The sequence below is a fragment of the Paenibacillus algicola genome, assembly GCF_005577435.1.
GTDB classification, from domain to species: Bacteria; Bacillota; Bacilli; order Paenibacillales; family Paenibacillaceae; genus Paenibacillus_AQ; species Paenibacillus_AQ algicola.
In genome coordinates this window covers 655,983-886,668 of the sequence record NZ_CP040396.1, presented here as the reverse complement: position 1 = coordinate 886,668, position 230,686 = coordinate 655,983, and the positions used below count along the sequence as shown (strand labels likewise).

Here is a 230,686-nt window from a genome sequence, read left to right as displayed (position 1 = left end):
ATAAAAAAAACAGCTTAATTACTTTCGACATATTATCCCCCTAGTACTCTACTGCTTCGCGTCTAAATAATTTGTTAAGCACTATTGCAAGCAGTACGCCTAATAAAAACAAAAATATTGAAATCGTGCTGGCATAGCCGAAATCATAAAACCTAAACGCTTGTTTGAACATATATGAGGCAATGACCTCGCTGGATCCATTGGGACCGCCATTTGTCATGATATAAATCAAATCAAAATATTTTAATGAATTAACAATACAATAAATAATGGTGAAGTTAATAACATGCCAGATTAACGGAATCTTGATTTGGAACAGCAACCTGTATTCAGAAGCTCCATCCATTTTGGCCGCCTCCAGCACGTCATCTGGAACATTCTGAAGTGCAGCATAATATACGACCATATAAAACCCTATATATTGCCAACTAACAACCGCAATGATTGAATTTAACGCAGACTCAGTCTCGCCAAGCCATACACGTGTCCAATCATCTAAACCTACAGCGCTAAGCACTTGATTAAGCAGGCCGACATTAGGATCATAAATCAATCCCCATAGCACACCTACAACTGAAGTCGAGAGAACGACAGGCAAGAAAAAGACTGTTTTAAAAAAACGAATGCCTCTTTTAATCTGTCTGCTTAACAATACTGCTAATAGCAGCCCTACAGGCAGTTGAATAACTAGAGCCCAGAAAGTCAGTAAGCCTGAATTCATGAGCGTCTTATATATAACTGCATCTTTCGTTAAATTAAAATAATTATCAAAACCTATAAATTCCTTATCGGAAACGCCGTCCCATTGGAAGATACTATAATAGAAGCTGTAAATAATAGGTATGATCATGAAGATAAGATAAATCAGCATAGCCGGAGACATAAATACAATACGATTGATCCATCCTTTTACTCCTTTTTCCATGAAACCTTCTCCTTATGAGTAAATAGGGAGTCACCCTGCGGTGACCCCTACTTTCAATTAATGAATTATTTTACTTTCGACAATTCTGCTTTCACATCTAAGCTTGGATCCCCAGCAATAGCTGAAACAGCATTTAATAATAATTCTGCTTTCTTAGGTCCAAGTGCTTGATCATAAAACGGAAAATATCCCGTAGGCGTGGAACCTGCAAACTTCAAATACGAATAGGATACAGGATCAAGCTTATCCTCTGATGGATTGGTCTTAACGGGTGAAGGTTCACCCATGGTTTCTATGAATTTGGTTCTTTCTTCCGTTCCTAATAAGAAGGCCAAAAATTTGTATGCTGCATCTAAGTCTGCTGTATTAGAAACAGCGTAGCCGGTGCCAAAACCGCCATGCACATGATTGGGCTCCCCAGCTCCACCGTCTATAACAGGGAATATCGTATAACCGACTTCAAAATTCGAATTTTTCTTCAGGTTGCCTAAAGACCAGTCACCCATCAAGTACATGCCGGATTTTCCAGACGTAAATTCTGCTTCGGCTGCTTCGTTATCCACGCCTAAAAATCCATTTGTAAAGCTTCCATTCTGAACTAACTCTTGAAGCTTTGCTCCTGCCTGAATAAAGCTTTCTTGGGTAAAGTCCCCTTCACCAGCGATGGCCTTCTGGAAAGGCTCGTTGCCTCCAATACGATTGGACAGATAGGAGAACCAATGAAGTACAGGCCAACGTCTTTTACCTGCTAATGAAATTGGGGTCACATCATTTTCTTTCAACACCTTAACTACTGCTTCCAATTCTTCCATGGTAGTTGGCGGTTGCAGATTATACTGAGCAAAAATATCTTTGTTGTACCAGAGTATGACATTGTTGATGGCGTTAGGAAGACCATACACCTTACCATCGTAACTTGATCTATCCAGTGCCCCTGGCATCAAGCTGTTCTTAAATGACTCATCTTTGTTTATATGATCCGTTAAGTCAGCGACTACATTAGCGTCAACAAACAGCTTAAATGAATCCCCTGACCAATAATGAAAAATGTCAGGCATTTGGTTAGAAGCCATAGACACTTTCATTTTAGTTTTTAATGATTCACCATCCATATGCTCTGCTTTTACAACAATTTCATTCTGACTGGCATTAAACGTATCAACGCTGCTCTGAATTGCTTCTTTTTTGGCCCCTGCCTCTGGTGTCCAGAACAACAATTCAATCTTTTCTTTTTCCTCTCCTTGATTTTCAGTCTTGTTGTTTGAATTGCTGGATGACTCACTGTTGCTTGGGGTATTATTCCCACATGCAGCAACCAAAAACACTGAAAGCACAAGAATGACATGAAAAATTCTCTTCATTGTAGCACCTCCCTTTTATTTCTTACACATTTAGTTTAAGCAATTGAAACCGCTCTCACAATGACACAACACTCAGTAAAAATGCCACAATTCTCATATCTAATCAATTGTTACGAAATAACTTTCTAAATTCGTTTGGCGTTTTTTGCTCATGCTCTTGAAAAATTCTGTTAAAGTATCTGCTAGTCTGATAACCGACTGCTTCAGCCACCTCATAGATTTTCATATCTGTCTGAGCCAAAAGCTCCTTCGCTTTATAGAGTCTGATCTTCAGTATAAATTCACTAAAAAGCTCACCTGTTTCAGCCTTGAACAGACCGCTCAAATAGTTCGGGTTCATATGCACGAGCTCGGAAATTTCCTTTAGAGTTAGCTGCTTGTCCAAATTCTCCATGACATACTCCGTAATGTATTGAATGATTCTGTTTTTACTTGTGTGAATAGGGTGTAAAGTGCCTGCGTGCTGCTCGACGAGCTTTAGGTTCGTTTTCATTTTTTTTAATTCAGAGAATTTTGTGATCGCTTTCTGAACAGACTCATACAGAACCTTGGGGTTCACTGGTTTTAATATATAATCAAACACACCATAAGCAATAGATTTCTGGGCATATTCAAACTCCGCATGACCTGTCAACACAATCGTCATACACTCCTTGTTAGATTGATTCAATATTTCTAACAGAGATATCCCATCCATCTCGGGCATTTTAATATCGGTAATTAATAAATTGATTTCTTTCTCTTCAAATTTATCCAGAGCTTCTATTCCGTTTTCCGCTGTATCAACGATTATTTCGCTTCCAAAATAATTGAGCAGAGCCTTTACCACTCCATTCCTCGTTAAATCCTCATCTTCCACGACCAAAATTTTTATTTGCTCCCGCATGTAACCCTCACCTTATTCATTTAAATTTATTTAACGGTATTACAATGGAGACACAAGTTCCCTCATCCGCTTTACTATTGATTTCCAAGCCATATCGATGCCCATAAAGCGACTGCAATCGATGATGAACATTTGTTAAGCCAATTCCCGATTCACCATTAAACAAATTGATGTTGGTATCATATAAGCTTGATCGGATCTGTGCTAATTTATCCTCATTTATTCCCTTGCCGTTATCATGAATTTTTATAACAAGAAGTTCCTCTGGCTCTGCATCTTCCTTGAGTTCAGCATTTTGTTTTTCAATGATTATGGTCAGAATACATTGTTTACGCATGGGTTCAATACCATATTTTATTGCGTTTTCTATAATGGGCTGCAATATTAGCTTTGGAATGATGCATTCTGATACCTCTGGATCTTGAATAAGATTGAATTCCAGCCTTTTAATGCGTAACTGCATAATTCTCAAATAGCTTCGAACGTGATCTACCTCATCTTTTAAAGCAACCCATTCTGGCGCTTTTATTGAATATCTAAACAGCTGTGACAAATCTACAATAACGTCAGCCGAATCGTCTTGTCCTTTTTCTCTTAACATCCAATTTACAACTTCAAGTGTGTTGTACAAAAAATGTGGATGAATTTGAGCATGTAACGCTTTTAGCTCTGATTGACTTCTGTAAATTTCCTTTTCATATACGGTATGAATTAACTGATCAATATCTGCAGCCATCTTGTTGTATGACTGATTTAATTCATTGACTTCTTTGTTGAAATAGATCTTGTCGTTAATCATTGGCTTTCCGTTCCTTGCTTTGTGCATAATTTTCCTTATACTATAAAGCGATTGAATCATCTTAGATGAGAGAATCAGTGAAAGGATAATCAGCAGCACCCCTGTCACTAAACCTGACCATAACAATGATTTCTTAAGCGCATGTATCGCAGCAGTAATTTGATCCATAGGTGTAAGAATGACCAAGCTCCAGCCTGTCATATTCGATGATTTAATTACAGGCTTGTAGCTTCGATTTCGAATAAGTACAGTTTCCTTCCCCTTAAGCTCCTCCATTTCGATGGATGAGATGGGTTCCATCGACGTATACACTAATCTATCTTGCTGATCGAAGAGGAGCAATAGCTCTTCAGATGATTGCTCCGTACGAACCTGCGTTAGCACGGTATTGAATGTGCGAACAACCAGGTATCCAGCAAACTGGCCATTATGCTGTAATCTAATCCTTCTGACAGACAACAAATAATTGGAGTCTAGGGGATCTGCTCCAAGCCAGATGGCCTCTCCTGCGCTTTGCTTTAATTGATTGTAAGCGGTACTACCTATTCGAGCCTGGAGTGCAAGCGATTCAACGGGATATAACGATCCTTTCTCCGAGTAGATATCGATAGAATGAATATTTTGGGAAAATGCTGTGTATTTAATAATAATGGGTCTTACATTTAATTTGTCTGAGATGCCGATTTCGGCGTTTTGGCTAGCTTGTTCAAGAATGTCCTGCACTCTAGAATCCATAGTAAATTGCAATGATATCGTATTCGTTTCTCCAAATAATGCTTCCACATGCTTCTGAGTTTGCGCAGCGCTGTTCTCCACTATTCTAACGGTATTCCTCTCAATGATGGGCAGGGTAGTATGGTACGTCAACCATCCAGCTATCCAAAGAATTAATATCATAATAAAAACAAAGCACATAAATAATTGAACTCTTGTTCTCGTCAAACCAAGCTTGGTTAGAATATTATAAATTTTTAGTTGCTTTGTATTCATAGCGCCTGCCTCCATTTCACCATATAGATGAATGTCAAAAAATCCACTATAGAAGTGGATTTTTTGACATGTCTTGCTAAGACTCACTATGTACTTAAGTCAATAAAGTGGACACAAAAATTAGGCTCATCCAGCGAGTGCGAATCCCAGCCAGATTAGAATTAATGCCCGCCCAATACGTAAGCTTCTTATCCATTTGAATGGGATAGGTCGTTGCCTAATTCGTATTGTCTTGTGGGGCTGCGCTTTGTGTCGGGCTGTTTGAGCTCTGGCTTGCCTCCTCTGAATTACTGGAGCATGCTGCTGTTACACTGACTAGAATCATGAATTAGCTTGCTTTTGTCTTTTTCACCGCAACCATCAACCTCCCATTTTTTGTCGAGAGTTTCACAACTCCTTATCCCAATTATAAGAGCCCCTTTTCCACAACGTATATCGAACATTTACGAAATTCCATCTACAAAATCGTAAAAAAGCCCTTTTATGTTAAGTATGCTTTCTTTTATAGCTGCTTGGACTCAATCCATACCACTTTCGGAACTGATTAATGAAATGATTGTAATTGTGGAATCCCACCTCATAACATATTTCACTTGCGCTTCGATTTGTATGCGTAAGCAGTAAAGCAGCCTGACGAATTCGCATTTGGTTCAAGGTATCAATAATGGAAAGTCCAGTCTGCTCCTTGAACAAATGCGACAATCTTGAGGAAGAAAGCCCGATTGTTCGTGCGAGCTCCTCGATTTGCACACTATCCCGCATATGGATAGAAAGATAATGGATTGTTTCTACGATGCGCGGATCACGCTGTAGCTTTTGCTCCTGAGCTAACAGCATTAGCATTTCGCGAAGCGAGTTCAAACAAAGCTCCTGCCAATATTCGTCTCGTTCAGTCGAATCAAAAAGGAGTCTGCGAAACGCCTGATTTATTCTCCTTTGAACCGTATTTGCTTTAAAATTATGGATAAAAAGTGGTTCAGAAGGCAGTAAGTTGTCTTCAATAAGATAGTCATTAAAATGCGCCCAATAAAAATCCCATTCCTCGCCCTTCACAGTACCATATCTGTGAGGCGTGCCAGGTCTTAAAAATGTTATATCACCTTTGATACAATGCTGCATTCCGCTGGGGACATCCATATATCCTTTTCCACGTAATGTATAGGTTATTAGCCACTCTGTCATACCTTTCGGCCGATGAGTAGCATAAGCATCTGACATTAGATAGTATCCCGAAATGCTAATGCCAGTGTTCAGAAGAGAGGGGTCGTTGATAGGCTTCAATGCAATACCTCCAATCCGGATATTTAACCAACTATAGATAACTGCAGAAAGCAGAATGGTATGATTGAAAAGCAGAATTGCTAATTCCTTGGAACCTGCTTTGACTTTAGACTGTTATTAAGCAAAATATGAAGGGAGAGAGCATCATGCAAAGCCAAACCGTGTTAACTAAAGAACAAAAGAACCAATTCGAAATGGAAGGGTACGTTATTGTAAAAGGACTATTCAGTAAGCAGGAGCTGGATGAAATCGAGCAAACGTTTCACGAGATTAGCGAGAGAGCAATTCCAGGATACTTTGAGCCTGATTTATCCTCTGAGTCCCCAGATCCATTAAGGCGATATCCTCGGGTTATGCACCCGCATCGATTTAATGAAACGGCAAAAAAATATATGCTGCACCAGCCGGTGATGTCCGTGCTCGAGAGCCTATATAATGAAGCGGCGTTAGCAGCACAAAGCATGTTCTATTATAAGCCTCCTGGAGCGAGAGGACAGGCTCTTCATCAGGATAACTTCTATTTAAAGGTTGAACCGGGAAACTGCATTGCAGCCTGGACGGCTATCGACCCCGCAGATGAAGAAAACGGCGGTCTACTGGTTGTACCCAAGACGCAGCAATATGATATCGTCTGTCCGGAGCTGTCAGATTCGAAGGAATCGTTTACAACCCACTATGTAAAGCCCCCGAAGGAGCAAAAACCTATGCCAGTCATTATGGAGCCTGGCGATGTGCTGTTCTTCAACGGAAATCTTATTCATGGCTCCTATCGAAATAAGACAAAAGACAGATTTCGGAGAGCTTTCATCTGCCACTACGCGAACGAGTCGGCCACTCACATTGGCAAGCACTATCAGCCATTATTTCGAGCCGACGGCTCCATCGTTGAGTTAATCGATAACCCGGATGGTGGACCTTGCGGATTCGAATTCAAATCTCTTTACCCCCATTAATCGTCACCTCATGGAATAAATAAGAGGAAATGCCTAGCCCTTTCATAGACCATACTCGTTCTTATTAAAGAGCATAATCCCCTCACCTGTAGAGCTGGTGAGGGGATCGCAACTTTATTTACATCATTTTTTACTTCTTATTATATTCAGCCTCGAACTCTTCTAACATTTTAACTCCGCCCGAGCTTTTCCATTTTTCAATAACCTCGTCAAATTGTTGATCATTGACCTCACCCATAATGTACTTTACAGTTGCGTCTTGAATCATTTTATCCAGCTCTCCACCTAGTTCAATAGCCGTTTTCGATATAATGGAAGCCGCCGGATTGTTCACCAAGTTATTAGAGGTTTCATTTTCACTTAACACATCACACATGTCCTCAATATGCTTTGGAGTCCCAGGTGGAGCTATAGGCTCAAAGGCGTCAGGGGCAAACATTCGCAAAGAAACCAGCTCAGATTCCACATTTTTTACAATCGATATATTCCCGTTATCCTTTTTGTAATGCTCACCCTCGATGCCTAGCATAAAAAATTCCTTTTGCTCTGGCGCAGCCATCAAATCCAAAGCGGCAAGAAGTCGGTCGAGCTCTTCCTCTGTTTTTACTGTGCTTTTCGGGAAGGCAATAGTCACCCAATAGCCTTTACTTGTAAATAAGTGATTGCCGGTAGGTCCCTCTAGATAGGATAATGAGACGATGGAAGCATTAGGATTGCTGTCTAGTAACGGATTCCACAATAGTTTTTCATCGACGTTACTTATCTGTACTCCGGCTTTTCCATTTTGAATCAATTCTTCACCCTGGGTTCTTTGAAGATAGCTAAAATCTTGGTTCATAATACCTTCATCATATAATTTCTTAAAGAAACGCATCGTCTCTCTATAGGCCTCTGTCGTGAAAGCCGGAATAAATTTGTTGTCTTTCACCTCATAACCATTAGGGGCGCCAAACTTAGCAAGCAGAATCGGAAATCCGACAGGCACGCCAGCATGCAGTCTTTGCGCTAGACCTATCGTATCATTTTTTCCATTCCGATCAGGATCATCCTGGGTAAAAGCCCTTAATACATTATATAACTCATCAATTGTTGTAGGCTTCTGGAGACCTAGATTGTCCAGCCAGTCCTGGCGCATGTTCATACCTTGTCTTGAGATAGCCTCAGGAATATAAATTTGATAAGTTTTTCCGTCCACCTTGATATTCTCGTCTCTTATCTTATCTTTACCTGCCATTAGATTTGGATACTTTTCAAGTTTTCCATCCAATTCCCAGAATGCACCTGCCCGAATCGCAGTAACGATAGAAGGCTGCTTCCCATCGAAGATATATAGCATGTGAGGAAGGTTTCCCGATGCTAAGGCGACATTCACCTTATCCATAAAGTTCGGTCCGAATACAAACTCCGTTTCAAATTCTACATTCATAGATTGTTCAATGTACTTGAACAATGAGCCATCCATATCAGGCAGTGCTCCCCAATATGGTTGAAGCGCGGTTACCTTAATGGGCTCCAATGATTTTGTTGCTTCGGGAGCGTCGTCTTGTTTCCCATCTGTTGCCGACGCTCCATTCGAACCGACAGCATTGGAATCGGCGCCGTTGCCATTCTCATTCCCCGCACAGCCTGATAGGACAACAACACACAATAGCACGAACGATACGAGAATGACTGAAGCTTTTTTTGTTTTTTTAAGCATTCTAACCCTCCATTTAGTTTTATTTATTAAAAGATGATGCGAACCCATTCCACAAAATGGATTCTCATTGTCATCCCTTAACCGAGCCAATCATAACACCCTTCACAAAATGCTTCTGAATAAATGGATACACAAGCAATATAGGCAGAGTAGCTACAACAATCGTAGCCATTCGAAGGGATTGAGATGGTATTTCGATGCTAGCTCCAAAATCACCAAAATCTGCAGTTGCCATAATGATAATTTGACGCAGCCAAATCTGCACAGGCCACATGTCAGGTGAATTCAAGTAGAGAAATGGCATCATGAAATTATTCCAGTGATTCACAGCATAAAACAACATAAATGTAGCCATTGAAGCCATAGATAACGGAATAACGATCTGGATAAATGTTTTAAGATCATTACAGCCGTCAATCTTAGCTGATTCGAATAATTCCTCCGGCAAGCTCATGAAGAAGTTGCGCATTAAGATCAAATTAAATGCACTAATCGCATTCGGAATCATTACTGCCCAATACGTATTTATGAGACCTAATTCCTTCACGACGAGATATGCCGGTATCATCCCTCCATCAAACAGCAGGGTGAACACGATTAGAAACATAATAAAGCGCCGGCCTCTCAAGCCACGTCTAGCTAATGCAAAAGCAGTAATAGAAGTGAGAACAAGATTAATGATTGTCCCACAAACGGTAATAAATACAGAGATCATCATACTTTTGGGTATGGTTATATCCGAAAAAATAAATCGATATGCATCAAGCGAATACACCTCAGGAATCAACACAAACTTTTTTTCCATCAACTCTTGCTGAGTTGCAAAAGAGCCCGCTACGATCTGCAAAAAAGGCAAAATGCAAATCAATGAAATTACAATCAGCAGTAGCACGTTTATAGTGTCAAAGCTACGGTCCGCTAAACCACTTTTCCTCATTTGTAGATTTCCTCCTATCCCTAGAATATGCCTTCCTCACCAGACCTTCGTGCCAAATAATTAGAGCCAAGCACTAAGATTAGACCTATGACTGACTTAAACAGCCCAATAGCTGTACTATAGCTGAATTGTCCTTCCTTTATACCGATCGTATAGACATACGTATCAAACACATTGCCATAATCTTTATTGCCTGCATTGATCATGTTGTAGATTTGCTCAAAACCTAGATCCATAAAGTTTCCGATCTGCAATATAAGTAAGATGACAATCGTACTGCGTATGCAAGGCAAGGTCACATTCCACATCTGACGAAATCTGCCTGCTCCATCTATCTTGGCCGCCTCATAAAGCTGTGGATCTACTGCACTCATCGCCGCAAGATACAATATGGTCCCCCAACCCGCTTCTCGCCAAATGGTCTGTAAGGTAAGCAAGGTGCGAATCCAAGCATTTTGGCCCAAAAAATTAATCTTCTCCCCGCCGGCCCACGTGATAAACTCATTAACAATGCCGCCCTCAGTGGTCAGTAACACATACGTAATTCCTGCAACGACTACCCATGAGAAAAAATGCGGGATGTAAATAACCGTTTGTACAAAACGTTTGAACACCTTCAGACGCACTTCATTGAGCATAAGCGCAAGAATGATGGGCACGGGAAAGTAAAACAACAACTTATATAAGGAGATTAGAATGGTGTTGCGGAATAACATCACAAAATCGTTGTTTTGAAATAGTCTTTCGAAATGCTTCCACCCCACCCACTGGCTTTCTACAATTCCTAGAAATGGGGTGTAATCTTTAAACGCAATGACCACACCTCCCATAGGGATATATTTAAAAATCAAGAAATAAAACACCCCTGGGATCACAAAAATATAGAGCCATCTGTTACGCCAAATATCCTTAAGTAGGTTTTGTGCCGCAGCTCCTTTGATACGCTGTCTGTTCGAGAAAAAATTAGTCAAATGTATTCTCAGCTCCTTGTTGTTTATATTCGTATTGATAACGCATCCCATCTTCACGCTTGATGTGGGTTACAATTCGAAATTACAGCTATATTGTATGACTGTCTATAATCATCACACACTTCGATGTATGATGATTACGAATTGGGGAGAATGATTATTGCGTGTGAAATCCCTAATAAGCTATGGTTAAATGAGAAAAAGGGGTGATTTATTGTCTACATATTTCATGAGACTACTTATCTATGGCTTGTTTCTTTCCATTTTCCCCATGGTATTGCTTGGGTATTTTGCGTATCACAATTCAGCGGCCAGTATATTAAATAAAGTGACGAACAGCAACCAGCAACTGCTTGCTCAAACCGAGATATCCATCGAGCAGAACTTGAAAATCATTGAGCGTTCAGTCGTTCAATTCTCGAACCTCCCAATAATGGATAAGCTATCGAATACAGCACTTCATGAGAGGAATTTTCAAGTCATACGTGATGCTTCTCTCAACTTGGAGTACATGTTCACTAAAGAACTCGGCATCGAGTCAATTTACTATATAAACATGAAGCATAACTGGGCTATTTATCCGGAGAAAATCTTTCAATTAAACCAACATCAAACAGATGCTTACCAATTGCTATTACAGCAATTAAAGTTCAAATCTTCTACATTATTAGATAATCACTTGGGACAAGAACCTCTCATACACAATACTCAGTTGCCAAGAGGCATCTGGCATATACAGTCCGTACCTGCAAATGTATGGAGGTCACCTATGGGTTTGCTAGCTGTAAAAATCAGCGAGAGTAAGTGGAGTGAATGGATTGCCAAGTCCCAAAGCTTTAACACCTTGTTCATTATTAATAAAGAAAAACAGGTATTGGCTTCTAATGACAATAAAAACATCCCTGATCGATTAGATATTCCTTTCCTAGAGCAATATCCGGATACGCCTTCAGGTTTCACAAGGGGAGAGTTTCAAGGAGAGGATGTATATTTTTTTTACAAAAAATCGGAGTTTACTAACTGGACTTATTATATTTCCATTGTGCCGAAATCAGTCATTCATAAAGATAGTCGTTGGATCGGCTGGCTCACGCTAATGATATGTTGCGGATTAATAATTATCATGGTGGCATTGTCATTCACAGGAGCTATGAAAATTCATAACCCCATTAGAAAAATTTCAAGTCTAATTGAGAAGAAAAAACCAGGAAGTTGGACATATGATGAATTAGAATATATTGGATCTGCTCTGAAAAATATGAAACAGCAAATCATATCGCAAGGCATTCATCTCAATAAATATTATGTATTCCAGCTTTTGTCCAGTGGGATGCTGCGAAACGAAATTCAGGAAAAAATACTGGATCATCACCAACAGCTGCAATTTCAAGAGCAATACACTCTCATCGCTATTCAAATAGACACCCTGACAAACAGTCGGTTCAAGGAGAGCGATCGGGAGTTGCTTATTTTTATCCTGATGAATATCTTGGAAGAAGTCATCCCCTCTTCCATGCGATTATCTTCTGTTGTGATGAATCAATCCCTCATCTGCATCCTTGGATTAAAGAATCAAGATGCAAACTTGAATAAAGGTACGATCCTTATTCAGGCTCAGAATACTTTAGAAAAAATTCGCGATTACACTAAGCTATCGGTGAGTGCTGGAGTTAGTACTACATTTACAGATCTCATCGATGCTCCTTTAGCTCTTAAAGAAGCCATGAATGCCCTTAAGTATAGAGTTCGGTTCGGGAATCAGTCTCTACTATTTATTGAAGATGTAGAACCATCAAGCAACAGAAACCCAATTGACTATCCTGAATACTTATCTATTCAGCTAACTGATGCCATAAAATTGAATGAACCAGTAAAAGCCGACGATGCGCTTCATCGGTTTATTCAATTGCTGTTCCAAAACAATCCTCTATCTCTTACAGACTACCAGATGATTCTCATAAGACTGCTGAATGACATTGTTCGTCTATACCAGCCTGACAATGAGAATGCGAATTTAATACTAGACGGACAATCCTTACCTAGAGAACTTATGGAGCTGCAGACAGCTGATGAAATTGAAAGCTGGTTCAAGCATCGTGTAATCATACCATCTTTACGTTTAATAGAAGAAAAAAACGAACGGCAGCATCAACGAATATCCGAGCAAATGCTGTCGCTTATCCAAAATGAAACAGAGCCAACCCTTGAGTCGATCAGCACGAAATTGAACTATTCGCCGGGATATCTGGGGCTGATATTCCGAAAGGAACAAGGTGTTCCGTTCTCTGAATATGTGAAATACGACCGAATCAATAAAGCGAAGGAAATGCTGATTCAGTCCGATTTGGCGATTAATGAAATTTCTATACAACTGAACTACAAAAATACTCAAAATTTCATACGTTCGTTTAAGAAGGAAACCGGGCTAACACCCGGGCAATATAGAACTATGCGAAAATTGAAAGATCATGAAGATCCCAGTTAAAGGATATTTAAAAAAGTATCGCCGCTATCTTTCAATGACGAAAGAAGCGGCGATATTCCATTCTATTGACGTGAACAGTTCCAGCGTTTGGACATCAAAATGATTGTGTATACTCAGGATTCGGCACTGGAATTTTCGCTTCAACCTGCTCTCGCCACTGGCTTAGCTTCTTTTGGAGCTTCTCCGCCAAGTCCGGCCGCTCTTTGGCAATATCATGTTCCTCACCTAAATCCGCAAGCAAATTGTACAGCTCAACACGCCCGTCTTCAAAGAACTCAATGAGCTTATCATTTCCCATACGTATGGATGAACCAGGGGTGCCTCCTTGATTGCCATAATGGGGATAATGCCAATATATCGCTTCCCGTTCCAGGCTATCTTCTCCCTTCAGCAAAGGGACGAAGCTGATTCCGTCCGAATGCTGCTCTGGTAATAAGGGAAGTCCCGCTATTTCGAGCAGGGTCGGATAAAAATCGGGGCTGGTTACCGGAACCTCGCATACACTGCCGGGCTTTATTGTTCCCGGCCATTTGACGATCAACGGCTCGCGCACACCGCCTTCGTACATCCAGCCTTTTCCCTCCTGCAACGGCGCATTGCATGTAGGCGAGCTCTCGGCTGTAGCCAATCCACCGTTGTCCGAGGTGAAGATAATGACCGTATTCTCAGCTTGTCCCGTCTCCTCCAGAGCCTGCAGCAGCCTTCCGATATTCCAGTCCAGATTATCAATCATTGCCGCATAGACGGGATCCGATTGAATCACCCTTCGTTGGACGCGCAAATGTTTCTTGTGCTCGCAGGGGAAGAGTTCCCCCTCTTCGATAGCACTTAACTGATCCAATCCCAGCTTCTTGGCTTTTTCGGTATATTTGGCGATATCTTCCGCTTTGGCCTGGATCGGTGTATGCACCGTATAATGCGATAAGTAAAGGAAAAACGGCGCCTGATCCTTTTGTTGAATCAGTCTGATCGCTTCATCGGTCAATCTATCCGTCAAATATTCTCCCTCCGGACCATCCGGAAGCGTTTCAATTCCATAAGGGCTGAAGTATCCTTTGTGCGGCGATCCCCAGTCGCAGCCGCCGACGTTGACGTCAAAGCCGTGTTTTTCGGGATAAAAATCTTTTCCGCCCATATGCCACTTGCCTACGTTCCAGGTGCGATATCCATGCTCTTTAAGAGCACGGGCCATACTTTTCTCTTCCAAGGGCAAATAGCGAAGATAAGGTGCATCAAGCAGTTTCCCCTTTGCATCGCCGCCAATCCAGTTCGTGATTCCGAGAGAAGCTGGATACTTCCCTGTCAGAATGCTAGCGCGTGTAGGAGAGCACACTGGGCTAGCTGCATATGCATCCGTAAATCTCATTCCCTCGCTTGCAAGGCGGTCTAGATGTGGCGTCTCGTAGAAGGAGCTTCCATAACAACCCAGATCCTTCCATCCCATATCATCCAACAAAATAAATATGAAGTTCGGTCGGTTGACCAAGGTATGGTTGGCTTCCAACGTAAATCCCCCATTCCGTTAATGATTTGGCTTAGTTCTTATAAACTAAGCTGGACATCAATCTTGCAAAAATAGTATCCTTAAGCTTCTGAACTACTTCGCCATAAGCCGGTTCTCCCACCAAATTACGCTGCTCATTGGGATCCTCTGTCAAATGAAACAGCAGATAAGGAGTACCTTGTGCGTTAAGCACTAACTTCCACTCCCGGTTTTGCAGCATCACTTCGCCGTGAATCTCGGATATCGCCTCTTCCCTGTGCACTGTCCTGGGGTCTTCGAGAACAGGACTCAACGATTTCGCAAAATGACGATGCGCAAGCTGCGTTCCGGCTAATTCGCACATGCTCGGACCAATATCGAACAGCTCCACCATTCCGTCGTATACTGCTCCAGCATGCTCACTGCTCTTTAGCTCCGGGGTCCAAATGATAAGCGGCACCTTTACCGCTGCGTTTAAGAAGTTCTCTTTGTAAAGCAAGCCGTAATCCCCGTTCATTTCCCCATGGTCCGCGGTAAACACTATCACCGTCTTATCCAATTCGTTTTTCTCTTTCAAGACTTGAAGTATCTGACCGATCTGCTCATCAATCAGGGTCACATTACCGGCATAATTGGCCCTCATGGCGGCAATGTCCTGCTCCTCTAGAACAGGTGAATGCCGATTCTCGTTCATCAGCTCATCCAAATGCCCTATGGGACGAGTTGAGTCAACTGAAGGTCTAGGGATAGGCTTTGGCATTTGCTCCGGTTCGTACATGCTGGCGTAAGGCTCAGGAGCGTCCCACGGCTCATGCGGACCGCCGAAGCTGACCATACAAAACCAAGGCTTGTCGTCCTTATAGCTGCTGATGAATGCTTGGGCCTTGGTTCCGACATATACATCCGCATACAGAGACAAAGGAAGAACCGACGGTCTCGCTACATACGGTTTGGTGGTGAACCGGTCATTATATTCCTGAATATATGCATCCAGCACGCCAGCTTTGCTCCACTCGTCCGTCATATGGCTGCCAACCCACATGCTGGCTCTTGGTCCGCCAATTTCGTCCACATGATCAAATCCATAGGTATGCATAAGATGTTCACGTTCCCTCAGATCGCCTATGTGACGGTGCAAATGAGTTTTGCCAATCAGACCGGTACGGTAACCCGCATCCCGAATCGTTTGCATCCATGTGCTGCTGTCCGCCGGCAAATCATACTCTATATTTTTCCAAACCCCTGTATTATGAGGGTACAAGCCTGTAGCTAAAGAAACCCGGGCCGGAATGCAAACCGGAGAATTGGTGATACAATTGGTAAACAGCATTCCCTCTGCGGCAAGAGCATCGATATGAGGCGTTTTTACCCAGCCTCCTGTTTTGCCGAGCGCATCCAATCGAAGCTGATCTGTCATGATAAATAAGATATTATATCCGTTCATATTGTCCCCTGAGTCAATCTAGTCAATGTGATCCTGCAATGGTCATGTTCAAGAGACAGACTTTCCGCTGGCTGAGTGACAAGCGTGAGCTTATGATTCTTCTGCCGATCCAGAGGCGCAAGCTCTCCCGTTCCCCTATCGCACCACCATGTTCCATACAGCAGAGGAGTATCTAAGCCGATGGATTGCAGCACCGTTCCGTCAGGCTGGAAATGATACCGCAGGGTGCCATCCGTCCAATCACCGCATACTTGAAAAGCGAACGGCCCGTTGAACCTAGCAGGCTCTTCCTGATGATTGCCATGCGTCAGATCAATGACCTTCTCATGCACTCCCTTTTTGAATTCGGCAAGCAGCTCAAGGATCGTATCTCCATTCTCCACCACGACAGCTCGAATGGTACAGCTGTTATTGATTTCGAAGGCTCCCCTGTAAAGCGTGTTCGCCTCTGAACCGTCTATGGAATAATAGATGGCAAGCTCCCTGGAGCTTAACCCCCCTCTTAGGGCAATGCGCTCTAAAGCAATAGTCACTGTGGTTGAATCAGTAAATATAGTCGATCCTGCGATTACGGCAGCCGTAACTTCAATCGGCTTGTCCTCGAAGGTTGACTGCACAAGCCCCATGCCGAGACCGTAGAACGCCTTGCGAAGCGGAGACCGCGGCGGAGTCAGGTCCAATGGGTCCCCATTCTCCGTGCCAAGAAGCTCTGCAGGTCCGGCAACCTGAAGAGCGACAACACTATCCCCGCTCGGCACGAATCGCCCTTGTGCATCAATGATTGAGAAGCTGACTTGCGCGACATCGCGTCCATCCGGGCGCAGGCTGTCCGTATCCGTCTCCAGCCGTATGCCCGCAGGCTCACCGGCAGTACGCACTTTCTTTACAGCCTGCGGCTGTCCTGCTACATACCCGATAGCTTCCAGTGTGCCAGGCTCATAGCTCACGTCCCACGACAAGTACATCGCATCTCCCATTCTCTTTCTGCCCAGCGAGCGACCGTTCAGCAGCAGCTCTGCTTCATCACAATTCGTGTATATCCATACCGGTATACGGCTATCTTCCAAGCCTGGATGTGTCCAATGAGGAAGCAGATGAATCATGGGACTACTCGTAAATCGGCTCTGGTAGAAATAATAATGGTCCTTCGGGAAGTTGGCCAAATCGATGATTCCGAAATTCGCGCTTCGTGCAGGCCAGCCGAACGATTCTCCAAGATAATCGAAGCCAGTCCAGCGGAATTCTCCGATCAGGTATGAATATTTCTGAACAAAGCCCCACGAATGTCTGGCAGAGGTCCGGACCCCGCTATTGTCATACGAGGAATTGTACTGGAGCGCACCGTCAAAAAAGAGCTCCTTCTCCGTCAAATTGGGGATTTCGATGCGGTGACGGTTCTTGTCACGCCACCAGGTCTGCGTCCGGTAGAAGCCTCTGGTCTGGAAGGTGTGCGGCGCTTCCGTAGCAACCATTATTCGATTCGGATGTTTCTCGTGATCTAGCTCATAACCAAAGCAAGAACCACGGCCATCATTGTAACCGGCCACATCAAGAAGCGAGCGGTTCTCATCCGGACCCGGCCCAATTGAATCAATGCCGCAGGTAACCGGCCGGGTTGGATCAAGCTGATGCACAAATTCAACAAGCTTGCGAGTTGTTTCGGGCTTCATGTCTAGAACCTCGTTGCCGATACTCCAGAACAATACACAAGGATGGTTTCGGTCGCGTCGCAACATATCTCCGAGATCCTGCTGCCACCATTCTTCGAAGTACAACCCATAATCGCAATCTGCTTTCGTCTTCTCCCAGCCGTCGAACGCTTCGTCCACCACGATAAAACCAAGCCGATCGCAAAATGTATAAAACTCGGGTGACATGGGATGATGGGCTGTGCGGATTGCGTTGCACCCCATCTCCTTAAGCATTCGGAGCCGCTTCATCAGCAGCTTCTCGGGCACTGCTGCCCCAACAGGCCCGGCATCATGATGAAGGCATACCCCCTTCAGCTTCATCGGCTGACCATTCAAGGCGAAGCCACGCGTAGTATCAATAGAGAAGCTCCGTATGCCAAAGCTCGTCACATGATCGTCGATACAGCAGCCGTTCGCGAATATCTCTGTTTTCATTGTATACACTTCCGGAGTATCCACAGACCAGAGCTTCGGAGAGCTGATATTCATCTCCACTTCCTCAGTCGCGCCTTTATTAGCCTCCAGCTTCAAGAGCTTCGACGCTTTCCCGACAAGCGTGCCTGAAGGAGAAAAGATTTGAGCAACAAGCGTCACCTCGCGCTCACCAGCGGAATGGTTGGTCAGCTCGATCTGACCGTGAACAAGAGCATACTCATTGTGTATGGCCGGAGTCGTAATATACGTCCCCCAATGCGCGACACGCACTACTTCTGTCTCCACAAGCCAAACATGGCGATAGATGCCGCATCCAGTATACCAGCGGCCGCTAGGGCTTCCGGTATTGTCCACTCGTATGGCAATAGTATTGCTTCCTTCCCGAAGCAGGTCTGCGAAAGCAACCTCGAAGCCCATGTAGCCGTAAGGCCGTTCGTTTACTTTGCAGCCGTTAATCCAGATCGTGCTGTTCATATAAATGCCGTCAAATTCGAGAAACAGCCCCTTTTCCCCTATGGTCCCGCTCCACTCCAGCTGCTTGCGGTACCAGCCTATGCCGCTGGGCAGAAAGCCGCCACACTTACCAGTCGGGTTCTGCTCGGCATACTCACCCTCTATACTCCAATCATGGGGAAGCTGTACAGTCCGCCAGTGGCTGTCGTCATAATCGTCCCGGTAAGCGTCTATCTCATCCGATAAAATAAACTTCCAATTCCAATCGAAGCATTCTCGTTTGCGACAGTCTAATTGACTCATTTATACCCTCATCTCCTTTTCCCCGTATTATAAAGGAGCGTCCGAATTGAGTCTGTTATGTTTCAATATGCATTTTGGTATATTCCTGCGCTATCGATGAATCAACTACCTAACGGAATCTCGCATTTTTGCGAAATTGATTTGGAGTGATGCCTTCCATCCGCTTAAACATCTTGCCTAGATGGCTTTGATCGCAATATCCGGTCCTGCCTGCTATTTCAGCAAGCGACAAGTCGGTCTGGATCATCAGCTCCTTGACCCGCGAAATTCGGTATTTCGTTATATACTCTAGCACAGAGAAGCCTGTTATCCTCTTGAATAAGCGGGAGAAGTGAAATGGACTAAACTTGACATACTGAGAAACCATCTCAACCGTTAACGATTCCTGTATATGCTCTTCTATAAATCGAATCGCCCTCTGCACCTCGCTCCTGTATTCGTTACTGATGGTCAATTTAAGCTTGGATGTGTTGGCTATAGTAAGCTCGGTCATGATCCGAATCAAATGTGCGCCTGCTAGCAGATCGAACTCGCTTGATAGCCGGTCATACCGCTCAAGCAATTGAAGCATTAGCTCTCCAGCGATATCATGGTGCGGGAAGGTTATAACGGGCTGCGACTGGCCGAACAAATGGTAATAGAGAGTGGCTTGACTGCCTCCAAAATGTATCCACACCGCTTCCCATGGCTCTACCGGATCGGCGCAATATTTATGACCAATACTCAGGTTGATGAAGAAAAAATCGCCCTGCTGGAGTGAATAAACGGTATCGTTCCATAATAAATATCCCTTGCCCTTCAGAACGTACTGAATTTGAAAGTCGTAAAACTCCCCTGTTTTCCTCTCGTTAGCCATGTCAGCTCCATACACCCTCCACCCCATAGCGTTCACATAACACGGAAGCTGCTTAGCCAGCTCGCTTGGAGAATGATGTATCAGCTTCTTGATCACAGGAGTATTATCGCTCTGCATACAAGCACTTCCTTTATGGAGCTTTATTTGCGCAATTCAACTTGATGCTTTCTTCTATATTCTCTCGGATTAAATTTCTGATAGGTAGTAAATAGCTTACTGAAATGTTTTTTATCTGTGTATCCAACCCGTTCAGCAATTTCATAGACCTTATAATGAGAAGAAACTAACAATTCACATGCCTAATCCATTCTTTTTTGAATCACATACTTGAGCATTTTGCATAATTCTATTCTGACGTAAAGTCAGCAGGATTCACTCGGATCAAAGCGGATCCGGTGGCTTTATTCTAAAAATGTAAAGACCTGCATAATTTTTCCGTTTACATTTTTTAAGTTGCTGTTTTGTTCTTCTTACCTGCTACAGAAAGCGCAGAGACGAGCAGCACAATCGCGTTGAGATACTGGTAAGTCGTCACTTTTTGAATCCCCCAGACATGCAAACTGTCTGCGGTAAGGTGGGTTTTCATTCTGGAGTTGTATCGTTCCACGCGGGTACGTTTGTTGTAAAGTTCCTTTCAACGCTTGGTATCTCGGTGTGGACTGCTGTACCGTTTCAGGTCGTCTTTTACATCGATCTTCACGACCATACCGTAATTGGAAGAGGAATAAGCGGTCATCCCGAGCGGACAATCGACTTTACCGGTGGCGTGAGGGCAGCGAAGTTTTTTCGCCTTCTTTTGGTCGTAGCCCGCATCAAGCATAAAGAATTGCACGTCGTTTTCGGCCGTTACGGTCTTGATTAAATCTGGAGCCATTTCCCCGTCATGGACATGGACCGGCGCTTGTTTCGTCACTTGAAAACTTCTCCATTTTGGGTTGAAGTCCCTTTTTTGTCTGGAAATCCTAAGTGGAGAAAAGGCGTGCGGGACATACCATGCGCTTCGTCCAGACAGATATGTCAAGATCTCTCCACCAACCCTCTCCTAAGTAGTCAGCATGTGGACGGGATTCAATGATGAATCCCGCGCTTCCCCCTTCGTCCATGGTGGCAATCTCCTGACGAATTACAGAGTCTGTCTCCCGAGGGTCACCATGCAACCACAACAACGGATATATACTTCGTGGTGGAGACAAACGACGTGAACTGCTCCTTTAATTCTTTATAAAATTCCACCCTATCCCAATTCCTTTCGGCATGTCTCAAATCGCTCTAATCCTATCAAACCTCTCCTACCATAAAACACGGGTGCCTTCGCCCAAGCTATTGCCAGATGCATCAACAGCTCTGTTTTCAGCTGCTCTCGAATTCCAGTATATCCATCATTATAGTATAAATTATTCCACTCGTTTGGATCTTCTCCCAGATCATAAAGTTCTCCGAGTATGTCCTGATGATGCGCCCCATCATTGCCCACTGCTCCTTCCAGGTACAAAATCAGCTTCCATTCCTTTGTTCTCCACATATAGGCCGGAGCGGCATGGACCGGTACGCCTTTCCCGTGAAATTCGCAAAAAGCGCCTTTTCGTACCACATCACCTAACAGATCAAGTCCCGGCAGCATCGGATTCCGTTGCAAGCCCGCAATGTTGGACAACGTAGGCACGAGATCGATCAACTCAACCGGACGGTCATTAGTGGTCCCTCGTTTGTACTGGGGAATTGTAGAACCGGATAAAATGAGTGGCACGCGCACACTGCTGTCATATAGGCAATATTTCGAAAAACGATATCGCCGTTCACTGAACATCTCACCGTGATCCGAACAGAAGACGATCAGCGCATTATCCAGCACGCCCCGCTCCCGCAATCGGTCTAGCACTTGACCAAAATAATGATCCAGCCATGAGCAATTCGCCCAATACCGCAACGTAGAGCGACGGCGTTCCAATGGGCTCATCGCTTCCCAGACTATTCGCTTCTGGCGATAATCCTCAAGGCTTTCCCGATTAAGAGCATCCGTTGCCGCTAGATGCGTATCCTCTTCCATCTCCCAAGGAGGCTGTTGAATGTCGGGTATGTCTTCTATCCGATACAAATTTTCAAATTCTTTAGGAACATTATATCCAGCATGAGGCTTCAAGAATGATAAATATAGGAACAACGGCCGTTCCGATTCAATCCGGTCCTCATCAATAAACTGCAAACATTGCTCCGCTACCCAACCGTCCCGATGATGGTTCATTGGAATTTTGCTAGTAGAGCCGATATAACCATTCTCATTCTCTTCGCCTGCGCCAAAATTCTTGGTTTCATCCATGTAGGTCTCCAGCCGCTCAGGATGTGTATCCCCCATCATGATCGCACCTTGCTCGTAGTGGCCGTCCGCACGAGATAACCCAATAGCCCGATGTTCGAAACCTCTGGCCGAAGGCTCGGAGACTCCCTCAGCATTATGATTCCAATGGGTTTTGCCAAACCCTGCAGTTTGATAGCCGGCTTTCCTCATGAGCTCCGGTAGCGGGTCAGCAGGCAGCAGTTCTTCATTCGTAATGCCATCACAATTTGCGCGAACCCCAAGCTGAGAGGGATACATACCATACATCATGGAATAACGGCTTGGGACGCACATCGGCGCCTGGCATACGGCTTGACTATAAACAATCCCCGCGTCTGCCAACCGGTCAATATTTGGCGTCTGAATATGCTTATTATATCTTCCAATACAGTCCCATCTCTGTTGGTCAGTCATCAAAAAAATAATGTTCGGCCTCAAGTCAATCATCTCCCTTATATCTAAAGCTATAGTTTCCTGATCCTAAGTGTAATGCAACATGGTCCTCACAACAGTCCCAGCTCAACAAGCCCCCCATAATTGGCAGTATCGAGCCTCCTTCTTCTAATTGCTCAACTCTATTTATTCCCTTAAAGATTACCTGTGCAGTTGTATTGGGCGGTATAGCAATATTAATCTCCATACCGTTCTCCTGCTTGCTCCACTCCGAGCGAATGGTACCATACAGGCTTTCATAGCTAGCTTTCACCCAATTCAGCTCTGATCCAAAGGTTGGATTTATGATGATATGTTTGTAGCCCGGCTGACTTGTTGCTGTGTCGATTCCAGCCACTGTCCGATATAGCCAGTCTCCAACGGCTCCATAAGCATAGTGATTAAACGAATTCATATCATCACTCCAGAAGGAACCATCCTCTTTGATTCCGTCCCAATGCTCCCAAATCGTAGTAGCTCCTTTAGTAATGGCATACAGCCACGAAGGAAATTCCTTTTGGAACACTAATTGGTAAGCTAGATGATCATAGCCGAACCTTGACAATACATGACATAAATAAGGCGTCCCGACAAAGCCTGTAGTTAGATGAACATTATTTTCAATAATTAACTGAGCCAATGCGTCAGCAACTCTTTGACGATCCTTCACTTTAACAACATCAAACATGAGAGCCAACACATGTGCAGTTTGGGTGTTTGAAATTAACCTGCCATTGGGCGAAATGAACACGTTGTTAAATTCATCCATAATATGTTGGTGCAACTGTTCATACTTTGCCGCATCCTCAGAACGATTCAAGACCATAGCTGTTTCTTTCAGCAAATGCGTTGAATACGCGTAAAAAATTGTCGCTATGAGATCTTTGGGAGTCGCTCCCTCATAACTGTTTTCTTTTGCGTCTAAGCCAAGCCAATCCCCAAAGTGGAACCCTGTATTCCAAAGGTATTCATTTTCCCCTTGATAGCGTATATACTCCACCCATGCCTTCATACTATCGTATTGTTGCTCTAATATTCTTCTATCTCCATAGCATAGATAAAGTGTCCATGGACATATAACCGCCGCATCCCCCCAGGCTGAAGAGGAGTGATCCTCAGCACGCAGCACATGAGGAATTACATGAGGCACGCCACCGTTTGGCAACTGATCTGCCTTCAGATCTCGCAGCCACTTTGTGAAGAATAACGCTGTATTCATGTTGTAGGAAGCGGTTCTCATAAATACATGAGCGTCTCCTGTCCAGCCCAGCCTTTCATCTCTTTGCGGGCAATCGGTTGGAACGTCAAGAAAGTTACCCTTCTGACCCCAAACTATGTTTTGTTGCAATTTATTAATCATTTGATCCGAGCACTCGAACATCCCTGTAATCTCATTATCTGTGTGTATCACTTTGGCGGTGAATGTACTGAGATCGAGATCCCCAGGCCATCCCTCAACCTTCACATATCGAAAGCCTTGGAAAGAAAACCGGGGTTCAAACTCCTCTTCTTCACCCCCCTTTAACACATAATTAATCGTTTGTTTTGCGCTTCTTAAATTACCCATATAAAAATTTCCATTTTGATCAAGGACTTCCGCGTGCTGTAATGTAATTCTCCTGCCACGCTCGCCGCTCACTCTGAAATGCATCCAGCCTACCATGTTTTGACCTATGTCCAATACCGTCTCGCCTAAAGGCGTTTGTATTAATGAGACGGGCTTAATCTCTTGTATTATCCGTGTAGGCATGTTCTCTTGAGCAATCAGTGTCTCATAAGAATGATCGACCACCCTTATTCCCGACCAGTCTGCATCGTTAAAATCAGCTAGATTCCAGCCGTTTTTCTCTAATCGCGCATCGTAGGTTTCACCATGATATATTTCAGACATGATTATCGGTCCAGTTGCCGACCTCCAGTGTTCATCCGATAAAATCATCTCTTCAGTGTCATCTGCATAGGTAATATGCAACTGGCACATTAGCGCAGATTCGTTGCCATATATATTTCGCTGATCTCGATAGGCCAGATTCCCTTTGTACCAGCCCCCTCCTATAAGGGCACCTATGGCATTCATATCTGCATGCAGAAGTTCAGTTACATCATACGTCTGATATTGTAGTCGCTTGTTATATGAGGTCCACCCTGGTGTAAAGTGCCAATCCCCTACTCTCCTCCCGTTAAGGTAAAGCTCATACAAGCCTAGAGCAGTGGCATACAACCGCGCTCTTTTCACATTCCCCTTTAGCGAGAATTTACTTCGTAGCATAAGACATGCATCTTGATTGGCATCATTACGTGCAACATCACCCGTAATCCAACGGGCAGACCAGTTCTCTTCACTCAGCAATCCCGTTTCCCAACAATTCACTTCGCTCCATTCAGAAACCAACGAACGATCAATCCACACTCTTACACGATAATAATATCTAGTTCGAGAATGCAATTCAGGACCTGCATATTCAACATGAACGGATTGATCAGTTTCCATCTTCCCCGTATCCCACACGATGTCCGAGAAGTGTAAACTGTTGTCCGAAACTTGAACTTGGTAGGCCGCCTGCATGATATTCCGATCGTCGGACCAAACCTTCCAACTGAATCGAGGTTTTTTCACATCTAATCCCACAGGGTTTCTTTGGTACTCGCACCTGACATCTTCTACTCTATATCTCAAATCGGCTTCTCTCCAAACTCGTTATATACATGTACCAGACCATGTATACTCATTAATTTTTTATTCCTGCCATTGAAGGACTTTCCACAAAGAAGCGTTGAGCAAATGAATCGCAATTCAAACAGACTCGCCTGGTGGCCAATGGCCATAGCACAATGATGCGTCGGCTTCCAGTCGAAGGAGGACATAATTTAATTTTTTCAGAATTATTGTGTTTTGACAATGGGGGGCATTAGACTTTTATTCATCTGTATCGCTTGAAAATACAATTCACTTTCTTCCCATCTTTCTTTCAAGCCCACTCTACCGACTATTTCTTTCCACGGTAGCATATAATCATGAATGGTAACTTCCTGTTTAAGCTTAGCCTCCAATTCATCTCGAATCTCTATCAGTGCCGGTTCGTTCACAACGTTGTTTAACTGGTAAGGGTCCGCGATGTTATCGAACAGCAACCAGCCTGCAGGATCATAAACATGTTTTGCAAAGGTGTATCGATCAGTTCGTATCCCTCTCCATTCAAGCGTTCCGCGGTTTGTCGCTTGGTGACATGCCGTAAGCTCAAATATATAACAATAATCCCGTCCTTTTGCATTAGGGTCTATAAACAATCCATGTAAGTCTTGACCTACAACAGTACTGTCCTTAAATTCTAAACCCATCATTCCCAGTATACTAACAGGAAGATCAACTAATCCTATCAATTCTTCACGTTTCATTGGAATAGTTTTCCCTTGCCAGTAAACAAGCAGCGGTACTTTGATCGATTCTTCATATGGTAGTTGTTTATTTGTCATCCCTTGGCTGCCCAACATATCGCCGTGATCACTCGTATACACAATAATGGTATTGCTAAGTTGGCCAGTATGCTCCAGTTTACGAATCAGACGACCAAACTGCTCGTCAAGTGCGGAAATATGAGCATAATACCCCTTAATATTTTCCTTTATTTGTTTTTTACTCAAGTACAATTTATCTTTAATTTGGACGGATTGATCGGTTACATTCGGTCGCATTCTAATTTCAGTTTGTTCATATTTATCCAAAAATGATTTTGGAACTGCGTGATATGGATCATGTGGGGGTCCCCAAGACAGAACCAACCCCCACGACTTGTCATGATGTCGCTCAATAAAATCAAGAGCGAGGTTTGTCTGTTCGATCGCATCGTATCCTTGAATCGGATGGCGCTTATTTTCCTCGTCATCGTAATAAGCATTCAAATAATTATGCGTACAGTTTGCAACCTTCCATTCTTGAAATCCAAACCGTCGTGTGCCTGCTGGAATGAACTGATCTCGTGGAATGCCTGCTAAATGCCACTTCCCAATATATCCTGTCGTATATCCATGGTTCAACAAGACATTCCCCATCGTTTCCACATTGTCATACATCGGCAAGTCATTTCCAGCAGCACCGTGCTGAAGTGGATACATTCCTGTCAGCATTATACCTCTTGAAGGTACACAAACAGGACAATTAGCAATACAGTTTTCCACTTGTGTTGCCTTTTTTGAGAACGCATCTAAATTAGGTGTTATCACTTGATCGTTTCCGTAACAGCCTATATCACACCATCGGTGTTGATCAGAAAATACAAACAACAAATTGGGACGACTGTCATGTTTTGTCAATGTTCATTCCTCCATCGTTCATTTATTAAGGTAGGGTTGGTGTGGTCGGATGACCACTTGCTATGATAAACTGTCATGGACATTCTAGAACTTCCTCATCTGTTGAACATTAAAGAATGGGGTGCCCTTTAGTCACATTGGACTTCGAGACACCCCCCTGTATTAATATATCTCCACTATGATTCTCGCTATATATTCCATGGCTTTAATCCTAATGAATTACTTATTTCTTCTCAATAGATACCGAATGAGGAACTCTCACCTCTACCGAAGCAGTGGCTTGGTTACCAGCCTCATCGGTGGCAAGATAAGTAACCGTGTAGGTTCTGCCTGTTCCTGTGCCCGACCGTTCCGCACGGAGCATGAACTCAAGATCATACGTATTCCATTCTGCTTCTTGAATATCGTTCTGCCTATCCCCGTCGCCCAAACCATCGTCTGGCTCATTACTGGTAATGGATTGGAGGACGACGTTCACGTCTGAAAGCGAGTCCTGTGCACTAATGGTAGCTTTTACTGGAAGCATACGATGGTTCGGCGGCCACAGCACCTTTTTGGATAAAACAATCTCTAACGTCGGGGCTGTTTTATCGATTCGAATAAGCGTAGTTTTCACATCTTCCTGATTACCTGCGTGATCGACGCTCCAATATTGCAAGATATGAACTCCTTCGCTTTCAAATGATATCGTCGAGCCTGTTGACGGTTCGCTTCCATTAATAGAATAATACGTTGTTGCAATACCGGTCTCCTCATCTGTTGCGATCAGCTTTACCGTCACATCAGTGTTAGACCAGCCCGCTGGTACATTATCCGTCGTAACCGGCGCGGTAGTATCCGCACCATAAATTGCAATAACATAATCTGGTGTACTTATATTATCAAATACGACGCTGCCATCTTGGCTAATCTCGACACCAGAATGCACTTCAACTACTCCCTGGGCTCCAAAAGCATATAATTTAGCCACATCATTCGCATATTTCGCACCAACATTTACATGGAGTTTCGCTTGAAAACCGAATGGTGAAGTATGAACTCTACCAAGCTTCATATATGTTTTTGCACCTTTTGGGAGCTTTGTCATGTTTTCATTAGGAACAAGAGAAAACTTATTGGTTACATCAAAAAGTATGTCTGCTGTAATAGATTTTTCTATTGAAGTGCCATTTATAACCCATGAAACACCAGCTCCTGCAATCTCACTATCTGTCTTGATCAAAAATTCAATATCCTTTCCTTTAATGGTATTAAAAATGAAGTAAGGTATTTTTTCGCATTTATAAAGATTTATTGTAATTTTCTCACCAGCAAGTGCATTAACCAATTTTCCTTTCAAATCAATCCATTTACTTGAGAACTTGATTTCATTTGACTCAAGCTCATCAATAATAACATCGTGTTCATCTAATGCCTGAATCTTATAATAATATGTTTTTCCATATTCAAGATCCTTTTTGTCTACATATTGTTTTAAATTTGAAGAATTAATTTTTATCAATTCTGAATACATTTCATCTTCAGAATCTTTTCGGTAGAGTACATATTTTGTAACTCCTGTTTTCTGAACCATCCAGTTTATTCTTATGGTCGACTCCTCTGCTGTAGGTTGAAGAATAAACGTAGCGGAGAGGATCCCTTTATCATTTCCCTGAATGTTGTATTTTAAAATATCCTCAGCTGATACCATAATAGACTGATCTAGTATGCCATCAATAGGATAATGAAATATGTTACTTGTTTTAAGGAAAAGAGGTCTTATCATTGTGGCCATTTTAATTTCTGCTGAATCCTGAATTTGCTCCCATTTCCACTCTTTTTCACTCTTTGCATATGGAGCAAGATTTTCGAAAGCTTTGCCTAAAGACACTCCTTTGTCTGATGTATAATTCCAAAGATCTACCTCTGTAAAACGTTCTGCGATCTCAGCAACTTGTATCAATGGCCACAAGCAAGTGTTTTGGTAATTAACTGACTTGGTTCTCCTAAGTTCATATGGCAGGCTTCCGTCTGGCTCAATATAATCCTCAATTCTTTCGACCTTAGCCTCTTCGAATAGTTGAACCGCATCCTTATAGTTGTTTAAATACAATAAAATTCCCGCTAACTGATAATCATAAACAGAGCCATGATTATTATGCTGTTGCTTTTCTTGAATTCCCATATCGCTTCTTGTGAGCCAGGATGCATACGCTGTAAACCAGTCTATCACTGCATCAACATCATCCTTAGATATCATGTCCTGCTTTTCAAGCATCTGCATTGCAGTAACAATATCAACAATAGAGGTCCATTCAATTACACCCAGAGGTCTTCCATCTACACCTCCGGGGACACTCTGACCATACTTTATGTGTGGATTCATTTTTGTTTCTTCATTTATAAACCATACCTTAATGACCTCATAAGCTTTATCAAGGTACTTAGGATCCTCTGTAAAATAATAGCTAAGAGTTAAATTTCCAATGCCATGAAACATTTCGCTTGTACGAGTAAAGTCTGTATCATCTCCTCTTGAAGCAGGATTCACCTGACCATCTTTGGGTATCCATGGGAGTCCATCAGGCTTCGCTGGATCTGGCCAGAAGTATGGCGCGGTACTGATATAATCATGCTTATCCTTGCTTGGCGGTAATAGAGTTTTCTTAGTTACTGGGTTAAGGGGTGCATTCATAAATTTTTCAGCATCGGTTTGAATTTTGTCAAATGCGGCAACGTAAGACTTTACACCTCTGAGTAAATTTTCTCTTGATTTATCCATCAAAGCTTCGTTATAGTAAATGAGCTTACCTGTCCTGCTTATATTTTTTTCTTTTTGCTCAGAAATATTAATTATTGGATCTTTTACATTTACCTCAAGATTCAAAATGTCAGAGAAAAATGTAAGAGGTACATATACAACACCATCAACTGTTAGGGCTGGCTTCTGGAGAGAGATTTCCAGACTGTTTAAATATCCAAATGGCTCTCCGAGCTTCATCTCTATACTTTTCCGACCAGCAGTGATACTAACTTTTTTGGATTTTTCATCTAGACTTGAGGTATATCCAAAACCTTCGAGCACCTTATCAAGCGGTGCATATAATACTGTATTTTGCTCTAAGAGTTCACTTACAGTAAATTGTACTGTGCGGTTCGGCTTTTCTCCTGTATATACTGCAGCTTCCACTAAGCCCGAACACGCTACCAGTGACAAACTAGCGATAATCATAAATCCTACCATTAAATTTAACCCCTTTCTTCTTAGGCTCCTCATCGTATACATTAGATTCCCTCCTACAATAAAGTTATGTTTTCACCTGTTTTCTCGTTTACACTCAGGATTTCAACTTTGACAGCATTAGTACCCATGGAACAAAGAAACTTTAATAACATAGCTAAGCTTACACGCTTAAAAGACTCGTGTGCTTAGTGATGCTTATTTTTACCAGAACAGCTCAGTGTTCCCCTTAAGCTTTGATAATGCCTCCACAAAGAAGTAGTCTCCGTAAATAATCGGCGTATTGATACCAATTCCAGCAGGGTAATGGGATGTGCCCTTAACTAGCAACGCCTCCTCTTCCATATCCCAGGCTCCATAATTCTCATAGAGCGACTTCACAATTCGCTTCGCCCATTCGAGATAGAAAGTCTTCTCCTGCTCGGGCACAGATCTGCTAATTTCAATCAATCCGCTGGCCGCACAAGCTGCAGCTGTAGTATCTCTCGGCATATTCTCTTCAAGCGGCGCGCGTAAATCCCAGTAAGGAATATGGTCCTCAGGCAAACAGGCAATAAAATAATGCGCAGCTTTCTTCGCAGCCTGCAGATATCTTTGCTCACCTGTGTACCGGTAAGACAAAGCGAATCCGTGAATCGCCCATGACGCTCCTCTCGACCACGCTGAATCAGTTGAATAGCCCTGTCCCCCCATCGCTCCTACTCTCTCCCCGGTGACTGGATCAAAGCATACGATGTGGTGAACGGAGCCGTCCTCACGAATATGCTCCCTCAGCACGGTGTCTGCATGAGCGATCGCAATATGCTTGAACCTCGGATCACCTGTTTCTTCCGATGCCCAATAGAGGATTGGAAGATTCATCATACAATCAATAATGACCCATCCCCGGTTGTCAATACCACCACCTTGCTGGTCATTCCATGCTCGAATGAAGCCACCTTTCAGATTAAAACGCCCCGCGAGATGACTTGCAGCGGTAAGTGCTCTTCGCTTGGAGGGTTCATGATTCAACAGTTTATACTGCGCCACTGAAGTTAAACTCCATACAAAACCTACATCATGGTGCAGGACGTAGAATCCGTTTAATACTTCGTCAAGCTGATCTTCTATTGCAATTGCAATTGCTTTCAGTCGCTCATCCTTCGTCTCTTTATAAATCTGCCATAACATACCGGGCCAGAAGCCTTTGGTCCAGAAGCTCTTATTGTTATCATAAGTTCCGTCAATAGAGAGATGCGGATAGGATACCCCTATTCGCTTACTTGTCCTGTTCACCTTTTCCACTGTCTGGGCCCAAGCTTGATCGAACCAAACTGTTTGATTCATTTGAACATCCTCCTCTTGGCAGCGAGACTACCCTTTTATAGATCCAACCATAACTCCCTTAACAAAATAACGTTGCAAATATGGATAAACCATTAATATAGGCAGCGTGGAAACCATAATTGTTGCATACTTGATCGTTTCCCCAATTTGGTATAAATCATTGCCTGAGCCGCCAGATGACATCCCTTCAGTCGAGTTTGAAATCAAAATCTCTCTAATCACGAGTTGTAACGGGAATAGATCTCTATCACTGATAAAGATAGACGAATAAAACCATCCATTCCATTTGTCTACAGCGTAATAGAGCGTCATCACCGCCATAATCGGCATGGACAGGGGAAGAATAATACGGAACAAAATGACAAAGTGATTAGCTCCATCTATCTTAGCAGCTTCCTCCAAGCTTTCAGGTATAGATTGAAATGAGGTTCTTAAGATAATCAGATTAAATGTATTAATTGCGAATGGAACAATCGGAGCCCATAGCGTATCAAGCAGCCCTACCCCTTTTACAATTAAATAGAAAGGGATAAGTCCACCATTAAAAAACATAGTAATGATGATGAATATCATAATTGGTTTATTCAACATCACGTTTTTACGTGACAACACATATGCTCCCAGCGATGTCATGAACAAATTTAAGATCACGCCAAACACAATAATGAATAATGTGTTTTTGTATCCGCTCCAGATCGCCTTATTACCAAAGACGCTTTTGTAAGCTTCAAAATTTATACCGACTGGTCTCCATAAAACGCCTTTATGAGCAACAACATATGCTGCATCACTGATCGATGCAAATGCCACGAAGATAAGAGGGTACAAAGTGATTAAAACCAAAATCGACAAGACCGCATATAAGCAAATATCGAACGTCCGTTCCAGTCCAGATTTTTTTGTTTTCATGCTGCCCCTCCATTACCATAGGCTATTTTCACTAAACTTTTTACTAAGACGATTGGCTAGAACCAACAAGATCAGATTGACAACGGAATTAAACAATCCGACAGCTGCGCTGTAGCTCCAACCAAATTCCAGCAATCCTTTACGATATACAAATGTGGAGATTACATCGGCTGTATCATAAATGGCAGGATTATATAACAGAATAATTTTCTCAAATCCTACACTCAGCAAATTGCCAATACGAAGAATTAGCATAATGATAATCGTGGGCAATATCCCTGGAATAGATATGTTCCATATTTGCCTTAACCTGCCTGCTCCATCAATTCGCGCCGCTTCAAATTGCTCTTGGTCTACATTCATGAGCGCTGCTAAATAGATTATGGACGTCCATCCCATGCCTTGCCAAATGTCAGATATGATATAGATGCTTCGAAAGAGCTCTGGCTTTTGAAGCATTGCCTGCCCGTCTCCGCCCAGATAAGTAATGAAGGTATTGATCAACCCCCCACTATTTGTGAAATCTTTAATTATCCCACATATAACGATTAGGGAAATAAAATGGGGCATATAGGTAACGGATTGTACGATGGATTTGAATCTTTTATTTCTGACTTCATTGATCAATAAAGCGAGTATGATTGGAGCCGGAAATTCAAAACAGAGGGAATACAAGCTCAGTATTAGAGTGTTTTTCAGGATTCGCCAGAAATAGTAGCTTTCAAAAAAAGATTGAAAATGTGCCAGTCCGACCCATTCACTGTCCATAACCCCTTTCATGGGAGAGTAGTCCTTGAAAGCTATAATCGCTCCGTACATAGGACCATATTGAAAAATTACATAATACGCTATTACAGGGATCATCATGATATATAAGTATTTGTTAAGTGCTAAATCTTTCACGAGACGATTTAAGACGTATTTGTTGCTCTTAACAGGTTTCTGAGAACTCCGCGGGGTTGCTATTGGCCTCATACGATCGCCCCTCATCTGCAAAATAGTAGTGGCATAGACTACCAAGGAACTCTATGCCACTGTGTTATACATTAACGTTTATTAAAACGTTCCAAGGCCGCCTCTTGGATTTCAATAGCTCTGTCAAAGTTTAGCGTGCTCAGTCTCTCCATGTATGATTCATAGCTGGATAATGGCTCACTTCCCAATATAATTTTGAGTGTCATTTCGTTCACAAGAGTATCAACATCTGTCATGATTTTTGCTAGTTCTGTACTTTCCTCCGGCGTTGCCGTAATTGGAGGCAACTTTGTTGACTTTGCTTCCGTCTTCCACACCTGAATGGCATCTTTTTGTGACGGCAGCACATTGTATTGTTCACTATAACGTTTGTCTTGGACGAAAGGACCGAAATAATTACCGCGAATATACAGCGATAATGCTTGGGCAGGAGCTAGCTTATCCGGGTTTTTCATCATTAAATCTGTATAGGTAGGATACCCGTTTTCCATGGTATAGCTGACGCCTTCAATTCCAAAGTTAAAGAGCATATGCCCTTCTTCACTGTAAGCGTAATCAAGCATCTTTACAGCTAGCTCCGGATCTTTGGATGTTGAGGTAATTGCAGCAGTGCCATTAACAGCAAACGGATTATCATATTGACCAAATCTAGGTACATCTCCTTTGTTCAGCACAGGGTAAGGCGCCGGGGCCAGTACCGCTTTTGGGTTCTGCTCACTAAGGAGCGGTGTCCATTTCCCTAGATTTGATCCAGCATTACCGATGGATACACCCGTTGCGCCGGTGATGATATTGGCATCTAATGTCTTGGAATCTGTTGTTGCAATATTCTTGTCTAACAATCCTTCAGCATACCATTTGCTCATTGTAGCTAGAAACTCTTTGTATTGCGGCTCAGCGGGACCGTACTTAATTTGTCCATTATCCAAGTAAAAGCCTAGATTAATGCCGTATGCTCCAATGAAAGCACCATTTGATAAAGCTGCCAGCCGCCCATCACTTAAAAACGATAGTGGTGCAGAAGCCCCTTTCTTCTCTTTGAAGGCCTTCAAAACGGTATACCATTCATCAATGGTCGTTGGCATTTCAAGGCCAAGCTCATCCAGCCAGTCTTGACGAACGATGGGTCCTTGAAATACGAGCAGAGATTCATCTCCGCGAATAAACGGAAATCCAAAATAACTCCCCGTATCCGTCTTCACCATGCGATCGACTTCTGGATGATCCTGTAAGTATTTTTTATAATTCGGTGCATGTTGATCTATCAAGTCGTTCAGCTTCAGAATGTAACCGTCTTTGATTGCTTTCTCCGGTCCCCCGGGGAAATTAATCCAGGAGTGTTCGATAACATCAGGCAATTCGCCAGAAGCCAGCATCACATTGAGCGCCTCATTTTGTTGACCTGCCGTTGGTGAAATGAAGGTTAGTGGAACTCCCGTTCTTTTTTGCCATTCCTGAAAGAAGGGAACCTCATCTAATGATGATTTAATTCCCGCAAGATTTGAGTTAAGGCCTGCCCAATACGTAAGTTTCTTGTCCGTTTGGATCGGATATGTTGTCGCTTCATTTGATTTTTGAGAAGCCTCGCCTTGCTTTGCTGAGTTCTGCTCTGCCTCCTCGGTATTGCTGGAGCACGCTGTTGTTAAACTGACCAGAATCATGAATACTGTAAGCAATACAGCCAACAAGCTTTTTTTTGTCTTTCTCACCGTAACCATCAACCTCCCGTTTTTTATGTAGAAGTGTTTTACAACTCCTCGGCTTAATTATAAGTGTGCGATTTCGCAGTCGTATATCGACTATTTGAGCAAAATCATTTACAAAATCTAAAATGTAAGAGGACTTTTTCGCTATTTCATCAGCAAAATCCAGAATGATTGAGGAGACCATTATCTTTCTAACGAATCTCTGTACTTACCAGGTGTAACCCCCTCATACTTCTTAAAAATCCTTATAAAGGTAGTCGCGTCTGAATAACCCACCTTTTCCGCCACTTCTTTAATTCCTATCTGATGATCTTCGATCAACTCTTTGGCTTGCTTCACACGATAGTTGTTCAAATATTCGAGTATCCCTTCTCCCGTATGCTGCTTAAACAGCCTTGACACGTAGGAAGGACTCATTTGTACCTTCTCGCCAATCATAGATACATTTAAGTTGACATTGCTCACGTTGGCTTCAATATACATAATTACTTCATGAACGAGCTCCTGCACTGCCCGCTGTCGACCTTCAGTAATTTGGCTTTCACGTCTCTCGAAGGTATACTCGCACACCTTTCTGACCAATAGAATAAGCTGTTCCTTCATATCATGAACGGTCTCGCTTCTTATCAACGTGTCAATAATGCTTGTCATATCCAGCTGCGGCTCCTCCACATAATCATTCTCATTGATTGTCTTCACTAATGTGCAAACTAGATCGACCATTAGACATTTTACTAGAGGGAGAGATTGATTTCGATTGGAGAAGTTCTGTTCTATAACCTCATTAAGTGTACGTACTGCTATCTCTGAATTACCTGTCTTCACCGCATTCATGAGCTTCTGTTCAACAACAAGAGGATAATGATAGGTTCTATGCTGGTCCATCTGTGGTTCATAACAAATCTTGTCGTATCTGATGATCTCTCTCCTCCCCATCACCAGCTTATACTCCATTGCATCTAGCGCGTTGAGATATGCTTGATGAATTCCGCTTAGAGAGCTGTGAATCAAACTAATGGATATTGTCATGTTGATCTGGTACGAGCGGTGTAGGAAGCCTTGTGCTTCTTCTGCTAGCTGCATAAGTTCATCCATTGGCTCGATTGCAGATGAGGAGAGATTTATTAAGCATGCGAATAAATCGTCGACTTCCACTACGAATCCCATGTGCCTCTGTTTGGTCAATTCCTCCACAACATTCGATATAATAAATTGAAGCATCTGCTGTTTCTCATGTGGCTTCAACCATTCGACTCTCCGATAGAAGTCTTCTGCTTCTTCCACACGTAATAGCATCACTGCAAAGTCATCACTTTTAAAAGCAATATCATATGCCGTTATAGCCTCCTCAATTTGCAGCTTGGAATCCAACTTACCTTTAAGCAGCTTTGATATAAAGTAAGAGCGAAGCACGTAATGATGATGCTTTCTATCATTCAGCATCTCTTCCATTTTTAGATAAGTTTGATTTAACGTCTGTTCTATATAGGTGAACTCATTTCCTTTGCGTTGAAATATTGACGGTCCCTCTTGTTCCGTAACTTTTTGGAGTAAACGACGAATCGGTCCGTAATTTTTTTTCAAGAGCAGCAGAGATAGCATAACTCCAACTAAAATGCTTACCACTAAGCTCACATAAGTTATGTTTCGAACCTTTTCTGCCTTCTCCCATAAAACTTGGCTTGGCACTATGGAAATATATTTGGTTTGAGTAGCTGAAGATTGAAGGTAGATCATCTCAAACTTTTTTCCGTTGCTTTCGAAACTGGTATAGCCTGAATGAGAGGATAGCTGCTCTAATCTCATTGCATTAAGCAAATCCTCAGAAGAACCATCATCACTGGCCACCAAAATTTCATCATTATTATTAACAATGAATACTTTTCCTTGGTTAAATAACTGAACCTTGTGAATGACAGACAGAATTCTGGACTGGTCGATCATGACAACACTAATCCCAGTTGGCCCATTGTTATGGACACCCTTAAAACTTTGCAAGTAAGCAATCGCAGGTTTGCCTCCTGATCCCGGCAAGGTGATCAAGCCCGGTTTCGTATTATTTATCATTCTGTCCATCCAAGCTTGATAAGAATATTTCTCGTTCATATGAACAAATTGATAAGCCATATACGGTTCATTTACAACTCCTGGAAAAACAACTGCTTGAGCGGGGCTTGTGAGATAAATATAGAACTGATCAATATCTGAATAAGAGGACTTGTACTGCGTCAAGTTCTGGGCAAGCGTAAATAATTCATAGCTGAGGCCCTTTTGGGGCATATTGCTAGTCAAATCGCTTGATATGCTTTGAATGGCATTATCCCAGGTGAGCTGATGGCTCAAACGCTTCATACTTTTCAAATCATTGTCGACTGCTTCTTGCAGCTGCATAAGCAAGGACGAATATGCTACTCTCGTTTCATTTTTTAATGATATCGAATATTCTCGATACACGAAAAGACTAACGACCATTGGAAGCAGGAGCACAACGACATAGGAAAGAAACCAGGGTATAGTTACGCTCTGCATTCGTTGTCTGTTCACAAGGCATTCTCCTTAATATGATTTGAAGGAAAATTCATGAATACCCCATGCCGGATGATACCTTCAAAAAGATGTAAAATATTTTCTGTTCACAGAAATACTACGACCAGCATTAATGATAACGCTGATCTAAACGTTCTTAAATTAGCAAGTTGAAGAATTATCCGATGAACTCCAGCACTGTCTCAACACTCTCCAGATAACCAATGCGTATCGCTCTTGCACGAAGCTTTGCAGCGCCTTCGGTTATACGAATTTCTCCTGTATATAAGCTCCAGGGTGCATCAGTATTATCATCGAGCTTAAATGCAATAGAAGCTCCTTGCGTACTGCAATGCAGTTGAACAAATGCTGGTCTTGCTACCTTCCCTGCCTCAAGGAGCTCTGAAGAGCAAATCCCTCTATTAATGATCACAAATCTTGGTTTTGCCGTTTGCGGCTGTTTGCCTGACGGCCACATCTGCGCGATCATTTCCGTCTCAGGCACTTCGCCTAGGCGATCATATTTCATTCTCCATTGCTCCAGTGCCTCTCTCATTGTATCAAGTACCTTTGTATAGTCCGGGTTACAGGCCAGATTATACTGTTCATAAGGATCTGCTTCACACTCATACAGTTCTTCAACCGGTCTTCCACTCCCGAAGAATTGTGCGGCCAAACCTTGTAACTTCCCCTCTTCATACAATTGCCACAGTTCCCTCTGAATAGGATGTTGATTCAAATATGGAATCCAAAGCTGGTAGGATTGATTAGGGAAATAATTTCGAATATATTTGTATTGCTTATCCCGAACTGCTCTCACCATATCGTAGGATTCATCGTAACGATCTCGTGTAGCATAAATGAATTTTCTTTCCTCCTCACGAAGGAAGCTTCTGCCTTGGAGATGTGCAGGTATTTGAAGTTCAGCAAGTTCTAACACAGTTGGAGCCAGATCCACCAAGCTAACTAGTCGTTCATTTACAGTCCCCGGTTGAATTTGACCTGGCCAGCGAACAATCAGCGGTACTCGAATGCCCGCATCATATGTCCACCGCTTCGCTCTGGGGAGCCCTTCGCCATGATCGCTCCATAGCATGACAACTGTATTTTCAAATAAGCCGTCCTCTTCAAGCTGCTGCAAGAGAGCGCCAACATAGTCGTCTGCTAATGATAGATTGTCGTAATGACGGCACATAGCTTTACGTATAAGTGGAGTATCCGGCAAGTACGGAGGAAGCACTACTTCATCCGGATTTGTCTTCAGTTCTTCCCCTTCCCTAGGCCACATCTTGCTCTCATGCGTAACGGTGGTATTAAACACCGCAAAAAAAGGTTGATTAGCTCCGCGATTTCGCCAATGTCCATCGGGTCCACATTCATCCCATGCCGTTAAAGGCGGCTTAAACTGATAATCGGTTTTAAGATTATTAGTACAGTAATAGCCCTGTGCCCGTAAGTATTCCGAGAATACTTTGACATAAGATGGCGGAACAATTTCATAAGGCGTAGGCAATTCAGGAGTATTCTGATTCGTATGAGTGGTTCGCATATGCTGCCCGCCTATATAGTTGGAATACATCCCGGTAATAACCGAACAACGGCTAGGCGCACAAACGCCGGCAGTAGCAAACGTATTTGGGTAGCGGCAGCCTTCCCTTGAAAGCTGATCGATATGAGGCGTACGGGCAACCGCATCTCCGTAACAGCCGAACCTTGGACTCGTATCCTCTAACGAAATCCACAGGATGTTTAATGGTTTAGGATTCATCTCACTTCACTCCATCTTTAAGAAATATCTGTTAAAAGTCGACTCTTTTGCGATCCTCCAGGGAGTGATGCTCTAAAAATGAAAGCGCTCTTGGTCAAATAAAAAAAGAGACCCACTTTCATTGTGCCTAGATGTGGTCGCAACGGAAGTGGGTGCTGAATTTAATAGAAGATATGATGCAAATCCTATATGTTATTTTGTTGTTTTCCACCGATCATATGCCTTTTGATAGATTTCCACATACTCATCCGCACTCATTTTCTTCAGCAGGGAAACATAATTATCCCAATCATCAAAACTCGCCTTACCTAGCACAAACTTTGCTTCCATCTGCGCAATGTAGTTCATCAAATCGTTCTTTATAATATTCACTCTATTTTCTTCCTCTTCCGACAAAAAAAGTAACGGCATTGCTTCTTGCACGTATTCAGACAATTTATTTGCTTGATCATTTAGAATGTTATTAACAGGATCGTTTTGTTTGTAATTAATTTCCATGCTTTTCAGAAGCGGGATTGTCGAACCAATATCGGGTGTATTCTGGGCGCGGAACTCCTCCTTGTTCATTCCCTCTGGCGTAATCCTTTCCCATTCCTTTTTGCTATCATCCTTCCACTTCCAGGCCTCACCTTCAATTCCTTGGTTTCCAAGCATAAATCCTTCTGGTGTATACAAGTAGTCTACCCATCTCATTGTCGCTTCTGGATGTGGATTATTTTTTGTAATGGCAAAGGTACCGATTGTAATATTGGGACGCGGTGTAAACAGCTTCTCGCTATTTATAGCACTCGTCAATGGCATCACCAATGGATATTTCTCATTATCCTCCGGTTTTTCAACCTTGAATACGGAGAACGGTGCAGCATGCATCGTCATGCCAATCCGATTTTCTTGCCCCTTGGCCTTCAGTTGTTGATCAGTATGAGTAAAGATTTCCGGGTCGAGAAGCTTCTCATCATACAGGGTCTTCATATACTTTAGGAATTCCTTGTATCCTTCAGACAAGAACACAGCGTTCACTGTGTCGTCGGTTACCTGCAAACGGGATAAATTAGCTCTATCCTCCAGCACACCGAACGCTGGCATTATATAAGTTCTCGCGATGGCCAGTGAATCATTCTTTGCGTTAGTAAACGACAATGGGAGTTCGTCACTCTTTCCGTTCTTGTTCGGATCCTCATCACGGAAGCGCTTTAACAGCTCCAACAGTTCGTCAGTCGTCTGGGGAACTTGTGGGTTACCCAGCGCTTCCATCCACTCTGCATTCAAATAGGTTCGGAAAAACATCATGTCACGAATAATATCTGAGACTTGTGGTAAAGCATAGATATGACCATCTGGTGCAGTAATGGCTCGGCGAATTGCAGGATCTTTTTCCATCAACGCCTTAAAATTAGGAGCATACTCGTCAATAAGTCCTTCAAGAGGAATCAAAAGGCCTTGTTTGCCATAATTGATCTGATCGAAGAATGTTAGGGATCCCGCAAAAAATACATCAGGTAAGTTATCGCTCGCAAAGGTTAAGTTTTTCTTTTCTGGAAAAACCTTACCATCCGGCGTGTCAAATTCAAAATGAATATTAGTCAATCTCTCCATTTCCTTAAAAAACATCATTTGATCCCAAGGACCCTGACTTGCTCCTTTTGATCCCATTAACTTAAGGGTAACCTTCTCATTCACAATCGGGTATCCGGTCGCATTAAAGTTTTGAGGGAATGCAGAATTCTCGGAAATGTTCTCATCGGATTGCTTGGTTGAACAGGCAACACTCATGCTGATCATCATTGAAAAAGCTACCATTAGTATCATCATCTTTTTCTTCACGTTGTAACTCCCCTTTCGTTTTTTACATAAATTTCAGCTGATAACGCTTTCACTATAACCTTTTTTGAGGCCGCTTCGAAATATCTTGTTTTCGGCCCATACTCCAATCATGCACATCGCTTTTACAAACAGAATAGCGGTTCGAATACCGCATGAGTGAAACACAATACTCCTTTCATGCAGCGTATTCGTATTCATTCATAGCTTGGCTAATTTCTCTATAATCTTTCCATCATGTAGATGAACAACTGCTCTCCATTCCTCCTCTTCCGAACTCATTTCCACTGCGCCCATCTCCCAGTTTTTCTTATGATTTACAGCATGGACATTATCATAGCTTGTAAAATACAGCACCCCATTTCGATAAAAATCCACATAATTGATTTTCTCAGGATACAAGCTTGCTAACCTGATCCAACGCTTTCCTTCATAGGACATATCCGCTTCAAAGCCCTGTAGATGCAACTGCTCATCTTCTGGAATTGTAGGCCAGTCAATACCCAATCCTTCTGCCATTCGCTGAGCAAAAAATTGATCCTCACCGGGCGTAATCGCCCAGTCTACGGGCACTTCCTGCTTCGTGATATTATTGTAGTATCCCCAAGATGTTCGGGTTCGAAAAGCCACATCTATCTTGCTGATGTCTGGCGAATCCTCGTTGCAAACAACTGGCTTGCCGGGTGCCCATGCCTTCACTTTCTGAATGTGATTATAATAGTGCTGCCGAGATAGCCAGTTGCCATGAATAAGAATAACGTCACTTTCCTTGCAAATCTCTTCATTAATATATCTTCCTAAACCGCTGCAGCCTACAGGTATCCCGCCAGATTCCGTACGGGCGATCTCCATTAAGGCAACCATTCCCTCACTCGACGCGATTAATGGATGCTCACGCGCAATATTATGTTCATTGCAAACCTCAATGATGACATTTGTGTAAGCTCCTTCTTTTAGGAAGCGAGATGCTGCCCTGACCGCATTCAATATTACTTTGCCGTCCTTCATACGTCCCGTCTGCCCAGTGTAGAAATAACTCACGATAACGACCATGCCCAATTCATCCGCAGCTCTGATCAAGCGGTCCATTCGACCCGCGTAAGCCGGATCAATGCTTGTGCCGTCCTCCGAGAAAGGATTGTTATCGATCGTTGGATTTTGTATGGTAAAACATGGACCACCGCCCTGAAAACAAACTGTAAATGCTCGAAGTCCTGCCCGATACCATTCAGGCAATGCTGCAATAAGATCATTCGTATTCTGATCCGGATCGAACCTGCGTCCAAAACGATGGAAGCGATTGGGGTCTTGCTTGTCATCAAATATACCCTGAACAAATCTCGCATTCATTAATAAACCATGAACATCGGACGGACTTCCATCAATCTCCGAATACGTTTTTTTTCCATTAATAACAAATTGTTCGCCTTCGATTGTTAATACCGTTTTGCCCATTATTCTCTCCTCACTTCACGCTGCGCAGGTAATAACAGCGGTTAAAATTTGGTCCGAAATAAATCGTGTTGATTAACCTCGAATTTTCTTTCATATCCTGGAATACAAGAGTAGATATATTTGCATCGTTCCGTAACGGCCATATATACACCGAATTCATTCCGGTTATACTGACCCATCGTTAATTCTCTCAGATGCTTGCCCTCAGCAATATCCAGCAAGCTCCGGCCGCTATAATCCTCTTGCGGCTCAATACCTGCCGCTTGCAGAAAGGTTGGCAATATATCGACCAAGCCTACGGGAGCATGACATGGCTCATTGCCTTTCGTGCGATCGGGATCCACTTACGATCAGCGGTATGCGAGCTGCGGAATCCAAGAAGCTGCGCTTGCCTACACTATTGTAATCGCCAAGCAGCTCAGCGTGGTCAGAAGAGAATACAATCATGGTGTTCTTCAGCAGATCTTGTTCTTCCATGTAAGCGAGCAAGCGTCCGATTTGGTAATCAATGAAGGATATTGTGCAATACTACGCTGCCTTCATTGTCCTCATCAAATGGTCGTCCACACCTTGATCTCGATATTTGTATCGGTTCTGGAATCGATTCCAATACGTTAGAAGCTCTTCTCCGTTCATGGGCCGTTTAGGCAGAGACATTTCAAGCGCTCGGTATAGCTTGTTCCATGGAGTAGGTGTCTCAAAGGGCGGATGTGGTTTGATATGGCTGAGGAATGTAATACATCTCGCTCCGGACCTCTTGGGGATCATGAACATGCCCGTAACCATTCTCATTCAGATAACGTTTGAAATCGTCATCACCTCCGCCCTCCTCACTAATACCCCGTGACTCGAAGCCCCAGAGCGCCTCCGCTCCCTGCTCGGCAAAGGTGAAGTGCATTTTGCCAACGCCATGCGTCTGATAACCGTTCTGAGACAAAATCTCCATAAAGCTTTGGCGTCCTTCTGGCATTATCTCATTTGCCGTACAATCGGTACGGTGCGGCAGCTGCCCCGTCATCATGGCATACCGCGCAGGCACACAAACCGGACAGGATGAATACGCACGCGTGAAGGTAACGCCCGTCTCAACCAATCGATTTAAAGTCTCCTCCTTTTATTTGAAGACATATAGAAACTCATATTCTCCTGATCCTACCTCAAGCTGTACACCGGCTTCTGTCTGCCGTACCGAGTGTACGCCTGCGGCATAGGCGACAGGAACCGCTGATTCCACTACTTGACCCATTGCTGCGCCAGGCAGCATCACAGACGCCTCCGTATTCGGCGGAATGACCACCTTCACCTTCATTCTGCGGTCCTCCAGCCGCTCCCAGCCTGATGCTACCATCCCATACATAGAGCTATAGGATGCTCGGGCATAGCTGATCGCTTCCGAAATCTGAGGCGCTATGCGCACCTTCTTGTAGCCTGGATTCTGCACATCTGTATCGAGTCCCGCCGCAATTCTGTATAACCACTCTCCGACTGAGCCATAGGCATAATGATTATAAGAGTTCATAGGATCCTCGCATAACGAGCCGTCAGGCTTAATGCCGTCCCAATGCTCCCAAATCGTTGTTGCTCCTTTGGAAATCGGGTACAGCCATGACGGATACTCGCGCTGGAGAACCAGCTTATAGGCCAGATCCGTATATCCATGCTTGGACAAGGCCAGGCAGAGATAAGGGGTGCCTACAAAGCCTGTTGTCAAACGAACGTTCTGCTCCTCCACATAACTAGCCAGAACAGCGGCTGCCTGCGGCCTATGCTTCTCTTCCAACAAATCAAACATGAGAGCCAGTACATAGGCCGTTTGAGTTGGGGAGGCCAACCGGCCATTCGGGGTTACAAACTCCCTCCGGAATTGCTCGGTTACTCGTTCGCTTAGCTCTGTATAACGCACTTCGTCCTCGAGCTTGTTAAGCACTGCCGCCGTCTTCGCCAGCAGTGCGGAACAATACGCATAGAAGGCTGTCGCAATCAAATCCTTAGGTGTTGACCCTACACGGCTTCCATTGGGGGCATCCATTGCAAGCCAATCGCCGAAATGAAAGCCCGTATTCCATAAATGCTCTTGCTCGCCTTGCGACCGAATATACTCAACCCATTTCACCATGCTCTCATATTGCTGTTCCAGCACTCGCCGATCCCCGTATCGTTCATACAGCACCCAAGGACATATAACGGCTGCATCTCCCCAGGCTGCCGATGAATGCCTTCCGCGAAGCACATCGGGGATTACAAATGGTACGCCGCCATCTGGAAGCTGATCGGCTGCAAGGTCCTTTAGCCATTTGGTGAAGAAAGGCGCTACATTCATATTGAATGCAGCTGTCCGCATGAACACCTGCGCATCACCCGTCCAGCCCATCCTTTCATCACGCTGCGGACAGTCGGTTGGAATGTCAAGAAAATTCCCTTTTTGCCCCCATACAATATTTCGCTGCAGCTGATTCACCAGCTCGTCAGAGCATTCGAACGTCCCTGTTTGATCCATATCGCTATGAATGACTTTAGCAACAACACGGGTTGCAATAAGCTCCGGCCGAATACCTTCAACCTGAATATAGCGGAAGCCTTGGAATGAAAAATAAGGCTCATAACGCTCTACTTGATCACCTCTGCAGATGTATGTGATGGTTTGTTTCGCTGTTCGCAGGTTGCTCGTATAGAAATTACCGTCATTATCCAACACTTCTGCGTGACGGATCACAACGGTATGACCCTCTTCCGCCTCTACCGCAAACTGCACCCACCCAACCATGTTCTGGCCAAAATCAACGACTGTTTCCCCATTAGGAGTACGAAGCACTTGGACTGGCTGCAGTTCCTCCACGATTCGAACCGGCTCGCCTTCTTGCGCGATCAAAGTATCATATCCATAATCTAGCAGCGATACTTGGGTCCATTCACTGTCGTCGAACCCTTTGTTATGCCAACCCTTGCTTTCGAGCCGTGCATCGTAATATTCGCCGTGATACAGCTCGGACATAAGCAAAGCGCTCTTGCTGGCTCTCCAGGAATCATCCGAGACAATCACTTCTTCTCTGCCATCCTTATATTGGACGTGAAGCTGCAGTAATGCAGCGCGTTCATTGCCATACAGCTGACTTAATCCATTCCAGCCCAAATTGCCCATATACCAGCCATTGCCCAGCATGACGCCAATTGTATTCTCTCCACTTGCAAGCAGCTTAGCTACATCATAGGTTTGGTACTGCAGCCTCTTGTTGTAGCTAGTCCATCCGGGTGCAAATAAGGTGTCATCAGCGGACTCCCCATTAACATACACCCTGTATACGCCAAGACTTGTTGCATACAGTCGGGCCGAAACGATGTTATCGCCTAATGTGAATAGCTTGCGCAGCAGTTGACAGGGCTCTGATTGCTCGAATCTGGCAGTTATCCATGATGCTCGCCATTCATCTTGATCCAACAGCCCTGTCTCACCGTATGCCGCCTCACTCCAATCCGATTCTTGGCCATGCTGATTCCAAACCTTGACACGGATTTCATAGCGCGTTCTTGAGCCAAGAGCAGGTCCCGCATACGTGATATGCAGGGACTGATCAGAAATAATCTTACCTGTGTCCCATATTTCCTGCCCTCCAGTCGATACTTGCAGCCTGTAGGCGGATTGCCGCACATCCCGTCCTTCTGCATGAAGCTTCCAGCTGAACCTTGGGCTGCGCTCGCCCAGCCCAAGGTAATTTACTTTATATTCGCAGCGCAAGTCGTATGGATGGAAGCTGCCCTTATTATGCATCGTTCGTTTTCTCCTCTTCTATCACATTCAGAACGATAGATTCGTAATGCTTCGAGCTTGAACCCACCATAATTTTGAATGCGCCAGGCTCCACAGTGATTTCATAGTCCTCTCCTGTAAAGCTCAGCATAGAGGGATCAATGCGGAAAGCAACTGTTTGTGCTTCACCTGGCTGGAGTGTAATGCGCATGAAGCCTTTTAATTCTTGAACAGGTCTTGTGACAGAGCTCACCAGGTCTGCAATATACAATTGCACAATTTCATCCCCTGCGTACTCACCCGTATTGCTGACTTCGACAGATACGGTGACGCTACCGTTCATCGCCATCGTAATAGAGCTTAATTGCAAATGACGATATTGAAATGTTGTATAACTTAATCCCGTACCGAAAGAGAACAGCGGCTCATCATGCTCGGCAAATAAATATTTTTTGAATAAACCCGTTGGTTTTTGTGAGTAATACACAGGCAATTGTCCTACTGAACGAGGGAAAGTAATAGGCAGCTTGCCGCTTGGATTCACATCGCCGAACAATACATCTGCTACCGCATGACCTGTCTCTTCCCCAAGATACCAGCCCTCCAAGATTGCCGGCACATGCTGCGCGATGTAGTTGATCGTCAACGGACCTCCATTGATGAGCAGGACAACAGTAGGCGTCCCGGTCTCGACTATCCTTTTCACCAGTTCATTTTGAACTCCAGGAAGGTCAAGATCATATCTGTCGCCTCTATCATCGTTGAAGAATATAGCCTCTCTGCTGGTTAAAGTGTTACCGCCGACACAGAGGATGGCTACGTCACTTTCCTTGGCTACAGAGACAGCCTCTACAATCCAGGCTTCATTTTTATCCCCTGTACTTAATTGGGGATTATTCATACGTCGATCCAATTCCGTTTCCCCGCTATCATCCTTCCCTTTTATAATTTCACAACCTACTGCATAAGCCACTTCCAGTTCTCCATTTGTTTTTGCTATAATCCCATCCAGAATACTAATACCTTTGTTCGGTTTTGTACTGTACGAGCCGGTGCAGATCGGATGTGCATTCGGTCCAATTACAGCAAGCTTGCGAATTTCATTCCTGTTCAGAGGCAGCAGCCCGCCCTCATTTTTCAACAGGGTGATCGATTTGTCTGCCGCTTCCTTGGCAAGCTTCTTATGCTGCTCACAATTAATCACTTGCTTGGCATGCTCTGCATCCACATATGGATTCTCAAATAGCCCTAGCAAAAACTTGACTCGTAAAATGCGTGCCACGGTAACATTCAGCACATCTTCTAACTCTGGATCTTCGGCTATGGCATCCAATAGTTGGGTATAGCAACCTCCGCCAGGCAAATCCATGTCCAAACCTGCCTTTAAGGCTTTTACTGCAGCTTCCTTCGAATTATTGACAACATGGAACAAAATATCTAATCTGGAAGCGTCGAAGTAATCGGATACAACAATGCCGTTAAACCCCCATTCATCTCGCAGGATCTCGGTAAGCAATTGTCTGTTGCCATGACAAGGAATCCCATCGATCTCATTATGAGAAGGCATCATGCCGAGCGCTCCAGCTTCTTGTACCACCGCCTTGAACGGAGGAAGGATCTGGTCCCTCAGCACTCGAGTGGGAATGTTGCTTGGAGCAAAATTGCGCCCCCCATCAGATTGTGCATAACCAGCCAGATGTTTTGGTGCAGAGACGACATGCTCATGATTTACGATCTCGTCCGTTCCTTGTAAACCTCTTACTGCAGCAACACCCATTCGGGTAACAAGGTACGTATCTTCACCATAAGTCTCCTCTGTCCTTCCCCAACGGGGATCTCTTGCAAGATCAAGCACAGGCGTATGCGCTTCATGCCCGCCTCTGACCCTTGCTTCCTTCCCAATTGCGGAGTATACACGTTCAATTAGCTCCGTATCCCATGTACTCGCCATAGCAATAGGGATGGGAAAGCTTGTGGCATCCTTTGCGAGATGTCCGTGCAGACATTCTTCTTGAGCCATTACAGGTATTCCTAGCCTTGTTTTGTTTACATAATAGTCCTGAAGCGCGTTAAGTTTCTTGATTCTTGTTTCAATCGAGTCGGTCTTGAAGGGAAGCTGAATGGCGCCGGCGCCATGCTTATAGATTTCTTCAATACAGCTTTCCTCAAGACTCCCGTCTTCATTAAGCTCGACATCAAAGCTTTGACCGACTTTGCCTATAGATAAAGTCTGTACGACTTTTTCCACCAATGTCATTCTTTGCAGCAGATCTATAACTCGAGCATCTATCGGTGTTGAAGCGTTTCTATAAGACTCCATATATCATTCCTCCATTTGTCTATCATGTTTCTTGAATCTTTGCCGGTTTATCCTTTTATAGATCCAATTAAAATCCCTTTGATAAAGAAACGTTGAAGAAATGGATACAGAATAAGCAACGGCAACGCGGATATAATAATGACGGCGTATTTAATAATATCCGCTATCTTGGCCTGTTCGGCCATAGCAGCCATAGATTCCCCATCCATCATCATATTGGCGTTCATTTCATTGACAATCAAAATTTCTCTTAAAAATAATTGTAGCGGAAATAGCGATCGATCCTGCAGGTACATGAGTGCATTAAAATATTGATTCCAGTGACCAACACCATAGAACAACGCCATAACAGCAATAATAGGCCCTGAAATAGGAATAATGATGCGTAAGAATAGAGAAAAATGTGAACAGCCGTCAACCTCAGCAGCCTCCTCGAGTTCTCGAGGAATTGTATTTTGAAAGAAAGTACGTGCAACGATAAGGTTCCAGACGCTAGCGCCCCCCACTACGATTAGCACCCATGGAGTATCAAGAAGATTGAGATTTTTAATTATGAGATAAGTTGGAATCAGACCACCATTAAAAAACATCGTTAACAGAAAAATTCCGGAAATAACGTTGCGCCCATACAAATCTTTGCGAGCTAAAGCATATGCGCAAGGAATGGTTAACAAAAGATTGAGGCTCGTTCCAAGCAGGGTATAAATTATAGTATTTCGATATCCGATCCAGATGTCAGGATTATCCAGAACCCTGCGATAACCATCTAGTGTGATGTCAATCGGCCACAGCCACATCTGACCAGTATTAACATATTGGGGATCACTGATGGATGCGCTAACTACATAGACTAGTGGATACAAAACAACTAGCGTTACCAGAAACAAAATAAAGCGATTGCTCCATTCAAATACCTGGTCCCCAAAAGAGGATTTCATGTACCTTCACTCCTTATAGTCGTTAATTGATGTATTGAAAGTTACCATAAGCTTGTTTGACTTACTTTACGAGCAATCGAATTTATTGTAACTAACAATATTAAATTAATGACCGAATTGAATAGTCCCACCGCTGCTGAAAAACTATACTGAGCTTGTAGTAACCCGCTTCGATAAACATAAGTTTGAATGACTTCAGATGATTCCATATTCAGCTGATTTTGTAACAAATAGACTTTTTCGAAACCTATAGACATAAAGTTGCCAATACTTAAAATAAGCAGGATGATGACCGTCGGCATAATTCCAGGCAGGTTGATACTCCAAATTCGTTGCACCCGAGTTGCGCCATCTATAGTAGCTGCCTCGTGTAACTCTGGATTAATTGCACTTAATGCCGCTATATAAATAATAGAATTCCATCCTAATTGCTGCCATGTCCCAGACCACACGTAAATGGATTTGAACCAGGCCGGTTCTGTCATAAAGCTGATTGGTTCTCCACCAAGAAGGACAATACCTTTATTCACGATCCCTGTCGCTGGATGAACTAAAGAAACAATAATCCCCGCTACTACAACTACCGATATAAAATGCGGCGCATAAGTTATGATCTGTACACTCTTCTTGAATGTTCCGTTACGCAGCTCATTGATCGCTAATGCGAACAGGATCGGTAAGGGAAACAATATAAGCTCATACAAGCTGATCGATAAAGTGTTTTTTATAATCGTCCAGAAAGAAGGGGAGTTGAAAAAACGCTCAAAATGATCAAAACCTACCCATTCACTACCCAATATACCTTGAGAAGGATAAAAATTCTTAAATGCAATCTGCAGTCCATACATTGGCAAATAGTTGAACACAATGAAATAAATTAATGTTGGTAAGACAAACAAATAGAGGTGCCAATTTCGCTTCAGTTGTTTTTTCCATATCTTTATATAACTGTTCATTTATTCGAACCACCTTTCCTTATTGTCATTGTATGGCTTGCTCCAAATGTAGCATCTAAGGGATCAAGCAGTAAATATCTGCCTTCTTCTCCATACTCGGATAAAAATGTTGCCTTCAAATACGCTCTAAGTCCCTGAAATTCTAAATATCTGCTTTATTTAAAATATTCGATTTCAAAATCAGGTCATTTTCCCCTTTATTGTCACGTAGTATACATATACAATAATAGTTAATCTTGAAAGCCCGGAAAGGGAGTGTAATCATGAGGTGGAATCTATACACTAAATACCTGCTCGCTTTCATTGTAATGTTTAGCATACCTGTGGCTATTTTAGGGATTTTTATATATACAGGTGCGGTAAGCGCACTTCGAACAGAAATTGAAGAAACTAATTTGAACCGGCTTCATTTAGCCTTGGATTCTATGGATCAGCAATTTTTAGACTTAACGGAAACCACCGTATTAATGTCTTTGAATCCTGACCTGTCTAGTTTTCACTTACTTGATGATACCTACGCCTCTACGGAAATTATTAAAGAAATCCAAAAATACAAAGCAAGTTCTTCTTATTTCGAAGAAATTTTTTATCATAGATATGATAGCGGTTACTTTTATTCGTCTAATGCTATGTTCAGTTTGTCTTCACTTATCAAAGATTATTATATGAACAAAACAGATACAGCTGAGCATTGGATCAATAGCCTAAAAGGGAATAAACGGCCCTTTGTTCGTCCAACCGAGCCTGTTTTAACAAACCAAACTTCCAAAGAGATCATTACGATTGGGATCCCATTTCCTGTACGGTCGCTTAACCCATATGGCATCGTATTATATTTGTTCGACAGCCAGCGACTATATAAATTGATGGCTCCGGTTTTAGGAGATTTTAGAGGCGCGGTGTACGTATTTGACCAGGATCAGAACTTATTAACATCTAAAGCCAATGATTTGGCACTTACTGATGAGTTTATAAAAAAACTGCTGGTCCAAGCCTCTAATAGTGAACAATCTTCCATGATTATGGAATCTAATTCGATGTCTGTGACCTGGGTGAAGTCGGAGGCAACCGGGTGGACCTATATGACTCTGCTGCCGACCTCTCAGTTCTACCAACAAGTTCTTAAGCTCACTAATCTGATCGTGTATATTTTAATATCATTAATTTTTATCGGAATCACCGTTGCTATTGTGCTATCCAAGCGATTTTATAAACCTATACAGCAGTTAATTTCAAAAATTCAGTTGGAACTTGAAGCGGCGCACCCTCTCGTCGATACAGAAATTAATTATATAGCTCATTCTTTTGAAAACATGACTCAAAATCAGCAATCCTTATTGTACCAAATGGAGAATCAAAAGAAGTTGATTCAGGATCAGTTCCTCATTAAGCTTATCCATGGATATTTTTCAACAGAACTAGATGTATGCGCATTCATGAAAGAACATCAAGTTGTCCTTTGTGGTAATTCATACTTCGTATTCAGTTTCAGTACCGAGGAAGCGGATACTTCTTTGACGCAAGATATATCCAATAGTCTCTCTGAATTCTCCAGCAATAATATTTCTGTTTATCCTATTGAATTTTATCGTCGTGGGACATTTGCATGCATCGTAGGGTTATCCAACAATGCTCTGCAGCACTCAGGAACGGTCGAAAGTATTGTCAAAGAGATCCAAGAAATAATAACTAGTAAAATCGGAACAGCTCCAACCATTAGCATTGGCAGAGTCTACGGCATGTTTCTTGGAATTCACAGATCGTATATTGAGTCTCTGACTGCTAAGGAATACCAGCTTAAATTTTCAACCGGAAGTATTATTAACTATATTGATGTTGTTAATTGGAATGAAGAAGAGTCGACTAGCTGGTACTCAACTGATATCAGGCTCACTTTACTTCAGTCGATTAAACAAGGTGATGAGCAGCTGGCTCTTGAATCACTCAAACAAATTCTCCAGGAAATTAACACAAAAAAATCGCTTCTGATGACCAAGTGTATGACATCTGACCTTGTCAATTCGATTTTCAAGCTAGTTCATACACAAGATTTTCCTCACCACCTAGAAACTTTTAAACAACTCATCAATCAGCAGTCAATGAGCCAGTTTGAGAAGGATATCACTCAATGTGTTATCGACCTTTGCTCCCACATTAAAAAACGAAAAAATGATGAGCTATCTGAATTAAGTCATCGAATTTTGAGTTACATTCACGATAGATATTTGTTGTATGAATTTAATTTAGGTCAGATGGCGGAAGAATTATCCCTATCGCCATCATTTATCAGTCGCTCAATTAAAGACCTGACGGGTTCAACGTTTACCGATTACGTATTTGATTTACGCATCGAACATGTAAAAAACGAGCTTATGCATACGGATAAGTCTATAAAAGATATTATAACGGGAGCCGGCTATATAAATGTTTCATATTTCATTGACCGTTTTAAGAAAAAAGAGGGCGTAACTCCTGGGGAATTTCGTAAAATGGGAAAACAGATGAGCAATGATAATGGAAGATCTTCGTTCAAATTCTAAGTGTATTTTTATTTGAAGCATGGACCAGACGTTTAACAGCGTAAACGCCTGTGCATGAGGCATTCCGAGAATGGAGAAAGGACGATGGATGTGTTCCTTTTCACGATGGAACCATCCAAACTATGATGAGCGTGCGGGGCCTCAAACACGGCAGCTATAATCCACTCTATTGGCGGCCACACTTCTAAACGGAGTGATATTGGTTGCAGGGTTCTTCTGACTCTGGGTCGTTGTCCCTGACGGACTTACTCAGCTTGCTTAAGCGGGCATTTATGGAGTAGCTTTTATCTTAATTCTGGCAATAAATATAGGGATGATCGTCGCATAAAATCATTCTAAAAAGTTAAAACCGCTTTGTGTAATGATGTTTACTTTCGTCTCATGAATAATGAAACCTCATTTTATCGATATAAGTCTTCCAAATCATAGAAGTAAGCCTTCTATGACAATTGAAACCTTGCAGGCTTCTTCTGGCTCTGGGCCATTGCTCCTGACGGACTTGCTCAGCTTGCTCAAGCGGGTATTTAGGGAGTAGCTCTAAATACAGGGATGATGGTCATCGGCAAAAAATCACTCTAAAACGCTAAAACCGCGTATCCTGGCATTAGGTCCAGATACGCGGTTTAGTTATATAACGTGGAGGATGCTGTCGCATGGATGAGAGCGTCCGGAATGCAGCGTGACGAGGGTCCTTTAAAAAGTAATTGTACAGTTTGATACCCTCAAACTCGACTTTAAAGCCATCAATTATTTTATCTTGATCTGTTTTGTTTATTCCAAAAGAAAAATCAGATGAAGGTCCTATACCAATTTGTGTTGTTTGAATTATTTTGTTGTCAAGAGTTAGTACTCTAAGTTCTTCTCTTGGAGTGGAGAACACTCCGCTATCTTGTATAGTGCCTGGATAAATAAAACTGCCCTTCTTTTTAGGCAATTTTAGTTTCGTATGAAAACTAAAATAGATGTCGTTTTCTCTATATTTTACACTCACCATAAATATTTGATGCTGGTTAATTTCAAATACTTTATGTTTATCGTTTGTATGTTTGAATATCCATTCAGGTTCAAGCGAAAAACTTATCGGATTATGATCTTTAACTTGAGTTATGTTATAATCCTTGTTTGATACAATTGAATCCAGAGTGACATTATCGGTGCTTGTTTTTACATATATATACACTAAAAAAACTGTGATTCCTATCATAAGAGTTAGCAATATTCCATATCTTATTAATTTCATAAATCCACCAACCTTCCTTTTTACAATATTGCTTAAATGTAACAAAGGCTATTCCACCGATCTGCGATGACTTGCTTATCGCTTAACTCCAGATTCCGCAGCATCTCATACCGGATCACATTCTCGTGGGTGTTCCCAGGAGAAAGAACGATGCCCAGAGGGCCACCTAACACATCAACGACCGTATGGATTTTTGTTGCTATGCCTCCTCGGAATCGCCCGATTGCTTGCTTGCCTGGCCCCCTTTTGCACCAGCTGTCATCGTCAATTAACGTTTGTCTGATTTCTACACCGCCCCTCACCAATTACGCCACCGATTCCACATAGGATGAGTGCTGACGATAGATCAATCAATTTTACATTAATACTTATGAAACACTATATGATCAATAAGCCTTCCATCATCCTTTAATACAACAGGGGAATTTCCGGCTTGGTCACGGCTGGCCGCCAATTATTTATCGTGAGAGAATGCTGCCACAAGCAGCTTAGTAACGGATTTCCATATGAGTGTGTTTACAAACTGCACTTTTTTGACAACTCCAAATCATGATGTGGCAGTATTCGCTTAATCTTGCTAAATATTATTTCATTCTCTGTCGAGATACTCATAACACGAATCGCAAAAGTTATTTTGACCCTCTACATTAGAATTATAAAGTTGCTCACAACGTAGACATTCTTCAAGGCTATGTTCATATCCACAATTTACACACTTACCAACGTCACATAAGGATTCATCTATACTTACTAAAGGTTCATCACATTCTTCACAATGGAAATCAGCTACTGGTTCAGCGCCACCATTCTTCACCACTTCATATTTCCTTGATTCAACTTCCAATACTAAGTTTGGAAACGTCTCTTCAAATTTCTCTAAGATCTCTTTTTCAAAATCCCCCAAATAGTCAATGTGTAATTTATTGTTCACTAGAGGAAGATAGTATCCAAGATCATCATTCCACTTAGCGTCTCCATTATCGTAACTCAGTTCGCATGTTGATATTTCATTACCATCTACTATTAATGATAAGCTTACGATACTTGTTTGACCCGCAGAATCATCTATATCTATATTAGTAACTACTTTTAATGAACTATCGTTTATTTTGCTCTCTATTAAAATAATTCCCTGTGTTACCTCACTCCTATTTAGGTCCTCGGTCTTTACATTAATATCATTTCGAAAATAAATACTGTCTGCAATACTAGTAACGAAATTAGAGATATGTTCATTAAATTCTTCAAAAATTGCATCTTCATCCTTTATTTTAACTCCTGCTTCTTCCTCCATAAACTCTATTTCTCTTTGCCTTGCTAACTCACTTTCTTCTTCCTCATATTCAGCAAATTCAGCATGAATTTCTTCCAACTCTTCTTCAGACAAATGTTCTAATTCAAACTTATTTTTGGCAGAATAAATGGTACTCGCTACTATTGCGATACTTTTCTTGATTTTTTCGTGGGCACTCAAGTCCAGTAATTTGTTATGTGCAACGTGATTACGATTTTTACTAAATTCAATCCACGTTTCAACAAAGCCATCACCAAAGTATTTCTCGAAAATTTTATCCCATAAATTAATTTCTGCTACTAACTGTTTTCTAAGCTTGTCGATTATTTGATTCAGTTCTTTTTGGCCTAAATTTGTTTTTTCTAACGCTTTTTCAATTTCCTTATCATGTTGTGGTTCCCACTTTTTAAGAACGTGTGTCATTAAATCTATTAGATCATCAGTGTCAATTGATATTAAATGGTCACTAACATTTTTAAATGATTCTGCAATTCTCTTATATGCTACGTGACGGCTGTCGTACTTATCTTTTAATTTTTGTGGTATATAATTATCCCACCATGATGTTCCGAAAGTTCTCACCATGACCATATTAATAAATTGACGCAAAGAATTTTCAGTTCTATAAATCTCTCCATAAAGTTCCTCAGCAAATGCAGTAGATTGCTCATCCTCAAGCCAAACACAATCTTCCCATTCGCTTCTAACAACATCCTTAAGGTGAATTTTTAAATCATAGAGATTTTTATCAAACTCATTACTTACTTTTTGAGGCTCCAGTTTAACTGTAAATTGTTTAACCCCGGAGTATGTATACATAGAAAACTCTGTAAACAGTTTCGAATCATCTAATGTAGTTATAACTGCCTTCCAATGACGTTCATTATTTTCAAATATAGAACAGTCTTTTACGACATTAGGTTCAACTTTTAATCTTTCAAGTAACTCGTGAACATACTTATCAGTTATTTCACCCTTCAATATGCCTCCGCCAAAGTAAATCATATTCTTCTACCGTTGCAACCCGAAAAATCAAAACATCTCGCTTTTCTGTCATGAAGACAAATCCATTGTCTTCTTGCACCACTACTTCCCCTGAAAACCCACGCCCTCTATTTGTATCAAAAAACCTTACTTGCTCTCTTCCTTCTTCTTCACGAAACTCCACATCTAACGCAAGCAGAACATTATTTCTGGTGTTTATGTCAACAAAGTACAGCTTTCTATTTCCGCCGCTGGATGTTGGTTCAAACAATCGGTATAATCCTTGCCCGATTCGTTCGTAATCGCTATAAGTTACAGCATGATTTGGAGCCGCATTAACACAACATCTCGATGAGATATGGGTCCGAATAGTCGAAGCATTTAATTCAGGGTTTCGGATGAGCATGTAGTCTACAACTTCACCGATTTCAAACTGATTTCGACCCTTTGTTTTCACAATTTCTTGCACCGCGGCTAATATATGATCTCGATAAGTTACCTTTTGGCGATCCGACACCCTTCATCCTCCTCAATAATTCATGTTCTTCTATTAAAATCTTGCGATCTCCCGCTTCTCTATTTTCTTTTGTGATTGCTGATAGACAAGATAAGTCATTTCAGTCAGATTTACCAGACCCAAACCTCGCTCCTCCTCAATTACATATGTATTCGATCCCAAATCAGCATTAAGACGGATACCATCAAAAGAGATCCGTTCCACGGGAGTATGTCCATGAATGATTGGCTTGTGCATGGTAACGGTTTGGAGCGGTTCCTTCGGTATGTTGTAAAAGTCGAACTCCGACATCCAGAGTATTTCTCTGCTTTGCTTTTCCAGCGGCTCAAAAGGATTCAAGCCTGCATGCGTGTAAACGAACTCGTCATCTTCGTAAACCAGAGGCAGATTACACGCCCAATCAATATGCTCTTTTCTTACCTCCTCATTTGTAAAGGTCTTCTCAAAATCAATATTCGTCTCTCGCCCGCCATGGTTTTGCCACAGCTTATCCCCACTCCGATAATAATCTCTCATCATCTCCTCATGATTGCCGATTAGGGCTACGACATTATTGGGATATGCCTGAGTCAGCTCCTTGACTCTTCTGATCACTTTCCCGCTCTGCTTTCCTCGATTGATATAATCGCCGCCAAACACAAGTTGATCCTTAGGAAAATCAATCTCAGCATGCTTCAGCAGTAACTCCAGTCCGTTGTACTCACCGTGTATATCTGTGATGAAGTATTTCATAATCTCAACCTCTCAACTCAGTCTCTTTCATGTCTCTAGCATAGGAGGTAACCGAACCAAAAAAGTAAGATGAAAATCCCCAAGCAGTTTGAATGTCCGATAATGAGACAGACAGTTCCTCAGCTTTAGTTGGTCAAAGTAATGATCCAAGAATTTTTACATTGCCTTCGTCATGCCGTGGAAATTTAACCTAACTCCCACCTGGCTTCATCCTTGATCAATCGTTTGCTAAGCTCTCCCTCTTCCCCTCGACTTCAAACATACTTTAGTACCTCCTTGATAACGATCCTACCAGCCTTCTTCTCCCCATAAATCGCTTCATTATTTGTGCACCGAATTACAAATTCATCTTCGTCCAGATCATTTACTACATCTCTGACAGCCCTCTTCTGCTCATCTGATAATTCAACCAAATATACAATAATCATCCGACTCCCCACCTCGAACAGCCAGCTTCCAATCGCTTGAACCTTCTCCAGCCTTAAAACATCAGCGTTTTTAAGTGATAGCCGATCACAATACCCGAAGAGAGCATAAGTAAATCAGCAACCACCTCAGCCACAAGGTTCTGTACAAACCGCCGTGCCTTCAATTTGCCCACTACCATTTTCATCGATTCCACCTCCATCATAGTGTTGCTTACATAACTCCATTAACAGGCTTGTTGATTAACCAATATATGTAATTAACTCAGCCTGGAAAAACACGACATTAAACGTTGTATTCGAATCAGCCACTCTGCGGACAAGTCGTTCAAGAGCAGCAAGCGAGCGAACCGAACGAAACTAAGGTTAGCATGACGAGGAACTCCATGACGGGTCCCATCAAACAACCATTTGAGTAGCACAAAGACGATCAACGCGCAGAACAATTGGCCATAAACGGCATTTTCTGTCGTGCCAAATAACGTCGGAATATTAAGGTGTTGCTTGATCCAGCGAAAGAACACCTCAATCTGCCAGCGGGCTTTATAGATCAAAGCAATCTGTTCCGCACTTATACTCATCAAGTCAGTAACGACGCGAATCTCTCTTCCTTCAAAATCCCTAAAGATGACTACACGATGACGTTGTGTAGAGCGACACTGAGGCGTTCCGAGTTGACAGGTGAAATCACCAATCACTGAAGAATCGGCCTGGGACTGACGCCGCAAGGTGTAGGGTTTCTCGATATGAACATTGTCACGAAGACGGATGACGAAGGATTGCCCCTCTTGTTTATAACGATCCAACCGCTCCAACTTGCCGTAGGCTCGGTCCATAACCAAAATAAAATCAATGTTTTCCAGCGTTTCGCACACAGGACTATCGTGCTTTGAACCAACGGTTTCTGTGACGCTAAGCGGTTGCCCGTTGAGGGCACGTAATGCTACATGTAATTTAACCGCCGCTCGTTCTCCATGATAGGGAGCCCATGGCAAGCGAGTTTTCCCTACCGTGATGGTTGTCGAATCAATGAGTAGCAGTTCTTTTGGGAGGGCGAGCTTTCGCCGTGTTTCACGGTTACATTTACGGACAAGTAGATGAAACAGCTCTTTGAATATTTCAAATGGAACCTCTGCTGCTTTGCCCGAGAAACAGGAATAATGAACAGGGCTTAAGCCGCTACGGACGGCGCGATCTGCGCCAGAGCGATATCCTGACCACTCTTCACTCGCTGCGGCGCACCAATATTGAAGCAAATGATGAACCGTGAACTTTCGAGCTTTATCCACATAACCGGTCGCCTGGACGATATGATCGACTTCTTCAGTCGTAAGGAGTGTTTGTAGAATGGGAAGAATCGTGTTAGTATTTTTCATGGAGTCGTCACCTTCCCAATTGTTTGTAGGGGTACAAACATTTTATCGGGTTGACGGCTCTTTTTCTACCATTTAGTGGTTAATCAACAGGCCTGCGATATCTTTAAAGTTCTCATCGTTTATAGGGAGTATAGTGAATCGGCTACACTTAGTTGGACAGGAAAATTAGGGGCTAGTAGAATGAAATCATCACAATGAGGAGCGGATCTACTATGCCAAGAGAAAGACGTACATTTACAGCAGAATTTAAGAGACAAATGGTTCAGTTATATGAAAATGGGAAAACCAGAGCAGCCATTGCAAATGAGTATGAGCTCAGCCCATCTGCGCTAGATCGCTGGATCAAACAATCCCAAACCTCAGGCTCGTTTTCTGAAAAAGACAATAGAAGCGCAGAAGAGAATGAACTTATTGCGCTTCGAAAAGAACTTAAACAACTTCGAATGGAGAATGACATTTTAAAGCAAGCCGCGCTGATCATGGGACGAAAGTAAACATCATTAAACAAAATAGTGATAAATACTCGGTATCAGCAATGTGTAACGTCCTACAAATCCCTAAAAGCACCTTTTACTATGAAGTAAGCGAGAAAGAAAGCGAAGACGAGAGCATTCTTACGAAGGCGATCGTAGCGATCTTTCAAAGCAACCGCAAAGTCTATGGGACACGGAAGATTAAAACGAAACTCCAGGAGCAAGGATACACGGTTTCCAGACGCCGTATTGGGCGGATTATGAAAGAGCAAGGTCTTGTGTCCACGTACACGATTGCTCAGTATAAGCCGCATAGAACGGCTTGTAATGATGCAAACACAGCCAATGTATTGAAACGTGAGTTCAACCAAACAGAAGCAAAACGCTTTGTCGTCAGCGATCTGACGTATGTAAAAGTCGGGCACAAGTGGCATTACATTTGTGTACTGGTCGACTTATTCAACAGAGAAATTATTGGGCACAGTGCAGGTCCGCGTAAGGACGCTGCTCTAGTTTCCCGCGCCTTTGCCACAGTAGAAGGCGATTTGAGCGACATTCAGTGGTTCCACACGGATCGTGGAAGTGAGTTTAAAAACCAGGCCATGGATACGTTGTTAAAGACCTTTGACATCGGTCGTTCGCTCAGCATGAAGGGCTGTCCTTACGACAACGCCGTTGCTGAAGCGACTTACAAAGTAATGAAAACCGAATTCATTAACCAGATGTCGTTCCAGAGTCTCCACCATCTAAAGCTAGAATTATATGATTATGTGAACTGGTTTAACAAACACCGGGTTCATGGTTCACTAGGTTACATGACACCCGTTCAGTATAAAGCTGCGGCCCTTAAAAAAGTTGTCTGATTTACTGTTGACAGTCCATAGAATAATCCAATGACATAATGAGATCACTTTCAGTAAACACCACTCTGTTTTCTCTGTACTCCTCAATTATTTCTTTTTTCTCTCCGCTGATTCGCAGTAGTTCACCGAGAATTTTATCCAGTTCAATTTTAACCTTTATTAATGCTGGTAGTTGTTTAATAGTTAGCAAGTCTGCTTCGAGTTTTTCGTCTTTTTTGGATTGCTCAGAAATAGTTATTTTTGCAACTAAAAATGCAACACATCCACTTACAATCGTACCCACTAAATTACCCCAGAATGATAACCACCCCTCAATACTCCCGTGTGTGTTAAAGACGCTTAACAATGGTAGTTCTGTATCTAATCTCCAACTAAAAACGAGTAAATTAAGAAGGATCGGAATCAAAAAGACGCCTACTCCAATTAAAAAAGCTATTTTCCGTCTATTTCCAATCTTCTTTTTCAAACTGATCTTCCCTTCTGGTTGTTAACCCCAAATAGAAGACTAAATGCCATCACCAAAATTATTAAAATATTATTTATGGCATCACTAAGTCCACTTCCATTAAATTCATTGAACTAAGTATGGTTTTCGTCTCAGTGTCTAAGGGCGGACATGCAATACATAACAAATCCTTTGCCCTACTCAATGCAACATATAAAATTCGTGTATCATCTTTTTCTGAACTAATATCAGGACTAATAAGTCTTTTTACTTCCTCATTATCCGAAAAATATAACAATACTGATTCAAATTCCATCCCTTTTGCCTTATGTATTGTTCGTATCTCTGATGATTTTTCTTCTGGCAAAATGAGATTATCTAATAGCAACTTTATTGATGTAGAATCTGAAAACTCTTTAATTCTCCCCCTTGTGATCTTCTTAATACCATAATTTTTAACCTTCAACAATCCAGAGAGAGCTTCATAAAATTCATATAAAGATTTATCTTGAAATTTCACCATACCACACGCCATAAATTCAAGTAAATCCACAGCCAAGCTTCGTTTCATAACAGGGCTAACATACTGATATTCCTGAAAAGGCTCTTTTAAAATCCCATCCTTGTCAGTTTTAAAAATTTTTATAAGCTCCTTAACTCCAGCCTCTTGTCGGTTATCATTCACTAATTTAAATGCAGTAAACATCTTCTTAATAAACCTTTCTCTATTAGAATCAATTTCATTAAAACTTGTCCAGATATCCTCTGCCTCAGCATTTCGCAGTTGCTTAACTAAGTCATTATTCCGAGCTAATATACAGTAGTCGCCATTAAGCCTAAACCTACTTCTCAATTCATGAAACCTTGTTATGTTGTCGTCTCCAGCTTCATTACATTCATAAAAATATACATCAATTTCACTATCATCTCTCAATGGCTTTTGTTCCAGTTCATCGCCAATCCTAATGTAATTTAGAAAGTCTACAATCTTACTGCCACATCTTCTATTATTCTCAATTGAATACATAGTTTGATTTGGAAGAGAAAATGAAATAAAGTCCTGCCGTGAAGCTCCTTGAAATTCATAAATTGATTGAGCAGGATCTCCAATTACCCCAATAACAGAGCCAGCATTGCCCAATTTCTTAATTATTTCAGTCTGAATCGGATTCGTATCTTGAAATTCATCCAGAAAAACAAACGGATATTTGGACCTTATATGATCAATGAGTAGTGGGTATTCCTCCAGAATTATGTATGCGAAGTAAATTACATCTTCGTGGTGAATTACACCTTCTTTCCAGAACAGTCTCTTGTAAATAAGCAATTCTTCCGATTTAATGCTGTACCTACCTATTTTGCTTAAATAGGGTTTTCTTGGTTTCAAATTGATTCCATTCTCTTCAAGCTTCCAGTCCAAGTTTTCTAAGCATTTTTTAATTTTTTGCTTATCAGTCAAATATCCATTTCTCGCTTCTTGCTGCCAAACGTATATTTTACCTTTTGTGGCTATGTTCTCGTCATGGCCGTCTAATTCTTCAACATTGACTAACATATCCCCATTATCGTCTTTTAATAGATATATATAGGGCTTAACAATATTTGCATAGAGAAAACTGTGGATAGTAGATACTTCTACTTTATTCTGATTGATTCCTAATCGTTTTTGAATTTCTTCTCCTGCCACGGTTGTATATGTAATGCATGCAATCTTTGATGCGGCTGTAAGTTCCTTCACATTTTGAAGGACATTTTGGATATGAGTAACAAGCCAGTGTGTTTTTCCCGCACCTGGACCAGCAATGACTTTGAAATGACCCGATAACTCTGAAATACTCTCATCAGAAGAGATAACCTTAACTTTATCCATTGGGTTCCTCCAACTAATTTCTATAGCATGCCCACTCAAATGCTTCTTGTATATGCTTGGGTAAATTAACGACAGTCGACTTATTTTCTTGTATTCTACTTGCCAGTTCAAATGCCAACTCACCTTTTTGCTTATGAGCATGAAGAAGGAAGCTCGAAGCAAACTTAGCACATTTTTTCTCCTCTTCAGTCCAGTCACTGGCTTTTAATTCATCTACTTCCGTGATCGCAACTTCTGGCGAAAATAACAGTTCATTAATAAGATTATCCCATGCTAAGTCATATTCAAATGTTTTCCCTTTCTCTTGTTTATAAAATATTTCTACATTTGAACAGGTATCTACTTGCCTTATAAGATTCCGCAATGCACCTGAAAGCGGCATATAGTTAAAAGTATCGGGATTACAATACAACTCAAATGGCCAGCATCCCTTCCAGCTTCTACGCTTTCCTTTTTCTTTCTTCTTAATTATTTTTGCAGGATCGGAGTCAACAATACAACTAACTCTCTTTTCCATCGCATATTGTTTTCTATCAGTTTTGATACTTGCACCATACAGCTTAATAAAGTGTTTAAAAGTTAGTGCATCAACCCGTACAAGAGCGACATGATGTTTGTCCATATCACAGTGTACCTTTTGAGCTAAGATTGGGAGTAATATTAATTCAGCCATCCCTTCAACTAATACGACTGATTTCGCAAACAACATGGCTGATTTAGTTGCATCAAGAAACCTTTCCACATATTTTCTGGAATCCTGATCCTCCTTACTTTCTGAAAAAACTTTGTTGGGATACTTTGCATGAACACCTTTCCCATCTTCTTTCTCCAGACAAATAACTGGTTTCAATCCAACGGCAGATGTAATCTGCGTGGAATGTGTTGTTATAAAAATTTGTCTACTGAAACTTTGATTATCCAGCTCATCTTTCAAAAACTTCAAAAAGTTGTATTGAAGAGCTGGATGAAGATGTGCTTCTGGTTCCTCAATTAGTAAAATGGGGAATGACTTTGCATTTTCGCCGTATTCAGCAGAAGTTATCATTTTGAATTTCGATAATATCAATGATATATAAATAAGATTGTTATAACCCATTCCATTATTAATGATCGGAATTTCGATTCCAGTTTGATCTTTTATGATAAGTCGTAAAGCAGATAATACATCACCTTCCTGTAGATTCCCCTCTAAAGCAGGTATACCACCAACAGATGCACCCGTTTTTTCTGCAAACTCCAGAAATTCTCTGTGGTTTACTCGCCTAACTATATTATCAACCAACGATCGAGCAAGATCACTGAAATTATCACTATGAGTGGTTACGATGTGATCATCAGTTATTTTCGCATGATTTTCAACAAGTGGTGCTTTATCCTTGAAGTGGATAAGCAACTGTTTAAGTAAAGTATTTTTACCTGTAAACATTTTGTTCTCCACGTCCCGAAGTGCATCTAAAGTCTCGCAATGGATTTTATCCAAATATTCAGGTTCAGCACGATTTTTATTTATAAAATTCCCCCCATAAATTCTTGCGACATATCGTTTTAGACTCCTTTCTAATAAAGACCAGCGTTCTCTTGTGGTGGATAAGTTGGCACTTTCCTCAATATATTTTTTTTGATCTTGTTCTGGGAGGAAATATTTATAAGTCAATTCTGCTTCCCATGGTGTTTCTAATTTCGTAAGCCAACTTGCGACAATAGCCTTATCATCCATGGTATCCGTTTTGGAAGACGTTAGTTTTGCAGTAATCGTTATCTCAGGTGGGATAGATACATCAAGGCTTTTATAAAAGTCATCTACGGAGGGCGTTCTCGTGCTTCCTCTTTTAAATAGAAATTCCAACGCTTTGATTACTGTGGTTTTTCCTGCATTATTACCGCCAATTAATACGTTTAATCCTTCATTAAATTCAATAGTGAAATCCTGAAAACACCTAAAATTCTGGATTGTTAATTTAGAAATGTACAAGCAACGCTCACTCCTTGATTTTCGAGTTCATAGGGAAACATCTTAGCCCGACAATTCGAAACTTATATCGTCTTTAACTTTTATCATTTCGACAAAATGGTAAAAATACCCTGCCTGTAGGTATAATGTACTTGAAATTTTCCGAAAAGGCATGTTTCCTCCATAAATACAAACATCAAGTGACAAAAAAGCCGAGGAAAAACAGGAGTGAATACCTGTTTTTCGCTCGGCTCGTAACATGCTTTTTTAGGCTTTAACACGACCATTTAGGCTTAGTGTGAACTTTGATTGCTTTCTACAGCAGATTATTTAGATTTTGGGCTGATTTTGATTAATTTCTACGTTCTATGCTTTCAAGATACTAAAACATCTTTTAAATCATGTGCGTCCTTTTCGATAGTGGAACAAAGTTGAGATAGTCTTTGCTTATTATCTAAATCCAGCCCTATAACTCTGTGATCATTATTTTTTGAGAAGAAGTCAATCAACTCACTAAGATATTGCTGAGTTCCCTCTTTTAGTTCAGAGGTTCTATACATTAGATAAAACTTGGGCTGTTCTTTCACCGATTCAATCATAAACTTAGTTTTTGCAAACCACTCCGTCCCTTTGGACGGACCGTTTATAGTAGGAATGGTCTGCAGGTAATTCCAAACGCCGTTCTTAAATCCAAAGTCGATATTGATCTTAACTGACTGTATATCATGTAAGGGAGTTAACTCAATATCAGATGCGACTTTACTGTTAATTAAATTTCTTTCTTCAAATACCTGACGAACATACTTTTTGATATTCAAATCCTTCTGATCATCAATTTGGTATCGTCTACCTACATAAGAGTTGAAAATGCTCTTAAACAAACCATCAAGATTCTCTGTCATAGCGAATGTTGGCTCAGATAAAAATAAGTTCTGTTGATTATCAGAATAAAACTTATATAGGTCATTAAGAAAATCATCCGATAAAGCGGACGATATTTGCACTGTCCCAACAGTCCCTGACAAACTTTTGGTGCTCTCTTGTAGATAATACTCTAAAATATCTTTTGCTGTCTTATACGTCGCTTCCTCAACTCTTGAATTTGTGACTGCTTTAATTTTAGGAGAAGTTTCATCTAACACATGAAAACGGGTCAGAATCACATCTTGAGTGCTATGTAATACTACACCTACATTTACAACCTCACCTGCAATCACGTCTGTTTTGTAGCGAACTACACTGTACCAGCACGCAACCCTTTCCATTGTAACATCCCTCCCCTAAAATTAATGAATGCTTCACGCTCAGCCATCTGCTGAATTATTGCACGTAAGTTGTTTTTTTGGTGAAGTAGAAAATGTTTCATAAGACCGATTTGGTTTGCTTTATCCACATACCATTCGTCAGGTATTTCAGAAAACCATCCATCCAATGTAGCTTCACTTAGACATTCAATTTCATATATTACCGATAGAAACGAATGGTCCGAAGGGTTGGTAAGATCAATGTTTTCTTGTATTGCCCGAAAAACTCTTCCCATGCCATTCAACCAGCCCCCCTGTGTTGGTTGCTGAAGTCCACTAATAAAGTGTGGGACAAACTGGGGAGTGTTGACAGATCTTAAAATTGCCATCTTATTTGTGTCCCATACTGGTCCAAAGAAAGCATGGCCATGGTCGATAGAAAAGACCATCCTTCCTTCGTTTGTTTGAGCCACAATTAAATTGCCTGAATTATTATATCGGTCAAAGTTACCGATTAGTAAATCCATGGCTATTATTTTCGGAATGTCATCCACATTGATGATATTGGAGAAAAAAGAATTCCACGTCCGATTCACATAAGGCTTACCCATTGCTCTGAGTTGCTCATAATTTTCTAACAGATTTTCTTCCCTGTCAGGAATTTCAAGAGATGCAAAGTGAATTCCTTCTGTAAACCGATGAGCAAATCGTAAGGTGGGTCCATTCTCAAGAATTCTCTTATCTAATTCTGCTATTGCGGCAGGAGGAGTAGGAACATGTAAATATTCAGCAATCATTGTTGTAAGAAGTTCGTTGAGAAACATACAGTCCCATACCTTTAATTGACCCTGAAGCGAAACTCTTTGATTTTTTAGTATGTATCTCATTTGGTCGCTTCCCAATACAACTAATGGAGCACTCATGCCTTGTCCAAGTTGTTTGAGAAACGCATCTACATAAATACGCTGAACCAACATTACCCCCCCCTAAGTGAATATATAGTGTTAATTTTATGTGATAGGAGTCCTCTTTGCAAGGAGACCGCCCCAATATTCTTAGTCAGTAAAGGTATAACACCTTAAATCGTTCATCGAACTAACTTAATCCTATCTTTTCCATATATGGAACAGAATAATCCATGTGAGTCTGGTGAACTCATATCAAGGCCGAAGCTATGATGGTTTATTCAGTGATTATCTCTTACTCATAAAGATATAATCTTTACTCCGCATGGTCATATCTTCTTCCCTATCCCACTAATCTATTTTCTTTTTTTATCCTAACTATGTTCAGAATAAATAAACCCTTGATAAAAAACAGCCCTCAAACCCGCATTCCACCGTTGGGCATATAAATAAACTCTTGCTACAAAACCGTGCTTCCCTCAATTTTCATCTCAACTTTTTCTGTCACAACTTTATTAAAATCTGAATAATGTCTTGATAGAAAAACAGGGGGTAGGCTTGATGGATCTGGGTTTTTCCCCTTCTCCATTTATCCTCTCCCCGATTTTATCACGTCTTTATTCGATTTTTATCACAGGTTTATTATGAATACCAGGGGTTTATTAGTTTTCTACACATCCCTCACCAACAAAGCCACCGACTCCACATGCACCGTATGCGGAAACATATCCACCGGCTGCACCTCCACCGTGCGATAGCCGCCGTCCTCCAAGATCCGCAAATCCCGCGCCAGGGTGCTTGGGTTGCAGCTCACATACACCACCCGCTCCGGCCGCATTTCCAGGATCGTATCCAGCAGGCGCGGGTCACAGCCCTTGCGCGGGGGATCGACGACGATGACGTCTGCTTCGGTGCCCTGCTCTTTCCAGGCCGGAATGACGTCCTCAGAAGCGCCCACCTCAAATTGTACGTGGTGCATATGATTTAACGCCGCGTTAGCGCGTGCGTCCTCGATGGCTTCCTTCACGATCTCTACGCCGTATACCTGCTTGGCATGCTGCGCGAGAAACAGGGAGATCGTACCGATGCCGCAATAGGCATCAATGACGGTCTCGTTGCCGGTCAAGCCGGCGTACTCTACCGTTTTTCCATATAAAATCTCCGTCTGCACCGGATTCACCTGGTAAAAAGATCGCGCCGATATGGCAAATTTCACATTTCCAATGTAGTCGTAAATGACCTCTCGGCCCCACAACACAGAAGTCACTTCTCCAAAAATCACATTTGTTCGCCGCGTGTTCACATTGTGACAGATGCTGACCACTGCCGGCAGCTCTTCGCGAATCGCTGCAATCCATTTCTCCCGCTGTGGAATGGAATTCCCGTTCGTCACAAGAACAATCATCATCTCTCCGGTTGAAAAACCAATCTTCACCACCACATGACGCAGCAGCCCCTGTCCGGTTTCCTCATCGTAGGCGGTGATGCCCAGCTTGCGGCCGATGTCCTTGACGCGCTGCACCACCTTGTCATTCTCCTCGTGCTGAATTAGGCAGGCTTCCATATCAACAATCCGGTGTGAGCCGCGGGCATAAAAGCCTCCAACCAGCCCGCCATCCGTCACTCCAATCGGAACCTGAGATTTATTGCGATACCGCCAAGGCTCACTCATGCCAAGTGCTGGCTTCACAATAATGCCTTTACGCTGCTCGTCACGAGCTTCACGCGCTGCGGCCATGTCTGCGCCGTATGCCACTTGCTTATGCGCTCCATCTCCGGCAAGGGTTTCACTCTGCTCCCTCAACGCGCCATCCAGCCGGCCGCCTTCCACCGTCAGCTTCCCGATCCGCTCCAGGTTGTCCACCACCAGCTGCCGCTTCCACTGCAGCTGCGCTGCATAGTCCAGATGCTGCAGCTGACAGCCGCCGCATTGATCATAGATGGGGCACGGTGCCGAGGTTCGGTCCGGACTGGCCTCGACCAGCTCCAGCAGCTTGGCGTAGCCGTATTGCTTCTTCGTCTTGAGCACCTTCACGCGAACCTTCTCCCCCGGCAGCGCACCCTGCACAAAAAGAGTATAGCCTTCGGCTCGTCCAACCCCCTCCCCATCGTGATTCATGCCGATGATGTCGATGACAGTCTCATCATTTTTGGCTACCGGCAGATTCAGAAGCTCGGGAGAGGGCTTGCTGCCCTTAGAGCTGCGGCGATGACCGCTGCGATTCTTGTTCATAGCTTGCTGTTCACTTCTTTCCGTTCAACTTGGTTCACTTCTATATAAAATAGGTATCCACGATACCTCTAACATCTATACAATGCACCTGTAAAAATATATCCCACTCACGCCTCCACCCAGCGCCCTTACACATCATTCCATCCAAGCGCACGCTAGCAGATCTGCCAAAAGCACTCCCCTCAGCACAGCTTACAGAAGCCTAATGGCCTTTCCTTAGCACCAAAGCCCCAAGCTGCAGCTGCTAACTCACAAGCACCCTTCCCCCACCAGTGGTCTCCAAGATCCAGCCTTTAACAACCTATGCCAGCCCGCACCCCTTCACTGCCCAGCCTTCACTGCCCAGCCTTCACCGCCCAGCCTTCACCGCCCAGCCTTCACCGCCCAGCCTTCACCGCCCAGCCCAGTGTGCCCCGGGGATCTCCCCGGCACACCGGCCAAGTCCCTACCCCCCACTACCGCTTGCAGGGAGCTTTCCCGCCAGCATAGCTTACAAGGGGTCTCCTCCGTCAGCATAGTTTGCAAGAGGTCTTCTCCGCCAGCTTAACTTTCAAGAGGCCTCCTCCGCCAGCATAACCTTACAAGAGGGGCTTTTCCCAGCAGCGCCAGCGGAGGGGCTGGAGTGGGAATGGAGAAGCGAAGCGCTCGCCTTTGCCGTTGAAAATGTACCGCTGCAAGGCCTAATTCTACATTTTCAACGGCAACAGCGATCGGAAGGCCCATCCAGCACCGTAGCGCCTTTCGCTGCCATCTCCCAAGGCCCTCTCAGCACCGTAGCGTCCTTCGCTGCCATCTCTCAAGGCCCATCCAGCACTTGTAGCGTCTTTCGCTGCCATCTCCCAAGGCCCATCCAGCACCGTAGCGTCTTTCGCTGCCTTTCCCAAGGCCCATCCAGCACCCTAGCGTCCTTCGCTGCCATCTCCCAAGGCCCATCCAGCACCGTAGCGTCTTTCGCTGCCACCTCCCAAGGCCCATCCAGCACCCTAGCGTCCTTCGCTGCCACCTCCAAGCCCTCCCAGCACAAAGGCCCCCAATCGGGAGCCCCTCAAGCAAAAATCCGCAGGTGCTGCGGCAGGATACGGAACGTGCCCGGCAGTACACCGCCGAACTCGCCGTCCAGATTCAGCTGTACCGGGCCGGGGGAGTAAACCTCCATATAATCGGTCCGGAAATGAATGACCTTCTTGTCGTGCACATGCTCCCCGCGCAGGGCGAGGGAAACCACGCGGACGAACTCCGCGAGGTTGCATTTGCGCAGCGCAATGACGTCGAGCAGGCCATCGTCGATGCTCGCGCCGGGCGCGAGCTTCTCGAAGCCGCCGACCGAGTTGCTGTTGGCCATAAGGAACACCATGAATTCATCATGGATTTCCGGCTGGCCGTCCGCGCGGATAATGAGCTCCTGCGGCGCCAGGCTGACCATTTTCTCCAGCCCCTTCAAATAATACGCCAGCTGACCGATCATGGTCTTGAGTTTGCTGGGCACCTCGTAGGTCAGCTCCGTCAGCGTACCGCCCCCGGCAATATTAATGAAGCAGCGGTCATTGGCCACGCCAACATCGATCGGACGGGTCACATCCCGGATCACGAGATCGCAATAGTCCTCCCAATTCTTCGAGATGCCAAGCGCACGGGCAAAATCATTCGTCGTTCCCAGAGGAAACACGCCCAGCGGAGGAAGGTGGTCCTTCCCCGCCATTCCGTTAACGACCTCATTGAGGGTGCCGTCACCGCCGGCTGCAATGATCAGGTCATAGCCCCGCTCCACAGCCTCTGCTGCCGACCGGGTCGCATCTCCCTCGCCTGTGGTTGCATGGCAGGAGGTTTCGATCCCGGCACTGTCCAGACGCTGCAGCACATCTGCCAGGCGGCGCTTCATTTCCTCCCGTCCGGAGGTCGGATTATAGATCAAACGTGCTCTTCTCATCACCAAACGCCACCTGTATCTATAATTTCAAAGATTTCAATAGGCGCTCCACCTGCTTCAGCATCCACTCGGCAAGACGCGGGTGCGGCAGCAGCGGTTCACCGGAATAACGGCAGGGAAGTCCCTCCAGCCGCTGCGGAATGACATGGTCGGTAAAATACCCCTTACTTAAAAAAAGCGGAGACACGATCACCTCGTACCCTCGCTTTTGCCACGCTTCAGCCTTCTCCCGCACATCGCCGGGATTGAGCAGCGCCCAATCTGTCTCAAGACCGCTAACCTCGGTCACCCGCTTCGCCAGAGAAGCCGCAATCTTCTCCCAGCGCCGCCAGAACAGCTCATGCGGACTGCCATGGCCCACCATCAGAATGACTTCTTCCGCGGGATTCACGGAAAGGGAACGCACCTTATCCCACACCATAGCCGCGGTATCCGCACCATCATCGAACGGGTCCCCGAAATGAACCCGGGCCTGCACCCGGAAAGGGTCCAGATCGGTTTCCATATCTGGCTCCGGCTTCGCGCCAATCGCATAGGCGATCTCGTCCACATGCGTGCTGCCGGAGGAAATGAACAACGGAATAACCAGCATGTCCGTGACACCCTGGCCCTCCAGCAAATCAATCCCGTCCTGTATGAGCTTCCCGTCTACGAGCTCCAGATAAGAGGCACTCACCGGCAGATGGCAGCGCTCCGCCATCGCGGTCACCGCCTCCTCCACCAGCGCTACCCAGGACGGCTCCCGGGAACCGTGGCTGATCACTAAAACTCCCGGCTTCATCATTAGCGCCCCAAGCGCTCCAAAGTCATTTTATACCCGTCATTGCCATAGTTTAAACACCGCTTCACCCGGGATATCGTCGCCGTGCTGGCGCCCGTCTCAGCTTCAATCTGGTTGTATGTCGAACCCTTGCCCAGCATCCGGGCCACTTCCAGGCGCTGCGATAAGGATTGGATCTCGTTCACGGTGCACAGGTCGTCAAAGAATACGTAGCATTCCTCTACATTTTTCAAGGTAAGAATAGCTTCGAATAATTGATCGATGCTTTTATCGTCTAATTTTTTTAATTGCACTGGATCATCCCCTACAGTTACTTGTACGCCATTTTATTGTACCTGAGCAGGCCCCGTCTTTTCAAGCGTTAACGGTTTCACGCGCTGAAGAGCTGCCCTTGAACCCTTCTCCAGAGCAGGAAAAATGAACCATTCATTTTTTCGCCAACAGGCCTTTGCAGTCTCTTCCACAGGCCCGCAGCTCCTACGCCCGTTCCTGGGCAGGCGCCTGTTTAGCGCCATTCAAGCAGCAATCAGGGCATCCGCCCAGTACATTAGCCCGCCTAGCTCATACAGTGTACTAAACCAACCACAAAGGAAAGTGATAAAGCATGTCAGGACATCAGCATTATTATCATCATCCCAGAAACGCTTCCTCCCGCTCCTTGAATGAGTCCCTGCCAGCGTCATCCTATCCCGGTGTTGAAGCCCAGGCCTATCCTGATTACTCCGCTGACGCGGGAACGTCTGCCTACTATCCGTATTCGGTTCCGACCCAGCCTTCTATAGCGCCGATGGAGCCCATGTCCAGCCTTCCGGCCGTGACCACGCCTCAGCCTGCTGCCGAGACCGGCAGCAGCAGCGGATTAGCCGGACTGCTTGGAGGACTGAATCTCAGCAACCTGGATCTCAAAGGCATGATCGAGCGGATGGGAGGCGTCGAGGGGCTTGTTGCCAACATTGGCAAGGTCCAGAAGGTAATGCAGAGCGTACAGCAGCTCGCGCCCATGATGGCTGTATTTTCGAACCTCCTCAGCAAAAAAGGGTCCGACAGCGACGCCGTCAGCCCCGGGGGCTACGACACCGAGTATGTACCGCGCAGACGCCGCACCCGCCGCCGCAAGAAAACAGGCAGCCGCCGCAAAGGCACCGGCAAACGCAAGCGCTCCTAGACTAGATTTCATGCTAATTCACCTTGGCCCCGTGAACCGGCTGCCTGAGTGCTCAGCACAGCTTCAAGCAGCCGGTTCCTGCCGAGGCCGAAATGACAAGGAAAGGCAGGCCTCTGAATCGCGATCACCCCTGCGTAAGCATACGGTCTCCTTTTAATGCTATAATGCTGCCTCATCCGCATGATCCCAATATGCACTCTTTACCGGCTCCAGCCCGCTCCATTCGGAGCTCCCTCATCATGTCCCTTCTGCTGCAGCTCCTTCAGCCGGAACCAATAGGAAACGCGCAGCCCGGATCTCAGCAGCATCATAATGCTGCCGACCAGATAGAGCACGACGGGAATATCCGTGTCGGTGTAGAACATACTGATGCTGCCGGCAATGAAGAAGAACCCTGTCACGATTTCACTGAGCACCATGCCGGTTTCGTAGCGATTGGTTACAGTAATCCTTCTTTTGCGCCGGGCCGCCTCGGCCAATCTTCGTTTCATTCGCGCCCGCATGGGCGGTATATGATGAGCGTCAGCTGAATGAGAGCCTGCACCCCTCGGGTTCAGCTTGTTGTCTTGCTGCATGATGATCCCTCCTACTCCTGCTTACCCCTGACAGAAGCACTGAACCGGATTTTCTGCAATTGCTCGATGTGGCGAAGCCTTTTACTTGAACCAGCCCCGGCGCAGAAACCAGAGTACCATACTGCCGCCGAGCAGCAGCATAAGCAGCAGCACCGCGGCGTATCCGAATGGCCAGTCCAGCTCCGGCATTTTTTCAAAGTTCATCCCGTAGATGCCTGCAATCAGCGTCAGCGGCATAAAGATCGTCGTGATCACCGTGAGGGTCTTCATAATATTGTTCATCCGGTTGGAGTTAAGCGATATATAGCTGTCCCGCAGATCTGACGTCATTTCGCGGTCGGCCTCAATCATGTCGGTGAGCTTCAGCAGATGATCGTACACGTCCAGAAAATACGCCTGATGGCCATGGCGCTGGACATGCTGGGAGTTCACCACCCGGTACAGCAGGTCCCGCATCGGAACGATGGTGCGCCTGAGCTTTAGCAGCTTGGAACGAAGCTGGAACACCTGCTGCATCAGGCTCTCCAGAGATTCCTCCGCACTCTGGCTCTCAATGTCCGCCAGCTCATCCTCAATCGCAAACAGGCTGGGAAAATACTGATCCACCAGCTTGTCCATCACCGTATAGGCGGCAAAGGTCGTGCCGTTCTCGGTAATTTTTCCTTTTTGCGCCTGGTCACAAACGCGCTTCCAGGCTTCCTCCACCTCCGGCAGCGGAGACATATGAAACGACACGAGCAGGGTAGACGACAGGAAGAAATCGACCTCCATCGCCTCCAGCGTCACCGGATCCAGTCCATGCAGTACGAGAAACTGCACCTTTCCATAGTAGTCCAGCTTGGGCCGCTGGATCATGTGCAGACAGTCCTCCACCGCGAGCGGATGGAACTGGAAATAACTCTCCAGCAGCGCCGACTCCTCCGGCACCGGTGCAACGAAATCCACCCACACCCAGGCGTAATCCTCGATATTCAGCGCCTCCAGAGGCAGTCCGATCACCGCCTGGTGATCCCGCGTTACTGCTAATGTACGAATCATCTCTACTTCCCCTTCCCCGGCATGAAAAAAGCCAATCCTCTGATTGGCTTCATCCTGTTCCTGTTCTCTCTTGATGCTCTAAAATAACAGCGTGACGAGCAATCCGGACAGCAGCGCTGTAATCGGAATCGTAATAAACCACGTGATCACGATCCGTCCTGCGAGGGACCACTTGACGGCAGAGAACCGTTTCGCCGAGCCTACCCCCAAAATCGCCGAGGTAATCGCATGGGTGGTGCTGATCGGCAAATGCAGCAGCGTCGCGCCAAAGATCACCGAGGCCCCGGTGAAATCCGCGGCGAAGCCGTTGATCGGCTCGATTTTGAATATTTTGGTACCCATCGTCTTGATAATCTTCCAGCCGCCAACCGAGGTGCCGAGCGCCATCGCCGTTGCCGCCGACAGCTTCACCCAGAACGGAACCTCCATCTCCTGCAGCCTATCCGAGGCCACCAGCGCAAATGTAATAATGCCCATCGCCTTCTGCGCATCGTTCGTCCCGTGCGTAAACGACTGCAGGGCGGCGGTGAAGATCTGCATACTCCGAAAGCCCTTGTTCACTGTATGCGGACTGCGCTTGGCGAAGATCACCTTCAGCAGCTGCATGATCAGGTAGCCGCCGATAAAGGCGATCAGGGGAGAAAGAATCAGGGCGAGAATAATGTCCCGGAAGCCGCCGTAATTCAGTGCATCACTGCCCGCCCCTGCGAAGACACCGCCGGCCAGGGCGCCGATCAGCGCATGAGAGGACGAGGACGGAATCCCGAACCACCAAGTGACCAGGTTCCAGATGATGGCGGCGATCAGGGTGGCGATCACAATCTGAATTCCGTTGTCGAGCGTGGCGGGATCTGCCACCTTGCCGCCAATCGTCTTGGCCACCCCCGTGAACATCATCGCCCCGACGAAGTTCATGGAGGCCGCAAGCAGAATAGCCGTCCGCGGCTTCAGCGCGCGGGTCGATACCGAGGTAGCAATCGCATTCGCGGTATCGTGAAATCCGTTAATAAAGTCAAAGGCCAGCGCCAGAAATACAACCAGGCCCAGCACGAGCATACTAGTTTCCATGATCAGAAAGTACTCCTTACGAATTGCGCATAATGATAGATTCCAGCTTGTTCGCCACGTCCTCGCAATGATCCGTGGTCGTCTCCAGCCGTTCATAGATCTCCTTGCGCTTGATCAGCTCAATGGGATCGGTAACGGTAGCAAACAGCTCCTTGGTGCAGATGCGCAGCAGCTCATCACCCTGGTTCTCCAGGTCGTTCAGCCGAATCGTAAACTCCCGGATCGCCAGCAGCTTTTTCTGGGAAAGGAGGTGTACTGCCTTTTGAATCTCATAAGCACACTGCCGCAAAATTTCCGCGAATTGAATAATATACTCGTCGGGCTGTCCCAAATTGTACATATAAAATCGCGAAGCTGTAGACTCCAGACCGTCCATGACATCATCCAGCGTCGTAGCCAGCTCCATAATATCGTCGCGGTCAATCGGCGTAATGAAGGTTTGATTCAGTCCGGTAATAATCGTATGCGTGTAGGAATCACATTCAGACTCATATTGCTTCATCTGGTTTGCGAATGCCAGCACATCCTGCAGATTCGTAACGTGATACGAGAAATAATCTGCAGCCTGCACCACGGTGTCGGCCATATTCTCCAGATTCTGGAGGAATATATCCTTTTTCTTTGTTCTCATTCTTGCAGCTCCTTTATGGAAAATAACCCTGAATATCTTATCACATCTCCATAGTCCTGTGTATGCAAAATCATGGTATTGAAGCGTAACTATTTACATATGATTTGACATTCTGTTTACCTCATTTTTATATGCAGTTTACATGCCTTTTCATGCCCTTCATCAAGGATTGGAAATGGTCACATGGCTTGCAAACGAAGGGGAGCTCGGGACAATATTGAAATAGGTCGTACCCGGGTAAAAAGGAACCTCCTTGCCGTCCTTGAGGAAGCGGATCACGTCCCCTTGTTTGCGGCTCCACTCTCCCTTAATCACCTTGCCCTTGCGGAACAGCATCGCCTCTCCGCCCTGCTCCAGGTTTACAGCCAGGCGGCCCACCTCGTCCAGCACTTTATGCTCGGCACTCAGTACGACAACATTGGCAGCCTCCAGCACGGCATTGTTGTTCTTGTCAATATGCGGCTGATTGTTGATGGAGCGCTTATACGTTCCGGTCTCCTCATCATACGTATAGCCTACATTATAGCTGCCCAGCAAAAAGGTCAGATCCACGCGGATGGCCGGCTCTCCTTCAGCGTCATCCGCCGGGGCGGCTGCATCCAGAAAATCATACTCCGGTACCTCGCTCTCCTGTGGATAGCTGTGCTTCAAGACGGCTTCTCTTAACTTTTCTTCGCTCGTGTACAGATTATGCGGAGCCTTCCGGTCGGTGGTACGCCAAAAATAGGCGCCCGCGCTTCCGATTTCATCGAGATCCTGCTTCTTCTGTCTTTGAATGATGGTGTAGGCCTCCGGACTTCCGCCGGCATGCACCAGCACCCCGTCATAGCTCTCGCCGATATCGATCAGGTAAGGCCGGATGCTGCGTACCGGCCCAATCTTCTCAATGCCTGTCTGGCTCTGATAGATTGCAATCAGCCGCGTTATCCCTCCCTCCGCCAGCACCTCATACACAAGATCTGCCTGGCTGAGGCCGGACTGGGGCCGGGCCGCCGGGGCATTGTTCATCATGACTGCAAGCGGACGGCGATCCGACGGCTGCTCCAGGCCTTGTCCCGTCAGCGGCGCAGTGAAGGCGCTGTTTGCTTCCGGCTGCTCCTCCGCAGCGGGCGGAGTCTCTACCGGCTGTTCCACCGCGGGCGGCTGGATCGGCTCCTTCACCGGCGAGCTCTCTGTCGCCTGATCGCCGCTGCAGGCGCTCAGCATAAAGGCTGCGGTAATCCCTAGCAGCATAGTAGTCACTTTACCTTTACTTGAATGCTTCATGTACGTTTCCCCCTATATCCAAGGCCACTCCCGATGGCCTGACAGTAACCGTTCTCATACCCATTTAATCACAAAATACCGGAATTGTCTGTTCCTTCCCGGCAGGTCAAAGAAAGTCAATCCGCGGCTGTAACGGGACACTCCGAGTTCAATCATTCAAGCCGTTATTTATTCAGTGCTTGTGATCTATGTCACAGCTCTAGTGATTTTTTTCACTTATAATAAAGACATGAAAGAGAGCAGCACCTGATCCGCGAATAATCCAATACAAGGAGTGGTTCATATGTTTAATCAATGGCTGAGAGAAAACAAGATTGCAATGTGGATGCTGACGATTATCCGGGTTTACATCGGATATCAGTGGCTGACGGCAGGCTGGCACAAGCTGGTGGGCGGATTTAATGCACAAGGCTTCCTGCAAGGGGCCATCGGCAAGGCTGCCGGCGACCACCCGGCGGTTCAGAGCTGGTGGGCGGCCTTTCTAGAGCACGGGGCAATGCCTGCAGTCAAATTCTTTAACATCCTGATCCCGCTCGGTGAATTTCTAGTCGGTCTCGGACTGATCCTTGGCACTTTCACCACCTTCGCGGCACTAATGGGACTGGTGATGAATGCCGCGTTCCTGTTATCGGGCACGGTGAGCACCAATGTGCAGATGCTGCTGATGGAAGTGCTGATCATTGTCGCAGCAGCGAACGCCGGCAAGATCGGGCTTGACCGCTTCCTGATCCCTTACCTGCGCGGCTTGTTCCGCAGAGGCGGGAAGCAGCAGCCCGGAGACGGCATCCACTTTTTCAAGAAGCAGCCGGGACGTACCGGCTAGAGAGAGAACAAAATACAGCAATCCGGACCCCAAGCGGAGTCCGGATTGCTTCTTTTATCGTATACGGCTCCGCTGAAGATGAGCTGGCATTCGCTTTAGATGCTCCAGTGCTGCCAATCCTGCTGGATCTGCTCCAGCTCGTTCAGCCACTCCCGCGTTCGCTTCAGAAGCTGGGCACGGGGTTCTCCGGCAGAATACGTATGATCTGCCTGGAATATGATCTCTTTGTCGCACCGCCCCACAGGACGGGTCCAGAAGACCTTTTGGAACAGGAAGGCGTAGTCTACTGGAATCACCTCATCCGACGTGCCATGAATAACGAGCACATCGCCCCCGAACTTCACAGCCTCCTGAAACGGCTGGCCCGCCGCCAGCGATTCGAAGAAGCCCGGGGTCAGATCATAACCCAAATAGTCGGCTGCGCCCTTTTGCACGGAGGTATCGTATACCTTGCGCCCGGTGATATTTACAATGTCATGAAACGGATAGCCGACCGCTGACCACAGTACCAGATTTTTTACGCGGCTGTCACGCACCGCTGTCTGCAAGGCCACCGCACCTCCAAGGCTGTGTCCAATCAGCGTAATGCGGGCAGGATCTACATCAGTAATGCTTGCGCCGTAATCGAGCACCGCCCGGGTCTGCGAAATCATCGACTCCAGCCCTTGAGCGCCGTAGCTGCCTGTGCTCTCTCCGCAGCCAATATAGTCAAAGCGGATAACCATATAGCCATCCTCCGCCAGCTCCCGGGCTGCCTTTACGAACAGGCGGTCCACCCCAATCCGGCTGCCCACAAAGCCATGGCAGATGATCGCCAGCGGCACCCGCCGGCAATCCTTGCGTACGTCCTCCTGCTGTACCGGGTAATGTATGCTTGCTGTCAGCTCTTCCTCACCATGTCGAATTGCAAATTGCCGCTCCATAACCATGCCTCCCCCTATTGACCACCTATATATGGATAATTCCGATAAGTTTAATATGAATTAATTAAAATTATCTTAGCATCCCTTTTAAACAGGTGTCAATGTCTAACAAGGAATCTTTAGGCTGCGGCAGGTCACCGGTGAAGCTTACTCGTAGCTGCGCTTGAACATGGAGTGGGTCTCGGCTCTCCCGTTCCACTGGTGGATCCACTCGCTCTCCTGTGCCGAGCCTGTCCACAAATCTGCCGCCATGCTGCTCTCCGGTGTCCCGACCTGGTTCGGCTCAGCGTCATGGGCTCCCTCTGCTGTTCCTGACGCCATACCTTTTCCAGAGGTCTGCTGTGTCGCTCTCGCCTGTTCCGCCCCGCGAGGCTCTAATGCTTCATCCTCCCGCAAAGGCTTCTGTACGTTAAATTCATCATCGAACATGCTGATCTTCCTTTCGTGGATCGTAATGTGGAAATATCTTCAGGTTAGTGTTAAAAAGAACCGGGGAAATTATTCACTGTCCCCCACCGCACGAAAAAAACCTCAGGCGCCATACAAGCTTGAGATCGACTTGTATGGCGCCTGAGGAGCTGGCTGCGCCGTGCTTAAATCAGCAGGTTGAACAGATTCATATTCTTGTTCAGCTCGGTATACTCCAGACCCTTGCGATTCATCCGCTCAATGAGCGGCGTATAATCCTCCGGGTGCAGCAGCTCAATGCCAACAAGAGCCGGACCGTCTTCCTTGTTATGCTTTTTCGTATATTCGAACCGTGCAATATCATCATCCGGGCCCAGCACATCCTCCAGAAACTCACGCAGAGCTCCGGCGCGCTGCGGGAAGTTAATCATGAAGTAATGCTTGAGGCCTTCATAGATGAGCGAGCGCTCCTTGATTTCCTGCATCCGGTCAATGTCATTGTTGCCGCCGCTGATAATACAGACGACATTTTTGCCGCGAATGTGTTCCCCGTACAGATCCAGCGCCGCTACGGGCAGTGCGCCGGCCGGCTCGGCTACGATCGCCTGCTCATTATAGAGGCTCAGAATGGTCGTGCATGCCTTCCCTTCCGGCACCATCACAATATCGTCCAGCTGACGGCTGCAAATATCATACGTCAGATGTCCGACCCGCTTGACGGCTGCGCCATCCACAAACTTGTCGATTTCCTGGAGCGTGACGACCTGGCCCTGCAGCTTGGCCTCACTCATGGAAGCGGCCCCGAGCGGCTCTACGCCGATCAGCTTCGTGTGAGGACTGACCGTTTTGACATAGGTAGAGACTCCAGCTGCCAATCCGCCGCCGCCAATCGTAACAAACATATAATCTGCCGGCACGTCCAGCTCCTCCATAATCTCCATCCCGATCGTTCCATTACCGGCTACGATCCGCGGCTCGTCAAAGGGGTGGATAAACGACATGCCCTGCTCCTGGCACATCTTGATTGCTTCCTCGTACGCATCATCGAACGTATCGCCGATTAACAGCACCTCGACACTGCTGCCTCCGAACCGCTTCACCTGCTTCACCTTCTGCTTCGGGGTGGTGCTCGGCATATATATCTTACCCTTGATATGAAGGACGTTACAGGAAAAAGCGACACCCTGTGCATGGTTTCCTGCACTCGCGCACACGATACCGGCTGCACGTTCCTCCTCACTCAGGCTGCGAATCATATTGTAGGCGCCGCGGATTTTAAAGGAACGCACGACCTGCAAATCCTCCCGCTTCAGATACACATTGCAGTCATACCGCGCTGACAGCACCGCATCCCGCTGCAGCGGGGTGCGCACGATCACCTCGCGCAGCACGTGGTGTGCCCTTACGATATCCTCCATACCGACCGTTCTGGCCGTCGTATTGGCTTCATCCATGATCACATTCCACTCCACTCTATACACCCGGGTCCCCAAGGCCTGTGCGCCTTCGGGGTGCCCTGTCTGTTTAGTTTACTGTCCTTTATTGTACCACTTTTGGCCGTCCTCCCGGGTGCTTTTCATCAAAATTACACACCTCCACAGCACACCGCAGGAAGATGCCAGCAGGACCCGCACATGATTGAGGCTTGCCGAGGCTATACTAGGGCTCGGGAACAGATCAACCACATCATAACGATGAAGGAGCTAATGAAAACTATGGGCATTCTGGACGGTAATCCGAAGGACGAGCCGATGCATTACGGTGAGGTATATGGCGTGTGGATGGCCTCCATGGGCGCAAAGGGGATGATCTCCTGCTATCAGGCCTACATGAATCATGCCGGCGATAAAGAGCTCAAGCATTTGCTGAGCGAGATGCTGGAGATGGCCTGCCTGGAATCCAAAGAGCTGGATGAGCTGCTGACAGAGCAGGGCATCGTCCCGCCACCGGCGCTGCCGGAGAGACCGGAGGTGCACTGGGAGGACATCCCTGCAGGCGCGCGCTTCAGTGATCCGGAGACGGCCGCCAAGCTGGCAGTGGACTGCGCTGCCGGTCTTGCAGCCTGCAGCATGGCTATGGGACAATCCATCCGCGAGGATATTGCAGCTCTGTTCGCTAAATACCATACAAAAAAAGCCGCGCTCGGCCTTAAAGTGCTGCGCATGAATAAAGAGAAGGGCTGGCTGATTCCGCCGCCGCTTCACATTCAACGTTCAGAATAGAAGCAAGCAGGGCCTCCCTCAATGTAGTTCCGAGGGAGGCCCTGCTTCTATTTACAGCTTATTATGCAGCCATGCCGCCGCTGCGTCCACCTCGGTCCGGCTCAGCTGGTGGCCGCCCGGCTCCCAGTGGAGGTGCACGTCCGCGCCGGCTCCAGACAGCAGACCCTGCAGCTCCTCACTTTCCTCCGGCGTGCACAAGGGATCCCGCTTGCCAGCCGCGATGAACACCGGCACGCCGGACAAGTCCGGGAGTGCGATGCCCCGCCGCGGAACCATCGGATGGTGAAGCATGGCGCCTGCCAGCGCATCCCCATAGTGGAACATTAAGCTTGCAGCGATGTTCGCCCCGTTGGAGTAGCCTGCCGCAACAACCTTGCTGCGCTGAAATCCATACTGCTCTGCTGCTGCATCAAGGAAGGCGTTCAGCTCACTCGTACGGCGGATGAGGTCCTCCTCATCGAATACTCCTTCCGACAATCGCCGGAAGAAGCGGGGCATTCCGTTCTCCAGCACATTGCCCCTTACGCTCAGCACGCCAGCACCGCTGTGAAGGAGGTCTGCGAGTGGCAGCAAATCCTGCTCATTACCGCCGGTGCCATGCAGCAGCAGCAAGATCGGTGCTTCTGGCGATGTGCCTTCCTTATAAATGTGATGATGCTCCATCTCACGCACCTCCTTTCAGTACACGCACCTCTACTGGAGTAAGGCCGCGCTCAATCTCTTGACGGTGAGGCTCATACCATTCCGGCAGCATGAGGCGCTCACCCAGGGTCTCTTCCGGCTCATCCTTCGCAAATCCCGGAGGATCGGTCGCAATCTCGAACAGGATGCCGCCCGGCTCGCGGAAGTAGACCGCATTGAAATACTGACGATCCACGACCGGTGTCGGGTGAAGCCGCTGTTCTTCCGCTTCACGGCGGAACTGCTCCTGCTGTGCATCATCGGCTGCGCGCCAGGCAATATGGTGCACCGTTCCTGCTCCGCCCCGGCCCCACTCCATCTCGTTCCTGTTCATATCGATGATCTGGCCTCGGTCGCCGGCTGCCTGATACCGCACCCAGCCCCCGGACTCCTCTACCTGCTGGAGACCCAGCGGTCCCTGCAGCACCTCTGACGTGCGCTGGGGCTTCATGCTGAACAGTACCGCTCCCGCAAAGCCCTTGATAGCCTCCTTCACCCCGATCCCGTCGAAGGTCCAGCGGCTATCCTCGCCTGACTTGCGCTCCGTAAGCTCCAGCAGCAGGCCCGACGGATCATGGAAGCGAACGTACACTTCTCCGAAGCGGGTCGTTTCCTCATAGGCAATCCCAAATTGCTCCAGCCGGGATTTCCAGAATTCCAGTGCTCCTGAGGGCACTGCAAAGACCGTAATTCCGACCTGTCCTCCGCCAATACTTCCCCGGCGCGCGCCCTCTTGCGGGAAGAAGGTCATAATCGTTCCGGGGCTTCCCGTTTCATTCCCGAAATAAAAATGATAGACCTGAGGTGCATCAAAGTTAATGGTCTTCTTCACCAGACGAAGCCCCAAGACACCCGCATAAAAATCCACATTGCCCTGCGGATCCTGCACAAAAGATGTAATATGGTGAATTCCCGATGTTCTAGGCATGCTGCTTCTCCTCCTCAGAGCTAAATATATTTTCAGTATAGTTATGCTTAATTTATATATCTTAATATTAAGATATTAACGAGATATTTGTCAATGCCATGAGGGATTCTTCGCCCATGGACCAGAAGAATATATAAGAGGCCTGTCTTAGGACAGGCCTCCTTCTAGTTCTATATCTCTATACACGTACGTGTTCCCCCGTAACAAGACCCATTATAACAGAGCGCTGAGATGCTGTCAGCTGATATTTTGGAACTATTCACAAAAAAGTTTTCAGTAAATTAGACAGACCTACAGTTTCTTGACTATAAAGTGATTGACAATGTATGCGCTTACTTATAAAATAAACCTACACACATTCATAACTAGGTTAATTTGAGGGCCCTGCTTTCAGATCCATTTCAGGTGATGAAACAACCCCGGTATCTCTTCCCGAGACGCCGGGGTTTTTTGTGGTCCATTTTTAAGGAGGTGAGGCAGCGACGCTTGTTTGAGCAACCGATTGCACCAGGAGAACTCCTGGAATTTTGAAGATTAAAGAGGAGGCTTTTTAAGAAAATGAAGAGATGGACTCGGTTTACCGCTGCCTTTACACTGTCGCTCTCTCTGGCCTTGAGTGTCATTACCCCGGCTCAGGCTGCACCAGACACCTCGGTGACGAACAAGCAGAATTTCAGCACCGACGTGATTTATCAGATTTTTACCGATCGCTTCTCGGACGGCAATGCGGCTAACAATCCATCCGGCTCGGCATATAGCGCAAACTGCTCCAACCTCCGGCTCTATTGCGGGGGCGACTGGCAAGGGATCATTAACAAGATTAATGATGGCTACCTGACCGGCATGGGCATTACCGCGATCTGGATTTCGCAGCCGGTGGAGAACATTTACAGTGTCATCAATTACTCCGGAGTGAACAATACCGCATACCATGGCTACTGGGCCCGTGATTTCAAGAAGGCGAACCCTTACTACGGCACCATGACCGAATTCAGCAACCTGATCTCGGCCGCGCATGCCAAGAATATTAAGGTCATTATCGACTTTGCACCGAACCATACTTCACCTGCCTCATCTGATCAGCCTTCCTTTGCCGAGAATGGCAAGCTCTACAACAACGGCACTCTGCTGGGAGGCTACACCAACGATACGCAAAATCTGTTCCATCATAACGGCGGCACCAACTTCTCCTCCACGGAGGACGGGATTTACCGCAATCTGTATGATCTCGCGGATTTGAACCATAACAACAGCACGGTGGACAAGTATCTGAAGGATGCGATCAAGATGTGGCTGGATCTTGGCATCGACGGAATCCGTGTCGACGCGGTCAAGCATATGCCGTTTGGCTGGCAGAAGAGCTTTATGGCTACTATTAACAACTATAAGCCGGTCTTCACCTTCGGCGAGTGGTTCCTCGGCACCAATGAAGTCAGCGCGGAGAATCACCAATTTGCCAATGAGATCGGCATGAGCCTGCTGGATTTCCGCTTCGCGCAGAAGACGCGGCAGGTGTTCCGTGACGGTACGGATAACATGTACGGCCTGAAGGCCATGCTGGAAGGCACGGCAGTGGACTACGCCCAGGTGGATGATCAGGTCACGTTCATTGACAACCATGATATGGAACGCTTCCAAACCGGCAGCAACCGGAAGCTGGAGCAGGCGCTGGCCTTTACCCTGACCTCACGCGGCGTACCCGCCATCTATTATGGAACGGAGCAATATATGGCCGGCGGGAATGACCCGAACAACCGGGCCCGCATCCCTTCCTTCTCCACGACCACAACGGCATACAATGTCATCAAAAAGCTGGCACCGCTGCGTAAATCAAACCCAGCCATTGCCTACGGCTCCACCCAGGAACGCTGGATTAACAATGACGTCATCGTCTATGAGCGCAAATTCGGCTCCAGCACGGCTGTCATTGCGATCAACCGTAACCTGAACACCTCCGCCTCCATCAGCGGAATGATCACCTCGCTTCCGGCGGGTACGTATAGTGACGCGCTGGGCGGCTTGCTGGGCGGCGGCTCGATGACTGCCGGCGGCAGCGGCACGGTCAATGCCTTCACTCTGGCTGCAGGCGCAGTGGCAGTATGGGAGAAGACCTCTGCTCAATCCACTCCGGTGGTTGGACATGTCGGACCGATGATGGCCAAAGCCGGCACCACCATCACCATTGATGGCCGCGGCTTCGGCGCAGCCAAAGGAACTGTGTACTTCGGCACGACAGCTGTCACCGGAAGTGCCATTACATCCTGGGAGGATACCCAGATCAAAGTGAAGATTCCAGCTGTCACGCCGGGTAAATATAATGTCCGCATCGGGAATGCAGGAGCCGTTCAGAGCAATGTGTACGATAATTTTGAAGTACTGACCGGAGATCAGGTCACCGTCCGCTTCATTGTTAACAACGCGACCACAACGCTCGGCCAAAATGTATACCTTGCCGGCAGCGTCAGTGAGCTGGGCAACTGGGATCCGGCGAAAGCGATCGGACCACTGTACAACAAGGTCATCACCCAATATCCGACCTGGTACTATGATGTCAGCGTACCGGCCGGTGCAACGATCAGCTACAAATTCCTGAAGAAAAGCGGCTCCACGGCTACGTGGGAAGGGGGCAGCAACCGTACATTTACTGCTCCAGCCTCCGGCACGGCAACCGTCAACGTCAACTGGCAGCCATGATGAGATGAGCATCATCTAGGCTCTAGCTCCGGCAATGAATAATCTCTAATACAACCAGCCCCCTGGGGTGCAAACCGGTGAAGCCATCCACCGATTCGCCCCGAGGGGGCTGGTCTTTTGTTGTGTATATTTTTATGAGGCTGGTGCAACATTCGTGGGAAGAATTAAGATTTTCCATTCACCTTGTTCGTCCTTTACGACCGGTAAGGTAATCTTAAATGCTCCATTCGTTTGATTCTTAACAGCCAATTGAACATCGTATTGTTCCTGAAACTTCTTGCTGTACAAGCTTGATTGCCCGGAATCTCCTTCTGATATACCTTCTACGTTTATGCTGTAGATGATATCCTCTTTAGCCGCAGCTTCGTAACCCTTCCTCTGACTTTCAGCATTTTCGTAGCGTGTGTCAATCACTAGCTCCATAGCCGATTCAATATCTCCAGATTGAATTGCTTCAAAATATGTTTCGAAGATATTTTGAACCTCCTTTTCTTCCGGCAGCGAAGCTTTGCTTGTGGTATTGAAGTAGAAAAAAGACGCAGCAGCAACAAACAAAGTTACAACGGATATGACATAACCTTTCTTTTTCATGCTTTTCCCCCTTCTTATTTTGTAATTTATTGTATTTTAACACAAATAAATTAAAATAAGAGGTATATTGATACTTTTACTTATGCGCTTATGTTCTAAACTTCACCAGCGATTCCTTCAGCTGCTCCGACAGCTGCTCCAGCTGACCGGACAGGCCCACGAGCCGTTCGCTTACTTTATGCTGCTGGGACGCCATGGAAGCCACCTCCTCGGTCGCCGCACTGCTCTCTTGAACGATGGAAGCCGCCGAAGCGATCGAGCCGGTCAGTTCCTGCTGAGCATCTAGCAGCTCCTGAATGGAATGCGTTGAGCCCTGAATTTCAACCAGGAAGTGATCCATCTGCTTCTGCACATTATGAAATCTCTCCTGTGCTTCACCTACCGACTGCAGCTGCTCATCAAACAGCGGAGCGGAGCGATTCAGTGTTTCCACGGTATGCTGGACCCCCTCTTGAATTTCCCGGGTCATGCCGGCAACGGTATGAATCGAGCGCTTGGAGGAATCCGCCAGCTCCCGAATTTCATCCGCCACGACCATGAAGCCCTTGCCCGCTGCTCCTGCCCGGGCAGCTTCAATCGTCGCATTCATGGATAAAATATTCGTCTGCTTCGCAATCTCATTCATCAGCTCCAGGATTTTGTGGATCGAGGAGGCTTTGTCCTTCAGCTGCTCCGCACGCTGAACCATCTGCTGATTCACCTGATGAATCTCCTCCGTTTTTTCTACCAGATGATGCATATGACGACTTCCTTGGCCCGCAACCTGCAGCACCCGGTCTGCCGCTTCCTGCATCACCTCATGAGACTGCGTAACCCGACCCATCTGAACCCCGATATGCTCGGCCAGAGCATTTTCATTCTCCGCCTGCTGGCTGAGGCTGCCGGCACCCTGAGCGACCTGCTCCATCGCCGCCGCAATTTCACCAGCCGTCTGGGAGGTCGAGCGGGATACATCGGCCAGCTCCTCCGCAGTAGCCAGCACCTGTACGGCTGAAGCCCGGGTCTGATCAGCCAGGCCCGAAATCTGCTCCATCATCCGGTTAAAGCTCAACCCCAGCCTTCCAATCTCATCCTGCCGGTGAGGAAACGAGGTCCGTACCTTCAAGTTGCCCTGTTCTCCCTGCTCCATCAATAAGCACATATCATTCAGCGGCTTGCCAACATGCCGCATCATGAACCACCCGAGGAGCAGGGCAATCCCGATGGCTGCCGCAATGACTGCTAACGTCACCCATAACAGCTTGTCCGCCGCCTGCAAAAAATCATCCGTCGGTGCATATCCCGCCAGCACCCATGGCGCTGTGCTCATGGCTTCTACCACGACCATTTCATCCTGGTCCGTATAAAAAGCTCCCTGCTCCGCTTCATCCTGCTGCGGGAGCTCAAGATCAGATTGGCTCATCAGCAGCTGGGCATCCGGATCATGGACGATCCGTCCTTCCGCTGTCACCATACGGATGCTGCCGCTCTCGCCGATCTGAATATTGGACAGCATGTCTCCGATCGCCCGTTCCTTGACGTCAATCACGAGCACATAGGTGGCCCGTGGGAAGTTGAGGTTCTTCAGCAGCCTTCCCATGCTTATCGATGCTTTCGTTTCATTGCCCATAAAGCCTTTGATTTCTGTCGGGAACCATACTACCTGCCCGTTCGCCTTCACAATGTGCTCCATCTTGGCCTGTATCGCTTCAGAGGAGGTCGTCCCGGAGGAGCCTACCGAGCTGTAGGAGGTCGAGGTGCTAAGATCCAGTGACACCAGGCGCACCCCCTGCAGCTTGCTGTCCATCTGCACAGCGCCGTTCAGGCGCTCCCGGATCCGAGCCTCGGCGGCTGTCTTGTTCACAATGCTCACTGCAGGATCGCTGACAATGACCAGATCCTCCCTCAGCAGAGTATCCACAGCCAGCTGCTTGGAGATTCCTTCATATTGTGAGAACAGAAAATCCACCTTGTCCGCTGCCTGAGCCAGCTGTCCCGCGGTCGCCTCCGACACCTGCTCCAGCACAATGCTGCGGGAGACAGAGAGCGCGACCCAGCCCAGCACCGAAGTGAGCAGCAGCACTGCTGTAAAAAAGATCATAAACAGCTTCATCCCGACCGACTTGAATTGTAAGCGCTTTAACATACTCGTATGTACCCCCGATTATTTAGAATTATGCATAAAGAGACACAGCATCTTGTACGCTGTGTCTCTCCATGATGTCGCTTATGCCAGTATAGTAAGCTCTATTCAACGTTATAGGCGTTGTCGTAAGTTCACGATGTCTTTCCTTATCCCTTGCTCGCGCCGGCAGTCATACCATCCACCAGCAAGCGCTGCAGGAAGACGAACAGTATCGTAATCGGCAGGGCAATCAATACAGATGCAGCCGCAAACAGCGTAAAGTTACTGTTCTGCTGAGAGTTTACGAGATCCCACAGTCCGACGGCCAGGGTCCAGTTTTCTTTCGTCCGCAGCACCAGGCGGGCAAAGATGAAGTCCACCCATGGACCAACGAATAAGGTCAGACCCATGTACGTAATCATCGGCTTGGAAAGCGGCAGAATGATTTTTCGGAAAATCTGGAAGTTGGTAGCTCCGTCAATCTTGGCGGCTTCATCCAGGCTCCGCGGAATGGTATCCAGGAAGCCCTTCATAATTAACGTTCCGCCTAGCGGCGCACCCGCCGCATACACGATGATCAGCGCCATATGCGTGTTCAGGAGATTCAGAGAATTCAGCAAAATGTAAATCGCAATCATACTCATGAAGCCCGGGAACATACCCAGTACGAGAATCGTAGACAGTGCGTTCTTCCGTCCCTTAAAGCGGAAGCGGGAAACCGAGTAGCTGGTCAGAAGCACGAGCAGCGTACCGATGACCATGGATAGCACGGCAATTTTTAACGTATTAGCATACCAGGTTGTAAACATAAAGGTGTTTGAGGTGAACAGCTCCTGGTAATGGCTCAGGGTAAAGGCTTCCGGAATAAATGTCTTGCTATACAGCGACTTTCCGGGACGGAAGGAAGACAGCACGACCCAGGCAGCCGGATAAATACAACCGATGGCGATAATCACGAGCAGCAGGTAGCTGAACGTCAGGCGAATGGTGTTTTTCAGCTTGATTCCCATTATTGGATCATATCCTCCTCTCGGAACGATCTGGAACGACGGTAGTTGTAAATCGAGAAGCTGGCAATAATCAGGAAGATAATGATGCCGACCGCAGACGCCATATTATAGCGCTGCTGATCCAGTGTCAGCTTGTAGAGCCAGGTGACAAGCAAATCGGTAGCTCCGGCATACTGATAGTCGCCGACGACCGGGTTACCGTTGGTCAGCAGGAAGATCGCATTAAAGTTATTGATGTTACCGGCGAACTGTGTGATCAGCACGGGTGCTGTCGAGAACAGGATCATCGGCAGAGTAATAATTCTGAATTTCTGGTAACCGCTTGCTCCATCGACTTCGGCAGCTTCATACAAATCCTTCGGAATTGTGGTCAATACACTCATGATCAGCAGCATGGATACAGGGATGCCGACCCACATATTAACGACGATAACCGTAACCTTTGCCCAGAAGGGATCTGTCAGCCATGGCAGGCCATTTAAACCGAAGTATTTAAAATACTGATTAATCGGGCCGAATTGACCGTTGAACAGATTCCGCATCACGAGCAGGGAAATCAGCTGTGGAATCGCATAAGGAATAATCAGGATGACACGCCACATGCCTTTGAAGCGAATGCCTTTTTGCTGAATCAGCAGGGCAACGAGCATGCCTCCGAAATAGGTCGTAACCGTGGCTAGCACCGCCCAGATCAGCGTCCAGGTTAATACGCCATAGAAGGTATGGCTCCATGATTTAAGCGCTACCAGGCTGGTAAAGGTTTCAAAGCCGACCCAGTCCACCAGCTTCGCCGGAGGCAGGTTATTCGGCGCTGAATAGTTGGTAAATGCCAGCATGACCATGAATATAATCGGCATCACCGTAAAGAACAAAATGCCGAATGCAGGCAGCGTCAGAAAGGATTGTGCAAATTTGACTTCAAAAATATAGTTAAGGGTGTCTTTCATCGTGTTGGGCTTCTCGCCCAGATCCCTTTGTTTTCCTGCGTTATAAGCGTTCTTGATGTTTGCGTAATAAGCGATAAGATACAGAGCAAGCAGAATCAGAACAATCAGCCCTTCAATCAGGAGATTGATGGAATGATCTCCCGGCACCAGCTTGGTCAGGCCATCCACCTTCTCAAAGCGGTTGCCTTGCTCTCCCAGGGTTGTAATTCCCCACAGGGCATCTCCCAGATTGTTAAAGAAAAAATAAAGGCTTCCCGCCCCGATCACAGTTAAAATAATGCCTTTCATCCATTGACGATTATACAGTTGGCCCAAGCCCATACAAACTGCTGATAATATGGCTGCGATCATTCGATGTTGACGCATTCTCCATCCATTCTCCTCTCCGTATAATCGAGGAATCACCCGCCGGCCCGCGGCGGGTGAACATCTTTGTACGTTATTCTATAGGGTGCTGCTTACTTCGCTGCGCCGCTGTTCAGCTCTTTCAGCTGATTGACTGCGTTGTCCAGGGAAGCTTTAATGTCTTTGTTGTTATCCCAGATTTCTGTCAGTGCCGCTCCCACCGGAGACCATACATTGTTCATCTCAGGTACGGAAGGCATTGGTACAGAGCTGTTGAACTGCTCTGTGAACGCGGACAGGTACGGGTCGTTTTTAATTTGATCGGATTCCTGAGCTGCTTTGTTGGTTGGTACGGAGCCTACGAGCTCGCTCAGCTTCAGCTGGTTCTCTTCATTCGTTGCGAAGTTTGCGAAGAGACGGGCAGCATTCGGATATTGGGAGTTTGCATTGACGTACCAAGCTTTAATACCGGACAGGGATACAGCCGGCTGACCTGCGATCGTTGGAATCGGTGCTACGCCCAGCTTGTCGCCCAGTGCTGCTTTGTAGCCTGCCAATTCCCAAGGACCGTTAATGTCGATGGCCAGGTCGCCTTCATTAAAGAGTGCACGCTTGATGTCCGGAGTGATGTCACCAGCTTTGACGGGCAGAATTTCATTCAGGCTTTGGTAAACCTCCATGCTCTTTACAGCGCCTTCATTGTTGATCCCGATATCATTCACATCTGTACCGTTGCTTCCGAAGATGTAGCCGCCGTTGGAAGCCAGGAACGGATAAGTGAAGTACAGGTTACCCGTTTCCCACATGATCGCATACTTGTTTTTCGTGTTGTCAGTGAAGCTTTTGCCAAATTCAATAACGTCTTCGAAGCTTGCAGGCGCTTCCTGAACCAAATCCTTGTTGTAGTACATCAGGTAGGTTTCAGCTGCACGAGGGTAGCCATACAGTACGCCATCGAAGGATGCGCCCTGAATTGCTGCTTCAGAGTTTGCTTCTCTCGTCTCTACATCGAAGTAGTCATTTGGCAGTACCAGATTGGAGGATACCGCTCTACCCAGCTGGTCATGCGGGAAGATCACAACGTCAGCGGCGAGGCCGGATGGTCCATCCTGTGCCAGCTTAGTCAGCTGATCCGTTGGAGCCAGCTCTTCCAGGGTAACTTCTACACCATATTTTTCGGTAAATGCTTTTATAACTTCATCCGTGTAAGCTCTTTCGTCTTTACTTTCCCAAACGACCAGCTTAGCGCCTTCTTCAGGTGCCAGCTCTGGGGAATTGGCTGGTGGAGCTTCCGTCTTTGGTGTATTTTCAGCAGGTGTTGGAGTTTCCGGAGCTGGAGCTGCTGTGTTGCCTCCGCATGCTGTGATCGAGAATGCCATAGTGAACGCAGCGGCGAGTGTCATAACCTTTTTCATCTTCATTCTAAAATAACCCCTCTCAATAATGTTCTTGAATCACCTTGGAACTCTGCGCAAACGATTTCAGAAAACTTTCAAGCCCATTGTAGTTTATGTAGGGCGAAACCGTTTCCCAAGACTTTTTTAATGAGAAAGCGCTTCATTCACTAGAAACATCATACACCATGCGCAAGTCTTTGTAAAAACGTTTGCACAGACTGAAAATCCAGATTAATTGTTCATTATCTCCGTTTTTCTCCCTATATCGCTTTCTTATGCAGTATATCTAATTTTTCGCGAAATTATACTGAGAATTGGACAAGATCTGCTCCTGTAACGGATTGATACGCCTCTCCATTTGAGCAATCGTTTGCATTAGCGAAAATTTCATGCGCTACGACTTATAGTAGCCTATAATCAACGTGCTGGAGCTCCAAATTAAAAAGGCTGTCCTCCTGTGTAGCACTTGGAGAACAGCCTTTTCTAGACGCAATGCCCATATTTCAGCCTTCAGGACCGGGAAGCTATTTCAACGCTTTGGCAGCAATATCGGTACGGAAATGCTTGCCTTCAAATGTAATGCCTTCGGCACGCTGATAAGCATTGTCACGGGCTGAAGCAATATCCTCACCCAGACCCACAACGCCCAGCACCCGGCCTCCGCTTGTGACCACCTGACCTTCAGCATTTAAGGCCGTCCCTGCATGAAAGACCATGGACGTATCATCCGTCGATTCCAGGCCGGTAATCGGCAGTCCCTTCGGATACGAGGCCGGATAACCGCCGGACGCCAGAATAACGCAGACTGCTGCTTCTTCACGCCATTCCAGCTCCAGCTCTGCAAGTGTACCATTGACCGCTGCAAGGAACACTTCAAGCAGATCCGTCTTCAGTCTCGGCAGGACGACCTGCGTCTCCGGATCGCCAAACCGGGCGTTGAATTCGATTGTCTTCACGCGCCCTTCCGGCGTAATCATCAGCCCTGCGAACAGCACGCCGCGGAACGGCCGGCCTTCAGCGACCATCGCTTTGGCTGTCGGCTTAATGATCTGCTCGACCGCTTCTTCAATGACAGAAGACGGAATATGAGGCAGCGGGGAATAGGTTCCCATACCGCCCGTGTTCGGTCCCTTGTCTCCGTCATATGCCGGCTTATGGTCCTGGGCTGCCGACATGGGCTTGACCGTCTCTCCGTCGACAAACGCCAGGATCGACATCTCCTGTCCCTCTAGAAACTCCTCAATGACGACACGGCTGCCAGCCTCACCAAACACCTTGGACTGCATAATATCCTGCAGCGCCTGCTCCGCCTCTTCCATCGTATGAGCGACGGTTACCCCTTTACCGGCGGCCAGCCCGTCAGCCTTAATGACGATCGGCGCCTTCTGGCTGCGCAGGTAGGTCAGTGCTTGCTCGTAGCTGTCGAATTTCTCATATGCGGCGGTCGGAATGCTGTACTTGTGGAGCAGATCCTTCATGAAGGTTTTACTGCCTTCAATTTCGGCTGCATTTTTACGGGGTCCAAATACGGCCAGGCCCGCGTCCTCCAGCACGTCAACGATGCCATCCGCGAGCGGGTCGTCCGGTCCGACGACAACCAGCCCGACCTCTTTCTCCAGTGCGAATGCCTTCAGCTTTTCAAACTCACCGACTGCGATGGGCACACACTCCGCCAGCTGCGCGATGCCGGCATTGCCCGGCGCACAATAAATACTCCCCGCCTTCGGGCTTTGGGCCAAAGCCCAGACGATTGCATGCTCGCGGCCGCCGCCGCCGATTACCAGAATATCCATGGGTTCCCTCCATATGCGGAAATGCCGTCTCCCGAGGGATAAACGGCATTTCCGTGTGAATTTGGTCATACCTAGCCTGCTAGCTGCCAAAGTGAATCGTTATAGCGCGGCAGGGCTTAGTGCTTGAAGTGCCTTACGCCGGTAAACACCATGGCGATGCCGTTCTCGTTAGCAACCTTGATCGACTCTTCGTCCTTGATCGAGCCGCCGGGCTGAATAACAGCAGTAATGCCTGCTTTCGCCGCCAGCTCCAGAGTATCTCCCATCGGGAAGAACGCATCGGAAGCCATTACAGCTCCCTGAGCCTTCTCTCCTGCCTGCTCAATCGCAATCCGCGCTGAACCGACACGGTTCATCTGACCGGCGCCGACACCGACGGTCATATCATCTGCTGCCAGAACGATGGCATTGGATTTCACGTGCTTAACAACCTTCCACCCGAACAGCAGCTGCTTCAGCTCTTCCTCTGTCGGTTGACGCTCTGTGACCACCTTCAGCTCCGCAGCATCCAGAGAATGCACGTCACTTTCCTGCACGATCATCCCGCCCTCAATGGACGTTACGTTCAGGGATGATGTGCGCTCCTTCGCCGAACCGAACTCACCCATTTTGAGCAGGCGCACATTCTTCTTGCGGGTTAACAGCTCCAGCGCTTCCGGCGTGAAATCCGGAGCGAGGATAATTTCGAGGAAAATATCCTTCAGCAGCTCGGCAGTCTCTGCATCCACGGTCCGGTTCGCGGCCACAATACCGCCAAAAATCGAGGTTGGATCGGCATGATACGCCTTCTGGTAAGCCTCCAGCACCGTTGCACCAACGCCAACACCGCATGGATTCATATGCTTGACGGCTACGACAGCCGGCTCGTCAAATTCCTTAACGATCTGCAGTGCTGCGTTCGCGTCATTAATATTGTTGTAGGACAGCTCTTTCCCGTGAAGCTGCTCTGCCGTTGTCAGCGTACCGGCTGGAGCAAGCGGCTTGCGATAGAAGGCAGCCTTCTGATGCGGATTCTCGCCATAGCGCAAATCCTGGATTTTCTCAAAAGTAACACTGAGACGCTCCGGCAGCGGATCGCCGGTTACATTCGACAAATATTCGGAGATTAAGGTGTCGTATGCGCCGGTGTGGCGGAACACCTTGGCTGCAAGGCGTTTGCGCGTTTCCAGCGTCGTATCGCCGCTTGCTGAAACCTCTTCCAATACGGAAGCATAGTCCGCTGCATCAACAACAACACTGACAAACGCGTGATTTTTTGCTGCAGAGCGCAGCATGGTTGGACCGCCGATGTCGATATTTTCAATTGCGTCCTCATACTCAACATCCGGCTTCGCAATTGTTTCCTGGAACGGATACAAATTGACGACCACCAGATCGATATAGTCCAGTCCAAGCTCCTGCATCTGACGCTGATGCTCACTGCTGTCACGAATGGCAAGCAGGCCGCTGTGCACCGCAGGATGCAGTGTTTTGACACGTCCGTCCAAAATTTCCGGAAAGCCGGTTACGTCCGAAATACCGATGACCGGCACGCCTTCCTTCGCCAGCAAGGATTTCGTTCCGCCTGTAGAAATAATTTCGACGCCTAATGCAGACAATTCGCGGCAAAACTCCACGATACCTGTTTTGTCAGAGACGCTGACCAGCGCTCGTTTGATACTCACTATGGATTCCTCCTAATTTATGCAAAGTTCCCTAAACACTGCCTTACCAGCGATAAATGCTGTCGAGAAGGAAGATATGGGGCAGTATTTCCCGAGAAATATGTAACCTGCCCGGCAGTATTCGGGGCTTTATTCAGAATGCCTGAAGCTCAATCGGACTTTATATAATTGCAGCCCAGATTGAGCTAAAGGGCTATTGCATGGACTGCTGCAGAAGGTCGGGCTGAGCGCCTGATCTCCTTAACGCAGCGGCAGCACCGTCACCTGACGTCCCTCCAAGATAATCCGCCCCTGAGCAAACCAGGAAACGACCGCTGGATAAAGCTGCTGTTCCGCAGCATGAATACGCTCTGTCAGGGCGGCTTCTTCTTCTCCGGGCTGGATGTCCAGCGCCGTCTGGGCAATGACCGGTCCGGTATCCATGCCCCCATCGACAAAATGCACGGTCACTCCCGTCACCTTTACACCGTATTCCAGTGCTTGTCCGATTGCGTTCTTGCCTGCAAAAGCCGGCAGCAGTGACGGATGAATGTTGATCATCCGTCCGCTGTACGGCGCTACCAGTACGGAGGTCAGCAGTCTCATATAGCCTGCCAATACAATGAGATCTACGCCCCGTGCTTCCAGCTGACTCAGAATCTCGCGTTCATAATCCTCCCGCTGGTTATAGTCCTTGGGCTGAAACAGAAACACCTCGATTCCGGCATTTCGGGCACGCTCCACAACCGGGGCGTTCGGCTTGTCCGACACAAGCAGGACGATTTCCGCCTGCAAGCTCCCCTTACGCTGCGCATCCAGCAGCGCCTGAAAATTGCTCCCGGTGCCGGAAGCAAACACGGCGATCCGGTAAGAGCCCATTAAACGTCCGCCCCTGAAAAGGTCACAATCCGCTCGCCTGCTGTAACCTGTCCCAGCACGTACGGTTCTTCTCCTGCAGCCTTCAGCAGCTCAACAGCTTGTTCTGCCTGGGCGCTGGAGACAACGATCACCATGCCAATGCCCATATTAAAGGTTGTGAACATATCTTTATTCGAGATTCCGCCTTGCTCCTGCATCAGCTGGAAGATCGGCAGAATCGGCCAGGAGCCGTATTCGATATTGACATTGACGTCTTCTGGCAGCATCCGCGGAATGTTCTCGATAAAGCCTCCGCCTGTAATATGCGCCATGCCCTTAACCTCTACCTCTTTCATCAAGGCCAGCAGCGGCTTCACATAAATCTTGGTCGGTGTGAGCAGCACGTCCCCGAGACGGCCTCCCAGTGCTTCAATGTCCTGATCCAGCTTGTAGCCAGACTGCTCCAGGAGCAGCTTGCGTACGAGCGAAAAGCCGTTACTGTGCACGCCGCTGGACGCCAGTCCAATGACCGTGTCGCCGGCAGCGATGCTTTGGCCAGTGATCATTTTGCGCTTGTCCACGATGCCTACCGTAAAGCCGGCGATATCATATTCGCCTTCGCTGTACATTCCTGGCATTTCCGCGGTCTCGCCGCCGATCAAGGAGCAGCCCGCCTGGTTACAACCGTCTGCGATGCCTTTCACGATGGATTCAATTTTTGCAGGAATGACCTTGTCACAGGCCAGGTAGTCCAGAAAAAAGAGCGGCTCTGCACCCTGCACCACGACATCATTGACACACATCGCTACAGCATCGATCCCGATCGTATCATGGCGGTCCATCGAGAATGCGAGCTTCAGCTTGGTGCCTACGCCGTCGGTACCGGAGACGAGAACCGGCTCTTCATATTGATCCTTATTCAACTGAAACAAAGCGCCAAATCCGCCCAGATCCGTCATGACCTCCGGCCTGAACGTTGTTTTGACGTGTTTTTTCATCCGTTCTACCGCTTCATTGCCTGCCGCAATATCGACTCCGGCGTTTTTATAAGTATCAGACACGCGCGAAACACTCCTTTAAAGAAATTAATGGATACGTATTTGATGACACAGACAGAACCATCCGGCCAGTCCAGCAGGAATCCACAGGACTTCCTTTTCAACTGCCGGATGATGTCCGTGCCGGTATCAAGCGTGTTGCTTTATGGCTTGAATCATTTATGGAATTAACTTCATTGCATGCAGGATACCAGATCATAGGTGCACTGGTTGTTGAAAGCTAAGCCGCATTCCTTAACAGCTGCACCCCATCTTCTCTTCCCCGCCGAAATCAATCTGTGTCGGATACTCATTATCGAAGCAGGCCAGGCACAAGCCGCCCTTCGGGCTGTTCTCGTCGTAGCCCCCAATGGCCGATATGAGGCCATCCGGCGTCAGAAAGGAGAGGCTGTCCGCGTTAATTTCCCGGCAGATCTCGTCCACGCTCTTGGAAGAAGCAATCAGCTCCCTCCGGTCCGGCGTGTCGATGCCGTAGAAGCACGGATTCTGGAACGGCGGCGACGTAATCCGCACATGCACCTCAGTCGCTCCGGCCTCACGCAGCAGATTCACGATTCTCCGCGACGTCGTTCCACGCACGATCGAATCATCAATCATGACTACCCGTTTGCCTTCCACGACCCGCCGTACGGCGCTGAGCTTCATCTTGACGCCCTGCTCCCGCAGCTCCTGGCTGGGCTGAATAAACGTTCTGCCCGTGTACTTGTTCTTGATCAGTCCCAGCTCGTACGGAATACCGGTCTGCTCGGCATAGCCGATGGCAGCGGAGATACTGGAGTCCGGAACTCCGGTAACGACGTCGGCATCCACGAAGGATTCCAGCGCCATCCGGCTGCCCATCCGCTTGCGGGCGGAATGCAGGTTCGAGCCGTTCATGTCACTGTCCGGACGGGAGAAATAGATATACTCCATCGCACACAGCGCTTTTCTGCCGGCTTCGGTATAGCGGTCCTCGTGCAGTCCGTCAGCATCCAGCACCAGCAGCTCGCCTGGTGCAATGTCGCGGACCGGCTCGGCACCGATGACCTCCATCGCGCAGGTCTCCGATGCGAAGACGTAGGCGTCTCCAAGACGCCCCATCGTCAGCGGACGCAGACCGTTCGGATCCGAAGCCACAATCATCTTATCGCCCGTCATCAGCAGAAAGGCGAATCCGCCTACCAGACGCTGCAAAGCATCCTTGGCTGCTTCAACAAAATTTTTAGGGGACCGGGCAATAAGATGCGCGATGACCTCGGTGTCGCTGGTCGTCTGAAAGATGGAGCCGGAATCCTCCAGCTCCCGGCGCAGTGCCGGTTCATTGACGATGTTGCCATTCGTAGCAATCGCAAGATTACCCTGGCGATATTTAAAGACGAGCGGCTGGGCATTCGTAATCTGGCTGTCGCCGCTCGTAGAGTAGCGGACATGTCCGATAGAGCGGTCTCCCTGCAGAGACTCCAGCAGCTCCCGCCCGAACACCTCTTTGACGAGCCCCATGCCGCGATGATAACGGAACTGTACACCGTCCGCTACACAAATACCGGCACTTTCCTCACCGCGGTGCTGCAGAGCATGCAGTCCGTAGTAGGAGAGTGAAGCCGCGTCGTGATGTCCGAACACGCCGAACACCCCGCACTCCTCCTTCAATTTATCAAAGACGCCGTCCTTGCCGCTGCCTTCGTTGTAATAATCGCCAGTCCATAAGCCTTCAGGCATTATTTCATTCGGCATGGGATGGCATCCTCCCAGACGGCTTTCAAAGCCTCCACGGGTTCTTGTACCGCGGAAGCACCGTTGATCGAAATATGCAGCTCGCTGCCGCCAACCCGTCCGATCGCAGCAAACGGAACGCCGGCTTCCTTCAGCAGCTGCTCCAGATTGGACTCATTCCCCGGGGTAACCGAAACGATAATCCGGGACTGGCTTTCACTGAAGAGCGTCATGTCATTTCTGAGCTCACTCTGCAGCTCAATGCTTGCGCCAACCTGTCCGCTGATGCAGCTCTCGGCCAGAGCAGCGGCAAGTCCGCCCTCGGATACGTCATGCGCGGAGCAGATGAAGCCGGACTGGATACCTGTCAGCACGCCGCTGAGCAGTCTTTTTTCCTTAGCCAGATCAAGCGCCGGCGGACGTCCCTCGGAAACGCCGTGGATTACCGATTGGAATTCACTTCCGCCCAGCTCCGCAAATGTTTCGCCCAGCAGATACACCAGATCGCCTTCCGCCTTGAAGTCCTGTGTCGTGATATGGTCTACATCATGAATCAGACCGACCATGCCAACGACCGGCGTCGGGTAAATCGCTCCCTTGGCATTTTCGTTATACAGGCTGACGTTACCGCCGATGACCGGAGCATTCAGCTCGCGGCATGCTTCTGCCATACCGTCAACAGCCCGCTCCATCTGCCAGAAGATTTCTGGCTTCTCCGGAGATCCGAAATTCAGGTTATCCGTAATGGCCAGCGGCTCTGCGCCGGAGCAGACGATGTTCCGCGCTGCTTCACTGACAGCAATCTTGCCGCCGGTTTCCGGATCCAGATATACATAACGGCCGTTGCAGTCCGTTGTCATAGCCAGCGCCTTGCGTGTGCCGTCCACGGTTACAACCGCAGCGTCCGAGCCCGGACGTACTGCCGTGCTGGTGCGTACCATATAATCGTACTGGTTGTATACCCAGGCCTTGCTCGCAAGGCTAGGGGAGCCCAGCACCTTTTTCAACGCGCCGCCAAGGTCTGTGACTTCCGCATAACGTGTCGTATCCACCTTGGCCTGTTCGGCGAAGTAAGCCGGCTCCGAGGAAGGCTTGTTATACACCGGGCACTCATCCACGAGCGCCGTAACCGGCATATCGCCGACCACCTCACCGTGATGGAACAGCTTCAGGCGGCCGTCGTCTGTAACCTTGCCGACCTTCGCACAAATCACGCCCCAGCGTTCAAAAATTTCCCGCGCCTGCGCTTCATCCTTCGGCTCAACAACGAAAAGCATACGCTCCTGGGATTCCGACAGCATCATCTCATAAGGCGTCATGCCTTCTTCGCGCTGCGGAACCTGATCCAGATACAGCTCCAGGCCGTTGCCGGCTTTACTTGCCATTTCAGCACTGGAGCACGTGAGGCCGGCTGCTCCCATATCCTGAATGCCCAGCACGATCCCGGAGTCGATCAGCTCCAGGCACGATTCCATGACAAGCTTCTCCATAAACGGATCGCCAACCTGAACCGCAGTACGGTTCGCTTCCGATTCCTCAGTCAGCTCTACCGAAGCAAAGGTTGCTCCGTGAATGCCGTCACGGCCGGTAGGAGGTCCTACATAGAAGACCGGGTTACCTACACCCTTGGCGACACCGCGCTGAATTTTGTCATGGTCGATGACGCCGACACACATCGCGTTTACAAGCGGGTTGCCTTCATAGCTCTCATCGAACACTACCTCACCGCCGACGGTCGGAATCCCGATGCAGTTGCCGTAGCCGGCGATGCCGGAAACGACGTGCTCAAACAAATATTTCACCCGATCGCTCTCTAGCTTGCCAAAACGAAGCGAGTTCAGAATCGCTACCGGTCTTGCACCCATGGAGAAAATATCACGGATAATGCCGCCGACTCCGGTCGCTGCGCCCTGAAACGGCTCTACAGCGGAGGGGTGGTTATGGCTTTCGATTTTGAATACAACGGCCTGATTGTCGCCGATGTCAACGATCCCTGCGCCTTCGCCGGGTCCCATCAGCACGCGCGGACCGCTCGTTGGAAAACGGCGGAGCAGCGGCTTGGAATTTTTGTAGGCACAGTGCTCGGACCACATGACGCTGAATACGCCAATCTCCGTATAATTCGGCTTGCGTCCCATGAACGAACAGATCAGATCATACTCGCTGTCCGACACGCCCATCTGCTCATATAGTCGGTGTTCCGCAATCTGTTCTGCGGTAGGTTCTTTAGCGGACACTTGCTGCGCCATGTGTATCCCTCCAGGTCTGAATGATGGATGTAAACATTGCCTTTCCGTCTTCCGAGCCAAGCAGGCTGGACACCGCCCGCTCCGGATGCGGCATCATGCCCAGCACGTTGCCACGCTCGTTGCAAATGCCAGCGATGTCCGCAACGGAACCGTTCGGATTGTCGCTGTACGTAAATACGATCTGGTTACGGTCACGCAGCTGCTGCAGTGTCTCTTCATCACAGTAGTAGTTGCCTTCTCCATGTGCGATCGGGATGACGATCTCCTGTCCCTCACTATAGTGGCGGGTAAATGGAGTTTCGTTGTTCACGACCTTCAGAACGCTGTCATGACAGCGGAATTTCATCGATTCATTGCGGCGCAGAGCGCCTGGCAGCAGGCCCGCCTCCGTCAAGATCTGGAAGCCATTGCAAATGCCCAGAATAAACTTGCCCTGCTCTGCTGCCTTCGCGACCTCGCTCATTACCGGAGCGAAGCGGGAAATGGCGCCGCAGCGCAGATAGTCGCCGTAGGAAAAGCCGCCGGGTACCAGAATGGCATCATATGCCGACAGGTCGGTTGCGGTATGCCAAACGTAATCAACAGGCTCACCAACCGTTTGCTCTACCGCCTTGTAGCAGTCAATATCACAGTTGGAGCCGGGAAACACGAGTACTGCAAATCTCATGATACTTAGCCCTCCAGTTCGAAGCGGTAATTTTCAACCACGGTGTTGGCAAGCAGCTTCTCGCACATGACTTTCAAACGCGCTTCCGCCTCTTCACGGTCATCCGTATTCAGCTCTACTTCCATATACTTGCCGATCCGAAGGCTTTCCACTTCCTGAAAACCCATGGAATGAAGAGCGCCCTGAACGGCAACTCCCTGTGGATCCAAAACGCTCTGCTTAATGGTGACATAGACCTTTGCTTTTAACATGTCTTTGATGTTCCTCCTCGGTATCGTATAGGAATTAAGAGTTTGATTGAACGGGTGCCGTAATGCGGCGGTAAATATCGGTATACCGGCGAGTCGTCTCTTCAACGACACCGGCCGGAAGCTCCTCCGGCTTGCTGTTCTTGTCCCAGTCGGTTCCCGCCAGGTAGCTGCGGACCGGCTCCTTGTCCATGCTGTCAATTTCAATATCCAGCTCGTACTTGCTCTGATCCCAGAATCTTGAGGAATCGGGAGTGAAGATTTCATCAATGAGAATCACCTTGCCGTCCAGCAGGCCGAATTCGAACTTGCAGTCTGCCAGGATGATGCCCCGCTCGGCGCAGTAATTATGGGCATAGTGGTAGAGCATCAGGCTTTTCTCCTGCAGCTCCAGTGCGAGCTCTGCCCCCACCATGTCCTTCATCGCATCCATGGAGATATCCTCATCATGGCCGACGTCGTTCTTGGCTGCAGGCGTAAAGATGGGCTCTTTAAAGGCCTCATTCTTCCGCATGCCTTCCGGAAGATGAATGCCGTTGATCTCTCCGGTGGACTGGTATTGCCGCCAGCCTCCTCCGGTAATGTAGCCGCGGACCACACACTCAATATCAATGCGCTCGGCCCGCTTGGACACCATCACTCTTCCCTCCAGCGCCTCCGGGTCCTTGACGATTGCGCCTAATGCATGAACATCGGTATGCACCACGTGGTTATCCATGAGATGCTTCGTAAGGTCAAACCAAAAAGCGCTGAGCTGGTTCAGCACCGTTCCCTTGGCGGGAACCGGCGGGTCCAGCACGTAATCAAACGCCGAGATGCGGTCCGTGACCACAATCAGCAGATGTTCCCCAAGATCATAAAGCTCTCTGACCTTGCCTTTGTACAGCAGCGGCGCATCAATCAGATCCACAGCTGTGGACAGTGCGCGAGATCCCATATTCTCCACTCCCTTTGAAGGGGCAGCTCCAGCCGGAGCCGCCTTACTTCTATTTCAAGCCCAGCTTGTCAAAAATCGTATCCACATGCTTCAGATGCCATGAAGGATTGAACGCATCCTCAATCTCCTCTGCACTCAGCACTTCAGTAATTTCCGGCGTGCTCTCCACAATCTCGCGGAACTGGCGCTGCTCTTCCCACGCCTGCATCGCTCTCGGCTGCACTGTATCGTAGGCCTGCTCCCGGCTGAAGCCCTTGTCGATCAGCTTCGTCATGACGCGGCCGGAGAACGGAACACCGAATGTACGGGCCATGTTGCGCTTCATGTTGTCCGGGAACACCGTCAAATTCTTCACAATGTTGCCGAAACGGTTCAGCATGTAGTTCAGCAGCATGGTTGCATCCGGCAAAATGATCCGCTCCACGGAGGAGTGTGAAATATCGCGCTCATGCCACAGCGGCACGTTCTCATACGCTGACACCATATGGCCGCGGATGACGCGGGCCAGGCCGGAGATGTTCTCCGAGCCGATCGGGTTGCGCTTGTGCGGCATTGCCGAGGAGCCCTTCTGCCCCTTGGCAAAAGCTTCCTCCACCTCCCGGACCTCACTCTTTTGCAGCGCGCGGACCTCGGTAGCGAACTTGTCCAGAGACGTCGCGATCAGCGCCAGCGTCGCCATATATTCCGCATGGCGGTCACGCTGCAGCGTCTGGGTGGAGATCGGAGCCGCTTTTGTACCCAGCTTGCGGCACACAAACTCCTCTACGAACGGATCAATGTTCGCGTATGTGCCAACTGCGCCGGAGATCTTGCCGTACTGCACCGCATCTGCGGCGTGGCGGAAGCGCTCCAGATTGCGGACCATTTCCTCATGCCACAGCGCCATCTTCAAACCGAAGGTCGTCGGCTCGGCATGAACGCCGTGTGTGCGTCCCATCATCGGGGTATGCTTGTAGGAGAGCGCCTTCTCGCGCAAAATGTCGATGAAGCGCAGCAGATCCTGCTCCAGAATTTCATTAGCCTGCTTCAGCAGATAGCCGTTGGCCGTGTCCACAACATCTGTGGAGGTCAAACCGTAGTGAACCCATTTGCGCTCATTGCCCAAGCTTTCCGAGACTGCGCGGGTAAAGGCAATAACGTCATGGCGCGTCTCCTGCTCGATTTCGTAGATCCGGTCAATATTAAAGGAAGCATTCTGGCGCAGGGTGACGGTATCCTCTTTCGGAATTACGCCCAGCTCTGCCCAAGCCTCACAGGCGCAAAGCTCAACCTCCAGCCAGGCTCTGAATTTGTTCTCCTCGGTCCAAACGGCCCGCATTTCCGGTCTGCTGTAACGTTCAATCATTGATTCAGCCTCCAAATATTAGTCTGCTCGATCCATTTCAACGCATCTTCCACATCACCGCACAGCAGGTTGATATGTCCCATCTTGCGGCCGTGCTTGCTTTCGCTCTTTCCATATAAATGAAGCTTCGGCACGATGCCAAGCGACTCTGCAAGTTCATCCTTGCCTGTGAGGCGCTCCACAGCCGGCTCGACATGCTGGCCCAGCAGGTTCACCATCACAACAGGACTCAGCAGCGCGGTGTCCCCGAGAGGAAGGCTGCAGATCGCACGCACATGCTGCTCAAACTGTGAGGTAGCACAGGCTTCCATCGTATAGTGACCCGAGTTATGCGGCCTAGGAGCCACCTCGTTCACATAAATATCGCCCTGGTCTGTCAAGAACATTTCAACGGCCAGCAGACCAACAGCTTCTAAGCCCTCTGCTACCTTCTCCGCCACCTGGCAGGCCCGGCGCTGAACCTCTGTAGAAATTCGGGCGGGCACAATGGATACGTGCAAAATATTGTCTACATGCACATTCTCCGCCGGCGGGAAGCTCTTGACCTCACCAGCCGGTGTTCGCGCTGCAATGACAGAAATTTCACTGCTAAAGGTGATGAATTTCTCCAGCACGAGCTGTGTTCCAGCTGCTGCCAGAGTGTCGTAGGCTTCAGCCAGCTGGCCTTCTTCCCGCAGCACCGCCTGTCCCTTGCCGTCATAGCCGCCTGTTGCGGTCTTCAGCACACAGGGCAGGCCCAGAGCTGCGGCAGCAGCCTGAAGCTCCTCAAGACTCCGTATCTCCCGGTAAGGAGCAACCGGAACGCCAGCAGCTTCAATCGCCGCCTTTTCCCGCAGACGATTCTGCGTCGTATAGAGCAGCCGGCTGCCTTGAGGAACATAGGACTGCTCTTCCAGCAATGAAGCTACGGCTGCGTCAACATTCTCGAATTCATAAGTGATGACATCTGACCTGGAGGCCAGCTCCGCAGCCGCCTCACGGTCAGAGTAGGACGCCGTAATCTGCGGAGCCAGCTGGCCCAGCGGACAATCCGGGACGGGGTCCAGCGTCATGAACCGATACCCCATCTTCATTCCGTCCAGAGCCATCATGCGGCCGAGTTGACCGCCGCCGAGCACCCCGATGACGGAGCCTGGCGGAAGCACTGGAGCAGCTTGTCCTTCATTGATACGTTTGCTCATAACAGGTCACTGCCCTTCAGCACCTCATCGCGGGTGCGGTCACGCCGCTCCTGCACCTTGGCCCGGATCGCCTCATCGGCGGTTCCGAGAATCTGGGCGGCCAGCAAGCCTGCATTCACTGCCCCCGCGCGGCCGATCGCCACCGTTGCTACCGGCACGCCGCCGGGCATCTGCACGATGGACAGAAGAGAATCCAGACCGTTCAGCGCTTTCGACTGCACCGGCACGCCAATCACCGGCAGCACGGTCTTCGCCGCCACCATACCCGGCAGATGGGCTGCCCCGCCCGCTCCGGCAATAATAACGCGAATGCCCCGTCCTTCTGCCTCTTCAGCATATTTAAACATCAAGTCCGGCGTCCGGTGGGCGGATACCACTTTCTTCTCATAGGGGATGCCTAGCTCCTCCAGCACCTCGCATGCGTGGGACATCGTATCCCAATCCGATTGACTGCCCATAATGACTGCTGCTTTTACCGACATCATGCACCTGCTTTCTCAGGATTCAACTATACTTAGCTATTAAAAAAATCCGGCTCTTTCTGCAGCTGTGCAGAAGGACCGGACTTCCAAGGGAACACCGGACCTGCTCTATGATGAAATCATAATGGCGATTAAAGTCCGGGCACAAAAAATACCTGTCAGGGCGGTCTGCCGCAGCCATCGACACATGGCCCTGCTGACTTGCCCTGTTCCCTCGTAGTCCGAAAATTTACGGTTTTCGGGTAGAAACCTCCGGGCCCTATCCCCGGCTTTATACGAGACCTATACAATTAGGCCGTTATTTCATGGGATAGATCATTCATGAGATAAATAAGCCCTGATAATTTCAGTTTAACAATCTCTAACACCGGGTGTCAACCTAAACACGAACGTTTAGTTGTTCGTAAAATCTAATGTTCGCTTTTTGTAAAATCAAGGCTCCTGTTCTAGAGTAAAGGGCAGATAAATTCTGCCCCTCCTCATCAAACCGTACGTGAGGTTTTCCCTCATACGGCTTTCCGATGTTCGTCATTCATGTGCGTGCAGATCACAAGAGCGTTTTAAGTCCATATTGTTTGGACAATGCTTTCACTTCGCTTAATGAACTCATCCATCGCGTGCGTTGACGCTTCTTGGCAACCCACTTTGCTAAGCGCTGCAAGATGTACCAATCTAGTTTTGCCATCTTCTTTTGGCTGTAGGCTGTGTAGTAGTAGTTGCGCCACCCCTGTATTTTTGGGTTTAAATATTCCAGGTGGTCCTGGAAAGTCTTGTGACGCATATTCGGCGGAGCAAGTCGCTCCTTCACGACCTCTCGGATTCGCTCTTCCGCCTTGCGACACAGCCACTGCTGGGTCGTATAGTATACTTTGCCTTTGGATGTCTCGGCTTTCGTCTTTCGATGGTGCATGCCTAGAAAATCAAAGCCTTCTTCTCCTGTCCATAGTCCAACGATGCGTGTCTTGGTTGGATGTAACGTTAGCTCTAGGCGGTCCATAATAACTCTAATGAGTTCGTACGCCCGATCTGCATCCTTCTTTGTTTTGCAGATGACCACCAGATCGTCCGCGTAACGTGTGAGTTCCCCCATTTTTCTGCCATGCCGTTCCCACAGGAGATCAAAGTAATTCAGGTAGATATTCGCCAGCAGTGGTGAAATGACCCCACCTTGTGGTGTACCCAAATCTGAGCGTCTGACATTGCCTTCCTCCATGACACCCGCACTTAGCCACTTCCTCAACAGCTTCAGAATTCGTCTATCGCTGATTCGCATTTCTACCAGCTTAATGAGTTTCTCCTGATTGATGTTGTCGAAGTAGCCTTGGATGTCGACGTCGACCACCCAATTTCCTTTGCGGTTACATGCTTTCCGAATGCGATCTAACGCTTGCTTTGCACTTCGTTTTGGCCTGAACCCGAATGATGTTTCCTGAAAATCCGCCTCGAAGATCGGTTCCATGACGAGTTTCGCTGCCATCTGGATGACGCGGTCTCTCACCGTGGGAATGCCCAGCGGTCGCTTTTTGCCATCTTTCTTTGGAATGTAGTGGCGCCTTACAGGTTGTGGATGATAATTGCCTTCCTTAAGAAGACGTTGACATTCGTGTACAAAGAGCACCTCTCCTTGTTTCTCGATGTCTGCCAGTGTCTCTCCGTCTATTCCTGCTGAACCCTTATTAGCTCGTACTCTTCGCCATGCCTCCCACAGGATGTCTATTCGATAGACCTTGTCGTACAACGCGTGAAACCTTCGCTTCTTGCTTTCCTTGGCCGCATGACCTAGTTTCTCTTGGAGTTGTTGAACGTTTTCCTTTGGTGTTGTTAGCCGTTTGGCATTCACTGACTCGTACCTCCTTAAGAAACTTGAACAAAGCAGGGCTCCTTCCCTCCTGCAGGTTGTGTTGTCCTGCATTCTTCGGTACTATGAGCCCCTCGGACTCCCTTCCTGCAGACGGTTCACTTCACCTTTTAGGCTTATAGAGCGTCTCTTTACGGTTTCAAAAAAAAACGTGCAGGGGAGGGCCTCCCCAGTTCACTGCATCCTCTTTCATACCATGCCGATCCCCTTACGCCGGAGGATTCTTCACTGTCGTTCCAAGTTCTGAACAGCTTCCATGGCCTTCGTCCATATGCACGAGACTCGGCTTCCTCTTCCCCTCTTGCGAGGCCTTTTTGACGACGCGGCAGGATTCACTTTATGTTACAGCCTGGTATGTTGCTCGCCCTGTCTCTGACAGGTACTTATGTCGATACGCTTCTACGCACAGATTTCGCCATACGCAGGTATCCTAGCTACACAGGGGCTTGGTCCCTCCTGTGACCGGACTTTCACCGGCTAGAAGATGCGTGCTTTGCTGGGCACGCCCTATAAAAAAAGGAACACCCATGGTGTCCCTGAAGCCGTGTCCCCGCTCTCGAATTATGATTTAACGACCAGCACCGGCACGCCGGCGTGCTGAACGACATGATGGCTGACGCTTCCCAGCATAAATTCCTGGATCCCGCTGCGACCGCGGCTGCCGATCACAATCAGGTCATTCCCGTTCTGAACAGCAAATTCTACCAGCACCTCTCCCGGTGCACCCTGAATCATCTGCACGTTCCCGTCCACACCGGCTTCGCGCAGCCGGGTTTTCAGCTCGTTCGTCGTCTGCTCCGCCACATCAAAAATCTCCTTATTCACCGTTCCCGGAACCGGCGCAATGCCCTCTCCGATGAAAAAGCGAGGAAATTCATAAGCGTGCACGATATCCAGCGCTGCCTCCGGCATGACCTTCAGCAGCCCCAGCGCCTGCTCTAGTGCCTTCTCGGACAGCTCCGATCCGTCATAAGCCAGCAATATATTTTTGAACAGCATGTAGCCCACCTCATTCCCAGGTTAAAGAAAGAATTGCCCTTCATTAACCTTCAACCCGGTAAGGTGAAACCCCGGAGCATGCCCTTTAGCCTGCTTATTATGTCCATAAGTACCCGTAAATGACCGCGTTTACAAACAACAGCAGCGGTATTCCTAGTCGAAAGGAGAGATGCCTGGTCTTGTGACGTTTGCGGTACATCGCTGCCAGCACTCCCGGTGCCCCGCCTCCTGCCGCAAGCAGGAACAGCGTCTGCTCCGGGATCCGTTCGCGGCCCAGCCGTGCCCGGCGCTTGTCCTCGGACATCACCAGATATGAGGTCAGATTAATAAACAGAAACCATATGATCAGTGCTGTCCTCACTATAAAAGCCCCCTATCCCGCGTTCTTCTTCCGTTTTATTATAAAAGTGACGGGAGGAGAACACAATGAACTAAGGGGCTCTATGCTATTTCATTCCGGCAAAATGCTTACGATTCCTGCTTCGGGATTCCGTTCAGGCTCGGCGGTGTATGAGCTGCTTTTTGCGGCTTCACCGTCTGGCTTTCCTCCAGAAGGCTAGAGTGGTTTTGTTGATTCTTGATCTTTCTTGGCTTATGGATCGGCATATCACTTCACCCCCCTGTACTACCTAGAGTGAGCCAACGAAGGGAAGCTTATGCCCCGTTTTTTTTATTCAACCTCGTACTGAAGTCCCCACTGCTCCCGCACCCCATCCAGTAGCTTCATAATGGCTAGGGATTCATCCAAAGGCATTACAGCGCTCTCCAGGGCGCCGTTCATGAGGCAGCGTCCAACCTCTTCGGCTTCAAAGGCATAGCCGTCACTGACCCGGTCATCCTGATAGGCCTCGGTCTGTTGATTGCCTTCATAAAGAAAGGCTTCACGGGCATTGAAAAAGCCAGGAATCCGGATCCGCCCTTCCGTTCCATAAATGACGGCGTCATTGGTCAAGGCCAGGCGCGTAGCGCTGCTTAAAGAGGCTGACTTTCCATCCTCATACTCCAGCAGCAGCGTAAACTGATCGTCAACCCCGGTCTCGCAAAAATGTACCGTGCTGCTAAGGTTTGAAGGAGCACTTCCCAGCACCATAGAAGCGAACGAAACCGGATAGATGCCCGCATCCAGCAGTGCACCGCCTCCCAGCTCCGGCTTGAACAGACGGTGCTCCGGGTTCATCTCCGTCCTGAAGCCAAATTCCGCCTTCAACATACGCACCTCGCCAATCCGGCCATCCGCAATCCATTGTCTTGCCTGTACAATAGGCGGAAGAAAGCGGGTCCACATGCCTTCCATCAGGAACAGCTTGTGGTCTCTCGCAGTCTGGATCACTTCCTCCAGCTCGCGGCTGTTCATCGTAAAGGGCTTCTCACACAGCACAGCCTTGCCGGCGCGAAGTGCAAGCAGCACATTGTCCTTGTGCAGCGGATGCGGCGTTGCTACATAAATGGCATCCAGTGCCGGATCCTGCACGAGCTCTTCATAAGATCCATATGTACGAGGAATATCAAAGCGCTCCCCAAAGCGCCGGGCGCTGTCGTCAGTTCTCGACCCGCAGGCCGCAAGGCTTCCGTTATTGACATACTTCAAATCGGCAGCAAACTTTTCGGCAATCCAGCCTGTCCCCATAATGCCCCATTGAATGCGGCTTGCTGTTTCTTCCATGCCATACTCCTCCTTCACCTCATCTAATTGGAATGAAATGGCTATCCAGTCACTCCATCCTATTCTATAATTAAAGTGCCGCGCAAAGGTTACAATGCAGCGCCATTTTCAATTAAAAAAGGCCCCTGGTCTACGGATGAAGCCTCTAGCTTCACGCCTCAAAGACCAAGGGCCTCACTGTCAGGACTTTCTGGATATCAGAGTGCCTCCATGATCAGGAGCACAGCCGCTTTACGGGTCAGACTTTTCGCCTCTCCGGTAACGTCGTAGCTGTCCGAGATTGCGCGGAGCAGCGTTGCTGCTTCAGATGCTGTCATCGGCTCCATAGGCTTGAATGCCATGCCCGGCCATGCCTTCAGCAGTCCGGCTCCATCCAATGCAGCGATAGAATCCTGCGCCCAGGCAGGAATAAGATGGGCGTCCGTAAACTCCGCTGCATTTCCTGCCTTCTTCATGTCAAATGCCCGGCTGATCAAGACGGCGAATTCCGCCCGTGTAACGACACGGTCCGGACGGAAGGTGCCATCCTCATAGCCCTTGATGATTCCCGCTTCTGCTGCCTCCTGAATCATAGCCAGAGCCGGATCATTGACGATGTCCTTGAATACAGGGCCGTTAGTGGCACCAGCGTTTCCTCCGGCTTCAGCCGGAAGCGCCGCTCCTAGCAGATCGGTGATCCGTCCTTCGGTAGAGATCTTGACGTTCCCCACCTGATCCAGATGCTCGCGAAACACCTCATAATCGACCAGATTCAGCTCATATAAACGCCCGTCCTCTTTGGCTTGCTTCATGGAGCTGTAGAAGTCGCCGCCATCGGCAACATAGGAGTTCGTGGCAACGATATAGTAAGCATCCGGGTCTATATCGGAATACGTGCCATCTTCATTCAGAATCTGCACACTTGCGATCCGCTGGCCTTCCTGCTCTGTTGTTCCGGTTACGCTGTCCACCTTCTCCGGCTGCTTCGTGGAATCATAGTAGAAGCGCAAACCGGACACCTGCGGGAACCTTCCCGCTCCGTCCTCCACGCCGCTGACTCCGTTCTCCAGCGCAGCAACAATCTCTTCCCCGGTCATCTTCAAAGCCGTCAGATTATTGCCATAAGGCATCGTCGTCAGCAGATGCCCCAGGGTAATATCGCCCGCCCCAATCGAGGCGCGGATGCCGCCGCTGTTCTGAATGGTTACATAAGCTTTGGCATCCGGGTCCTTGACGATGCTCATCACCTTGGAGCGCATTCCGTCCGCCATCAGATTGCCGAGGTTTGTCTCTTCCTTGCGCACTGATTCACGCTCGCCGTTCAGCTCCACGCCGGATTTCCCGACTACGGTTTTCTTCAGCTCCTCCAGCGCCTTTGCATACTCAGCCAGCTTCTCAGCAGCAGCCGGATCGCTGGCAATGGTGTAGTTGCCTGCATCATCCTTCTTATTCAGAGGAATCAGCTGGCCCTTCCAGGCTGTAACCACGCCTTCATCATTGAAGGTGACGTCAAGCTGGCCCAGGTTGTTGTCGTACTCACCCGTCTGTACGATGAGCGTAGGCTCTTCATCCGCATGCACCACTTTAGGTTCATTCAGGATTGTGTGGGAATGACCGCCCACAATAATATCGAGCCCCTTTACCTGCTCGGCAAGCGCCACGTCGGCATTGTAGCCCAAATGAGTCAATGCAATGATCATCTCAATTCCCATTTCTTCAAAGGCATCCACCTGCTGCTGTGCACTCTCCACCTCGTCCTGAAATTTGATGTTCTGACCCGGAGAAGAGAGCACCGCGGTGTCCGGAGTCGTCAGTCCAATAATGCCAACCTTCTCTCCGTTTACTTCCTTGATCATTGCCGGATAGATTTTGCCGTTGCTTGCGGGCACGCCGATGGCCTGATCAGACTCCTTCTGCAGTGCCGGCTCGGTGCTGAAATCAATATTCGCACTTAGCAGCGGAAACTTGGCCTGCTTGACGAAATCAGCCAGCACCTTGGGACCCTTATCAAACTCGTGGTTTCCGAGCACCATAGCGTCATAGCCCAGCAGGTTCATGAAATACAGATCGGCCAGTCCGTTATATTGATTGAAATACAGCGTCCCGGAGAATACATCGCCGGCATCCAGCAGCAAAGTGCTGTCGTTTCTCGCTGCATTCACTGCCGTCACCCTGCGGGCGACCTGGTCCAAATGCGCGTGGGTATCATTCGTATGTAAAATGCGGAGCTCAAACCCCTTTGATTCACCTGCTGTACCCGCTGTACCTGCCGCTCCTGCCAGGCCGGGAAGAACGGATGCTGCCACAACAACTGCGCTCAGCATGCTGCTGATCATTTTTTTCGCCAATACCTTTTCCATAGAATTATACTCCTCCTCGTTCGCTGTTTAGCGGAATGGATCTAACCACTGGTCTATGAAAAAATGAATTTTCAAAGACGCTGCTTTCCTACCATAACGCGGAAAAATTTACGGGGAGCAGTTATTGAGTTAATTCTATGTAAAATTAAAGCCGATTTCTCCCTCTGTTCAAGAAGGGAAATCAGTCTTTGTTCTTCTCCATCGCAGCCTTCAGCAGCTCCCCCAGATTATTACCCAGAGATTCCTGCTTGCTACCATACTGCTGAACGAGCTTACGTTCCTCCCGTTTGTTAATATGCTTGCTGTCTTTATTCAGCGTCTCCGTAATGCCGCAGCCCAGGCACTGCACGAACATCCCGGCCTTGCCTTCCTTCAGCTCCATCTTCTTATGACACTGAGGACAGCGGCGGTTGGAGAGACGCTTCTCCCCGGATCGCTTATAGCCGCAGTCGTCGCTGGGACAGAGCAGCAGCTTGCCGCGCTTGCTCTTTTTCTCCAGGAGCCTCGTGCCGCAGTCCGGGCAATGGCTGGCCGATACATTATGCGGCGTATATTCCGCCGTGCTCCCCTTGACTCCCGCGACCAGCTCCTTTGTCATCTCCCGAATGCCGCGGATGAACGGCTCCGCTTTGCCCTGGCCCTTGGCAATCATCTCCAGGTCCGCTTCCCAGCTTGCGGTCAGCTCCGGCGTACGCAGCTGCGGCGCCACCAGCTCAATCAGCTGCTTGCCCTTGCCTGTTGGATGCAGCAACGAGCCCTGCCGCTCAATCGTATCAGAGCTGACGAGCTTCTCGATAATGTCCGCGCGCGTTGCCGGAGTGCCGAGCCCATGCTTCTCCATCTGGGTCAGCAGCTCGGCTTCCGTGTACCGCTTCGGCGGCTGAGTGCGGCCCGGCTTGACGATGCAGCGGCGCACCTGAAGCTGCTCGCCTTCCTGCAGCGGAGGCAGCAGCTTTCCGGCTGACTCCGAAACGCCGAGATCTGCATCGTCCTCCTCCGCGGTCTCGTAATCGCCTCCGTACACCTCGCGCCAGCCGCTGTCTTTAACGGTCGTTCCCTTGGCGTACAGCTGCTCGCCTTCCAGCTTGAGGGTGACCGACACGGAATCATATTTCGCAGGAGGATAGAACAGGCTGATGAACCGGCGCACGATCAGGTCATACAGCTTGCGCTCCTCTGCGCTGAGCTTGTTCAGCAGCACCGTTTCCTCTGTTGGAATGATCGCATGGTGATCACTCACCTTGCTGTCATCAACGACTCGCTTGCCAGGCTGCATCGGCTTGCGAAGCAGTGGACGGGCCAGCGCAGCATACGGGCCGATGGCTACGCTCTCCAGCCGTTCTTTAAGCGTGGACACCATATCACTTGTTAAGTAACGGCTGTCTGTACGCGGATATGTAACGAGCTTATGCTGTTCATACAGACGCTGCAGCACACTGGACGTTTGCTTGGCTGAGAAGCCGAAACGGCGGTTCGCATCCCGCTGCAGTTCGGTCAAATCGTACGCCAGCGGGTGCGGCTCGGCTTTTTCACTTTTTTTCACCGTGATGACGCGGGCTGCTCCTGAAGACAGCTTGGCCCTCAGTTCCTCGGTCTGCTTGCGGTCAAAGATGCGTCCGTCACCGCCGGACGCCCGCCACGAGGCTTCAAAGCCCCCAAGATCCACTTGAATCGTATCAAATTCCTGGGAGCGGAAGCCGGTAATGTCCTTCTCTCGCTGCATAATCATGCCCAGCGTCGGCGTCTGTACCCGCCCGGCAGACAGCTGTGCATTGAATTTGCACGTCAGCGCGCGCGTCACGTTCAAGCCGACCATCCAATCTGCCTCCGCCCGGCAGCGTGCGGACTCGTACAGACGATCGAACTGACTGCCCGGCTTAAGGGAAGCAAAGCCCTCCCGAATCGCCTTGTCTGTCTGGGAAGAAATCCATAGACGCTTGAACGGCTTGTTCCATTTCGCCATGCTCAGGATCCAGCGGGCCAGCAGCTCGCCTTCCCGTGCCGCGTCCGTGGCTACAATCATCTCCCCGATATCCTGGCGCTTCAAGAGATGCTGTACGGTCTTGAACTGATGGCTCGTTTCACGCAGCACCTTCAGATTCATGCGCTCCGGCAGGATCGGCAGATCCTCCAGCGCCCAGGTCTGGTATTTGGGATCATAATCCTCCGGCTCGGCCAGCCCTACCAAATGCCCCAGTGCCCAGGTAACTACATATTTCGGTCCTTCAAAATAGTTCTTATGCTTCTCGCGGCTCCCCATGACCCGCGCAATTTCTCTAGCTACCGACGGCTTCTCCGCCAACACCAATATCTTCATAAGCTCTCCCCTTTCTCGTAAATGATATTATACCATGGGCAGCTGCGGCAAAAGCTCCCGGATGTCTCCAGCATCCGGGAGTCAGGCCATATTAAGAATGGTCCAGCCTCGGCCTACGGTCTGTCCTCTACATATTTGCCCTGCTTCGGCACAGCCATCTCTTTGAAATGTTCCGCGAGGCGGAGCAGCGACTCCTGCAGCTCGGCACCTGCCATGGAAACGCCATGTCCCGTAATTGCTACTTGAGGCTTTAATGCGGCAAGCTTCTGAACGGACTGCTCCGCGGCTTCCCAGTCAGGCGTAAAATACATCGGCGGTCCGTGAAGCTCCTTACTCTGGGTCACGACCGCCAAGGCCGATTCCTGCTTCACGGTAATGAACGCATCGCCTGCAATGAGGGCGCCGTCCCGCTCTCGGTATAGTGAAATATGGCCAGGACTGTGGCCTGGTGTGTGGATCCATCTCCATTCCGGCAGCTCCGGCAGTGATCCGTCCTTCGGTAAAGCGTGAACGCGTGTGCCAAGATTAATGCCTTCGTTCGGATACGCTGGCGCTGCCCGCGCCATCAAGCCTCCGCCCACCGTAGGATCTGCCGGCGGGTAGTTTGCCTTCCCTGTCAGATAGGGAAGCTCCAGCCCATGGGCATACACGGGAACATTCCAACGATCTGCCAGCTCCTTCACCGTGCCGACATGGTCGAAATGCCCGTGTGTGAGCACAATGCATGCGGGCGGGCGGCCAAATCTCTGGACTGCAGTGTCTGCAATGGCGTCTGCAAACTTGGCCATGCCGGTATCCACCAGCACCCAGCTGCCTTGCTGCGGCTGTCCTACCATCAGCACATTGGCAATTAGCGTTCTCATGGACAATAGATCCGGGGTGACCTCCTCGGTATCGACTGCACCGGTTCTTAGCAAGCTGTGATTTTCCATGACAGACTCTCCCTCCATATCGTTATTTTTAATTTCTTATATATAACATACCCCTTACAACAGGATTCCATTTTTTCTGTGTCGGTAGCTGTTTAAACGGAGCTTCTTTGGTTAATAGTAAAGCACAGACAGTTAAAAAAATTTTAACGAGGTGATAATCATGGGTTTTCTTTGGTCTCTCATTGTTGGTGGTATCATTGGTTGGATCGCAGGTCTGATTATGGGAAGAGATATTCCCGGAGGCGTCATCGGTAACATTATTGCCGGTTTCATCGGCGCATGGCTCGGTAGCCTGATTCTTGGTGACTGGGGTCCAGAAATTGGTGACTTCTTCATCGTCCCTGCCATTATCGGTGCCGTTGCACTGGTCTTCATCGTCAGCCTGGTTATGGGTTCGATGAGACGCAACCGTTCGTAACCTTAACAACAGACAACGCATTTATTATTCCCCCAAAAAAACACCTTCCCGCATTTGCAAGGGAAGGTGTTTTTTATTGTGCACTTACCGACTCCCGGTATTCTGTAGGTGTATGACCGGTAACCTTTTTGAATACCTGAGTGAAATATCTGGGGTCCTGATAGCCGACAAGCGGCGCCACCTGATATACCTTCACACTCGTATTTCTCAGAATATGCTTCGCTTTCTCGATACGACAGAGAGTCAAATACTCCACGAAGGTATAGCCGGAGGACTGCTTGAACAACGTACAAAAGTGACTGATGCTAAGATGGCTATACTCTGACACCTCCTCGATCGATAAATCCTTCTGATAGTGCTCCTGAATATAGCTGCGGGCTTTCTCCATGACCGTGTGCATATCCTCCCTGGAGGGCTCGGCAGCACTGTCCTTCATCCAGCGCGCCAGCGTGATCTGAAGCACGGACATCATATCCTTCAGGCTGTCGGAAGCATGGATGTCCTGAAGCAGCTCTTCCAATGACCATTCCTGCCCGGTCCTCATATCCTTAAATTGCCGATACAATACGACCGACAGCTCAACCAGAATCTGCTCCGCCGCAGGCCTCAGGCAGCCTTGTGCTTCCAGGTAAGCATACACCTCCTGAAGGCCTGAGCGCAGTCCTTCCTGATCCAGCGTTCTTACACGGTCCAACAGGGAGGCCTCCAGATTTTTTGGATAGGAGCTCCCGGCAGAGGTGCTAATCCTGATATTCTGCTCCGCGCAGTAGACGCCTTCTCCATTCGTATAAAAACGCTGATACAGCGCCCGGGTGGCCGATTCATAGGCTTCTCCCAGCTGCTGCATACCCGACGCCGTCAAGCTGAAGCCGACGGAGGCGGAAAGCTTTGTATGCCGTTTTATCAAAGAAATAAGCTCATGACCAAGCTGCTTTTGCAGCTCCTTCATCCGCTCGGGAAAGATGAGCAGCCACTCTCCGCTCCGAAACGGAAACACAGTCAGGCCGCCGCTGTTCTCAAACCATTCCTCCAATATATTCCGAATTGCGAACAGCCACAGCCTTTTCTCATCCCGGCTCCAGGCCGCTTCCAGCTTCTCGAAACGGTCAAGCTGAAGCACCGCCATATACCAGCTCTGGTCCAGCTCATTATGCTCCAGCCACTGCAGCTGAAGGAGCGGGCTGCGGCTGCCCTCAATCAGCTCAGTAAAGAGGCGTTCTCTGGCCAGAAGGGACAGGGTTTGCATAGAGTGCAGCATCCTGTCATTCTCCTCCTGCTTCTTCAAAGCCGCAACAGCTCTCAGAAGTGAAGCCGCCAGCTCCTCATGATCAATCGGCTTGAGCAGATAATCGAAGGCGCCTTCCCGCAGCGCTTCCCGGGCATACTCGAATTCTCCGTAGCCGCTTATAAAAATAAAAAACAGCTTCGGCTGCTCCTGCATTACTTCCTTCATTAAAGAAATTCCATCCAGGCCCGGCATACGGATATCGCTGATCAGTACGTGAGGCTGGAGCTGCTTGACGAGCTCCAGCGCCGCTTCTCCATTCTTTGCTTCACCGGCAACCTCCATCGACAGCTCTTCCCATGGAATTGCTGCTCTCAAGCTCCGGAGAATGATCGGCTCATCATCCACCAGGATAACACGATACCGCTTCTCCTCCATAAGCACACCAGCCTCCCTTTTTTGTCACCTGCGCGCATCCTTGCGCAGCTCCCAATACGCCCGGGAGGACTGCTCAATTTGCTCAAGTGCTGCTCCTGCACTGGTTTTACCGCTGATAAGGTCCTCAATGACCTCCAGAAATGATGTTTTGACCTCCGGAGAAATGACGTTGTCATAAGCGAGAAAGCTCGCCGGGCTTTGCTCCAGCAAATCAATGACCTGGGCAAATACCGGTCCAGTCCGCTCCGGATCAAACGGAATTTTCATTGACGGAATCCTCCGACCCTCATACACGATGCGAGCCTGCACATCCTCCGTGTACAAGGCCTCCATTAACCCTAACGCCGCCTGCTTCTCTGGATCTACAAGCTCGGAGGACAGACCAATACCGATCGTATATCCGCCGGCCATAGACCTTGGCTCGCTGTTCCGAAGAGAAGGAAACGGGATGACACCCACCTTTTGCTGAAAATCCGGGTCTTCTTCACTTTGAAACAGATTAATATCCCAATTCCCGTTCAAATACATCGCGGCTTGCCCGCCGGTAAACAGGGCAATGGCCTCCTCTGTCGAGGAAGTGTTGGGCGAAGGGCCGAAGGCCCCCTGCTCAATCCAGGATTGGAAATGCTGAAAGGCACTCAAATACAGCTCATTGTCAAAACGGACGCCTTCATCTCCCCGTGCCAAGCGCTCAATCAAGGCAGCTCCGGCATATCGATCCATGAAATAATGGGCAAAAATTGCAGCCGGCCACCGGTCCTCATTGCCTAACGCAAATGGAATCACATCCCGCTTCAGCAACTTCTCTATGATCTCATTCAGCTGGGCGAGCGTCCGGGGCGGCTGAAGTCCGAGCCGCTGAAACAGGTCCCTGTTATAATAGAGCGGCTCAGCATGCCCTTCGATGGGAAGCCCAAAGATTTTGCCATCAAAGGTCCATAATGAAAGGCTTGTAAACTCCCCGTTCAAACCGCGGGATTGCACAAACTCCGATAAATCCATTAGGCGCCCAGCCCGGGCGTAAGGCTCAATCTCCGCTCCGCCGAACAGTACAAACATATCCGGAGGCGTGCCGGTAACCATTTCACTCTTAAGCTTCTGCTCCCGGTGAATCGTCTGGTCCATTCCTTCAAAGTTAATTTTGATATTCGGGTGCTCCGCCTGATAGCTGCTGATGACCTCTGTTACGATGTCAAGCACTTGGCGGTCATGCTCCTTATTCCAAAAGTGTCGAAAGGTGAGCGTTATTTTCTCACCCTGCTCCTCTTCAATGACTTCACGATCTTGCAGCAGCATCCAGCCTACAAGTAACGTCATCAGACACATATACAGTACAACCCATCCCCGGGCTCCCAATATTTTTGGAGTCTTCATGCTTGCTCTCCCTTCATGGCAGCATTTTCGGTATCCGGATACGGATCGTCGAGCCGAAGCCCGGCGCGGAGCAGATCATCATGCCATAACGCCCGCCAAAGCGAATCTGAAGGCGTTCATGAACATTTTTTAATCCCACACCGTTTTCCCGATACTTTCTCGCGGGTCCCTGTTCTTCACCATATAGCTTTTGAAGCCGTTCCTTAGAGAATCCAGGTCCGTTATCCGTAATATCAATGAATACCTCGTCTCCCGCATCGCTGACCGCAATACGAATCAGACCCGGCTCCTCCATAGGCTCAATGGCATGATATAGCGCGTTCTCTACAATGGGCTGCACAATCAGCTTCTGAGTGACGACAAATTTCAGCTCTTCGGGAATCGTAATCTCATAATCAAACTGATCCTCAAAGCGAAACTTCTGGATGTTCATGTAATGCCTGACGTGCTCCAGCTCCATACTAAGCGGGATTAGCTCCTGATTCTCGTTAATGCTGATCCGCAGGAGCTTGCCGAGCGAAATAACCATTTTACTAATATTCCGGTTGCCCTCCAGCACCGCCATCGAATTGATCGACTCCAGAGAATTATATATAAAATGTGGATTGATCTGCGCCACCAGTGCCTGCATTTCAGCCTCCTTCTTGCGTGCCTGCTCGGTCTGAATCTGCTGCAGCAGCTCTTCAATCTGGGCGCTCATCCGATTAAAGCCATCAATTAAAAGATCGGTTTCATCATCCGCCCGCCCTGGTGAAGGAATCGGAACAAAGCTGCCCCGCTTCACCTGCTTCATGCCGTTGACCGCCCCAATGATGCTCTGCACGAGCCTCCGGACAAAGAAGCGGTCAAACAAAAACGCCGACAGCAGCGAGCTTCCGCCCAGCAGCAGCGCCAGATTGCGAATATAGGACGACTCCGAGGCGATCAGCTTCTTCTCGGTCACCGCGACCAGAAACCATTCCTTGTGATGTGAAGGCAGATAGGTAATGAGTGACGACTCCCCGAGATCATCATCTACATAATAGCCTTTGCCGTTGCTGTAGCCCGCCTCCAAAAAAGGAAACGCTGCATGCTCCCCGATCCGCTCCCCGGATTTATCGAATACGATGCGCCCCTCCTGATTGACCAGCAGGATGTCTCCCTGCTTTAACGTTGCCGCCTCCCAAAACACCTGGTCTAGCAAATCAGGCTTGACGTAAATGATGAGCGTCCCGATGTCCTCCAAAGAGTGGTAATCCTTAATGGTCCGCGCCTGAATAAGTGCCCCGGAAGCGATTTCAATACGCCCTGCGGAAGGGGCTTGATCAGAGATCAGCGCTCCCGCAGCACGGTCCTCTCCCGGTCCTGCCCACACCGGACGTCCCTGCGCTTCCACGACCCGGCCATACCATTCCTGGGCCTGGAGCTCTGCGAGGGTATAAGCGTCACTGTCGGAGTAGATAAGCCGGTCATGACTATACAGCGCAAAGGACAGAATCATCGGGTGATGGATTAAATTGTTCATTTCCTGCCGGCGGTTATAGGTCACAGCGGATTCCGGCTGCTTCAAGGCTTGCTGAACTGCCTGCTGGGTAATTGCAAAATTGGATATGGTCGTAATCTCATTCAGTGCAAATTTCAGACGGCGATCCGTTTCCTGAAGCGATATCCAGTAAAAATGACTGGACTTCTTCTCCATGGCCTGGGAGTACGTGTAGTAGGTCACACTCCCCATAGCGATCACCGGGATAAACACAAGAAGAATAATAGCCAGCAGGATTTTACGACGGAGCTTCACAGGCTTTCCCCCATTCTCCTCTGTCTATTATTCTTCATCGCTGCGCCACTTCCTTGTAGCTGGCTAACATGTTTGAAAAAACTCAGCTCTTAACCGCCCCCGAGGTCAACCCGGCAATCACCCAGCGGCTAAACAGCAGAAACACGATGAGCAGCGGCAGTGTCGCTGCAAAGGTTGCTGACATGATCATCCCATAATCCAGGCCGTCCTTGTTCGTAAACAGCTGCTGAAGAGCGATCTGGATTGTATAATTCTCACGATTCTTCAGCACAACCAGGGGCCAGAAGAAATCATTCCATACGTTCATAAAGTTAATAATGCCAAGTGTAGCCATGGCCGGGGTCACCACCGGAATTGCAATATTCCAGAAGATCCGAAAATGTCCGCCGCCATCCATCCGGCCTGCCTCGATCAGCTCATTATGCACAGCCGAGGCAATATACTGCCTCATCCAAAAAATACCGAACGCATTCACCATGGCCGGCACGATCAGTGCCTTGTAGCTGTCGATCCACTGCAGCTTGGCCATAATCACATACAGAGGCAGTACACTGAGCTGTGCAGGGACGAGCATCGTGCCAATCACGAACACGAACAGCGTTTTTTTGAGCGGAAATTCATATTTGGCGAACGCATATCCTGCCAGCGTACATAAGAAAACAACGGAGAGCGTAACCGTGGTGGACACCACAGCTGAATTCATCAGCGCTCTGAAGAAATCCGTACGCTCCAGCACGCGGGAGAAGTTATTGAAGAACTCCGTACCGGGAGTAAGCAGCGGCGGAATCTGAAAGGCGGCCGTCTTATCATTACTACCTACGACAAACATCCAATAGAACGGAAAGATGGAGAGTACAGCACCGAACAGCAGCAGCAGATAAAATAGTATCTTTGCGCCAATGCCCGGCTCATCCGGATTTTTTTTGGCCGTTACAGCGATGCTCATGCCTTACTCCCCCCTCTTTCTCCGCCCATCCGGCTGGATAGAAGCATATTCAGCAGGGAGAACATAATGGTCGCTATTAACAGCAGCACTGCCGTCGCCGCCGCCGTTCCAAAAAATCCATTCTTGAATGCCTCATCATACAAATACGTAACCATCGTAACCCCTTCCTGTCGAGTAGAGCCAGAGCCGGACTGCCCCAGAAACACATAAGGCTCGGTAAACAGCTGCAGCGCCCCGATTGTCGATACCAAGGTTACGAACAGAATGAACGGACGCAGGAGAGGCAGCGTAATATACAGCATTTGCTGACTGCGGCTGGCTCCATCAATGCGGGCGGCTTCGTATATATCAGTCGGTATACTCTGCAGGCCGGATAAAAAAATAATTGCGTTATACCCCATCCAGCGCCACATGACCATCGTCGATATGGCGATTTTGACACCCCACCAGCCGGAGTTAAAAGGAACACTGTCCAGGCCCAGGCTATTCAGCAGCCAGTTCACCATCCCGTTGTTGCCAAACATCGTACTGAACACTAATGCTACAGCGACGATGGACGTAATATTGGGCATGAAAAATAGTATACGGAATATGTTCTTGTACTTGTTCAGGGCCGAATTCAGCATGACGGCAACAAGCAGTGCAACGATAATCTGCGGTACGGTTCCCATAATTCCCATAATCAAAGTGTTACTAAACGAGATCCAAAAGGTCGGATCACTCGTAATGAGCTCGTAATTTTTGAAGCCTACATACCTCATTGGACCGAGCGCATCCCATTTGTAGAAGGACAGGTAGATCGTAAAAAGGATCGGATACAAGCCAAAAATGCCGAACAGCACGAAAAACGGAGAAATAAACAGGTAGGCCGTCAGCCGGCTTTTTCTTTGCTCTGTCAGCCGTTTACGTGTGGCCGGATAGGATGCCGCTGCGGCTGCTGCGGGTTCTGCCATGGTGCACCTCCATGCTAAAGAATAGGTCCGAATGAACGTAAGGAAGTCCTCCCTGCATTCATCCGGACGGTTGTTATTTCAGAACTGCTTCTAATGATAATGATTGTGATGAACTCTTTGTCTGATATGCTTCCTGATTCGATCGAATATCTGTACCTTGCTGTGCTATCTTTTTCTGTCTCTTTCTAGGTCTAGCTGCGGTCCACCAGCGTTTTAATTTGCTTCATGGCACCTTCCCACTCTGCTGCTGGATCCGCTTTTTTCTCCAGTACATTTTTCAAGGCGTTCTTGATAATCGTATCGGTTTGATCATGAAGCGGACCGTAATACACCGGCTGTACGCTCTTCGCTGCTTCGGCATATGCTTCTGCAATGATCTGGCCGCTGAAGAATTCGTCCTGCTCCGACTTGAATGCCGGATCATCGTACACTGCAGGAATGGACGGGAACAAGCCGCTGACCTTGAAGGATTTCAGCTGGTTCTCCTTGTTGACGAGCCAGGAAATAAATTCATATGCTTCTTTAGAATGCTTTCCTTCTTTCGGCAGCGTCAGGAAGGAGCCTCCCCAGTTGCCTGCGCCCTCTGGCATTTGAGCAATCTGCCACTTGCCGGAGGAGTCTTCTGCGTTACGAATCGTTCCCGCCATCCATGCCGGGCCCAGCAGCACGCCAAATTCACCATCATTCATGGCTTTATTCCATTCCGGAGACCAGAGCACCCAGTTGCCAATCCAGCCCTCCTGAATCCCTTTGACTGTGAAATCGTAAGCTTTCTTCACCTGCGGGTTAGAATCCCCGATGAATGAACCATCCTCTTTACTGAAATAAATCTGGTTTGGAGACTGATCCCGAAGACCGTTATAGACCAGGTCCGTCAAATCCGCGAATGGCTTGCCTGTTTTGTCCTTGAACTGCTTGCCGACCTCAGCAAACTTATCCCAAGTGTTAATGGCTGCCGAGAATTCCTGCGGGTCTGTTGGGAGACCTGCTGCTTCTGCGAGATCTGTCCGGTAGTAGACTACGGTCGGAGCGACGTCAGTAGGAAGTCCCAGCTGGAAGCTGCCGTCTACGGAAGTAGCTTGCTTCCATTTCCAGTCCAGGTAATCTCCCTGTACATCCTTCGCACCGAGATCATATAGGTTATAGAATTTATCCTGAGCATTGATAAAGCGCTCAATGAATGCGATTTCAAGCATGAAAATGTCTGGGGCACCTGATCCCGCCGATAGGGCTGTCGTTAAATTGGCATGATGTGCGGTCTGATCAGAAGTGTTCTGAAACTTAAACGTAATGTTGGGATGCTCTTTCGTGTACTCCTTGGCCAGTTCCTCATAATTTGTCGTACCGAGCGACCAGAAAGAAAGCTCAACGTTTTCCGTAGATGCTCCTTCGTTACTGCTACCTTGCTGCTCTCCATTCGTTCCTTCCGATGAACCTTCGTTGTTTCCAGAACTCCCGCCGCTGCAGGCCGCCAGCGAGATCACCATCATCACGCTCAGGAGCATGACGCCCCAGGTTTTAAATCTACTCATGCTTTTTACCCCTCTCATTTAGGTTGCTTTCTACTTCTTCAGTGTAATCAAAGCAGCACCTTATGTTGAGGAGGCAAACTTCTGAATCTAGGTTGAATATTTTACGATCCTGCCGCCATGCCAAAAAGGCCAGGAACCATCCTGGCCTCGCTTAAGCTATTAATCCACAATAACCGCTGGGGGGGCGCAAACAAGCTGTCATTTAGATGGTCCAGTGAATGATAGAGCCGGCATAGGTCATACCTCCGCCAAAGCCGTACAGCAGCACATTCTGACCTGCCTTCAGTTTCCCGTTATCCACAGCCAGCTGCAATGCAAGCGGTATCGATGCCGCTGAGGTGTTGCCGAAATACTCAACGCTCGTTAAAGTCCGTTCAAATGGAACCGGTCCCCGCTCACAAATCGCTTCAATCATCCGAAGATTCGCACTATGCGGGACGAACCAATCTACATCCTCAGGAGCTAGCTGCGCCCGCTGGATTAAGCGCTGAGTGCCTTCCGGTACATTCCGCACCGCCCATTTATAAATCTCCCGTCCGTTTTGGACAATGCATTCGCTGCCAAGATCCTGTCCATCCATTTGCCTGGCAAGGCCGGTTTTATATAAATTCATGCCGCCTTCCCCATAAGTGCCGGTAATCGAGGCAAGGAATCCCGGCTGCTCCTCATCACGCTCTACCAGCACCGCACCGGCGCCATCACCAAACAATATACACGTCGCTCGATCAGTATAATCTGTAATCTTGGATATCGTCTCCGCGCCAATGACCAGAATTTTACGGTACATTCCACTGGTAATCCATCCGTCCGCGATTTGCAGCGCATACCCGAAACCGGCACAAGCAGCATTCATATCCAGGGCACCGGTGTTCTGAATTCCGAGCTTGGCTTGCAGCCTTGCTGCCGTACTTGGAAAAACAAAATCCGGTGTACTTGTCGCCACCAGAATCATATCCACATCCTGAACAGAAACACCGTATCGGCGGACCATATCCTTTACGGCCTGCTCAGCCAGATCAGACGTGAATTGTCCCTCTGCCGCAATCCGCCGTTCCCGCATTCCCGTCCGCTGTACTATCCATTCATCACTGGTATCAACCATCTTCTGCAAATCCTCGTTCGTCAGAATCCGTTCCGGCACATAGGCTCCTATTGCCGTGACTCTTGATTGGGATTGGATCACCGTGGATACCTCCATCTGTTTTCGTTTATTATAACACTAAGTATTAGGACTTAGTACTAAATTTGTGGATAAGTAAGAATGTATTACATTTTGTAAGATAGACATGCAGAACACTGAATCTTATGCAGGTCTGGGGATGAAGCTGAGGATAACCACTTTGTTCAACATGAATTATAAGCTTTCCTGTGAAGATGTATCCCGGTCATGTTAATATACTGTGCTGAATGAGCGTGATCTTCATGCTTATATACAGCTTGTTCACATTATAGGGATAACTCCAATCATGATACGCGGGTATGAAGTGATGCGCTGTGGATGATTGGAATGGAACAAAAAAACCGTTACTGCATTAGCTGCAGTAACGGTTTCTTCTTTGCTTGGCGGCGTCCTACTCTCCCGGGACCCTGCGGTCCAAGTACCATCGGCGCTGGAAGGCTTAACGGTCGTGTTCGGGATGGGTACGCGTGGAACCCTTCCGCCATCACCACCAAACGTGATTTTTCGGAGCATAGCTCTTCAAAATCGCTGCGAGAAAATATCAAACCTAGATATTCACCCTCAGTGTGCTCAGATGTTTGATCACCTGAAAACTAGATACGAAACGAATGTGCGTTGTTAGTTTGATCATTAGCGTAATGCTTCCGTAGCTAGCTTTACTCCGTAAAGCTCTGCGGATGCTTCCGAAGCTAGCTTTACTTCGTAAAGCTTTTAGGATAAGCCCTCGACCGATTAGTATTGGTCAGCTCCATGCATTGCTGCACTTCCACCTCCAACCTATCTACCTCGTGGTCTTCAAGGGGTCTTACATACTGGGAAATCTCATCTTGAGGGGGGCTTCACGCTTAGATGCTTTCAGCGCTTATCCCTTCCGTACGTAGCTACCCAGCCATGCTCCTGGCGGAACAACTGGTGCACCAGCGGTACGTCCATCCCGGTCCTCTCGTACTAAGGACAGCTCCTCTCAAATTTCCTACGCCCACGACAGATAGGGACCGAACTGTCTCACGACGTTCTGAACCCAGCTCGCGTACCGCTTTAATGGGCGAACAGCCCAACCCTTGGGACCTACTTCAGCCCCAGGATGCGATGAGCCGACATCGAGGTGCCAAACCTCCCCGTCGATGTGGACTCTTGGGGGAGATAAGCCTGTTATCCCCAGGGTAGCTTTTATCCGTTGAGCGATGGCCCTTCCATGCGGTACCACCGGATCACTAAGCCCGACTTTCGTCCCTGCTCGACTTGTAGGTCTCGCAGTCAAGCTCCCTTATGCCTTTGCACTCTTCGAATGATTTCCAACCATTCTGAGGGAACCTTGGGGCGCCTCCGTTACTCTTTAGGAGGCGACCGCCCCAGTCAAACTGCCCGCCTGACACTGTCCTCGCACCGGATCACGGTACCAAGTTAGAACCTAGATACGATCAGGGTGGTATCCCAACGGCGCCTCCACAGAAGCTGGCGCTCCTGTTTCAACGGCTCCCACCTATCCTGTACAGATCGTACCCAAATCCAATATCAAGCTGCAGTAAAGCTCCATGGGGTCTTTCCGTCTTGTCGCGGGTAACCTGCATCTTCACAGGTATTAAAATTTCACCGGATCTCTCGTTGAGACAGCGCCCAAGTCGTTACGCCATTCGTGCGGGTCAGAATTTACCTGACAAGGAATTTCGCTACCTTAGGACCGTTATAGTTACGGCCGCCGTTTACTGGGGCTTCGGTTCACAGCTTCGGATTGCTCCTAACCGCTCCCCTTAACCTTCCAGCACCGGGCAGGCGTCAGCCCGTATACTTCGCCTTACGGCTTCGCACAGACCTGTGTTTTTGCTAAACAGTCGCTTGGGCCTTTTCACTGCGGCCCCCTCGTGCTATTCACACTACCGGGGCACCCCTTCTCCCGAAGTTACGGGGTCATTTTGCCGAGTTCCTTAACGAGAGTTCTTCCGCGCGCCTTAGAATTCTCTTCTCGCCTACCTGTGTCGGTTTGCGGTACGGGCACCTTCACCTGACTAGAGGCTTTTCTTGGCAGTGTGAGATCATGACCTTCGCTACTGTAATTTTCGCTCCCCATCACAGCCCAGCCTTATAAGTGTGCGGATTTGCCTACACACCAGCCTCACTGCTTAGACGGACATCCATCAGTCCGCGTCACTACCCTCCTGCGTCACCCCATCGTTCATAACGGTTTACGGTGGTACAGGAATTTCAACCTGTTGTCCTTCGACTACGCCTTTCGGCCTCGCCTTAGGTCCCGACTTACCCTGAGCGGACGAGCCTTCCTCAGGAAACCTTGGGCTTTCGGCGGATCAGATTCTCACTGATCTTTTCGTTACTCATACCGGCATTCTCACTTGTATGCTGTCCAGCGCTCCTTCCGGTACACCTTCAACCTGCATACAACGCTCCCCTACCCCTGAATCGACTTCACTCCGCCTTCGAAGAGTGTTTATCCCCTGGGTGCATTTGGTCATCCTTGATTTCATCTCAAGTCTGACAAAAATGTTTCATCCAGGTCTTCACCAGCCTCAAAGAAGCAGTGAAGTCGATTCAAGCCATAGCTTCGGTGGTGTGTTTAGCCCCGTTACATTTTCGGCGCAGAGTCACTCGACCAGTGAGCTATTACGCACTCTTTAAATGGTGGCTGCTTCTAAGCCAACATCCTGGTTGTCTGTGCAACTCCACATCCTTTCCCACTTAACACACACTTGGGGACCTTAGCTGATGGTCTGGGCTGTTTCCCTTTTGACAATGGATCTTAGCACTCACTGTCTGACTCCCGGATAATCAGTCTATGGCATTCGGAGTTTGACTGAGCTTGGTAACCCTTGCGGGCCCCGCACCCAATCAGTGCTCTACCTCCACGACTGTCAATTTCCGAGGCTAGCCCTAAAGCTATTTCGGGGAGAACCAGCTATCTCCGAGTTCGATTGGAATTTCTCCGCTACCCCCACCTCATCCCCGCACTTTTCAACGTACGTGGGTTCGGGCCTCCAGTGCGTGTTACCGCACCTTCACCCTGGACAGGGGTAGATCACCCGGTTTCGGGTCTACGTCCACAAACTGACAAGCAATACGAAGTATTGCTACTTCGAGAGCATGTGCTCCGCCCTATTCAGACTCGCTTTCGCTGCGGCTACGGCTTCTCACCTTAACCTTGCTTGGGAACGTAACTCGCCGGTTCATTCTACAAAAGGCACGCCATCACCCTTATGAATCGGGCTCTGACTTCTTGTAAGCACACGGTTTCAGGTTCTATTTCACTCCCCTCCCGGGGTGCTTTTCACCTTTCCCTCACGGTACTGCTTCACTATCGGTCGCTAGGGAGTATTTAGCCTTACCAGATGGTCCTGGCAGATTCATACGGGGTTTCACGTGCCCCGCACTACTCGGGATCCGTCTCGGAGGGAATAAAATTTCAGCTACAGGGCTTTTACCTCTTCTAGCGGGCCTTTCCAGACCTCTTCGCCTACTCTATTCCTTTGTAACTCCGTGTGAGACGTCCCACAACCCCAAGGGGCAGGCCCCTTGGTTTAGGCTGTTCCGCGTTCGCTCGCCGCTACTGACGGAATCACTCTTGTTTTCTCTTCCTCAGGGTACTTAGATGTTTCAGTTCCCCTGGTATGCCTCCCTCTGCCCTATGTGTTCAGGCAGCGGTGACTGGGTATTATTCCAGCCGGGTTTCCCCATTCGGACATCCCCGGATCAAAGCTTGCTTACAGCTCCCCGAGGCCATTTCGTCGTTCGCCACGTCCTTCATCGGCTCCTAGCGCCTAGGCATCCTCCGTGTGCTCTTAGTAGCTTAACCTGGTGCGATATATTCGCGCCAGGCGCTCTCTTGAACTCTTATTTCCCTGATTGTGTAAACCACTCCAAGGTTGAAATAAGATTTCAAAGGATCTCCTGTCACGATTATATCGCTGCTACATTTAACTTCCTTGGTCATTCTCATGACACAAGATCAGCTTAAAGGATCTTTCTAAAACGCAAATTCGTTTCGTTATCTAGTTTTCAAGGATCAAGTGATGAAAGCTGAGGACGTTCACAGTTGTGACGTTTCAGTCTTCACCTTTGAGAGTTGAACTCTCAAAACTGACCAACGAGTGAGCACTAGCCGACCTGGCTAGATTTATTGAATGCTTCCGTTGCAGGAAGCGATTCTCCATAGAAAGGAGGTGATCCAGCCGCACCTTCCGATACGGCTACCTTGTTACGACTTCACCCCAATCATCTACCCCACCTTCGGCGGCTGGCTCCCTTGCGGGTTACCCCACCGACTTCGGGTGTTGTAAACTCTCGTGGTGTGACGGGCGGTGTGTACAAGACCCGGGAACGTATTCACCGCGGCATGCTGATCCGCGATTACTAGCAATTCCGACTTCATGCAGGCGAGTTGCAGCCTGCAATCCGAACTGAGACTGGCTTTTTAGGATTCGCTCCAGATCGCTCCTTCGCTTCCCGTTGTACCAGCCATTGTAGTACGTGTGTAGCCCAGGTCATAAGGGGCATGATGATTTGACGTCATCCCCACCTTCCTCCGGTTTGTCACCGGCAGTCACCTTAGAGTGCCCAGCATAACCTGCTGGCAACTAAGATCAAGGGTTGCGCTCGTTGCGGGACTTAACCCAACATCTCACGACACGAGCTGACGACAACCATGCACCACCTGTCTCCTCTGTCCCGAAGGAAAGGTATATCTCTATACCGGTCAGAGGGATGTCAAGACCTGGTAAGGTTCTTCGCGTTGCTTCGAATTAAACCACATACTCCACTGCTTGTGCGGGTCCCCGTCAATTCCTTTGAGTTTCAGTCTTGCGACCGTACTCCCCAGGCGGAATGCTTAATGTGTTAACTTCGGCACCAAGGGTATCGAAACCCCTAACACCTAGCATTCATCGTTTACGGCGTGGACTACCAGGGTATCTAATCCTGTTTGCTCCCCACGCTTTCGCGCCTCAGCGTCAGTTACAGCCCAGAGAGTCGCCTTCGCCACTGGTGTTCCTCCACATATCTACGCATTTCACCGCTACACGTGGAATTCCACTCTCCTCTTCTGCACTCAAGTTTCCCAGTTTCCAGTGCGACCTGAGGTTGAGCCCCAGGTTTAAACACCAGACTTAACAAACCGCCTGCGCGCGCTTTACGCCCAATAATTCCGGACAACGCTTGCCCCCTACGTATTACCGCGGCTGCTGGCACGTAGTTAGCCGGGGCTTTCTTCTCAGGTACCGTCACTCTTCTAGCAGTTACTCTAGAAGACGTTCTTCCCTGGCAACAGAGCTTTACGATCCGAAAACCTTCATCACTCACGCGGCGTTGCTCCGTCAGACTTTCGTCCATTGCGGAAGATTCCCTACTGCTGCCTCCCGTAGGAGTCTGGGCCGTGTCTCAGTCCCAGTGTGGCCGTTCACCCTCTCAGGTCGGCTACGCATCGTCGCCTTGGTAGGCCGTTACCCCACCAACTAGCTAATGCGCCGCAGGCCCATCCTCAAGTGACAGATTGCTCCGCCTTTCCAGATCTCACTATGCAGTGAAATCAACTATCCGGTTAGCTACCGTTTCCGGTAGTTATCCCAGTCTTGAGGGCAGGTTGCCTACGTGTTACTCACCCGTCCGCCGCTAACTTTCAGAGGAGCAAGCTCCTCATCAAGTCCGCTCGACTTGCATGTATTAGGCACGCCGCCAGCGTTCGTCCTGAGCCAGGATCAAACTCTCCATGAAAGTTGAGTTCCATTGCTCATTTCAAAACTGACGAGATTATAAAATCTCATTGTTGATCTCACCGTAAGGCAAGATCGGTTTAACTCACTCGTTGTTCAGTTTTCAAAGATCAATTCTGTTTCTGTCGCTTTGACAATCTCTCGTCTCAGCAACTTTTATAGTATATCACGTTGGTCCCAACTTAGCAAGCACTTTTTTTTGAAAGTTTGTTTCAAGCATTTCGCTTGCCGTGTCTCTTCACCGTGACATCCAACCACCGTTTCGCGGCCGGAAATATAATATAACACACGGGTCAGTTATTATGCAAGCATTTTATTAATATTTATTTGCGGGGTGAACACGCATGAAAAATCTCTTCTATAATATAGACCGAAAAAGCACACCTAAACAAAGCAGTATTACGTCCATGAAACAAAGTAAAAACCCGCCTCTTCTATAGAGACGGGTCTAAAGATTCTTATCTATTCGATGCCGAGCATTGCATAGCGCAAAACAATAATGATAAACAATATCCACATCAGCCAGTGTACCTTGACGTCGCGACCGGACATTTTAGCAAATACGGAGAGCACTACGTATGAAATAATACCTGCAGAGATTCCGTTAGCGATACCGCCAGTGAACGGCATCAATACAATTGTCAGGAAAGCCGGGAATGCGATAAAGAAATCATCCCATTCAATTTCCCGCACCTGGCTCATCATTAATACTCCCACGATAATGAGCGCGGGTGCTGTAGCAGCTGCCGGTACGATCAGTGCCAGTGGAGCGAGGAACAGGGAGAGAATGAACAGAACTCCTGTAGTTACCGCCGTCAGACCTGTACGTCCGCCTTCAGCTACGCCTGCAGCACTTTCCACGAATGCTGTTACTGTACTAGTTCCCAGGAAAGCCCCTGCACTGACACCGCCAGCATCCACGAGCATTGCTTTACCCAGCTTCTTCTCGCCTTGCTCCTTGTTCTTCAGCAGACCAGCACGGCCTGCAGTACCTACGAGCGTACCGAAGGTATCGAACAACTCAACAAATGTGAAAATAAAAATAACTTCCAGCAAGCCAATGCCAATGGCGCCCTTAATATCCATCTGCCCTACAGCCAGGTTATCAAAGGATGGGAACCAGCTTGCACCGCTCAGTCCCGCTGTGTTCGTTACACCCATCGGAATCCCGATCAATGTCGTTGCCACGATCCCGATCAGAAGCGCACCCTTGACCTTCAACACCATCAGAATCGCAATCAGGAAGAGACCAATTAGCGCCAGCAACACGTCCTTGTGCTCCATGAAGTTACCCAGCGCCAGGTTGAACGCCCCGCCAGCAACAGGCTGGCTGATGTCTGTTTCCGGATTAATGTTAACCGAGACCAGATTACCCAGCTTGAAGCCGATAATGGTGATGAACAAGCCAATACCGACTGTAATGGCAACCTTCAGGTTGTTCGGCACGGCCGTCAGCAGCATTTGACGAACCTTCGTCACGGTCAGGATCAGAAAAATAATACCGGATAAAAATACAGCACCTAAAGCAGCTTGCCACGTAATGGCTCCGTTCGAGCTCAGCACGACGGTCATAAAGTAAGCGTTCAGGCCCATACCCGGAGCAAGTGCAATCGGAATGTTAACAAACAATCCCATCACAATTGTAACGAGACCGGCACCTACCGCGGTGGCGAAAAACACACCCTCCTGCGGAATGCCAGCACCATCAGGACCCAGAAACAGATTGTTGACGAACAGGATGTAAGCCATCGTCATGAAAGTCGTCAAGCCTGCAATCATCTCGGTTCTGACATTTGTTCCGTGTTCCTTTAACTTAAAGAAACGCTCCATTGTTGAGATATCCCCCTTAAAATTAGTGACCAACGACGAAAAGCCCTGAAGAAATATCTCCAGGGCACCCGCTTAAAAAGATATGCATCCCAGCAGTACTGAGCCGGTTGATCCAATTCCATCAACTCTTCCTTCTCCTGCTCCGGGAGTAACACCAGCTGCTTGGATCCAGTCACTACCGGCGGGTGAGAATAAAAAGATGATGGGTGGAGCAGCACAGTCAGCCGCTAAAGCTTGCATTTCTTTTCGTAGCCAGATCATTACGGTGACCTTGTAGAGACTCCCGGGCCGATTCCCAGGATTATACGAAAAAAGCTTATATATCGTTGTTGTCATATTATCTATGAACATTCTAGGTCGAAGGCGTGTTTTTGTCAACAAAAAAAGCGAATAATCGACATTTCATTTCCTGGTATTGTTCGGAAATAACGTCTCACAGCGAAATCTCTATCTCGAACCTCAATAAGTCGAAGATACTAAAATACAATAATGGGAAAATTTATATATATATTTATTATATTTTACCTCCCACTCCCTTAAATTTATCCACAAAGGCAGAGATTTTCTGAAAAACGCTCTGCTTTTTTGTTAAATACTGAGGATTAAGCGGACTCATTTTAGGAAGAATTGCATTTAGCTCTGTTCCATTTTCACTGGCATATTCTCTTTTTAATGAAGTTAGAATATATCTTTTTGCAGCTTCTTCATTAAGATTTTCACTCATAATCAATTCTTCTGCTTCACGTTTTTGCTCCGTTTGAGCAAATGAGAAGAAGGCCTCAATGATACTTGCTTTATCCTGAATTCGATCTAAATCAGCTCGATTGATAAAGTCAACTACCAAACTTTCTTTTGCACGGTTTCCTATGCTGGAACGAATGATGCGACGAACTTCTTCAACCAAAGATGCTTTATCTTTCACCTTTTTGTTATGTTCGAAAATAAGTTCAAGAATGTAATCTAAGTTAATCTCTTGTGATTTCAGAAGATCTACTTCAAAGACAACATCATCCCAATTAATGGTTGAATTACCTTTTTCTCTTCCAGCCTTTTCACGTCGAAACCAATCACGAATATCATTATAGGATGAACGATAATCTTGAACAGCTCTTTCTTCTAACACTTGTGTCTCTTGCATAACAGCTATATCCTCATCTGTTACATAATGTGTAGACTTAAAATCTTCAACTGCATCCGAGTCCGTCAGATCTACGGTTTGTAAAGCTTTTAAAGCTGAATATTCATCATAGTTCTGCAGGATATTTTCAATACGCAGATATTCACCAAATAGTTTAGTAAATTCTTTCTTATCCTTTTCAGTAACAATCTCATCGACATTAGGAAAACGTTCCTTTAATTCTCTTACTACATCAGCATAGCCACGACGGGCTTCACCCGTTGCCACATCAGCGAATCCTTCCATATACTCTTTATAACTTTTTTCCAAGACCACATTTTTAGTGTTTTTATCTCCGAATAGCGTAATGGCGTCTACGGTCGCTTGTTCTAAATCTCTAAAAGTAACAATATTCCCAAACGTTTTGGTGGAATCATAAATACGATTTGTTCTCGAAAAAGCTTGCATCAAGCCATGATTCCTAAGGTTTTTATCCACAAACAAAGTATTTAATGTAGGGGCATCAAAACCTGTTAAAAACATTCCAACTACAATTAACAAATCAATCTCTTTGTCTTTTACTCGTTTGGCAAGGTCACGATAATAATTTTGAAACTCCTTGCTTTCTAAGCCATAATTGGTTCTAAACATTTAGTAAAGTATCTTTTTGAAAAAATGTAGCTGTGAAATCTTTTATATCCTGAGTTCCCGGATTGTGTAACGATGCTGAACGAAAAAGTCGCGTAGTGACAAGGAGTTTCCTTAAAAAAATGGTTGATTTTACCTCGTCATACATATAAAATGTGTAACGAGGTTGGTGTTCATTATGGCTATCATTTATCAAACGAATAAAAAGACAGGCATTACCTATGCCTACAATAACGAGCCCTACTGGGACAAAGAAAAACAGCAGTCTCGGGCAAAACGGACGCTCATCGGGAAAGTCGATCCCAAGACAGGAGAGATTGTGTCCACCCGAGCGTATCGGAGAGAGCCGGAGGCAGAGTCAGGCGCCCCTGCCAAGAAGCGCGGCCCCGTACCAATTACCGGTTTTCTGCGCAGTTTTTACGGCGCAACCTACCTGTTCGATCAAATCGGCCAGGAAACTGGCGTTGAAGCGGATCTCAAGGCGTGTTTCCCGGACAGCTACAAGAAGGTTCTGTCTATCGCCTACTATCTCATCTTGGAAGAAAACAACTCGCTCAGCCGCTTTTCTCACTGGCAGCGCATGCATATTCATCCCTGTGGAGCAGACATTCCTTCGCAGCGAAGCAGCGAACTGTTCCAGTCTATTGAAGAGGCGCAGCGCATGGCCTTTTTCGAAAGACAAGGCAGACGACGCATCGAAAAGGAGTACTGGGCATTCGACATTACCACGATTTCCAGTTACTCCGAGATTCTCAAGCAAGTGAAGAAGGGAAAGAACAAGGAGCATGACCGGTTGCCGCAAATCAATCTGGCCCTGCTCTTTGGCGAAGAATCGGGCCTGCCCTTCTACTACCGAAAGCTTCCCGGCCATGTGACGGACGTCAAGACGGTCCGGCAACTCATGCAAGAGTTCCACATCATGGGCTACAAGAAAGTAAACGTTGTACTGGATCGGGGCTTTTACAGCAAGCGAAATGTGGATCATCTGTATCAGAACCATCAAAAATTTATCATCGGCGTCAAACTGAATCTCTCCTACGTGAAAGCACATCTGGAAGAGGAACGGGAGCGGCTCAAGCTCTGGTCGAATTTTTATTCGCAGTATGGCACCTACGGCATTTGCAAAAGAATCGAGTGGGCCTACGAGCAAGAGAGGCCGTACAAAGGCGATATCTTACAAGAGACGCGCCGAGCCTATCTCCTGCTCTATTACAATCCGGAGAAAGCAGCCAGAGACCAAGCGGATATGAATGAGTATCTGACGAGCCTGCACCGAGATCTGCAGGAAGGCAATCTGCGCGAGCATTGCCGCAAGGACTACACCAAGTATTTCGAAGTGACCGAGACCCCGAAGCGCGGCCGCAGGATTGTACCGAGAGAGGACAAGATGCTGGAGGCGGCTCAAAACTATGGCTACTTTGCCTTGCTCTCCAATGAAGTCAAAGCTCCCGATGAAGCATTGTCACTGTACCGCAGCAAGGACATCGTAGAAAAGGCATTTGGCAATTTGAAAGAGCGACTGAATTTCCGCAGAATGCAAGTTTCTTCGGAAACTTCACTAAATGGCAAGCTATTTGTCGAATTTATTGCACTTATTTACCTTTCTTATGTCAAGAAACGCATGCAAGATGCCGGACTCTTTGATTCCTGGACAATGCAAGGGCTGCTGGATGAATTAGACACAATAGAGCGGTTTGAAGCGCCTGGACACGGTCGAATCTTGGGCGAGGTAACGCAAAAACAGGCTGATTTATTTCGAGCACTGGGAGTAGAGCCTCCCTCGTTATAAATTCCGGGAACTTAGGTTATATCTTTAATTAAGACATTATCCGCTTTGGCCCAATTCATCGTAAAGTCAAAGCTGTTCTTATCCCGTTTCGTCGTATTTGCAAAGTATCGGCTATCTGTACCATTAGAAATCACGAAAATCTGGACAAATTTAAATAGAGAGTTTTCATAATTAAAGCTCTCTTTACTATATCGATGAACCTGATTAAAGGCTTCACGAATGGCAACCCCACGCTTTTTAAGCTCCACTTGTACTAGGGGCAAGCCATTGACTAAGATGGTAACGTCATATCGATTAGCTTGAGTTCCTTTTTGTTCAAACTGCGAAATGACCTGGACTTTATTACCGGCAATATTGTTCTTATCTACTAGGTAGATATTCTGAATATGTCCATCATCAAACACAAAGTCATATATATGATTGTCATGAATTTTACGGGTTTTATCGATATGGTTGTCACTCGGTTTATCTAAATATTGCTCACAAAACCTAAGCCATTCGGCATCTGAAAATTGAACATCATTAAGTTTTTGCAGCTGCACACGAGCATTAGCCAGCATCTGTTCAGGAGTAGTTACATTAGAAACATATTCGTAGCCTTGATTCACTAAATCTTGAATCAGTTCTCGTTCTAAACTAGCTTCCGTTTGATAGCCTACCCCTTGCTCTGCTATCTTGCTATATTTATCTAGTACGATGTAGTGATTTGATTCTACAATAGGTTTGTACTCGCTCATTCATTTCCCCCCTGATTAAACTTTTTAAATCTATATATTTCATTGACCTCATTCATAAGATGCCTTAAAACGTTTTTGTCATCATTTGTTAATAAAACAATTTCTTCAGCTGAATGCTTTGAATGACTGGATAAGTTTAAAATCCTTTTTACATATGCATCCCTATTCCCTTTAACAGGTAACAACAATTCAGACCAATCAGAATAACCTAAAAAAGTGGCAGTCTTTTCTAATATATTTCGAAGAAAGTTAAAGTGATATTTATGTAATTGATCCGTATCAATAGCTTTTTCGATTTCATTTATTAGGAAAAGATGATAAGAAAATGGCGAATCTTTAAGCCGATCAATTAGTTCGTAAGTACTTTCTTCTTTCTTTTCTAGTCTATACCATTTGAAATGTCTATCACTCCTGTAACCTATCTTTTTATCAGAATTATTAAATTCATTAAACAATACGTTATTAAACAACACGTTATAAAAAAGAGGATTATGCGTGGTTATAATGAACTTAAGGTCAATTAATGCAGATGATTTTATTAAACTTGCTAAATTTACTGCTAATTCAATCAGGTGGTTATCGTCTAGTGAAGTCACTGGATCATCTATGAATACATATCCCAGTTGATCAAATTGATCTGTTTCTTTATCTGTTGGTTCCGATTTATCTAATACTTCAATAACTTGTTCAATTAGAGAATAAAAAACACACCATACAAAGCTACTCTCTTCTCCTTTTGAAATTTTAATATTTTTGGTACGTTCATCATGACCACGCTCATATGAAAAGGTAATTTCCGTAAAAGCTTCTACTTTTACAACATTTCCATCCTTATCTTTAGTAGAATAATATTCATTAAAATGTGGAGTTAATTTTTCATCTGTATAATGTTGAAAATTAGATATAATGTTCCTATCTTGCCCTTGCTCTTCAAATATCCATTTTGTAAATGAGTTTGGATGGATTTTAAGTTTTGGTTCAGAATCATTTTTCAAATCATTATCCCAATAAAATAAATCTTCCGTAAAAGCATTATAATAAAGAATCTTCTTACCGTTCACCTCTAAATGCTCAATCTCAACATTTTCCGCAGTAGATTGTGTAAGTAACGATTTGAACTCCCTTGAAAGCCTTGTTTTACCAGTCCCATTAAATGCATAAATCAGTTGAACTTTTTTGCCGTTACCTTTTAACAGCTGGGCAATTTCATATAAACTATTTCCCATACTACACTTTCACCTCACTATTCGGAAATGAAAGTAGCATATCACGGTAATATTCGTATTGTTTTTGACGCAACTCTATTTCACGAGGTAAGCCCTCGGTGATTGAGGATGTTAAGACATCAAACTTGTCTAAAATAGATACGATTCGCTTTTTTTGTAAAGGTAACGCTTGACCAAGGTCCTAATAATTAATTAAAGGGAGATCAACTATATTCACCTCAAGAATTGGAGGTGACTCCCAAAACTCGATGTCCCAAGTATCTAACGCCAATGTGTGCGTTATTGGACCATATATTTGTTCAACTATAGTGGCACAAAAAGCTATCTTTGCAATATTGGATCCATATCGATGACCAATCATTATTAATGGCAGATTGATTTTTAGCAATACAAATCCCTCTCCACAGTGATTCATCGGTTCTATTACATATCGTTCGCTTTCGTTGCGATATACTATCTCCCCGTTATCAGAAGTTATCCAGTAATCAATTAATGTAATTTTTTCAGGTGTGTTATCAATTAAAGAAAACTTCACTTCAAATTTACCTAAATTATGAAATAACTTCTCCTCAACTTTGAATAAAAAATACAAAAATTCGTTATCGAATGTCGGCAATATGCTGAATGCAAATCCGTACTTTCCATCCACAACTTCCAAAAACGGAGACTCATTCCAAGGCTCTTTTCCATCTTCCTTTTGGGGTACAATAAAGGGTGCACAAAAGTTTTCATTTCTTGAACTGAAGCATCTATCTTTAAGTATTCTGACTTGTCTTTCGCTTCTTTCCGAAGATGATTCAAACAGTAGGCTTAGAATTGCTTCTTTTTGCTCATCAATTAGCCAATATCTACTTTCCCCAACTTGGAGAGGCAATGATTTTAATAGTCCGATAAGCATCAGGACACTCTTGTCGTTAAAAATATCATAAGTATACTGAAGGGCGAGCCCCACTTTATCAACTATATTGTACTGTTTAAGTAATCGAGAGAATTCATTATAATTAATTTTAGTTTCATATTTCCTTATAAAATAGAATATATCTACAAAGTCCTTTAATCTGGGTGAATTCAATAGCGAATCAGTATATGCGTTTTCACAGAGGTAAATTAGAGTATGTTCAAGATTTGTAGTGTTAATTAGAGTGCCCGAGATATTTACTGACATCTTTGAGTCAATAAAACTCTTAATAAATTTCTGGTCCTTTATGGTTGAATGTAGGTACCGTCCTAATTCAACAAACACATCAATACTACTGCTATCTTCTCCGATTTTAATAAATTCAAATAGTTCATGATTATTATGCTGCTTATATATAGGAAACGGTAATAGCTCTATCTCAGAATTATTTATTACATACGGATCGGGCCTCCCGCATGCGTGTACATATGAGTTATTTGTTAATATAGAGCTTGCTACAGGTATGTATTGTTCTTCCAATAAAATATCAATATCTCCCGAAGCTCTATCGTATTCACTACCGTAAATCATAACCGATAAAGGCATACCCTTTATAATAATTGAAGGTACATTATTTTGTTCAAACAACCTAGAAATATTTTTAACATTTTCACAAAGGACATCTATCTTCCTGATAATCTTATTGTATTCATCTTCCCACAATGTCTTACAGTCATCGGGAATTAAGTGACTGATTCCATTAAATACAAGCGGTGTAATCTTTTGCCTCTTGACGAAATAAAAAAAGTCAACCCAGTCAAGTAAAAACAATTTTTCCTTTGGGACAGTCCCTTTTGTAATTTCAATAATAATCTCTAGGAAAGTATCCTTTGGCCTCAATATACAACCCCCTATAAGAAAAAATACTCAATAAGTCTTTGTGAATTCTACACTTTTATATAACATTAGACTTATATCCGAATAGCCAAACCTTCCTCCAATAGATACTTTTTTATGTCTTGAACTGTGTATTCCTTATAGTGAAGAAGTGATGCTACAAGTGCTGCATCAGCATCACCATCGTTAAAGACATCTCTAATATGCTCAAGTTTACCAGCTCCACCTGATGCAATTATTGGTATCTTTACGCTTCTGGAGAGTGTTTTTATTAACTCTAAATCGTAACCCTCTTTTGTCCCATCCTTTTCAATACTAGTACATATTACTTCTCCAGCTCCCAGCGATTCTGCATACTTCACCCATTCCACCGCGTCCATACCAGTGTTTTCATGTGCTGAATGAGTATATACCTCCCATTTTGTAACTTCATTTTCTTCATTATAGATTGGCATAACATCAAGACCTAGAACCACACATTGACTTCCAAAGACTTGTGCAGCTTCTGATATAAGTTCTGGCCTTTTAACCGCAGCAGAGTTGATGCCAACCTTGTCAGCACCCGAGCGGAGAACCCTTCTAATATCATCAACTGTTTTTATCCCGCCAATAACAGAGAAAGGTATAAAAACATCCTCAGCCACTCTTCTTATCCAATCATACTTTACTTCTTCATTGTGTAAAGATGCTGATGTATCCAAATATATTATTTCATCAGCACCAGCTTCGGCGTATAGCTTACCTAATTGAGCGGGGTCACCGATAACTGTAGGATTTCTAAACTTCACATACTTCACAGCTTTATCCTGTAGAACATCAATTGCTGGAATAATTCGTTTTGTTAACATATTAACACACACCTTTACTTGCTATTTATTAGGAACCACAAAAGTTATTAAGCAACAACAGTCCGCATTCCCCACTCTTTTCCGGGTGGAACTGCACTCCCACTACATTATCTTTACTAATAACACTGGAATAACGTACGTTTCCGTACTCCGTTACTCCAACAGTTTCCTTTGGGTTTATCGTCGAGGCAAAGTATGAATGTACAAAATAATAATAAGTTTTATTCGGGATTCCTTTAAAAATGTAATGCGATTCTGCTTCAACCTGGTTCCATCCAATATGCGGCACCTTTATATTGTCTCTAAACCTTTCCGTGTGACCTTCTATGACACCTAAAGAATCAGTACCACCTTCTTCAGAATAGTCTAGTAACAACTGCATGCCGAGACATATACCCAACAGAGGAATCCCTTTATTAATCTCACAAATAATTAATTTCTCCATTCCACTATTGTTTAGCAATTCCATCGTCTTTCGGGCATTTCCTACGCCTGGGAAAATGAGCTTGTCAAAACCCGTAAAATCGCTCTCAGCTGTAATAAATTTAATGTTATATCCCAAATACTTCAGAGCATTACTAACACTGTGTAAGTTTCCAGCCCCGTAGTCGATAATACCAATCTTCATGTAACAAATCCTCCAAACCATACATCGGCTTTTATTATATTGAAGAAACTAACATTTATTGTTGGTTTATTATAAGAAACTCATACTCTTATACATCCTATTCCCTCCGAATGTCCCGGAGCATCATGGAACGTGTGGGGCGGCGAATGTAATCTGACAAAATGCGGCCACGAAACTGAAGCTCCTTGTGGGGTCGCAGCTTCCCCTGTAGTCGGGTTACGGATCTGATTTTGGATTTCGTCGGGAATGTAGATCCACTCATCCAGCATAAGTAATTGACAACATTGGATCCCTCTCATGAAGCGCTCAAGCGTACCACTCGTCGTGTCTCGGTCAGACGCTTCATGCTCGAAGTCCTGCTGTAATTAGCCAGTGCGTCTTGACGGTACCAACAGGTCCATATAGGACAAGATTTCGCTTACTTTGAATAAACGTCCCTTCCGTTAAGTCGTTCCATTGCAAGGCCGAGGGCAATTTCACCCCATGCCGGTCGTATCCATCCAGCCTTTTGAAGGCGGGAAAGCCTGCACGCGTGAGCAAACGGCTCCGGCGGCTGCGTTCACGGCTCTCCACTTCCCCGGCGAGGACCCGGTGAAGGAACTCTTCCTGCTTTGGTGTTGCTTCTGTCTCGCACAGCTGCACTGCACGCTGGCTGAGTACTAACTTCTTGCAGAAGGTAGAGTTCTCGCTCCTGCCACCTGTAGAAGCATGTCGTATACACCAAGATCGACTGAGCACGTTACTAGCCACCTTGCCACCAACACAACGCCGTTAGCGCAAGACAGGTTCCGAGCTCCCTTGCCTGTTCCATCGCTTGAAGTTCTGTGTCGAAATGTATCTACTCGAGAGTTCCTATATCGTTCGCAGTGTTCACGCAGTCGCTTAGCCTACTTGCGACACACTCTACCGTTTCACCAACGAAGAACTGCACGTAGCCTGCGTTGCTGTAGGAAAGCATCGCACAGGAAACTTGTACATATGCTTCTCGCCATTTGCGTCGTAGAAGTCAGTTTCGCCGAAGTCCACCCGCGCTTCCCCGGCTTCCAGTCGAGCACCAGCTTACCTTCTTGATACCTTTGCTTTCGGAGACTCTTCACATAGCGCTGGATACTGGGTACGAAAATGTCATAACCCTCACATACCGCAACAAGACGTTTGTGGGCCTGCATTGCGGTATGCCGCTGCTTGTATCGATGGATGCTTATGATCTTCCCCAAGGTCATTTCTGTATGAAAGGCTTAAAGGGACGCGGCTTAGAAGACTGCGCGTTCTTCGGTTCCTTGTGTCGTTCCTGTAAAGCGTCTACCGCGGTCTTTCGTCATTTAGCCCATGTGTATGCTGCCCAACCTTGTACTGTAAAGTCACAGGCGACAATATGTTTGATACCTTTTTTATAGCTTTTATATATTCATTAATAAGTGGTAAGGAATCAAGACTCATAAATGAAGGGATACTTATTAGGTTCTTATAAAATTCTCTTGCACCTAAATACGGCTCTAACAGTCGAGGCTTCCAATGATTTGCATATTCAAGACCTACATAATTGTGCCTAAATATAGGCATTTGATCCAGTGGTGGAACTGATGGCCTATGAACTTCCAAGCCTTCTGACTGTAGAATTCCGATATATTCATCAACGCTAATAGGTCTATCATTTATAAACAATTTATTTTCAATATATCTCGCCCTATAACCAAAGAACCCCCCCATAGTGACATATTCTTTTATTATTGGTGGTATTATTCCATTGGATTCTTCTAACCCTTGAGAAATCACACTCGTAATTCTATTCCTCTCTGAAATTCTCTTCTCCAGTTGCAAAAACTCATTTTTAGCAATTACAGCTGCAAGTGGATGAATTCTATATTTCAGCCCATAACCAGTTTCCGCAAATTGCTTTAAGAAAGGATCCTGTACATCTCTTGCAGACCTACCTCTATAGTGCCCTAATAAACATGCCCGTTCGTATATATCACGATCACTTGTGATCAAGAAACCTCCTTCGCCGGCCGGAACAGTCTTTGTTGCTTGCATGCTAAATACTGCAACATCCCCAAAAGTTCCAACTTTTCTATCAAAATATGTCGAGCCAAATGAATGTGAACAATCTTCAATTAACTTCAATCCATGTCTATTACAGATTTCGACAATTTCATTTAGATCTACTGGATGCCCAAACATATGAGTTACCACAATACAAGAAGTTTTTTCAGTTATTGCCTCCAGTATTGCGCTAGGAGATATATTTCCAGTCTCACTACTAACATCCACTAGCACCGGAGTTAGACCGCAGTGAATTGCTGGAGTGATACTTGCATGAAATGTAGAAACAGGGACAATTACCTCTGAACCTACTTTTAAATTCAATGCTACGTAAGCAGAATGCAGAGCGTTGCTTCCAGAGTTAGTGGTTAATACGTAATCGATACCAAAGTAGTCTTTTATTACTTGTTCTAATTCAAATACAACCCCTGATCCGTCAGCAATCGACAATGGTTTTCGATCTTTTAAGTATTGCGTCACTTCATTGATACAATTATCCGATAGATAAGGCCACTCCAGGTGGGGTTTTATTTTCTTCACAGTTGGTTCTCCACCGAAATAGGCTAGTTCAGAGTAATTCATAAACATCCTCCCAATGTCGTTAAATGTTCTTTTGGGCATCCATATTTCTTGCTCCATCACTGGGTCTTAAACCTTGTTGTAAGTCCCGCTACCAGTTATAGCAATCCCAGCACACCGAAGGCTGAACTTTGAGTAGTCTTACATTAGTCCAAGGTCCCCTTCTAGATACGCCCTTCCTAGTGTTGGACTAAAACCAATACCCTGGACCACCAAAAATTGATCCCATGAGCAAATATTTCCGCCATACCACAACTTAAAGATGTCCGAGTATCTATCCGCTACAATCTGGAGCATACTGAGATTTGGTTGAAGCCTCATTTTTGATACCTTAACATCTATTAGTTGAATATTAGTCCCCTGACTCAATAAAGTATATAGTTCTTCTAGAACTAATTCCATCTCCATATTGACTGATTCGCTAAATCCCTTTGTAACCATTCTATTTTCTTCAAAGTCAACAGATATAATATAGTCGTTAATGCCAAAATTGTCCCTAAGCTCTTTTAAGAATACAGAATTTAATCTATCATTTTTATAAATCCCTGAACTAATGATCACACCTCTTGCACCCATTGTCATGTACTTTTCGACACTTTCTATATCAACCACGCCACCGGCGTACCAGTATTGCCCTTTCCGTTCTTGTAGTTTCTTATGAATGAATGGATTATTGCTGCCTTCACCTTGTGATGCATTTATATCAACAAGACATACTGGAATCCTTTCTTGTTCTAAATTAAGAAAAAAGGACTCTAATTCCTCTGTTTCTCTACCAACGACAACGCCGTCTTTAATATCTATATTGAGTCTCCACTCTTTATTAAAGTTCTTAGGATATATATAACCCACCTGTTTCACCTCACTTATTTGTATATTTTCTCAGGACTGCTTTTTGCAAGCCAATTATCCGACTCCTTAATCTCAGAATGCATTACTCTTAACGTGTGCTTCGGCCAATCTGTAATTTTTAATGCTCTCTTATAGTTCCTCTTTATTTGTAAAGCTAATGAAGGTAACAAGTTAAGGTCAGAGATTTCGGATATGTACTTCCCAAACTCCTTACTACAGAGGTAATTTATTAAAGTAACTTGTTTTGTGTGGTGGAAGTATGTTCGCAAACTCGGGAAGTCTACCATAATTCCACTCCCCCCCCCATCCTTATGGTACCGTTCAAAGTAGGACCAAGAACTTTCTATGCTTCTCGAATAACCAACTCCACCAGCCTCTTCAATAATTGTTTTACAAGCCTTAAAAGTTTCACCCATTGCAAAGTTATCATCAACAATTAAACAATTCTTCCCCTTCACTGCATTAGAAAAAGATTCGTAAAATTCCTGAGGCATTATTTTCCTAATATTTAATTTCCCATCGCTGGATAAGTACTCATTACCAGCTTGGTCATGAAATCCAATTTTTGCGAACCATATTTGCATATGGGGCTATTGATATCAATCCACTTTTGCCTGTACCTGTTGGGAGCACTACTAGGGCTTCTCCCTTAGGTTCTGATTCAAAATACTCTTTTATCTTTATATATGATTCTATTTGGGACTTCCTAAGTTTCATATTACCAATTATGTTCGGAACTGTATCAATGAAATAACTCATCATAGTCATCCCTTCAACTAAAAATATTAAGTACGCGGGTTTTCGGAATATAGGTTAATGATATCATCGGCGGTTAGCTTGTGTAATACAAGCAATTCTTGTATTTTCGTATCCGATAGATCAGATAGATCCATTTGTTTAAATTCAGTAAAGAAGGCCTTTACGTTGTTATTTAGTTTCCTCAAATTCCCGTCCCGGACAATTTCGACAGGATAGTTAAATCCGGTTGAATTATTTACCTTCTTTGATGGAATAATCATAATTCGTTTTACTGGTACATCACCGTAATTTTTTGTGAACCATGCACAAGCGTTATTCATTTGACCAGTTTCATCTTTATTTATTTCATTCCTTGTCAAATCAACACCACTCTTACATTCAATAAGGAGATATTCATTATCTTTTACTTTCCACAAATTATCTGGTCCTGCTTTCCACTCTTTATCAGGTCTTTCACTAGGAAAGCCTAGTACCTTTGATAACTCATCTAAGGCAAGCTCAAACCGGTCAGCTTTAACTCCAAACCTTACATGACTGAGTAACTCGTCTAAGTTAATATTCAACTCTTCAAAGTTATCAAAGGATTGAACCCACTTCGGATTTGGGACTATGATACTATTTAAATTTTTCTGGTTTAATTTAGGTTGAGCCGCCCCTGATATATAGGGAGTTAAATTAATATGATTTATATAAAACTCAACAAATCTCCGTTCCTCATAAGTCTTAAATTTAAGTACATGAGCATGATTATTTACCCATATTTTACCACTCGCACTAAATGCAATTGGTGTATTTCTTGCAAGGAGGTTTGCTCCATCTTCCGAAACAAGCAAAAAATCTCCTTCAAAAATATAATCCTTTACATAATCAACGATACCTGACGCCCCGTAATATGGAATATCACCAACCGCTCTTAAACCACTAGCAATCGGTTTACGCATTGAGTCAAGATTTTCGGCAAGCTCCCCCAACGTCTTCCACTCAACTTCACCCATTTCAAAAGTCAACAATCTATCACGGTAATAGGTATATTGCATTTTACGAGCTATAAGCTCTGCTGTAAGCTCTGCTGTAAGCTCTGTGAATGTGTCCAATATACGGACTATTTCCTCTTGTACTTTTAGAGGCGGGATGGGGATTTGGATTTTTTTAAATCTTGCTTTAGATATATTAAAACGCGTAACACCACTAGCTGTCTTTGCAATTTCCGTCCGCATAAAGTGACTGCGAAATAAATATTTTGAAAATTGCGGAATCATTAGAATATCCTCTTTAAATCTTACGCCAAATGAAAAACTATTTAAATAAACTTTATCTTTTTAAATTTTGTTGTAACAGACGAAGACATTCCTGCTTCTTCAGCTGTCTCTGATGAGCCTGTAAATAAAATATCCCCATATTTTACTTCATGTTGATTTTCTGAATCGGATACTTTTACAGCTTCCAGCTTATCGAAATTTATTTCTATATTATCAAATATGTTCTTATATGAAATATATAAAGCGTTGCCATAACTGAAGTCTTCCTTTTTTTTGCCAGAAAGACCTCCATAAAGTTCTGCTGCGTCCTCCAATGTTTCCCACTCAACTTCAACCCCCTCAAGGAGTTTCTCCATAAACTTTGGCATAATCATGATTCAATCTCCCCAATAATGTCACCAATTGCAGCACGTAGTTGATCTATCTTTGCTACAGTCGTTTTTATCTCTTCATTCAACTCGTTTATATCAATGACTTCCCTAGTGTCTCTTGCTTCCACATAGGAGCTCACAGATAGGTTGTAATCATTCTGAACGATGGCTTCATACTCAACAGATTTTGCAACATGGTCCACATCTTCTTTAGCGTCAAACATTTCAATAATTTGCTCAATGTGTTCATCTGTAAGTATGTTATTGTTGGTCGCTTTCTTATAGAAATCTACGCCGCTTGCATCAATAAATTGCGTTTGATTATCAGTTTTATGTTTAGATAGAACCAGGATATTCACCGCTATTGAAGTACCATAAAAAAGGTTAGGTGCTAATGAAATAACCGTTTCAACAAAGTTATTATCAATCAGATATTTTCTAATTTTCTGTTCTGCACCACCACGGTAAAAGATACCAGGGAAGCAAACGATGGCTGCACGACCTTTGCTTGAAAGATAACTGAGAGCATGAAGTACAAAAGCAAAATCAGCTTTAGACTTTGGCGCTAGTACGCCTGCAGGAGCAAATCTTTCATCATTAATAAGCGTGGGGTCATCATTACCGATCCAATTTACGGAATAAGGTGGGTTCGATACAATGGCATCAAAAGGCTTTTCATCTCCATAATGAGGGTCTAATAGCGTATTTCCTAAAGCAATATGAAACTTATCATAATTTATATTGTGTAGAAACATATTCATACGAGCAAGGTTATACGTCGTATGGTTAATCTCTTGTCCGTAAAACCCATCTTCGATAATATGAGCATCAAACTGTTTTTTTGCTTGTAATAAGAGTGATCCCGAACCAGCTGCTGGGTCATAAATTTTGTTAATTGTTGCTTGATTGTTTAAGGCTAATTGAGCTATAAGCTTTGATACATGCTGAGGTGTGAAGAATTCCCCTCCAGATTTACCTGCGTTAGCAGCATAATTAGAGATCAGAAACTCATAGGCATCACCAAACAGATCAATTTGATTATCTTCAAATTTACCAAAATTAAGCCCTGCAACACCTTTAATAACAGCAGCTAAACGACTGTTTTTATCTTTCACCGTATTCCCCAGTCGGTTGCTTGTGGTGTCAAAATCAGCAAATAATCCTTTAATATCTAATTCCGATGGATAACCATTTGCTGAACCTTCAATAGCAGCAAATATCGCAGCTAAATCTGTATTCAAGCTTTCATTTGCGTTGGCGGTTTTCGCGATATTAGTAAACAACTGACTCGGATAGATGAAATAACCTTTTGTTTTAATGGCATCCTCTTTGATTTCTTTCGTTATAATCTCATCAGGTAATTCTGCATACTTGATACTTTCGTCTCCAGCTTCAATATAGCTAGAGAAATTCTCGCTAATGAAACGGTAAAACAGCGTTCCTAATACATATTGTTTAAAATCCCATCCATCTACTGAGCCACGGACATCATTGGCTATTTTCCAGATTTGGGATTGTAATTCGGCACGTTGTGCTGTACTTGTCATTGTATATACCTCCAAATTATCCTGCTAACAACAAAACTTATTCCATACTCTACTCAAAATTTCTTTTATTCGACAGTCACATACCACATTATACACCATGCCATTATGATGAAGTCGATTGATCGTAATTCCGTTATGTGCGTTCCACGCATGCAAACGGCTAATATCTAAATAAAAACTCCCACCGACAATCATTCGGCGAGAGTTTTTGACGACAATCTTGGAGACAATTCAAAAGAATTTTGATCTCAGAAAGTCATATAAGTTTTACCTAAACGGCGCAAAATAAACGTTTTTCAGTGTTTAAAGTGTCGCTTGTTCATTCCCACTCAATCGTTGCCGGCGGCTTGCTCGTCACATCGTATACGATGCGGTTGACGTTGTCGACCTCGTTGACGATGCGCACGGAGATTTTCTCCAGCACATCCCACGGAATACGCGCCCAGTCGGCAGTCATGCCGTCGATGGACGTTACAGCGCGAATGCCGACGGTGTAGGAGTACGTGGCTCAATAGAGTAAATTACTATTCAATTACTGCGTTATCTTTGTACATCAATTGTAGCGGGTAAAATGATCGATTTCAACTGAAAACATAAAATAAAGCACAAGTATATAGTCAACTGCATGATGAGTTATAGCACTACGGCATCTAACCATAATTCCACTAATGTTTCTTGAATATTATTGTCCGATACTGCTCTCTTAATGTCATCACCTGTGACAGGAATAATTAAAACATCATTTTGTGAAGTTCTTAAATCTTCTTTTAAAAAAGTTCCAGCAAATCCATTCCATGATACAAGAAAACCAATTTTCGCCCTTCCCCTTCTGTTTAAAATCTTTTCCTTAAAGACAACCAGCTCATTTTTACCACATTTTGAAGACCAATTTTTACATTCAACAAGTATAAGTGAGGATTCTTTTTGCCAGAAGGATTGATCTGATCGATTCAAAATAACAATATCGATTTCTTCTGTCTCAGATTTTATTCTATCTCTAACTTCAAACCCAGGGATTTCAGCAAAAATCTTGCATATTAATTCCTCTAATAGCCTTCCTTTCTCGTTAGCATCATCTTCTGTTTCTACTCTTTGGATTAATTCTGGAATCTCTATGAGTTTGTACTTAGAATATTTCTCTGTTGCTTTAGTGAATAATTGTGAAACCTCCAATTCAGTTTCAATAACTATACTCTCAATCCATTCATAGATTGATAACCCATGACAGTAAATATCGTATAAGTTATTAAGTTCTCTGGGGATTTTAATGGAATAATACAGATGACACCAATCTCCATCATCTTCAAATTGTATACTTTCAATATCACCATATTCTTGTTCTCTGAACTCAACTAGTCGCTTCATTAAATCCATATAATATGCGATTCCTAATGGAGAGTACCAGAACTTTCTGTACCAGTTATGTGCCATCGCAATGCATATTTCTCCTGCAGTATTCCAAGCTAGAGTTCCCTCTAATTTGATATGTAGTATGCCTTCAATTGTGTCACCAATTTGAATATTCGCATTCTCAGGCAAATCGGAGATTGATAATTTTTTCGAATCATCTGTTTCAATATGTATTACTTCATCATCTTCGGATTGATTGGAAATATATTGAATTAATTCTTCGTATGTCATATATTTGAACTCCCGCTTTACATTATTTCCTCTACTTACAAAAACAAGCTTGTAATTACTTGAATAAATTTATCAATCTGTGTAGCCAATTGCGAGGTCTCTTCCACTGTACCTCTGACATTGGTAAGCGTGTCTTTGATTCTCCTTAACAAGGATGGCTTTGGTTGTTGCCCCGATTCCGCTTCTTCTTTAGCTTGCTGTACGAAGTCAATGGCGTCTTCTTTTATATCAGGGTTTGAGATAGAAGTTTCTCTTAATATTTGCAACAGACTTTCTGCAATCTTGACTAATTCTTCATTTCCTCCATAATTATTCACTTGGCTAGCATTGACATTACCTGTCTCTGAGAAATTAAGTTGACCTAAATTTCCATGAACCAGAATTTTGGCGTTCGGTTTTTCATCTATTCCCAATTCAATCGCCTTCTCCCCTAAGTAATCAGAAACATGATTCACCAGTAACTTTACTACTTCTCTGTTAAATTCTCTTATACTATCTGAAATTTTTGCTCCCTTATAGAAGGCATAAGGACGTGAAATTGTATCGTATCTATCAAAATTAGTAATAGAATACGCTAACAACTGATAGATGAAACTGATCTCTTCGCTCACCTTTAATGGGATATCAAATTTATCATTATAATCCCTTTGTTTTACTATCTCCTCCATATTGAAATCTATTGTATGATTTTTGCTAATAAAATCACTTAATATAGGTTCTGAATCGATGTACATAATGAATCTTTTCGCCAATCTCATTGCTTCATAGGTATCAGTTGCATTCAATAAATCTCCTGCTACTCTTCTAAACTGCTTTGATATTAATTTGAATTTTTTTATATCAATGATCTTCTCCAATTAATTCACCCCACAATATGGACAATATGGATTAACTGTTTTGGCTACTAGACTTAGCTTGGCATTTTTACTACAACATAGAAACTGAACTTGTTCTAAGTTATCTTGCTCATACAACGGAAGTGGGGTTGTTGTTTCTATAGGTCTCCCCGCTTTCAATGTTATATATTTATTATTTCTATACTTTCGTTCAAGTCCTCTAAACATATCATCAATAGATTTAATTGCTTCATTCATCGCAATTCTTTGAGCATGTTCAGTAATATCGTCAGTGTAGAATGAGGAGATCGGACTAGGAATCCCGCAACTTGGGCAGAAAATTTCTAATACGTCATCTTCTTGAACCTCATTTGTATCTAATTTAAACTCATCCCCACACAGTGAACAACGAAAAGAGTTAAAACCATCTATATCACTTTGTTTTGAAATGACAATATTTTTCTGCATTTAGTATTCCTCCTATATCCATCTAGGTAATATTATACCATATACTATTTCATCAATACACACCAGTAATTTCCGTTCAACTTTTCTAAATTAAAGCATCCAAGATTATTCAGTCCATCTAGTTTAATTCAAGTTTGGGAAGACGATTACAAAGCTACAAATATGACAGCTTATAGACTGTACATCCTATTTATAGACATTCTTACCTCGTAAGGCATCTATGTTAAGTTAATGCATTGCTCTTACATGGGTCTCTTGTAAGCATTAGAAATTATACATAGGGATCGGGACTCAAATATTTAGTTCACCCTAGCACACAGGGCACTTCCGATATACGGACTTTTTGAGAGGGAAATTTCCAGGCAGCAATATGTATAGCGTTCATTCCGCAAAAGACATCATAACACCCAAAACGGCTAATTTTATCATCTTTTCCATGATACGATTCAACTAATAGCTGGAATGAAACAAATAACAAATTGATTTATTCAAATTAGATGATATTATTTATGCAATTCTATATGTCGAAAGTTACAATGGTGCCTTATTAAACTTATTAGTTTGTAATCAATCAATTAATGGATATGATTTCTAACTTCCACGACTTCCATTTCTTTTTTATCAAATATAATAAAGTAGTTATTCTAATACATGATTGCTATAATCAAGGTGGGAATTTCTAGATTATGAAGGAGGTACTAAATGAAGCTAACTGCACTTGTTAAGCAATATGAAAAAAATATGGCTAATTATGAAGAATGGAAACTGAGTGATTTTCGAAGTAAATACAAAAGTATCGAGGAGCACATCAAAGATGCAGTTTGGGGTTATTTACCTGATCGTAAACGAGACTCTCACCAAGTGCAACTCGACAAAGATGTACTTGAAGAAGTTACCACTCAGTTACTAGACCAAGGTGTAATAGATCAACTTAATCAATGTAAAAACTTTGATGAAATTCTTGTAGTAATTTATTGTGTAAAAGTAAAAGGATTCGGTTCACTCTCAGTATATGACACGGCATTGCGTCTTGGTGCGTACTATCATCTCTACCCAGAAATGGTATATCTACATCGGGGTGCAGAATATGGCGCGAAGATGTTATTGAAGTTAACTTCAACTGATGAGAGAATAAGGTACTTTTGTAATGACCCTAATTATCCATATATACAAAAAGAACATTTCCCACATGAGTTACAAAATCTAACCGCACAGCATATTGAAAACTTTCTATGTAGAATGAAAGAACAGTTCATTTTATAGTCTAAGCTAAGTGCCGCCTTACCCCCGCCATTGGGTTGCTCACACTTATCGTTGAAAAAGAATCCTTTTTCGTCAAACAACGTATTAATACTTTATAAATATACAAGGCGGGGATTTCATGAATTATTTATTTACTGATAACAAAAAGAAAATAACCATCGTATCTATCAGTATTGTCTTTTTGATTATTGTGATTATTTTTGCCTATAATTTTTTAAAGAAGGAAGATCCAAGTTATACGTCATACTCTTGTGACCAATCAAGTTTCCCCTTCAACCAGTCATTGCCAAGCGATAAACATATCAAAGTGTTATCAGCTACGAGTTGGGAAGAAAGTGTTAGTCCGTTTTCTTTAATTCTTAGTCCGATCACATCCATGAGTAAAATTGCAAGTCTCGTTGATGAATCAAATAAGTTGGTCAATTTAGCAAAACAAAAAAAATCAGATTCTGAAATCAATTCTTTTACTATTTCTAAAAATGCCTGCTACATGTCGATGGACATTGGGGGACTTTATCAATTAGACAGATTAGTTACTCAGTCACATTCACAATCCAGTAAAATAGAAGTATATTCTTGGATTAAAAACTATAGAGACTATCTTTCTCGGGATTTCCACACGACAAATACGGTTATTATCTTAAATAATTCCACCATACATACTCAAATAAATAGTTCAACAAGCAATGATAAAAACGACCTCTTTGATCTAATATCAGGAATAAAGATAAAAATTACAGTATATAACCTCGATAATAATTCATCAGAAGTCATATAATTCCTATAGATTGCTTGTACTTGTTACCCTTATATATAGCTCAGGGCACACCTGATTAAAATTTTCCTTGATTAATTAATCAAGGAACCATTAAATTATATAAACAATGAATGATGAAAGAAAGAGCCAATTCATCTAATGATGAATGGCTCTTTCTTTCTTCAAGATAATCTCTTTCAGCTCCTCAATAGAGTAAGCTGGCTTGCGTCTATGTAGCATTGCATGGCAATTAGGACATACAGGTCGTAAATCTTCAACAGCATCAACTTCGTATTCTTCCCTGATCTCATGTAGTGGTTTTAAATGATGAACATGTATGAAGTCTTTTCCAACATCTCCATAATAGTCAAAAAAATTAAAGCCACATACACTACAATAACATCCATGATGTTCGATACATTTTTTGCGTGCAATAGGACTTCTTTCAAAAACATTTACAAACACTTGTTTTACTGCACCTTCCACAGTCTTCTTTGGATCAACTTCCTCCGAAAGAATTTCAGGATGGTTTTCTAACGGATCATTGAACTGCCAAACTATATTCACAGGAGTTGTATCTGCAAAGAATTTCACACTACCATTACCAATAAAAACGAACTTAGGATCGTCACTGCTTTCTCTCGCGAATATGTGTACACTTCCTTCGGGATTAATGAGTGACTGTATGGAGTCATGTGATAACTTCGATCCCTTCTTTCCGTACCAAACTAAATCATTTCCATCAAACTTGTTTGGATGATCATGACCAGTCCTACCAGCTGTGCCTATATTGGCAAATACAAAAGAATCACCTTTATAACGAGTGTAACCTGTATCCCAGTTCCCTCCTTGTTGAGCCTCTGGAACATTCATTATTTTGTAAACATCTTTACGGCTATAGTACTCACCAACATTAAAGACAGGTATAATTTCCCTTGCAATATTGTCTTCAAATAATAAGCCCTGAATCACATAACCATACTCCTTTAATCGCTCAAAGGCAGTCCGACGCTCTGCGGCAGTAAATAAGACTTTATATTGTGGAAGAAGGACACTTGCTTCTATTGTTAAATCAAGTCGTTGCTTTTCCCACAGCTTCTCAAACCCTGTCGTCGCCCTGTTCTTGACTAGGAAGTCCTTGGCTACTTTGACTGCTCCATGCTCATGAATGAGTTGAATGAATACAGAAGCATTATATCCACACTCTTTTCTAGCGGTATTATAAGCATCAACTACTGTTTTTTGAAAACTTCTAATAGCATCGTCTCCAATACTTGTGTAAATCACATCATTAAGTTCATCAATAATAATAAACCCTAGTCGTTTTAGAAAACTATTAGCTTCAGTACCACCAGAAAACTCAGTCGCACTCAATTCAGTACCATTAACAAAAGTATTTGCGATTGAGAGGACATATTTAGGAGGATAGTACTTGCTGTTATGCTCCAATACAAACTTAGTTGAGATTCTCTCATTCGGCACACCATTCATGTCAATATAGTCCAAAGCTCGTATAACATGTTCAATATTTATGTTCTTGGGTATAGTCATCTCTATCTCCTTTAACTTATATTACTCTCTATCAACAATATACCAGAAAACATAGCCGTAACAGATATCGCTAATCATCTACACAACCCATCGTTGAGGAACATCTTTATATTACTCCTCAAGTAAGAAAAGCCTTCTCTGACTTTTACGATCTTAGCATCATAATCAATCACATAGCACACATCATCCAATGCACCACCAATAAACACTTCAATAGCTTGTTGAAAGTAAATGCAGTTCTGCAAATCAGCATCAGTGACTATTTCCTTAACCTTCATATCAAATCCCCTCCCTTGAAAGCAAAAAAAGCACAGCTAAATCAAGGACATTGCTGTCCATGAAATAGCAGTGCTTCTGCTTTACATAATATATAGATTCAATATACAGTATTTATCTCTTGTGTTCAATAGATTCGCTTTAACATAAATTTAGAGTACGGCTGTAAGATGAATGAAACATGAATACTTTATTACATATAGCATGTAGCAACCCAACGCTCAGTTCACTCTGTTACAGGTCACTTGATAATTATCGATGATGTGCAATGACTACATCCTTCTTTGCTAAAGACTATTGCATTCCCTTATATTCACTTGGGTCTATCTCTGCAAATGACTTTTGCCATAATTCGAATGTCTTATACAGCTTTCTTTCACCATTCTTCCGTAGGTGTACGTTAACATACCCATATTCATTTCCTGATCTATGACGTACACGATTATTTTTAACAATAATTATACGTCCCGAACGAGTAATATCGTATATCCCTTCATAGCCTTTTATACTTCTTCTTTCCTCTTCCAATTGAACTCCCTCCAAAATTCATTCGCAATTGATAAGTTGTTTATTCCACAACGCTAACACTACATCCATCTGTGAGTTATGCGACATATTATTGCCCTGCATAACCATCCTCCACAGACCAAGTTTGTCTTCAGATAACTCTGGTCTTCTCTTCAAAACCTCAATTGCATTAACGGCATACCCCTTATTCTTCCTAGCCCCACTTATTTCAACGTAGTCACCAGCTGGGATGCCTTTCACTAGACCTGCTTCGCAAAGACCAAGGAAGGCATTTTTAGGACAACCTTTACGCTGTGCCCAAGTCCCTTCACCAAATACTTTTGCAGAAGCTTCTTTCCACGCATTTAAGGGGTCAGAAATGTTCCCACTCAATATTGAGAGGACTGCGTTGACTGCCACCGTACCGTATTTACTCATCGACATACACCTGCCTCATATTTCTTAATAAAAATATTATATCCATCGATTGTATCGGAAGGGAAGCGAATCTATTCCAAGGTATTCAGAACCAAGGGGTATTCGTATTGTTATTTGGGTACTGACTGATAGACAAGGATCAATCAAAACACTTAAATCGTAATTGCAATAACAAAGACCGAGGAAGTAAAATTCCAAGCGCACATCTTACTATGAATGTGTTAGGTACATACAATAAGCTAAGATAACAAATCGCTACCAATTGTGGTGAAATTAAATGGATGAAGTTATAGTTACATTACTGTGTATATCGGTTTCGTTTTTAAGCAAAGCACGTACCAATGATGGGCACTATTCGTCCAAGAAAAAGCAGTGCTCTGCTTAAAACTACTTCAATCACATTCATCTTCATCATTCACTGCTTTAATACTTGACCTCTGATACTCTTCACTCTGTAAGTGCGTGGGTATTATTCGATCATTATGATATTTCATTGTTACCATCGATCTATTAGTTCATTTTTTGATAATAAGCTCAAGAATTTATTCTGATCAATTAATTTTCGTTCTATTTTCCCCATTGATCTTTCTATCGCGGTCAATCGTTCTTCACTATGGCTCAATGCTAAATTAACTGTGTCATTCAATGTACTAAAACTCTCTAGAAGCTGCTCAAGCTTTTCTTGAATTATATATTCTTTATTCAATATTCCCCTCACCCTATCTATGCTTTATTCTATAGCGAAACAACCTAAATTATTGCGAGATTCTTTAGAGTGCTGTATAAATGTATTGCTTTTTACACAGCGAGCAAACAGCACCTTCTACCGTAATGTTAGAAGGAAATATTTAAGATGATCAATTGCCATCTGGTCGCCTTCATCAGCGTAGTTAACTGCATTACATCTAGTACAGTAATCCTCTTGTATGGTAACAGAGATGAATTTTGAATCAGTAGAAATAAGATATACTTCCAACTCCACATTATCCATATTATCGGATTCACAAACCTTACAGGAAGTAGGTTGAGTTTCAACAGCGTTATTATCTTCACAATAGTAAGAGTCAATCAAATCAATTATTTCTACTAACTGTTCTATCTCTTTGCTGGTATAGTGCTTTTCGCCACACTTCAAACAAACAGCCGCCATTAATTTGACCCTTTTAAATCGGTTATTATTTGTCTTTAAAGGCAACTCTTCCTCTTGGTACACCAGCTCAGTACTATTACACTTACAACAAAAATGGATCTCAGATTTTTTGCCATACAATGAATTTTGTCTAGCTAGAAATTCATCCAATCTCTTTTGATAGTCCATCTTGTCTTTAACTGAGTCCATGATTGTCTGTTCGAAACCGACCAGACTGCCATCCAATTTTCGCTTATTTTCGCTCATTTTTTCCCGCTCCTTCTTTTATAAAAATCTCAATAGAATAACGATTCTATTTACTTACAATGTTTACTTTATGTCATAGCCAAATTGTGCCTTAGACCACTCTCGCAGATCCTGTTTAACACTTATTTGAGCATCATTTATAGCAAGCTTAGTAACCCTTGTCACCTCAATTCGGAGTATAGGAAAAAAGAAATGCTTAATATCAACATAGTACTTTGATAAACCAATTTTCATTATAGCTATAAAGAAAGCCACTTTTCCGTTAAAAGGAGTTGGGAAATAAAAGCTTTCCTCAGGTGGGCTAAAGACATATTCACCACCAAAGTCCTCTCCAATAGTAATAATTTGTTAAAGACTTAGTTGTTTTGATGATGATTTATGAGCAATATAATATCCAAAATAATAATCTTCTATCCGTTCCATTAAGGTTGGAAATGGTACCAAAATGGAATTATTTATTTGAACTCCTTGTTACAATCTTCCTTTACTTTTTTTGTTGCACTTACTCCCAAAGATTTTTTTAAGCTCATATTCTTCTTGAATTTTTGCATATTCTTCTGCGGTAGCTTCCAGAAGGCTGGTGTTTAGAATCATTAACTGATTCAATGCTTCTTAATATTTTAGTTGTCCCAGTCAACTGGCTTTTACTCAGTGAAACAGTTTCTTTTTCCCGCTTCTCCAAGTGCTATTACCAAACATAAATTTCTCTAAAACGTTCACCCACTAGTTTTTTTGGTTTAATAATTAGTGCCATTAGTTATCCCCTTTAGATGAATGCCAAAGAAAGATTAAAAAAAAAAAAACAGAGAGACTAATCTCTGAATTTTAATGATATTTAATCGTAAAAGTGTGATGCCACCGGTAGCTCATTTTTGGCTCATCTCTTTCTTTCAAAAGTCATTCACCGCTATATTAACACAGAAATCTGAATATCTCTATGTTTATTTTATTAACTATGTTTTATATAGTAAAACTAAAGAAAGTACTCTTTATTTCTAACTAATAAGTGCCTGACGCGGCAAACGCTTCGCGTTTGTCCTTGTCAACGAGTCGTTTCGCTACCGCTTAACGACTCGTCTGGGTTTGTTCAGTATAGTGTATTTTTTCTATACTTCTTCTTTAAGGATATGAAAAAATAAGACTGTAATTTATTGATGTTTTCTGAAGCAATAATGCACTCTATTACATTATGAATCATAGATTCCAGTCACTTGGCGGTTGATCTGTCACAGCTTCCTCAGGCAGAGTTTCAAATTTATCAGAGCTCAAATACTGTTTAAACAGATCACGCATCCTCTTGCTTGGAATGTAAATAACTATTGGCTTACAGTCCCGAATGCTACTACGCCAAACCCATTGAATGAGTTCTGACAATGCCCAAGTATCTTCGTCAACTTGAACACCGTTCTGTTGGAAGAATCCCTTTTCAATTGGATTCATGAATCTATTGACCAGATATGCAAGATGGTATTTATCTTTGTGTACATTCGTGGCTCGTTCTGTCAGTGGAATAAATGAGTTCTTATATCCCTTTGGCGTGAGTTTTCTCTGAATCATCTCTTTGTTTCCTTTGACAGTAGTCCACAGTGCTGTGCTGTTGTTAGCCTTACAGTGATTCCTCAAAAAACTAAAGGTATTTGTTTTTAACTTTGTAACTAAGTCTTTATTTTTACTGTTCTCTAGCCAACTTTTGGATAATGCGTTCCGACTGTCGCCAATATCATTAAGCTTACCTTCATAAATTGTTATCAAACTACGCAATTGTTGTTTGTCGTGGACTTCTCTATTATCGTATGGCAAGAGTCTATATTCTTGATCGACCTTGGTGACAGACAAATATCTGTATTCAATGCCATGTAAGTCGTAATAATATCGCTGAAATTGACCTTTAAACAAGTACGTCATGATAAATACATGATTGAACATTTTGAAAATGTCACATGGTAGATTCCACATCAAAGCCGTTTTGTCAGCGCACAACATAAGGTTGTTGCCGATAGCATATCTCTTAAATATATCGAATTGTGATTCATGGTTTAGTCTGTCTTGCTTCCACTTAATATAGGTCAAACCCTTATCGTTAACTTCATATTCAATTAATCCAAGGTTTAGCATCGACTCCAAGTCGTCCTTCTTTAAAGGAATTTGTTCAATAACATTCATTACTTCGTCAAGAATTAAAGTGTAGTTGTTGCTTCGAATTAAATCTCTTGTTTCTGCATTTGCTGTCTTGAATAATGCGTGCGTTGTTGCAATATCTTTGCCTTGCCCTAACAAACGATGTAAATCGTTCAATTTAGTGTCTCCTTGAACTGACTCTGGTTCAAAAAACTTTCTTGAATGTACAGACTGTTGTACTCTAGTGATCTCATCAAGAAATGGTGTGACGTAAATAAATTTATGAGATTCGATACTCATGTCATTCATGTATTGGATTGCCCAAGAAGTTTTACCATACCCGCAAGGGGCATCAACGATGTTTACAGTTGTCATATTTTCATTTCTCCTTTTATAAATTTTCGAACCTGTGATCTATGCCACAAAAATAAACCTCCGATTTCTCGGAGGGTGGTTCACTTTAAATAGTTTCATAAGGAAGCTTTACTCCACTATTGCGATTAATATAGCTAGATCTATTAGAGGGTTTCAAAGTAAGCATCTCTAAAGTATTTAAAAGTATTTAAAAGTATTTAAAAGTATTTAAAAGTATTTAAAAGTAATTCAAAACAATACAAAATATTTTCAAAGTATTTAAAGGCATATTTAAAGGCATATTTAAAAGCTTTAAAAAGCATTTAAAAAGCATTTAAAGTATTTGAAACCTTCTAAAGCTTTAAATGGTGTTAAATTGAGACCTAATATTCCCTTAGAGCTGACCGCCTTGTTAGGCAATTAAATACAGACTTCATTATTATTTCTTAATCGAAATCTACTCTTGTCCCCACAATTTTAATACCAGTTGGAGCAATTTCAATATAATTACTAGCATCGACTTCAAGCCTGATTGTGTGACTATCGGTTACTAGCTTAATGCCAGCACCTACAGACTGTAGAATGGCTCCAAACTCACCTGCCCCTACTCTGTTGGTCAACCATAATCTTCTGTAATATCCAGTCGTGGCGTTGTAGTCCAGCTTAAAAGCTTCGTCATCTTTTCTGATAAAACCAATTTCATTTTTTAACTTATTACCAATGCCCATTTTCACAACTGCATAAGTGTCTCCACCTTTATTCTCCAAATGAAAGCTTAATTTTTCAAGATCGTATTCTGTTCCAGTACCAGTGTAGAATCTGAAAAAGTTGTCTTTGATGTGAATATAGTCTTGTGGGCTTACTCCATTTATCGTTCTAAGTTCATTCACAGCGAGCTTAGAGACGTAAGAACCATCAGGCAACTGTGTTGGGTCAACATCATCATTTGTAATGATTAATCGTTTCGCCCTCAGCGTACCATCGTTGTGCACCCAAAATCTTTCTTCACCATCTACATCAATAGCAATGCCTTCATTTGCATTCAATCTGATCTGTTCTTTGTTTTTGCCGTTGATCGTAATTCCATCTTCCCAATCAAAAATAATAGCATCCCCTAATTTACCATCAAGAATACGCAATCTTCTCGCACTCAACTCGTCTGCAAAAAGATTCCCATCCAGATCAACATAAAATCGTTTCTCCCAATTAGGACTACCAGCACTTCCGATATTCTTTTCGATCTTAATACCTTCTGTTGCATTTAGCGTGGTTCTATTCATCATGTTACCTCTAGTAACCATAATCCCATTCTCGGCGTCAATGACTGTATTATTGTAGTTTCTGCCCAACTGCAAAGAAGACTTCTCTAAGAAGTCGGCAAGTTTGACCCTAGCACTCTCGTATGCCTTATAGAAATTCTCCCATCTTAAATGAAACTCCACTCTAGTTGAACCGAGATCAGCGCCAATGTGAGTAGTTCTATTCATGTCTGCGAACACTGGATTCATATAACTAGTTAATTCATTATATGAAGACGTAAGTTCGTTGCCAGCGGATTGCAGATAATTCCTAGCATCATCCAATTCATAATATGAGGAATCCCTGTCATTATAAATAGTGGTTACGTAGTGGTTAATTTGCTCTTTTAGGGTCAAATACTGTTTTGCAATACTCTTATAGTTATTAGCTAAAGTGATCTTTTCCGTTGACACAATAACATCATCAATAATAATAGAGTCCAGCACAGAAAAATCAAAATTCAGCGCTCCAGCATCCAATAACACATTTCCATTTTTAGTTTCAATGCGTAGTCTCTTGGCTACTAGGTCTTCCGAAATGAGTGTCCCATCTTCATAAGTGGAACTCCCTATAGAAGCGTATACCTTATTTGTCCACCTATTATTTTCCCACTTTTGCAATGCCAATCCATTTGTAGCGTTAAGTACAGATCGGTATTTGCCATCGTTTCTAAGAGCAATAAATCCATACTCGCCAATGACAACATTATTGTAATATTGCCCCATATTTAAACCAGAGTAAAACTGAGCATCTTCAATCTTATTCCGAAGATTTTTCTCCTCATCGTAATAAGTTTTAAATTTCAAGATAAGCTCTGCACGATCTGCGATTTCACTGGTTTGTTCTGTTTTAGGTGAGTTTACATCAATGTTTAAAGGCGCTTGAGATATAATGTCAATATACTGAGACATGTAGTTCAGCAAGTCGAAGTAGGCGCTAGTTAATGGGTCTGTGGAATACAGGTCGATAGTGCTTGGAGACTTAGCAAAAAACTGAGCTTCCATATCAAACACATCATCACGCTGAGAACGTTTATATTCATCAGCTTGTTCAAGCATTCTATGATAACCTGCTTCAATCTTGTACAACTCAGTGATAATCTGCATCTTCTCTAGAGTGGTCAATTTGTTATCCATTACGATATCTTTAAAATCGCCAATATCTAAGTAATTGTTTTCAGCGTCAAGAATCGTTTTGCCGATATCATTAACAATCTTGATGTTCTCGGCAACCAGATCGTGAGCGTAAAGCGTTCCATCACTTGGGTCAGCCCACATAACTTTTTCCCATCCATCAGGATAGTTATTTAAATCAGGTGTTGCTCTATCAATAGCGAATCCAGAAGTGTCATCCACTCTAACCCTAGTGATATCATTAAATGACCACAAGCCGAATTTATCAGGATTCTCATCAACTAATCCAAGCTTCATGACAAGGGTTCCATTACGATCAAATATCTCTCCTTTAGAGCCTTGGAATTTCAAAACACCATCTTCATCTTCGAGGGCAAGATTCACACCCATAAAGACTTTTCCGTAAATGCGCTCTCCTACTATGCAATGTCTTTGATAATAATCAATTAGAACATCTATACTGATCTTTATTAAATTATCTGGCTCAATGATCTCATGGACTAGGCAACAGTTTACTCCACTTTTGTTTACTCTATATACAGAAAGTGTACCTCCAATGCCTTCAAATGCAATGCTGTCGAAAACTTTTTTATAAGTTTCTTTTAATGGTTGACCTTCCAGTAAATCAGAACTAGCTATTTCATATGACTCCTTAGTTTTTATCCCTGCTGTCAGAAGATTTAACCCATCAGCAGGAATGTTGCTATGAATCACTGGTACAAAGTCGTTATAAGCTGATAACTGATGAATAACAGTCTGATCCCCATTATGTTCACAAACTATAATTTCTATGTTTTGTCCAGCATAAGTTCGTATAATAAGCTGTCTTAGTTGATCAGTACCCCTAACTTTTAATTGCTGAAATTGCTCCATGACATAGTAACAATAGGTCAACGTACCCGAACAAAAAATAATCATATTGTCAACCTGATACAGTTTTACAGCATTTGTATCCTGTCTGTACAACACTCCATCTATTTCAACTGATGTTGCGGTATCTGAACCAATGTAAATTTCATTTCTTCCTTGAATAATCGTAGCATTACTCAATAAAACTCACTCCCCTCATATTCTGCAAAAACTGCAAAATAACAGCCTATGAGTTTTTATGCTCTTGGGCTGCTTATTGGCATTATTTCATTATTTATCGTCAATAAATATTTTATCTTTCCTCTTTTACAAAGTGTTTAAGTTTATTCAGAAGTTCCTTTGAAATCACATAGTCTACATTGTGAAGCCATCTTGACAAATGTTCCCTTGAGACCCCTACACGGTTAGCTATAAAAGTTGTTGGCGTTCCATATCGTTGCTGGATTTGAAACATCGCTTCTCTTAATTGATTGTCATTCATTAAATCATCTCTCCTTCATAAGTTTTTTTACCTGTGATTGAATACACAAAAATAAAACTCTCCGATTACTCAGAGTGGTTCACTTTTTATAGTGATCAAAGAAGGTATATTTCTACTATTTTGGCAGAATACTTAATGGTTTTTAAAGGTTTAAAAGGTTTAAAAGGTTTAAAAGGTTTAAACATCGTTAAAAGTTCTTTTATATTTTTACAAAGGTTTTAAACCCTATTAACGTGGTTGAAATTATCTTTGATCAAGGCAATATCACAAATGAGTAACAGCGCACAATATGAATTATTAAGAATAATAAGAAAAGGGTAGCCCTCAGCTACCCTTTCAATTTAGCTAAAACCCAAAAGGTACAAATTTTGCACCCCTTATAATTAGATTGTTATATTATATATAATTAGTTATTTAATAATATAATATATATATATATATAACTCTATTTATAAAGCGGGCAAAATTTGTACCTTTTGGGTTTTAGTAATTTTAGAAAGTATCGCATATCAATTTTAAGGCTCCTAGCGTTGCTTCTAAGGCGTTTTATATCGACACCATCTTACAAGTGCATTTATGTCTTGCGAGGTGCTATTACCCTGATACAGCTCGTCTGGTGACTCGCAACGCTAGGTGACAGCTTTGAGGTTTTATAGTAATAGGCATATCCGAAGCACTTATGATTAGAGCTTTTATAATCTGCTTTTGAGAAACCCTCAAATATTTCATTAGGCATTTGAACATTGACGCATTCTCTTGTGTCAAGCCAAGCAACTAGGCTTTGTTTGTTCATATGTAACTCCTCTCTTAAATACGATTATCGCAAAATATTCCACCTCAATTATGAGGTCAAAGCTAGTAAAAATTTGCTAGATATACGACAGAGCACTATCGTGGTTACGAACGAGGTCACAGAATATAAGCAACCCGTAAATCTAGGTCGGAAGTCTAAATGTATGTGTTCGGCGTTTACGAAATGATAAAAATTGATTTTCATCTGTAAACCACGCCCCACTCTTCTCAAGTCTTTTCCCATAATTCAAGTTATGGGAAAACTGAGACTCATTCTCTTATACGGTTTTCCATAGTACTAATAAAAAGTAGAGTGCTAAAATATGATTGCTTACTCAGTTCGCTTCTTTTAAAGGTTTAAAACTGTCTGAAAGCTTTAAAATATCTTTAAATTGTTTGAAAACTTTGAACTATTCATAAGCATTTAATGGAACGTGACTTACGTATTTGCTGATATCCCTCGTATCGGAAATATAATTAGCCTCTCTGCTGAGAGCATGTTATTCAATCTAATTTCAATTTATAGCACATGAGTTCTCGCCATGTATGCTGATGCGGTTAATTCAGGTCTGTTAGCACCCGTCACCCTCCAGCACCGCGGAGACATTTTTGTACACGGCAAACTTGCTGAAAACGGGACTCGCCAGCGTTTCCGCCCATTAACTCGGGACATTATAAAAGTCTGTGGACGCTCTTCCGTCTGCATCATGTCCATGGCTACGTCAGGGTGAATCATAGCCGCGTCCGGCTGCCGTACCCTCCGCCCCGACAATGTCCACTCCTCTTCCATCGCTTAGTTATACAAGAGCAACTTATAAACACACGTAACCATAAAAAGTCTTGTTGCCAATTCGAGTGAATAAACGTTGTTTTCGACACTTTTAGAGGTAAGAGAGAAAAAGCGGTGCACTCCCCTTTTTTAAGAACAATTAAAAATAAGCCTTTGCCATCTTGGCAAGGGTTATTTGTTGTTCTCCTCATCAATTCGAAACACTGGAGATGGTTATCATGACAATCAACGAAATGAATCAAAAAGAGGATTTACAAGGTGAAGTATGGCTTCCCGTAAAAGATTATGAGGGGATATACGAAGTATCAAATTTTGGACGAATTAAAAGTCTAAGCAATAGTCTTTCTCGTAAAGAAAAAATTTTAAAACAACAAATACGCAATGGATATTCTAGTATTGAACTGTCAAAGAAAGGGCATAAATCAAAGAAATTCTTTGTTCATAGGTTAGTTGCTATAGCGTTTATTCCCAATCCAGAAAAGAAAGAGCAATGTAATCATGACAATGGAAAAAAATTGGATAACAGACTTGAAAACTTAAATTGGATGACTCGAAAAGAGAATATTGCTCATGCTTATGAAACTGGGCTAGTAAAGAAGAAAGAGAAACCATTAATCGCAACTCGATTAGAAACGGGGGAACAACGTAAGTTTAAGTCGCAGACTGAAGCATCTAGAGAACTTGGTGTTTATCCGAAGAATATCTCCAATGTATTAAGTGGAAGAATCGCGCATGTGAATGGGTGGTCATTTGAACGTAGTTCGTTAAATCAGAAATCATCTTAACAACAGCAAGCAATCATGGTCAGCCCAATGTTTATATAGATATCTAATCCTAAGCCGAATATGCTTGAGATTTTGCTTGTCTTTAAGGGAAAATACGTTGTTGTAGGTGATCTTTGCGGAATTTTTAGACCATGCTAATATGAATTACCTTTAGTTTATCTTTATCTGTCCGACCAAAGTTCCAAAACTCAGAGTGAGCCAACAGCGTAGCGTTGGCGAGCTAAAAAGTTAGCAATTTTGAGCCTTTAGGCGAAAAATTACTAGCGCGCCGATAGGCTAGTCACGCAATGATCAGATTTGCATCTATTAGTGGTCATGTTAGTACAACTATCCCTAATCCATCAGTAATTATCAAAATAAAAGTAGCGGAAAAACTGTGCAGAATCGACCTATTAATAATCAAAATATAATACCTCGATCTTGCACAATTTTAAAGGTCATAAAATACTAATAAAATCAAAAGGAGTCGATCAAATTGAGTTATAGATTTACACTTATAGAATTGGTTAATAGGTACGGTAGCAATGTGCAGAAGCAAGCTTTAAAGAAAAACGGTACAGTACCTACTCGTTCATTTAACAGTATTATCAAGAGTGCGCGTGAAGAATGGGAAAACGTAGATGTTACTGGCAGAGGTACAAAGCGCATTATTACATGCGGTGGCAAGCGTATTATTAAAGCCAAACGTGAAGATAAGCGCTCAAACAATGGTCAGGGGCAACTTGCAGGAGAATTTGATCTATGTTCGCTCGTTATCGACTATCTGATCAAGAAAAACAATAAGATCAATCCTATGTCTGCTACCAAGTGGATTCTTGAACTCGATGTAGTTGACGCCAAACTTTCTAATGCAATGTACATTACTAGAGGTCACCATCTAGGTAACCTCCAAAAGCAATTTAGCGATGCAATCGAAGATTACGATAAAGACGATAAAGACTTTGAGATGTTAGAAGAATTTATCCAAACGTATCTCAGACATACTAAGTCTAGTCTAGTGTCAGTATTCAATAAACTAAGCAAAGTCAAAGACATCATCCATATTAAGGAAATTTTTTTTGGGGGGGGTGCGACACTGACGGTTTGCATCGGAAGTTAAATAAGTCTGAGATTAAGGAAATTGCCGATCTTCGAAGAAGAATGCTAATTATTCATAACTTAAAGGGAAGTGACTTATTTAAGGCTAACATGAAAGGAGTAAAAGAGTTCAAGAGAGCCTTTAACAGTAATCTCCTTGCACAATTAAGATTGCAATACTACTATGAAGCACATGATTGTGTACTACAAGATTCTGATGCAGAATTATATGCTACATTAGACAAGTTGCGTAATAAGGGCGAACTTGAATTTGCACTAGGTTTAACAGAAGCAAATGCAATCATCATGACTCAGATGTTCAAGGATAAGCATAGCAAGCGTTCATTGGAACTTGCAGAAAAAAGGCAGAAAAACATCTCCAACAGATCAGACACAGACAGAATCCCAATGACCTAATGCAATCTTTTATGGTAGCGGCATTGAGACCGTAAAGAATCAACGCCCTCCAATAATCGGATTTTTCAAAGTGAGTTTGTGTCATTTTATGTCTTCCTCCATCACCTAAAACATAACTAACTCATTTTATAACTCATGTCTATGTTCCTTTGTTCTTATGAAATTAATTAAGGCTTATGAGTGCTGGAAGTGCAACCACAAGCCTTTTGATTATGTTATTACTCTTTACCATATCATTTTCTTGATCGGTTAATCCTCCGCGCTAACATACCCTAGTATGAGACGGTCAACCATTGCCCCCTCTCTCAGACGGTCATTTTCGGCTCTAATGGCTTGCCTAGAGTCTGGTAAGGTATTTGTCTTGGAACCTCCTTCACAAGCCTACATTGGCACTATGCGGTCTATAACAGCATTGAATAGTAACCTCATCAAGACCAATATGTTTAGTTTTATTGTTTCAGACTCTGAATTGAGCCTTGTTTTATCTTTACTCCGTTGAGCGGGCTATGCAAACGACCAATCTGCAAAATATCCTCTTGCTCTAGTCCCCGTAGATACTTTGAAGTAATCTGAGTATCAAAATGCCCCATCAATCTACTCAAACTGTATATATCAATTCCATTTTTTAACTGTTTTTGTGCGAAATAATGCCGACAATCATGTGGAGAACATCGGACTTCATTTCTGACACCCGCATTGCTGCAATGTTCTTTCAATATCTTATTGATACGGGAGCGGGACAACCGAACAGCAGATTGATCTAGGAAATAGTAATCTTCAATTTCATCCTGTAATCTTCTCTTAAATCTTTCCTTTCTTAACGCTTCATACTTTCTCATATACTTCCTCATAATAGTGCTAATGTACACAAGACGTTGTTTGGAGCCTTTCCCATGAATCAAAATGTGTCGCCTGGCTATATCATCATTTTTGATATTACATAGCTCAGAAACCCTAATACCTGTGTCAAAAAGCATGATAAGAATAAGCTTGTCACGAACATTGGAATATGTCTCTTCTTTGAGGTCATTGATTATCCTCGACACCTCATCATCATTGAACGTAACAATTACGGTCTTTTCTTCTTTAAGATTCTTAATCCTGCGCATTGGATTACTTTGCTCATCAATAAACTCTTCATTTACCAAGTATTGAAAAAACACCTTCAAAGTCGCAATATTGTTATTAATCGTTCTGTTAACTTCTCTCCCTGCACGTTGACGATCCTGTATGAATCTCTTGATATGAAGCTGGTTTACTTCCTCGGCTTCTGTAACACCTAACTGATTAACGGTAAACTTCTCCCACCTAAACAACCTAAACATACAAAGATCAACGTACTTCTTTTCTCTACCCAAAATTTCTTGGTTTAGCTTGAAATCCTCGATCAACTCGTGAATTTTTGTCATAAAAAATACTCCCTTCTATTTGCTAAATAACGCAGATAAAAGAGAGTAATTTTTGCACTCTATTGTTGCAGGTACAGACGCATTATCAATATTGTTAACGTCATAAACCCTTATGTACCAAGGGTTTATGGGTGTTCAACAGCATTAAAACATCCTACCTATTCCCACTCAATCGTTGCCGGCGGCTTGCTCGTCACATCGTATACGATGCGGTTGACGTTGTCGACCTCGTTGACGATGCGCACGGAGATTTTCTCCAGCACATCCCACGGAATACGCGCCCAGTCTGCGGTCATGCCGTCGATGGACGTAACAGCGCGAATGCCGACGGTGTAGGAGTACGTACGGGCATCTCCCATAACTCCAACGGATTTCATGTTCGGCAGCGCGGTGAAATACTGCCAGATTTCGCGGTCAAGACCGGCCTTGGCAATCTCTTCACGCAAAATGTAATCCGAGTCGCGGACGATGGTCAGCTTCTCTTCGGTAACCTCACCCAGCACGCGAATTGCAAGGCCCGGTCCCGGGAACGGCTGGCGCCATACAATTTCCTCCGGCAGCCCAAGCTCTTCGCCAACCTTGCGAACCTCGTCTTTGAACAAGGTCTTCAGCGGCTCAATCAGCTTGAACTTCATGTCCTCCGGCAGACCGCCGACATTGTGGTGGGATTTGATCGTTTGAGCCGTATCCGTACCACTTTCCACAATATCTGTATACAGCGTGCCTTGAGCCAGGAAGGCAAAATCATCGAATTTTGCGGACTCCTCATCAAACACGTAAATGAACTCATTGCCGATCAGCTTACGCTTTTGCTCCGGATCATCGACACCCGCAAGCTTGGACATAAAACGATCACGCGCATCAATCTTGACCACCTTCATGTCGAACTTGCCGACGAAGGTTTCCATGACGCTTTCCGCTTCGCCTTTGCGCAGCAGGCCATGGTCAATAAACATACAGGTCAGCTGGTTGCCAATCGCCTTGTGAATGAGCATAGCTACGACGGAAGAATCAACGCCGCCGCTCAGTGCGCAGAGAACCTTCTGCTGTCCGACCGTCTCGCGGATTTCGCGGATCTGATCCTCAATGAACGTCTCCATGCTCCAATTGCCTTCACAGCCGCAGACCTCGTACAGGAAGTTCTTGATCATCTCATTGCCCTGCAGGGAATGACGAACCTCCGGATGGAACTGCACCGCGTACAGCTGCTTGTCCACATTGCTCATCGCTGCGATCGGGGCAGATTCCGTGCCCGCGTCCAGCTTGAAGCCGGTTGGCAGGGACACAACATGATCCCCGTGGCTCATCCAGACCGTCTGGTTATTCTCCAGACCTTTGACCAGCACCGAGTTCTCATTGAACATCAGCTCAGCCTTGCCATACTCCCGCTTGGAGGCACGTTCTACCTTACCGTCTAGCTGATGGGCCATCAGCTGCATGCCATAGCAAATTCCAAAAATCGGAACCTTCAAATCATAGATAGCCGGATCCACATGCGGTGCATTTTCTGCATACACACTAGAGGGTCCTCCGGAAAAAACGATGCCGCGCGGCGACAACGCTTGAATCTTCTCGACTGGAGTATTGTAAGGCAGCAGCTCGCTGTATACTCCCAAATCACGAATCCGTCGTGCAATAAGCTGGTTATACTGTCCACCGAAGTCCAAGACAACGATGATTTCATTAGGCTTGTTCATTAACGGGCCTCCCTCAATTATTGAGATTAATTATACGCAACCCCAATTCATACCGTCAAGGAAAGGGAGGGGATGTTTTTATGACAGCTTTTTGGCGAGAGAACGGCATTGCCGTAAAAAGCTTACCTTCTCGCTTCGACTCAGCCTCTCCGCACCGTACGCAGTACGTTCCCACAGAGCAGCAAAGGAGGCCAGCTCGGCACAAAGCTGTGCTTCGCGGAGGGGAAGAGCCTGCATGTACTTTTTGACGGTAACCGCATTCCCCATTGCCCCATAACGTCTCGCAAGTCGTCTCCACACTTGATCTGCCGCACACAATAGCTGCTCTCTCTCCAGCACAGCCGCATCCTGCGCGGCTCCTTTACGAAGCCTGTTCCCGAGAAGACGCACCCGCCACATCCGGACCGCAGCCACGGTAAGAATAGGCAACAGAAGCAGAGCACACAGTGTGATCAGCAAGAACTGCGATGAAGCAGCTCCGTTCTTCAGACTTCTCCACGACTCACCCAGCATTTGCATAAAAGCGCCGAGCTGCTGCGTCAAGCCCTGCTTAGAGGGAATTGCCTGGGAGCTCATAGCGGGCCCATCTGCATGATAGCCCGGAGTAGGATCAAAGGTCGTCCAGCCCTGCTCCGGCACATATACCTCCACCCAGGCATGAGCCTCCTGCTGTGTTACTCGGTACGTATCGGACAGCTGGTCATCCCGCTCGCCGGGCGCGAAGCCGGTCACATATCTTGCCGGGATGCCTTGGGTCCGCAGCAGCACGGTCATCGCGGTAGCAAAATGAGTGCAGTACCCCTGCTTCTGCTGAAACAGAAAATCATCGACGAAATCCTCACCCCCTGCGGGAATGGTGGTGTTCAAGGTGTAAGGAAAGTTATTTTTCAGATAGGTCTGTACATTCAGCGCCTGGCTGTAGACATCATCTGTCTCCTTTGTCAGCTGGAAGCCCAGCTTTCCAATGCGTCCGGGAAGATCGGAAGGCAGCTGGAGGTAAGGAGATAACGCACTTTGGAGCCCCTCCTCTTGTAATACCTGCAGGGAACCTTGGGACAGGAGTCCTTTGGGAGAAGTCTTCTTCTCCGTGAAGGCCTGCTTGCCGTCAGGCGGCTCCAGAGAGACCGGCTCCGATGTTACGGTGTACGATTTCAGGCCATCTATGCCCCCCTCCAGATACATAGCACCGGAGATCAGGCCGGATGCAAGCGTTGGAGACAGCGCTTCTCCGTGATGGTCTGCAAAGCCTTCGACTCCGCTCACGACACCGCCAGAAAATATCGGCATCCCATCATACGCGGAGCTGTGCAGGGTAAAGGTCTGCCTATGAGCCGCTCCGGAGGCCGGCTGCCGGGTGGCGGCGCCGCTCCCGGTTTCTAAAGAAACCGACACGCGGTCTTCGGCAATCCAGCGCCTGCCGGAATAATAGGCCATTGCTTCTCCCCGCCAGTACGAAGGATGCCCTGACTGCACGGTAAACACCAGCTCGGTGTCGATCTCAAGCGGTCCGCCAAGATCTCCGCTCAGCGCATCATAGCCGGTGCGACTGCTCCCTCGGCTTATCACAGAGCTGCCGGCCGTGCCTGCAGACCAGTCCGACACCCGTTCGACCATGGATTCCAGCGTCCAGCCGTTCCCGGAAGCTGGCTCCACCGCCTGGCCTGCGGCATACAGCATTCCCGGCACCCCTGCTGCAGCGAGGGTAATCCATAGCAGCCGGCTCCGCCGGCTGCTATGGAATGCCTTGTTATGCAATACAGGCACTCCCTCTTCTCCGGAACCCGCTTCTTCCAGCTGTAATGAAATAAAGAAGGAGATCCCTTGCGCCAGCAGCATCCAAAATGCACAGCGGATAAACCCGCCATAGACAGGCAGCTCCAGCGCGCCCTCCAGCACAGCAAGATACAGGACTGTAGCTCCGCCAAACAGCCATAAGCTGCCGCGATGCAGAAACAGCAGCTGCACCGCCGATACCAGCGTTGCCCAGCCCAGCAGAAGAATCAAGGCGCGGCTTTCTGTGCTGAGCCGGCTGAAATGCTGCGGCTGCGACAGCAGGGCGGCATCACTCGGGAGAATATTCTGAAAATACTCTCCCACCCCATACAGCAGAGATGGCGTATCCAGCAGATAGCCCCAGCACCCCAGCAGCAGCACCGCATTCAGCGGAAGCCACAGCCATTCCTTCAAGCCGCTCAGTCCCTGAAGCAGTAATATACCGGTCAGGCAGAATAAAAGGTCCAGCATTTCTCCTCCGTTACTCCCGCCCAGCCCTTGAAGCGGCAGCAGCCACTCGATCAGCAGCCCGGCGGCAGGAAGAGTCATCATGCATCTCAAGACAAACGGAGAAGCGTTAGAGCTGCGAAGCTGCTGACGCGCGGCTTGTTCAGGCTTCTGCATCGGAGCGGATATTAGGCTCATGGTACTCCTCCTGATCAGGCAGGCTGTCCGTCAGCCCTGCCGGGTAAAAAAATCCGTCACGGAGGTCAAACAGCCGACCCCCGGACTCCATCCATTGCCGTTCCAGCCCGGTCAGCTCTCTGCCGCCGGTCTGCTGCTTAGCGAGAATAAGATGCACGGTAACCTGCTTTCCAGCCCGCCGCAGCCTGAATATTGCTTCTGCCAGCCCGGGATGCAGGACACCGGTGACGACGTGCACGTCCAGCGAACGGGATGCGCTGAATTCATCCAGCTGCAGGTCGGCTTTTGCCAGGGAAGCCTGCAGCTGTACATTTGCGAGCGGCAGAAGCCAGCCGCCTTCCCCGCTCTGCTCTTCTCGGCGCAGATGTACGATGGAAGCCGTGTGGCCCGGCAGCTGTAAATATGCTTCGCCTTGAGTCAGCGCCGCCCGGTACAGCAAGCCGGCCGCTGCGGAAACAGCGAGCTCAAAGAGCTCATCGCCAGGACAGCTGCCGGAGACGGGATAACCGGAAGCCTCCGTATCGAGCAGGATCAGCCGCTCTGTCAGCGGTCCTTGCTCCGGAACACGGCTATGCAGCCTTCCCGCTCTGGCACTATTCTTCCAGTGAACCCACTTCAGCGGATCACCCGGTACATACTCCCGGAGGTCCAGCCCCGGCCAGCCCTGGCTATGGAAAGGAGAAGGAACGTCCTGCTCATCCATTGCCAGGATTCGCTCATCATAGCCCTTCAGATTCATCGGCTTGGGCAGCACAATCACCTGAATCTCCCTCATTCCCTTCACCTCCCTGTGATAACGGAACCAGCCGAACATATCGCCCCACTTCACCGTACAGGTTCCCCCTTCCCAGCTCCCTCGCTCCTTCAGCGGAATCCGGCAGTTGAACTCAGCAGACCGCCGAAATCCGGGGAACCAGAGCTTGCGGACGACCGCTCCCCCGATCTGCACCTGAAGCATCATCCACGGTACTGGCATCAGCGTGGCGAATTTCAGCGAAACCGTGAGCTCTGTCTCTTCACCTGCATAAATGCAGACAGGTGAAAGCCTGCGGTCTATCTTGATCGCCCTTGGTCCGGTCAGGCCAAGCAGAGCGCCGCTCAGCAGTATGGCCGTGCACAGCAGCCACAGAAATCGCAGCGACGCCCCGCCGAGCCAGGTGTAAAGGACCCCTGCGATGCCCCAGAGACATATAGCTCTCAGCCAGGCCCAGGCCATGCTGCTCCCCGTGGCCAAGGACGCCTTGTCTTCTGTTGCAGGGCGGGAAGCCGGCGGATGCGCGCGCTTCATCCACGTCCGCCTTTCGCCGCTCGCTGCCGTGGCAGCTCAAATCGGCTCAGCAGCTGCTTGACGGTATCTGCTGCGCTCCATCCGGACGCCAGGACTCCGGAAGCCGGCTGCAGGCGATGAGCCAGTACGGGCACAGCGACCCGGAGACAATCGTCCGGAATGACGTACATCCGGCCATCCATAAAGGCAGAGCCCTGGGATGCTCTCATCCAGGCCAGGACTGCCCGCGGACTGATGCCAAGCCGGATGCCCTTATCTGTGCGGGAGGACGCTGCGATCTGCACCAGGTATTTTTGAATGCTGTCGTCGACATACACCCGGGAAGCCGCCCGCTGCATAGTCAACAGCTCTGAAGGGGCCAGGAGAGGTCCCGGCAGCCGCTGCGCGCCTTCGCCGTGTGCCCGCTGAAGCAGCAGCAGCTCATCCTCCATATGGGGATAACCGAGCCCCAATTTCATCATAAAGCGATCCAGCTGAGCCTCCGGCAGCCGGTTAGTGCCCTCGAACTGCATCGGATTTTGCGTGGCCAGCAAGAAAAAGGGGGATTGCAGCGGGTAGGTTTCGCCGTCCACACTGACAGACCCCTCCTCCATCAGCTCCAGCAGCGCAGACTGGGCCCGGGAAGAGGCCCGGTTAATCTCGTCCGCCAGGATCAAATGGGCTGAAAGCACGGGGCCCCGCTTGAATTGGAATTCTCCGCGCTGCGGATGATACATCATCGTTCCCGTAATGTCGCCAGGCATGAGATCACTCGTAAATTGAATTCTGCCAAAATCACACCCCAGCACGGACGCCAGGGTCCGAACCAGCTTGGTCTTACCTACGCCCGGCACATCCTCCAGCAGCACATGCCCGCCGGCCAGCATAGCAATCAGGATTAGAGAAATTTCTTCGTCATGACCCAGGATGACAGAGCTTGTCTTTTTGACGACCCTAACAAGCAGCTCCGGTCCCCAGTACGGGTGTGCCTGCTCTTGGGACTGCCACGATGAATGGAACAATGGCCTCCACCTCTTCTTCTCGTTCATTTCTCCCTTTGAACTGAACATGTGCGGGAGTCTATGAATAGGTTTTCCAAGATTGCAAAAAGATAGACCACGTTTGGCGGGAGATTTTGGCGCACAACCTAAAGAGCCCCCGAAATCAAAGGATTTCGAGGGCTCGGGTTCTTTACGTATAGGGTACCTAGTAGGCTAGTGTGAACAGACCTTTGATGTGGGACAGGTAACGCATGTTACTTGCTTCCTTCATCAGCGTTGCCGGCAGACCTTTAAGCTGGGTCTTGTTGGCGCCGATCGTACCGATCGCGTCCTTGCGTCCCAGGCTGCCCAGCGTACCGGAGAATACCGGCAAGAAGGCTTCCATAGCTCCGCCATTGGCATAAGCAAACAGGTTGTAGCCTACAAGCTCGCCCATCTGCCAAGCCAGCTGTGCTGTTGGCGGATACGGACGGCCTTCCGGCCCCATTACCACAGCGCTGTCGCCGGCCAGGAATACATCCGGGTGGGAGGTAGACTGCATGAACTCATTGACTGTAGCACGGCCGCGGTTCACTTCGATCCCGCAGTTCGCCACCACGGAGTTACCTTGTACGCCGCCTGTCCATACCAGTGTACTTGTTTGAAGCGTGCTTCCATCCTTCAGCTCTACTTCGGTGCCGTCCATCTTCGTGATCGGCAGGCCGGTAAGGAAGTTTACACCGCGCTTTTGCAGACTTGTCGTCGCACGGTCCACCAGCTCTGGCGGGAAGCCTGGCAGAATGGAAGGTGCTGCTTCTACGCAGTACAGCTTGATTTCGTCCGGAGAAATGCCGTACTTATGGGCAAGCTCCGGACGCATGTCAGCATACTCGCCAACAAGCTCAACGCCGGTCAAGCCGCCGCCGCCTACTACGATTGTAGCGTCTGCCGGATTCTTCGTTCTGCTGTATTCCGCAATGCGATCCTCTACATGCTTATGCAGACGGTTTGCATCGTTCACGGATTTCAGCACAAAGCTGTTCTCCTGCAGTCCAGGAATGCCGAAAAATGCGGTTTCGCTGCCCAGTGCAACAACCAGCATGTCATACGTCAAAGACGCGCCGTTTTCCAGAGCTACCGAGCGGCTGTCCGGCTTGATTTCCTTAACGGTACCGATCTTCAGGTCTACGTTCGCATCGCGAAGCAGCCTGTCCAAAGGCAGGGCAACCGCCTTTTCAGCAATATTGCCAGCCGCCAAACGATGCAGCTCGGTAATAATCTGGTGCGTTGTAAAACGGTTAACTACCGTGATTCTTGCGTTCATTCCGAAATGCTCACGGGCCGAGAGAGCGCTCAGCAGACCGCCGTAGCCTCCGCCCAGGATCAGAATATGTTTAGACATGACCATCCTCCGTTCTTATCCAGTTTCTTAATTAACGTTTCGTTTGTCCTTCGCGCTCATTGAGCACATCCAAGTAAGCCTGTGCAAAGCGCAGGCCCTTCTGTACCTGAGGGTCCTTCAGCATTTTCATCAAGCCAAATACGCTGATGCTGTTGCTGTCGCCTTGAAGGCGCACGCGGTCTCCGGCCTCAATGGCCGCAGAAGCGGTGCTCTTCATCGCATCGGTTACCGGCTTGGTGAAGCCGCTGAGTGAAGCCATGGTGTCCTCGGCGAGAACCGGGTCGGTAGCTACCGATTTTCCGAAGTCATATGCCTTGGTCATGAACGTCAGCATTTCAGCCAGCTTGGGAAGCTGCTCTACCAGTACCGTCAGGGATTCCTGAATTTCAGGCTTCAGCAATTGATCAAACACATCCGGAAGTCCCGCTTGCGGTGCTCCCAGATTTTCGGCAACCTTCTCCGAGCCTTCGGACGATTGCGGACGGGATGTTTCTGTCATGTTAATTGCCTCCTTTGCTTTAAATGAGGTCCCAAGAAGAAATGGCGGCGATTGAACCGGTTCGTCATTGTGTTACTTTCGGGATAACCGGCCGCTATTATGCATCACTGCTTAAAAGTGAGGGTTTGTGGAAATCTATATCGCCAAAACAAAGCAGGGGGATCGCCTCCCCCTCCCTTTTAAACCGTTTCGTTGGGATTGTGATTATTATCTCAACCTCTAGTCTATAACTTGTGCCTCATAATTACAAACAAAAAATGCACGTTTTTTCTACAAAGTTTCAATTTGATAAGCATGCTCTTTCATCACCACATGATTCAGCGGATGACCCGAGAAGTGCAGAATATCGCGGAGCGGAATCCACACGGCATTCCCCCAAATCATCACCTCGGAAGGCTGCTTCATCGAGGTATGCGGAGACCAGAGCATACCAAGGCCCGGATCGGCACTCCATGACGCTCCGCTAAGCGATACCCTGGCGGTTCTCGATGGCGCGTCCCAGCTCACCCGTCCGCCAAGGCGCTCCACCGCAGAGCGCAGCGGCACCATCAGCCGGCCGTTCTCTATCCGGTATTCACCCGGCTGAAACTCAGCCGCCAGACCGGCCATGTCGAGCGTCAGCACCTTGCCCTGATCAAACAGCTGTCCGTTAGGAACGATATGCTCGGCAACCCACCTAGAGCCTGGCTGCGACTCTTTAGGCTTGACTTTGCTCTGTACCTTGAACTGTACCGGTGCGGTCTCAGGCGTCAGCACGGCAAAGCGGTACCCTGCCTCCTTATAATGCTCGATAATGCGGGGCAGCGCCTTAACGGTTTCCTCGTGCCCTGCGCCATCGTGCAGCAGCAGATTGATCTCATCTCCTGCCGTCTGCATCGTGGATTGGCGAACAATCTCGTCGGCAGGCACACCGATCCGCTTGGAATCACCGCTGTCTGCATTCCAGTCGAACACACGGTAGCCTGCCTGCTTCAGCAGCTTGAAATAGGTTTCGTCAAATTTTCCTGCTGTGCCTCCTGGCGCCCGGAGCAGCTGGGGCCGTTCGCCTGTGATGCTGCGAATAATTTCCTCAGTCTGCTTGATTTGATCCCAAAACAGCGTGAATTTTCGGTATAACTGGCTGTAATCATGATCATAGGTATGATTGCCGATGGCGTGACCTTCCTCCGCAATGCGGCTGACCAGCTCCGGACGCTGCTCGGCCTGCTTGCCGAGGATGAAAAAGGTCGCCGGAACGTTGTTCTCTTTCAGGATGTCCAGGACCTCTCCGGTCAATCCGGAAGGTCCGTCATCAAAGGTCAGATACACGGTTTTGGCTGGAGTCTCGGGGACTTGAGGGACCGCGGGAGCTTGAGGCGCGCTGCTTGAAGACAGCAGGCTATGGAGGAGCTTCACCGCCTCGGCCTGCATGGAGACCGCCGTATTGGCCGCTTCAGAGTCTGCAGCCTTTTTCATTGTGAAGGGCATTACTGGCTTGGCATCTTCTATAGAATGAAACGTAGGATGATCCGGCTTGGCGGGGTTAACGGGTGGAGACAGATATGGCTCATCCGGCTTCAGCATCAGAAGCCACATGATTCCGCACACCGCGCATACTAGGAACAGCATTGCTTTTTTCATATGAATCTACCTCCATCATAATCTATGAGATTGACCGTTCACTTCGGATTTTCTGATAGATTATATGGGGGCTGCTGTTGAAAAAGACTACGCGGGTGCAATTAAAATTAAAGATTTCGTGATGAAGCATGTTCTATGAAAAAAACCGCTGCCCCAAGGCAGCGGCTGATGCGTTATGATCTGACGGCGCTTAGCACTTCCTCTACATGGCCCGCCACCTTCACCTTATTCCAGGCCTTCGCAAGACGCCCCTCCTCATCCACAAGAAACGTGGAGCGGACAATGCCTTCATACTCACGGCCGTACATTTTCTTAAGCTGCCACACTCCGAACAACTCACTCACACGGTGCTCCTCATCCGAGAGCAGCAGAAACGGCAAGCCGTATTTCTCAATAAATTTACTGTGAGACTTTAACGGATCAGGGCTGATGCCAAGCACGACTGCTCCCTCCGCCTGAAGCTCCTCATGCGCATCCCGGAAGCCGCAGGCTTCGTCTGTGCAGCCGGGCGTCATATTTTTGGGATAAAAATAAATCACGACCTTCTTCCCCTTGTAATCACGCAGGGACACCTGCTCACCGTTTGAGGCCGGCAGGGTAAAATCAGGAACCGTCTGTCCAATCTCCAGGCTCATCTCACTCATGATCTATTCACTCCTCCTATACTTGTCCATGCTTCAGCTACTTCTTATCTTATGAAATGGATGAAGGCCGTGCAACTTTTCGATATAGCTTCTGCAAAGCTAAAATTGCTTGTCTTTTCGAAAATATCTATAATAGAATGAATACTTGTACAGAGCCAGCAACCATTATATTTATAAATGCACTTGTGCAGTCCCCGAAAGGAAGAGCCTGATGAGCATGAGCCGAAGAACCCGAAAAGCAGCAAAAAGAAAAAAAATCAAGAAAACAATGATTTGGACGGTCAGCCTGCTATTGGCGGGTATTTTAGGATACGGCACTTATTATGGAACATCGTTTTACCAAGGATTGGACAGCCTGCAGAAGAACGGCGAGGCTTCTCCCTTCCGCAATGTGGAGCAGGTGGACGCCAAGGCGCCGGAGCCTCCGAAATGGGAAGGCACAGAGCCTGTTAATATTTTGCTGATGGGCGTCGATGCCCGGGGCTTTGCGGAGGACGAAATTCCACGCTCGGACACCATGCTGGTCGCCTCGATTGACCCTGTGGATGAGACGATTCATTTATTCTCTGTCATGCGGGATACGTACACTGACATTCCGGGACACGGAAAGAGCCGGATCAATACCGCGGTCACTCATGGCCCCAATACCGCTATGAAGGCGGTTGGCGATCTGCTCGGCATCCCGGTCCAGTATTATGTGTACACGGATTTTCAGGGCTTTATCAAGCTGGTGGATGCCGTGGGCGGCGTTGATTTCTATGTAGAGAAGGATATGAAGTACGGCAGCAAAGCAGACAATCATGAATATGATATCGACCTGAAGGAAGGCATGCAGCATTTGGACGGTGACAAGGCACTGCAATACGCGCGTTTCCGTTATGATCAGATGGGAGATTATACCCGGACCGAACGGCAGCGTGAGCTGCTGAAGGCTGTAGCGAAGAAGCTCCAGACTACAACCTCGATTATGAAGCTTCCAGACATTTTGGAATCCATCAGCCCTTATATCGACACGAACCTCGACGTCAGTGATATGTGGAAGCTGGCCAATGTCGGCTATCAGAGCGAGATGAAGGGCAGTGAGCAGATTCCACCGATGAAGCTGGTCGTGGAGACCACTGTGGGCGGAGCCTCGGTGCTCACGGTCGGGAATCCAGAAAGCCTGAAGGATTATGTACAGGACGTTCTGAATCCCCCTGCCCCGGAAGTAGAAGAAAGCACCGGCACTAACAGCAGCACCTCTACACCCAACAACTAAAGCCCATCATACGGACAGGCCGCCATCAGTGCAGCCTGTCCTCATTATTGAGGAGGAAGCATCCAATGACACAATCTATGAACAGAACACGCTCGGCCGAGCTGTATGAGGAAGCGCTGAAGCATATTGTAGGCGGGGTCAACAGCCCGTCCCGCTCCTTCAAAGCCGTAGGCGGCGGCGCTCCGGTATTTATGAAGCAGGCCCGCGGCGCGCATTTCTGGGACGCAGACGGGAACCAGTACATTGATTATCTGGCCGCCTTCGGACCGATTATTACCGGACATGCCCATCCTCATATTACAAAGGCTATCACCTCAGCCGCTGAAAATGGTGTGCTGTACGGAACGCCGACCGAGCTCGAAATCCAGCTTGCCAAAATGCTGAAGGATGCCATACCATCCATGGATAAGGTCCGATTCGTCAATTCCGGCACCGAAGCGGTCATGACGACCATTCGTGTCGCACGGGCTTATACGGAGCGCAGCAAGATCATTAAGTTCGCCGGCTGCTACCACGGCCACTCTGATCTTGTGCTCGTAGCCGCAGGCTCCGGTCCCTCCACGCTTGGCATTCCGGACAGCGCGGGCATTCCGCCCAGCATTGCCCATGAGGTTATTACCGTCCCCTTCAACGATCTTGAGGCGCTGCAAGAAGCTCTGGAGCACTGGGGAGATGACGTAGCCGCAGTTATGGTGGAGCCTATCGTTGGCAATTTCGGCATGGTTATGCCAAAGCCCGGCTTCCTGGAAGGGCTGTGCAAGCTAGCTCGCGCTAACGGCTCTCTCGTCATTTATGATGAAGTCATTACCGCATTCCGTTTCCATTATGGCTCTGCCCAAACGTATCCCGGCCTTCTCAATCATGAGGCAATCCAGCCCGATCTGACAGCACTGGGCAAAATTATCGGGGGCGGGCTGCCCATCGGCGCCTACGGCGGCCGTAAAGAGATTATGGAGCAGGTTGCTCCGCTCGGTCCTGCTTACCAGGCGGGAACGATGGCCGGCAATCCGGCCTCCATCGCCTCCGGCATCGCGTGTCTGGAGGTGCTCCAGACAGAGGGCGTATATGAGGAAATGGAGCGCCTAGCTATCAAGCTGGCAGACGGTCTCCAGGCCTCGGCCCAGCGGCATGGCATTCCGCTGATGATCAACCGGATTTCTGGCGCCTTCTCGACCCACTTCTGCAGCCACCCGGTCACCAACTATGAAGAGGCTCAGGATACGGACGGCGAAGCCTTTGCCGCCTTTTTCCGCCACATGCTGGATCAAGGCATCTTACTCGCGGCCTCCAAATATGAGGCCTGGTTCCTGACCACCGCGCATCAGGCTGCAGATATTGATCAGACTTTGGCTGCCGCAGAGGAAGCCTTCCGCCGGATGGCAGCCCAGGCGTAGACGTTGAATTCTAACAGACACTAAAAAGACATGGCCGTGTCAGGATGCCTTGACGCGGTCATGTCTTATTTAGTGAGCTGATATACAATGAATGACGTTAATGACTTAATGACGGGATAAATCACTATGAGTTATGAGTTATGAGTTCATTATGGATTAATAAAAACCGTCTTCAGCTTTTGGTGGTACTGAACATCCAGGCCCAGTCCCTGTACCAGTGCAGAGAGCGGGACATAGGTTTTATGTTCCTTGCCAACCTTGTGTAGAAAGGCTGGCGTAGTAAGGGGCACAGGGCTGCCATTTACCTTGATGTGATTTGATCCGATTGTAATGACCACGGTCCGCCCCTTGTAAGTAACCGTAGCACTTAAGGTTTCGTTGCTCCATACTGTGGTTGCACCGATGGCATTGACGATATCCTGAATGGCTACATAGTTCTGATTCTTGACCAGAACCGGCTTGTACGGCGTATTCAGGACCTTGCCGTTCACGATAATATTCATCGGCTGCCCGGGCTCTGCGGCCGCAGGCTTGGTGTAGCTGCCCCATATGGTGTTGGCAAACACCTTCGCCATCGTTTCGTATCCGTACTGATTAGGGTGGATGTCTTCCAGTCTCAAAATATGCGTCATGGTCATTTCTCTGCCTACAAATTCCTTGGCGACCGGAGCCACCTTCACAGAAATCCCCTGCTGACTAAACTGCTTCGCCAAACCCTCGATATGCCCGGTAAACAGTGCTGCAGCCTGATTCAGCTTGGCATAGAGCGCTTTGCCGGCAAGCTCAGGAATGGGATTATACTGGTCTGCAAGCACGATAACAGCATCAGGATTCATACTATGAAGACGATGGACAACCTCCGTCACATTCAGTGTGTAAAGCTCAAACAGCTCCCCGGTCAGCTTCGCCAGCTCATCGGCATTTGCCGCTCCGGCCATGGACGTCAGATTGTACATATCATTGCCGCCAATGGTCACGGTGATCAGGTCGGCCTTCTCAATAAACGCGCGGGCGGCCGGAGCTTCTCTACCGATCTGCTCTGTGCGGGGATCCGGGATCAATGGCTGAATGTCATCCGCGGTCACGGAGCGTCCATCTGCGATAGCCTGTACATAATGCTTCAATCCCTCAACCTTCAGCCCGGCAATGCCCAGATTCACGGTCTCGGTTCTGCCGTGCAGCAAGCCCTGCTCCAGCAGGCGCTCGACAAAGCCATACGGCTTGGAATTGAGATCCATCCCCGGCTCATAGCCTACGGTAAGCGAATCTCCCAGACTGACAATCCGGAAGGGCTCCGGCGGGCTTGAAGACGCGGCATGGATGGCGGAAGGCTTCCCTCCCAGCGAGGCTGACAGCATGAACACCGCCAGCGTGAGGCTGCCGGCAGCCTGGAACAGCCTGTTTCTCCACAATATTGACATGATAACACTCCTTCTCATTTCATTCTTTTTCCAGTTTACCACCTCGGCATGGATCGGCGATACCGCTATGCGGGATTTCATCCAGGACACGCAGTACCCTCCTTCAAGGCTGCACAAAAAGCGGCGATACCAGGGATTGCCCCGGCATCGCCGCTGTAAAGCCTTTGGAACAACCGTTGCCTGCCGGAGATGTCCCGGCCTGCGGATTACTTCTCCCGGTTCTGCTTCTCCACCTGCTCCAGATACTTATCATACCGGTCGTCCAGCTCCTTGCCCAGCCGCCGATATGCCCGGATCTCCTCGGCAATAGGATCATGCTTCGTCTGAATGACAATCTCATAGGGATGGGAGATTCGGCGCCGGCCTTCTTCCTGTACCTCTCCGGCCTCAAGCTCCCCTTCCGTTAGCAGCTCGCTCAGCCTCCGCTGCAGTTCCTGATCCCGCTCCTGCTTCTCGTTCATGAGATGATCTCTCCTTACACTTGAAGATTAACCGGCCGAGTCCGCCAGCACCTGCAGCAGTTCTTCATGAATAGCGCCGTTCGTGGCCGCAATGTTGCGCACCTTTAGGCTATAGGGAGACCCGTTGGTATCCGTTACCCGGCCGCCGGATTCTTCAATCAGAAGGACCCCGGCTGCCACATCCCAGGCGTTCAGGCCGATCTCCCAATAGGCGCTCAGGCGCCCGGCAGCAACGTAAGCCAAGTGCAGCGCAGCCGAGCCTCCCGCGCGGACGTTCCGCACCTTGGGAACGATGGCCTGCAAAGCCTCCATATTTTGCGGAAGATTGGAAGCCGCATCGATCGGAAAGCCTGTGGCCACCAGGCTGTCCGACAAGACGGCCTCCCCGGACACTCGGGTCGGGTTGCCGTGGACATAGGCCCCCTTGCCCTTCTCGGCAATGAACAGCTCATCCCGGGAAGGATCATAGATAACGCCCAGTATGATCTCCCCCTGATAAGCCAGCGCAATGGATACCGAGTAGAAGGGGAACCCGTGCACGTAGTTAGTCGTCCCGTCAACCGGATCAATAATCCATACATAATCCTCTTCCAGCGCCGTCTCCAACGCCTTGGCTGAAGCCTCTGGCCCGGGCTCGACACCCTCCTCACCGAGAATGGCATGGTCCGGAAAGTGCGTCAGAATCAGTCTGCGGATCATCTGCTCCGCCCCCTTGTCCACTTCAGTCACAAGATCCTGGGCAGAGGTCTTGGTATTCAGCTGCTGTACCGTTCCCTGCTTGCTCTTGATCCATTCTCCGGCCTTGGCAGCACAGTTGATAGCAACAGCGGCATAGCTTTTGCTACTCACGACATAAGGCGTCTTCTCTTTATCATTCAAAGCACTCACTCTACTTTCATATGAATCTTATAAACCTATTGTATTCCCCTTTTGCGTCTGAAGGAAGGGCTGCTATATTAACAACGAGCTGTATATTCATATTCAACAAGCACTTGACGGCTATGGTGTAACCTCAATTGCGGCCTGGTTAAGGAGCTTTACCCCATCTCCCTCTGCCGCGGCAAAATCACGCATCAGGCCAAACAGCGCCTCATCCTTCTTCTTGGCCTCAATCATGACGTCAAGTTGCGGGGTAATTGCTGCAATCTCTCGTAAAAAATGAAGCAGCGGCGGCATCTCGACACCGTCCGCATGACTGCGAATATCGGTGGGCGATTTCGGGCTGGACACGTGAATCTTGGGCGGCAGAGGGTTGTCACCCTCCGAGCCGGCCTGCGCCAGCGGCGAATTCCAGGTCTCCAGCACATCCCGCCACAGCTCGCCTGGCCGCTCTCCTTCATGGTTGACCCATTGATGGTGCAGATCGAGCACCATGGGCAGCCCAAGCTTCTGACATACTGTTAACGTTTCTACGGCGTTAAAGGTTTTGTCGTCGTTCTCAAGCGTCAGCCGCTCCTTGATATCCTGGTCCAGCCCCTCAAAATGCTCTATAAAACGGGCCGCCGCCGAGGGCTTGTCCCCATAGGCGCCGCCAATATGAATATTGTTCTTCATTCGGCCGCTGAACCCGAGCGCATGAAGCATGTCGGTATGATGCCGCAGATCCTTGATCGAGTTCACCAGCACCTCCGGCCTCGGCGTGCTCAGTACCGTGAAATGATCCGGATGAAAGGACACGCGCATCTCGTGCTTGCGCACAAAATCCCCGACCTCTGCGAACGATTCCCGAAGGGCAGGGAACGGATCCCAATCGTCCAGATCGCCATGGGTGGCAAGCGGAATCAGCTTCGAGGTCATTCGGTACACCTTAATGTCGTGTGCGAGATTATGCTTCAGCAGCCGGAGCGTATTGTGCAGGTTCTCCCCTGCAATCCGCTCCAGCCGGCGAAGACCGGCTTCCCGGTCGTCCAGCTTCTTGAAGCTGGCCATCGTCATCGTTCTGGACGGGGAAGAATTCTGCACGACGGTGGACATGGCCACATAACCGAAGCGGACAATCATGCCTGATCTCCGAAGAACATTTCGTGCGCCAGAGCCGTCTGCAGCCTGGACTCCTCCTCGGTTAGCTTCCGTACGAGCTGCAGCTCGACAGAGGTCACTTCCTGTCCCTGAAAGTTGATTTCAGAAACACACGCGGTAATTTTTACGATGGCGGAGGCGACGTTCTCCGGAGTATAAGCGATCACCTTTTGTCCCGTAGGAAACACGCGGAAGCCCTGCTTCAGCATCTTGCCCCGGCCGTACTCCAGCAGCTCATACAGCTCCTGCTCGTTCTTGAACTTGCACACGGAATTAAACTCGGTTTGAAATCCCATAGCCAGCCATCCTTTCACCTGATAATGTGAGATTATAGTCAAGGGGAGCCGTGTTCAACGCGGACTCCCCTTTTGTTATATATTCAGTATACTGCATTATACCTCATTCTCATAAATGAGAGATTGCTTGTTCTCATAGCGTGCCAGCCCGAGGCTGATCATCTGATCCAGCAGCTCGCGGTAGGACATTCCGGTTTCGCGCCACAGCAGCGGGTACATGCTGAACGGCGTGAAGCCCGGCATCGTGTTCACTTCATTAATGAGGATACCTCCGTCATTGCGCCGGATAAAGAAATCAGCCCGGGTAATTCCGCTGCCCTCAATCGCCTTGAACGCCCGGATCGCAAGCTCTCGCAGCGTATCCGCGGTCTCTGCATCCACCGGTGCAGGAATAAGCATCTCTGACTGTCCGTCCGTATATTTGGCGGCATAATCATAGTATTCACTGGAGGAGACAATTTCACCCGGGATAGAAGCAATCGGCTCCTCGTTCCCCAGCACGCTAACCTCTACTTCGCGGGCATCTACGAACTCCTCGACGATGATCTTGTGGTCATACTTCAGTGCCGTCTCGATCGCCATAGCAAGCTGGGCCGCGTCCTTCGCCTTCGAAATGCCCACGCTTGAACCCAGGTTCGCCGGCTTCACGAAGCAAGGGTAGCCCAGCTTATCCTCAATGCCCTGCACCAGCTTGTGGCTGGCCCGCTTCCACTCGGCCTGCGTAAAGCAGCAGTATTCACACTGCGGCAGCCCGGCCTGCGCAAACAGCTTCTTCATGACTCCTTTGTCCATACCGGCAGCGGATGTCAGCACGCCAGTGCCTACATAAGGAATGTCTGCCATTTCGAACAGCCCCTGGATGGTTCCGTCCTCGCCAAAGGTTCCATGCAGGAGCGGAAACATAATGTCAATGTCCGGCTGCTGACTGCCGTACAGACGGCTGAATACCGCATTCAGCGCAGCCTGTGTTCCGCTGCCGCCAGAGAGCTTCAGCTCCTGCTTATCCTTAAACGGAGCATCAAGCTTGCCGCCGATTCTCCAGGTTCCCTGCTTCGTAATGTAGAAGGGAATCATTTCATACTTGTCAAAATCAAACTCATTCATGACGGCAAACGCCGTAGCCAGCGAAACCTCATGTTCTCCTGATTTCCCGCCGTAGACCAGTCCTACCGTTAATTTATCCTGTCCCATGCCATACCTCTCTTTTTGCAATTTCAGCAGTGTTCACTGCATTCATTCCATTCCTTATAACTCATCAGGAATATGGTAAAAACGGTACACCGTATTCTCGCTCCAGGCATAGGAATCGCGATAGTCCCAGTAGCGGTGCTTGCTGGAGACGGTATGCGCATTGACCAGCGGCATCCCTCCGGCGTCGAAGGCCGTGACGATCGTGCTGTGCTGAAATGCTCCGTCGCCGTCCCAATCATAGACGATAACATCTCCAAGCCTCAGCTGCTCCGCACGCTCGACCTGCTCTCCCCGAAGACCCGAGCCGCTGTATTCCAGGTATCGGGCGAAGCTGTTGGACACCGCCCAGCTGTAGCTCCACCATTCCCGTCCGCCGACGTAACCCTTGTACCACCAGCCTGTTTCTCTTTTACCAGTATAGTGGATTGGCGCTTTGCCTGCAAAGAGGCACTGCGAGATATAATTGGTGCAGTCCACGGCGAACTGGGCAAACTCCGGATTGCCGGAATCCCACCACTGATCTGCATAGGCAGCCGCCGCTTCACGGTCATACAGCCCGGCCCGGCTTCTCATTCCTGCCGCGTACACGCCGCGATGATTAATGAGCGGCACCGACTTCGCCGTCTCCCAGCCATGAACCTCTTCAGACAATGATGAAGAAGGCGGGCCCTGCTCCGGCTGGCGCTCATCCTCCAGCGACTCCACATCGACAATCAGCCACGCATCTCCGTCACGAAGGAGCGTCAGCCGCTCACGCTGAATGACGTCTTCCCGGTGGAGCATGCCTCTTTTTTCATAATAAAACAGGCTGTGCAGCCGAAGATCCGCAATGACCTGGTCCTCCGTTTCCTTCAGCACCCGGGTCAGCCGGGCTTTCGTTTCACACCGGCGCGGAGTCACTCCGCGCTCAGCAAACCAGTGGCGCAGCCGAATCTGACGTTCACCCCGCTGCAGCAAATAGTTGAGATCTGTCACCACCTGCTCCTTGAGTCCTGTCCCGTAATCGACGCGGTTCTGATTATATTGATCCACATAGGCGTACAATACATTTTTCCAAGGACTGCGCACCTCTCTGGCTATAGACATCGCTCATCGCCCCTTTTTTGACATCACATTCCCGCTCTTGATCATTGCCGCTGGCCGAAACGTTCAATCCCTGCCTTCTATTTCCGATTATATGAAGAACGTCCGCCTGCTATGAGCCGCAGTTTATAGAATATGATGTTATGCATAAATAGCATAAGGCTGATTTCAAGCAGGGATGAGTGTCCTCATTATTTGTCAAAACCCGGTGAATTCCGCCTTTTTCAGCCTCAAATCTTCTTAAAAAATGCTTTACGCTGGTCCGTGTAAACGTTATAATTATAAGTAGCTATTATTTTGAAATCATGTTTCATCTAGTGAAACAACACTGTTGTTTTCTGAAGCTGTGCAGATGTTTACAAGGGTGCGTCAGCCGCACCGCTATGGATTGACTTAATTCAAGGAGGGTCATGTAATGTCAGTGAAGGATCAATTCTCCGTCTCCCGTTCGCTGGAGGTGGCAGGCAAGAACTATCGCTATTTCAGCCTTCAGGCTCTGGAGGAGCAAGGCTTGGGCCAAGTATCAAAGCTCCCTTTCTCCATCCGCGTTCTGCTTGAAGCCGCAGTGCGCCAATTCGATGGCCGGGCGATTACCGAAGAGCATGTAAAGCAGCTCACCCAATGGGCTGAAACCCGGGATGCCAATAAGGAAATCCCGTTTATTCCTGCGCGGATCGTATTGCAGGATTTCACCGGCGTACCGGTCGTAGTTGACCTGGCCGCGATGCGCGACACCGTGAAGAAGGCCGGCGGGGATCCGAAGCAGATCAATCCGCTGGTTCCGGTTGATCTCGTTATTGACCACTCCGTTATGGTTGACGCCTTCGGCACCGAGCAGGCGCTGGAATATAACATGGATGTTGAATTTGAGCGCAACGAGGAACGCTACCGCTTCCTGCGCTGGGCACAAACCGCATTTGATAACTTCCGTGCTGTTCCTCCGGGAACCGGTATCGTCCACCAGGTAAACCTGGAGTACCTGGCTTCTGTAGCTGCTACGAAGACAGTAGATGGCGAAACTCTCGTCTTCCCTGATTCCCTGGTAGGTACAGACTCCCACACCACCATGATCAACGGCCTTGGCGTTGTTGGCTGGGGTGTAGGCGGTATCGAAGCAGAAGCCGGCATGCTGGGACAGCCGCTTTACTTCGTAACTCCAGATGTCATCGGCTTTAAACTGACAGGCAGCCTGTCCGAAGGCGCAACCGCTACGGACCTTGCGTTGACTGTAACGCAAATGCTGCGGAAGAAAGGCGTTGTCGGCAAATTCGTTGAATTCTACGGCCCTGGTCTGGCTAACATCAGCCTGGCTGACCGTGCGACCGTTGCGAACATGGCTCCGGAATACGGCGCAACCATCGGCTTCTTCCCTGTCGATGACGAAACCCTGACTTACCTGCGCGGCACTGGACGTTCCGACGAGCAGGTAGAGCTGGTTGAATCCTACTATAAAGCTCAGAATATGTTCCGTACTGCAGATACACCGGACCCTGAATTCTCCGATGTTATCGAGCTGGATCTCGCTTCTGTTGTACCGAGCCTTGCCGGACCGAAGCGTCCACAGGACCGCATTGAGCTGACACATATGAAGGACAGCTTCAATGACATCATCCGCACTCCGATTGATAAAGGCGGATATGGCCTGAGTGACGAGAAGATCAACCAGAAGGTCACTGTGAAGCATAAAGATGGTACGACAAGTGAAATGGATACAGGCGCTGTCGTGATTGCAGCCATTACGAGCTGTACCAATACCTCCAATCCAAGCGTTATGCTGGGTGCCGGTATTCTGGCGAAAAAAGCCGTCGAGCGCGGCCTCAAGAAGCCAGGCTTCGTGAAGAGCAGCTTGACTCCAGGCTCCCTCGTCGTCACCGACTACCTGGAGAAGGCCGGCCTGATGCACTACCTGGAATCGCTCGGCTTCTACGTTGCCGGCTATGGCTGTGCAACCTGTATCGGTAACTCCGGTCCGCTTCCGGACGAAGTCAGCGAAGCGATTGCCGAGAATGATATGACGGTAGCGGCTGTATTGTCTGGTAACCGTAACTTTGAAGGACGCGTTCACGCACAGGTGAAAGCCAACTATCTGGCTTCGCCGCCGCTCGTCGTTGCTTATGCACTGGCCGGCACAGTGAACATCGACCTGCAGAACGATCCGATTGGCTACGATCCGAACAATGAGCCGGTATACCTCAAGGACATCTGGCCAACCAGCACAGAAATCCGTGAAGCGATGGGCGTATCCGTCAGCGCTGAAGCTTTCCGTGCGAAATATGAGCATGTCTTCACCGCCAACGAGCGCTGGAACCAGATTCCAGTTCCTCAAGGCGAGCTGTATGAGTGGGACAGCAATTCCACTTACATTCAGAACCCGCCGTTCTTTGAAGGACTTGGCAACGGCTTGAATGACATTCAAGATATTCGCCAGGCTCGTGTTCTGGCGCTGCTGGGTGATTCCGTAACGACGGACCATATCTCCCCGGCAGGCAACATTGCTGTCAACAGCCCGGCAGGCCAATACCTGAAGGACCATGGTGTTGATCGCAAGGACTTCAACTCCTACGGCTCCCGCCGTGGTAACCATGAGGTCATGATGCGCGGTACCTTCGCCAACATCCGGATCCGTAACCAGGTTGCACCGGGCACTGAAGGCGGCGTAACCACGTATCTGCCAACCGATGAAGTGATGTCCATCTATGATGCTTCCATGAACTATCAGGCAGGCGGACAGAACCTGGTTGTTATTGCCGGTAAAGAATACGGTACCGGAAGCTCCCGTGACTGGGCTGCGAAAGGCACTTTCCTGCTCGGCGTCAAGGCTGTTATTGCCGAGAGCTTCGAGCGGATTCACCGCTCCAACCTGGTCGGCATGGGCGTACTGCCGCTGCAGTTCCAGGAAGGCCAGGGCTGGCAGAGCCTCGGTCTCGAAGGCCATGAGACCTTTGATATTCTCGGCCTGAGCAACGACATCAAGCCAGGACAAGAGCTGCACGTTACCGCAACTCGTGAAGACGGAACCCGCTTCGAGTTCCCTGTCATTGCTCGTCTGGACAGCATGGTGGATGTCGATTACTACTACAATGGCGGTATTCTCCAAACCGTACTGCGTCAAATGATCGCTGACAGCAAGTAAGCTGAAAGCACACTTATATAGGCTGCGCCCGAGACCTCTAGATCTCGGGCGCAGCCTTTTTGTTGACCCATTGACTTATCATACCTGCGACACACCATGTAAGGAGGATGGGACCAAATGGGCTTTTTGCTAACAGGACCTTGATTCCTCTTTTCTGGTCCTTTTCTCCTCTTTTGCAGCTAACACCGTTTCAAGCGCTTCGGTTAAGGTTAACAGGTTACAAATCATTTCTTACATAATCATCTTCTATAGCCCGATGTACCCGTAATCGCTATCTATGAAGAAAATGTGTGACAGGAGGTTTGAAGCCATGCTGAACATTCAATCGGCGCTGCCCTTTCATCATCAGTACCCGCGTCCTCAGACGCTGAGCCCTAACCGCAAGGAACAGGAGACAGACAAGCCTGCTTCCTTCCACGATATTTTGACCCGTACGATGAACGAAAAGACAAAAGGGTTGTCCCGCAAGATCTAACCGATCTCGCGGAGACAACCCTTTTGTCTCTTCAGGATATCATCAAGCCCATCTCTCTTGCCGCTTCCTTCAGCACGGGCGCAAATTGCAGCAGCGTATCCGGGGACAGCCGGTTCACCGGACCCGACAAGGACAAAGCGGCGGCAATCCTGCCCTGATGATCAAAGATGGGTACCGATACCGCAACCGCACCGGGCTCCCGCTCTTCAATACTGATGGCGTAGCCCCGCTTCCGGATATCTCCCAGCTGCCGGCGATAAGCCTTCTTGTCGACGGTCTCGGGCCAGTCAGGGTCCAGTAGCAATTCCTCCTGTACAGCAGGGGATGCAAAGGCCACCAGCACCTTACTAGATGCTCCAACATACAGCGGCAGACGAGCTCCCACCTGAGCCACTCTGCGGATCGCCTGATTGCTCTGTACTGCCTGTATCCGGATACGCTCTGCACCATCCCTCAGATACAGGCTGATCGTTTCTCCCAGCTGGTCCCTCAGGCTCTCCATCAAAGGAAGCAGCCGTACCGCCGGATCGTCACTATGCGACAGATGGGTGGACAGCTCCCAAATCTTCATACCCAGCCTGTATTTATCGGTGCGGCTGTCCCGGATCACAAATCCCCGCTCCTCCAGTGTCGCCATCAGCCGGTGTACCGTGCTCTTATGCAGTCCGATCTGGGAAGATATCTCTGTAAGCGCCAGCTCCTGGGCTTTGGTGAAGCACATTAATATATCAAGCGCCCGTTCAACGGCGCGAACGGTCAGTTTGCGATCTTCCATACCGCCCTTCCCCTCTCAATGTTTCATCACGTGAAACCTGGTTACAAGAATTATATGAAAAATGATTAGGGAAGTAAATGGATTTCCAGTTTTATTTCTGTCAGAAATCCCTGATATTCATTGACTTTGCCTGTAGCCCGGCATACGATAGATTATATTTTCATTTTTTTATGGATGTGAAAGAAACCTTGGTAAGGAGGGGCCATACATGAGCATGGCTACTGGCAGAAACGCCCCAATCTCCCGCACCGCTGAAGCCGATTCAACAAGCTCTGTGCTGTCGACAGGAATGATTCGCCTTAAGCATATTTTGCTTGCTCTCATTCTATCCGTCGTCTTCTTTCTTATATTTTGCTTTATCGCGCTGCATGCCTATATCGCATGGGTGCTCTCTAACCCTACCGTAGCACCGCTGTATTCCAACCCCAAGCTCGCCAAGGGCATGGACTATGAAAGTGTGAACTTCCCGTCCCTGAACGGCGAGAAGACAATCAGCGGCTGGTACATTCCGTCGGAAGGCTCGAACCGCACCATTATACTCAGCCATGGATACGGGGCGAACCGGGAAGAGACGTGGGTGCCGATGTATGATCTGGCCCATTACGCTCATAACCTGGATTTCAATGTGTTGATGTTTGATTACGCTTTCGCTTCGCAAACGAGCAAAGACGTTGCTACCGGAGGCAAGGAGGAGAAGCTGCAGCTGCTGGGAGCGATCGAGCTCGTGAAGCAGCGGGGCGCGAAGCAAATTGTCGTCTGGGGCTTCTCTATGGGAGGCGGAACGGCCTTGCAGGCAGGACTTGAGACGAAGGATATTAATGCTATGATTCTCGACAGTGCGTTCCTGCTGGAGCCGGATACACTATATCATAACATCAAGAATCAGATTGACCTTCCGCGTCACCCTTCTCTCGAAATTCTAGAGCTGCTGTTTCCGGTGCTGAACGGCACCAGTCTGGATCAGATTCCGTATCAGGAAGTGAAGAAGCATGATTATCCATTTCCTACCCTGATCCTTCACGGGACGAAGGATGACAAGGCGCCTTACCCGATTGCCGAAAAAATAGCAGCCAACCAGACTCACCCTGATTCAAGCTCGTGGATCGTAGAGAATGCGCGGCATGAGCTAATCTTCCGGGAGCATCCCCGGGAGTATCTGCGCCGGGTGTCCACCTTCCTCGGCAAGCTGGAGCCGCCAGAGGCTTCGCCATAATGATTGTCACTATAAGCCTGTCTTGTTTGCAGCTTCTGCTGCCCGCAAGACAGGCTTATTCTTGCTCCAGCAACAGCAGAAGCAGGGTCTTCCAGAATATTCTCAGGCGGGCATGATACAGGCTCCCTCCAGAATATATCAGTAGAGTCTGACATGAAATGGATGGACAGGGGGAATTGAAGTCATGTTGTATATTTACGGTCCTCAGCTTCCAGCCCGGATTCTGGAGGAGATTATATTTTGGAAGCAGCAGGAAGCGGAGCATACCGAGGTAATCAAGGCCATCATCCCCGGGCTGGAGCAGGTCTACATCAAGCTGCTGGATGACTGGGCGATCGTATTTACAGAGACGGAGAAAGCTGCAGAACAGCTCCTGCCGTCAGCCAGCAGCCATGGGGCTTTACCACCAGGAATAATTGCTCCCATTGAGCAGCTGGTGAGCATGTCCATGCACCAATCCAAGGTGTTCATTCAGCAGCTTCGGCTTATGATGGAGCGCAGTGCTGCCGTTCAGCAGCTTCCCCTGGCTCCGGTCGTACTGGAGCATATCATCCGGGAGTCACAATATTTCCTGGATGTGTTAGCGCAGCTGAACAAGCCGGGGTCGCTGGAGATCTTGATGCAGCAGACCAAGCAAGGCAGCAGCATCTCTCATGAACCCGGCTCCATCACGCTGTTCAAGCAGGACTCTCCAGAGGCCGTCCTCTCCTTCTCAGGCCGCACGGCCGAGAAGCTTCAGCCTGTGCCTATAGGCGGTCACCGGCTGCCTCCGCTTCCTTATGCTTATGATGCACTGGAGCCCTACATTGATGAGAAGACGATGCGGCTTCACCATGACAAGCACCACCAGAGCTATGTAGACGGCTTAAATCAAGCCGAGAAGAAGCTTGCAGAGTCGCGCCAGCAAGGGCGCTTCGACCTTATAAAGCATTGGGAACGAGAGCTTGCTTTTCATGGAGCGGGTCACTATCTGCACACCCTCTTCTGGAGCATTATGAGTCCTGACGGGGGCGGTAAGCCGGTGGGTACGCTGGGAGACGAGATGGTTAGAAGCTTCGGCAGCTTCGATGCCTTCCAGCAGCAATTCAGTCAGGCGGCAGAAAACGTGGAGGGCAGCGGCTGGGCAATATTGGTGTGGAGTCCCCGCAGTCAACGACTGGAAATCCTTCAGGCTGAGAAGCATCAGAACCTGTCACAGTGGGATGTCGTACCGCTGCTGGCCCTTGACGTATGGGAGCACGCGTACTACCTGAAGCACCAGAATGATCGCAAGTCATACATTCAGGATTGGTGGAAGGTCGTGCATTGGCAAGAGGTTCAGGCCCGGTATGACAAGGCCAGCCGGCTCAAGTGGGAGCCTTTTTAGAAGGGCTTGAGAAGCCAGCCATTAAAAAAAGGGTGTTACCTCTCGCAGCAGCGAAAGGAACACCCTTCATACAATCTTAATTCCTGATTAAAGACATAAACTCTGCACGCTGTGCAGCATCCTTCTGGAACGTGCCCCGCACGCCGGAGGTGATGGTCTTGCTGCCCGGCTTCTTCACGCCGCGGGAGCACATGCACAGATGCTCACCTTCCACAACAACCATGACCCCTTGCGGCTTCAGCACCTCAACCATAATATCGGCGATCTGGCTAGTAATCCGCTCCTGAACCTGCAGGCGGCGCGTGACAGCCTCCACCAGACGAGCCAGCTTGCTCAGGCCGGCAATCTTGCCGCTCGGTACATAACCGATGTGGACCTTGCCGAAGAACGGCGCCATGTGATGCTCACACTGGCTGTAGTACACAATATCCTTGACGATGACAAGCTCCTCGTGCTGCTCATCAAACGTAACGCCCAGCACATCACGGGGATCGACCTCATAGCCTGCAAATATCTCCTCGTACATCCGGGTGACACGGGCGGGCGTATCCAGCAATCCTTCCCGTTCGGTATCCTCACCGATCAGCTTCAGGATCTGCTGGACATGATACTCAATCTTCTCCCGATGCTCTGCTACATGATGATTCATATAATCCTTCACGCCAGCCATGGTATACCCCTCTTTCCTGATGCCTGTTCAGCATGGATTGTTATTTCTATTTAAAGACCGTTTATTTGCGTTTGCGGGACTGGCCCGGAGCCTTGCCTGGGAGCTGCTGGTTCTTCATCATTTGCTGAGCGCGCTGCATCTGCTTGCCGTTCAAGTTATAGCCCATTTGCTTCGCCATCTTCTGCAGCATCTCGGGGTTGCTCTGCATCTTCTCCAGTTGCTTGCGGAGATAGTAAGCACCGATGAAAAAGCCTCCTACCAGACCCACGATCAATGTAATGATCGGAATGACAATATTCATGACTTGACCACCTTTTGTTCACAATATTCACCATATTCATGGCATATTACGAAACCTATCATAGCATGTCCCATCAGGGACAGCAAATGAAAAAAACGTGTCATTTCTCCTCCAAGCGACCCCGGGATCAGGCCTCTGAGCCCCGCCTTGCAGGCAGTGCATCCTCCAGCTGGAGCAGAGCACGCTTAATCTCCACGCCCCCGCCGTAGCCAACCAATGCTCCATCTGTACCGATGACGCGGTGGCAGGGAACAATGATCGGCACAGGATTCTTATTATTAGCGCCGCCGACCGCTCGAACAGCCTTCGGCCTTCCGATCGCTTCGGCGACCTCCCTGTAGGACTGGACCGTGCCATGGGCGATATCGTTCAACGCGGTCCACACCTGCACCTGAAACGGCGTGCCGCGCAGATCCAGCGGAAGGGTAAACTCCTTCAGCTCCCCGCGGAAATATTGCTCCAGCTGGGATACTGCGGAGCTAAGCTTCTCTTCGCTGCGCTCATAGCCCGCTCCGCCGGCCCAGGTCCGCGACCATTGCTGAAGCACTGCCTCCTTCACCGTAAAGGGACCAAACTCCACGAGGCAAATCCCCGCAGGCGATGCAACAAGCGTTAATGTACCAATCGGCGTCTGGACCTCATCGTAATAAAGCACCTCTGCCGGTATAACCGGTGTTCCCATCGGCTCGCCGACTGCTGCGGGCTGACCGGCTGTGCGCTCTCCACCGTCCACCTCCGCTGGCGCAGAGGAGCCTGCAGCGGCTTCTTCCGGAGTCAGCTGCTGCAGCGCCTGCTGCAGCATGCTCCGAACCTGTTCATCCTGCTCGGATTTCATGCCTTTATTCAAGTTGTTCAACGCTTCCTCGCCTCCAATGCGGCCCAGAGCCCAAGCAGCAGTTCCCCGCAGCTCCGGCCTCGGATCCTTCAGCAGCACTTCGCTCAGCTTCGGCACTGCAGATGCATCTTTAAAATTACCTAAGGCAATCACGGCGTTACGCTGGATCGGCTTGCGCCCTCTCCAGGCCGCCGAGGTGTCGCCAAAGGCCTCCTTAAATTCCCGGTTGCTCATATCGAGCAGCGGAAGCAGCAGCGGCTTCGCCTTGTCGGGATCCGGCTGCAGCTCCGCATGATGCGTCCAGTTCAGTCCCTTGTTCTTGGGACATACAATCTGACATGTATCGCACCCGTAAAGGCGATTGCCGATCTTGCGCATATATTCATCGCTCAGAAATCCTTTGGTCTGCGTCAGAAAAGAAACGCACCGCTGAGCATTAAGCACTCCCGGACCGACCAAGGCATCTGTCGGACAAGCATCAATGCACCTTGTGCATTCCCCGCAGTCCTCGGTGACCGGCTGATCCGGGGGAAACGGCAAATTCGTGACCATTTCACCCAGATAAATCCAGGAGCCGAACTTTGGAGAAATAATAGCGCAATTCTTGGCGCTAAAGCCGATGCCGGCTCGTTCAGCCACGGCGCGGTCTGATAAAGCTCCGGTATCCACCATGCTCTCCAGCACGGCCTCCGGCACTCTTTCCCGAATGAACGCCTCCAGCCGCTGCATGGCATCCCGCAGAACCTGATGATAATCCCTGCCCCAGGCCGAACGGGCCATGATGCCCCGGTACTGCCCCGGCTGGGATTTCGGCGGATTGCTCATCTTGGCGGGATAGGCTACCGCAATCGCAATGAGCGATGCTGGCTGGGTGCCCGGCAAGGCAGGCGTAACGCGCTTGTCCAGGTCCGGTTCCTCGAAGCCGGATTCATAGCCCAGCTCCCGATGACGCTGCAGAATTCCCCGCAGGGACACAAATGGATCCGCTGATGCGAATCCGATGTCATCAATGCCCATATCTGGCGCAGCCAGCTTGATCTCTTGCTTTAGCGCCTCCCAGACGGAAGGCGCCGGGGCATAAGCCCCATGTGCGGAATGCATCTCCACGCCTCCTTATGGCAGGCTGTTTGACTCCTGCTGGAGCTACAGCCCTTTAATCTCCGACAGCGGCCAGAAAATAAATTCGGCCTTGCCTACAATTTCCGACCGTTCCACCGTGCCGAATTTGCGGCTGTCTTTGGATTTTTGAAAATGACGGTTGTCTCCCATCACGAAATAATGTCCTTCTTCCACGGTAACCGGTCCGTAATCCGGGTCCTCGATCGGAACATCTGTATACTCTTCCTTCTGGGCTTTGCCATTCACGTACAGAATGTGGCCCTTGACCTCCACTGTATCGCCAGGCACTCCGACGATCCGCTTCACGAGAAACTCCTTCTTGTCCGGACCGTCACTGGGATCCTTTAACACAATGACATCCCCGTGGCGGGGGTCGCCGAAGCGGTATCCAATCTTATTAATAAACAGGCGCTCCGAGGCCGTCAGCGTCGGCTCCATCGATTCACCCTTTACCATCGACAGGTTAAAAACAAACATATTCAGCAGCAGCATGATGGCAAAGGCAATGGCAATGGTCTTGATCCAGTCCCACAGCTCGGCTGCAAAGCTGGCTTCCTTCTTGCCTTTAGGCGCATCATTATTTCCGGAGGAACCCGGGGGTACCGTCTGTTCCATTGTACACCTTCTTTACTCGAGAATAGCCTGGCCGCGATACCTGGCCTCATCCGGCATACTAATAGAAAAGCATATCTCAGGTCCATTTGCAACGACCCGGGATATGCTCCATATCAAAATGCGATCTTGACCTTCACGGCTGGGCTACGATGCTCAGCTTCTGAAATGCAGTCAAAATTTTATTCGCTCCGTATCCCATCGCTTCGTAAAGAGGCATGGCGGCGGCGTTATGCTCATCTCCAGCCACAAGGATGCGGCTGACCTTGCGTGATTGAAAACGCTGCTCCATTGAAGATACAAGCGCTTTGCCGATTCCCTTTCGGCGGTAATCCGGATGAATTGCGATCCGGTAGTAGCACCCGTGATTGCGCTCGATCGTACCGATCAACGCACCGACGAGCATTCCATCTTCTTCCGCGACCATAATGAGGTCGGAATCCCAGGCGAGCTGTCTTGAAAATGGCTCCATTGTGTTTTCGTAGCATTCTTCGGACAGTGCAACCTGCAGCAGCTCAATAACCCGGTTACAGTCACTTAATTGAAAGGAACGAACATGCATTTCAAAATCTCCCTTTTCGTTAGCATGGTACGGTTTACGCGGTTTACAATATTGCATTTTACAATATTATAGTATTCCGTTGATGCAAACCTAACAATAATGATGACTACAAAAATGGCGAAAAACCCGCTTTCTTGTCCATTAAACCACATAATTCTTTCAAATTCACGGGTTTTCTTCTGTAAGCGCTTCATATAAAGCGATTACATTTCAAGCATATTATTCCGGTCTCCTTTAATCCAGCAAGTTGATCAGAATTTAATTAAAATAAACGCCAGCTTGTCTTTACATTGTCCAAACATACTTGTTTTCGAAAAAAGCAATGACGAGAGCAGCAGGGCAAAATGGCGCAGCGTTTTCGGACTCAAAAGTTGATTTAATCCATCAGAAAGGTTTAAAATATGGAGGAATGGACAATTACATATATGGATTCACCGTGTGATAAATGGTTCTCCCGTTACGGGAGCAGCCCTTTACTCATAAAAAAACATATTACAGGAGGTTTTTTTCACTATGGCATTTCAATTACCATCTCTGCCTTATGCAAACAACGCGCTGGAGCCTCACATCGATGCACAAACGATGGAGATCCACCACGACCGTCACCATAACACCTATGTAACGAACCTGAATGCAGCGCTGGAGAACGCTCCTGAGCTTCAAGAGAAGTCCCTGGAGGATCTCATTGCAAACCTGGATGCCGTTCCAGAAAATATCCGTACAGCCGTTCGCAACAATGGCGGCGGCCATGCAAACCACTCCCTGTTCTGGGAAGTCATCGGACCTAACGGCGGCGGCGCTCCTACCGGTGCACTGGCTGACGCGATCGAGAGCGAGCTGGGCGGCTTCGATAAATTCAAAGAAGATTTCGCTAAAGCAGCAACCACGCGCTTCGGCAGCGGCTGGGCTTGGCTCGTGCTGAACAACGGCAAGCTGGCTGTAACCAGCACGCCGAACCAGGACAGCCCGATCATGGAAGGCCAAACGCCTCTTCTCGGCCTGGACGTATGGGAGCACGCGTACTACCTGAAATACCAAAACAAACGCCCGGATTACATCTCCGCCTTCTGGAACGTTGTTAACTGGGAAGAAGTCGGCAAACGCTACGACAGCGCGAAGTAATATCTCCTGCCCAGCACTTCAAGCCGTCCCGCTGCAGCTGCAGCGGGACGGCTTTTTTGGCATAATGAACGGATAGAAACAGGATTCTCAGAACGGCGGTATCTTTATTACCAATGTTCAACGGAGCCGATCGACAGATGATTAGCTCCACTCGCAAGCGCCTGCTTGATTTCCTCTTCGGTTCGGATCAGTCCGCCGACAATGAGAGGCTGCTCAATCCTCTGCTTCATTTCCTGGATGACTCTCGGCATCAGGCCCGGCATCAGCTCTACCTCATCGGGACGCGCCTGACGGATCATCTTGACCGCCGTCTCCAGCGCCGGCGAATCAATGGCAAATACACGCTGTATGGACAAAATACCGGCTTGACGCGCCGCGTTCACGGCATTCGTCTTCGTCGTTACAATGCCGTCAACACCAAACCGTTCCGCAATGTACTGCACGGCTGAATGATCTCTACCGAGTCCGCCGACCATTTCCAGATGCACGAACACCTTTTTGCCGCTGTCGTGCAGGCTCTTGACAATGGAGGATAGATTCATAATATCGCCGGCCATCAGAATAACACGCTCTACACTGCTGTTCACCGCCGCCTCGATTTGATCAATGGAAGTGATCGAAGCGATAATCGGGAATTTAACACGTTCGCGTTCAGAATGTTCTATGTGGATCTCCCCCTTTAGACTCTATCCAGCTTAAAACGGGAGCTTCAGGAGAAGATAAACAGAGTGTAAATTGTATGTAAGCGCAGCCTCAGTACAGCAAAAAAACCCGGACACAAGTCTCCCTCCTCGAGGAAGCATGTGCTCGGGTTTTCTCATCGTCTCTACCCCATTCCAACGCTTTACTACATTAAAGATTAACAGGGTAATGTTATCTGAAATAACTTTATGAATTAAGCAGACGTTAAATATTTGCAAAATAAGCGTTCAATATGCGCAAAAAAACGTTGGGAAACGCATAGCGTTCCATATCGTCTGCGGTAATCCACTGATACAGGGGACCCGGTGAGGAGCCCGCTTCCGGGATGGAAGGAGAAGCGTCATACGCCGCCGCGCTCTCAGCGGCCATTGCCGGCACTGCCGGTGACCAGGAGCAGGTATATACCCGCATATTCCAGTGAATGTGGCTAAAGGTGTGCTCTGCAGCCATAACATGCTCTCCGGGGACGACGGGAAGCCGCTCTCTGCCAAGCTCCTCCGCGAGCTTTTTGGCCGCCGCCGCATCCGGGAGCATGACATGCCGAGCCGCATCACCATCAGGCGGAACCTCCGAAATATGAGGCAGCTCCCACATACCGGCAAGCAGACCCGTTGATGGGCGCTTGCGGATCAGCACCTTGCCGCTCTCGACTCCGCTGCCCTCAATGATGGCAGTCAGCCGGTATTCCTGGCGGGGAGGCTTGGCCTTGGCCTTGACGGGGAGCTTGTCCTCCATGCCTTCGATCCGCCCGCGGCAGTGCACCATCACGGGACAGGTCAAGCATTTGGGCGACTTCGGCGTACACACCAAGGCTCCAAGCTCCATAAGACCCTGGTTGAAGTCCGAGGCGCGTCCTTCCGGAATGAGCTGCAGCACCAGCTCCTCCATCAGCTTCCGCGTGCCGGTCTTCATAATATCCTCCTCGATCAGGAAGTAACGGGACAGCACACGCATGACATTGCCATCCACCGCAGGTGCAGGCACATTAAAAGCGATGCTGCGAATCGCCCCCGCCGTATAGGGACCGACCCCCTTCAGCGATGCCACCTCTTCCTTGCCGCTCGGCATGATGCCGCCGTACTGATCCCGAATCTGGCGTGCAGCATACTGCAGGTTCCGCGCTCTGGAGTAATATCCGAGGCCCTCCCAGCATTTCAGCACTTCATCCTCCGGCGCATCCGCCAAAGCCTCCACGGTAGGGAACTTCTCGATAAAACGATTGAAATACGGAATGACCGTATCCACCCGCGTCTGCTGCAGCATAATTTCGGAGATCCAGATGAAATAAGGATTGCTGTGCCTTCTCCACGGCAAGTCCCGCTTGATGACGACATACCAGTCCAGGAGCTCCTGGCTGAAATAACGTTGCTGTTGTAATGGGTCCATGACCTGTTTCATTCCTTTCGCTCAATCACGGCAAAAGCAGAGGCAAGCTCGCTCTGATGAGTAATCGTAATGTGAGTGTTATAGCTCTCCGGCTCCGTAATGCCAAGCCTTGCCCAGCATTCCCGGCTAATGGCTGCCACCGGCCGCCCGGCGTTATCCGGCACAATTTCCATATCCAGAAATCCGATCGTATGGCCGATTCCACAGCCGAAAGCCTTGCTGATCGCTTCCTTCGCCGCAAAGCGCCCCGCGATGAACTCAGCCCGGCGTTTCCCCTTGTCTGCTGCAAGCCTTCGCTCTGCCGGTGTTAATACGCGCTCCACAAATCGTTCGCCGTGACGCCCTTCCAGCAGGAGACTCACGCGGCTGATTTCCAGCACGTCATGCCCGATTCCATATATTATGATCGCCAGCCCCTTTTAGCGCTTCCCTAAAGTCTACAACCCCATCTATTGTATCAAAAAAACCAGCGCGCACCTATGAAACCGGCGCGCACTGGCTGCTTTAGCCTAATCAGGCTCTTATTCCGCTCTCAGGCAGGTGCATCTGAGACTTCATTCATTAGATCCCGGGAATCGCATTGCGCTTGTGCGCGGTTCGGCGATAGTAGCTTTCCAGCTTCTCCCGGACCTCAGGCGCCACTTCCTTGCCCTCCAGATAGTCGCTGTTGTCATCATACTTGATGCCAAGCTCCTTCTCATCGGTCTGTCCTTCCCACAGCCCGGCAGTCGGAGCCTTGTCCAGCACGGCCTGCGGAACACCCAGGTACGAGCCGATCTGGCGCACCTGACGCTTGTTTAAGGTGCTGAGCGGAGTAATGTCCACGGCACCGTCTCCCCATTTCGTGTAGAAGCCGGTAATCGCCTCGGAAGCATGGTCGGTACCGACCACGAGCAGATTCTGCTCGAAGGCAATCGCATACTGAATGACCATCCGCATCCGGGCCTTGACGTTACCCTTGCCCGGAATGCTCATATGCTGGTGCACACCGATATTTTTCATCCCGTGCTCAACCTCCAGGGCCACCTCGTTCACAGCATCCTCTACGTTCGTCTCCATCGTGTATTTCAGCTGAAAGGCTTTGGCGGTCTCGTAGCTGTGCTCAATATCCGGCTGCTGCCCATAGGGCTGGAAGACGCCGAGCGTCTTGAATTCCCGGCCCAGCTCCTCCGTCAGCTCATCCGTTGCCCGCTTGCACAGTCCGGTCGCTACCGCACTGTCCAGCCCCCCGCTAATCGCGATCAATAGTCCCGAGGTGCCCGAATCCTTCACATACGATTTCAAAAAATCTACACGCCGTCTGACTTCCTGCTCTGCATTGATCTCCGGCTTGACGCCCAGCTCAGCAATAATCTGTTCCTGCAGGCTCATGCTTGCTCGCTCCCTTCATAATTAACACCGCAGTGTCCGGTTCATGTCAAGAACCTTGTGATTAAAAAGACCCCGGGGCCTCGGTGGTTCCGAATGCTACGGGGTCTGAAATTACTGACATTAGAGCATTAACGGCAGTAACGGTCAAACGCATCCGCGAGATCTGCCGCAATTTCCTCGGCGGAACGATTCTCAACCTGATGGCGTTCGATAAAATGAACCAGCTCCCCGTCTTTCAGCAGGGCGATGGATGGAGATGATGGCGGATAAGGTGCAAAATATTCCCGGGCTTTCGCCGTTGCTTCCTTGTCCTGTCCCGCAAAGACGGTGAACAGGTGATCCGGCTTGACGCTGTTCTCCAGCGCACGGGCTACACCCGGACGAGCCTGGCCTGCGGCACAGCCGCACACCGAGTTTACGACGACAAGTGCCGTTCCCGCTGCTCCCGGAAGCTTCGCTTCTACTTCCTCTGCTGTTGTCAGCTCCTGGATGCCCAGGCTTGTAAGCTCATCGCGCATTGGCTGAACCATATCACGCATATATCGGTCAAAAGACATACCCATCGTGCTTCCACTCCTTATATAAACAAGTTTATTCTTCATGAATACGGAATAACCGCTAACTTATATTATACAAACCGATGAACTGAAAGCAAGATATGTACGCAGACCTGCAGAAAAAGCGGACCCCAGGTCTGTGGAATCCGCTTCCGCTCACCCCCGCCTAAGTAGAGGGCTTGTTAATGCCGTCCAGCTTCTTGTCCGGAGCCGGTGAGCCCTGGCGCTGCTTGTTCTCCTGCTTCTGGAGCTGCTGCTGCTTCGAATCATTTTTGCTCATATCCGTGATAGCCTCCTTTACCGTGAGATCTCGAGCTTATTATGGCTAGGGCAGGAAAAGATTATCCGCAGTCACCCCATTGTCCGATCCTTGGTAAAGAGTAAGCATAAAGAGTGCAAAAAATACAGGCAAGCCGCTTGGGTTACACAGACAAAGTGGTATAATAAACGGGTTAAGCATCACATATTGCAAGTCTTACAAGTCAATCCATAATGAAGATGGATCAGGCCCATAGGCCTGCTTATAAAGGAGATACATGAACATGCTGCATTACGATGTCATTGTGGTCGGCGGAGGTCCCTCCGGCCTGATGGCCTGTGTCGCCGCCGGCGAACAGGGCGCCTCAGTTCTGCTGGTTGATAAAGGAGACAAGCTGGGACGCAAGCTGGGAATTTCAGGCGGCGGCCGCTGCAATGTTACCAATGCCAAGGAGCCGGACGAGCTGATCGCTCATATTCCGGGAAACGGACGATTTCTGTACAGCTCGTTTCAGCATTGGAATAACCGGGATATTATGCGTTTTTTTGAGGGTCTGGGAATTCGGCTGAAGGAGGAGGATCACGGCCGGATGTTTCCTGTCACCGATAAAGCCTCCAGCGTGGTGAACGCCCTCGTCGGCAAGGTGAGAGAGCTCGGCACCGAGGTGCTGACCAACAGTCCCGTAGAGCGTATATTATATGAAGGAAATCAGGCGGCCGGCATCCAGCTGAAGAACGGAAAGACCTTCCGCAGCCAAGCCGTCATTCTTGCCACAGGCGGGCAATCTGTGCCGCAGACCGGCTCGACCGGAGACGGCTACCCTTGGGCAGCCGCAGCAGGGCACACCATTACAGAGCTGTACCCTACTGAGGTGCCTATTGTATCGACAGAGCCGTTTATTGCTTCCAAGGAGCTGCAAGGGCTGTCGCTCCGGGATGTGGAGCTGTCGGTCTGGAACCCCAAAGGCAAGAAGGTCATTGCGCATCGGGGCGATATGCTGTTTACGCACTTCGGGATCTCGGGACCTATTGCGCTGCGCTGCAGCCAGTTTATTCGCCAGGTGCAGAAGAAGTTTGACACGGTTAATGTCGAGATGGCTGTCGATCTGTTTCCAGACCTTTCGCTCGGCGGCGCCGAGGAGGAGATTCGTTCCCGTCTTTCCCAAGAGCCGAAGAAGGCTGTGAAAAATGTGCTGAAGGGATGGCTTCCGGAGCGGATCATTCCACTGCTGCTAAGCCAGGCCGGGCTGGACGGCGATACGGCGGCAAATGTCGTCTCCCGGGCGGCTGTCACTGCCCTGGCTGCCGTGCTGAAGAAGTGCAGCTTCCGCGCCTGCGGCACCCGCTCGCTGAAGGAAGCCTTCGTGACCGGGGGCGGCATCAGCCTGAAGGAGGTGCAGCCGAAGACGATGGAATCCAAGCTCATGCCGGGCCTCTTCTTCTGCGGCGAGATTCTGGATGTCCACGGCTACACCGGCGGCTATAACATTACAGCCGCCTTCTCCACCGGCTACACGGCAGGCAAGCATGCTGCCGAGGGAGCGCGGGGGTAAGCGCGGCCGAAGGACGCATGGGGCTTGAGCTGCAGCGGGCGGCTGATGTGAACCTGCGCGGAGTCTGCCGAGGGATCTTGGCTTGGCAGGCCTTAAGGCTGTCGGCCGCTACCCTCTTCGACCCAGTGAAGGCCTCATCATGAAGTGCGGGAGCAGAAGGATTACAGCTGTCCCTGCCGTTGCTGCGATCAGCAGGCCGAGCCAGCCCGGCGCCAGCGACAGGCCCAGCACCAGCGAAAGCAGCAGGCATGGCAGCAGCAGCAGGGTTTGGACAGCGAGCGTGCCGGCCTGCATTTCCTGCTGCGTCGTAAATGGCAGCACCTTGGCGAGGCTGGACTCCGAGAAGCCCTTCCATTTTAGCACCAGCACATAGGTGATGATGAGCATGATGAGCACGTAAACGATCAGTTTAACAAACAGAGGCGGAACCAGCACGGCAGGGACACCAACCGACGTCATCTGCAGATAGAGCAGCAGGCTCTCCTGCTGCCGCAGGAACGCCTTGACCCCGGCGGAAGCAAAGCGCTTGTCGGGCGCTGGACTGCGGTACAGCCGGCGCGAGCGGCGAAACAGCCACGTCTTGCTCCGCACCTTGGGCAGCCTGCCGAGCGCCTGCGTCACCAGCAGGTCGGTCAGCTTTACGCGGCTGCGGGCATCCATTTTGACATCATTTGTAAACGTGTGTGGATCCCGGGCTTTTGTACGCATGAGCCATAAGGAAAGCCCCAGAAATACAGCACCTGCCGTGAAGAGAGCCGGGATATGCCTGCCCATCAAGGACAGCAGAGCTATATAGATCCCAAGTGACGACAGCCGCAGGCCTGCGGCAAGAGTATACTTGCGGAGCCCGGCATACTTCGCCTTAACGGTGTGGGTCAGCAGGCTGGCATTCCAGCCGATCCCCGAAGCCAGAAAGGCCCATCCCGTCAGCTGCCAGCCTTCCAGATGAAACACTCTGTACCAGAGCGGGAGCAGCAGCCATGTAATGCTGCCTGCCAGAACGTTTCCAGCCAGAACGCTGTACAGCAGGCCGCGCCCTCTCAGCACTTCCATCCACCTGTTCTGCTGCCGCAGAAACAGCGCATCTGCCGCATCCACAAACAGCAATACACCTCTGGAGAACAGGACAAGCAGGATTATGGCTGCCGGCAGGGAAGGAATCTGCTCCACCTCAGGCGGCAGCGTTACCTTCCACAAGTCTCTGTACAGGCCGATGCCGAGCGGCAGACCAAGCATCACTAGATACAGCAGAACGGTCTTATCCACGACAGAACTGATCGCTGACCACTGCTGACGAAAGTGATGCTGTAGACGGCGGCGAAACAGCTGCCGGGGATGATGGATCCGGATCCGGGGAGCAGCTTGGACGGGGCTTGGAATATTTTCTGGACGTGTCTTCATAGGCCTCTCCTCATGTCATGGCATCAAAGCAGTCAAACAGCGAGCCCTCCGGCAGACCAGCGGCCTGCCGAATGTCTTGGAGGGTTCCCCGCGATACGATCCGCCCGTTCGAGAGCATCATAAAGGAATCACAGATTCGCTCTGCCGTATCCAGCACGTGCGTACACATTAAGATGCCTGCTCCCCGCTCCCGTTCCTGATTCAGCAGCCCCAGGAAATCCTTTGTCGCTCTGGGATCCAGACCGATGAACGGCTCGTCAATGATATAAACCTCGGGCGAGGACAGAAAGCCGATCATAAGCATCATTTTCTGCTTCATGCCTTTGGAGAAGCCGCCCGGCAGATCATGCCTGACATGATCCATGCCGAACTGCTGCAGAAGCTCATTCCCCTTCCGTTCAAAGTGGGATTCAGGGAGGCCGAAGGCAGCAGCAGCCAGATCCAGATGCTCCCACAGGGTTAAATCCTCATAATAGATCGGCTGCTCCGGCACATAGGCGTACCGGGGCGGATCTCCCGCTATGTAAATGTCTGATTTGGCATGCTCCAGCAGGCCCAGCATGGTTTTAATGGTTGTGCTTTTGCCGGCGCCATTGGGACCGATCAGCCCCAGCAGCTCGCCAGGTGCGACGCTAAAGACAATATCCTGGATTTGCAGCTTGCCGGGCTCATAGCCGGCTTCCTGGATATTTACGCTCAGCACCGGGCGTGTGTTCGCCCTGCTTTGTGAGGGTTTTTCATTCTCATTTTCCATAGGCTTCATAATAGCTTGTATTTCCCACCTTTCGTGTTCAATCTAATTGGAAGCATTATGAATTAATCTTGGTCCCTGTTACATACGAAAAAACGACGACAGGGTTGCACCCTCCAGGCCGCTGCGAGGCACATCGGCACTTCGGCAATTCGGCTAGAGTAAAGGGCTGAAAATTTCAGCCCCTCCTCATCAAACCGTACGTGAGGTTTTCCCTCATACGGCTTTCCGATGTTCGTCATTCATGTGCATGCAGATTACAAGAGCGTTTTGAGTCCATGTTGTCTAGCCATGAATTTAACCTCGCGCACAGAACTCATCCATCGTGCGCGTTGCCGCTTCTTCGCGTACCATCTCGCAAGCCTCTGAAGAATGTACCAATCCAGCTTTGCCATCTTCCGCTGACTGTGGGCGGTGTAGTAATAATTCCGCCAGCCTTGTATCTTGGGATTTAACCAATTGACCTGTTCAAGTAACGACTTGTGCCGCATACCCGGCGGTGCCAGACGGTCTTTTACGACTTCCCGAATGCGTTCTTCTGCTTTCCGAGTCAGCCATTGCTGAGTGGTGTAATACACTTTTCCTTTGGAGGTTTCTGCTTTCGTCTTGCGATGATGCATACCGAGAAAGTCGAAGCCTTCTTCTCCTGTCCACAGTCCGACGATGCGCGTTTTGGTTGGATGCAAGGTGAGTTCGAGACGATCCATAATCGCACGAATAAGTTCGTACGATCGGTCTGCGTCTTTCTTCGTTTTGCATACAACCACGAAGTCATCCGCATAACGCGTTAGTTCTCCGTGACCGCTCCCATGTCGTTCCCACAGAATGTCGAAGTAATTGAGGTAAATGTTCGCAAGCAGCGGAGATATTACCCCGCCTTGCGGTGTTCCCAAATCTGAGCGCCTTACCGTCCCTTCTTCCATCACTCCCGCTTGTAACCACTTCCGAACCAGCTTCAACATTCGTCTGTCACTGATTCGCATTTCAACCAGTTTCATAAGCTTCTCTTGATTGATGTTGTCGAAGTAGCCTTGGATGTCGACGTCGATCACCCAATTTCCCTTGCGATTGCATGCCTTCCGGATCCGGTCCAGCGCTCCCTTCGCACTTCTCTTCGGACGGAATCCAAATGAGGATTCCTGAAAATCGGCTTCAAAGATCGGTTCCATGACTAGTTTTGTTGCCATTTGTATGACGCGATCTCGAATGGTCGGAATACCAAGCGGTCTTTGCTTCCCATCTTTCTTCGGGATGTAATGCCGCCGAACAGGCTGTGGGTGGTAGCGCCCCTCTTTTAAAAGCCGTTGGCATTCAAGCAAGAAGAGGTATTCGCCTTGCTTCTCGATGTCCGTCAGCGTCTCACCGTCGACGCCCGCCGAGCCTTTATTGGCTCGCACCCTGCGCCATGCTTCCCACAAAATGTCCATTCGGTAGACCTTGTCATACAAAGCGTGGAATCTGCGTTTCTTGTTTTCCTTGGCCGCATGACCTAGTTTCTCTTGGAGTTGTTGAACGTTTTCCTTTGGTGTTGTTAGCCGATTGGCATTCACTGACTCGTACCTCCTTAAGAAACGTGAACAAAGCAGAGCTCCTTCCCTCCCGCAGGTTATGTTGTCCTACGGTTCCTTGGTACTACGAGCCCCTCGGACTCCCTTCCTGCAGACATCTCACTTCACCTTTTTTTTTTTTTTTCAGCTTATAGAGCGCCTCGCTACGAGTTTTTTTTTTTCTCGTGCAGGGGAGGGCCTCCCCAGTTCACTACATCCTCTTTCATACCATGCCGCTCCCTCTACGCCGGAGGATTCTTCACTGCCGTTCCAAGTTCAGAGCAGTTTCCCTGGCCTTCGTCCATGTATGCGGGACTCGGCTTCCTCTTGTCCCTCTTGCGAGGCCTTTTTGACGACGCGGCAGGATTCACTTCATGTTACGGCCTGGTATTTCGCTCGCCCTGTCTCCGACAGGTACTTTCGTCGATACGCTTCTACGCACAGATTTCGCCGTACGCAGGTATCCTAGCTACGCGGGGGCTTGGCCCCTCCCGCGACCGGACTTTCACCGGCTAGAAGATGCGTGCTTCTGGGCACGCCATACAGCAAAGCAGCGCCCCCTATGAGAAGCGGGGGCGCTGAAAAAGTCCTGACTGAATCGAAGAAGGTACTACACCCGAAATAATTAAGGGAGCAAAGGGATGGAAGCCCTCTGTTCCAGAATCAACCTTCGTTTTCATTCAGCCCGTATACGTCCTTGTATGACCTGATCGTGCCTAAAGACAACCTGCTCCGCCAGTTGAACAAACAGGTGGATTTTTCGTTTGTATACGAGGAACTGCGAGCGAACTACTGTCTGGATCATGGGCGTAACGCCATCGACCCTGTACGGATGTTTAAATATCTCCTGTTAAAAGCCATTTCCGACCTCTCCGACGTGGACATGGTGTAGCGCTCACGTTACGACATGTCCTTTAAGTATTTCCTGCAGATGGCACCGGAGGACCCAGTCATCGATTCGAGCTCGCTGACCAAGTTCCGGAAATGGAGGCTGAAAGACCTCAATCTGCTTGACTGGCTGATCGGGAAACCTCAGGTCTATCCGGCATGCATATGCAAGGAGCAATGGCTGTATTCGTGGTGAATCTGAAACGAATCTTTACATTAGGAAGCTGAAAGAAACCGAAAAAAGGGGCACCGAGCTCGCTTTTATTGCGAGCTCGGTGCCCCTTTTTTTATATTAAAGTCTTTTGAAACTTAATTATGGTAGTTCTTCAGTGGCCTCCTGAGAAGCGGGGGGCGCTGTAATAGATAAGACAGGCTGACGCGAGCGGGCTGTAACGCTTGCTTTGGGCAGCGGCTATAACTGAGTCTGCCGCGCGGGTACTGCGGTCAGCCTCCCGCCATCCAAATGAAGGGAAAGCGTGGCTTCAGCAGCCAGCAGCTCGGGGTCATGCGTAATCAGGAGCACGGCTGCACCGCGGTGGCAGGCACTCCGGCACAGCTTCACAATTCGGCTGATATCCCGGTAGTCCATCCCGGCCGTCGGCTCGTCCAGAATGTACAGCGCCTTGGGAAGAATCAGCTGGCATATGACAGCCAGCAGGCGGCGTTCACCCCGGCTGAGGAGATATGGCGAGGCTTCCAGCCGGGCGGTCAATCCCGCCTCGGCCAGCAGCTCCTCCGCCAGCTCGCGCTGCTGCGGCGTCAGCTCCGGCCGCTGTGCCGGCGGCAGGCCGCCATGCAGGCCGTAGATCAGCTCCTCCCATACACTGTGGGAGGTGAACATATGCTCCGGCTGCTGGAACACGTATCCGAACAGGGCAGCTGTTTCATGGACAGGCCGTCCGGCCAGGTCCCTGCCCTCATATGAGATCGTGCCCCGCGGCGCGGGCGCAAGGCCCATGAGCAGGCGGCTCAGGGTCGTCTTGCCTGAGCCGTTCTTTCCCGTGAGCAGGGCCCATTCGCCCCTGCGCAGGGTAAAGGCTGCGCCTGCCAGAGCCCGCCGGCCGCCGGGATAGGTGAAGGTTAGACCCTTCACCTCCAGCAGGGCGGGCCCCAGCGGCGCAGCCGCCGCTGCCTCACGCGGCAGGCGAGGCAGCAGACCCAGCTCCGCCAGCTGCCCATGGCAGCGGCGCAGCAGCTCTGCCGGCGGCCCGTCGAGCACGACGCCGCCGCCGCTCAGGACGATGACGCGCGACGCGGAGCGCGCGGCATCGTCAAAGCGGCCGGACGCGGTGATTACCGTCCGGCCCTCTTCCTGCAGCGCGGTGCACAGCTGCAGGAAGCTTCCCTGCGCCGCGGCGTCGAGACTCGCGCAGGCGTCGTCGAAGACGAGCAGCTGCGGCTGCAGAGACAGCACCGCAGCAATGGCCGTACGCTGCCGCTGTCCTCCGGACAAGCGGCGCACGGCATCGTGCCGGCGGTCACTCAGCTGGACCGCCGCCAGAGCCAGATCTATCCGCCGGTTCACTTCCTCCGGCGGATGGCAGAGGTTCTCCGGGCCGAACGCGACCTCGTCCTCCACGATCCCTCTCACCAGCTGTGCCTCATGCTCCTGAAAAAGCACACCCGCAGCCGGAATGAGCTCCGCCAGCTCCGCTGCGGCAGGGTCCAGCCCCATCACTTCCAGCTTCCCCTCCCGCAGCCCGCCGCCGCTTCGCGGCAGCGTGCCGTTCAGCAGCTGACAGAGGGTTGATTTACCGCTGCCGCTTGCGCCAATGATCGCCGTCCAGCTGCCACAGAGAATTTCAAGATTGACCTCCTTCAGCGCATAGGAGGATTCACCGTCATACCGGTAAGAAAGCTGCTCACTGTGAACAGCTTTTACGACCGCTGCTGTCCTCATCCGGACACTAGCCCTTCATGCCCAGTGCAAACCGGCGGAGCAGTCCGGTCTTCTCCACGGCATCGCCGATGACCTTCGCCAGCAGGCCGCACAGCACGACACCGCTCACAATGCGCACGGCCAGTGCCGCCGCCAGGACGCCAGCAGGCCAGGCAGTATATTTGAACATCTGCGCCGCGAATACGAACCACAGCGGCACGAGCGCACCGCCGGCCAGCATCATTACGCCAGTGCTCCATTTCTTGTAACGGAATGCGGCGAAGAGACCCTCAGCAACGACCGCATAACAGGCTGCCGCGGTAAAACAGGCCGGAATGCCGTAAGTCGGTCCCGTCAATGCCTGAATGGTACCGCCGATCATGAAGGTAATGGCCGCTGTTCCCGGCTTACGGATAATGTAATAGGCGAGCAGGCCATACACGATATACAGCCCTGTAGTGACAGAAGTGGCAATCGGTCCTCCCAGGCTTGTCAGCAGCTTGTTCACCGGGCTCAGGTACATCGTCAGCACGCCATTGACCGCGGCCAGCATGGCCATCAGGACAATATCCTGAGTCGTAAATTTTCTGGATGCTTGCATAAGTTCAGTTCCCCCATTTCAATTCAGTTAGCTTGATAAATCCCATTGTGCCGCCTTCCCCCTGCATTCGTCAACCTATTTTTATTATACAACGGTTAACAATCTACATGTAGATGCCCGTCCATACCGTCAAACCCGCCATGAGCAGGAATAATGGCAGGCTCCACCATGGGATCACGCTCTTGTTCCGAAAGGTCCTATGGGAATAAGCAGTAAAGCCTTTAGACTCCATCGCTCCCGCCGTCTGCTGCACTCTGCGCAGGCTGTTCAGCAGCACGGCAGCAATGAATCTTGCCCCCCAGGCCAGTCTTCCCTTCAATCCCTTCGGCGGCCGCCCTCCCCGCACTTGCTGGGCTGCCCGGATCATCTCCCCCTCCTCCTCCAGCATAGGAAGAAAGGTTAACGCCGTGGAAATGCCAAACGCAAAGCGATAAGGAATACGCAGCCGCTGCACCATCTCCGCCACCAGCTCCTGTGGATTTGTTGTAGCGATATAAGTCAGAGAGGACAGAAACAGGCTGATCATTCGCAGGCTCATTTCCCCGGCCTGGTCTACTGCCTCCACGGTCAGCCGCAGCGGCCCCCACGTCAGCCATACCGTTTCCCCAGACACGGTCAAAGCCGTGAGCAGAAAATAAGGCAGCGCCACCGCCGCAATCAACCGCACCCCGCGGTACATGCGCCGCCACGACATCCCGGCGCCCCACCTGGCTGCCACAATGCACAGCCCGAGCAGCAGCAGCTGGCTGGCGGTTCCCTTCCACAGCATAGCCATAACCGCAATACACAGGAGTCCCGCCAGCTTTCCGAGCGGGTCCCAGCGATGCAGCAGGCTGCTGCCTGCTTCGTATTGGATCAGCATTTTTGTCCCCTTCTTTCACTGCACATTGGTTCGAAACCGTAGTTTCAGGTTTAAAAGTTTTTGACTTCTTTTTTGCCTTTTCGGCCATACTAAGCCAAGTGTAATGATATAAATCCGGATGATCCACCACGGTTCACGAACAAAAAAGCTGCCGTTAGCGGATGACTCTATATTGAGTGATGCCTTATGAATTCGTCAATATGAAACCTGATGAGAGACGCGCGGCGATTTTCGGTGAAAGGAGGCCCATGTGGAATGTATATTGCGATTACGATTGTCATCCTGATGGTCATGCTGACTGCAGCCATCACGCAGTTCGGGTACGTTCAAATTACGCAGATGAGGGTCAAGAACGACCTGCGGCTGTTTACCATCCTGGAAGGTCTGGGACTGTACAGCCGGGACCGCTACGAGGCACTGGCCAAGACCGAGGTTACCCTGCAGAGCATCGACGGGTTTAAGCTATCCGGCGCCGCCATAGCACCGCATCCCCGCTCCAAGCGATGGATGATTATCGTGCACGGCTACACCGGCTCCCGGGCTTTCTCCACCCAGTTCCTGGATATGTTTACGGAGGAAGGATTCAATGTGCTGCTGATCGACCAGCGCCGTCACGGGCAGAGCGAGGGCCGCTTTACTACGTACGGCTATCAGGAGAAATATGATGTGCAGGCTTGGGTGAACTGGCTGCTTGAGCATTATGGCGAGGAGCTCGAAATCGGTCTTCATGGTCAATCTCTCGGCGGCGGCACGGTGCTGGAGTACTTATCCCTGGACGTCCCACCCCAGGTGAAGCTCGTCATTTCCGACTGTGCTTACTCGGATCTCAGCGAGCTGATGAAGCATCAGATTACGAAGCTGAACAGGCTGCCTGTTCATTTCCTGAAATGGGTTAACAACCGGATCCGCAAAAAAGCAGGCTTTAGCTTCGAGCAGGTCAGTCCCATCCGCAGCGTGCAGCAAAGTCCGCTTCCTGTGCTTTTTATTCACGGCTCCCGCGATAATTATGTTCCCACTCACATGAGCATGGACATGTACGAAGCCAAGCAGGGTCCCAAACGGCTTCTGCTGATTGAAGGCGCAAATCATGCCGCAGCCTACCATGTCCATCCCCAGCAGTACCGCGAGGAGGTTCGGTCCTTTATCCGGGAATATCTTGGTGAAGCCTCCGCCGCGTCTAAGTCTGCTCTAGAGTCATTAGGGGCTGCAAAGGAATCGACTGACCCGTCGGCGCGCGTCCCGCTCTTTCCGGATTCGATTTCCAGCCTGTAGCTCCAAACACCTAAAAAAACAGCCTCTGTCAAGACAATCCGTCTTGACAGAGGCTGTTTAAGTTTGAAAGCCGATGCAGCTTATATGACCTGCATTACGCCAGCGTATCGGCTGCCTGGCCTTTATCTACAGGCTGCAGCACTTCACCGCATAATTCCTTTAGCTTACGCTGAATTTCTTTAAACTCTTCAATTCCTGCTCCGGTAATGCTGTAGCCTTCACCATGCGACGTCAGGTAGTTCTCCTGGGTCAGTCGCTCCAGCTCGTATTTCACTTCCCGGTCTCCCACTCTGTAGCCGTGGCGTTCCAGCTCTGGCTGCATATCGCTGATCGTAAGATCCCGTTGATGAGCGTGGTAAAGCATATGAATGCCGATAAACAAGCTTTGTACATCTGCACGCATTGGCTGTATCTCCCTTCACTCTTCTAGGCCGCGGCCTGCAATCCCTTACTTATTACCCTTTCCGGGACAGGCATAATCAGCCGGCATCAAACCCCTCTTGACGATCTCTTCCGCTTATACTATCTTAGAATAATTCTAATTTGATAAAGAGGTGATCCCTTTATGTTCCACAATATGCCTTACGAAGGAACAGCAAGTGAACAATATACCCAGGTTCTGGGACAGCTCAAAGCTCTGATCCACGACGAGCCTAGCAGCGTAGCCAATATGGCGAACGCCTCAGCCTTGCTTCAGCATTTTCTGAAGGATATTAACTGGGTCGGCTTTTATATTTATGATGGCAAGGAGCTGGTCCTCGGACCGTTCCAGGGACTGCCTGCCTGCATTCGCATTCCGCTGAACCGCGGCGTATGCGGCACAGCAGCGGCGCTCCTGAAGACGCTCGTCGTGGAAGACGTCCATGCCTTCCCTGGACATATCGCCTGTGATGCAGCTTCCAACAGCGAAATTGTCATTCCCGTACTGAAGGACGGGAAGCTGTTCGGCGTGCTGGACATCGACAGCCCGATGAAGAACCGGTTCAGCCCGGAGGATCAGCAATTTCTGGAAGAGTTCGTCGGTATTCTGCAGGAGACTCTGTAAGCATGCCGTCCTGTTGTGCAGGACTATAACCTGGCTTCGGCATACACCTTCATGGCATCCCGAAGATAGTGGGCGAGGCGCGGATGATAGACATCGTACAGCTTCTTGAAATCATCCTGCTCCACGTACAGCTCTCCAAGATCAATATATATCTTCTTACTCGGCGTGTAGAAATGGCCTACCCAGCGGTAGTGCCTGTCAATGATGCTCTGCACCTCCGGGTGCTCCGGCTTCAGGCCGGAATCCATGGCCCGGCATAGATCCAGATAAATCTCATCCGCTTCCTTCTGGGTGCTCAAATAATCATCCTTGGACCAGCGGCTGTCCTCCTCCCGCCCCTCCTGCGAGGGGCCTTCTTCAATGTGTAGACTGTCATTGCTCAAATAGCCGGACTCCGGAGCGCCTTGGCCGCCCAGCCCGGCAAGCCAGGTCTCCGGATTCGGCCCCGCCCCCTTCTCCAGATCAGACAGGGTTCGGTCAATCGTCTCTGTCATCATCTGGAGCCGGCGGACCTTGTCCATCAGGCTCTGCTTGTGGGCCAGCAGCGCCGCGACAATGTCCTGCTCCTGCTCATCCAACGTCAGCTTCAGCTGACTTGCAGGGATGTGTAGCTCCATATTTAAAAGGATGAGCTGCAATCTCAGCAGATCCTGTTCCTCAAAACGGGTGCTGCCCTCTTCATCCGGGGACAGTTGCAGCAATCCCTGCCTTATCCATTCCTGCAGCCTGGGAGCTCCGACACCGGAAACACGGGCGATATCCTGCAGGTTGTAAGCCATTCGTCCCGTCACCTCTTTCTCTCTGTGCTTGGTTCTGTTTATGGGCACATCTTACTATCGCTTCATATATAGAGTTAGACGTTTTACCACGAAATCAAACACAAAAAACCGCTTCTTTACGCACGGATTTACGAATTCATCCATGCGCTCTGGAAGCGGCTTTTTATTTAGCTGGAGCCTTCGGTTACAATATGCTTTACCCGGCCAACCTGACCGTCCTGGAGGCGGACCTTGATCCCATGCGGATGGGTTGGCGAGTTCGTTAAGAGATCCTTCACCACTCCGCGGGTAAGCTGTCCTGTCCGCTGATGCTGCTTGAGAACAATATCCACCACAAGGCCTGGCCGGATCGCGGATCGCTGTTGTCCGTTCATGCTTCACCTCGTTTAGCGCTAATATGCACAGCGTCATTTTCTACGGAGTCCACATTAAAGGATGCCAGCGGAAAAAGCAAATGTACCGGGCCTTACCCATTTCCTCTATAGATTAAGAGGCTTTATAGCGGAGAGCCGCCAAACAGGAAGCGATACTTCCAGGAGCCGTCAAAGTCATCAACCATGACTCCCCCGGCTTGGCTGGAGTACGTGTGCAGCAGCTTGCCATCTCCCAGGTACATGGCGACATGGGTAATTCTCTGCGATGACTTGTTCACCCCGGCATACGCTGAAGCAGAAGAGCCCCGGTAGCTCATAAAGAATACCAGATCCCCGCGCTTCAACTGGCTGGTGCTGTACACCGCGGCCCCCTTCTCCTGAATGTAGGCACCCTGGGAGCGTGAGTCGGACGGAAGCTTCAGATCCGCTCCCTCCATAAAGATTTGACGCATCAGGTCCGAGCAGTCAAACGTGGTGGTTGTGCTGCGGCTCGATCCGTATTCATAGGGTGTGCCCAAATATTTCATGCCCGACTGAATGACCTTCTCGACGCTCGAGCTGCTCGACACGCCTTTAACCGACGTATTGGCCGCCTCAATGTATTTGGTGGAAGCATAACCCGTCGTCCCGTCTCCGGTACGAATGCGATACCAGTCGCCCGACTGCGCCAGAATGCTCACATCGTCGCCTTTATAAATCTTGTCCACAACCTTGCCTCCGGAAGAAGGCGTGCTGCGCAGATAGACATTGCCCGATGCCTCAGCTGAGGCGGCAGCCGCTGCCTGTTGTGCCGGACCAAAGGCAAAAGCCCCGGCGATCGCGACAGAAAGCAGCGCGCTTGTGCAGATTTTTTTCCACGGTTTGCTGGAGTTGTTCATCATGTTCAAGTTCATGTTCGGTATTCCTCCCAGATGTCTGATCGGGATATCCGGCCCCTCTCCGTACTCCCGCCCTCATTATATCGGGATGACATCCGGGCACGCATGCTACATTGTACATGGTTACCCACTCCACTTTTTACCAAAAACAAGGGACTAAAGTCTCTTTTATACCATTTATATGGTTGGATTACTGTTATTTAGCAGCTAACTTGCAGCCGAAGGCCGGGATCTTCTACGGTTGCCAATCACAATACCGCCCAAAATGAGCAGCACCCCCAGCCATTGCAGCCAGGCTACCGGCTCTCCCAGCACGAGAGCAGACATAGAAACGGCTACGGGCAGCTCGGAGGCCGTCAGTATAGTGCCAAGCCCCGGTCCGACATGCGGCATGCCGATGGAGAACAGCAGCGGCGGGAGCACGACGCCGAACAGACCCAGCAGAAATCCATAAGGAGCCACTCCGCTTACGGTCGAAAGGTCCAGGATAAAGACGGGCGGAAAGCATAGAAATACAGTGATCATGCCGCCTGTCGATAACAGCGCCGTCTTCAGCATTGCCGGTGTGTCTCTGCCGACTGCGCTGCTGAGAAAGATGAACGCCGTAAATGTGAGCGACGCCAGCAACGCCCAGAGAATGCCTGCTGCGGAAGCCGCAAGCCCCCCGCTCTGCAGAAGATTCGCTGCAAGCACCGAGCCGGCCAGCAGCACCAGAATGGACAAAAGCTTCTGCCTCGAAGGCTTATTCTTGTAGAACAGCCACTCAAACAGCGTGCCAATCCAGACAAACTGAAATAAGATGACGATGGCCAGCGACGCATTCAGCGTCTGCAGAGACTGATAATAGAAAATGCCGGTCAGGCCAAACGGAATGCCGGAGAGCAGCAGCTTAAGACTGGAGCGGGAGCGGGCTCGCTTTCTTCCGGTGATGATCACGGCGACCCAGGCGAGCAGTGCGCCCACCGCGTACTGGCTTCCCGTGACCTCGGTTACGGTAAAGCCTGCAGCATATGCCAGCTTGACCATGGTGGACAACACCCCATAGCAGCAGCCGCCCAAAAAAACAATCCATGCATAATGCCATCGCTTCATTGCTTCTTTCCCCTCTGAAATAAAATAGCCACACCACTGTCATTATATGACAATGGTGTGGCGAAAATAGAGCTAGCTCTAGAAAAGTCCACAGCCTCAATTTTAGAATTTCAACAATTATGAAGTATAGGATGGCGTCAAGCGCTTGTCAATCCTTTTATGGGCAGGAGCTATTCAGTATCGCTATGAGAAAATTTTTCTGTTTTTCATCTGCTTTTCAGCAAGCTCCGGTATGATAGGTGTAGCGATGGGTACAAGCACGGGAGGAATTAGTAAATGAAAGCATCTGCAGCCTTAGGCGGTGTCCGGATTTTGCTGGTGGACGATGAGCCGCATATTTTAGAATTTCTCGAAATGGGATTGATCGGGGAAGGATGTCAGATTAAGCTGGCGGACGACGGACGCAAGGCCTTGGCGGCGGCGGAAGCCTTTCAGCCGCATGTCATCATTCTGGACGTCATGCTCCCCGGCATGAACGGCATGGAGGTGTGCCGCGAGCTGAAGGCCGCCGGCAGCGACGCTGCCGTCATCATGCTGACGGCCCGCGATGAGGTCGGGGACCGTGTGGAGGGCCTGCGGATCGGCGCCGATGACTATATGGCCAAGCCCTTCAGCTTCGAAGAGCTGCTGGCCCGCATTCTGGCCCGAGTTCGGAATCAGTTTCCGGGACTGCTGGGCGAAGTAACTGCAGGCCCCTTCAGGCTGGATGACCGCAAACGCCGCATTACCTATGAAGGTACTCCACTGGCGCTCTCTCCAACAGAGTATGATCTGCTCAGGCTGCTCATACAGAAGAATGGCACCGTGCTCAGCAAGAGTAACATTTTAAGCCTCGTGTGGGATTATGATTTCGGGGGCCAGGACAATATTGTAGAGGTGTATATCCGCTCTCTGCGCGAGAAGCTTGGAGATAAGGAGCACCGGTTGATCCGCACGCTTCGGGGAGCCGGGTACCGGCTCGATCTGCCATGAGGAGGTACCTTCAGCGGCTGCGGGAGGGCCCCCGTTCTCTGCGGTATCAGCTGCTGTCCCGCTCCCTTCTCGTGCTGGCGGTGCTGCTGCTTATGATCGGTTTTGTTCAGTATGTGCTGATGCGAAGTGTCATTTATCAGAATCAGGCCGACATGATGCATGCCCAGCTGCGGAGTCTGTCGATGGACTTTCGCGAGATATGGATGACAGGCGGAGGGAGTGGCGGTACTGGCGGTGAAGCCCCGGTTCCCGGGGGAAGGAGCCGGAATAGAGAGACAGCAGAAGCTGCCGAGCCCTTGAATCGCAGGCCGCTCCTGCTGCTTCCGGACACCTCTCTGGCCTGGATCAGCAGGGAAGGGCAGCTTCAGGCTCTTCGCGACCACAGCTACGCCCCGCCCCAGCTGGGCCCTGAAGCTTATCTTGCGCTGATGTCGGCGGAAACCCGGCTTCCCGAGCTGTACCGGCTGGTTGATGGACCGGATGGCACTAAGCAGCTAGTCGTGTTCCGGCTGATCGGGAGCCCCGCCCAGCCGCAGGGTTTAATGCAGCTGGGTGTAAGTGCAGCTCCGTTGCAGGACGTCATCATGCGCCAGCTGATGACCTTTGGCGTATTGTCTCTGCTTGCTCTTGCCGGGGGAGTCGCCTTGTATCTGCCCCTGCTGCGCCGAACCCTGACTCCCCTTGATAATATGGTGGCTGCGGTGCAGCGGACCGGGGCACAGACGCTGAATGAGAAATTCCCGGCTTCTCAGGGCCAGGTTGAAATTGACCGCCTTGCGCAATCGTTCAACGGGATGCTTGAGCGGCTGGAGCACTCATTCCGGGCAGAGGTGGAGGCTAAGGAGGGAATGCGCAGATTCATCGCGGATGCTTCGCATGAGCTGCGTACCCCGTTGACGTCTATTCACGGCTTCCTGGAGGTGCTGCTGCGGGGGCATGTCAGTCCGGCCCAGCTGGAGGCCGCTTTGCGGAGTATGCACGGAGAATCCGGCCGAATGAAGAAGCTGATCGAGGATCTGCTGCTCCTGGCCCGCCTGGATCGTTCACCGGGCCTGGAGCTGCAGACAGTAAACCTCGCCGCCTTGATTGCTGAGGTGGAGCCCAGCCTGACCGTGCTTGCCGGTGATCGGCAGACCGTCTTTCAGCTTCAGAAGGAGCTGATTAGCGCCTGTGATCCCGACAAGTTCAAGCAGGTGCTGCTGAACCTGTTTCACAACGCGGTACAGCATACGGATCCCTCCACGGGCAGCATCACGGTCAAGCTGATCCGGACCCATAATGAGGCCGAGCTGAGCGTTTGGGATAACGGCTCCGGCATCCTTCCAGATGCCCTGCCCTATGTCTTTGACCGCTTCTACCGAAGCGACGTCTCCCGAGCCCGTAAATCGGGGGGCTCGGGCCTTGGGCTAGCGATCTCCCGCTCCATTGTGGAAGCCCACGGCGGCATGATTGCGGTTGAAAGCACACCCGGTGAAGGCAGTGTGTTTCGCGTCCGCCTGGCCCTTGTTCAGTGAGCTTCATTGCGGTCCCGAACCGGGAACCAGCCTGGCACGTTCATGATGGCATTCCACAGCGCGTCAGGCACGACCAACTCCTCCTGGTCCTCCGGGCCGACGGTAGTGCGGATGCTCTCTTCCCGGCCTTCTTCGACCTTCTGTACCCAGTCCGGCTCTACAATGAGCTCACGGCCCAAGGCTACCAGCGCCGAGCCTGCTGCAAGCACCTCCATCGCCTGCTCCGGGGTATGCACCGAGCCGACGCCAATCAGCGGCTTCCGCGTACCAATCGTATCCAGCAGCAGCGCAAGCGTGGTCTTTGTCACATCCGGGCCTGTTCTTGGCTTGATGGTGTAGTCCATCAGGGACACATGGAGATAATCCAGCGGCTCTTCCGCCAGCTTATCCACTAAAGCCAGAGTATCATCCAGGGTAAAGCCCGGCGTTGTTGCCTCTTCCGGAGAGAAGCGGTACCCGACGGCAAACGGACGGTCAGCCTTTTTCCGTACCACATCGGTGACCTCCTTCACTACAGCCAGCGGAAATGCCATTCTCTTCTCCAGGCTGCCGCCCCATTCATCTTCTCTGCGGTTTGAATGCGTAGAGAAGAACTGGTGGATGAGATAGCCGTTCGCTCCGTGAATCTCGACACCATCATAGCCGGCCTCGATGGCCCGGCGTGTCGTCTCGCCGAAATCGGAGATAATGTCCCGAATCTCTTCATCTGACAGACTGCGAGGCTGTACGCCGCCGCCCCGCTCCTCCGAGGCCACTGCACTGGCACTGACGACGTCGCCGTTCACAAGCTCGGGCGGGCAGGAGCGTCCTCCGTGGAAGATCTGCAGGATGGCTTTGGCGCCTCCCGAATGAATGGTGTCTGCCAGCTGGGCCAGACTGGATGTCATCTCATCACTATGGCCGCCGAATTCACCGGGAAAGCCCTTGCCATTTACCGATACATAGGTGCAGGCGGTAATAACCGCCCCTACTCCGGCTGAGCGCCTTGCATAATATTGCAGCTCCTGCGGGGACACGGTGCCGTCCTCGTGAGAAGCATAATTTGTCATCGGCGCCATGACCAGGCGGTTATGCAATTGAAGTCCTGATTGAAGCTGTACAGGCTCAAGTAATGCTTTAAAGGCTTTATTCATCATGTTTAAGTATCCCTCCAGATTTATAAGATGAAGACCAAAAGTATAATACCCCAGCCTCATTACAGCATACCCTTAATTCGCACAAGATTGCCAACTTCGACACAAACCGGCTGGAATGGAGCCTTTTCCGGCTAGAGCTGGCCTGTGCTGCTCCTCCCTACTATCCATGTCAGCCAGGCAGCTATATAATAGAATAGGCTTTGCGGCCATAACGGATTCAGAGGTGATGCCACTTGGAGAACTGGATTACACAATTTACCGAGCAGTATGGATACTGGGGCGTATTTCTTATGATGGCCCTGGAAAATATATTTCCTCCCATTCCGTCGGAGGTGATCCTGACCTTCAGCGGTTTTATGACGACGTACACCGAGCTGACCGCCCCGGGCGTTGTTCTTACGGCAACACTGGGCTCCGTCTTCGGTGCATGTATACTGTACGGCATCGGGCTGCTGCTGGATGTAGAGCGGCTGGAGAAGCTAGTAGATCGATGGGGGCATATACTCCGCGTCAAACATGAGGATATTTACCGCGCAGACCGCTGGTTCGACAGGTACGGTTACTGGACGGTGTTATTCTGTCGCATGGTTCCCCTCATTCGAAGCCTCATCTCGATTCCGGCCGGCATGTCCAATATGAAATTCGGCATGTTTCTGCTGTTTACTACCCTTGGCACCCTGATCTGGAACATCATCCTGGTCATGCTGGGCTCTGTCCTTGGCGACGCCTGGGAGGACATCGTGGCTTTTATGGATGTATATTCATACATAGCGTATGGCTTGATTGCAGCAGCAGGCGTGTTTGCGGTCATTCTGTTCATTCGCAAATTCAAGAAGTCGGCCTAGAATCAAGAAGACAGACGGCTTGTTCAGATAGTTCATTTGAATGAAGGAGAGTTGGGATTACGATGGATTTTGTATTATTTATGAAGGCCGTCATTCTCGGAATGGTGGAGGGCTTGACCGAATTTGCGCCGGTCTCCTCCACCGGACACATGATTATTATGGACGACATGTGGCTGAAATCAGAGGAGTTTCTGGGGAAATACGTTGCGAACACCTTTAAGGTCGTCGTCCAGCTGGGCTCTATCCTTGCCGTCGTTATCGTCTTCTGGAGCCGGTTTATGGATCTGCTGGGCATCCGCCGGAAGCAGCCGGCGCCGGGGGCGGAGCATGGCAGACGCCTGAAGCTCGCGCAGGTCATCGTCGGCCTGCTGCCAGCAGGGCTGCTGGGTGTGTTCTTCGAGGATATTATTGATGAATATCTGTTCTCGGTGGAGACGGTGATGATCGGCCTTGCCGCCGGGGCGGTGCTGATGATTGTCGCCGACCGCTTCAGCCGCCGGGAGCCACAAGTGACGACCGTTGATCAGATGACCTACAAGCAGGCACTCGGGGTCGGGCTGTTCCAATGCCTGTCGGTCATTCTACCGGGCTTCTCCCGTTCGGGCTCCACCATTTCCGGTGGTGTCATGCTGGGGATGAGTCACCGCGCAGCCGCCGACTTTACGTTCATTATGGCTGTGCCGATTATGTTTGGCGCAAGCCTTATTTCCCTGGTCAAAAACCTGGAGTATTTCTCCATGAGCGCCCTTCCCTTTTTCATCGCGGGCTTTATCAGTGCATTTCTGTTTGCCCTCATCTCAATTCGCTTCTTCCTGAAGCTGATCAACCGGATCAAGCTGGTGCCGTTTGCCATCTATAGACTGGTGCTCGCTGCCGTGATCTTTATTGTATGGATCCAGGTGAAATAAAGGCTTCGCCAGGACATCCTGGCTGCACCGCACACGAAATAGAGCCGTCCTCCGGATTGCAGTAATCCGGAGGACGGCTCTTTTGACGAGGGATGCAGAGTTGTCTAGTCGAGATAGCCTGCGAGCCCTTTGGACACCAGGTAGTCCATCTCGCTGTCCAGAATTTGCTCTACGACAAGCTCGCTGAGAGAGACGTCCCGCTGCTCCAGCACATAATCCACCAGGTCGTCGCTGTCAATATCGACCTCACCCTTGGCGCCCTGATGCGCTTTTTGCAGATAAGCCTCCTCATGCTTCAGCACAAGACGGATATCTCCCACCGCCGCACCCGTCCGGGACGCGATAAATTGTTCCAGCTCCTGCTTGTTTAATGATTGCTCCATAGCTGCATGTCTCCTGTCTTTAATTAGCGTTGGATTCAGACTCAAAGAATAGAATAACTTACTTCCTATGCGCCTACAAATAGACAAGGTGTTCTTATCTAAATACGATTCTAGCTGCAAAAGACTTTAATATAAAAAAAGGGGCACCGAGCTCGCAATAAAAGCGAGCACGGTGCCCCTATTTTCGGTTTCTTTCAGCTTCCTAATGTAAAGATTCGTTTCAGATTCACCACGAATATAGCCATTGCTCCTTGCATATGCATGCCGGATAGACCCGAGGATGTGGCCATATCATACCCGTGTCTGTGCTTGAGTCCGCTGTTGTTCGCTTCAATTTTGTAGCGCTTTTTGGCTTTTTCTTTGAAAGCCTCACTTTCCTGAAACGCCATTTGTTCGGCGTGCACCCCGGATTTAATGGTGACGGAGTACGTCTTGCTCTTGGCGCCCTCCTTGTAACATCCCTCTTTCAAGGGACACCTCTTGCACTGCTCTACATCAAAGTAGTAGGTGTCGGCTTGGTTCTTGCCCGTCTCCTTCTTGCGTCCCCCTTGCGATCAGGTTGTCTTTCTCCGAATACGCCGTGTCGCCAATCACGGTCTTTACAGTTACTCCAGCCGCGACACTTTTTTTGTCTTTAGGCACGATCAGGTCATACAAGGACGTGTACGGGCTGAATGAAAACGAAGGTTGATTCTGGAACAAAGGGCTTCCATCCTTTCTATCTTAACGGTTTTGCAGTAGATGACGAAGGAGCGGAGGGAAGAGGGAGGCTGGAGAAGCGGAGCGCTCGCCTTTGTCCCCGAATTTCATCCGCCAAGCGGTATGAACAAGAAATCTGGGGACAACAGCGATCGGAAGCCCCTCTTCCTGCAGCGACCACGCCTTCGTTGGCGGATACACCATCTTTTGGGTTGAGTAGTAGCGGGCTCCTTTTCTTAGTTGAATTAAAAGCAGGGATTGGCATGCAGGATCTAGAAGGTATTATCGCAAGACTGATCCTATTTACTCGGGAGGTTGCTATGAAGCATACAGGACTCGGAGGCAAAAGTATTATCCTCAGACTTGAAATGGACACGAACCGGATCAAATTCGGCCAGGTCGCTTCGGCAGTTTCGGAAGCCGGTGGAGATATGGTAGCGATTGACGTCATTCAGTCCACTGGCTACACCACCGTCAGGGACATTACGATTACCGTAACCGACAGCGCGCATATCAGCAAAGTTACAGATACGGTCAAGAGCCTGGACGGCGTCCGGCTTGTGAACATTTCCGACCGTACCTTTCTTATGCATCTGGGCGGCAAGATCGAGACCAACCCCAAAGTACCGATCAACAACCGGGATGATCTGTCCAGGGTGTATACTCCGGATGTCGCGCGCGTCTGTACCGCCATTCAGGAGGATCCTAAGAAAGCGCATACACTTACAATAAAAAGAAACACGGTTGCCGTGATCTCCGACGGCAGCGCCGTGCTGGGGCTCGGCAATATCGGCCCGTACGCCGCCATGCCGGTCATGGAGGGCAAGTCGATGCTCTTCAAGCAATTTGCAGGTGTGGATTCTTTTCCGATCTGCCTGGATACCCAGGATACGGAAGAGATTATCGCCTCAATCAAGGCGATTGCTCCTGCTTTTGGGGGCATCAATCTGGAGGATATCGCCTCTCCGCGCTGCTTCGAGATTGAAGCGCGTCTGCGGGAGGAGCTCGATATCCCTGTCTTCCACGATGACCAGCACGGCACCGCCGTGGTGCTGCACGCTGCCCTGATTAATGCTTTGAAGGTGGTCGATAAGCCCCTGGACCAGGTTAAGGTCGTGATCTGCGGCATCGGAGCCGCCGGGGTTGCCTGCAGCAAGATTCTGCTCGCTGCCGGTGTCGGCGAGCTGATCGGAGTGGATCGTGCTGGAGCTCTGACCCGCGACAAATCCTACGATCAGGCCATGTGGCAGTGGTACGCGGAGCACACGAACCCCAAGAGACTGGATGGCCCCCTGAAGGATGTAATCCAGGGTGCCGACGTATTTATCGGCTTGTCCGCCGGAGGCGTACTGAGCCGGGAGGATGTTCAATCTATGGCGGAGCGG

General features: G+C 47.8%; 190 protein-coding genes, 3 rRNA genes, 4 pseudogenes and 2 riboswitches (2 of these 199 only partly in view). Of the genes and pseudogenes, 31 read left to right on the top strand and 166 right to left on the bottom strand.

Annotated features, from left to right (window positions below; all coding sequences use genetic code 11):
- The 6 genes from E6C60_RS03950 to E6C60_RS03925 all read right to left on the bottom strand — a co-directional run.
- Positions 1-31 carry the beginning of a carbohydrate ABC transporter permease gene (locus E6C60_RS03950; RefSeq protein WP_138224637.1) on the bottom strand. 779 nt of this gene lie to the left of the window's left edge, so only the first 31 of its 810 coding nucleotides appear in the window; it begins with the start codon at positions 29-31; its stop codon lies beyond the left edge, outside the window.
- A gap of 9 nt (positions 32-40) precedes the next feature.
- Positions 41-925 (bottom strand): carbohydrate ABC transporter permease, encoded by an 885-nt coding sequence (locus tag E6C60_RS03945; protein WP_138224636.1) that lies wholly within the window; start codon positions 923-925, stop codon positions 41-43.
- A 65-nt stretch (positions 926-990) separates the two neighbouring features.
- A complete protein-coding gene (locus E6C60_RS03940) occupies positions 991-2,286 on the bottom strand; it encodes an ABC transporter substrate-binding protein (RefSeq protein ID WP_138224635.1) in 1,296 nt (431 codons plus the stop codon).
- 103 nt (positions 2,287-2,389) lie between these two features.
- The gene (locus E6C60_RS03935) at positions 2,390-3,172 is read right to left on the bottom strand and encodes a response regulator transcription factor (protein ID WP_138224634.1); all 783 of its coding nucleotides are present in this window, start codon (positions 3,170-3,172) and stop codon (positions 2,390-2,392) included.
- Positions 3,173-3,188: 16 nt separating this feature from the next.
- Complete coding sequence (locus E6C60_RS03930) at positions 3,189-4,961, bottom strand: sensor histidine kinase (protein ID WP_175415181.1); 1,773 nt, start codon at positions 4,959-4,961, stop codon at positions 3,189-3,191.
- A gap of 486 nt (positions 4,962-5,447) precedes the next feature.
- Positions 5,448-6,242 (bottom strand): helix-turn-helix domain-containing protein, encoded by a 795-nt coding sequence (locus tag E6C60_RS03925; RefSeq protein WP_233281128.1) that lies wholly within the window; start codon positions 6,240-6,242, stop codon positions 5,448-5,450.
- Positions 6,243-6,388: 146 nt separating this feature from the next.
- Between E6C60_RS03925 and E6C60_RS03920 the strand changes: the two genes are divergently transcribed.
- Positions 6,389-7,195 carry a phytanoyl-CoA dioxygenase family protein gene (locus E6C60_RS03920; protein WP_138224632.1) on the top strand — a complete coding sequence of 269 codons (807 nt, stop codon included), beginning with the start codon at positions 6,389-6,391 and terminating at the stop codon, positions 7,193-7,195.
- Between the two features lie 130 nt (positions 7,196-7,325).
- Here E6C60_RS03920 and E6C60_RS03915 read toward each other — a convergent pair whose 3' ends face one another.
- From E6C60_RS03915 to E6C60_RS03905, 3 genes are all read right to left on the bottom strand, one after another.
- A complete protein-coding gene (locus tag E6C60_RS03915; RefSeq protein ID WP_175415180.1) occupies positions 7,326-8,894 on the bottom strand; it encodes an extracellular solute-binding protein in 1,569 nt (522 codons plus the stop codon).
- A gap of 70 nt (positions 8,895-8,964) precedes the next feature.
- Entirely contained in the window at positions 8,965-9,831 is an 867-nt protein-coding gene (locus tag E6C60_RS03910; protein ID WP_138224630.1) for a carbohydrate ABC transporter permease, read from the bottom strand.
- Between the two features lie 20 nt (positions 9,832-9,851).
- Positions 9,852-10,802 carry an ABC transporter permease gene (locus tag E6C60_RS03905; RefSeq protein ID WP_233281127.1) on the bottom strand — a complete coding sequence of 317 codons (951 nt, stop codon included), beginning with the start codon at positions 10,800-10,802 and terminating at the stop codon, positions 9,852-9,854.
- 556 nt (positions 10,803-11,358) lie between these two features.
- Here E6C60_RS03905 and E6C60_RS03900 point away from each other — a divergent pair.
- The gene (locus tag E6C60_RS03900) at positions 11,359-13,287 is read left to right on the top strand and encodes a helix-turn-helix domain-containing protein (protein ID WP_217496375.1); all 1,929 of its coding nucleotides are present in this window, start codon (positions 11,359-11,361) and stop codon (positions 13,285-13,287) included.
- A 94-nt stretch (positions 13,288-13,381) separates the two neighbouring features.
- Here E6C60_RS03900 and E6C60_RS03895 read toward each other — a convergent pair whose 3' ends face one another.
- The 25 genes and pseudogenes from E6C60_RS03895 to E6C60_RS03780 all read right to left on the bottom strand — a co-directional run bounded on the left by E6C60_RS03895 (position 13,382) and on the right by E6C60_RS03780 (position 50,695).
- On the bottom strand, positions 13,382-14,791 hold the full coding sequence (locus E6C60_RS03895; RefSeq protein ID WP_217496374.1) for a sulfatase: 1,410 nt from the start codon (positions 14,789-14,791) through the stop codon (positions 13,382-13,384).
- A 31-nt stretch (positions 14,792-14,822) separates the two neighbouring features.
- Positions 14,823-16,214 (bottom strand): sulfatase family protein, encoded by a 1,392-nt coding sequence (locus tag E6C60_RS03890; protein ID WP_138224628.1) that lies wholly within the window; start codon positions 16,212-16,214, stop codon positions 14,823-14,825.
- Entirely contained in the window at positions 16,211-19,096 is a 2,886-nt protein-coding gene (locus E6C60_RS03885; RefSeq protein ID WP_138224627.1) for a glycoside hydrolase family 2 TIM barrel-domain containing protein, read from the bottom strand. The genes E6C60_RS03890 and E6C60_RS03885 overlap by 4 nt, the downstream gene beginning before the upstream one ends.
- A gap of 109 nt (positions 19,097-19,205) precedes the next feature.
- Positions 19,206-20,069 (bottom strand): AraC family transcriptional regulator, encoded by an 864-nt coding sequence (locus E6C60_RS03880; protein WP_138224626.1) that lies wholly within the window; start codon positions 20,067-20,069, stop codon positions 19,206-19,208.
- Between the two features lie 23 nt (positions 20,070-20,092).
- Positions 20,093-20,242, bottom strand: a complete 150-nt coding sequence (locus E6C60_RS21570; protein WP_397332403.1) for a hypothetical protein — start codon at positions 20,240-20,242, stop codon at positions 20,093-20,095.
- Positions 20,243-20,400: 158 nt separating this feature from the next.
- A pseudogene (locus E6C60_RS21645) lies at positions 20,401-20,850 on the bottom strand (transposase); the annotation flags it as partial.
- 336 nt (positions 20,851-21,186) lie between these two features.
- Positions 21,187-22,734, bottom strand: a complete 1,548-nt coding sequence (locus tag E6C60_RS03870; protein WP_138224625.1) for a sulfatase family protein — start codon at positions 22,732-22,734, stop codon at positions 21,187-21,189.
- Positions 22,727-25,396 (bottom strand): glycoside hydrolase family 78 protein, encoded by a 2,670-nt coding sequence (locus tag E6C60_RS03865; protein WP_456093910.1) that lies wholly within the window; start codon positions 25,394-25,396, stop codon positions 22,727-22,729. Before E6C60_RS03865 ends, E6C60_RS03870 begins: the two co-directional genes overlap by 8 nt.
- A 206-nt stretch (positions 25,397-25,602) precedes the next feature.
- Complete coding sequence (locus E6C60_RS03860) at positions 25,603-27,030, bottom strand: sulfatase family protein (RefSeq protein ID WP_138224623.1); 1,428 nt, start codon at positions 27,028-27,030, stop codon at positions 25,603-25,605.
- Positions 27,031-27,253: 223 nt separating this feature from the next.
- Positions 27,254-30,295 (bottom strand): alginate lyase family protein, encoded by a 3,042-nt coding sequence (locus tag E6C60_RS03855; RefSeq protein WP_138224622.1) that lies wholly within the window; start codon positions 30,293-30,295, stop codon positions 27,254-27,256.
- A gap of 159 nt (positions 30,296-30,454) precedes the next feature.
- Positions 30,455-31,576, bottom strand: a complete 1,122-nt coding sequence (locus tag E6C60_RS03850; protein WP_138224621.1) for a glycoside hydrolase family 88 protein — start codon at positions 31,574-31,576, stop codon at positions 30,455-30,457.
- 27 nt (positions 31,577-31,603) lie between these two features.
- Entirely contained in the window at positions 31,604-32,485 is an 882-nt protein-coding gene (locus E6C60_RS03845) for a carbohydrate ABC transporter permease (protein ID WP_138224620.1), read from the bottom strand.
- 12 nt (positions 32,486-32,497) lie between these two features.
- On the bottom strand, positions 32,498-33,352 hold the full coding sequence (locus E6C60_RS03840) for an ABC transporter permease (protein WP_233281206.1): 855 nt from the start codon (positions 33,350-33,352) through the stop codon (positions 32,498-32,500).
- A gap of 179 nt (positions 33,353-33,531) precedes the next feature.
- Complete coding sequence (locus E6C60_RS03835) at positions 33,532-35,169, bottom strand: extracellular solute-binding protein (RefSeq protein WP_233281125.1); 1,638 nt, start codon at positions 35,167-35,169, stop codon at positions 33,532-33,534.
- Positions 35,170-35,349: 180 nt separating this feature from the next.
- Positions 35,350-37,557, bottom strand: a complete 2,208-nt coding sequence (locus E6C60_RS03830; protein WP_217496373.1) for an AraC family transcriptional regulator — start codon at positions 37,555-37,557, stop codon at positions 35,350-35,352.
- Between the two features lie 313 nt (positions 37,558-37,870).
- Complete coding sequence (locus E6C60_RS03825; protein ID WP_138224616.1) at positions 37,871-39,460, bottom strand: sulfatase family protein; 1,590 nt, start codon at positions 39,458-39,460, stop codon at positions 37,871-37,873.
- A 192-nt stretch (positions 39,461-39,652) separates the two neighbouring features.
- Positions 39,653-41,284, bottom strand: coding sequence for an extracellular solute-binding protein (locus E6C60_RS03820; protein WP_138224615.1), 1,632 nt, complete (start codon positions 41,282-41,284; stop codon positions 39,653-39,655).
- A 198-nt stretch (positions 41,285-41,482) separates the two neighbouring features.
- Positions 41,483-42,736, bottom strand: a complete 1,254-nt coding sequence (locus tag E6C60_RS03815) for a glycoside hydrolase family 5 protein (RefSeq protein ID WP_138224614.1) — start codon at positions 42,734-42,736, stop codon at positions 41,483-41,485.
- Positions 42,737-42,777: 41 nt separating this feature from the next.
- Entirely contained in the window at positions 42,778-43,029 is a 252-nt protein-coding gene (locus E6C60_RS03810) for a hypothetical protein (protein WP_138224613.1), read from the bottom strand.
- A gap of 22 nt (positions 43,030-43,051) precedes the next feature.
- Positions 43,052-43,246 carry a sulfatase-like hydrolase/transferase gene (locus E6C60_RS03805; protein WP_407669147.1) on the bottom strand — a complete coding sequence of 65 codons (195 nt, stop codon included), beginning with the start codon at positions 43,244-43,246 and terminating at the stop codon, positions 43,052-43,054.
- 187 nt (positions 43,247-43,433) lie between these two features.
- Complete coding sequence (locus E6C60_RS03800) at positions 43,434-43,829, bottom strand: sulfatase-like hydrolase/transferase (RefSeq protein WP_138224611.1); 396 nt, start codon at positions 43,827-43,829, stop codon at positions 43,434-43,436.
- 21 nt (positions 43,830-43,850) lie between these two features.
- Positions 43,851-46,502: an alpha-L-rhamnosidase gene (locus tag E6C60_RS03795; protein WP_138224610.1), complete on the bottom strand. Its 2,652-nt coding sequence runs from the start codon at positions 46,500-46,502 to the stop codon at positions 43,851-43,853.
- Complete coding sequence (locus E6C60_RS03790) at positions 46,495-48,801, bottom strand: glycoside hydrolase family 3 N-terminal domain-containing protein (RefSeq protein WP_138224609.1); 2,307 nt, start codon at positions 48,799-48,801, stop codon at positions 46,495-46,497. The genes E6C60_RS03795 and E6C60_RS03790 overlap by 8 nt, the downstream gene beginning before the upstream one ends.
- Positions 48,802-48,848: 47 nt before the next feature.
- Positions 48,849-49,739 carry a carbohydrate ABC transporter permease gene (locus E6C60_RS03785; RefSeq protein WP_138224608.1) on the bottom strand — a complete coding sequence of 297 codons (891 nt, stop codon included), beginning with the start codon at positions 49,737-49,739 and terminating at the stop codon, positions 48,849-48,851.
- A 41-nt stretch (positions 49,740-49,780) separates the two neighbouring features.
- Positions 49,781-50,695, bottom strand: a complete 915-nt coding sequence (locus E6C60_RS03780; protein WP_138224607.1) for an ABC transporter permease — start codon at positions 50,693-50,695, stop codon at positions 49,781-49,783.
- 263 nt (positions 50,696-50,958) lie between these two features.
- Here E6C60_RS03780 and E6C60_RS03775 point away from each other — a divergent pair, with 263 nt between their 5' ends.
- Positions 50,959-53,235, top strand: a complete 2,277-nt coding sequence (locus tag E6C60_RS03775) for a helix-turn-helix domain-containing protein (protein WP_138224606.1) — start codon at positions 50,959-50,961, stop codon at positions 53,233-53,235.
- 604 nt (positions 53,236-53,839) lie between these two features.
- On the opposite strand, the gene E6C60_RS03770 is transcribed toward E6C60_RS03775, so the two are convergent.
- From E6C60_RS03770 to E6C60_RS03745, 8 genes are all read right to left on the bottom strand, one after another.
- The gene (locus E6C60_RS03770) at positions 53,840-54,520 is read right to left on the bottom strand and encodes a hypothetical protein (RefSeq protein WP_138224605.1); all 681 of its coding nucleotides are present in this window, start codon (positions 54,518-54,520) and stop codon (positions 53,840-53,842) included.
- Positions 54,508-54,777 carry a transposase gene (locus E6C60_RS21435; protein WP_175415177.1) on the bottom strand — a complete coding sequence of 90 codons (270 nt, stop codon included), beginning with the start codon at positions 54,775-54,777 and terminating at the stop codon, positions 54,508-54,510. Before E6C60_RS21435 ends, E6C60_RS03770 begins: the two co-directional genes overlap by 13 nt.
- Before the next feature lie 287 nt (positions 54,778-55,064).
- On the bottom strand, positions 55,065-56,774 hold the full coding sequence (locus E6C60_RS03760; RefSeq protein ID WP_138224603.1) for a hypothetical protein: 1,710 nt from the start codon (positions 56,772-56,774) through the stop codon (positions 55,065-55,067).
- Entirely contained in the window at positions 56,740-57,270 is a 531-nt protein-coding gene (locus tag E6C60_RS03755) for a DUF7669 domain-containing protein (RefSeq protein WP_138224602.1), read from the bottom strand. The genes E6C60_RS03760 and E6C60_RS03755 overlap by 35 nt, the downstream gene beginning before the upstream one ends.
- Before the next feature lie 33 nt (positions 57,271-57,303).
- Complete coding sequence (locus E6C60_RS03750; RefSeq protein WP_138224601.1) at positions 57,304-58,002, bottom strand: metallophosphoesterase family protein; 699 nt, start codon at positions 58,000-58,002, stop codon at positions 57,304-57,306.
- A gap of 254 nt (positions 58,003-58,256) precedes the next feature.
- Positions 58,257-58,430 (bottom strand): hypothetical protein, encoded by a 174-nt coding sequence (locus tag E6C60_RS20815; protein ID WP_175415175.1) that lies wholly within the window; start codon positions 58,428-58,430, stop codon positions 58,257-58,259.
- 53 nt (positions 58,431-58,483) lie between these two features.
- A complete protein-coding gene (locus E6C60_RS21430; RefSeq protein ID WP_267900163.1) occupies positions 58,484-58,615 on the bottom strand; it encodes a hypothetical protein in 132 nt (43 codons plus the stop codon).
- Positions 58,616-58,687: 72 nt separating this feature from the next.
- Positions 58,688-59,803 carry an IS4 family transposase gene (locus E6C60_RS03745; RefSeq protein ID WP_138224354.1) on the bottom strand — a complete coding sequence of 372 codons (1,116 nt, stop codon included), beginning with the start codon at positions 59,801-59,803 and terminating at the stop codon, positions 58,688-58,690.
- Positions 59,804-59,997: 194 nt separating this feature from the next.
- Here E6C60_RS03745 and E6C60_RS03740 point away from each other — a divergent pair.
- A protein-coding gene (locus tag E6C60_RS03740) for an IS3 family transposase (RefSeq protein WP_407669130.1) occupies positions 59,998-61,139 on the top strand; the annotation gives its coding sequence in 2 pieces (ribosomal slippage) (positions 59,998-60,262 and positions 60,262-61,139; 1,143 coding nt in all).
- Position 61,140: 1 nt separating this feature from the next.
- Here the strand turns inward: E6C60_RS03740 and E6C60_RS03735 are convergent.
- From E6C60_RS03735 to E6C60_RS03690, 11 genes are all read right to left on the bottom strand, one after another.
- Positions 61,141-61,605, bottom strand: coding sequence for a hypothetical protein (locus tag E6C60_RS03735; protein WP_138224599.1), 465 nt, complete (start codon positions 61,603-61,605; stop codon positions 61,141-61,143).
- A 73-nt stretch (positions 61,606-61,678) separates the two neighbouring features.
- On the bottom strand, positions 61,679-63,454 hold the full coding sequence (locus tag E6C60_RS03730) for a UvrD-helicase domain-containing protein (RefSeq protein ID WP_138224598.1): 1,776 nt from the start codon (positions 63,452-63,454) through the stop codon (positions 61,679-61,681).
- A gap of 13 nt (positions 63,455-63,467) precedes the next feature.
- The gene (locus E6C60_RS03725) at positions 63,468-65,426 is read right to left on the bottom strand and encodes an ATP-dependent nuclease (protein WP_138224597.1); all 1,959 of its coding nucleotides are present in this window, start codon (positions 65,424-65,426) and stop codon (positions 63,468-63,470) included.
- 353 nt (positions 65,427-65,779) lie between these two features.
- Positions 65,780-66,670 carry a DUF3037 domain-containing protein gene (locus tag E6C60_RS03720; protein ID WP_138224596.1) on the bottom strand — a complete coding sequence of 297 codons (891 nt, stop codon included), beginning with the start codon at positions 66,668-66,670 and terminating at the stop codon, positions 65,780-65,782.
- On the bottom strand, positions 66,640-67,626 hold the full coding sequence (locus tag E6C60_RS03715) for a HipA family kinase (protein ID WP_138224595.1): 987 nt from the start codon (positions 67,624-67,626) through the stop codon (positions 66,640-66,642). The genes E6C60_RS03720 and E6C60_RS03715 overlap by 31 nt, the downstream gene beginning before the upstream one ends.
- Before the next feature lie 388 nt (positions 67,627-68,014).
- Positions 68,015-68,143 (bottom strand): hypothetical protein, encoded by a 129-nt coding sequence (locus E6C60_RS21425; RefSeq protein WP_267900162.1) that lies wholly within the window; start codon positions 68,141-68,143, stop codon positions 68,015-68,017.
- An 81-nt stretch (positions 68,144-68,224) separates the two neighbouring features.
- Positions 68,225-69,787: a 23S rRNA (uracil(1939)-C(5))-methyltransferase RlmD gene (gene rlmD / locus E6C60_RS03710; RefSeq protein WP_138224594.1), complete on the bottom strand. Its 1,563-nt coding sequence runs from the start codon at positions 69,785-69,787 to the stop codon at positions 68,225-68,227.
- A 796-nt stretch (positions 69,788-70,583) separates the two neighbouring features.
- Entirely contained in the window at positions 70,584-70,790 is a 207-nt protein-coding gene (locus E6C60_RS03705; protein WP_138224593.1) for a hypothetical protein, read from the bottom strand.
- Between the two features lie 42 nt (positions 70,791-70,832).
- Positions 70,833-71,714: a diacylglycerol kinase gene (locus tag E6C60_RS03700; RefSeq protein ID WP_138224592.1), complete on the bottom strand. Its 882-nt coding sequence runs from the start codon at positions 71,712-71,714 to the stop codon at positions 70,833-70,835.
- Between the two features lie 19 nt (positions 71,715-71,733).
- A complete protein-coding gene (locus tag E6C60_RS03695) occupies positions 71,734-72,498 on the bottom strand; it encodes a sirohydrochlorin chelatase (RefSeq protein WP_138224591.1) in 765 nt (254 codons plus the stop codon).
- Positions 72,498-72,788, bottom strand: coding sequence for a YerC/YecD family TrpR-related protein (locus E6C60_RS03690; protein ID WP_138224590.1), 291 nt, complete (start codon positions 72,786-72,788; stop codon positions 72,498-72,500). Before E6C60_RS03690 ends, E6C60_RS03695 begins: the two co-directional genes overlap by 1 nt.
- Positions 72,789-73,099: 311 nt before the next feature.
- Between E6C60_RS03690 and E6C60_RS03685 the strand changes: the two genes are divergently transcribed.
- Positions 73,100-73,660 (top strand): hypothetical protein, encoded by a 561-nt coding sequence (locus tag E6C60_RS03685; RefSeq protein WP_138224589.1) that lies wholly within the window; start codon positions 73,100-73,102, stop codon positions 73,658-73,660.
- Positions 73,661-73,860: 200 nt separating this feature from the next.
- Here E6C60_RS03685 and E6C60_RS03680 read toward each other — a convergent pair whose 3' ends face one another.
- The 5 genes from E6C60_RS03680 to E6C60_RS03660 all read right to left on the bottom strand — a co-directional run bounded on the left by E6C60_RS03680 (position 73,861) and on the right by E6C60_RS03660 (position 78,238).
- The gene (locus E6C60_RS03680; protein WP_138224588.1) at positions 73,861-74,235 is read right to left on the bottom strand and encodes a YrhK family protein; all 375 of its coding nucleotides are present in this window, start codon (positions 74,233-74,235) and stop codon (positions 73,861-73,863) included.
- 81 nt (positions 74,236-74,316) lie between these two features.
- Positions 74,317-75,273, bottom strand: a complete 957-nt coding sequence (corA, locus tag E6C60_RS03675) for a magnesium/cobalt transporter CorA (protein ID WP_138224587.1) — start codon at positions 75,271-75,273, stop codon at positions 74,317-74,319.
- A 78-nt stretch (positions 75,274-75,351) separates the two neighbouring features.
- Complete coding sequence (locus tag E6C60_RS03670) at positions 75,352-76,341, bottom strand: inorganic phosphate transporter (protein WP_138224586.1); 990 nt, start codon at positions 76,339-76,341, stop codon at positions 75,352-75,354.
- A 16-nt stretch (positions 76,342-76,357) separates the two neighbouring features.
- Positions 76,358-76,972 carry a DUF47 domain-containing protein gene (locus E6C60_RS03665; protein WP_138224585.1) on the bottom strand — a complete coding sequence of 205 codons (615 nt, stop codon included), beginning with the start codon at positions 76,970-76,972 and terminating at the stop codon, positions 76,358-76,360.
- A gap of 162 nt (positions 76,973-77,134) precedes the next feature.
- Positions 77,135-78,238, bottom strand: coding sequence for a DUF3048 domain-containing protein (locus E6C60_RS03660; protein ID WP_138224584.1), 1,104 nt, complete (start codon positions 78,236-78,238; stop codon positions 77,135-77,137).
- Positions 78,239-78,521: 283 nt separating this feature from the next.
- Between E6C60_RS03660 and E6C60_RS03655 the strand changes: the two genes are divergently transcribed.
- Positions 78,522-79,061 (top strand): DoxX family protein, encoded by a 540-nt coding sequence (locus tag E6C60_RS03655; RefSeq protein WP_138224583.1) that lies wholly within the window; start codon positions 78,522-78,524, stop codon positions 79,059-79,061.
- Positions 79,062-79,156: 95 nt separating this feature from the next.
- On the opposite strand, the gene E6C60_RS03650 is transcribed toward E6C60_RS03655, so the two are convergent.
- From E6C60_RS03650 to ilvA, 3 genes are all read right to left on the bottom strand, one after another.
- A complete protein-coding gene (locus tag E6C60_RS03650; protein WP_138224582.1) occupies positions 79,157-79,984 on the bottom strand; it encodes an alpha/beta hydrolase family protein in 828 nt (275 codons plus the stop codon).
- A gap of 147 nt (positions 79,985-80,131) precedes the next feature.
- Complete coding sequence (locus tag E6C60_RS03645; protein WP_138224581.1) at positions 80,132-80,413, bottom strand: hypothetical protein; 282 nt, start codon at positions 80,411-80,413, stop codon at positions 80,132-80,134.
- A 164-nt stretch (positions 80,414-80,577) separates the two neighbouring features.
- Positions 80,578-81,846, bottom strand: a complete 1,269-nt coding sequence (gene ilvA, locus E6C60_RS03640) for a threonine ammonia-lyase IlvA (protein WP_138224580.1) — start codon at positions 81,844-81,846, stop codon at positions 80,578-80,580.
- 261 nt (positions 81,847-82,107) lie between these two features.
- Between ilvA and E6C60_RS03635 the strand changes: the two genes are divergently transcribed.
- Positions 82,108-82,614, top strand: a complete 507-nt coding sequence (locus E6C60_RS03635; RefSeq protein WP_138227613.1) for a DUF3231 family protein — start codon at positions 82,108-82,110, stop codon at positions 82,612-82,614.
- Positions 82,615-82,665: 51 nt separating this feature from the next.
- On the opposite strand, the gene E6C60_RS03630 is transcribed toward E6C60_RS03635, so the two are convergent.
- Both E6C60_RS03630 and E6C60_RS03625 read right to left on the bottom strand, forming a co-directional pair.
- Entirely contained in the window at positions 82,666-83,277 is a 612-nt protein-coding gene (locus tag E6C60_RS03630) for an alpha/beta hydrolase (protein WP_138224579.1), read from the bottom strand.
- 1 nt (position 83,278) lies between these two features.
- A complete protein-coding gene (locus E6C60_RS03625; protein WP_138224578.1) occupies positions 83,279-84,223 on the bottom strand; it encodes a ring-cleaving dioxygenase in 945 nt (314 codons plus the stop codon).
- 558 nt (positions 84,224-84,781) lie between these two features.
- Between E6C60_RS03625 and E6C60_RS03620 the strand changes: the two genes are divergently transcribed.
- On the top strand, positions 84,782-86,917 hold the full coding sequence (locus E6C60_RS03620) for an alpha-amylase family glycosyl hydrolase (RefSeq protein WP_138224577.1): 2,136 nt from the start codon (positions 84,782-84,784) through the stop codon (positions 86,915-86,917).
- 132 nt (positions 86,918-87,049) lie between these two features.
- Here E6C60_RS03620 and E6C60_RS03615 read toward each other — a convergent pair whose 3' ends face one another.
- The 25 genes from E6C60_RS03615 to E6C60_RS03500 all read right to left on the bottom strand — a co-directional run bounded on the left by E6C60_RS03615 (position 87,050) and on the right by E6C60_RS03500 (position 117,572).
- On the bottom strand, positions 87,050-87,508 hold the full coding sequence (locus tag E6C60_RS03615; RefSeq protein ID WP_138224576.1) for a hypothetical protein: 459 nt from the start codon (positions 87,506-87,508) through the stop codon (positions 87,050-87,052).
- 88 nt (positions 87,509-87,596) lie between these two features.
- Positions 87,597-89,633: a methyl-accepting chemotaxis protein gene (locus E6C60_RS03610; protein WP_138224575.1), complete on the bottom strand. Its 2,037-nt coding sequence runs from the start codon at positions 89,631-89,633 to the stop codon at positions 87,597-87,599.
- Positions 89,634-89,779: 146 nt separating this feature from the next.
- Complete coding sequence (locus E6C60_RS03605) at positions 89,780-90,622, bottom strand: sugar ABC transporter permease (protein WP_138224574.1); 843 nt, start codon at positions 90,620-90,622, stop codon at positions 89,780-89,782.
- Entirely contained in the window at positions 90,622-91,935 is a 1,314-nt protein-coding gene (locus E6C60_RS03600) for a sugar ABC transporter permease (protein WP_138224573.1), read from the bottom strand. The genes E6C60_RS03605 and E6C60_RS03600 overlap by 1 nt, the downstream gene beginning before the upstream one ends.
- Positions 91,936-92,027: 92 nt before the next feature.
- A complete protein-coding gene (locus E6C60_RS03595) occupies positions 92,028-93,335 on the bottom strand; it encodes a sugar ABC transporter substrate-binding protein (protein WP_138224572.1) in 1,308 nt (435 codons plus the stop codon).
- A 500-nt stretch (positions 93,336-93,835) separates the two neighbouring features.
- On the bottom strand, positions 93,836-95,104 hold the full coding sequence (gene purD / locus E6C60_RS03590) for a phosphoribosylamine--glycine ligase (RefSeq protein ID WP_138224571.1): 1,269 nt from the start codon (positions 95,102-95,104) through the stop codon (positions 93,836-93,838).
- Positions 95,105-95,220: 116 nt separating this feature from the next.
- Complete coding sequence (gene purH, locus E6C60_RS03585; RefSeq protein WP_138224570.1) at positions 95,221-96,768, bottom strand: bifunctional phosphoribosylaminoimidazolecarboxamide formyltransferase/IMP cyclohydrolase; 1,548 nt, start codon at positions 96,766-96,768, stop codon at positions 95,221-95,223.
- A gap of 240 nt (positions 96,769-97,008) precedes the next feature.
- Positions 97,009-97,626, bottom strand: a complete 618-nt coding sequence (gene purN, locus E6C60_RS03580) for a phosphoribosylglycinamide formyltransferase (RefSeq protein ID WP_138224569.1) — start codon at positions 97,624-97,626, stop codon at positions 97,009-97,011.
- Positions 97,626-98,666 carry a phosphoribosylformylglycinamidine cyclo-ligase gene (purM, locus tag E6C60_RS03575; RefSeq protein WP_138224568.1) on the bottom strand — a complete coding sequence of 347 codons (1,041 nt, stop codon included), beginning with the start codon at positions 98,664-98,666 and terminating at the stop codon, positions 97,626-97,628. The genes purN and purM overlap by 1 nt, the downstream gene beginning before the upstream one ends.
- Positions 98,667-98,897: 231 nt before the next feature.
- A complete protein-coding gene (gene purF / locus E6C60_RS03570; protein WP_138224567.1) occupies positions 98,898-100,376 on the bottom strand; it encodes an amidophosphoribosyltransferase in 1,479 nt (492 codons plus the stop codon).
- The gene (gene purL, locus E6C60_RS03565) at positions 100,361-102,604 is read right to left on the bottom strand and encodes a phosphoribosylformylglycinamidine synthase subunit PurL (protein ID WP_138224566.1); all 2,244 of its coding nucleotides are present in this window, start codon (positions 102,602-102,604) and stop codon (positions 100,361-100,363) included. The genes purF and purL overlap by 16 nt, the downstream gene beginning before the upstream one ends.
- The gene (gene purQ / locus E6C60_RS03560) at positions 102,582-103,271 is read right to left on the bottom strand and encodes a phosphoribosylformylglycinamidine synthase subunit PurQ (protein ID WP_138224565.1); all 690 of its coding nucleotides are present in this window, start codon (positions 103,269-103,271) and stop codon (positions 102,582-102,584) included. Before purQ ends, purL begins: the two co-directional genes overlap by 23 nt.
- Before the next feature lie 5 nt (positions 103,272-103,276).
- Entirely contained in the window at positions 103,277-103,522 is a 246-nt protein-coding gene (purS, locus tag E6C60_RS03555) for a phosphoribosylformylglycinamidine synthase subunit PurS (protein ID WP_138224564.1), read from the bottom strand.
- A gap of 34 nt (positions 103,523-103,556) precedes the next feature.
- On the bottom strand, positions 103,557-104,456 hold the full coding sequence (locus E6C60_RS03550) for a phosphoribosylaminoimidazolesuccinocarboxamide synthase (protein WP_138224563.1): 900 nt from the start codon (positions 104,454-104,456) through the stop codon (positions 103,557-103,559).
- A gap of 49 nt (positions 104,457-104,505) precedes the next feature.
- The gene (purB, locus tag E6C60_RS03545; protein ID WP_138224562.1) at positions 104,506-105,801 is read right to left on the bottom strand and encodes an adenylosuccinate lyase; all 1,296 of its coding nucleotides are present in this window, start codon (positions 105,799-105,801) and stop codon (positions 104,506-104,508) included.
- Complete coding sequence (gene purK, locus E6C60_RS03540; RefSeq protein ID WP_138224561.1) at positions 105,798-106,982, bottom strand: 5-(carboxyamino)imidazole ribonucleotide synthase; 1,185 nt, start codon at positions 106,980-106,982, stop codon at positions 105,798-105,800. The genes purB and purK overlap by 4 nt, the downstream gene beginning before the upstream one ends.
- Positions 106,979-107,464, bottom strand: coding sequence for a 5-(carboxyamino)imidazole ribonucleotide mutase (purE, locus tag E6C60_RS03535; protein WP_138227612.1), 486 nt, complete (start codon positions 107,462-107,464; stop codon positions 106,979-106,981). Before purE ends, purK begins: the two co-directional genes overlap by 4 nt.
- Before the next feature lie 197 nt (positions 107,465-107,661).
- A riboswitch (purine riboswitch) is annotated at positions 107,662-107,763 on the bottom strand.
- Positions 107,764-108,011: 248 nt separating this feature from the next.
- On the bottom strand, positions 108,012-109,304 hold the full coding sequence (gene ltrA / locus E6C60_RS03530) for a group II intron reverse transcriptase/maturase (protein WP_138224560.1): 1,293 nt from the start codon (positions 109,302-109,304) through the stop codon (positions 108,012-108,014).
- Between the two features lie 579 nt (positions 109,305-109,883).
- Positions 109,884-110,321, bottom strand: coding sequence for a universal stress protein (locus E6C60_RS03525; RefSeq protein WP_138224559.1), 438 nt, complete (start codon positions 110,319-110,321; stop codon positions 109,884-109,886).
- Positions 110,322-110,418: 97 nt separating this feature from the next.
- Positions 110,419-110,682, bottom strand: coding sequence for a DUF1294 domain-containing protein (locus E6C60_RS03520; protein ID WP_138224558.1), 264 nt, complete (start codon positions 110,680-110,682; stop codon positions 110,419-110,421).
- Positions 110,683-110,789: 107 nt separating this feature from the next.
- Positions 110,790-110,927, bottom strand: a complete 138-nt coding sequence (locus E6C60_RS20810) for a hypothetical protein (protein WP_175415173.1) — start codon at positions 110,925-110,927, stop codon at positions 110,790-110,792.
- Between the two features lie 64 nt (positions 110,928-110,991).
- Positions 110,992-111,984: a Gfo/Idh/MocA family protein gene (locus tag E6C60_RS03515; RefSeq protein ID WP_138224557.1), complete on the bottom strand. Its 993-nt coding sequence runs from the start codon at positions 111,982-111,984 to the stop codon at positions 110,992-110,994.
- Positions 111,985-112,181: 197 nt separating this feature from the next.
- On the bottom strand, positions 112,182-114,323 hold the full coding sequence (locus E6C60_RS03510; protein WP_138224556.1) for a 5'-nucleotidase C-terminal domain-containing protein: 2,142 nt from the start codon (positions 114,321-114,323) through the stop codon (positions 112,182-112,184).
- 181 nt (positions 114,324-114,504) lie between these two features.
- Positions 114,505-116,640: a DNA topoisomerase III gene (locus tag E6C60_RS03505; RefSeq protein ID WP_138224555.1), complete on the bottom strand. Its 2,136-nt coding sequence runs from the start codon at positions 116,638-116,640 to the stop codon at positions 114,505-114,507.
- 113 nt (positions 116,641-116,753) lie between these two features.
- Positions 116,754-117,572: an MBL fold metallo-hydrolase gene (locus tag E6C60_RS03500; RefSeq protein ID WP_138224554.1), complete on the bottom strand. Its 819-nt coding sequence runs from the start codon at positions 117,570-117,572 to the stop codon at positions 116,754-116,756.
- A 160-nt stretch (positions 117,573-117,732) separates the two neighbouring features.
- On the opposite strand from E6C60_RS03500, the gene E6C60_RS03495 reads away from it, so the two are divergent.
- Positions 117,733-117,990, top strand: coding sequence for a GlsB/YeaQ/YmgE family stress response membrane protein (locus tag E6C60_RS03495; protein WP_138224553.1), 258 nt, complete (start codon positions 117,733-117,735; stop codon positions 117,988-117,990).
- Between the two features lie 73 nt (positions 117,991-118,063).
- Here E6C60_RS03495 and E6C60_RS03490 read toward each other — a convergent pair whose 3' ends face one another.
- From E6C60_RS03490 to E6C60_RS03435, 12 genes are all read right to left on the bottom strand, one after another.
- Positions 118,064-119,653, bottom strand: a complete 1,590-nt coding sequence (locus tag E6C60_RS03490; RefSeq protein ID WP_138224552.1) for a response regulator transcription factor — start codon at positions 119,651-119,653, stop codon at positions 118,064-118,066.
- Positions 119,654-119,677: 24 nt separating this feature from the next.
- Positions 119,678-121,027 (bottom strand): ABC transporter substrate-binding protein, encoded by a 1,350-nt coding sequence (locus E6C60_RS03485; protein WP_138224551.1) that lies wholly within the window; start codon positions 121,025-121,027, stop codon positions 119,678-119,680.
- 13 nt (positions 121,028-121,040) lie between these two features.
- A complete protein-coding gene (locus E6C60_RS03480; protein WP_138224550.1) occupies positions 121,041-122,804 on the bottom strand; it encodes a cache domain-containing sensor histidine kinase in 1,764 nt (587 codons plus the stop codon).
- Positions 122,805-122,886: 82 nt separating this feature from the next.
- On the bottom strand, positions 122,887-123,750 hold the full coding sequence (locus tag E6C60_RS03475) for a carbohydrate ABC transporter permease (protein WP_138224549.1): 864 nt from the start codon (positions 123,748-123,750) through the stop codon (positions 122,887-122,889).
- Positions 123,747-124,703 carry a carbohydrate ABC transporter permease gene (locus tag E6C60_RS03470; RefSeq protein WP_138224548.1) on the bottom strand — a complete coding sequence of 319 codons (957 nt, stop codon included), beginning with the start codon at positions 124,701-124,703 and terminating at the stop codon, positions 123,747-123,749. Before E6C60_RS03470 ends, E6C60_RS03475 begins: the two co-directional genes overlap by 4 nt.
- Before the next feature lie 191 nt (positions 124,704-124,894).
- Entirely contained in the window at positions 124,895-126,235 is a 1,341-nt protein-coding gene (locus E6C60_RS03465) for an ABC transporter substrate-binding protein (protein WP_138224547.1), read from the bottom strand.
- A gap of 202 nt (positions 126,236-126,437) precedes the next feature.
- Positions 126,438-127,418, bottom strand: a complete 981-nt coding sequence (locus E6C60_RS03460) for a ketoacyl-ACP synthase III (RefSeq protein WP_175415172.1) — start codon at positions 127,416-127,418, stop codon at positions 126,438-126,440.
- Between the two features lie 375 nt (positions 127,419-127,793).
- Positions 127,794-127,910 (bottom strand): 5S ribosomal RNA (gene rrf, locus E6C60_RS03455).
- 217 nt (positions 127,911-128,127) lie between these two features.
- Positions 128,128-131,217, bottom strand: a 23S ribosomal RNA gene (locus tag E6C60_RS03450).
- Between the two features lie 360 nt (positions 131,218-131,577).
- A 16S ribosomal RNA gene (locus E6C60_RS03445) occupies positions 131,578-133,130 on the bottom strand.
- Together the 16S, 23S and 5S rRNA genes form the textbook arrangement of a ribosomal RNA operon.
- Positions 133,131-133,591: 461 nt before the next feature.
- Positions 133,592-134,959 (bottom strand): NCS2 family permease, encoded by a 1,368-nt coding sequence (locus tag E6C60_RS03440; protein ID WP_138224545.1) that lies wholly within the window; start codon positions 134,957-134,959, stop codon positions 133,592-133,594.
- A gap of 229 nt (positions 134,960-135,188) precedes the next feature.
- A riboswitch (purine riboswitch) is annotated at positions 135,189-135,288 on the bottom strand.
- A gap of 185 nt (positions 135,289-135,473) precedes the next feature.
- Positions 135,474-136,727 carry a type I restriction endonuclease subunit R, EcoR124 family gene (locus E6C60_RS03435; RefSeq protein WP_233281124.1) on the bottom strand — a complete coding sequence of 418 codons (1,254 nt, stop codon included), beginning with the start codon at positions 136,725-136,727 and terminating at the stop codon, positions 135,474-135,476.
- 175 nt (positions 136,728-136,902) lie between these two features.
- Here E6C60_RS03435 and E6C60_RS03430 point away from each other — a divergent pair, with 175 nt between their 5' ends.
- The gene (locus E6C60_RS03430) at positions 136,903-138,513 is read left to right on the top strand and encodes an IS1634 family transposase (RefSeq protein WP_138224544.1); all 1,611 of its coding nucleotides are present in this window, start codon (positions 136,903-136,905) and stop codon (positions 138,511-138,513) included.
- An 11-nt stretch (positions 138,514-138,524) separates the two neighbouring features.
- Here E6C60_RS03430 and E6C60_RS03425 read toward each other — a convergent pair whose 3' ends face one another.
- From E6C60_RS03425 to E6C60_RS03340, 16 genes and pseudogenes are all read right to left on the bottom strand, one after another.
- Positions 138,525-139,250 carry a type I restriction endonuclease gene (locus E6C60_RS03425; RefSeq protein WP_233281123.1) on the bottom strand — a complete coding sequence of 242 codons (726 nt, stop codon included), beginning with the start codon at positions 139,248-139,250 and terminating at the stop codon, positions 138,525-138,527.
- A complete protein-coding gene (locus E6C60_RS03420) occupies positions 139,247-140,476 on the bottom strand; it encodes an AAA family ATPase (RefSeq protein WP_138224543.1) in 1,230 nt (409 codons plus the stop codon). The genes E6C60_RS03425 and E6C60_RS03420 overlap by 4 nt, the downstream gene beginning before the upstream one ends.
- Positions 140,477-140,657: 181 nt before the next feature.
- Positions 140,658-142,274, bottom strand: a complete 1,617-nt coding sequence (locus E6C60_RS03410) for a nucleotidyltransferase family protein (RefSeq protein ID WP_175415171.1) — start codon at positions 142,272-142,274, stop codon at positions 140,658-140,660.
- Between the two features lie 71 nt (positions 142,275-142,345).
- The gene (gene hisF / locus E6C60_RS03405) at positions 142,346-143,119 is read right to left on the bottom strand and encodes an imidazole glycerol phosphate synthase subunit HisF (RefSeq protein ID WP_138224541.1); all 774 of its coding nucleotides are present in this window, start codon (positions 143,117-143,119) and stop codon (positions 142,346-142,348) included.
- A gap of 28 nt (positions 143,120-143,147) precedes the next feature.
- Positions 143,148-143,747, bottom strand: coding sequence for an imidazole glycerol phosphate synthase subunit HisH (hisH, locus tag E6C60_RS03400; protein WP_138224540.1), 600 nt, complete (start codon positions 143,745-143,747; stop codon positions 143,148-143,150).
- A 342-nt stretch (positions 143,748-144,089) separates the two neighbouring features.
- Positions 144,090-144,485 (bottom strand): ATP-binding protein, encoded by a 396-nt coding sequence (locus tag E6C60_RS03395; RefSeq protein WP_175415170.1) that lies wholly within the window; start codon positions 144,483-144,485, stop codon positions 144,090-144,092.
- A 564-nt stretch (positions 144,486-145,049) separates the two neighbouring features.
- Complete coding sequence (locus E6C60_RS03390; protein WP_175415169.1) at positions 145,050-146,372, bottom strand: DegT/DnrJ/EryC1/StrS aminotransferase family protein; 1,323 nt, start codon at positions 146,370-146,372, stop codon at positions 145,050-145,052.
- A gap of 138 nt (positions 146,373-146,510) precedes the next feature.
- Positions 146,511-147,230: a HisA/HisF-related TIM barrel protein gene (locus E6C60_RS03385; RefSeq protein ID WP_217496372.1), complete on the bottom strand. Its 720-nt coding sequence runs from the start codon at positions 147,228-147,230 to the stop codon at positions 146,511-146,513.
- A gap of 5 nt (positions 147,231-147,235) precedes the next feature.
- Positions 147,236-147,805, bottom strand: coding sequence for a phosphoribosyltransferase (locus tag E6C60_RS03380; protein ID WP_138224536.1), 570 nt, complete (start codon positions 147,803-147,805; stop codon positions 147,236-147,238).
- Positions 147,806-148,006: 201 nt separating this feature from the next.
- Positions 148,007-149,239: a restriction endonuclease subunit S gene (locus E6C60_RS03370; RefSeq protein WP_138224534.1), complete on the bottom strand. Its 1,233-nt coding sequence runs from the start codon at positions 149,237-149,239 to the stop codon at positions 148,007-148,009.
- Between the two features lie 41 nt (positions 149,240-149,280).
- The gene (locus tag E6C60_RS03365; protein ID WP_138224533.1) at positions 149,281-149,613 is read right to left on the bottom strand and encodes a restriction endonuclease subunit S domain-containing protein; all 333 of its coding nucleotides are present in this window, start codon (positions 149,611-149,613) and stop codon (positions 149,281-149,283) included.
- The gene (locus E6C60_RS03360; RefSeq protein WP_138224532.1) at positions 149,610-151,157 is read right to left on the bottom strand and encodes a type I restriction-modification system subunit M; all 1,548 of its coding nucleotides are present in this window, start codon (positions 151,155-151,157) and stop codon (positions 149,610-149,612) included. The genes E6C60_RS03365 and E6C60_RS03360 overlap by 4 nt, the downstream gene beginning before the upstream one ends.
- A gap of 319 nt (positions 151,158-151,476) precedes the next feature.
- Positions 151,477-151,662: pseudogene (locus E6C60_RS03355) on the bottom strand (GMP synthase (glutamine-hydrolyzing)); the annotation flags it as partial.
- A 128-nt stretch (positions 151,663-151,790) separates the two neighbouring features.
- Complete coding sequence (locus E6C60_RS03350) at positions 151,791-152,798, bottom strand: restriction endonuclease (protein ID WP_138224531.1); 1,008 nt, start codon at positions 152,796-152,798, stop codon at positions 151,791-151,793.
- A gap of 35 nt (positions 152,799-152,833) precedes the next feature.
- Positions 152,834-153,655 carry a hypothetical protein gene (locus tag E6C60_RS03345; protein WP_233281122.1) on the bottom strand — a complete coding sequence of 274 codons (822 nt, stop codon included), beginning with the start codon at positions 153,653-153,655 and terminating at the stop codon, positions 152,834-152,836.
- Positions 153,656-154,102 (bottom strand): hypothetical protein, encoded by a 447-nt coding sequence (locus E6C60_RS03340; RefSeq protein WP_138224530.1) that lies wholly within the window; start codon positions 154,100-154,102, stop codon positions 153,656-153,658. It abuts the gene before it with no gap.
- 702 nt (positions 154,103-154,804) lie between these two features.
- On the opposite strand from E6C60_RS03340, the gene E6C60_RS03335 reads away from it, so the two are divergent.
- Both E6C60_RS03335 and E6C60_RS03330 read left to right on the top strand, forming a co-directional pair.
- Positions 154,805-155,365 (top strand): hypothetical protein, encoded by a 561-nt coding sequence (locus E6C60_RS03335; RefSeq protein WP_138224529.1) that lies wholly within the window; start codon positions 154,805-154,807, stop codon positions 155,363-155,365.
- A gap of 118 nt (positions 155,366-155,483) precedes the next feature.
- The gene (locus E6C60_RS03330; protein ID WP_138224528.1) at positions 155,484-156,143 is read left to right on the top strand and encodes a hypothetical protein; all 660 of its coding nucleotides are present in this window, start codon (positions 155,484-155,486) and stop codon (positions 156,141-156,143) included.
- 135 nt (positions 156,144-156,278) lie between these two features.
- Here E6C60_RS03330 and E6C60_RS21255 read toward each other — a convergent pair whose 3' ends face one another.
- The 9 genes from E6C60_RS21255 to E6C60_RS03285 all read right to left on the bottom strand — a co-directional run bounded on the left by E6C60_RS21255 (position 156,279) and on the right by E6C60_RS03285 (position 166,545).
- Positions 156,279-157,673, bottom strand: coding sequence for a DUF3427 domain-containing protein (locus tag E6C60_RS21255; RefSeq protein WP_233281121.1), 1,395 nt, complete (start codon positions 157,671-157,673; stop codon positions 156,279-156,281).
- A 74-nt stretch (positions 157,674-157,747) separates the two neighbouring features.
- Entirely contained in the window at positions 157,748-157,951 is a 204-nt protein-coding gene (locus E6C60_RS03320; protein WP_138224527.1) for a hypothetical protein, read from the bottom strand.
- 292 nt (positions 157,952-158,243) lie between these two features.
- A complete protein-coding gene (locus tag E6C60_RS03315) occupies positions 158,244-158,477 on the bottom strand; it encodes an NUMOD4 domain-containing protein (protein ID WP_138224526.1) in 234 nt (77 codons plus the stop codon).
- An 18-nt stretch (positions 158,478-158,495) separates the two neighbouring features.
- Positions 158,496-158,894, bottom strand: coding sequence for a DUF6979 family protein (locus E6C60_RS03310; RefSeq protein WP_138224525.1), 399 nt, complete (start codon positions 158,892-158,894; stop codon positions 158,496-158,498).
- 496 nt (positions 158,895-159,390) lie between these two features.
- A complete protein-coding gene (locus E6C60_RS03305; RefSeq protein ID WP_138224524.1) occupies positions 159,391-159,600 on the bottom strand; it encodes a hypothetical protein in 210 nt (69 codons plus the stop codon).
- Between the two features lie 117 nt (positions 159,601-159,717).
- Positions 159,718-160,290 carry a hypothetical protein gene (locus E6C60_RS03300; RefSeq protein ID WP_138224523.1) on the bottom strand — a complete coding sequence of 191 codons (573 nt, stop codon included), beginning with the start codon at positions 160,288-160,290 and terminating at the stop codon, positions 159,718-159,720.
- Between the two features lie 1,194 nt (positions 160,291-161,484).
- Positions 161,485-162,783 carry a DEAD/DEAH box helicase family protein gene (locus E6C60_RS03295; protein ID WP_138224522.1) on the bottom strand — a complete coding sequence of 433 codons (1,299 nt, stop codon included), beginning with the start codon at positions 162,781-162,783 and terminating at the stop codon, positions 161,485-161,487.
- A gap of 425 nt (positions 162,784-163,208) precedes the next feature.
- Positions 163,209-166,244 (bottom strand): hypothetical protein, encoded by a 3,036-nt coding sequence (locus E6C60_RS03290; protein WP_175415167.1) that lies wholly within the window; start codon positions 166,242-166,244, stop codon positions 163,209-163,211.
- A 112-nt stretch (positions 166,245-166,356) separates the two neighbouring features.
- Positions 166,357-166,545, bottom strand: coding sequence for a hypothetical protein (locus tag E6C60_RS03285; protein ID WP_138224519.1), 189 nt, complete (start codon positions 166,543-166,545; stop codon positions 166,357-166,359).
- A 1,800-nt stretch (positions 166,546-168,345) separates the two neighbouring features.
- On the opposite strand from E6C60_RS03285, the gene E6C60_RS03280 reads away from it, so the two are divergent.
- The 3 genes from E6C60_RS03280 (at position 168,346) to E6C60_RS20800 (ending at position 170,406) form a co-directional block, all read left to right on the top strand.
- Positions 168,346-168,912 carry an NUMOD4 domain-containing protein gene (locus tag E6C60_RS03280; RefSeq protein WP_175415166.1) on the top strand — a complete coding sequence of 189 codons (567 nt, stop codon included), beginning with the start codon at positions 168,346-168,348 and terminating at the stop codon, positions 168,910-168,912.
- Between the two features lie 475 nt (positions 168,913-169,387).
- Positions 169,388-170,011: a hypothetical protein gene (locus E6C60_RS03275; protein WP_138224516.1), complete on the top strand. Its 624-nt coding sequence runs from the start codon at positions 169,388-169,390 to the stop codon at positions 170,009-170,011.
- A complete protein-coding gene (locus E6C60_RS20800) occupies positions 169,996-170,406 on the top strand; it encodes a hypothetical protein (protein WP_175415165.1) in 411 nt (136 codons plus the stop codon). Before E6C60_RS03275 ends, E6C60_RS20800 begins: the two co-directional genes overlap by 16 nt.
- Positions 170,407-170,855: 449 nt before the next feature.
- Here the strand turns inward: E6C60_RS20800 and E6C60_RS03265 are convergent, their stop codons facing one another.
- The 9 genes from E6C60_RS03265 to bcp all read right to left on the bottom strand — a co-directional run bounded on the left by E6C60_RS03265 (position 170,856) and on the right by bcp (position 182,333).
- Positions 170,856-171,815: a tyrosine-type recombinase/integrase gene (locus E6C60_RS03265; protein ID WP_138224514.1), complete on the bottom strand. Its 960-nt coding sequence runs from the start codon at positions 171,813-171,815 to the stop codon at positions 170,856-170,858.
- A gap of 158 nt (positions 171,816-171,973) precedes the next feature.
- Complete coding sequence (gene guaA, locus E6C60_RS03260) at positions 171,974-173,512, bottom strand: glutamine-hydrolyzing GMP synthase (RefSeq protein ID WP_138224513.1); 1,539 nt, start codon at positions 173,510-173,512, stop codon at positions 171,974-171,976.
- A 78-nt stretch (positions 173,513-173,590) separates the two neighbouring features.
- Positions 173,591-175,930, bottom strand: a complete 2,340-nt coding sequence (locus E6C60_RS03255; protein ID WP_138224511.1) for a transglutaminase-like domain-containing protein — start codon at positions 175,928-175,930, stop codon at positions 173,591-173,593.
- Positions 175,896-177,218 carry a DUF58 domain-containing protein gene (locus tag E6C60_RS03250; RefSeq protein ID WP_138224509.1) on the bottom strand — a complete coding sequence of 441 codons (1,323 nt, stop codon included), beginning with the start codon at positions 177,216-177,218 and terminating at the stop codon, positions 175,896-175,898. Before E6C60_RS03250 ends, E6C60_RS03255 begins: the two co-directional genes overlap by 35 nt.
- The gene (locus E6C60_RS03245) at positions 177,215-178,219 is read right to left on the bottom strand and encodes an AAA family ATPase (protein WP_233281120.1); all 1,005 of its coding nucleotides are present in this window, start codon (positions 178,217-178,219) and stop codon (positions 177,215-177,217) included. Before E6C60_RS03245 ends, E6C60_RS03250 begins: the two co-directional genes overlap by 4 nt.
- Positions 178,220-178,403: 184 nt before the next feature.
- Positions 178,404-179,579, bottom strand: a complete 1,176-nt coding sequence (locus tag E6C60_RS03240) for an NAD(P)/FAD-dependent oxidoreductase (protein WP_138224507.1) — start codon at positions 179,577-179,579, stop codon at positions 178,404-178,406.
- A 31-nt stretch (positions 179,580-179,610) separates the two neighbouring features.
- Positions 179,611-180,078, bottom strand: coding sequence for a helical membrane plugin domain-containing protein (locus tag E6C60_RS03235; RefSeq protein ID WP_138224505.1), 468 nt, complete (start codon positions 180,076-180,078; stop codon positions 179,611-179,613).
- A gap of 270 nt (positions 180,079-180,348) precedes the next feature.
- A complete protein-coding gene (locus E6C60_RS03230) occupies positions 180,349-181,698 on the bottom strand; it encodes a polysaccharide deacetylase family protein (protein ID WP_233281119.1) in 1,350 nt (449 codons plus the stop codon).
- Positions 181,699-181,871: 173 nt separating this feature from the next.
- Positions 181,872-182,333 carry a thioredoxin-dependent thiol peroxidase gene (bcp, locus tag E6C60_RS03225; protein ID WP_138227607.1) on the bottom strand — a complete coding sequence of 154 codons (462 nt, stop codon included), beginning with the start codon at positions 182,331-182,333 and terminating at the stop codon, positions 181,872-181,874.
- 226 nt (positions 182,334-182,559) lie between these two features.
- Here bcp and E6C60_RS03220 point away from each other — a divergent pair, with 226 nt between their 5' ends.
- Both E6C60_RS03220 and E6C60_RS03215 read left to right on the top strand, forming a co-directional pair.
- On the top strand, positions 182,560-183,600 hold the full coding sequence (locus tag E6C60_RS03220) for an LCP family protein (RefSeq protein WP_138224504.1): 1,041 nt from the start codon (positions 182,560-182,562) through the stop codon (positions 183,598-183,600).
- 77 nt (positions 183,601-183,677) lie between these two features.
- The gene (locus E6C60_RS03215) at positions 183,678-184,994 is read left to right on the top strand and encodes a glutamate-1-semialdehyde 2,1-aminomutase (RefSeq protein ID WP_138227606.1); all 1,317 of its coding nucleotides are present in this window, start codon (positions 183,678-183,680) and stop codon (positions 184,992-184,994) included.
- Positions 184,995-185,143: 149 nt separating this feature from the next.
- Here the strand turns inward: E6C60_RS03215 and E6C60_RS03210 are convergent, their stop codons facing one another.
- From E6C60_RS03210 to E6C60_RS03180, 7 genes are all read right to left on the bottom strand, one after another.
- The gene (locus E6C60_RS03210) at positions 185,144-186,415 is read right to left on the bottom strand and encodes an SGNH/GDSL hydrolase family protein (protein ID WP_233281118.1); all 1,272 of its coding nucleotides are present in this window, start codon (positions 186,413-186,415) and stop codon (positions 185,144-185,146) included.
- Between the two features lie 206 nt (positions 186,416-186,621).
- Positions 186,622-186,876 (bottom strand): hypothetical protein, encoded by a 255-nt coding sequence (locus tag E6C60_RS03205; protein WP_138224502.1) that lies wholly within the window; start codon positions 186,874-186,876, stop codon positions 186,622-186,624.
- 27 nt (positions 186,877-186,903) lie between these two features.
- Positions 186,904-187,755, bottom strand: coding sequence for an inositol monophosphatase family protein (locus tag E6C60_RS03200; RefSeq protein WP_138227604.1), 852 nt, complete (start codon positions 187,753-187,755; stop codon positions 186,904-186,906).
- A 120-nt stretch (positions 187,756-187,875) separates the two neighbouring features.
- The gene (uvsE, locus tag E6C60_RS03195) at positions 187,876-188,877 is read right to left on the bottom strand and encodes a UV DNA damage repair endonuclease UvsE (RefSeq protein WP_138224500.1); all 1,002 of its coding nucleotides are present in this window, start codon (positions 188,875-188,877) and stop codon (positions 187,876-187,878) included.
- Entirely contained in the window at positions 188,874-189,191 is a 318-nt protein-coding gene (locus E6C60_RS03190; RefSeq protein WP_138224498.1) for a hypothetical protein, read from the bottom strand. Before E6C60_RS03190 ends, uvsE begins: the two co-directional genes overlap by 4 nt.
- A 96-nt stretch (positions 189,192-189,287) precedes the next feature.
- Positions 189,288-190,382, bottom strand: a complete 1,095-nt coding sequence (locus E6C60_RS03185; protein ID WP_138224496.1) for a D-alanine--D-alanine ligase — start codon at positions 190,380-190,382, stop codon at positions 189,288-189,290.
- Between the two features lie 54 nt (positions 190,383-190,436).
- Positions 190,437-191,468: an amidase domain-containing protein gene (locus tag E6C60_RS03180; RefSeq protein ID WP_138224494.1), complete on the bottom strand. Its 1,032-nt coding sequence runs from the start codon at positions 191,466-191,468 to the stop codon at positions 190,437-190,439.
- 412 nt (positions 191,469-191,880) lie between these two features.
- Between E6C60_RS03180 and acnA the strand changes: the two genes are divergently transcribed.
- A complete protein-coding gene (acnA, locus tag E6C60_RS03175; protein ID WP_138224492.1) occupies positions 191,881-194,598 on the top strand; it encodes an aconitate hydratase AcnA in 2,718 nt (905 codons plus the stop codon).
- A gap of 310 nt (positions 194,599-194,908) precedes the next feature.
- Complete coding sequence (locus E6C60_RS20795) at positions 194,909-195,073, top strand: hypothetical protein (protein WP_175415164.1); 165 nt, start codon at positions 194,909-194,911, stop codon at positions 195,071-195,073.
- A 31-nt stretch (positions 195,074-195,104) separates the two neighbouring features.
- Here the strand turns inward: E6C60_RS20795 and E6C60_RS03170 are convergent, their stop codons facing one another.
- Positions 195,105-195,848 (bottom strand): IclR family transcriptional regulator, encoded by a 744-nt coding sequence (locus E6C60_RS03170; protein WP_138224490.1) that lies wholly within the window; start codon positions 195,846-195,848, stop codon positions 195,105-195,107.
- Between the two features lie 208 nt (positions 195,849-196,056).
- On the opposite strand from E6C60_RS03170, the gene E6C60_RS03165 reads away from it, so the two are divergent.
- Together E6C60_RS03165 and E6C60_RS03160 are read left to right on the top strand one after the other, a co-directional pair.
- On the top strand, positions 196,057-197,061 hold the full coding sequence (locus tag E6C60_RS03165) for an alpha/beta hydrolase (protein WP_138224488.1): 1,005 nt from the start codon (positions 196,057-196,059) through the stop codon (positions 197,059-197,061).
- 184 nt (positions 197,062-197,245) lie between these two features.
- Positions 197,246-198,427, top strand: a complete 1,182-nt coding sequence (locus tag E6C60_RS03160; protein WP_138224486.1) for a Fe-Mn family superoxide dismutase — start codon at positions 197,246-197,248, stop codon at positions 198,425-198,427.
- A gap of 76 nt (positions 198,428-198,503) precedes the next feature.
- Here the strand turns inward: E6C60_RS03160 and folE are convergent, their stop codons facing one another.
- The 5 genes from folE to E6C60_RS03135 all read right to left on the bottom strand — a co-directional run bounded on the left by folE (position 198,504) and on the right by E6C60_RS03135 (position 202,526).
- Positions 198,504-199,097, bottom strand: coding sequence for a GTP cyclohydrolase I FolE (gene folE, locus E6C60_RS03155; protein WP_138224484.1), 594 nt, complete (start codon positions 199,095-199,097; stop codon positions 198,504-198,506).
- A gap of 61 nt (positions 199,098-199,158) precedes the next feature.
- Positions 199,159-199,398 (bottom strand): YneF family protein, encoded by a 240-nt coding sequence (locus tag E6C60_RS03150; RefSeq protein WP_138224482.1) that lies wholly within the window; start codon positions 199,396-199,398, stop codon positions 199,159-199,161.
- Positions 199,399-199,525: 127 nt separating this feature from the next.
- A complete protein-coding gene (gene queG, locus E6C60_RS03145; protein ID WP_138224480.1) occupies positions 199,526-201,334 on the bottom strand; it encodes a tRNA epoxyqueuosine(34) reductase QueG in 1,809 nt (602 codons plus the stop codon).
- 42 nt (positions 201,335-201,376) lie between these two features.
- A complete protein-coding gene (gene lepB, locus E6C60_RS03140) occupies positions 201,377-201,967 on the bottom strand; it encodes a signal peptidase I (protein WP_138224478.1) in 591 nt (196 codons plus the stop codon).
- Positions 201,968-202,100: 133 nt separating this feature from the next.
- Positions 202,101-202,526, bottom strand: a complete 426-nt coding sequence (locus E6C60_RS03135) for a GNAT family N-acetyltransferase (protein WP_138224476.1) — start codon at positions 202,524-202,526, stop codon at positions 202,101-202,103.
- Between the two features lie 513 nt (positions 202,527-203,039).
- On the opposite strand from E6C60_RS03135, the gene E6C60_RS03130 reads away from it, so the two are divergent.
- Positions 203,040-203,648, top strand: a complete 609-nt coding sequence (locus E6C60_RS03130) for a superoxide dismutase (protein WP_138224475.1) — start codon at positions 203,040-203,042, stop codon at positions 203,646-203,648.
- A 107-nt stretch (positions 203,649-203,755) separates the two neighbouring features.
- Here E6C60_RS03130 and E6C60_RS03125 read toward each other — a convergent pair whose 3' ends face one another.
- From E6C60_RS03125 to E6C60_RS03105, 5 genes are all read right to left on the bottom strand, one after another.
- Positions 203,756-204,265, bottom strand: coding sequence for a glycerol-3-phosphate responsive antiterminator (locus E6C60_RS03125; RefSeq protein WP_407669146.1), 510 nt, complete (start codon positions 204,263-204,265; stop codon positions 203,756-203,758).
- A 289-nt stretch (positions 204,266-204,554) separates the two neighbouring features.
- Positions 204,555-205,736 (bottom strand): A/G-specific adenine glycosylase, encoded by a 1,182-nt coding sequence (mutY, locus tag E6C60_RS03120; protein WP_138224470.1) that lies wholly within the window; start codon positions 205,734-205,736, stop codon positions 204,555-204,557.
- 8 nt (positions 205,737-205,744) lie between these two features.
- On the bottom strand, positions 205,745-206,140 hold the full coding sequence (gene acpS / locus E6C60_RS03115) for a holo-ACP synthase (RefSeq protein WP_138224468.1): 396 nt from the start codon (positions 206,138-206,140) through the stop codon (positions 205,745-205,747).
- 157 nt (positions 206,141-206,297) lie between these two features.
- Positions 206,298-207,107 (bottom strand): ammonia-dependent NAD(+) synthetase, encoded by an 810-nt coding sequence (gene nadE, locus E6C60_RS03110; RefSeq protein WP_138224466.1) that lies wholly within the window; start codon positions 207,105-207,107, stop codon positions 206,298-206,300.
- Positions 207,108-207,235: 128 nt separating this feature from the next.
- On the bottom strand, positions 207,236-207,670 hold the full coding sequence (locus tag E6C60_RS03105; RefSeq protein ID WP_138224464.1) for a BrxA/BrxB family bacilliredoxin: 435 nt from the start codon (positions 207,668-207,670) through the stop codon (positions 207,236-207,238).
- A gap of 536 nt (positions 207,671-208,206) precedes the next feature.
- Here E6C60_RS03105 and E6C60_RS03100 point away from each other — a divergent pair.
- A complete protein-coding gene (locus E6C60_RS03100) occupies positions 208,207-209,475 on the top strand; it encodes a BaiN/RdsA family NAD(P)/FAD-dependent oxidoreductase (RefSeq protein WP_138224462.1) in 1,269 nt (422 codons plus the stop codon).
- A gap of 108 nt (positions 209,476-209,583) precedes the next feature.
- Here the strand turns inward: E6C60_RS03100 and E6C60_RS03095 are convergent, their stop codons facing one another.
- The 3 genes from E6C60_RS03095 to ltrA (E6C60_RS03085) all read right to left on the bottom strand — a co-directional run bounded on the left by E6C60_RS03095 (position 209,584) and on the right by ltrA (E6C60_RS03085) (position 213,177).
- A complete protein-coding gene (locus E6C60_RS03095) occupies positions 209,584-210,876 on the bottom strand; it encodes an ABC transporter permease (protein WP_138224460.1) in 1,293 nt (430 codons plus the stop codon).
- A 10-nt stretch (positions 210,877-210,886) separates the two neighbouring features.
- Positions 210,887-211,630: an ABC transporter ATP-binding protein gene (locus E6C60_RS03090; RefSeq protein ID WP_138224459.1), complete on the bottom strand. Its 744-nt coding sequence runs from the start codon at positions 211,628-211,630 to the stop codon at positions 210,887-210,889.
- Between the two features lie 254 nt (positions 211,631-211,884).
- Positions 211,885-213,177 carry a group II intron reverse transcriptase/maturase gene (ltrA, locus tag E6C60_RS03085; RefSeq protein ID WP_138224102.1) on the bottom strand — a complete coding sequence of 431 codons (1,293 nt, stop codon included), beginning with the start codon at positions 213,175-213,177 and terminating at the stop codon, positions 211,885-211,887.
- Positions 213,178-213,826: 649 nt separating this feature from the next.
- On the opposite strand from ltrA (E6C60_RS03085), the pseudogene E6C60_RS03080 reads away from it, so the two are divergent.
- Positions 213,827-214,204 (top strand): annotated as a pseudogene (locus tag E6C60_RS03080) (transposase); the annotation flags it as partial.
- Between the two features lie 270 nt (positions 214,205-214,474).
- On the opposite strand, the gene E6C60_RS03075 reads toward E6C60_RS03080, so the two are convergent.
- The 3 genes from E6C60_RS03075 to E6C60_RS03065 form a co-directional block, all read right to left on the bottom strand.
- Positions 214,475-215,962 carry an ABC transporter ATP-binding protein gene (locus E6C60_RS03075; protein ID WP_138224457.1) on the bottom strand — a complete coding sequence of 496 codons (1,488 nt, stop codon included), beginning with the start codon at positions 215,960-215,962 and terminating at the stop codon, positions 214,475-214,477.
- Positions 215,963-215,969: 7 nt separating this feature from the next.
- The gene (locus E6C60_RS03070; protein ID WP_138224455.1) at positions 215,970-216,542 is read right to left on the bottom strand and encodes an ECF transporter S component; all 573 of its coding nucleotides are present in this window, start codon (positions 216,540-216,542) and stop codon (positions 215,970-215,972) included.
- Positions 216,543-216,645: 103 nt separating this feature from the next.
- The gene (locus E6C60_RS03065; RefSeq protein ID WP_138224453.1) at positions 216,646-217,404 is read right to left on the bottom strand and encodes an energy-coupling factor transporter transmembrane component T family protein; all 759 of its coding nucleotides are present in this window, start codon (positions 217,402-217,404) and stop codon (positions 216,646-216,648) included.
- Between the two features lie 255 nt (positions 217,405-217,659).
- Here E6C60_RS03065 and E6C60_RS03060 point away from each other — a divergent pair, with 255 nt between their 5' ends.
- Positions 217,660-218,676 (top strand): alpha/beta hydrolase, encoded by a 1,017-nt coding sequence (locus E6C60_RS03060; RefSeq protein WP_138224451.1) that lies wholly within the window; start codon positions 217,660-217,662, stop codon positions 218,674-218,676.
- Positions 218,677-218,770: 94 nt separating this feature from the next.
- On the opposite strand, the gene E6C60_RS03055 is transcribed toward E6C60_RS03060, so the two are convergent.
- Positions 218,771-219,079 carry a hypothetical protein gene (locus tag E6C60_RS03055; RefSeq protein WP_138224449.1) on the bottom strand — a complete coding sequence of 103 codons (309 nt, stop codon included), beginning with the start codon at positions 219,077-219,079 and terminating at the stop codon, positions 218,771-218,773.
- 162 nt (positions 219,080-219,241) lie between these two features.
- On the opposite strand from E6C60_RS03055, the gene E6C60_RS03050 reads away from it, so the two are divergent.
- On the top strand, positions 219,242-219,721 hold the full coding sequence (locus E6C60_RS03050; protein ID WP_138224447.1) for a GAF domain-containing protein: 480 nt from the start codon (positions 219,242-219,244) through the stop codon (positions 219,719-219,721).
- Between the two features lie 23 nt (positions 219,722-219,744).
- On the opposite strand, the gene E6C60_RS03045 is transcribed toward E6C60_RS03050, so the two are convergent.
- From E6C60_RS03045 to E6C60_RS03030, 4 genes are all read right to left on the bottom strand, one after another.
- Positions 219,745-220,500 (bottom strand): MerR family transcriptional regulator, encoded by a 756-nt coding sequence (locus E6C60_RS03045; protein ID WP_138224445.1) that lies wholly within the window; start codon positions 220,498-220,500, stop codon positions 219,745-219,747.
- Between the two features lie 167 nt (positions 220,501-220,667).
- Entirely contained in the window at positions 220,668-220,874 is a 207-nt protein-coding gene (locus tag E6C60_RS03040) for a YwbE family protein (RefSeq protein WP_138224443.1), read from the bottom strand.
- 122 nt (positions 220,875-220,996) lie between these two features.
- Positions 220,997-221,767 carry a C40 family peptidase gene (locus E6C60_RS03035; protein WP_233281116.1) on the bottom strand — a complete coding sequence of 257 codons (771 nt, stop codon included), beginning with the start codon at positions 221,765-221,767 and terminating at the stop codon, positions 220,997-220,999.
- A 192-nt stretch (positions 221,768-221,959) separates the two neighbouring features.
- Complete coding sequence (locus tag E6C60_RS03030; protein WP_138224441.1) at positions 221,960-222,844, bottom strand: EamA family transporter; 885 nt, start codon at positions 222,842-222,844, stop codon at positions 221,960-221,962.
- 276 nt (positions 222,845-223,120) lie between these two features.
- Between E6C60_RS03030 and E6C60_RS03025 the strand changes: the two genes are divergently transcribed.
- Entirely contained in the window at positions 223,121-223,816 is a 696-nt protein-coding gene (locus tag E6C60_RS03025; protein WP_138224439.1) for a response regulator transcription factor, read from the top strand.
- Entirely contained in the window at positions 223,813-225,330 is a 1,518-nt protein-coding gene (locus E6C60_RS03020; protein ID WP_138224437.1) for a sensor histidine kinase, read from the top strand. The genes E6C60_RS03025 and E6C60_RS03020 overlap by 4 nt, the downstream gene beginning before the upstream one ends.
- Here E6C60_RS03020 and E6C60_RS03015 read toward each other — a convergent pair.
- Positions 225,324-226,463: an NADH-dependent flavin oxidoreductase gene (locus E6C60_RS03015; protein WP_138227602.1), complete on the bottom strand. Its 1,140-nt coding sequence runs from the start codon at positions 226,461-226,463 to the stop codon at positions 225,324-225,326. The genes E6C60_RS03020 and E6C60_RS03015 overlap by 7 nt on opposite strands.
- Positions 226,464-226,699: 236 nt before the next feature.
- On the opposite strand from E6C60_RS03015, the gene E6C60_RS03010 reads away from it, so the two are divergent.
- A complete protein-coding gene (locus tag E6C60_RS03010) occupies positions 226,700-227,311 on the top strand; it encodes a DedA family protein (RefSeq protein ID WP_138224435.1) in 612 nt (203 codons plus the stop codon).
- A gap of 62 nt (positions 227,312-227,373) precedes the next feature.
- Entirely contained in the window at positions 227,374-228,219 is an 846-nt protein-coding gene (locus E6C60_RS03005) for an undecaprenyl-diphosphate phosphatase (RefSeq protein WP_138224433.1), read from the top strand.
- Between the two features lie 104 nt (positions 228,220-228,323).
- Here the strand turns inward: E6C60_RS03005 and E6C60_RS03000 are convergent, their stop codons facing one another.
- Together E6C60_RS03000 and E6C60_RS02995 are read right to left on the bottom strand one after the other, a co-directional pair.
- Positions 228,324-228,602 carry a DUF2309 domain-containing protein gene (locus E6C60_RS03000; protein ID WP_138224431.1) on the bottom strand — a complete coding sequence of 93 codons (279 nt, stop codon included), beginning with the start codon at positions 228,600-228,602 and terminating at the stop codon, positions 228,324-228,326.
- A gap of 194 nt (positions 228,603-228,796) precedes the next feature.
- Positions 228,797-229,232: pseudogene (locus tag E6C60_RS02995) on the bottom strand (transposase); the annotation flags it as partial.
- 389 nt (positions 229,233-229,621) lie between these two features.
- On the opposite strand from E6C60_RS02995, the gene E6C60_RS02990 reads away from it, so the two are divergent.
- Positions 229,622-230,686: the 5' portion of an NAD-dependent malic enzyme gene (locus E6C60_RS02990; RefSeq protein ID WP_138227601.1), read on the top strand. The gene runs 351 nt beyond the window's last position; the window shows 1,065 of its 1,416 coding nt (coding positions 1-1,065); the start codon lies at positions 229,622-229,624; the stop codon falls past the right edge of the window.

Coding starts and splice junctions, on each gene's coding strand:
- E6C60_RS03890 (WP_138224628.1), bottom strand. CDS start 16,214: ATGAACGGATATAATATCTTATTTATCATGACAGATCAGCTTCGATTG.
- acnA (WP_138224492.1), top strand. CDS start 191,881: ATGTCAGTGAAGGATCAATTCTCCGTCTCCCGTTCGCTGGAGGTGGCA.
- E6C60_RS03255 (WP_138224511.1), bottom strand. CDS start 175,930: ATGAGCCTAATATCCGCTCCGATGCAGAAGCCTGAACAAGCCGCGCGT.
- purQ (WP_138224565.1), bottom strand. CDS start 103,271: ATGAGATTTGCAGTACTCGTGTTTCCCGGCTCCAACTGTGATATTGAC.
- E6C60_RS03610 (WP_138224575.1), bottom strand. CDS start 89,633: ATGTTAAAGCGCTTACAATTCAAGTCGGTCGGGATGAAGCTGTTTATG.
- E6C60_RS03595 (WP_138224572.1), bottom strand. CDS start 93,335: ATGAAGATGAAAAAGGTTATGACACTCGCCGCTGCGTTCACTATGGCA.
- E6C60_RS03095 (WP_138224460.1), bottom strand. CDS start 210,876: ATGAAGACACGTCCAGAAAATATTCCAAGCCCCGTCCAAGCTGCTCCC.
- E6C60_RS03830 (WP_217496373.1), bottom strand. CDS start 37,557: ATGCAGCTGCAAGAAGCAGTCGACAATGATTTGAAAAGTATGAAGCGT.
- E6C60_RS03425 (WP_233281123.1), bottom strand. CDS start 139,250: ATGAGCGAGTACAAACCTATTGTAGAATCAAATCACTACATCGTACTA.
- E6C60_RS03605 (WP_138224574.1), bottom strand. CDS start 90,622: ATGGGAATCAAGCTGAAAAACACCATTCGCCTGACGTTCAGCTACCTG.
- E6C60_RS03645 (WP_138224581.1), bottom strand. CDS start 80,413: ATGTTCGATGATGAATTTAACGTACAGAAGCCTTTGCGGGAGGATGAA.
- E6C60_RS03090 (WP_138224459.1), bottom strand. CDS start 211,630: ATGGAAAATGAGAATGAAAAACCCTCACAAAGCAGGGCGAACACACGC.
- E6C60_RS03680 (WP_138224588.1), bottom strand. CDS start 74,235: ATGCAGCAAGACAACAAGCTGAACCCGAGGGGTGCAGGCTCTCATTCA.
- E6C60_RS03750 (WP_138224601.1), bottom strand. CDS start 58,002: ATGAAATACTTCATCACAGATATACACGGTGAGTACAACGGACTGGAG.
- E6C60_RS03695 (WP_138224591.1), bottom strand. CDS start 72,498: ATGATGAAGCCGGGAGTTTTAGTGATCAGCCACGGTTCCCGGGAGCCG.
- E6C60_RS03065 (WP_138224453.1), bottom strand. CDS start 217,404: ATGCTGATCCAATACGAAGCAGGCAGCAGCCTGCTGCATCGCTGGGAC.
- purD (WP_138224571.1), bottom strand. CDS start 95,104: ATGGATATTCTGGTAATCGGCGGCGGCGGCCGCGAGCATGCAATCGTC.
- E6C60_RS03215 (WP_138227606.1), top strand. CDS start 183,678: ATGAACAGAACACGCTCGGCCGAGCTGTATGAGGAAGCGCTGAAGCAT.
- E6C60_RS03025 (WP_138224439.1), top strand. CDS start 223,121: ATGAAAGCATCTGCAGCCTTAGGCGGTGTCCGGATTTTGCTGGTGGAC.
- E6C60_RS03300 (WP_138224523.1), bottom strand. CDS start 160,290: ATGAGCGAAAATAAGCGAAAATTGGATGGCAGTCTGGTCGGTTTCGAA.
- E6C60_RS03525 (WP_138224559.1), bottom strand. CDS start 110,321: ATGCTGTTCAAAAATATATTGCTGGCTTATGACGGATCGGAGCTGTCC.
- E6C60_RS03665 (WP_138224585.1), bottom strand. CDS start 76,972: ATGAGAACAAAGAAAAAGGATATATTCCTCCAGAATCTGGAGAATATG.
- E6C60_RS21255 (WP_233281121.1), bottom strand. CDS start 157,673: ATGACTATACCCAAGAACATAAATATTGAACATGTTATACGAGCTTTG.
- E6C60_RS03945 (WP_138224636.1), bottom strand. CDS start 925: ATGGAAAAAGGAGTAAAAGGATGGATCAATCGTATTGTATTTATGTCT.
- E6C60_RS03815 (WP_138224614.1), bottom strand. CDS start 42,736: ATGGGCAAAACGGTATTAACAATCGAAGGCGAACAATTTGTTATTAAT.
- lepB (WP_138224478.1), bottom strand. CDS start 201,967: ATGGAACAGACGGTACCCCCGGGTTCCTCCGGAAATAATGATGCGCCT.
- E6C60_RS03390 (WP_175415169.1), bottom strand. CDS start 146,372: ATGAATTACTCTGAACTAGCCTATTTCGGTGGAGAACCAACTGTGAAG.
- E6C60_RS21430 (WP_267900163.1), bottom strand. CDS start 58,615: ATGAAAATGGTAGTGGGCAAATTGAAGGCACGGCGGTTTGTACAGAAC.
- E6C60_RS03650 (WP_138224582.1), bottom strand. CDS start 79,984: ATGGAGCGGCAATTTGCAATTCGACATGGTGAGGAAGAGCTGACAGCA.
- mutY (WP_138224470.1), bottom strand. CDS start 205,736: ATGGACCCATTACAACAGCAACGTTATTTCAGCCAGGAGCTCCTGGAC.
- ilvA (WP_138224580.1), bottom strand. CDS start 81,846: ATGGATGAAGCCAATACGACGGCCAGAACGGTCGGTATGGAGGATATC.
- E6C60_RS03035 (WP_233281116.1), bottom strand. CDS start 221,767: ATGAACTTGAACATGATGAACAACTCCAGCAAACCGTGGAAAAAAATC.
- E6C60_RS03335 (WP_138224529.1), top strand. CDS start 154,805: ATGAAGCTAACTGCACTTGTTAAGCAATATGAAAAAAATATGGCTAAT.
- purB (WP_138224562.1), bottom strand. CDS start 105,801: ATGATTGAACGTTACAGCAGACCGGAAATGCGGGCCGTTTGGACCGAG.
- E6C60_RS03170 (WP_138224490.1), bottom strand. CDS start 195,848: ATGGAAGATCGCAAACTGACCGTTCGCGCCGTTGAACGGGCGCTTGAT.
- purN (WP_138224569.1), bottom strand. CDS start 97,626: ATGGGCTCTTACCGGATCGCCGTGTTTGCTTCCGGCACCGGGAGCAAT.
- E6C60_RS03040 (WP_138224443.1), bottom strand. CDS start 220,874: ATGAACGGACAACAGCGATCCGCGATCCGGCCAGGCCTTGTGGTGGAT.
- E6C60_RS03775 (WP_138224606.1), top strand. CDS start 50,959: ATGAGGTGGAATCTATACACTAAATACCTGCTCGCTTTCATTGTAATG.
- E6C60_RS03600 (WP_138224573.1), bottom strand. CDS start 91,935: ATGCGTCAACATCGAATGATCGCAGCCATATTATCAGCAGTTTGTATG.
- E6C60_RS03495 (WP_138224553.1), top strand. CDS start 117,733: ATGGGTTTTCTTTGGTCTCTCATTGTTGGTGGTATCATTGGTTGGATC.
- E6C60_RS03720 (WP_138224596.1), bottom strand. CDS start 66,670: ATGGAAAGGGTTGCGTGCTGGTACAGTGTAGTTCGCTACAAAACAGAC.
- E6C60_RS03150 (WP_138224482.1), bottom strand. CDS start 199,398: ATGAATATTGTCATTCCGATCATTACATTGATCGTGGGTCTGGTAGGA.
- E6C60_RS03915 (WP_175415180.1), bottom strand. CDS start 8,894: ATGCTTAAAAAAACAAAAAAAGCTTCAGTCATTCTCGTATCGTTCGTG.
- E6C60_RS03360 (WP_138224532.1), bottom strand. CDS start 151,157: ATGACAAGTACAGCACAACGTGCCGAATTACAATCCCAAATCTGGAAA.
- E6C60_RS03070 (WP_138224455.1), bottom strand. CDS start 216,542: ATGCAAGCATCCAGAAAATTTACGACTCAGGATATTGTCCTGATGGCC.
- E6C60_RS03235 (WP_138224505.1), bottom strand. CDS start 180,078: ATGACAGAAACATCCCGTCCGCAATCGTCCGAAGGCTCGGAGAAGGTT.
- E6C60_RS03930 (WP_175415181.1), bottom strand. CDS start 4,961: ATGAATACAAAGCAACTAAAAATTTATAATATTCTAACCAAGCTTGGT.
- E6C60_RS03005 (WP_138224433.1), top strand. CDS start 227,374: ATGGATTTTGTATTATTTATGAAGGCCGTCATTCTCGGAATGGTGGAG.
- E6C60_RS03880 (WP_138224626.1), bottom strand. CDS start 20,069: ATGCAGAGCGATAATACTCCTGTGATCAAGAAGCTGATACATCATTCT.
- E6C60_RS03615 (WP_138224576.1), bottom strand. CDS start 87,508: ATGAAAAAGAAAGGTTATGTCATATCCGTTGTAACTTTGTTTGTTGCT.
- E6C60_RS03430 (WP_138224544.1), top strand. CDS start 136,903: ATGGCTATCATTTATCAAACGAATAAAAAGACAGGCATTACCTATGCC.
- E6C60_RS03660 (WP_138224584.1), bottom strand. CDS start 78,238: ATGAAGCATTCAAGTAAAGGTAAAGTGACTACTATGCTGCTAGGGATT.
- E6C60_RS03285 (WP_138224519.1), bottom strand. CDS start 166,545: ATGAATGACAATCAATTAAGAGAAGCGATGTTTCAAATCCAGCAACGA.
- E6C60_RS03855 (WP_138224622.1), bottom strand. CDS start 30,295: ATGTATACGATGAGGAGCCTAAGAAGAAAGGGGTTAAATTTAATGGTA.
- E6C60_RS03845 (WP_138224620.1), bottom strand. CDS start 32,485: ATGAAAACAAAAAAATCTGGACTGGAACGGACGTTCGATATTTGCTTA.
- E6C60_RS03020 (WP_138224437.1), top strand. CDS start 223,813: ATGAGGAGGTACCTTCAGCGGCTGCGGGAGGGCCCCCGTTCTCTGCGG.
- E6C60_RS03250 (WP_138224509.1), bottom strand. CDS start 177,218: ATGAAGCGCGCGCATCCGCCGGCTTCCCGCCCTGCAACAGAAGACAAG.
- E6C60_RS03310 (WP_138224525.1), bottom strand. CDS start 158,894: ATGAGTAAATACGGTACGGTGGCAGTCAACGCAGTCCTCTCAATATTG.
- E6C60_RS03790 (WP_138224609.1), bottom strand. CDS start 48,801: ATGGAGTCTTATAGAAACGCTTCAACACCGATAGATGCTCGAGTTATA.
- E6C60_RS03055 (WP_138224449.1), bottom strand. CDS start 219,079: ATGCGTGCAGATGTACAAAGCTTGTTTATCGGCATTCATATGCTTTAC.
- E6C60_RS03320 (WP_138224527.1), bottom strand. CDS start 157,951: ATGAAGGTTAAGGAAATAGTCACTGATGCTGATTTGCAGAACTGCATT.
- E6C60_RS03230 (WP_233281119.1), bottom strand. CDS start 181,698: ATGAAAAAAGCAATGCTGTTCCTAGTATGCGCGGTGTGCGGAATCATG.
- E6C60_RS03475 (WP_138224549.1), bottom strand. CDS start 123,750: ATGAGCATCGCTGTAACGGCCAAAAAAAATCCGGATGAGCCGGGCATT.
- E6C60_RS03185 (WP_138224496.1), bottom strand. CDS start 190,382: ATGGGACAGGATAAATTAACGGTAGGACTGGTCTACGGCGGGAAATCA.
- E6C60_RS03910 (WP_138224630.1), bottom strand. CDS start 9,831: ATGAGGAAAAGTGGTTTAGCGGACCGTAGCTTTGACACTATAAACGTG.
- hisH (WP_138224540.1), bottom strand. CDS start 143,747: ATGAAGATTGGTATTATCGACTACGGGGCTGGAAACTTACACAGTGTT.
- E6C60_RS03550 (WP_138224563.1), bottom strand. CDS start 104,456: ATGGGATCTCGCGCACTGTCCACAGCTGTGGATCTGATTGATGCGCCG.
- E6C60_RS03745 (WP_138224354.1), bottom strand. CDS start 59,803: ATGAAAAATACTAACACGATTCTTCCCATTCTACAAACACTCCTTACG.
- rlmD (WP_138224594.1), bottom strand. CDS start 69,787: ATGAACAAGAATCGCAGCGGTCATCGCCGCAGCTCTAAGGGCAGCAAG.
- E6C60_RS03485 (WP_138224551.1), bottom strand. CDS start 121,027: ATGAAGACTCCAAAAATATTGGGAGCCCGGGGATGGGTTGTACTGTAT.
- purF (WP_138224567.1), bottom strand. CDS start 100,376: ATGCCGAATGAAATAATGCCTGAAGGCTTATGGACTGGCGATTATTAC.
- E6C60_RS03130 (WP_138224475.1), top strand. CDS start 203,040: ATGGCATTTCAATTACCATCTCTGCCTTATGCAAACAACGCGCTGGAG.
- E6C60_RS03900 (WP_217496375.1), top strand. CDS start 11,359: ATGAAGCATAACTGGGCTATTTATCCGGAGAAAATCTTTCAATTAAAC.
- E6C60_RS03165 (WP_138224488.1), top strand. CDS start 196,057: ATGAGCATGGCTACTGGCAGAAACGCCCCAATCTCCCGCACCGCTGAA.
- E6C60_RS03935 (WP_138224634.1), bottom strand. CDS start 3,172: ATGCGGGAGCAAATAAAAATTTTGGTCGTGGAAGATGAGGATTTAACG.
- E6C60_RS03730 (WP_138224598.1), bottom strand. CDS start 63,454: ATGGATAAAGTTAAGGTTATCTCTTCTGATGAGAGTATTTCAGAGTTA.
- E6C60_RS03655 (WP_138224583.1), top strand. CDS start 78,522: ATGTTTAATCAATGGCTGAGAGAAAACAAGATTGCAATGTGGATGCTG.
- E6C60_RS03205 (WP_138224502.1), bottom strand. CDS start 186,876: ATGAACGAGAAGCAGGAGCGGGATCAGGAACTGCAGCGGAGGCTGAGC.
- E6C60_RS03380 (WP_138224536.1), bottom strand. CDS start 147,805: ATGCAAATATGGTTCGCAAAAATTGGATTTCATGACCAAGCTGGTAAT.
- E6C60_RS03220 (WP_138224504.1), top strand. CDS start 182,560: ATGAGCCGAAGAACCCGAAAAGCAGCAAAAAGAAAAAAAATCAAGAAA.
- E6C60_RS03685 (WP_138224589.1), top strand. CDS start 73,100: ATGTCAGGACATCAGCATTATTATCATCATCCCAGAAACGCTTCCTCC.
- E6C60_RS03465 (WP_138224547.1), bottom strand. CDS start 126,235: ATGAGTAGATTTAAAACCTGGGGCGTCATGCTCCTGAGCGTGATGATG.
- E6C60_RS03825 (WP_138224616.1), bottom strand. CDS start 39,460: ATGAATCCTAAACCATTAAACATCCTGTGGATTTCGTTAGAGGATACG.
- E6C60_RS03940 (WP_138224635.1), bottom strand. CDS start 2,286: ATGAAGAGAATTTTTCATGTCATTCTTGTGCTTTCAGTGTTTTTGGTT.
- purE (WP_138227612.1), bottom strand. CDS start 107,464: ATGTCGGTAAAAGCAGCAGTCATTATGGGCAGTCAATCGGATTGGGAT.
- E6C60_RS03440 (WP_138224545.1), bottom strand. CDS start 134,959: ATGGAGCGTTTCTTTAAGTTAAAGGAACACGGAACAAATGTCAGAACC.
- E6C60_RS03700 (WP_138224592.1), bottom strand. CDS start 71,714: ATGAGAAGAGCACGTTTGATCTATAATCCGACCTCCGGACGGGAGGAA.
- E6C60_RS03050 (WP_138224447.1), top strand. CDS start 219,242: ATGTTCCACAATATGCCTTACGAAGGAACAGCAAGTGAACAATATACC.
- E6C60_RS03625 (WP_138224578.1), bottom strand. CDS start 84,223: ATGCCTAGAACATCGGGAATTCACCATATTACATCTTTTGTGCAGGAT.
- E6C60_RS03350 (WP_138224531.1), bottom strand. CDS start 152,798: ATGACATACGAAGAATTAATTCAATATATTTCCAATCAATCCGAAGAT.
- E6C60_RS03045 (WP_138224445.1), bottom strand. CDS start 220,500: ATGGCTTACAACCTGCAGGATATCGCCCGTGTTTCCGGTGTCGGAGCT.
- E6C60_RS03030 (WP_138224441.1), bottom strand. CDS start 222,844: ATGAAGCGATGGCATTATGCATGGATTGTTTTTTTGGGCGGCTGCTGC.
- corA (WP_138224587.1), bottom strand. CDS start 75,273: ATGATTCGTACATTAGCAGTAACGCGGGATCACCAGGCGGTGATCGGA.
- E6C60_RS03280 (WP_175415166.1), top strand. CDS start 168,346: ATGACAATCAACGAAATGAATCAAAAAGAGGATTTACAAGGTGAAGTA.
- E6C60_RS03760 (WP_138224603.1), bottom strand. CDS start 56,774: ATGATTTACTTTGGCGGAGGCATATTGAAGGGTGAAATAACTGATAAG.
- E6C60_RS03920 (WP_138224632.1), top strand. CDS start 6,389: ATGCAAAGCCAAACCGTGTTAACTAAAGAACAAAAGAACCAATTCGAA.
- E6C60_RS03670 (WP_138224586.1), bottom strand. CDS start 76,341: ATGGAAACTAGTATGCTCGTGCTGGGCCTGGTTGTATTTCTGGCGCTG.
- E6C60_RS03885 (WP_138224627.1), bottom strand. CDS start 19,096: ATGAGTCAATTAGACTGTCGCAAACGAGAATGCTTCGATTGGAATTGG.
- E6C60_RS03635 (WP_138227613.1), top strand. CDS start 82,108: ATGGGCATTCTGGACGGTAATCCGAAGGACGAGCCGATGCATTACGGT.
- E6C60_RS03060 (WP_138224451.1), top strand. CDS start 217,660: ATGTATATTGCGATTACGATTGTCATCCTGATGGTCATGCTGACTGCA.
- E6C60_RS03715 (WP_138224595.1), bottom strand. CDS start 67,626: ATGTTGGTTCAGCGTATTTATGTAGATGCGTTTCTCAAACAACTTGGA.
- E6C60_RS03340 (WP_138224530.1), bottom strand. CDS start 154,102: ATGCAGAAAAATATTGTCATTTCAAAACAAAGTGATATAGATGGTTTT.
- E6C60_RS03180 (WP_138224494.1), bottom strand. CDS start 191,468: ATGTCTATAGCCAGAGAGGTGCGCAGTCCTTGGAAAAATGTATTGTAC.
- E6C60_RS03515 (WP_138224557.1), bottom strand. CDS start 111,984: ATGGAAGAAACAGCAAGCCGCATTCAATGGGGCATTATGGGGACAGGC.
- E6C60_RS03780 (WP_138224607.1), bottom strand. CDS start 50,695: ATGAACAGTTATATAAAGATATGGAAAAAACAACTGAAGCGAAATTGG.
- purS (WP_138224564.1), bottom strand. CDS start 103,522: ATGTTAAAAGCAAAGGTCTATGTCACCATTAAGCAGAGCGTTTTGGAT.
- E6C60_RS21425 (WP_267900162.1), bottom strand. CDS start 68,143: ATGGAGAAGGGGAAAAACCCAGATCCATCAAGCCTACCCCCTGTTTTT.
- E6C60_RS03510 (WP_138224556.1), bottom strand. CDS start 114,323: ATGGAAAAGGTATTGGCGAAAAAAATGATCAGCAGCATGCTGAGCGCA.
- E6C60_RS03105 (WP_138224464.1), bottom strand. CDS start 207,670: ATGGGTATGTCTTTTGACCGATATATGCGTGATATGGTTCAGCCAATG.
- E6C60_RS03785 (WP_138224608.1), bottom strand. CDS start 49,739: ATGAAATCCTCTTTTGGGGACCAGGTATTTGAATGGAGCAATCGCTTT.
- hisF (WP_138224541.1), bottom strand. CDS start 143,119: ATGTTAACAAAACGAATTATTCCAGCAATTGATGTTCTACAGGATAAA.
- E6C60_RS03190 (WP_138224498.1), bottom strand. CDS start 189,191: ATGGGATTTCAAACCGAGTTTAATTCCGTGTGCAAGTTCAAGAACGAG.
- E6C60_RS03490 (WP_138224552.1), bottom strand. CDS start 119,653: ATGGAGGAGAAGCGGTATCGTGTTATCCTGGTGGATGATGAGCCGATC.
- bcp (WP_138227607.1), bottom strand. CDS start 182,333: ATGAGCCTGGAGATTGGACAGACGGTTCCTGATTTTACCCTGCCGGCC.
- E6C60_RS03015 (WP_138227602.1), bottom strand. CDS start 226,463: ATGAATAAAGCCTTTAAAGCATTACTTGAGCCTGTACAGCTTCAATCA.
- E6C60_RS03435 (WP_233281124.1), bottom strand. CDS start 136,727: ATGTTTAGAACCAATTATGGCTTAGAAAGCAAGGAGTTTCAAAATTAT.
- folE (WP_138224484.1), bottom strand. CDS start 199,097: ATGGCTGGCGTGAAGGATTATATGAATCATCATGTAGCAGAGCATCGG.
- E6C60_RS03870 (WP_138224625.1), bottom strand. CDS start 22,734: ATGATTGACTTGAGGCCGAACATTATTTTTTTGATGACTGACCAACAG.
- E6C60_RS03075 (WP_138224457.1), bottom strand. CDS start 215,962: ATGAGGACAGCAGCGGTCGTAAAAGCTGTTCACAGTGAGCAGCTTTCT.
- E6C60_RS03500 (WP_138224554.1), bottom strand. CDS start 117,572: ATGGAAAATCACAGCTTGCTAAGAACCGGTGCAGTCGATACCGAGGAG.
- nadE (WP_138224466.1), bottom strand. CDS start 207,107: ATGAGCCTGCAGGAACAGATTATTGCTGAGCTGGGCGTCAAGCCGGAG.
- E6C60_RS03000 (WP_138224431.1), bottom strand. CDS start 228,602: ATGGAGCAATCATTAAACAAGCAGGAGCTGGAACAATTTATCGCGTCC.
- E6C60_RS03470 (WP_138224548.1), bottom strand. CDS start 124,703: ATGGCAGAACCCGCAGCAGCCGCAGCGGCATCCTATCCGGCCACACGT.
- queG (WP_138224480.1), bottom strand. CDS start 201,334: ATGCATTCCGCACATGGGGCTTATGCCCCGGCGCCTTCCGTCTGGGAG.
- E6C60_RS03100 (WP_138224462.1), top strand. CDS start 208,207: ATGCTGCATTACGATGTCATTGTGGTCGGCGGAGGTCCCTCCGGCCTG.
- E6C60_RS03265 (WP_138224514.1), bottom strand. CDS start 171,815: ATGACAAAAATTCACGAGTTGATCGAGGATTTCAAGCTAAACCAAGAA.
- purL (WP_138224566.1), bottom strand. CDS start 102,604: ATGGCGCAGCAAGTGTCCGCTAAAGAACCTACCGCAGAACAGATTGCG.
- E6C60_RS03210 (WP_233281118.1), bottom strand. CDS start 186,415: ATGTCAATATTGTGGAGAAACAGGCTGTTCCAGGCTGCCGGCAGCCTC.
- E6C60_RS03160 (WP_138224486.1), top strand. CDS start 197,246: ATGTTGTATATTTACGGTCCTCAGCTTCCAGCCCGGATTCTGGAGGAG.
- E6C60_RS20795 (WP_175415164.1), top strand. CDS start 194,909: ATGCTGAACATTCAATCGGCGCTGCCCTTTCATCATCAGTACCCGCGT.
- E6C60_RS03620 (WP_138224577.1), top strand. CDS start 84,782: ATGAAGAGATGGACTCGGTTTACCGCTGCCTTTACACTGTCGCTCTCT.
- E6C60_RS03840 (WP_233281206.1), bottom strand. CDS start 33,352: ATGATGATCCCTGTAATAGCGTATTATGTAATTTTTCAATATGGTCCT.
- E6C60_RS03365 (WP_138224533.1), bottom strand. CDS start 149,613: ATGATTATGCCAAAGTTTATGGAGAAACTCCTTGAGGGGGTTGAAGTT.
- E6C60_RS03240 (WP_138224507.1), bottom strand. CDS start 179,579: ATGTCTAAACATATTCTGATCCTGGGCGGAGGCTACGGCGGTCTGCTG.
- E6C60_RS03330 (WP_138224528.1), top strand. CDS start 155,484: ATGAATTATTTATTTACTGATAACAAAAAGAAAATAACCATCGTATCT.
- E6C60_RS03505 (WP_138224555.1), bottom strand. CDS start 116,640: ATGAAGATATTGGTGTTGGCGGAGAAGCCGTCGGTAGCTAGAGAAATT.
- E6C60_RS20810 (WP_175415173.1), bottom strand. CDS start 110,927: ATGCCGATCCATAAGCCAAGAAAGATCAAGAATCAACAAAACCACTCT.
- E6C60_RS03850 (WP_138224621.1), bottom strand. CDS start 31,576: ATGAATCAAACAGTTTGGTTCGATCAAGCTTGGGCCCAGACAGTGGAA.
- E6C60_RS03630 (WP_138224579.1), bottom strand. CDS start 83,277: ATGGAGCATCATCACATTTATAAGGAAGGCACATCGCCAGAAGCACCG.
- E6C60_RS03295 (WP_138224522.1), bottom strand. CDS start 162,783: ATGACAACTGTAAACATCGTTGATGCCCCTTGCGGGTATGGTAAAACT.
- purK (WP_138224561.1), bottom strand. CDS start 106,982: ATGAGCAAACGTATCAATGAAGGACAAGCTGCTCCAGTGCTTCCGCCA.
- E6C60_RS03370 (WP_138224534.1), bottom strand. CDS start 149,239: ATGATTCCGCAATTTTCAAAATATTTATTTCGCAGTCACTTTATGCGG.
- guaA (WP_138224513.1), bottom strand. CDS start 173,512: ATGAACAAGCCTAATGAAATCATCGTTGTCTTGGACTTCGGTGGACAG.
- E6C60_RS03135 (WP_138224476.1), bottom strand. CDS start 202,526: ATGCATGTTCGTTCCTTTCAATTAAGTGACTGTAACCGGGTTATTGAG.
- E6C60_RS20815 (WP_175415175.1), bottom strand. CDS start 58,430: ATGATTATTGTATATTTGGTTGAATTATCAGATGAGCAGAAGAGGGCT.
- E6C60_RS03420 (WP_138224543.1), bottom strand. CDS start 140,476: ATGGGAAATAGTTTATATGAAATTGCCCAGCTGTTAAAAGGTAACGGC.
- uvsE (WP_138224500.1), bottom strand. CDS start 188,877: ATGATTGTCCGCTTCGGTTATGTGGCCATGTCCACCGTCGTGCAGAAT.
- E6C60_RS03795 (WP_138224610.1), bottom strand. CDS start 46,502: ATGCATAATAAGGGCAGCTTCCATCCATACGACTTGCGCTGCGAATAT.